Annotated in this window: 214 protein-coding genes, 2 tRNA genes and 1 riboswitch (2 of these 217 only partly in view); of the genes, 106 read left to right on the forward strand and 110 right to left on the reverse strand. The window is 58.6% G+C overall.

Translation table 11 applies throughout. From position 1 onward, the window contains the following. The 5 genes from ACTJK5_RS15670 to ACTJK5_RS15690 all read left to right on the forward strand — a co-directional run. Window positions 1–21: the final stretch of an ABC transporter substrate-binding protein gene (locus tag ACTJK5_RS15670; RefSeq protein ID WP_113226612.1), read on the forward strand. 999 nt of this gene lie to the left of the window's left edge; only the last 21 of its 1020 coding nucleotides appear in the window; its start codon lies beyond the left edge, outside the window; its stop codon occupies window positions 19–21. Between the two features lie 35 nt (window positions 22–56). Then, window positions 57–1076 (forward strand): FecCD family ABC transporter permease, encoded by a 1020-nt coding sequence (locus ACTJK5_RS15675; RefSeq protein ID WP_112358978.1) that lies wholly within the window; start codon window positions 57–59, stop codon window positions 1074–1076. Beyond that, entirely contained in the window at window positions 1073–1834 is a 762-nt protein-coding gene (locus ACTJK5_RS15680; RefSeq protein WP_113226613.1) for an ABC transporter ATP-binding protein, read from the forward strand. The genes ACTJK5_RS15675 and ACTJK5_RS15680 overlap by 4 nt, the downstream gene beginning before the upstream one ends. A 55-nt stretch (window positions 1835–1889) precedes the next feature. Beyond that, a complete protein-coding gene (locus ACTJK5_RS15685) occupies window positions 1890–2786 on the forward strand; it encodes a DMT family transporter (protein ID WP_113226614.1) in 897 nt (298 codons plus the stop codon). 301 nt (window positions 2787–3087) lie between these two features. Further along, the gene (locus ACTJK5_RS15690) at window positions 3088–3606 is read left to right on the forward strand and encodes a sigma-70 family RNA polymerase sigma factor (RefSeq protein WP_062424532.1); all 519 of its coding nucleotides are present in this window, start codon (window positions 3088–3090) and stop codon (window positions 3604–3606) included. Window positions 3607–3652: 46 nt separating this feature from the next. On the opposite strand, the gene ACTJK5_RS15695 is transcribed toward ACTJK5_RS15690, so the two are convergent. The 4 genes from ACTJK5_RS15695 to ACTJK5_RS15710 all read right to left on the reverse strand — a co-directional run bounded on the left by ACTJK5_RS15695 (window position 3653) and on the right by ACTJK5_RS15710 (window position 5343). Further along, window positions 3653–4267, reverse strand: coding sequence for an isochorismatase family cysteine hydrolase (locus ACTJK5_RS15695; RefSeq protein ID WP_113179915.1), 615 nt, complete (start codon window positions 4265–4267; stop codon window positions 3653–3655). An 89-nt stretch (window positions 4268–4356) separates the two neighbouring features. After that, window positions 4357–4596: a hypothetical protein gene (locus ACTJK5_RS15700; protein WP_440612818.1), complete on the reverse strand. Its 240-nt coding sequence runs from the start codon at window positions 4594–4596 to the stop codon at window positions 4357–4359. A 188-nt stretch (window positions 4597–4784) separates the two neighbouring features. Continuing rightward, window positions 4785–5024 (reverse strand): DUF6894 family protein, encoded by a 240-nt coding sequence (locus ACTJK5_RS15705; protein WP_113179916.1) that lies wholly within the window; start codon window positions 5022–5024, stop codon window positions 4785–4787. 115 nt (window positions 5025–5139) lie between these two features. Further along, window positions 5140–5343 carry a hypothetical protein gene (locus tag ACTJK5_RS15710; RefSeq protein ID WP_113179917.1) on the reverse strand — a complete coding sequence of 68 codons (204 nt, stop codon included), beginning with the start codon at window positions 5341–5343 and terminating at the stop codon, window positions 5140–5142. A 127-nt stretch (window positions 5344–5470) separates the two neighbouring features. On the opposite strand from ACTJK5_RS15710, the gene ACTJK5_RS15715 reads away from it, so the two are divergent. After that, the gene (locus ACTJK5_RS15715; protein ID WP_113226617.1) at window positions 5471–6001 is read left to right on the forward strand and encodes a DUF4142 domain-containing protein; all 531 of its coding nucleotides are present in this window, start codon (window positions 5471–5473) and stop codon (window positions 5999–6001) included. A gap of 16 nt (window positions 6002–6017) precedes the next feature. Here the strand turns inward: ACTJK5_RS15715 and ACTJK5_RS15720 are convergent, their stop codons facing one another. After that, complete coding sequence (locus ACTJK5_RS15720; RefSeq protein ID WP_440598855.1) at window positions 6018–6470, reverse strand: Crp/Fnr family transcriptional regulator; 453 nt, start codon at window positions 6468–6470, stop codon at window positions 6018–6020. Window positions 6471–6961: 491 nt separating this feature from the next. On the opposite strand from ACTJK5_RS15720, the gene ACTJK5_RS15725 reads away from it, so the two are divergent. Both ACTJK5_RS15725 and ACTJK5_RS15730 read left to right on the forward strand, forming a co-directional pair. Continuing rightward, window positions 6962–7690, forward strand: a complete 729-nt coding sequence (locus ACTJK5_RS15725) for a Crp/Fnr family transcriptional regulator (RefSeq protein ID WP_062423702.1) — start codon at window positions 6962–6964, stop codon at window positions 7688–7690. A gap of 205 nt (window positions 7691–7895) precedes the next feature. Next, window positions 7896–8498, forward strand: a complete 603-nt coding sequence (locus ACTJK5_RS15730; RefSeq protein WP_440598856.1) for a polysaccharide biosynthesis GNAT family N-acetyltransferase UppQ — start codon at window positions 7896–7898, stop codon at window positions 8496–8498. Between the two features lie 53 nt (window positions 8499–8551). On the opposite strand, the gene ACTJK5_RS15735 is transcribed toward ACTJK5_RS15730, so the two are convergent. From ACTJK5_RS15735 to coxB, 4 genes are all read right to left on the reverse strand, one after another. Then, a complete protein-coding gene (locus tag ACTJK5_RS15735) occupies window positions 8552–9319 on the reverse strand; it encodes a Crp/Fnr family transcriptional regulator (RefSeq protein ID WP_440598857.1) in 768 nt (255 codons plus the stop codon). A gap of 128 nt (window positions 9320–9447) precedes the next feature. Then, on the reverse strand, window positions 9448–9780 hold the full coding sequence (locus ACTJK5_RS15740; protein WP_440598858.1) for a hypothetical protein: 333 nt from the start codon (window positions 9778–9780) through the stop codon (window positions 9448–9450). After that, window positions 9780–12275, reverse strand: coding sequence for a cytochrome c oxidase subunit I (gene ctaD / locus ACTJK5_RS15745; protein WP_440598859.1), 2496 nt, complete (start codon window positions 12273–12275; stop codon window positions 9780–9782). Before ctaD ends, ACTJK5_RS15740 begins: the two co-directional genes overlap by 1 nt. Next, window positions 12272–12925, reverse strand: a complete 654-nt coding sequence (gene coxB, locus ACTJK5_RS15750) for a cytochrome c oxidase subunit II (protein WP_062443914.1) — start codon at window positions 12923–12925, stop codon at window positions 12272–12274. Before coxB ends, ctaD begins: the two co-directional genes overlap by 4 nt. Before the next feature lie 81 nt (window positions 12926–13006). On the opposite strand from coxB, the gene ACTJK5_RS15755 reads away from it, so the two are divergent. Then, complete coding sequence (locus ACTJK5_RS15755) at window positions 13007–13504, forward strand: DUF2231 domain-containing protein (protein WP_062423707.1); 498 nt, start codon at window positions 13007–13009, stop codon at window positions 13502–13504. Here the strand turns inward: ACTJK5_RS15755 and ACTJK5_RS15760 are convergent. The 3 genes from ACTJK5_RS15760 to ACTJK5_RS15770 form a co-directional block, all read right to left on the reverse strand. Continuing rightward, entirely contained in the window at window positions 13482–13976 is a 495-nt protein-coding gene (locus ACTJK5_RS15760; protein ID WP_440612819.1) for a CopD family protein, read from the reverse strand. The two genes, ACTJK5_RS15755 and ACTJK5_RS15760, sit on opposite strands and share 23 nt — an antisense overlap. Continuing rightward, window positions 13970–14713, reverse strand: coding sequence for a cytochrome c oxidase assembly protein (locus tag ACTJK5_RS15765; RefSeq protein WP_440598861.1), 744 nt, complete (start codon window positions 14711–14713; stop codon window positions 13970–13972). The genes ACTJK5_RS15760 and ACTJK5_RS15765 overlap by 7 nt, the downstream gene beginning before the upstream one ends. 144 nt (window positions 14714–14857) lie before the next feature. Further along, complete coding sequence (locus tag ACTJK5_RS15770) at window positions 14858–15076, reverse strand: hypothetical protein (protein WP_440598862.1); 219 nt, start codon at window positions 15074–15076, stop codon at window positions 14858–14860. 159 nt (window positions 15077–15235) lie between these two features. Between ACTJK5_RS15770 and ACTJK5_RS15775 the strand changes: the two genes are divergently transcribed. Both ACTJK5_RS15775 and iolG read left to right on the forward strand, forming a co-directional pair. Beyond that, window positions 15236–15619 (forward strand): hypothetical protein, encoded by a 384-nt coding sequence (locus ACTJK5_RS15775; RefSeq protein WP_440598863.1) that lies wholly within the window; start codon window positions 15236–15238, stop codon window positions 15617–15619. 255 nt (window positions 15620–15874) lie between these two features. Then, window positions 15875–16867, forward strand: coding sequence for an inositol 2-dehydrogenase (gene iolG / locus ACTJK5_RS15780; RefSeq protein ID WP_440598864.1), 993 nt, complete (start codon window positions 15875–15877; stop codon window positions 16865–16867). A gap of 77 nt (window positions 16868–16944) precedes the next feature. On the opposite strand, the gene iolB is transcribed toward iolG, so the two are convergent. The 9 genes from iolB to ACTJK5_RS15825 form a co-directional block, all read right to left on the reverse strand. Next, window positions 16945–17754: a 5-deoxy-glucuronate isomerase gene (gene iolB / locus ACTJK5_RS15785; RefSeq protein WP_440598865.1), complete on the reverse strand. Its 810-nt coding sequence runs from the start codon at window positions 17752–17754 to the stop codon at window positions 16945–16947. Window positions 17755–17770: 16 nt separating this feature from the next. Next, window positions 17771–18670 (reverse strand): myo-inosose-2 dehydratase, encoded by a 900-nt coding sequence (gene iolE / locus ACTJK5_RS15790; RefSeq protein WP_440598866.1) that lies wholly within the window; start codon window positions 18668–18670, stop codon window positions 17771–17773. Window positions 18671–18672: 2 nt separating this feature from the next. After that, window positions 18673–20496: a 3D-(3,5/4)-trihydroxycyclohexane-1,2-dione acylhydrolase (decyclizing) gene (gene iolD, locus ACTJK5_RS15795; protein ID WP_440598867.1), complete on the reverse strand. Its 1824-nt coding sequence runs from the start codon at window positions 20494–20496 to the stop codon at window positions 18673–18675. Continuing rightward, window positions 20493–22418: a bifunctional 5-dehydro-2-deoxygluconokinase/5-dehydro-2-deoxyphosphogluconate aldolase gene (locus ACTJK5_RS15800; protein ID WP_440598982.1), complete on the reverse strand. Its 1926-nt coding sequence runs from the start codon at window positions 22416–22418 to the stop codon at window positions 20493–20495. Before ACTJK5_RS15800 ends, iolD begins: the two co-directional genes overlap by 4 nt. Window positions 22419–22532: 114 nt before the next feature. Continuing rightward, on the reverse strand, window positions 22533–23348 hold the full coding sequence (locus ACTJK5_RS15805; RefSeq protein ID WP_062423722.1) for a MurR/RpiR family transcriptional regulator: 816 nt from the start codon (window positions 23346–23348) through the stop codon (window positions 22533–22535). Between the two features lie 101 nt (window positions 23349–23449). Then, window positions 23450–25453 (reverse strand): acetyl-CoA carboxylase biotin carboxylase subunit, encoded by a 2004-nt coding sequence (locus ACTJK5_RS15810; protein WP_440598868.1) that lies wholly within the window; start codon window positions 25451–25453, stop codon window positions 23450–23452. 11 nt (window positions 25454–25464) lie between these two features. Continuing rightward, entirely contained in the window at window positions 25465–26997 is a 1533-nt protein-coding gene (locus ACTJK5_RS15815) for an acyl-CoA carboxylase subunit beta (protein WP_440598869.1), read from the reverse strand. A gap of 91 nt (window positions 26998–27088) precedes the next feature. Then, on the reverse strand, window positions 27089–27526 hold the full coding sequence (locus ACTJK5_RS15820) for an EamA family transporter (RefSeq protein WP_440598870.1): 438 nt from the start codon (window positions 27524–27526) through the stop codon (window positions 27089–27091). Window positions 27527–27647: 121 nt separating this feature from the next. Continuing rightward, entirely contained in the window at window positions 27648–28982 is a 1335-nt protein-coding gene (locus ACTJK5_RS15825; RefSeq protein ID WP_062443951.1) for a dicarboxylate/amino acid:cation symporter, read from the reverse strand. Window positions 28983–29239: 257 nt separating this feature from the next. On the opposite strand from ACTJK5_RS15825, the gene ACTJK5_RS15830 reads away from it, so the two are divergent. Together ACTJK5_RS15830 and ACTJK5_RS15835 are read left to right on the forward strand one after the other, a co-directional pair. After that, on the forward strand, window positions 29240–31060 hold the full coding sequence (locus ACTJK5_RS15830) for a sensor histidine kinase (RefSeq protein ID WP_274101699.1): 1821 nt from the start codon (window positions 29240–29242) through the stop codon (window positions 31058–31060). Window position 31061: 1 nt separating this feature from the next. Further along, a complete protein-coding gene (locus ACTJK5_RS15835) occupies window positions 31062–32417 on the forward strand; it encodes a sigma-54-dependent transcriptional regulator (protein ID WP_274101697.1) in 1356 nt (451 codons plus the stop codon). Window positions 32418–32463: 46 nt separating this feature from the next. Here the strand turns inward: ACTJK5_RS15835 and ACTJK5_RS15840 are convergent, their stop codons facing one another. From ACTJK5_RS15840 to ACTJK5_RS15865, 6 genes are all read right to left on the reverse strand, one after another. Continuing rightward, entirely contained in the window at window positions 32464–32946 is a 483-nt protein-coding gene (locus tag ACTJK5_RS15840; protein ID WP_062423727.1) for a BA14K family protein, read from the reverse strand. A gap of 111 nt (window positions 32947–33057) precedes the next feature. Continuing rightward, window positions 33058–33804 (reverse strand): aspartate/glutamate racemase family protein, encoded by a 747-nt coding sequence (locus ACTJK5_RS15845; protein ID WP_274101695.1) that lies wholly within the window; start codon window positions 33802–33804, stop codon window positions 33058–33060. Between the two features lie 10 nt (window positions 33805–33814). Next, window positions 33815–34633 carry an ABC transporter permease gene (locus tag ACTJK5_RS15850; protein WP_274101693.1) on the reverse strand — a complete coding sequence of 273 codons (819 nt, stop codon included), beginning with the start codon at window positions 34631–34633 and terminating at the stop codon, window positions 33815–33817. A 3-nt stretch (window positions 34634–34636) separates the two neighbouring features. Continuing rightward, window positions 34637–35548: an ABC transporter permease gene (locus ACTJK5_RS15855; RefSeq protein ID WP_440598871.1), complete on the reverse strand. Its 912-nt coding sequence runs from the start codon at window positions 35546–35548 to the stop codon at window positions 34637–34639. A 189-nt stretch (window positions 35549–35737) separates the two neighbouring features. Next, entirely contained in the window at window positions 35738–37027 is a 1290-nt protein-coding gene (locus tag ACTJK5_RS15860) for an ABC transporter substrate-binding protein (protein ID WP_062423731.1), read from the reverse strand. A gap of 30 nt (window positions 37028–37057) precedes the next feature. Continuing rightward, window positions 37058–38137 (reverse strand): ABC transporter ATP-binding protein, encoded by a 1080-nt coding sequence (locus tag ACTJK5_RS15865; RefSeq protein ID WP_144620057.1) that lies wholly within the window; start codon window positions 38135–38137, stop codon window positions 37058–37060. A gap of 260 nt (window positions 38138–38397) precedes the next feature. On the opposite strand from ACTJK5_RS15865, the gene ACTJK5_RS15870 reads away from it, so the two are divergent. Then, window positions 38398–39108, forward strand: coding sequence for a GntR family transcriptional regulator (locus ACTJK5_RS15870; protein ID WP_062423733.1), 711 nt, complete (start codon window positions 38398–38400; stop codon window positions 39106–39108). Window positions 39109–39145: 37 nt separating this feature from the next. Here ACTJK5_RS15870 and ACTJK5_RS15875 read toward each other — a convergent pair whose 3' ends face one another. Both ACTJK5_RS15875 and alr read right to left on the reverse strand, forming a co-directional pair. After that, window positions 39146–40402 carry a D-amino acid dehydrogenase gene (locus tag ACTJK5_RS15875; RefSeq protein ID WP_440598872.1) on the reverse strand — a complete coding sequence of 419 codons (1257 nt, stop codon included), beginning with the start codon at window positions 40400–40402 and terminating at the stop codon, window positions 39146–39148. A 7-nt stretch (window positions 40403–40409) separates the two neighbouring features. After that, complete coding sequence (gene alr / locus ACTJK5_RS15880; protein ID WP_440598873.1) at window positions 40410–41576, reverse strand: alanine racemase; 1167 nt, start codon at window positions 41574–41576, stop codon at window positions 40410–40412. Window positions 41577–41703: 127 nt separating this feature from the next. Between alr and ACTJK5_RS15885 the strand changes: the two genes are divergently transcribed. Then, window positions 41704–42180 (forward strand): Lrp/AsnC family transcriptional regulator, encoded by a 477-nt coding sequence (locus tag ACTJK5_RS15885; protein ID WP_062423735.1) that lies wholly within the window; start codon window positions 41704–41706, stop codon window positions 42178–42180. A gap of 13 nt (window positions 42181–42193) precedes the next feature. Here the strand turns inward: ACTJK5_RS15885 and thiD are convergent, their stop codons facing one another. Genes thiD through ACTJK5_RS15900 form a run of 3 tightly spaced genes read right to left on the reverse strand, consistent with a single transcriptional unit; the run spans window position 42194 to window position 44374 of the window. After that, window positions 42194–42994 (reverse strand): bifunctional hydroxymethylpyrimidine kinase/phosphomethylpyrimidine kinase, encoded by an 801-nt coding sequence (thiD, locus tag ACTJK5_RS15890; RefSeq protein WP_440598874.1) that lies wholly within the window; start codon window positions 42992–42994, stop codon window positions 42194–42196. Then, a complete protein-coding gene (gene thiE, locus ACTJK5_RS15895) occupies window positions 42991–43650 on the reverse strand; it encodes a thiamine phosphate synthase (RefSeq protein WP_440598875.1) in 660 nt (219 codons plus the stop codon). Before thiE ends, thiD begins: the two co-directional genes overlap by 4 nt. Next, the gene (locus tag ACTJK5_RS15900; RefSeq protein WP_440598876.1) at window positions 43637–44374 is read right to left on the reverse strand and encodes a hydroxyethylthiazole kinase; all 738 of its coding nucleotides are present in this window, start codon (window positions 44372–44374) and stop codon (window positions 43637–43639) included. The genes thiE and ACTJK5_RS15900 overlap by 14 nt, the downstream gene beginning before the upstream one ends. A 71-nt stretch (window positions 44375–44445) precedes the next feature. Further along, window positions 44446–44548, reverse strand: a riboswitch (TPP riboswitch). Between the two features lie 209 nt (window positions 44549–44757). Between ACTJK5_RS15900 and ACTJK5_RS15905 the strand changes: the two genes are divergently transcribed. Then, entirely contained in the window at window positions 44758–45426 is a 669-nt protein-coding gene (locus tag ACTJK5_RS15905; RefSeq protein ID WP_313554803.1) for a CHASE3 domain-containing protein, read from the forward strand. A gap of 71 nt (window positions 45427–45497) precedes the next feature. Here ACTJK5_RS15905 and ACTJK5_RS15910 read toward each other — a convergent pair whose 3' ends face one another. The 5 genes from ACTJK5_RS15910 to ACTJK5_RS15930 all read right to left on the reverse strand — a co-directional run bounded on the left by ACTJK5_RS15910 (window position 45498) and on the right by ACTJK5_RS15930 (window position 53403). Then, window positions 45498–46835, reverse strand: coding sequence for a telomere resolvase (locus ACTJK5_RS15910; protein ID WP_440598877.1), 1338 nt, complete (start codon window positions 46833–46835; stop codon window positions 45498–45500). Window positions 46836–46924: 89 nt separating this feature from the next. Next, window positions 46925–48067 (reverse strand): M24 family metallopeptidase, encoded by a 1143-nt coding sequence (locus tag ACTJK5_RS15915; RefSeq protein ID WP_440612820.1) that lies wholly within the window; start codon window positions 48065–48067, stop codon window positions 46925–46927. Between the two features lie 190 nt (window positions 48068–48257). Next, window positions 48258–49622 carry a virulence factor family protein gene (locus ACTJK5_RS15920; protein ID WP_113261456.1) on the reverse strand — a complete coding sequence of 455 codons (1365 nt, stop codon included), beginning with the start codon at window positions 49620–49622 and terminating at the stop codon, window positions 48258–48260. Then, window positions 49619–52219, reverse strand: coding sequence for a bifunctional lysylphosphatidylglycerol flippase/synthetase MprF (gene mprF / locus ACTJK5_RS15925; RefSeq protein ID WP_440598879.1), 2601 nt, complete (start codon window positions 52217–52219; stop codon window positions 49619–49621). Before mprF ends, ACTJK5_RS15920 begins: the two co-directional genes overlap by 4 nt. A 146-nt stretch (window positions 52220–52365) precedes the next feature. After that, the gene (locus ACTJK5_RS15930) at window positions 52366–53403 is read right to left on the reverse strand and encodes a dipeptidase (RefSeq protein WP_113261457.1); all 1038 of its coding nucleotides are present in this window, start codon (window positions 53401–53403) and stop codon (window positions 52366–52368) included. A gap of 110 nt (window positions 53404–53513) precedes the next feature. Between ACTJK5_RS15930 and ACTJK5_RS15935 the strand changes: the two genes are divergently transcribed. Beyond that, on the forward strand, window positions 53514–55046 hold the full coding sequence (locus tag ACTJK5_RS15935; protein ID WP_113261458.1) for a serine hydrolase domain-containing protein: 1533 nt from the start codon (window positions 53514–53516) through the stop codon (window positions 55044–55046). Here ACTJK5_RS15935 and ACTJK5_RS15940 read toward each other — a convergent pair. Beyond that, window positions 55036–56547, reverse strand: coding sequence for an MFS transporter (locus ACTJK5_RS15940; RefSeq protein ID WP_312930270.1), 1512 nt, complete (start codon window positions 56545–56547; stop codon window positions 55036–55038). The two genes, ACTJK5_RS15935 and ACTJK5_RS15940, sit on opposite strands and share 11 nt — an antisense overlap. 174 nt (window positions 56548–56721) lie before the next feature. Between ACTJK5_RS15940 and ACTJK5_RS15945 the strand changes: the two genes are divergently transcribed. Beyond that, window positions 56722–57594 (forward strand): LysR family transcriptional regulator, encoded by an 873-nt coding sequence (locus ACTJK5_RS15945; protein WP_376752867.1) that lies wholly within the window; start codon window positions 56722–56724, stop codon window positions 57592–57594. A 16-nt stretch (window positions 57595–57610) separates the two neighbouring features. Here ACTJK5_RS15945 and ACTJK5_RS15950 read toward each other — a convergent pair whose 3' ends face one another. From ACTJK5_RS15950 to ACTJK5_RS15985, 8 genes are all read right to left on the reverse strand, one after another. Further along, on the reverse strand, window positions 57611–58477 hold the full coding sequence (locus tag ACTJK5_RS15950) for a D-amino-acid transaminase (protein ID WP_112520683.1): 867 nt from the start codon (window positions 58475–58477) through the stop codon (window positions 57611–57613). Between the two features lie 129 nt (window positions 58478–58606). Next, complete coding sequence (locus tag ACTJK5_RS15955) at window positions 58607–59911, reverse strand: LLM class flavin-dependent oxidoreductase (RefSeq protein WP_440612821.1); 1305 nt, start codon at window positions 59909–59911, stop codon at window positions 58607–58609. 15 nt (window positions 59912–59926) lie between these two features. Next, on the reverse strand, window positions 59927–61267 hold the full coding sequence (locus ACTJK5_RS15960; RefSeq protein WP_113261460.1) for an MmgE/PrpD family protein: 1341 nt from the start codon (window positions 61265–61267) through the stop codon (window positions 59927–59929). A 2-nt stretch (window positions 61268–61269) separates the two neighbouring features. Then, window positions 61270–62055, reverse strand: a complete 786-nt coding sequence (locus ACTJK5_RS15965; protein WP_440612822.1) for an amino acid ABC transporter ATP-binding protein — start codon at window positions 62053–62055, stop codon at window positions 61270–61272. Window positions 62056–62067: 12 nt separating this feature from the next. After that, window positions 62068–62781 (reverse strand): amino acid ABC transporter permease, encoded by a 714-nt coding sequence (locus ACTJK5_RS15970; RefSeq protein WP_313554904.1) that lies wholly within the window; start codon window positions 62779–62781, stop codon window positions 62068–62070. 65 nt (window positions 62782–62846) lie between these two features. Beyond that, window positions 62847–63593 carry an amino acid ABC transporter permease gene (locus ACTJK5_RS15975; RefSeq protein ID WP_112953227.1) on the reverse strand — a complete coding sequence of 249 codons (747 nt, stop codon included), beginning with the start codon at window positions 63591–63593 and terminating at the stop codon, window positions 62847–62849. Between the two features lie 23 nt (window positions 63594–63616). After that, window positions 63617–64453 carry a transporter substrate-binding domain-containing protein gene (locus ACTJK5_RS15980; protein WP_062600269.1) on the reverse strand — a complete coding sequence of 279 codons (837 nt, stop codon included), beginning with the start codon at window positions 64451–64453 and terminating at the stop codon, window positions 63617–63619. A gap of 146 nt (window positions 64454–64599) precedes the next feature. Continuing rightward, window positions 64600–65073 (reverse strand): heme-degrading domain-containing protein, encoded by a 474-nt coding sequence (locus tag ACTJK5_RS15985; RefSeq protein WP_113261463.1) that lies wholly within the window; start codon window positions 65071–65073, stop codon window positions 64600–64602. 302 nt (window positions 65074–65375) lie between these two features. Here ACTJK5_RS15985 and ACTJK5_RS15990 point away from each other — a divergent pair, with 302 nt between their 5' ends. Continuing rightward, window positions 65376–65630: a hypothetical protein gene (locus ACTJK5_RS15990; protein WP_130978135.1), complete on the forward strand. Its 255-nt coding sequence runs from the start codon at window positions 65376–65378 to the stop codon at window positions 65628–65630. 189 nt (window positions 65631–65819) lie between these two features. Here the strand turns inward: ACTJK5_RS15990 and ACTJK5_RS15995 are convergent, their stop codons facing one another. Both ACTJK5_RS15995 and ACTJK5_RS16000 read right to left on the reverse strand, forming a co-directional pair. Next, the gene (locus ACTJK5_RS15995; RefSeq protein ID WP_062423755.1) at window positions 65820–66116 is read right to left on the reverse strand and encodes a PRC-barrel domain-containing protein; all 297 of its coding nucleotides are present in this window, start codon (window positions 66114–66116) and stop codon (window positions 65820–65822) included. Window positions 66117–66290: 174 nt separating this feature from the next. Then, complete coding sequence (locus ACTJK5_RS16000; RefSeq protein ID WP_113180097.1) at window positions 66291–66989, reverse strand: FadR/GntR family transcriptional regulator; 699 nt, start codon at window positions 66987–66989, stop codon at window positions 66291–66293. Between the two features lie 157 nt (window positions 66990–67146). Here ACTJK5_RS16000 and ACTJK5_RS16005 point away from each other — a divergent pair, with 157 nt between their 5' ends. The 6 genes from ACTJK5_RS16005 to ACTJK5_RS16030 all read left to right on the forward strand — a co-directional run bounded on the left by ACTJK5_RS16005 (window position 67147) and on the right by ACTJK5_RS16030 (window position 73159). Beyond that, complete coding sequence (locus ACTJK5_RS16005) at window positions 67147–67935, forward strand: transporter substrate-binding domain-containing protein (protein ID WP_111847523.1); 789 nt, start codon at window positions 67147–67149, stop codon at window positions 67933–67935. A 57-nt stretch (window positions 67936–67992) separates the two neighbouring features. Then, window positions 67993–68667 (forward strand): amino acid ABC transporter permease, encoded by a 675-nt coding sequence (locus ACTJK5_RS16010; protein WP_113179956.1) that lies wholly within the window; start codon window positions 67993–67995, stop codon window positions 68665–68667. Further along, on the forward strand, window positions 68664–69413 hold the full coding sequence (locus tag ACTJK5_RS16015) for an amino acid ABC transporter ATP-binding protein (protein ID WP_113261465.1): 750 nt from the start codon (window positions 68664–68666) through the stop codon (window positions 69411–69413). The genes ACTJK5_RS16010 and ACTJK5_RS16015 overlap by 4 nt, the downstream gene beginning before the upstream one ends. A gap of 23 nt (window positions 69414–69436) precedes the next feature. Next, window positions 69437–70702 (forward strand): cysteine desulfurase-like protein, encoded by a 1266-nt coding sequence (locus tag ACTJK5_RS16020; protein ID WP_440612823.1) that lies wholly within the window; start codon window positions 69437–69439, stop codon window positions 70700–70702. 16 nt (window positions 70703–70718) lie between these two features. Further along, the gene (gene hydA, locus ACTJK5_RS16025; protein ID WP_440598881.1) at window positions 70719–72125 is read left to right on the forward strand and encodes a dihydropyrimidinase; all 1407 of its coding nucleotides are present in this window, start codon (window positions 70719–70721) and stop codon (window positions 72123–72125) included. A 356-nt stretch (window positions 72126–72481) separates the two neighbouring features. After that, the gene (locus ACTJK5_RS16030; RefSeq protein ID WP_207773771.1) at window positions 72482–73159 is read left to right on the forward strand and encodes a hypothetical protein; all 678 of its coding nucleotides are present in this window, start codon (window positions 72482–72484) and stop codon (window positions 73157–73159) included. 839 nt (window positions 73160–73998) lie between these two features. Here ACTJK5_RS16030 and ACTJK5_RS16035 read toward each other — a convergent pair. Both ACTJK5_RS16035 and ACTJK5_RS16040 read right to left on the reverse strand, forming a co-directional pair. Then, window positions 73999–75003 carry a substrate-binding domain-containing protein gene (locus ACTJK5_RS16035; RefSeq protein WP_153310798.1) on the reverse strand — a complete coding sequence of 335 codons (1005 nt, stop codon included), beginning with the start codon at window positions 75001–75003 and terminating at the stop codon, window positions 73999–74001. Between the two features lie 9 nt (window positions 75004–75012). Beyond that, window positions 75013–76368, reverse strand: coding sequence for an ROK family protein (locus ACTJK5_RS16040; protein ID WP_153310797.1), 1356 nt, complete (start codon window positions 76366–76368; stop codon window positions 75013–75015). 188 nt (window positions 76369–76556) lie between these two features. Here ACTJK5_RS16040 and ACTJK5_RS16045 point away from each other — a divergent pair, with 188 nt between their 5' ends. From ACTJK5_RS16045 to ACTJK5_RS16070, 6 genes are all read left to right on the forward strand, one after another. Then, complete coding sequence (locus ACTJK5_RS16045; RefSeq protein ID WP_440598882.1) at window positions 76557–77384, forward strand: sugar phosphate isomerase/epimerase family protein; 828 nt, start codon at window positions 76557–76559, stop codon at window positions 77382–77384. Window positions 77385–77422: 38 nt separating this feature from the next. After that, window positions 77423–78544, forward strand: coding sequence for a substrate-binding domain-containing protein (locus ACTJK5_RS16050; protein ID WP_153310795.1), 1122 nt, complete (start codon window positions 77423–77425; stop codon window positions 78542–78544). Between the two features lie 121 nt (window positions 78545–78665). Beyond that, the gene (locus ACTJK5_RS16055; protein ID WP_112953159.1) at window positions 78666–79832 is read left to right on the forward strand and encodes a Gfo/Idh/MocA family protein; all 1167 of its coding nucleotides are present in this window, start codon (window positions 78666–78668) and stop codon (window positions 79830–79832) included. After that, a complete protein-coding gene (locus ACTJK5_RS16060) occupies window positions 79829–81403 on the forward strand; it encodes a sugar ABC transporter ATP-binding protein (protein ID WP_313590783.1) in 1575 nt (524 codons plus the stop codon). Before ACTJK5_RS16055 ends, ACTJK5_RS16060 begins: the two co-directional genes overlap by 4 nt. Further along, window positions 81396–82337, forward strand: coding sequence for an ABC transporter permease (locus ACTJK5_RS16065; RefSeq protein WP_112953155.1), 942 nt, complete (start codon window positions 81396–81398; stop codon window positions 82335–82337). The genes ACTJK5_RS16060 and ACTJK5_RS16065 overlap by 8 nt, the downstream gene beginning before the upstream one ends. Continuing rightward, window positions 82334–82636, forward strand: coding sequence for an antibiotic biosynthesis monooxygenase (locus tag ACTJK5_RS16070; protein ID WP_113179965.1), 303 nt, complete (start codon window positions 82334–82336; stop codon window positions 82634–82636). The genes ACTJK5_RS16065 and ACTJK5_RS16070 overlap by 4 nt, the downstream gene beginning before the upstream one ends. Window positions 82637–82870: 234 nt before the next feature. Here ACTJK5_RS16070 and ACTJK5_RS16075 read toward each other — a convergent pair whose 3' ends face one another. From ACTJK5_RS16075 to ACTJK5_RS16085, 3 genes are all read right to left on the reverse strand, one after another. Further along, on the reverse strand, window positions 82871–83140 hold the full coding sequence (locus tag ACTJK5_RS16075) for a DUF6538 domain-containing protein (RefSeq protein ID WP_236769483.1): 270 nt from the start codon (window positions 83138–83140) through the stop codon (window positions 82871–82873). Between the two features lie 157 nt (window positions 83141–83297). Next, a tRNA-Gln gene (locus tag ACTJK5_RS16080) sits at window positions 83298–83371 on the reverse strand. A gap of 109 nt (window positions 83372–83480) precedes the next feature. After that, a complete protein-coding gene (locus ACTJK5_RS16085; RefSeq protein WP_112953152.1) occupies window positions 83481–83918 on the reverse strand; it encodes an Lrp/AsnC family transcriptional regulator in 438 nt (145 codons plus the stop codon). Window positions 83919–84047: 129 nt separating this feature from the next. On the opposite strand from ACTJK5_RS16085, the gene rocF reads away from it, so the two are divergent. Both rocF and ACTJK5_RS16095 read left to right on the forward strand, forming a co-directional pair. Continuing rightward, window positions 84048–84968 (forward strand): arginase, encoded by a 921-nt coding sequence (gene rocF / locus ACTJK5_RS16090; RefSeq protein WP_112953491.1) that lies wholly within the window; start codon window positions 84048–84050, stop codon window positions 84966–84968. A 13-nt stretch (window positions 84969–84981) separates the two neighbouring features. Further along, entirely contained in the window at window positions 84982–86070 is a 1089-nt protein-coding gene (locus ACTJK5_RS16095) for an ornithine cyclodeaminase (protein ID WP_440598884.1), read from the forward strand. Here ACTJK5_RS16095 and ACTJK5_RS16100 read toward each other — a convergent pair. Next, window positions 86065–86949, reverse strand: coding sequence for a DMT family transporter (locus tag ACTJK5_RS16100; protein ID WP_440598885.1), 885 nt, complete (start codon window positions 86947–86949; stop codon window positions 86065–86067). The genes ACTJK5_RS16095 and ACTJK5_RS16100 overlap by 6 nt on opposite strands. 230 nt (window positions 86950–87179) lie before the next feature. On the opposite strand from ACTJK5_RS16100, the gene ACTJK5_RS16105 reads away from it, so the two are divergent. After that, the gene (locus ACTJK5_RS16105) at window positions 87180–89477 is read left to right on the forward strand and encodes a heavy metal translocating P-type ATPase (protein WP_440598886.1); all 2298 of its coding nucleotides are present in this window, start codon (window positions 87180–87182) and stop codon (window positions 89475–89477) included. Between the two features lie 95 nt (window positions 89478–89572). Here ACTJK5_RS16105 and ACTJK5_RS16110 read toward each other — a convergent pair whose 3' ends face one another. The 5 genes from ACTJK5_RS16110 to ACTJK5_RS16130 form a co-directional block, all read right to left on the reverse strand. Continuing rightward, entirely contained in the window at window positions 89573–90034 is a 462-nt protein-coding gene (locus ACTJK5_RS16110; protein WP_440598887.1) for a molybdenum cofactor biosynthesis protein MoaE, read from the reverse strand. A gap of 3 nt (window positions 90035–90037) precedes the next feature. Beyond that, window positions 90038–90292, reverse strand: coding sequence for a molybdopterin converting factor subunit 1 (moaD, locus tag ACTJK5_RS16115; RefSeq protein ID WP_153310789.1), 255 nt, complete (start codon window positions 90290–90292; stop codon window positions 90038–90040). Beyond that, window positions 90292–90879, reverse strand: a complete 588-nt coding sequence (pgsA, locus tag ACTJK5_RS16120) for a CDP-diacylglycerol--glycerol-3-phosphate 3-phosphatidyltransferase (protein WP_062427575.1) — start codon at window positions 90877–90879, stop codon at window positions 90292–90294. Before pgsA ends, moaD begins: the two co-directional genes overlap by 1 nt. A 102-nt stretch (window positions 90880–90981) precedes the next feature. Further along, on the reverse strand, window positions 90982–93024 hold the full coding sequence (uvrC, locus tag ACTJK5_RS16125) for an excinuclease ABC subunit UvrC (protein ID WP_162739600.1): 2043 nt from the start codon (window positions 93022–93024) through the stop codon (window positions 90982–90984). Next, complete coding sequence (locus ACTJK5_RS16130; RefSeq protein ID WP_113227170.1) at window positions 93021–93788, reverse strand: SDR family oxidoreductase; 768 nt, start codon at window positions 93786–93788, stop codon at window positions 93021–93023. The genes uvrC and ACTJK5_RS16130 overlap by 4 nt, the downstream gene beginning before the upstream one ends. Before the next feature lie 369 nt (window positions 93789–94157). Here ACTJK5_RS16130 and ACTJK5_RS16135 point away from each other — a divergent pair, with 369 nt between their 5' ends. Beyond that, window positions 94158–94808: an outer membrane protein gene (locus ACTJK5_RS16135; RefSeq protein ID WP_062445385.1), complete on the forward strand. Its 651-nt coding sequence runs from the start codon at window positions 94158–94160 to the stop codon at window positions 94806–94808. Between the two features lie 74 nt (window positions 94809–94882). Here the strand turns inward: ACTJK5_RS16135 and ACTJK5_RS16140 are convergent, their stop codons facing one another. Further along, window positions 94883–95476 (reverse strand): glutathione S-transferase family protein, encoded by a 594-nt coding sequence (locus ACTJK5_RS16140; protein ID WP_440598888.1) that lies wholly within the window; start codon window positions 95474–95476, stop codon window positions 94883–94885. Window positions 95477–95493: 17 nt separating this feature from the next. After that, window positions 95494–96222 (reverse strand): ribonuclease T2 family protein, encoded by a 729-nt coding sequence (locus ACTJK5_RS16145; RefSeq protein ID WP_440598889.1) that lies wholly within the window; start codon window positions 96220–96222, stop codon window positions 95494–95496. A 204-nt stretch (window positions 96223–96426) separates the two neighbouring features. On the opposite strand from ACTJK5_RS16145, the gene ACTJK5_RS16150 reads away from it, so the two are divergent. Beyond that, window positions 96427–97383, forward strand: a complete 957-nt coding sequence (locus tag ACTJK5_RS16150; RefSeq protein ID WP_112953136.1) for a lysylphosphatidylglycerol synthase domain-containing protein — start codon at window positions 96427–96429, stop codon at window positions 97381–97383. Window positions 97384–97389: 6 nt separating this feature from the next. On the opposite strand, the gene ACTJK5_RS16155 is transcribed toward ACTJK5_RS16150, so the two are convergent. Beyond that, a complete protein-coding gene (locus tag ACTJK5_RS16155) occupies window positions 97390–98238 on the reverse strand; it encodes a 23S rRNA (adenine(2030)-N(6))-methyltransferase RlmJ (protein ID WP_113175871.1) in 849 nt (282 codons plus the stop codon). A 17-nt stretch (window positions 98239–98255) separates the two neighbouring features. Here ACTJK5_RS16155 and ACTJK5_RS16160 point away from each other — a divergent pair, with 17 nt between their 5' ends. After that, on the forward strand, window positions 98256–100454 hold the full coding sequence (locus ACTJK5_RS16160) for a molybdopterin-containing oxidoreductase family protein (RefSeq protein ID WP_440598890.1): 2199 nt from the start codon (window positions 98256–98258) through the stop codon (window positions 100452–100454). A gap of 10 nt (window positions 100455–100464) precedes the next feature. Beyond that, the gene (locus ACTJK5_RS16165; protein WP_062427584.1) at window positions 100465–101082 is read left to right on the forward strand and encodes an NUDIX domain-containing protein; all 618 of its coding nucleotides are present in this window, start codon (window positions 100465–100467) and stop codon (window positions 101080–101082) included. Between the two features lie 48 nt (window positions 101083–101130). Here ACTJK5_RS16165 and ACTJK5_RS16170 read toward each other — a convergent pair whose 3' ends face one another. After that, complete coding sequence (locus tag ACTJK5_RS16170; RefSeq protein WP_062427585.1) at window positions 101131–101982, reverse strand: helix-turn-helix domain-containing protein; 852 nt, start codon at window positions 101980–101982, stop codon at window positions 101131–101133. A 131-nt stretch (window positions 101983–102113) separates the two neighbouring features. Here ACTJK5_RS16170 and ACTJK5_RS16175 point away from each other — a divergent pair, with 131 nt between their 5' ends. Then, entirely contained in the window at window positions 102114–103052 is a 939-nt protein-coding gene (locus ACTJK5_RS16175; RefSeq protein WP_440598891.1) for a phytanoyl-CoA dioxygenase family protein, read from the forward strand. Between the two features lie 69 nt (window positions 103053–103121). Here ACTJK5_RS16175 and purN read toward each other — a convergent pair whose 3' ends face one another. After that, window positions 103122–103781, reverse strand: a complete 660-nt coding sequence (gene purN, locus ACTJK5_RS16180) for a phosphoribosylglycinamide formyltransferase (RefSeq protein ID WP_440612824.1) — start codon at window positions 103779–103781, stop codon at window positions 103122–103124. Then, window positions 103778–104851 carry a phosphoribosylformylglycinamidine cyclo-ligase gene (gene purM, locus ACTJK5_RS16185; RefSeq protein WP_440598893.1) on the reverse strand — a complete coding sequence of 358 codons (1074 nt, stop codon included), beginning with the start codon at window positions 104849–104851 and terminating at the stop codon, window positions 103778–103780. The genes purN and purM overlap by 4 nt, the downstream gene beginning before the upstream one ends. Before the next feature lie 234 nt (window positions 104852–105085). Between purM and ACTJK5_RS16190 the strand changes: the two genes are divergently transcribed. The 4 genes from ACTJK5_RS16190 (at window position 105086) to ppx (ending at window position 110742) form a co-directional block, all read left to right on the forward strand. Continuing rightward, complete coding sequence (locus ACTJK5_RS16190; protein WP_113273946.1) at window positions 105086–106240, forward strand: AI-2E family transporter; 1155 nt, start codon at window positions 105086–105088, stop codon at window positions 106238–106240. After that, window positions 106240–106953 (forward strand): DnaA regulatory inactivator HdaA, encoded by a 714-nt coding sequence (gene hdaA / locus ACTJK5_RS16195; protein WP_113273945.1) that lies wholly within the window; start codon window positions 106240–106242, stop codon window positions 106951–106953. The genes ACTJK5_RS16190 and hdaA overlap by 1 nt, the downstream gene beginning before the upstream one ends. A gap of 64 nt (window positions 106954–107017) precedes the next feature. Then, the gene (locus tag ACTJK5_RS16200) at window positions 107018–109222 is read left to right on the forward strand and encodes an RNA degradosome polyphosphate kinase (protein ID WP_113273944.1); all 2205 of its coding nucleotides are present in this window, start codon (window positions 107018–107020) and stop codon (window positions 109220–109222) included. Beyond that, complete coding sequence (ppx, locus tag ACTJK5_RS16205) at window positions 109219–110742, forward strand: exopolyphosphatase (protein ID WP_440598894.1); 1524 nt, start codon at window positions 109219–109221, stop codon at window positions 110740–110742. The genes ACTJK5_RS16200 and ppx overlap by 4 nt, the downstream gene beginning before the upstream one ends. A gap of 95 nt (window positions 110743–110837) precedes the next feature. Here ppx and ACTJK5_RS16210 read toward each other — a convergent pair whose 3' ends face one another. The 3 genes from ACTJK5_RS16210 to rnd all read right to left on the reverse strand — a co-directional run bounded on the left by ACTJK5_RS16210 (window position 110838) and on the right by rnd (window position 114771). Further along, window positions 110838–112199, reverse strand: a complete 1362-nt coding sequence (locus ACTJK5_RS16210) for an esterase-like activity of phytase family protein (RefSeq protein WP_440598895.1) — start codon at window positions 112197–112199, stop codon at window positions 110838–110840. Window positions 112200–112401: 202 nt separating this feature from the next. After that, entirely contained in the window at window positions 112402–113424 is a 1023-nt protein-coding gene (locus ACTJK5_RS16215; RefSeq protein WP_062427594.1) for an adenylate/guanylate cyclase domain-containing protein, read from the reverse strand. A 177-nt stretch (window positions 113425–113601) separates the two neighbouring features. Continuing rightward, window positions 113602–114771: a ribonuclease D gene (gene rnd / locus ACTJK5_RS16220; protein ID WP_440598896.1), complete on the reverse strand. Its 1170-nt coding sequence runs from the start codon at window positions 114769–114771 to the stop codon at window positions 113602–113604. Window positions 114772–115058: 287 nt separating this feature from the next. Between rnd and aspS the strand changes: the two genes are divergently transcribed. Beyond that, window positions 115059–116846, forward strand: coding sequence for an aspartate--tRNA ligase (gene aspS / locus ACTJK5_RS16225; RefSeq protein WP_062445346.1), 1788 nt, complete (start codon window positions 115059–115061; stop codon window positions 116844–116846). A 3-nt stretch (window positions 116847–116849) separates the two neighbouring features. After that, window positions 116850–117326 carry an FUSC family protein gene (locus tag ACTJK5_RS16230; protein WP_062445345.1) on the forward strand — a complete coding sequence of 159 codons (477 nt, stop codon included), beginning with the start codon at window positions 116850–116852 and terminating at the stop codon, window positions 117324–117326. 89 nt (window positions 117327–117415) lie between these two features. Here ACTJK5_RS16230 and ACTJK5_RS16235 read toward each other — a convergent pair whose 3' ends face one another. Together ACTJK5_RS16235 and rpmB are read right to left on the reverse strand one after the other, a co-directional pair. Continuing rightward, entirely contained in the window at window positions 117416–118051 is a 636-nt protein-coding gene (locus ACTJK5_RS16235; protein WP_111847389.1) for a queuosine precursor transporter, read from the reverse strand. A 191-nt stretch (window positions 118052–118242) separates the two neighbouring features. Beyond that, window positions 118243–118533, reverse strand: coding sequence for a 50S ribosomal protein L28 (gene rpmB, locus ACTJK5_RS16240; protein ID WP_062427600.1), 291 nt, complete (start codon window positions 118531–118533; stop codon window positions 118243–118245). Between the two features lie 250 nt (window positions 118534–118783). Between rpmB and ACTJK5_RS16245 the strand changes: the two genes are divergently transcribed. Continuing rightward, a complete protein-coding gene (locus tag ACTJK5_RS16245; protein WP_062427749.1) occupies window positions 118784–119557 on the forward strand; it encodes a DUF3108 domain-containing protein in 774 nt (257 codons plus the stop codon). 11 nt (window positions 119558–119568) lie between these two features. Here ACTJK5_RS16245 and ACTJK5_RS16250 read toward each other — a convergent pair whose 3' ends face one another. Next, window positions 119569–120000 (reverse strand): cupin domain-containing protein, encoded by a 432-nt coding sequence (locus ACTJK5_RS16250; RefSeq protein ID WP_113225177.1) that lies wholly within the window; start codon window positions 119998–120000, stop codon window positions 119569–119571. Then, window positions 120000–120770 carry a hydroxyacylglutathione hydrolase gene (gene gloB / locus ACTJK5_RS16255; protein WP_113225176.1) on the reverse strand — a complete coding sequence of 257 codons (771 nt, stop codon included), beginning with the start codon at window positions 120768–120770 and terminating at the stop codon, window positions 120000–120002. The genes ACTJK5_RS16250 and gloB overlap by 1 nt, the downstream gene beginning before the upstream one ends. A gap of 104 nt (window positions 120771–120874) precedes the next feature. Between gloB and ACTJK5_RS16260 the strand changes: the two genes are divergently transcribed. From ACTJK5_RS16260 to ACTJK5_RS16270, 3 genes are all read left to right on the forward strand, one after another. Beyond that, window positions 120875–121648 (forward strand): class I SAM-dependent methyltransferase, encoded by a 774-nt coding sequence (locus tag ACTJK5_RS16260; RefSeq protein WP_113225175.1) that lies wholly within the window; start codon window positions 120875–120877, stop codon window positions 121646–121648. Window positions 121649–121731: 83 nt separating this feature from the next. Continuing rightward, window positions 121732–122838 (forward strand): histidinol-phosphate transaminase, encoded by a 1107-nt coding sequence (hisC, locus tag ACTJK5_RS16265; RefSeq protein ID WP_113225174.1) that lies wholly within the window; start codon window positions 121732–121734, stop codon window positions 122836–122838. Next, complete coding sequence (locus tag ACTJK5_RS16270; protein ID WP_113261486.1) at window positions 122838–123767, forward strand: prephenate/arogenate dehydrogenase family protein; 930 nt, start codon at window positions 122838–122840, stop codon at window positions 123765–123767. The genes hisC and ACTJK5_RS16270 overlap by 1 nt, the downstream gene beginning before the upstream one ends. Before the next feature lie 32 nt (window positions 123768–123799). Here ACTJK5_RS16270 and ACTJK5_RS16275 read toward each other — a convergent pair whose 3' ends face one another. Then, entirely contained in the window at window positions 123800–124801 is a 1002-nt protein-coding gene (locus ACTJK5_RS16275) for a DUF2125 domain-containing protein (RefSeq protein ID WP_062445331.1), read from the reverse strand. A 48-nt stretch (window positions 124802–124849) separates the two neighbouring features. Here ACTJK5_RS16275 and ACTJK5_RS16280 point away from each other — a divergent pair, with 48 nt between their 5' ends. After that, a complete protein-coding gene (locus ACTJK5_RS16280; RefSeq protein ID WP_274101604.1) occupies window positions 124850–125383 on the forward strand; it encodes a gamma-glutamylcyclotransferase in 534 nt (177 codons plus the stop codon). 84 nt (window positions 125384–125467) lie between these two features. Here the strand turns inward: ACTJK5_RS16280 and ACTJK5_RS16285 are convergent, their stop codons facing one another. From ACTJK5_RS16285 to ACTJK5_RS16310, 6 genes are all read right to left on the reverse strand, one after another. Further along, window positions 125468–128623, reverse strand: a complete 3156-nt coding sequence (locus tag ACTJK5_RS16285; RefSeq protein WP_440612825.1) for a multidrug efflux RND transporter permease subunit — start codon at window positions 128621–128623, stop codon at window positions 125468–125470. Between the two features lie 9 nt (window positions 128624–128632). Further along, window positions 128633–129766, reverse strand: a complete 1134-nt coding sequence (locus ACTJK5_RS16290; RefSeq protein WP_438371592.1) for an efflux RND transporter periplasmic adaptor subunit — start codon at window positions 129764–129766, stop codon at window positions 128633–128635. A gap of 88 nt (window positions 129767–129854) precedes the next feature. Then, a complete protein-coding gene (locus ACTJK5_RS16295; RefSeq protein WP_440612826.1) occupies window positions 129855–130412 on the reverse strand; it encodes a TetR/AcrR family transcriptional regulator in 558 nt (185 codons plus the stop codon). Window positions 130413–130709: 297 nt separating this feature from the next. Continuing rightward, window positions 130710–131468, reverse strand: a complete 759-nt coding sequence (locus ACTJK5_RS16300) for an amino acid ABC transporter ATP-binding protein (RefSeq protein WP_440612827.1) — start codon at window positions 131466–131468, stop codon at window positions 130710–130712. Beyond that, window positions 131465–132145 (reverse strand): amino acid ABC transporter permease, encoded by a 681-nt coding sequence (locus ACTJK5_RS16305; protein ID WP_440612828.1) that lies wholly within the window; start codon window positions 132143–132145, stop codon window positions 131465–131467. Before ACTJK5_RS16305 ends, ACTJK5_RS16300 begins: the two co-directional genes overlap by 4 nt. A gap of 110 nt (window positions 132146–132255) precedes the next feature. Then, complete coding sequence (locus tag ACTJK5_RS16310; RefSeq protein WP_440612829.1) at window positions 132256–133041, reverse strand: amino acid ABC transporter substrate-binding protein; 786 nt, start codon at window positions 133039–133041, stop codon at window positions 132256–132258. Between the two features lie 389 nt (window positions 133042–133430). On the opposite strand from ACTJK5_RS16310, the gene katG reads away from it, so the two are divergent. Next, the gene (gene katG, locus ACTJK5_RS16315) at window positions 133431–135614 is read left to right on the forward strand and encodes a catalase/peroxidase HPI (protein ID WP_062600230.1); all 2184 of its coding nucleotides are present in this window, start codon (window positions 133431–133433) and stop codon (window positions 135612–135614) included. 228 nt (window positions 135615–135842) lie between these two features. Here the strand turns inward: katG and ACTJK5_RS16320 are convergent, their stop codons facing one another. Then, window positions 135843–136946: a TRAP transporter substrate-binding protein gene (locus tag ACTJK5_RS16320; protein WP_111847403.1), complete on the reverse strand. Its 1104-nt coding sequence runs from the start codon at window positions 136944–136946 to the stop codon at window positions 135843–135845. Between the two features lie 146 nt (window positions 136947–137092). Then, entirely contained in the window at window positions 137093–137557 is a 465-nt protein-coding gene (locus ACTJK5_RS16325) for a group III truncated hemoglobin (protein WP_440612830.1), read from the reverse strand. Window positions 137558–137705: 148 nt separating this feature from the next. Between ACTJK5_RS16325 and ACTJK5_RS16330 the strand changes: the two genes are divergently transcribed. After that, window positions 137706–138065 (forward strand): response regulator, encoded by a 360-nt coding sequence (locus ACTJK5_RS16330; protein ID WP_062427616.1) that lies wholly within the window; start codon window positions 137706–137708, stop codon window positions 138063–138065. A 301-nt stretch (window positions 138066–138366) separates the two neighbouring features. Continuing rightward, window positions 138367–140985 carry an ATP-dependent chaperone ClpB gene (clpB, locus tag ACTJK5_RS16335; RefSeq protein ID WP_440612831.1) on the forward strand — a complete coding sequence of 873 codons (2619 nt, stop codon included), beginning with the start codon at window positions 138367–138369 and terminating at the stop codon, window positions 140983–140985. Between the two features lie 64 nt (window positions 140986–141049). On the opposite strand, the gene hpt is transcribed toward clpB, so the two are convergent. Beyond that, the gene (gene hpt, locus ACTJK5_RS16340) at window positions 141050–141595 is read right to left on the reverse strand and encodes a hypoxanthine phosphoribosyltransferase (protein WP_062427617.1); all 546 of its coding nucleotides are present in this window, start codon (window positions 141593–141595) and stop codon (window positions 141050–141052) included. Window positions 141596–141668: 73 nt separating this feature from the next. Then, complete coding sequence (locus ACTJK5_RS16345) at window positions 141669–142340, reverse strand: FxLYD domain-containing protein (RefSeq protein WP_440612899.1); 672 nt, start codon at window positions 142338–142340, stop codon at window positions 141669–141671. A gap of 208 nt (window positions 142341–142548) precedes the next feature. On the opposite strand from ACTJK5_RS16345, the gene ftsE reads away from it, so the two are divergent. The 4 genes from ftsE (at window position 142549) to ACTJK5_RS16365 (ending at window position 145900) form a co-directional block, all read left to right on the forward strand. Continuing rightward, the gene (gene ftsE / locus ACTJK5_RS16350; RefSeq protein ID WP_062427619.1) at window positions 142549–143208 is read left to right on the forward strand and encodes a cell division ATP-binding protein FtsE; all 660 of its coding nucleotides are present in this window, start codon (window positions 142549–142551) and stop codon (window positions 143206–143208) included. Further along, window positions 143201–144202: a cell division protein FtsX gene (locus ACTJK5_RS16355; RefSeq protein ID WP_440612832.1), complete on the forward strand. Its 1002-nt coding sequence runs from the start codon at window positions 143201–143203 to the stop codon at window positions 144200–144202. Before ftsE ends, ACTJK5_RS16355 begins: the two co-directional genes overlap by 8 nt. A gap of 68 nt (window positions 144203–144270) precedes the next feature. Then, window positions 144271–144957: a YdcF family protein gene (locus ACTJK5_RS16360; protein ID WP_062427621.1), complete on the forward strand. Its 687-nt coding sequence runs from the start codon at window positions 144271–144273 to the stop codon at window positions 144955–144957. Between the two features lie 154 nt (window positions 144958–145111). Then, window positions 145112–145900, forward strand: coding sequence for a lysophospholipid acyltransferase family protein (locus ACTJK5_RS16365; protein ID WP_062427622.1), 789 nt, complete (start codon window positions 145112–145114; stop codon window positions 145898–145900). Here the strand turns inward: ACTJK5_RS16365 and ACTJK5_RS16370 are convergent. From ACTJK5_RS16370 to ACTJK5_RS16385, 4 genes are all read right to left on the reverse strand, one after another. Then, window positions 145889–146872, reverse strand: a complete 984-nt coding sequence (locus ACTJK5_RS16370; RefSeq protein ID WP_440612900.1) for an esterase-like activity of phytase family protein — start codon at window positions 146870–146872, stop codon at window positions 145889–145891. The genes ACTJK5_RS16365 and ACTJK5_RS16370 overlap by 12 nt on opposite strands. 58 nt (window positions 146873–146930) lie before the next feature. Then, a complete protein-coding gene (gene cobT, locus ACTJK5_RS16375) occupies window positions 146931–148838 on the reverse strand; it encodes a cobaltochelatase subunit CobT (RefSeq protein ID WP_062427623.1) in 1908 nt (635 codons plus the stop codon). A 156-nt stretch (window positions 148839–148994) separates the two neighbouring features. Beyond that, window positions 148995–149984: a cobaltochelatase subunit CobS gene (cobS, locus tag ACTJK5_RS16380; RefSeq protein WP_062427624.1), complete on the reverse strand. Its 990-nt coding sequence runs from the start codon at window positions 149982–149984 to the stop codon at window positions 148995–148997. A 63-nt stretch (window positions 149985–150047) separates the two neighbouring features. Beyond that, a complete protein-coding gene (locus tag ACTJK5_RS16385; protein WP_062427625.1) occupies window positions 150048–150674 on the reverse strand; it encodes a J domain-containing protein in 627 nt (208 codons plus the stop codon). A 166-nt stretch (window positions 150675–150840) separates the two neighbouring features. Between ACTJK5_RS16385 and ACTJK5_RS16390 the strand changes: the two genes are divergently transcribed. After that, the gene (locus tag ACTJK5_RS16390) at window positions 150841–151122 is read left to right on the forward strand and encodes a BolA family protein (RefSeq protein WP_440612833.1); all 282 of its coding nucleotides are present in this window, start codon (window positions 150841–150843) and stop codon (window positions 151120–151122) included. 30 nt (window positions 151123–151152) lie between these two features. On the opposite strand, the gene aroB is transcribed toward ACTJK5_RS16390, so the two are convergent. Both aroB and ACTJK5_RS16400 read right to left on the reverse strand, forming a co-directional pair. Continuing rightward, window positions 151153–152283 carry a 3-dehydroquinate synthase gene (aroB, locus tag ACTJK5_RS16395; protein WP_440612834.1) on the reverse strand — a complete coding sequence of 377 codons (1131 nt, stop codon included), beginning with the start codon at window positions 152281–152283 and terminating at the stop codon, window positions 151153–151155. A 4-nt stretch (window positions 152284–152287) separates the two neighbouring features. Beyond that, a complete protein-coding gene (locus ACTJK5_RS16400) occupies window positions 152288–152869 on the reverse strand; it encodes a shikimate kinase (protein ID WP_113261501.1) in 582 nt (193 codons plus the stop codon). A 290-nt stretch (window positions 152870–153159) separates the two neighbouring features. On the opposite strand from ACTJK5_RS16400, the gene ACTJK5_RS16405 reads away from it, so the two are divergent. The 5 genes from ACTJK5_RS16405 to ACTJK5_RS16425 all read left to right on the forward strand — a co-directional run bounded on the left by ACTJK5_RS16405 (window position 153160) and on the right by ACTJK5_RS16425 (window position 156713). Further along, entirely contained in the window at window positions 153160–153312 is a 153-nt protein-coding gene (locus ACTJK5_RS16405; protein WP_111847411.1) for a hypothetical protein, read from the forward strand. A gap of 14 nt (window positions 153313–153326) precedes the next feature. Further along, window positions 153327–154280: a site-specific tyrosine recombinase XerD gene (gene xerD / locus ACTJK5_RS16410; protein ID WP_440612835.1), complete on the forward strand. Its 954-nt coding sequence runs from the start codon at window positions 153327–153329 to the stop codon at window positions 154278–154280. A 63-nt stretch (window positions 154281–154343) separates the two neighbouring features. Beyond that, complete coding sequence (locus tag ACTJK5_RS16415) at window positions 154344–155297, forward strand: acetyl-CoA carboxylase carboxyltransferase subunit alpha (RefSeq protein ID WP_113225161.1); 954 nt, start codon at window positions 154344–154346, stop codon at window positions 155295–155297. Window positions 155298–155470: 173 nt separating this feature from the next. After that, the gene (locus ACTJK5_RS16420) at window positions 155471–156208 is read left to right on the forward strand and encodes a YrbL family protein (RefSeq protein WP_113225160.1); all 738 of its coding nucleotides are present in this window, start codon (window positions 155471–155473) and stop codon (window positions 156206–156208) included. A gap of 130 nt (window positions 156209–156338) precedes the next feature. Next, window positions 156339–156713, forward strand: a complete 375-nt coding sequence (locus tag ACTJK5_RS16425) for a hypothetical protein (protein ID WP_440612836.1) — start codon at window positions 156339–156341, stop codon at window positions 156711–156713. Between the two features lie 23 nt (window positions 156714–156736). Here ACTJK5_RS16425 and ACTJK5_RS16430 read toward each other — a convergent pair whose 3' ends face one another. Next, a complete protein-coding gene (locus ACTJK5_RS16430; RefSeq protein WP_062423887.1) occupies window positions 156737–157171 on the reverse strand; it encodes a hypothetical protein in 435 nt (144 codons plus the stop codon). A gap of 47 nt (window positions 157172–157218) precedes the next feature. Next, window positions 157219–157303 (reverse strand) — tRNA-Leu (locus ACTJK5_RS16435). Window positions 157304–157635: 332 nt separating this feature from the next. On the opposite strand from ACTJK5_RS16435, the gene ACTJK5_RS16440 reads away from it, so the two are divergent. Then, window positions 157636–158151 carry a disulfide bond formation protein B gene (locus ACTJK5_RS16440; protein WP_440612837.1) on the forward strand — a complete coding sequence of 172 codons (516 nt, stop codon included), beginning with the start codon at window positions 157636–157638 and terminating at the stop codon, window positions 158149–158151. Between the two features lie 307 nt (window positions 158152–158458). Here ACTJK5_RS16440 and ACTJK5_RS16445 read toward each other — a convergent pair whose 3' ends face one another. Beyond that, window positions 158459–159016: an HNH endonuclease gene (locus ACTJK5_RS16445; protein WP_062423942.1), complete on the reverse strand. Its 558-nt coding sequence runs from the start codon at window positions 159014–159016 to the stop codon at window positions 158459–158461. 99 nt (window positions 159017–159115) lie between these two features. Next, window positions 159116–159760, reverse strand: coding sequence for a DNA-3-methyladenine glycosylase family protein (locus ACTJK5_RS16450; RefSeq protein ID WP_440612838.1), 645 nt, complete (start codon window positions 159758–159760; stop codon window positions 159116–159118). A 53-nt stretch (window positions 159761–159813) separates the two neighbouring features. On the opposite strand from ACTJK5_RS16450, the gene gluQRS reads away from it, so the two are divergent. After that, on the forward strand, window positions 159814–160695 hold the full coding sequence (gluQRS, locus tag ACTJK5_RS16455) for a tRNA glutamyl-Q(34) synthetase GluQRS (protein ID WP_440612839.1): 882 nt from the start codon (window positions 159814–159816) through the stop codon (window positions 160693–160695). Here the strand turns inward: gluQRS and ACTJK5_RS16460 are convergent. Continuing rightward, window positions 160666–161574 (reverse strand): YihY/virulence factor BrkB family protein, encoded by a 909-nt coding sequence (locus ACTJK5_RS16460; protein ID WP_062423945.1) that lies wholly within the window; start codon window positions 161572–161574, stop codon window positions 160666–160668. The two genes, gluQRS and ACTJK5_RS16460, sit on opposite strands and share 30 nt — an antisense overlap. Before the next feature lie 172 nt (window positions 161575–161746). Here ACTJK5_RS16460 and ACTJK5_RS16465 point away from each other — a divergent pair, with 172 nt between their 5' ends. The 7 genes from ACTJK5_RS16465 (at window position 161747) to ACTJK5_RS16495 (ending at window position 167193) form a co-directional block, all read left to right on the forward strand. Continuing rightward, entirely contained in the window at window positions 161747–162580 is an 834-nt protein-coding gene (locus tag ACTJK5_RS16465) for an SDR family oxidoreductase (RefSeq protein WP_440612840.1), read from the forward strand. A gap of 94 nt (window positions 162581–162674) precedes the next feature. Next, complete coding sequence (locus ACTJK5_RS16470; RefSeq protein WP_062423947.1) at window positions 162675–162872, forward strand: twin transmembrane helix small protein; 198 nt, start codon at window positions 162675–162677, stop codon at window positions 162870–162872. A 1-nt stretch (window position 162873) separates the two neighbouring features. Then, on the forward strand, window positions 162874–163461 hold the full coding sequence (locus ACTJK5_RS16475; protein ID WP_440612841.1) for a cob(I)yrinic acid a,c-diamide adenosyltransferase: 588 nt from the start codon (window positions 162874–162876) through the stop codon (window positions 163459–163461). A gap of 29 nt (window positions 163462–163490) precedes the next feature. After that, a complete protein-coding gene (locus ACTJK5_RS16480; RefSeq protein ID WP_440612842.1) occupies window positions 163491–164267 on the forward strand; it encodes a rhomboid family intramembrane serine protease in 777 nt (258 codons plus the stop codon). Between the two features lie 180 nt (window positions 164268–164447). After that, window positions 164448–165194, forward strand: a complete 747-nt coding sequence (locus tag ACTJK5_RS16485) for an electron transfer flavoprotein subunit beta/FixA family protein (protein WP_440612843.1) — start codon at window positions 164448–164450, stop codon at window positions 165192–165194. A gap of 23 nt (window positions 165195–165217) precedes the next feature. After that, window positions 165218–166147 (forward strand): electron transfer flavoprotein subunit alpha/FixB family protein, encoded by a 930-nt coding sequence (locus ACTJK5_RS16490; protein WP_062423951.1) that lies wholly within the window; start codon window positions 165218–165220, stop codon window positions 166145–166147. Between the two features lie 164 nt (window positions 166148–166311). Next, on the forward strand, window positions 166312–167193 hold the full coding sequence (locus tag ACTJK5_RS16495; RefSeq protein WP_062423952.1) for a 3-hydroxybutyryl-CoA dehydrogenase: 882 nt from the start codon (window positions 166312–166314) through the stop codon (window positions 167191–167193). On the opposite strand, the gene tlpA is transcribed toward ACTJK5_RS16495, so the two are convergent. Next, window positions 167194–167862 (reverse strand): thiol:disulfide interchange protein TlpA, encoded by a 669-nt coding sequence (tlpA, locus tag ACTJK5_RS16500; RefSeq protein WP_440612844.1) that lies wholly within the window; start codon window positions 167860–167862, stop codon window positions 167194–167196. Window positions 167863–167884: 22 nt separating this feature from the next. Here tlpA and argH point away from each other — a divergent pair, with 22 nt between their 5' ends. The 5 genes from argH to ACTJK5_RS16525 all read left to right on the forward strand — a co-directional run bounded on the left by argH (window position 167885) and on the right by ACTJK5_RS16525 (window position 175062). Then, window positions 167885–169285 (forward strand): argininosuccinate lyase, encoded by a 1401-nt coding sequence (gene argH, locus ACTJK5_RS16505; RefSeq protein WP_113227206.1) that lies wholly within the window; start codon window positions 167885–167887, stop codon window positions 169283–169285. A gap of 107 nt (window positions 169286–169392) precedes the next feature. Then, window positions 169393–169587, forward strand: a complete 195-nt coding sequence (gene lptM, locus ACTJK5_RS16510; RefSeq protein ID WP_113265431.1) for an LPS translocon maturation chaperone LptM — start codon at window positions 169393–169395, stop codon at window positions 169585–169587. A gap of 12 nt (window positions 169588–169599) precedes the next feature. After that, window positions 169600–170868: a diaminopimelate decarboxylase gene (gene lysA, locus ACTJK5_RS16515; protein WP_062444885.1), complete on the forward strand. Its 1269-nt coding sequence runs from the start codon at window positions 169600–169602 to the stop codon at window positions 170866–170868. A 175-nt stretch (window positions 170869–171043) separates the two neighbouring features. After that, window positions 171044–173731 (forward strand): TIGR02302 family protein, encoded by a 2688-nt coding sequence (locus ACTJK5_RS16520; RefSeq protein WP_440612845.1) that lies wholly within the window; start codon window positions 171044–171046, stop codon window positions 173729–173731. 161 nt (window positions 173732–173892) lie between these two features. After that, the gene (locus tag ACTJK5_RS16525; protein ID WP_440612846.1) at window positions 173893–175062 is read left to right on the forward strand and encodes a zinc-dependent alcohol dehydrogenase; all 1170 of its coding nucleotides are present in this window, start codon (window positions 173893–173895) and stop codon (window positions 175060–175062) included. Between the two features lie 154 nt (window positions 175063–175216). On the opposite strand, the gene ACTJK5_RS16530 is transcribed toward ACTJK5_RS16525, so the two are convergent. Beyond that, window positions 175217–176233 (reverse strand): substrate-binding domain-containing protein, encoded by a 1017-nt coding sequence (locus ACTJK5_RS16530; protein ID WP_440612901.1) that lies wholly within the window; start codon window positions 176231–176233, stop codon window positions 175217–175219. A gap of 259 nt (window positions 176234–176492) precedes the next feature. On the opposite strand from ACTJK5_RS16530, the gene ACTJK5_RS16535 reads away from it, so the two are divergent. The 9 genes from ACTJK5_RS16535 (at window position 176493) to ACTJK5_RS16575 (ending at window position 187229) form a co-directional block, all read left to right on the forward strand. Then, a complete protein-coding gene (locus ACTJK5_RS16535; protein ID WP_440612847.1) occupies window positions 176493–177761 on the forward strand; it encodes an ABC transporter substrate-binding protein in 1269 nt (422 codons plus the stop codon). A 63-nt stretch (window positions 177762–177824) separates the two neighbouring features. Then, window positions 177825–178793, forward strand: a complete 969-nt coding sequence (locus tag ACTJK5_RS16540; protein WP_440612848.1) for a carbohydrate ABC transporter permease — start codon at window positions 177825–177827, stop codon at window positions 178791–178793. After that, window positions 178790–179623, forward strand: a complete 834-nt coding sequence (locus tag ACTJK5_RS16545; protein ID WP_112519514.1) for a carbohydrate ABC transporter permease — start codon at window positions 178790–178792, stop codon at window positions 179621–179623. Before ACTJK5_RS16540 ends, ACTJK5_RS16545 begins: the two co-directional genes overlap by 4 nt. 10 nt (window positions 179624–179633) lie before the next feature. Continuing rightward, window positions 179634–180662 (forward strand): ABC transporter ATP-binding protein, encoded by a 1029-nt coding sequence (locus ACTJK5_RS16550; protein ID WP_440612849.1) that lies wholly within the window; start codon window positions 179634–179636, stop codon window positions 180660–180662. Window positions 180663–180718: 56 nt separating this feature from the next. Then, window positions 180719–181504 (forward strand): ThuA domain-containing protein, encoded by a 786-nt coding sequence (locus ACTJK5_RS16555; protein WP_062423961.1) that lies wholly within the window; start codon window positions 180719–180721, stop codon window positions 181502–181504. Between the two features lie 6 nt (window positions 181505–181510). Then, window positions 181511–182554, forward strand: a complete 1044-nt coding sequence (locus ACTJK5_RS16560; RefSeq protein ID WP_062423962.1) for a Gfo/Idh/MocA family protein — start codon at window positions 181511–181513, stop codon at window positions 182552–182554. 266 nt (window positions 182555–182820) lie between these two features. Further along, window positions 182821–184962 (forward strand): GumC family protein, encoded by a 2142-nt coding sequence (locus ACTJK5_RS16565; protein WP_440612850.1) that lies wholly within the window; start codon window positions 182821–182823, stop codon window positions 184960–184962. Window positions 184963–184995: 33 nt separating this feature from the next. After that, the gene (locus ACTJK5_RS16570; RefSeq protein ID WP_343106916.1) at window positions 184996–186270 is read left to right on the forward strand and encodes a lipopolysaccharide biosynthesis protein; all 1275 of its coding nucleotides are present in this window, start codon (window positions 184996–184998) and stop codon (window positions 186268–186270) included. 41 nt (window positions 186271–186311) lie between these two features. Continuing rightward, window positions 186312–187229, forward strand: a complete 918-nt coding sequence (locus ACTJK5_RS16575) for an ATP-grasp fold amidoligase family protein (RefSeq protein WP_440612851.1) — start codon at window positions 186312–186314, stop codon at window positions 187227–187229. Here the strand turns inward: ACTJK5_RS16575 and ACTJK5_RS16580 are convergent, their stop codons facing one another. Further along, on the reverse strand, window positions 187230–188531 hold the full coding sequence (locus tag ACTJK5_RS16580) for an O-antigen polymerase (protein WP_440612852.1): 1302 nt from the start codon (window positions 188529–188531) through the stop codon (window positions 187230–187232). 139 nt (window positions 188532–188670) lie between these two features. Next, window positions 188671–189912 carry a glycosyltransferase gene (locus ACTJK5_RS16585; protein WP_440612853.1) on the reverse strand — a complete coding sequence of 414 codons (1242 nt, stop codon included), beginning with the start codon at window positions 189910–189912 and terminating at the stop codon, window positions 188671–188673. Window positions 189913–190181: 269 nt separating this feature from the next. Between ACTJK5_RS16585 and ACTJK5_RS16590 the strand changes: the two genes are divergently transcribed. The 4 genes from ACTJK5_RS16590 to ACTJK5_RS16605 all read left to right on the forward strand — a co-directional run bounded on the left by ACTJK5_RS16590 (window position 190182) and on the right by ACTJK5_RS16605 (window position 195613). Continuing rightward, window positions 190182–191294, forward strand: a complete 1113-nt coding sequence (locus ACTJK5_RS16590; protein ID WP_440612854.1) for a glycosyltransferase — start codon at window positions 190182–190184, stop codon at window positions 191292–191294. Then, complete coding sequence (locus tag ACTJK5_RS16595) at window positions 191291–192370, forward strand: glycosyltransferase family 4 protein (RefSeq protein WP_440612855.1); 1080 nt, start codon at window positions 191291–191293, stop codon at window positions 192368–192370. Before ACTJK5_RS16590 ends, ACTJK5_RS16595 begins: the two co-directional genes overlap by 4 nt. Window positions 192371–192441: 71 nt before the next feature. Next, complete coding sequence (locus ACTJK5_RS16600) at window positions 192442–193698, forward strand: glycosyltransferase (protein WP_440612856.1); 1257 nt, start codon at window positions 192442–192444, stop codon at window positions 193696–193698. A 97-nt stretch (window positions 193699–193795) separates the two neighbouring features. Then, a complete protein-coding gene (locus ACTJK5_RS16605; RefSeq protein ID WP_440612857.1) occupies window positions 193796–195613 on the forward strand; it encodes an alpha/beta fold hydrolase in 1818 nt (605 codons plus the stop codon). Between the two features lie 126 nt (window positions 195614–195739). On the opposite strand, the gene secA is transcribed toward ACTJK5_RS16605, so the two are convergent. Next, on the reverse strand, window positions 195740–198457 hold the full coding sequence (gene secA / locus ACTJK5_RS16610) for a preprotein translocase subunit SecA (RefSeq protein WP_062423973.1): 2718 nt from the start codon (window positions 198455–198457) through the stop codon (window positions 195740–195742). A gap of 240 nt (window positions 198458–198697) precedes the next feature. Between secA and ACTJK5_RS16615 the strand changes: the two genes are divergently transcribed. From ACTJK5_RS16615 to ACTJK5_RS16640, 6 genes are all read left to right on the forward strand, one after another. Beyond that, window positions 198698–199561, forward strand: coding sequence for a peptidylprolyl isomerase (locus ACTJK5_RS16615; protein WP_062423974.1), 864 nt, complete (start codon window positions 198698–198700; stop codon window positions 199559–199561). Window positions 199562–199639: 78 nt separating this feature from the next. After that, window positions 199640–200881, forward strand: a complete 1242-nt coding sequence (gene argJ / locus ACTJK5_RS16620) for a bifunctional glutamate N-acetyltransferase/amino-acid acetyltransferase ArgJ (protein ID WP_113226496.1) — start codon at window positions 199640–199642, stop codon at window positions 200879–200881. Window positions 200882–200899: 18 nt separating this feature from the next. Continuing rightward, window positions 200900–201670 carry a GNAT family N-acetyltransferase gene (locus tag ACTJK5_RS16625; RefSeq protein ID WP_062423976.1) on the forward strand — a complete coding sequence of 257 codons (771 nt, stop codon included), beginning with the start codon at window positions 200900–200902 and terminating at the stop codon, window positions 201668–201670. After that, window positions 201670–202083 (forward strand): 8-oxo-dGTP diphosphatase MutT, encoded by a 414-nt coding sequence (gene mutT, locus ACTJK5_RS16630; protein WP_112519520.1) that lies wholly within the window; start codon window positions 201670–201672, stop codon window positions 202081–202083. Before ACTJK5_RS16625 ends, mutT begins: the two co-directional genes overlap by 1 nt. 143 nt (window positions 202084–202226) lie before the next feature. Beyond that, on the forward strand, window positions 202227–202544 hold the full coding sequence (locus tag ACTJK5_RS16635) for a hypothetical protein (RefSeq protein ID WP_062423978.1): 318 nt from the start codon (window positions 202227–202229) through the stop codon (window positions 202542–202544). Window positions 202545–202749: 205 nt separating this feature from the next. Next, window positions 202750–202947, forward strand: coding sequence for a Flp family type IVb pilin (locus ACTJK5_RS16640; protein WP_062423979.1), 198 nt, complete (start codon window positions 202750–202752; stop codon window positions 202945–202947). A gap of 33 nt (window positions 202948–202980) precedes the next feature. On the opposite strand, the gene ACTJK5_RS16645 is transcribed toward ACTJK5_RS16640, so the two are convergent. Then, on the reverse strand, window positions 202981–203853 hold the full coding sequence (locus tag ACTJK5_RS16645) for a methyltransferase domain-containing protein (RefSeq protein WP_113226497.1): 873 nt from the start codon (window positions 203851–203853) through the stop codon (window positions 202981–202983). 81 nt (window positions 203854–203934) lie between these two features. Between ACTJK5_RS16645 and ACTJK5_RS16650 the strand changes: the two genes are divergently transcribed. Genes ACTJK5_RS16650 through ACTJK5_RS16665 form a run of 4 tightly spaced genes read left to right on the forward strand, consistent with a single transcriptional unit; the run spans window position 203935 to window position 206314 of the window. Further along, window positions 203935–204693 (forward strand): ComF family protein, encoded by a 759-nt coding sequence (locus ACTJK5_RS16650; RefSeq protein WP_113226498.1) that lies wholly within the window; start codon window positions 203935–203937, stop codon window positions 204691–204693. Between the two features lie 43 nt (window positions 204694–204736). Then, window positions 204737–204991, forward strand: a complete 255-nt coding sequence (grxC, locus tag ACTJK5_RS16655; RefSeq protein ID WP_113226499.1) for a glutaredoxin 3 — start codon at window positions 204737–204739, stop codon at window positions 204989–204991. 37 nt (window positions 204992–205028) lie between these two features. After that, a complete protein-coding gene (locus ACTJK5_RS16660) occupies window positions 205029–205889 on the forward strand; it encodes a carbon-nitrogen hydrolase family protein (protein ID WP_113226500.1) in 861 nt (286 codons plus the stop codon). Continuing rightward, complete coding sequence (locus tag ACTJK5_RS16665) at window positions 205886–206314, forward strand: DUF1178 family protein (protein ID WP_113226501.1); 429 nt, start codon at window positions 205886–205888, stop codon at window positions 206312–206314. Before ACTJK5_RS16660 ends, ACTJK5_RS16665 begins: the two co-directional genes overlap by 4 nt. 22 nt (window positions 206315–206336) lie before the next feature. On the opposite strand, the gene ubiG is transcribed toward ACTJK5_RS16665, so the two are convergent. Further along, window positions 206337–207083: a bifunctional 2-polyprenyl-6-hydroxyphenol methylase/3-demethylubiquinol 3-O-methyltransferase UbiG gene (gene ubiG, locus ACTJK5_RS16670; RefSeq protein WP_062423985.1), complete on the reverse strand. Its 747-nt coding sequence runs from the start codon at window positions 207081–207083 to the stop codon at window positions 206337–206339. Between the two features lie 216 nt (window positions 207084–207299). On the opposite strand from ubiG, the gene ACTJK5_RS16675 reads away from it, so the two are divergent. Continuing rightward, window positions 207300–208085 carry an SH3 domain-containing protein gene (locus ACTJK5_RS16675; RefSeq protein ID WP_162743382.1) on the forward strand — a complete coding sequence of 262 codons (786 nt, stop codon included), beginning with the start codon at window positions 207300–207302 and terminating at the stop codon, window positions 208083–208085. Window positions 208086–208118: 33 nt separating this feature from the next. On the opposite strand, the gene ACTJK5_RS16680 is transcribed toward ACTJK5_RS16675, so the two are convergent. Next, window positions 208119–209963: a DEAD/DEAH box helicase gene (locus ACTJK5_RS16680; protein ID WP_113226502.1), complete on the reverse strand. Its 1845-nt coding sequence runs from the start codon at window positions 209961–209963 to the stop codon at window positions 208119–208121. A gap of 345 nt (window positions 209964–210308) precedes the next feature. On the opposite strand from ACTJK5_RS16680, the gene ACTJK5_RS16685 reads away from it, so the two are divergent. The 5 genes from ACTJK5_RS16685 (at window position 210309) to ACTJK5_RS16705 (ending at window position 217209) form a co-directional block, all read left to right on the forward strand. After that, window positions 210309–211589: an aspartate kinase gene (locus ACTJK5_RS16685; RefSeq protein ID WP_062423988.1), complete on the forward strand. Its 1281-nt coding sequence runs from the start codon at window positions 210309–210311 to the stop codon at window positions 211587–211589. Between the two features lie 163 nt (window positions 211590–211752). Continuing rightward, window positions 211753–214020, forward strand: coding sequence for a phosphoenolpyruvate--protein phosphotransferase (gene ptsP / locus ACTJK5_RS16690; protein ID WP_062423989.1), 2268 nt, complete (start codon window positions 211753–211755; stop codon window positions 214018–214020). 31 nt (window positions 214021–214051) lie between these two features. Continuing rightward, window positions 214052–215131, forward strand: a complete 1080-nt coding sequence (prfA, locus tag ACTJK5_RS16695) for a peptide chain release factor 1 (protein ID WP_113261529.1) — start codon at window positions 214052–214054, stop codon at window positions 215129–215131. Then, window positions 215128–215991 carry a peptide chain release factor N(5)-glutamine methyltransferase gene (prmC, locus tag ACTJK5_RS16700; RefSeq protein ID WP_440612858.1) on the forward strand — a complete coding sequence of 288 codons (864 nt, stop codon included), beginning with the start codon at window positions 215128–215130 and terminating at the stop codon, window positions 215989–215991. The genes prfA and prmC overlap by 4 nt, the downstream gene beginning before the upstream one ends. A gap of 384 nt (window positions 215992–216375) precedes the next feature. After that, a complete protein-coding gene (locus ACTJK5_RS16705; protein WP_113273888.1) occupies window positions 216376–217209 on the forward strand; it encodes a DUF4167 domain-containing protein in 834 nt (277 codons plus the stop codon). A gap of 235 nt (window positions 217210–217444) precedes the next feature. Here the strand turns inward: ACTJK5_RS16705 and scpA are convergent, their stop codons facing one another. From scpA to ACTJK5_RS16745, 8 genes are all read right to left on the reverse strand, one after another. Continuing rightward, window positions 217445–219586: a methylmalonyl-CoA mutase gene (gene scpA / locus ACTJK5_RS16710; protein WP_440612859.1), complete on the reverse strand. Its 2142-nt coding sequence runs from the start codon at window positions 219584–219586 to the stop codon at window positions 217445–217447. Between the two features lie 168 nt (window positions 219587–219754). After that, window positions 219755–221023 (reverse strand): GNAT family N-acetyltransferase, encoded by a 1269-nt coding sequence (locus tag ACTJK5_RS16715; RefSeq protein ID WP_113226505.1) that lies wholly within the window; start codon window positions 221021–221023, stop codon window positions 219755–219757. A gap of 188 nt (window positions 221024–221211) precedes the next feature. Beyond that, window positions 221212–222105, reverse strand: coding sequence for a DMT family transporter (locus ACTJK5_RS16720; RefSeq protein WP_440612902.1), 894 nt, complete (start codon window positions 222103–222105; stop codon window positions 221212–221214). Window positions 222106–222206: 101 nt separating this feature from the next. Next, window positions 222207–223253: a glutathione synthase gene (locus ACTJK5_RS16725; RefSeq protein ID WP_062444947.1), complete on the reverse strand. Its 1047-nt coding sequence runs from the start codon at window positions 223251–223253 to the stop codon at window positions 222207–222209. A 10-nt stretch (window positions 223254–223263) separates the two neighbouring features. Next, entirely contained in the window at window positions 223264–225138 is a 1875-nt protein-coding gene (locus tag ACTJK5_RS16730; RefSeq protein ID WP_440612860.1) for a flavohemoglobin expression-modulating QEGLA motif protein, read from the reverse strand. Beyond that, window positions 225135–225953 carry an N-formylglutamate amidohydrolase gene (locus ACTJK5_RS16735; RefSeq protein WP_440612861.1) on the reverse strand — a complete coding sequence of 273 codons (819 nt, stop codon included), beginning with the start codon at window positions 225951–225953 and terminating at the stop codon, window positions 225135–225137. The genes ACTJK5_RS16730 and ACTJK5_RS16735 overlap by 4 nt, the downstream gene beginning before the upstream one ends. Window positions 225954–226139: 186 nt before the next feature. After that, a complete protein-coding gene (locus ACTJK5_RS16740; protein WP_113261536.1) occupies window positions 226140–226391 on the reverse strand; it encodes a sulfurtransferase TusA family protein in 252 nt (83 codons plus the stop codon). Then, window positions 226388–227670, reverse strand: the 3' portion of a protein-coding gene (locus tag ACTJK5_RS16745; RefSeq protein ID WP_440612862.1) for a L,D-transpeptidase family protein. The gene runs 22 nt beyond the window's last position; 1283 of the gene's 1305 nt are visible here — the last part of the coding sequence; the start codon falls outside the window, past its right edge — the gene reads right to left on this strand; its stop codon occupies window positions 226388–226390. Before ACTJK5_RS16745 ends, ACTJK5_RS16740 begins: the two co-directional genes overlap by 4 nt.

A 227670-nucleotide genomic window follows, 5' to 3' on the forward strand; every position in this document is an offset into this window, starting at 1 on the left:
AAGACCCTCGGCCTGAAGTGAGTTCGGTGGCGGCGAAGGATCGATCAGGTAGCGGGATGCGGCGGCTTGTTGCCTCCGTAGCGCTCTATCTTGCGTGCTTCGCGACGATTGCCCTCGTGGTCGGCATCAGTGTCGGGATTGGCGATCTACCAATTCCGCTCTCTACCACCTATGCCGCCATCACCAACAAGCTCGGCTGGACGTCGGTCGAGATCAGCCGCATCCATGAGGCAGTGATCTGGGAGTACAGGCTGAGCCGCGCTCTCGTGGCCGTCTTCTGCGGCGCGGGCCTCGCCATGTGCGGCGCCATCATGCAGGCCATGCTGCGCAATCCGCTGGCTGAGCCCTATGTTCTCGGCATTTCCGCTGGCGCCTCGACCGGTGCCGTAGCCGTCGTCATTCTCGGGATCGGTGCCGGCGCAGTGTCGCTGTCTCTGGGTGCCTTCGTCGGCGCCTTTGCGGCATTCTTCCTGGTTGCCATTCTGTCCAATGGGGCGCGCGGTGGCGCAGACAGAACGATCTTGGCGGGTGTTGCAGCCGCTCAGCTTTTTAATGCCGCCACATCCTATGTGGTCACCACTTCCGGCAATGCCCAGCAGGCCCGCGACGTGATGTTCTGGCTTCTCGGCAGCTTCGGTGGCGTGCGTTGGCCGGATGTCGGTCTCGTGTCCATCGTCGTCGGTCTCGGTCTGATCTGCTGCCTCTTCCATGCGCGCGTGCTGGATGCCTTTGCCTTCGGCGATGAGGCGGCCGCCTCACTCGGTGTCAATGTCGGGCGCACGCGCATCATTCTCTTTGCGCTGACCGCAGTCATCACCGCCACCATCGTCAGTATGGTGGGGACGATCGGCTTTGTCGGTCTCGTGGTTCCGCATGCAGCACGTTTCGTCGTCGGGCCGCTGCACGCACGGCTCTTGCCGGCCTGCGCCATCACCGGGGCGATCTTCATGGTGCTCGCCGATATCGCCTCGCGCACGCTTGTGCCGCAGCAGGTTCTGCCCATCGGCGTGGTGACGGCTCTGGTCGGAGTGCCGTTCTTCTCCGTCATCCTCTACAGGCTGCAACGCGCGTCATGAGTATCACAGCGGACAATCTGGTGTGGAAGGTCGGCGCAAAGACGATCGTGGATGGCATTTCCTTCACGGTCGAGCCCGGCAAGATGCTTGGACTTCTCGGCCCGAATGGCTCCGGCAAGACATCGCTGCTTCGCCTGCTCAGTGGGTTGAAGAAACCCCATTCAGGCCAGGTGCTGCTGGACGGCAAGGATATCAGGACGATCCGCCGCAAGTCTCTTGCACAGCGTATCGCCTTCATCGAGCAGCACGCCACGACGAACGTCAATCTGAAGGTCATCGACGTCGTCAAGCTGGGACGCTTTCCCCACAAGTCAATGTTCTCAGGCTGGACGCGGGAAGACGATGCGGCTGTGAATGAAGCGCTTGAGCGCACAGAGATGACCGCCAAACGCAACGATGCCTGGCAGAGCCTCTCGGGCGGTGAGAAGCAGCGTGCTCATCTTGCCCGCGCCTTGGCGCAGTCGCCGAAGGAACTCATTCTCGATGAGCCCACCAATCATCTGGACGTCCACCACCAGATCAGCCTTCTGCGCCTCGTATCTGGGCTTCCGGTCACCAGCATCATCGCGCTCCATGATCTCAACCATGCTGCCATGTACTGCGATCACCTGATCGTGCTGCAGACCGGCAAGATCGTGGCGTCAGGAACGCCTGAAGAGGTGATGACGCAGGATCTGTTGCGGAACGTCTTTTCGGTCGAAGCCGTCGTCGAGACCTCGCGCTTCCACGCCAAGCCACATATCCAGTTTCTTCGATAGAACATCGCGTCTGAATGTGTGGCAGCAACCACCCATCTACGGTCCAGGGACACTTGTGAAAACCATCAGCGAAAACCAGACGCTTGGCATTGGCCTTCGGGTTCTCTCGGGATTTCTTTTTGCAGCCATGTCGATCTGCATCAAGGCGACCTCGGGTGAGGTGCCTGTCGGCCAGATCGTCTTCTTCCGCTCGGCATTTGCGCTGATCCCGCTCGTGATCTTTCTATGGTGGCGCAACGAATTTCCGCGTGGGTTGGCGACGCGACGCCCTTTTGGCCATTTGCTGCGCTCCAGTCTTGGGGCTGCTGCGATGTTTGCGTCCTTCGCCTCCATTGCGCGCCTGCCCCTGGCGGAGGCAACGCTTCTCACCTACCTCTCGCCGACCTTCACCAGTGTTGCTGGTGTGGTGCTTCTCTCCGAACGGCTGACCAAGTGGCGTGTGGGTGGTGTGCTTTTCGGGCTTGCCGGGGTGGTGACGCTGGTGTGGCCGGAGATCGGTCACGGCGTCATGGATGACGCGCGAATGTGGGGTTATATCCTCGGTCTGCTGATGGGGGTGCTGACCTCCTTCGCCCTGATCATGGTGCGCAGTCTCAGCAGAACGGAACATCCGGGCGCGATCGCCTTCTACTTCGTCATTGCCTCGATGATTGGCGGTCTCTTCACCGTGCCTTTCGGCTGGGTGATGCCGGACCCCATAGGTTTCTCACTTCTCATTCTCGCCGGCCTTTTCGGTGGCTTTGCGCATATCGCCATGACGATGGCCTTTCGACACGCCGAAGCATCCTTGCTGGCGCCGTTTGAATATCTCGCCATCCTGTGGCCGATCCTGGCGGACTTGCTGATCTTCAACTCGCTGCTCTCCAGTACTTTCATCACCGCCCTGCCGCTGATCCTCGTCGGTACAGCGCTGGCCGCCATGGAAGGAAGACGCAGGCGTATTCAATCATAGATTGTGTGTCGCCATCTTGCGTTATTGGCTCTGATCGAGGACGTGCGGTGAAGGGTATTCGGGACGCATGTCGTTATCGCAAAACCGCTGCACGGTTTTGCTTAAACCGTGCTCTAATCCCAACGGTAGAAGGGCTCTTTTCCCCATCGGGCATCCTGCTATAAAAGATGCTTCGAACCGTCAGATTCTCGTTCCGTTCATTAAGTTTTCTCTAATTCAACCGCTGTGTGTACGCTGGCGTACAGCAACGATGACCTTCCCCCCTGCATTATGAACTGTATCCACGGAGGGGAATATGGACATGCAAAACGCCAGCACCGCATCCGAATTGGTTGTCACCGAGGACCAGCTTGCCGAATTGAGAATGGGCATTGCCGATCTCAGCCCGGCGCTCTCTGCTTTCGCCCGCCGTTTTGTTCGGACGGAGGGAGAGGTTGACGATCTCGTCCAGGAAACGATTCTAAGGGCGCTTCGCGCCGTTCATCGGTTCACGCCGGGGACCGCGTTGAAGTCTTGGCTGTTTACTATTATGCGCAACACATTCTGCACCCGTTATAAGGTCGCTCAGCGAGAGCGCATCGGCCTGCCTGCGGGTGTGGAGAAAATGATGTCCACGCCCCCGAGCCAAGAATGGCGCCTCGAACATCAACAGGTCATGCGCGCTATAGGCGATCTGGATTCAGACCAGAAGAAGGCTCTGCTCCTGATCGCGGACGGTACCAGCTACTCCGACGCTGCCGATCTATGCGGGTGTCGTATCGGCACCATCAAGAGCCGTGTCAGCCGCGCTCGCGAAGCTTTGCGCCGCGACCTTTACTAACGCGTTCCGCCACGTTGCCATGTCTTTCATGGCCCATTCCTGCATCTCAGGGGTGGGCCAAAATTTCATGTAGGCTTTCAATCATCTCCTCGGTTTTCACAAGCGTCAACTGGACCGCGAAACGGCCTCGCAGCAGTGCCAGCGATGCATCGTGGGTTTCGTCCTGCCCACTGCAGACCGCATCTTCGATCAGGAAGACGCGGTAGCCGAGATCGATTGCGCCCAGAACCGCTGCGAGGACGCATACATCGGTTTCTCCACCCGAGATAACGACAGTGCCGACATCCCGTTTGCTCAGATAGTGGTGCAGTCTTCCATCGGTCCACGGAGAGTACGTATATTTGCTAAAGTCTACGGCCGGCGGCATGAAGGCTGCAAGCTCCGGAATAACTTCGGTCAATTCACGGCGAATATGATCGCCCGTCATCATCCACCATTTGCGGTAATAAGACTGCCATTGACCGTGGGCGGCCTTCGCATTGGCAGGCGGGACAAAGCGGGTGAAGATGGTTTGTTGTGGCCACTGCTGAACCAGCCGGCTCACATTGCCGAGGATCTTTGGCATCCAGTTCACCTGCCACGGTGTCTCTTCCGAAAACATCCGCTGCATGTCGATGCACAGGTGCCGCCAATTGTCAGTATTCGTATCGATGTAAGCCATCGTCCAACCGCCCCAGATATATAGTCTTCTTTGCGGCTGCTAACCTCAAGGGACGGGCGAGGTTCCGGATTTTGAAGCGGTGGATCGCGTCAACCGTAGCGAAGCATATCAAGACGGTAGCGGAAGTGCAGCGACGCCAAACGGGTCATTTTTTCCGCGTCGACGATTCCCCGATCATACATCCGAAGCACGTAGCGGGCCACGTCTGCGGTGTCGGGAGCGATTGGTTCCCACTGCTCGGAAAGCACGCCATTATATGCGGTTTGGACGACGCGCATATCATCGTTTAAAAAAACGCCCTGGCTTTGATGTTCATATTGAAAACACATCATATCTTCCGAGCAGTACCAACCCGGCCTATGCTTGAGGAAAGAAGAATGCCTCAAAGTATAGGACGGTACCTGAAGGCCGTAAACGTCCGGAAGCGTACCCAATAGAGCGATTTATGGCGCGATTTGAACGCGACTACAGGTAGTCGTCGATGATAAGTGCTTGCCCGTTCAGCATCATGTCTTGATTAGTCAAGAATAGTCAGGGCAGAGCGGAACGGAACGACCTGCAGCGGTCTCCCTATCTCATCGCAAATCTCGATTCGCCGCGACGAAATATCCTTTCCTTCCAAAATAGCTTCGCTCATCAAAGCACGCGCATCTTCGATCGCGGAGATATAGGCAGCGTCCATGTCCTTCAATTCGCTACCCTCGGGATCGATAACGCGTGCTTCAGACGTCAGCACATGGAAGTAATATTTCTGCATTCTTCTGGTCCGGCAGCGGATTGGTGTCTCACGATTTATGTTAGCGTTTACGTAATTACGCCGCTGCCGTCCGGTCGGATCACCTCTGGTATTGAACATCCTCCCTTTCATGCTGTCATTGATTATCTTTTGTCTTCAGCGCGTCACCGATATTGCGTTTTTCAGGATCCTTCAAATTTTCGCCGACGGCATCCCTGTCGGTTTCCGGGTCATCTGTCGCTGGCATGTAGCCTCGTGGCTTTTGGGGTGTGGGGCCTTCCCAGCGTGGCCACTGGTCGGTCGTACCGGCCGGGCCGGTGGAGGGCGTGTCTTTGGTCATATCATTCTCCTTTCAGGCTGCCCCAACCCGGGTGCGCCAAGAGGGTTCCGCAGTTTGCTTTTTCCAACCGGGGAACATGCCGTGGCAGTTACGGTTAGGGCGGTCCCGACAAAAGGAGATCGAAGAGATGAAGTTTCTCATTGCAGCACTCGCCGTAACAGCCGCCATTGCAGGCCCCGCAGCAGCGCAATCCGCGGCCGAGAAGACGGGTATCAACTCGGTCATGGGTGTGGCGCCGTCGACGGAGGATTTCGTTCAGCAGGCGTCAGCAAGCGATATGTTCGAAATCGAGTCCAGCAAGCTTGCGCTTCAAAAAGGCAACGACAAGACCAAAGGCTTTGCCCAGCAGATGATCGACGATCACGAAAAGACCTCGCTGGAAATGAAGCAGCTGATCGAGTCAGGTAAGGTAAAGGCCACGCCATCAACGACGCTCGCGTCGTCACAAGCGGATATGTTGGAAGGTTTGAAGGAACTGAATGGTGCCGAATTCGATGAGCGGTATATCGACGATCAGGTGACGGCGCATGAGAATGCTGTCGACCTATTCAAGCGTTATTCCGAAGGCGGCGATCATGGTGAGTTGAAGACCTGGGCGGCGAGCACGCTTCCAGCCCTTCAGCATCACCTTGAGATGGTCAAGGGAATGCAGAAGTAGAGAGACGCCCTCGGCTTCAGTTGACGCCGATCTTGCGGCTGGCTTTTGCCAGCGTCAGGATCAGGCGTCGATATTCCTTTTCCGGCAGTCCATAGCTGTTTCCCGCAACACGTCTGATAGGCTCCGCATCCCGAATTTCGATCACTCCTCGGGACGCCTTTATCGCATGCATCCCCTCCAGAATATGAAGTTCGTTTGTCACGCCGGCGCGACGTGTTCCGAGACAGCTTGCGATGAAGTCATGGGTGAAGGGAAGCACACCAGACGGCATGCGGTCGCGGCACATCAACAGCCATCGGGCAACCCGCACGTTTAAACGATGGCTGAGACAGGATACTGAAAGCTGCGCCAGTTGAAGCTCACGGCAATAGGCGTAGCGCTCTAGCATTTGCTGGAGGGTGCGGTGGTGGCTCACGACGGCGTGGAACTCACGGACTGACAGTCTCAGTGCCGCGCCGTCCGTCGCCATCACGGTCCTGTACGGTGTTGAGGCGGCCGCTGAGACCGCATGGCCTCCAATCAATCCTTCAAAGCCGGTTTGTAGAATCTCTACATCACGTCCGTCCGTCATTGTGAGAAGGTTTGACGCTATTCCCGTCTCGATAAAGAAAACATGGGTGGTCTTTTCGCCAGCCCTGATGAGCACGGTTCATGAGGGTAGGTTAACCTGCTGCAGGGCGCCGCGTAAAGAACCGAAGCTTGACTCGCTCGCGGCATTGAGAAGCGTGTTTCGAATGAGGTATCCCGCGGATGTCATCGTCAACTCCCTGAACACCAACATTTTTTGATGACGTGGGCCCATCTCGGTACACTGTATACTAATTAGATAATTATCATATGAATAGGGCGTTTGCCGCGGGTCAATTTCTGTACGGTAGATGACATTGTATTGCTCAAAGGTTTCAACAGTTTAGTGTCCCTCAAACGTCCTGTGGACGATCGAAGGGAATGACGACTTCAATGGATACCGAACAGAACTCTGTACGCAACAAACTGTTGAAAGCTTTGCGTCCGGATGATTACGAACTGCTGCGCCCGAGCATGCAGATCGTCAAGCTTAACGTCCATGAAGTGATAGAGCAGCCGCGTGTCCCGATCGAACGGGTCATTTTTTTCGAAACGGGTCTCGCTTCCGTCATCGGTCATCTATCCAGTGGGAAAAGCATCGAGGTCGGGCTGACAGGTCGTGAAGGCATGTCGGGCTCCGCCATCGTACTCGGTAGTACAGAAGCAACGCACCGCACACTTGTTCAAGTGGGCGGCTACGGGATCGCCGTTTCGTCCTCCGCTATCGTCGATGCCATGAGAGTCAGCGATACCTTGCGTGATGTATTCCTGACCTACATCCACACATTGCTCACTCAGACTGCGTCGACGGTCGTCGCCAATGGTCTATCAAAACTCGACAAACGTCTCGCGCGCTGGTTGCTGATGATCCATGACCGGATCGATGGCGCAACGGTGGCGATGACCCACGAGTTCCTTGCCCTTGTTCTTGGAGTGAGACGTCCTGGCGTTACTGTCGCGCTTCATATTCTTGAAGGAAAAGGCCTGATCCGGGCCTCCCGGGGGCAGATTACCATCATCAATCGGCAAGGGCTGGAGTTGGAAGCCGGTGGCTCATATGGCCAAGCAGAGAGCGAATACAATCGCCTCATGACCGATATACTCGCAAGGCAAGTATCTTAGTACCACATTGCTTTCACGCCGATGCAGACTACTTGTACTAAAATGAGACAAACTGCTGATTTCACGGAAATGTGACGTCATTTTCACCCTATATTAGGCCTCACTTATACATTGGTGTTTCAAAACAGAATCCTCTAATATACACTCTTAAATGGCATCTTTGATGCTGATGTGGAGTGAGTATCGTGTGTGAGGAGGAAAAATCATGACAAGACTGAGTAGTGTTTTGTTGGTGAGCGCATGTCTGGCGCTTCCGATCAATGCGCATGCCTTGGACGTCAGTGTGGGCGGAGTTAGCGCAAGTGTCGGCGGCAATGGTAGCGGCGGCTTGGGTGTCGGTGCTTCTGTCGGAGGAAGCGGCGGGATCAACGCCGGAGCCAGCGTCGGAGGCCGTTCGGGAGGTGGCCTTGGCGCAGACGTCAACGCTTCGGTTGGTGGAAGCAGAGGCGTGAACGCCAATACCAGTGCGACGGTCGGAGGCCGGAGCATTGCAAATGCGGATGTGAACACGTCAGTCGGCGGAAGCCGCGGATTGAATGCTTCGGTCGGAGCGACTGTCGGAGGCGCGAGAGCCCTGGACGTCGATCTTGGTATCGGTGTCGGCACCGGTCCTGGAAGACCGAACCCTGGAACGGTCAACCCCGGCACCAACCCGTCACTGCCGGCCAACGGCATTATCCGTGCCTACAACGATATGTCGCGCACAGAGCAGCTTCGCCTGGCGAAGCGTTGCGTCGATATCATGAGGGGCGGCTATGAGGCAGATCTCGTGAAGCTCTGTCGGATCATCCGCACCGCCTCGCGGTAAAGCAAAGTCGCGAAAGGGGCCGTCCGCAATCGAGGCGGCCCCCGCGCTCTTGCTCAACCCGCAGAGCGGGTATCGGCCGTCGCAGGGCGCAAAAGTGCGGAGGCGCGAAAGCGGGCAAAGACCCGGTCATGCTCTTCCTCGGACAGGCCGTAAATATCGCCGGCATATTCTTCCAGGGCGTCCCGATTGCGAATGGTAATCTTGGCTCTTTCGGAGCGAATGAACCCCCTGCCTTCGAGAAAATGCAGGGCATCTGTCACGCTCGGTCGCCGGACTGCCAGCATCAGCGACAAAAATTCGTGGGTCAGATGAAGCTGGTTGCCGTCCACCCGGTTGTGGCAGACGAGAATCCACCGTGCCAGCCGTTGGCTGACGGGCTGCGTAGTATTGGATAGCAGCGTGCACTCGATCTGAGTGCGCAGCGCATGCGATGCGCAGGTCAGCAGTTGCTCAAGAATTCGATGACGATTGCGCAGAGCCTGGAACGCGGTGATCTCCAAAACTATCGCCTGTCCTGGGACCTGCATGATGACTTGCGTAAAGCTTGTCTCCGCATCGACCAGTGCGCCTGACGGCACATAACCTTCCCGCCCGACAATGCCGGATTCCGTCACCTTGCCGGAGCGCGATTGAACGAGGACCGAGGCGATGCCGCTGCAGATGAAAAAGACCTTTTCAATCTTCTCGCCTGCTTTGATAAGGATTTCGCCGGCAGGCAGATCGACAGCCACGGCACGCCTCAGGAGCTCTGAGCGAATGTCATCCGGCAGGAACGAGATCAATTGGTTCTGGCCTGCAAGTTTCTCGTGTTCCTCAGTCATTCTGCTTCCTCTCGCGGCACAATTGTTCGGCAATGGCGCAGATTTTCAAGCCACCAGGGTGAGAATGCTTGAGCGGAAGAAAAGTTCTGTACTCGCGACTCTTCGTATTCGCGGTCAGCCAAGTCGCTTTAGCAGAGGTCCAGCCATAGAATGCCTGAAAACACATAAGCCGTGCTGAAGAGCGCCGCGCCCGCCGTGTAGCGCGTCACGGAGAGCATCGTTCCGCTCATGGACGAGGAGATTTTCTCTGCACTCAGCGCAACGAAGACGGTTATCGCTATGGTGAGGGTGGTGGCAGCGAACAACAAAATGAGAAGCGCTCTCAGCGAAGAGATTGGGCCGATCGCCATGTCCTGCCATCCCAGCGAGCAGCCGGTGGCCTGAGCGCCATATAGAAGGAGAAAGCCGAGGCTCCAGCCCGTGAAGGGCAGCAGAAGGGCGATGGCCAGCGCATATCGCATCAGCTTCCTCCACCCTGCAGAAGCGACAGAAGAGAGGGATAGACAGCCACGATCGTAGTCGTTGCGGCCACATATCTGTTCCAAAGTCCCGCGATCAGCAGATCGACCAGCCTGTTTTCGGTGACGTAGCCGGTCCGGATTCTCCAGATGCAAAACGCAGACAACAGCCCGCCGATACCCATGTGAATGAGCCCGTAGATATTGACGGCGTAAATCACGGCATCCGAGGCGTGAAACTCCGTTCCATATGTCCTGACGAGGTCCACCAAGAGCAATGCCATCGCGATGCCGTATAGAGCCATGCTTGCAAGGCGCAGGAATGGCGCGCGCAGAAGAGCTTTCGCGGGCAGTGAGCCAAGCACAGAAGCTGCTATCGCGATAACGCAGGCCAAGAGCGTCCAGATGGATGAGACTGAGGAGGAGCGAAGGTTCTCCCAGCCGGGCGCCGAGACCCAGAGGAACAGGCCCCCAAAGAGAAGCGAAGTGAAGAGTGTGGCGGTGACCAGCAATGTCAGGCGCATCGCCATGAGCGAGGGGGGATCTCCACTTTCAAAATGCGGTGGCAAGACCAACCCTTTGCCCGCGTAAAGTTCACTGCCTGTGGTCTGCACGGCCTCATTCGGCGTCCATCTGAGGAAGAGAAGGATCACCGCCAGAAGTGCTATGGGCGCGATCACGTAGAGCTTTGCGAGCAAGGAGACGAAGAACAGCCCTGTCGCCAGGGCCGTGATGAGCGGAAGATAGGTTTGGCGTGGCAGGATAATGATCTGGTTGGGCCGAGCCTGAACGGCGCTTACCCCCAGCGTTTCCATCCAGCCATTGCGAGTGAAGCCAAGATAGCCATCGCCTGCCGCAAGGCGTGAGCCAAGGCGGTTGATGTCAAGCCTGTCTGCCCGTTTGTCGACAGATGGCAGGGCGGCGAAGTTGTAGGATGGCGGCGGTGTCGGCATAGCCCATTCAAGTGTGCCGGCGTTCCAGGGATTGCGCCGGAACGGACGGCCAAAGAAAAACACCAGAAAGAGATCGATTGCGGCCAGCACGAAACCCATCGCCATGATGAAGCTGCCGATGGACGACATCAGGTTCAGCCATTCCCACGGCGACTCTGCCGGGTAGGTATCGACCCTGCGCGGCATGCCGAGGAGACCTGTCAGATGCATCATGAAGAAGGTCAGGTTGAAGCCGATAAAGATCATCCAGAAGGCTGCGTGCGACATATGCTGAATGGGCTGGCGACCGGAGATGTGAGGCACCCAGTAATAGGCGCCTGCCAGCATCGGGAACAGGAAGCCGCCGACAAGCACGTAGTGGAGGTGGGCGACGACGAAATGCGTGTCATGCGCCTGCTGATCGAAGGGTACCATCGCCAGCATCACGCCAGTCAAGCCGCCGATGACGAAGACGAAGAAGAATCCGAAAATGTGCAGCATCGGGATGGTAAAGGATGGCCGGCCTTGGCTTAGCGTCGCGATCCACGCAAAGATTTGGATTGCTGTCGGCACCGCAACAAGGGCACTCGCCGCCGAGAAGAACGACAAGGCCACATGCGGGATGCCCGTCGTATACATGTGATGGACCCAAAGCCCAAAGGACAGGAAGGCCATCGACAGGATTCCGGCGATGATGATCTTGTATCCCGTAAGCGTCGTGCGGGCGAGCACGGGCAGGATGGTGGAGATGACGCCGGCTGCAGGCAGAAAGATGATATAGACTTCCGGGTGGCCGAACAGCCAGAACAGGTGCTGCCACAAGAGCGGATCGCCCCCACGGGTCGGATCGAAGAAGGGCAGGCCGAAGGCGCGTTCCGCTTCCAGCAGGATCGAGCCCAGGATCAGCGGCGGAAAGCCAATCACCATCATGCCCGCCACCACCAGCATGTACCAGGCAAAGATCGGCATCCGGTCGAGCGACATGCCGGGCGCGCGCATCTTGAGGATCGTCACGACAATCTCGATCGCGGCCGTCATCGCCGAAATTTCGACGAAGGTGATGCCGAGCAACCATACGTCGGCGTTGATGCCGGGGCTGTAGGTGGAGGAACTGAGCGGCGTATACATGAACCAGCCGCCATTCGGCGCGACGCCGGCCAGGAGCGCGATGATCAGCATGCTGCCGCCAAAGAGGTAGCACCAGTATCCGTAAGCGGAGAGACGCGGAAAGGCGAGGTCGCGGGCGCCGAGCAGTTTGGGCAGCAGATAGATCGCTAGTCCCTCGAAAAATGGGATGGCGAAGAGGAACATCATGATGGTCCCATGCATGGTGAAGACTTGCGCATACTCTGCCGCATCGAGGAAGCGGCTTTCGGATGTCGCAAGCTGCGTGCGGATCAGCATGCCGAGAAAGCCGCCGATCCCGAAGAAGACGAGGGCGGTGAGCATGAAACGTGCGCCGATAATGTTGTGATTGACGGCGGCGAGGCGGCACCAGCCTTTGCCTGTGCCCCAGATGGCTTCCAGTTCCCGATGCAGGCGAATGGGTGAAATCTTTTGCGTCACGTCGATCCCTGTGCATCTGGAAGTGTTTCTATCACCCGCCGATAGTCGTCCGGCTCATGGGCGATCACGCTGAAAGTCATGGCGCTATGGCCGGTGCCGCAATATTCGGCGCAGATCCCGCCAAATGTGCCGGCCTTGTCCGCCTTCAGCCGTATGCGCGTCTCATGGCCTGGAATGGCATCGATCTTGCCGGCAAGGCGCGGCACCCAGAAACTGTGGATCACATCGGTGCTGGAAACGACGATCTCGACCGTCTGTCCAGCCGGGATATGGAGGACATTGCGACTACCAGGACCGGTGTTAGCCGCACTATAGCGAACATCCCAGTTCCACATGCTGGCCTGGACACGAATGACGTCGGCGGGTGCATCTGCTCTCGCGCCGAACAGAGCTTCGCCCTGGAGGAAGGCTGCACCCAGAAGTGCCGTCAAAACGGGGATGGGCATGACGATCCCGCCGCCGATAATCCAGCGCGAAGCAGGGACGTGTGACAGCTTTCGAGAAAAGGCGCTCAGGAAGAAAAGGCCGAGCACAAGAGCGAATAGGACGGCCGATCCGAAGAGCATGATCCACCACAGTTGCGCCACGGCGCTTGAGGCGGGTCCCGCAGGATCGAGTGTGGAAAGATCGCCGGAACAGCCGGCCAGCATCAACGGCAGGGTGGTCTTCGTCGCGATTGCGCGGAACCTCTGCCCGGGCCCGCTGGTTGTCGGAGAAAGAGGAGACGTGTTTTGGATACACCGCCGAAGAAAAACCCGGTCATCTCCAAGCTCGAGGAAAAGGATGCGAGTTCGGCCGTTGCCGTTGCTGGCCATCCCCTTCATGCAATGACGGTGCATTTCCCGATTGCGCTTGTCTTCGGGACGCTCGGTGCGGACATCATGTACTGGTGGGGCGCTGATCCATTCTGGCTGCGTGTCGGGCTGTGGACGACGGGCATTGCGTTCTTCAGCGCCATTGCGGCCGGTTTGATCGGCTCGGCCGAGCTCTTTCTCGTTCCAGGCATCCGCGCGCGTGTTGCAAGCTGGGCGCATGCAGTGGCTGGCATGTCGCTGATTGCGGTTTGCGGGGCCAATTGGGGCGGTCGCTATTTTTCCAGCATTGAGGTCCTGCCCCACGGCCTTGTCCTGTCGCTGATCGCGTCGGGGTTGACGGGGCTGGCTGGCTGGCATGGCGGTAAGTTGATTTTCGATCATGGCGTCGGTCTCATGGTATCGCCCAAGGACTGATCGACCGTGCGATCTCTTTCAGCCCGCCAGCCTCGATCGGAATTATGTCGAGGCTCCAATCCGGTTTGGCGAGAACGACGAAAAAGATGCCGAGCACGGTCGCGGCGGTCAGCACGGTGGCGCCGATGAAGCGCCACACGGGATAGACCTCTCCCTCGTTGAAAAGACGAATGATGACGAGCCCAGTGACGATGTGCACTGTCACCATCACGCCGATGAGCCCAAGCTTGATGGTGAACCAGAGCGTGAAAGTGTGCTGAAAGAAAATCAGGGCTGTGCCGGTCAGGATCGAGACGAAGGCCGCTGGCGACGCGACGACGACGTAGCAGAAGCGCACGAGGCGCTGGAGCGCGTAAAGACCGGATCGATTGCCGACATGCGCGCGTTGGACGTAAAGCGCAGGCAGACTGAGAAGTGTCGCGGCCCAGATGGAGATCGCTGCGATATGGATGAATTTCAGCAGTATCACCATTGCCAGCTGCCCTTGCCATCCCGGCTAGCGACACCGCGATAAAGGCGCATCAATGCCACGATGAGATAGGGTAGCAGGCCCACCGTCCACATGATGACGCCGGCAAGCTGCTGGTCCTGAAGCGGCTCGAGGCCGAAGGCCTGTGTCGTATCGAGATGTGCGGCGAAAAGCGGCGCGCGCGAGAGCGTCAGGATCGCCGCAAGCATGCCCATCTGCGCAACGGTCGCAAGAGCCAGGGCAACGGCAGTGAAGATACTGGTTCTCGGAGACAGCAGGATCGCCCATAGCCAGATGGCACTGGCAAGAAGGCCTGCCTGCATGATCCAATAGGGGATCATGCCATTAAGAGCGAAGGCATAGCCCGGCGGAATATGCCAGAACCAGAAGATCAAAGTGTGAAAGATGAACGCCATTTCCGGTGGCAGGCGGCTGGAAACAGCGCTTCTCGTCCGGAAGACCGTGGTGAGAAGCGGAGCAAGCACTGTCATCAAGATGAAGTGATGGGTCACCCGCACGGAAAACAGCGCTGTGGTCAGAGCGCAAAGTGGTGAAATCAAGAGCAGGGTGGATACGGCGAAAACGGCCGTCGCAATCCATATCCGGTGTCTATGAAGCGAAAGCGCCGACAGCATCGTGAGCGCGACGACGACCGCCAGAGCAAACGGGTCGAAGTTCCAAGCACCCCAGACTTGCGATGGCAGCGGCGCAGGACCGCAATAAGGAACTGGTTGGTTCACCCCAAAAATCCGTCCACCCTCCATTGAAGCGACGCAGAAGCATCAGGGGTCGAACGCCGGAGGGTGGCTGAGGTTCCGACGTTGTCTTTTAAGATGAGGGGGTGCTTTCGTCCTCATCCTGGAACGGAGGGTCAATCAGAGGCTCTATGCTTGATCTCGTCTTTGCGCGGCGCTTTCCTGTCGCCGCGGGGCATGGGTGGCTTCGCTCTGATGCGTCCTTTGGTTCTTGAGTGAGCGGCGGCTCATCTCGTCCTTCAGCTTCTGCATTGCCAGATGACGGCTTGGGTAGACCTTCGTCAGCATGCCATTGTGCAGCACAGCCCAACCGCGCTCATGGGGCATCAATACCGTGTCATTGCTCATGATTTTTTCCTCCCGATAGGCTCACATTCAATTTTGTGATGTGCCCAAACCGTGTTTGCGCAGTTCGGTTCCTCAAGGGATGCGAAGACGGATGGACATGATGATCGTCCACGGGCCGGAAGGGCGAGTCGATTATCGGTGGATGCAAGGGACTGCTAAATGACCAAAACGAACGCGGAGCGGCGCTTGAGGACGAACGGCCGCTTGACGATAGCCGTCTTCGGCAAAAGCGACACGCTCACGCCTGCTATCAAGTCTGCGTGGTCTGAGGCATCGATGGTTTTGCAAGGTCCTTACGCCGCGACGTCAGTCCATGATCACGACTGGCATTTCAGCGGCGCAATCATCGATGCGCGATACGGAGCCGAATTGATGTTGCCGTTGATGAAAGACTTGGACAGCAGAGCAATCCCTTACATTTTTTTCGTTCCCCCCAGCGCCCTCACTCACCACCATGGGCCGTTCGTGCTCTCGGACGCTAAAGCTGAAATCAGGCACATCGTTTCCGCGCTTGCAGCCCAGAGCCGCGGCTCTACACATTGAGGCGCTATAGAGTGTCAACATCCTTCGGGCCAGCGCTCTCTATGTGAGCCAATAAGTGTCCGACAGGCCGCAATTCCAGCAGTGAATAGAATAAATATTTCACTGACGCTTCTAATGGAATTTCCACTTGATTTCGCCTTGGCTTGAGCTAGGGTCTTATCGATCGTCATCGACAGAAGATCGGATGATGACAGGGCGCGACCCGCTTCTTAGGCGTGGCCGTCCCGAGGAGGAATTTAGCGTGGAGCAAATGAAATGATCAGGTTCGGTGTGCTGGGTGCGGGCCGTATTGGCAAGGTCCATGCGGCAACGATTGCCGCCAATCCCAAGGCAAAGCTTGCCTATGTCGCGGATGCCTTTCCCGAGGCGGCGGAGCAACTGGCGCTACAGACGGGCGCGCGGGTCGCATCCGTTGAAGAGATTATCGCCGCATCGGATGTCGATGCCGTGCTGATCGCCACCCCGACGCCAAGCCATGCCGATCTGATCGAGGCGGCATCCAAGGCTGGCAAGCATATCCTGTGCGAAAAGCCAGTGTCGCTGTCGGTCGATCGCATCAACCAGTGCCTGGATGTGGTCGAACAGAACAAATCCACGCTGATGATCGGCTTCAACCGCCGCTTCGATAACAACTTCTCGATGGTCGAGCAGCGCCTGCGCAATGGCGATGTCGGAGAGATCGAGATCGTCACCATCATCAGCCGCGATCCCAACCCGCCACCGGCAAGCTATGTGAAGTCCTCCGGCGGTCTATTTCGTGACATGATGATCCACGACTTCGATATGGCCCGCTTCCTGATGGGTGAAGAGTTCGTGGTCGTCAACGCGCTCGGTTCCGCGCTGGTGGACAAGGCTATCGGCGAAGAAGGCGATGTGGATACCGCAGCTGTGCAAATGCAGACGGCATCGGGACGGATCGCAGTGATCACCAATTCCCGCCGTGCGACCTATGGCTACGACCAGCGCATCGAAGTGCATGGCTCGACCGGCATGCTCTCGGCCCGCAACATCCAGAATTCGAGCGTCGAATTGTGGAACGCCAACGGCATTGCCGGCGATCCGGTGCAGAACTTCTTCATCGAGCGCTACGCCCAGGCCTATGCCAACGAGATCAACACCTTCATCGACGCGGTCGATGCCGGCAACACCGCGCCGCGTCCAAGCGGTTTCGACGGTCTGCAGGCGCAGAAATTGGCCGATGCCGCCACCGAAAGCTGGCAGACAGGCAAGCCTGTTCAAATCGTCTGATCGGATTTTTGGACCAACAAAAAACGCTCGCATCGTTGTCTCGGTGCGAGCGTTTTTTTCAGGCAGAGATTGCGCGTTTATGGATTGTCGCGCTTGAAAATCCAGTCGTGATCCGGGTGGTTCTGGAAGCGCCATTTGCGCATCGGTCCGGCCATGACGTTTAGATAGTACATCTCATAGCCATAGGGAGAGCCGCAGGGGTGATGCCCCTTCGGTACCAGAACCACATCGCCGCTTGAGACGGCCATGGTCTCGTCCAGCGAGCCGTCTTCGGTGAAGACGCGCTGGAAGCCGAAGCCCTGCTCCGGATTGAGGCGGTGGTAGTAGGTCTCCTCCAGATAGGTCATCTCCGGATAGTTGTCCTCGTCGTGCCTATGCGGCGGATAGGACGACCAGTGACCGGATGGGGTGAAGACTTCCGTGACCAGCAGGCTATCGGCCACGTCGCGATCTTCCATGGCAATCGGGAAGATGTAACGCGTATTGCCGCCCTTGCCGCGCTCCGCCAGAGTAATTCCCGCCGGTCCAATGACTTGCGCCTCGCGGCCTGGCTTTGCGGGTGCCGTGCACACACCAAGCGCGCAGTCAGTGGTTGCCGTAACGGTCCAGGAAGAGCCCGCCGGGATATAGACGCAATGCGGCGGCTTGCGCTCGAAGACATTCATGCGGTCGCCGAGTTCGCCGAAATTCTTGTCTTCCGACGAGATTTCCGCCTTGCCCTCGACGAGAACGAGAATGACCTCCGTCTCGCCGGTTTGTTCGGTTGCGGTTTCGCCAGGCTTCAGGTGGTAGAGCCCGAAGCCCACATAGCCCCAATCGGCGCTTTCCGGCGTGATGTCATGAACCTTGCCGGATGTGCCGGTGGGTTTGCGCAGCAGATCTGCCATGTGTCGGACCTTTCCTTTAGCCTTTGTCCAGGCCGGCTTCGCGAGCGAAGGCGCGCAACGATTTCAGGCCGAGGCTCTGATACTCGAAAGGATTACGGACATCCGGATCCTGCTCGGCCTCGATCACCAGCCAGCCACTGTAGCCATGCTCTGCGGCAATCTTGAGAACGGGAAGGAAATCGACGCCGCCCTCGCTATCGCCAGGAACAGTGAAGACGCCACGGCGCACACCTTCGAGGAAGGAGAGGCTTTCGTCGCGAACCTGCTTGGCGACGACCGGACGCACGTTCTTGGCGTGGATATGGCCGACGCGACCCATATGCTTCTTCGCCAGCCGCTCCGGATTGCCGCCACCAAAAAGGCAATGGCCGGTATCGAGCAGCAGCTTGGCGTGCGGGCCAGTGTTCTCCATCAGCCGGTCGATCTCGTCTTCGCTCTCGACGATCGTGCCCATGTGATGGTGATAGACGAGCGCGACACCCTGATCGGCCGCATGTTTCGCCAGCGCTTCGACGCCTTCGCCAAAGCGCTTCCATTCGCTGTCGGCGAGCTTCGGGCGGTCATTGACCGGCTTTGCATCCTCGCCGTGGATGGCATTGGAGGTTTCGCAGACGATGATGACCTTGGAGCCCATCGCCTTCAGAAGGTCGAGGGCAGGCTGCATGGCCGCCTTCTCGTCTTCGATGGAGTTGGTCAGAAGGTTGAGCGAATGCCAGCCGGAGACGTAGCGCAGCTTGCGGGGCTCCAGCACAGCCTTAAGGGCTTCCGGTTCCTGTGGGAACTTGTGGCCTTTCTCGATGCCGTCGAAGCCGATCTTGGAGGTTTCGTCCAGGCACTGTTCAAGGCTGATATGGGCGCCGAGCGTGCGGTCGTCGTCATTGCTCCAGGCGATGGGGTTTGTACCGTAAAGGATCATGATCAGCGTCTTTCTTTCAGTGCGGATTCATAGGCTGCACGAGCCTGTTTGACTTCATTGCGTTCAGAGACTTCCGGCACGGCGACATCCCACCAGTATCCCCCGGCATCCGGTGTCGGATAGGGATCGGTATCGATGACGATCACGGTCGGAACCTCCGCGCCACGAGCTGCATCGAGTGCTGTTTCGAGTTCGGCGATTGTCGAGACCTTGTGCGCATCCGCACCCATGCTGGCTGCATGCGCGGTGAAATCGATGGCGATCGGGTTCTTCTGGTTTGTGTGGGCGTAGAGATTGTTGAACTCCGCCCCGCCGGTGCCCATCTGCAGCCGGTTGATGCAGCCATAGCCGCGATTGTCGGTGATGACGACGGTGATCTTCACGCCCATGGCAACGGCAGTGGCGAGTTCCGAATTCATCATCATATAGGAGCCATCGCCCACCATGACGATCACGTCGCGCTCGGGCTCTGCCATCTTGATGCCGAGGCCACCGGCAATCTCATAACCCATGCAGGAGAAGCCATATTCCATGTGGTAGGAAAGCGGCAGCTTCGCCTTCCACAGCTGGTGCAGCTCTCCAGGCATGGTGCCTGCCGCACACATGACGACGGTATTGTCACGCGAGGCGCGCTGTACCGCGCCGATTACCTGCATATCCGTCGGCAGGCTGTTAGCCTCCTTCGGTGCCGCGGTCACGGCGTCGGCCTTGGCGAACCAGTCCTGCTTAAGGCTTGCATCGGGTGCGGAAAAGCGGTGGCTGCCCAAGGCTTCGGTCAGTTTTTCCAGGCCGACTTTTGCATCGGCCGTCAGGCTGATGGCATCGTGCTTGGCGCTGTCATAGGCTTGCACGTTAAGTGCAAGTAGTTTGCGCGCCGGGTTCTTGAAGAGCGCCCAGGAGCCGGTGGTGAAATCCTGAAAACGGGTTCCGACACCGAAGACGAGATCGGCCTTTTCTGCAATCGCATTGGCGCTCGATGCACCCGTCACACCAGCGGGACCGAAATTCATCTCGTGATCCCAGGCCAGCGCGGATTTGCCGGCCTGAGTCTCGATGACGGGTATGGAGTGGCGCTCGGCGAAGCTCTTCAGCGTCTCGGTCGCGCCAGAAAAATGCACGCCGCCGCCTGCGACGATGATCGGGTTCTTCGCGGCTTTGAGGGCTGCGATCGCCTCTTCGAGTTCGGCTCTGTCGGGCTCGGGGCGGCGCTGGCGCCAGACCTTCTTGTCGAAGAAGCTTTCCGGATAATCATAGGCTTCGGCCTGCACATCCTGGCAGAAGGAGAGTGTCACAGGACCGCAATCGGCGGGGTCCGTCATGGTGCGGAAGGCGCGTGGCAATGCGGTCAGAAGCTGTTCGGGGCGCATGATCCGGTCAAAATAGCGGCTCACCGGCTTGAAGCAGTCATTGGCCGAGATCGTGCCGTCGTTGAAGTCTTCGATCTGCTGAAGCACCGGATCCGGCCCACGGTTGGCGAAGACATCGCCGGGGATCAGCAGGACGGGCAGGCGGTTCACATGCGCAAGGGCGGCAGCGGTTACCATGTTCAACGCGCCGGGACCGATCGACGATGTGACCGCCATCGTCCGGCGGCGGCCAAGTTGCTTGGTGTAGGCAATCGCCGCATGCGCCATGGATTGCTCGTTCTGGCCGCGATAGGTCGGCAGTTCCTCGCGGATGCCATAAAGGGCCTCGCCCATGCCAGCTACGTTGCCGTGGCCGAAGATCGCCCAGACGCCGGCGATGTAAGGCTCGCCATCCTCATTCATTTGGGCTGCCAGGTAACGCACAAGCGCCTGTGCCGCCGTCAATCGTACCGTCTTCACGCTGCCTCTCCCTTTACATGCGCGGCGCGCGCCTTGTCCCAAATCCGGCAAAGCGCATCATAACGGGCTGCCATGTCGGCAACCGCCTCCTCGTCACTCACCTTGCCCGCAAGCCAGTTGCGTGCGGCCTCGGCAAAGATCGTGCGACCCACGGCAAATCCTTTCACCAGATCGAAGCCTGCCGCCAGCCTGAAACTCTCCTCCAACTCGCTCTGCGGCGCCTCCAGGCCGAGAACCACAATGCCACGAACGTAAGGATCATGACGTTTTACCGCATCGGTCGCCTGACGCCAGGCTTCCTCGCTCTTCAAAGGCTCAAGCTTCCACCAGTCTGGATAGACGCCGATCTCGTAGAAGCGGTCTATGATGCGGGCAGTCGTTTCATCATCGATCGGTGCCACCTTGGAAGGGATGACTTCCAGCAGAAATTCCAGCCGGTTGCGGCGCGCAGCGGCAAAGAGACGCGAGACCGTCTCTTCCTGCTCGGCGCGCATCGCCTCGTCATCGTCCGGATGGTAGAAGCACAGCACCTTGACCACATGTTCGGCCGGCCATTCGTTCAGACCGCCGCAATCGGGCCCAAGATCCGGCTCCAGAGTCAATGGGCGCGAGCCCGGCCATTCTGCGGGACGGCCGATCCACAGGCCTGAGCCTGCGGCCTGATAGAGAGCGTCGCGGCCAAGACGACCATCGCAGAGAATGCCGTAACCGGCATTGCCACCGGCCACCTGATGGGCAGCCTTCAGGCAAAGCTCCTTGAAGGAGCCGATCTTCTTGTCGTCGACGCCGACGTCCTTTGCGATGGCTTCCAGTTGCATGCGGTGATCGAAGGCGAAGACGCGCATGGTGCTCCAGTCGCCTTTGCGATTGGTGGCCCAATGCACCTGTTCCAGCGCGTCGTCCTTGCGCAGCGCCTTGTTGCGAATGCCCGTGCGGAAGAAATATTGCAGCTCCTCCCAGCTTGGATAGGCGGGCGTGCAGCCATGTCGCGACACAGCGAAAGCGCCGCAGGCATTGGCGTATTTCAATGTGGTCGGCCAATCTTCGCCGCGCAGCCATCCGCGAAAGAGGCCTGCCATGAAGCCATCACCGGCTCCCAGCACGTTGAAGACTTCGATGGGGAAGCCTTCGCCGCTTTCGCCATCGTCGAGACTGCCTGGAATGTCGCCTGGAAAGACCACTGCTCCCATCGGTCCGCGCTTGCAGACGAGCGTGGCGTTGGAAACAGCCCGCACGGCGCGCAGCGCTTCCAGAGTATTGGTAGAGCCACCGGCGATGTGAAACTCTTCCTCGGTGCCGACGATGAGGTCGAAGAGGGTGAGGGTGGATTGCAGCTTCTGCGTCACCTTCGCCGATTCCACGAAGCGGCTTTCGCCGTCACCATGACCAGCCACACCCCAGAGGTTCGGGCGGTAATCGATGTCGAGCGCCGTCTTCGCGCCGCTGCCCCGTGCCAGCCGCAACGCCTTCAGAACCGCCGCTTCCGTGCGCGGATGAGAAAGATGCGTGCCGGTCGCGCAAACGCAGTTCGCGTCGGCGATGAAAGCAGGGTCGATGTCGTCTTCGCTCAGCGCCATATCGGCGCAGTTCTCGCGATAGAAGATCAGTGGGAACTGCTGCTGGTCGCGGATGCCGAGAATGACGAGTGCGGTCAGGCGCTCCTTGTCGGTCTGCACGCCGCGAATATCGACGCCTTCGCGCACCAATTGTTCGCGGATGAAGCGACCCATGTGCTCGTCGCCGACGCGGGTAATGACGGCACTCTTCAGACCAAGTCGTGCGGCACCTGCTGCAATGTTGGTCGGAGAGCCACCGATGTATTTGTTGAAGGAGGACATGTCCTCCAGACGTCCGCCGATCTGCGCGCCGTAAAGATCGACCGACGAGCGGCCGATCGTGATGAGATCGAGTGTCTTCACGATCTGTCTCCTCCGCGCTGTCAGCGCTACAAAGGACGGAACTAAATATCCGTCACTTTTCTCCCTCGTTTATATTTGGACTATAAATTCTATTTTTTCTATTTTCAATACGAATATTCAATTTTGTCGGTGCGTTCCCACACCGACTGCAAGGGCAATGGCGATGCAGAGGGTCGCCGACAGAGAACGGAATGCGCCGAAATCGACCTCTGACACGGTCAGCACTGTGGCATCGAATTGTCGTAGCGGATTGACAGCCGTATCGGTGATCGCCACGACCGGAATCTTTCGGGCACGGCTTGAGGAAACGATCTCCATCGTCTCAGCCGAATAGGGCGCAAAGGTGATGGCGAGAACCACATCGCCCTGGCGGATTGCATTGGCGCTCTGCAGCTGGCCGACAGAGGCATGCAGCATGGAGGGCACTTGCATCTTCTCGAAAGCGTAGGCGAGATAGCTTGCGACCGGGAAGGAGCGGCGCAAGCCGACGATGTGGATCATCTGCGCGTCGGCCAGCACCTGGATTGCGGCCTCAAAAGCAGACTGATCGACGGTTTTCAGCAGGTTTTCCAGCGATGCACGCCCGGCTTCGACAAATTCCGCCAGAAGCCGTCCGCCACTGTCTTCACCCTTGTCGCGCAGGTTGGTGAGCCGCGTATCGTAATCCGGCCAGCGGCCGGAATAGCTTTCCTTGAACAGTCGCTGCATTTCGGAGAAGCCGGAAAAGCCTAAAATCTGGCAGAAGCGCATGAAGGCGGAAGGCTGGACTCCTGCCGCTTCCGCCATTTCAGCCACGGTGGAAACGGCGATCCGGTCGGTATTGGCTGCGACATAATCCGCGCACTGCCGCAATCTCTTCGGCAGTTTCGGCGCAACCTCGACAAGTCTCTCCTCAAACTCCTTCACCGTTGCCGGTGCAGCAAGATCCTGCATCTCGTTTCACTCCCCCAAAAATGAAATCGTCTCTCCTGGATTGGAATATCTATTCCAGAAAAGGCAGGACAGGGAAGCGGAATCTTAGGTGGGTACCCTCGTCAATCGAATTGCAGGATCACCTCATCGACGGCAAGGCTGTCACCAGCCTTCACGCAAACCCTGGCGACGCGGCCCTTGCGCTCGGCGCGAAGAATGTTTTCCATCTTCATCGCCTCCACGGTTGCCAGCGCCTGTCCGGCCTCGACCTCATCCCCCTCCGCGACCGAGATCGAGGTAATGACGCCTGGCATGGGGCAGAGCAGCATCTTCGATGTGTCCGGCGGCAGCTTTTCCGGCATGAGACGCGCAAGTTCGGCGACGCGAGGGCTGCGAACCTGGGCGATGATGTCCACACCATGCCAACGCAATCGGATGGCGGATGGCGACAGATCGATCTTTACCGCCAGAACCGTATCGCCCAGCCGGAACATGCCAAGGCTGCGGCCCGGCAGCCAGTCCGTTTCGACAGCCAGCCTCTCGCCCCCCTCGACTTGAGTCACGATATGATCGCCCTCGAGATCAACGGAAATCCGGTGCTCGGTTTTACCGAGTTGAACCACCCAGTCCTTGCCGACAATGCGGCGATGGTTGCCGATGGTGCCGGAGATCTGCGCTGCGCGGCTCTGCGCATGATGATGAATGACCGCAGCAATCGCGGCCAGTCGTTCATCGGCTTGCGTCTGCGGCTCCACTCCGGAAAAGCCGTCTGGAAATTCCTCGGCTATAAAGCCGGTGGTCAGATTGCCGGAACGGAAACGAGGATGCTGCATGACCGCGGAAAGGAAGGGCAGGTTATGCCCGATGCCCTCGACTTCGAACCGATCAAGCGCCTCGCCCATGGCATCGATCGCGGAGAGCCGTGTCTCGCCCCAACTGCAGAGCTTGGCGATCATCGGGTCGTAATACATCGAGATTTCGCCGCCCTCAAAGACGCCGGTATCATTGCGAAGGATCGTGCCATTCTCCTGGCGGCCCTCTTCCGGGGGACGGTAGCGGGTTAATCGACCGATGGAGGGCAGGAAGTTGCGGTAAGGGTCTTCCGCATAAAGCCGGCTCTCGATCGCCCAGCCTTTGAGCTTGATGTCCGGTTGGGAGAGAGACAGTTTTTCGCCCGCTGCCACCCGGATCATCTGCTCCACGAGATCGATGCCGGTCACAAGTTCGGTGACGGGGTGCTCCACCTGAAGCCGGGTGTTCATTTCCAGGAAGTAGAAGTTGCGGTCGCCATCGACGATGAATTCCACCGTGCCAGCGGAGAAATAACCGACCGCCTTGGCCAGCGCGACAGCCTGCTCGCCCATCGCCTTGCGCGTCGCCTCATCGAGAAACGGAGACGGCGCCTCCTCGATCACCTTTTGGTTTCGGCGTTGAATGGAGCATTCCCGTTCGCCGAGATAGAGCACGGTACCGTGCTGATCACCGAGAACCTGAATTTCGATGTGACGCGGCTGTGTGACGAATTTTTCGATGAAAATCCGGTCGTCACCGAAAGATGCTTTTGCTTCGTTGCGTGATGACTGGAAACCCTCGCGCGCCTCGCTATCGTTCCAGGCAATGCGCATGCCCTTGCCGCCGCCGCCGGCCGATGCCTTGATCATCACCGGGTAGCCGATCTCGGATGCGATGCGGACGGCTTCATCGGCAGTCTCGATCAAACCCATATGGCCGGGAACGGTGGAGACACCTGCCTCGGCGGCCAGCTTCTTGGAGGTGATCTTGTCTCCCATCGCTTCGATGGCTCTGACCGGCGGGCCGATGAAGGCAACGCCTTCCTTTTCCAGAGCCGCCGCGAAAGCCGGATTCTCAGAGAGAAAGCCATAGCCCGGATGCACCGCGTCAGCACCCGTTTTGCGAATGGCCTCGAGGATCTTGTCGATCACGATATAGGACTGGTTGGAGGGTGCGGGGCCGATATGCACCGCTTCGTCGGCCTCGCGCACATGCAGCGCATTGGCATCCGCATCGGAATACACCGCGACCGTTGCGATGCCCATCTTCTTTGCGGTGCGAATGACGCGGCAGGCGATTTCGCCGCGATTGGCAATGAGGATTTTCTTGAACATAGGCTTCATCCTCACAACGGAATCGTATCGTGTTTTTTCCAATGCGTCGTCACCTGCTTGTTGCGCAGGGACGCAAAGGCGCGGGCGATGCGGCGTCGCGAGGAATGCGGCATGATGACTTCATCGATGAAGCCACGTTCGGCAGCGACGAAAGGATTGGCGAAACGCTCTTCATATTCGCGCGTCCGTTCCGCGATTTTGTCAGGGTCCGATAGTTCGGAGCGGTAGAGAATTTCAGCCGCACCCTTGGCGCCCATCACGGCAATCTCCGCCGTCGGCCAGGCATAGTTGATGTCGGCGCCGATATGTTTCGACGCCATGACATCATAGGCGCCGCCATAGGCCTTGCGGGTAATCAGCGTCACCATCGGTACCGTTGCTTCGGAATAAGCGAAGAGCAGCTTGGCGCCGTGCTTGATGACGCCGCCATATTCCTGCGCGACACCCGGCAGGAAGCCCGGCACATCCACCAGGGTCAGGATCGGAATGTTGAAGGCGTCGCAGAAGCGCACGAACTTTGCCGCCTTGCGGGAGCTGTCGATATCCAGGCAACCGGCCAGCACCATGGGCTGGTTGGCGACGACGCCGACGGTCTCGCCTTCAAGGCGGACGAAACCGGTAATGATGTTTCTGGCAAAGGCCTCCTGCAATTCGAAGAAATCGCCTTCGTCCGCAATCGCGTGGATCAGCTCCTTCATGTCATAGGGCTTGTTGGAACTGTCCGGGATCAAGGTATCGAGCTTCGCCTCAAGGCGGGCCGGATCGTCATGGAACGGTCGCGTCGGCGGCTTCTCCCGGTTGTTGTTGGGGAGAAAATCGAACAGCGCGCGCACCGCTTCCAGCGCCTCGATGTCGTTCTCATAGGCGCCATCGGCAACAGAAGATTTTTTCGTGTGGGTGGTGGCGCCACCCAGTTCCTCGGCGGTGACGATCTCATTGGTGACGGTCTTCACAACGTCCGGACCGGTGACGAACATGTAGGAGGTATCGCGCACCATGAAGATGAAGTCGGTCATGGCGGGCGAATAGACTGCACCGCCCGCGCAAGGACCCATGATGACGGAGATCTGCGGCACCACGCCGGACACTTCCGCGTTGCGACGGAAAACTTCCGCATAGCCCGCAAGCGACGAGACGCCTTCCTGGATGCGCGCACCGCCGGAATCGTTCAAGCCGATCACAGGGGCACCGACGCGCACCGCCATATCCATGATCTTGCAGATTTTTTGTGCGTGGGTTTCCGACAAGGAGCCGCCAAGCACGGTAAAATCCTGGCTGAACACATAGACCTGCCGTCCGTTGATCGTGCCCCAGCCGGTAACGACGCCATCGCCAGCCACCTTCTGATCCGCCATGCCGAAATCCACCGCCCGGTGGGTCACATACATGTCGTATTCTTCGAAGGAGCCTTCATCCAGCAGCACGTCGAGGCGTTCGCGCGCCGTCAGCTTGCCTTTGGCGTGCTGCGTATCGATACGTTTTTGCCCGCCGCCCAGACGAGCCTCGGCGCGGCGGCTTTCCAGTTCTTGAAGGACTGAACGCATAAGACCTCCCTGTCGCATTCGCCGACAAGTCTTAAAGCCTTATTCGCAAAATGGAAATGTCGGCCTTCGTCGCAGACGGAACATACACCAGCTAGCCGCGATAGGCGACGAGCACTGCCCCGCAGGCAATTAGGATCACGCCGAGCCAGTAGGGAAGAGAGAGCCGTTCGCCCAGAAAGAGAACCGCAAACACCGCGACGAAGACCACGCTGAGCTTGTCGATTGGCGCAACGCGCGCGGCATCGCCGATCTTCAGGGCACGGAAATAGCAGATCCAGGATGCACCGGTCGCAAGCCCGGAGAGGACGAGGAAGAGCCAGGTGCGCGGCGTAATCGTCGCCGGGCTTTGCCAGTTCCCGGTAACGTAGACCATCAAGCCTGCAGCCAGAAGAATGACGATGGTTCGGATGAAAGTGGCGAAATCGGAGTTGACGTTTTCGATGCCGATCTTGGCGAAGATGGCGGTCAGTGCGGCGAAAGCGGCCGAAAGAAGAGCCCAGACTTGCCAGGAGAGAAACAGGTTTTTCATCATCGAGCACCGTTGAGGAGAGGAGTGGTATTCATCCTTACCAAGCCGGGGCCGGAAGAGAAGAGGCCCGCCTCGAATGATCGAAGCGGGCCTCTGTATGTATTGATTCTAAGGGCGTTTCTTACTCTGCCGGAACCCCAAGCGCGGTCGGATCGTCGACGACTTTGGGCTCTTCGCCTCTCAGCACCGTTGCCAGCTGCTCCTGGTCGAGTTCGCCTTCCCAACGGGCAACAACGATGGTTGCGACCGCGTTGCCGACGAAGTTGGTCAGTGCGCGGCATTCCGACATAAAGCGGTCGATGCCGAGGATCAGCGCCATGCCGGCGACCGGTACGGATGGCACGACCGAGAGTGTGGCCGCGAGCGTGATGAAGCCAGCACCGGTGATGCCTGCGGCACCCTTGGAGCTCAGCATGGCAACGAGCAGCAGGAGAACCTGTTCACCGAAGGACAGGTGGATACCCGTTGCCTGTGCGATGAAGAGGGCAGCGAGCGTCATGTAGATGTTCGTGCCATCGAGGTTGAAGGAGTAGCCGGTCGGAATGACGAGGCCAACGACAGAACGCTTGCAGCCAGCCTTTTCCATCTTGCTCATCAGGCCCGGAAGGGCTGCTTCCGAAGAGGATGTGCCGAGAACGAGCAGCAGCTCTTCCTTGATGTAGCGGATCAGCGCCAGGATGGAGAAGCCGTTATAGCGGCAGACGGCACCCAGAATGACGAGCACGAAGATCAGCGACGTCAGGTAGAAGGTGCCGATCAGCATGGCGAGGTTGGTGACCGATGCAATGCCGTATTTGCCGATGGTGAAGGCCATGGCGCCAAACGCACCGATCGGAGCAGCCTTCATCAGGATCGCGACCAGCTTGAAGATCGGATACATCAGAGCATGCATGAAATCGACGACAGGCTTGCCACGCTCTCCGACGATGCCGAGCGAAATGCCGAACAGAACGGAGAAGAACAGCACCTGAAGAATATCGCCTTCTGCGAAAGCGCCGACGATCGTCGTCGGGATGATGTTCATCAGGAAGCCGGTGATGGACTGCTCATGCGCCTTGGCGGCGTAGGTGGCAACGGCCTTGCCGTCCAGCGTGGACGGATCGATGTTCATGCCGGCACCCGGCTGAACGACGTTGGCGACGATCATGCCGACAATGAGCGCCAGGGTGGAGAAGGTTATGAAGTAGATCATCGCCTTGCCGGCAACGCGGCCGACCTTCTTCATGTCGTTCATGCCGGCAATGCCGGTTGCGACTGTGAGGAAGATCACGGGTGCGATGATCATCTTGACCAGGCGGATGAAACCATCACCAAGCGGCTTCAGCTGTTCGCCGAGAGCGGGATAAAAGTGGCCGAGCGCAATACCTGCGGCAATGGCGACGATGACCTGGAAATAGAGATGCCGGTAAAAAGGCAGTCTGGCGTGGCTTTCGGCCACGGCTGTGCTGTCAATCATTGTAGTTCCTCCTCGGCTTAACCCTGCCCTGACGGCCTCCCGGGTTTGCCTTTGCGTTTTGCCCGGCCCTCTGCCGTTCGGAAATACAAGAGCAAGTAGCGTGCCAGTTCGACTTTCTGGGAATAAATTACTGAAAAATATGTATTTTATTTTGAGTTGAATCAGGAACCGTTTTCACAAGTGTGTTTTCCCGCTCAACATCTCTTGTGTTTTGTGTGGATTCCCGCACATTGGGGCGATGGGTTTCGAGCAATACAATGTCCACTTTCTTAAATAGTAGCCGCTTCCGCTGGATGGCCTTTGCTCTGATGTGGGTCATCATTGGCTTCGGCGCCTTCGTGGCTGCCGACAAGATCGGGCGCGTCCAAGCGACGAAACGGTTGATTGCCGATTCCACCACGGACGCCGAGCTGAAAACGGCTTTGCTAAATGTGGCACTGGAGCGCCCGCGCGTCCTGCCGCTCGTCCTCTCCCGAGACAGGGATATCACCGAAGCATTGGAGAATGGCGGCGCGGCCGTCCAGCGTCTGGATGAAAAGCTGGAGGGGCTGATCGAGGGCACGCAGGCCTCGGTCATCTATGTGACGGATGCGAAGGGCGTCACCATCGCGTCCAGCAATTGGCAGACGCCCGAGAGTTTCGTTGGCTCCAATTATGCCTTCCGGGACTATTTTCGCAGAGCCATGGAAACGGGCATGGCGGAGCATTACGCGCTTGGCAATGTCAGCCGCCGGCCAGGTCTCTATATATCGCGGCGGATCGATGGGGCAGATGGAAGGCCGCTCGGCGTCGTCATCGCCAAGGTGGAATTCAATCGGCTTGAGACCGACTGGAATATCGGCGGGCGTCCCGTTTATATCGTCGATTCCAACGGCGTGGTGCTGATGACAAGCATACCCGAATGGCGGTTCAAGACGGTGGCGCCGATCGACGAAGACAAACGGCGGATGATTTCCGCCAGTCTTCAATTCGGAGAGGAAGCGCTCTCTCCCTTGCCGGTGACCGTGCGATCCAAACTCGGTCCGGATGTGGCGCTGGTTGAGGTCAACTCCCCGCCAGCGCTGAGAGGAGATTATCTTCGTCTGGAGCTCCCCGTTCCGACGACCAGATGGTCATTGCATTATCTTCAGCCCGTGACGCCGACGACCAATGCCGCGATACGCGAAAGCCGGATCATTGCCCTTGCTGCCCTTATGCCGCTCTTTGCGCTCTCGGCAATCTGGCTTCGGCGTCGGTTGAAGGCGGAGCAGGCACAGGCTGCTGCAGAGCGCGCGCGGGCAGAGCTGGAGCGCCGCGTGCAGGAGCGCACTGTCGATCTGACCATGGCGCGCGACAAGCTTCAGGCCGAAATTCTGCGACACGAACAGACTGGTAAAGAGTTGCAGAGCGTTCAGCACGATCTCGTCCAGGCAAACCGGCTCTCGATTCTTGGCCAGGTGGCGGCGGGCGTCGCGCATGAGATCAATCAGCCCGTGGCGACCATTCGCGCCTATGCGGACAATGCGCGCGTACTTTTGAAGCGAAAGCGTGCCGAAGAGGCGGATGAGAACCTAGAGAATATCGCTGCACTGACCGAGCGCATCGGCGTCATCACCAGCGATCTCAAAATCCTTGCCCGCAAGGGAAGGACCGCAGCAGAGCCCGTCAGCCTTCGCCTGGTTGTGGAAGGGGCGGTGGTGTTGTTACGCAGCCGCTTTTCCGGTCGCATGGACATTCTCGATCTCGATCTTCCCGATGAGAGCGTCAAGGTGATGGGAAGCCGCATCCGCCTGGAGCAGATCGTCATCAATCTCCTGCAGAACGCGCTCGAAGCCGTCGAGGAGAAGACTGATGGTCGCGTCGACGTCCGGGTCGAGGAGGAAAAGGACGACGTTGTGCTGAAGGTTCGCGATAACGGACCCGGCATCGCTGCGCCAATTCTCGAGCAGCTTTTCTCTCCCTTCAACACGTCGAAGGAAGGCGGGCTTGGTCTCGGCCTCGTCATCTCCAGCGATATCGCCTCGGATTATGGTGGCCGGATCGAGGTCGATACCGGCGAAAGCGGCACATGTTTCTCAGTCTATTTGAAGCGGGCGTGACATGACGGTGATGGGAACGGTCTACCTGGTGGATGATGACTCGCAGCTTCGCAAGGCGATGCGGCAGACGCTTGAACTCGAAGGCATGACGGTGATGCCTTTCCCCAAGGCAGAGATGGCGCTTGACGCTCTGGAAGAAAATTTCGACGGTGTGATCGTCACTGATGTGCGCATGCCCGGCATGGATGGCCTGCAGTTTTTCGAGCATGTCCGGAAGATCGACGCGGATCTGCCGGTCATTCTGATCACCGGCCATGGCGATGTGCCGATGGCGGTTAGTGCGTTGCAAAACGGCGCTTACGATTTTATTGCCAAGCCCTTTCCCGCCGAGCGCATGGTGGAAAGTGTGCGCCGTGCGCTGGAGAAGCGCCGGCTGGTGATGGAAAACAGGGCGCTGAAGCAGGCGGCGGAACAGTCGATCGACGACATGCCGCTGCTTGGCCAGACGCCTGCGATGGAGCGCCTGCGCAATACCTTGCGCCACATCGCCGATACGGATGTGGATGTGCTGGTGGCGGGAGAGACTGGCAGCGGCAAGGAAGTGGTGGCAACTGCCCTGCACCGCTGGAGCAAGAAGCGCAGCCACGGAAACTTCGTGGCGTTGAACTGCGGTGCCTTGCCGGAAACCGTCATCGAAAGCGAGCTCTTCGGCCATGAGGCCGGTGCCTTTACCGGTGCGCAGAAGAAGCGCATCGGCCGCATCGAATATTCGAGCGGCGGGACGCTGTTTCTGGACGAGATCGAAAGCATGCCGCCTGCTCTCCAGGTGAAGATGCTGCGCGTGCTGGAAATGCGCGAGGTATCTCCGGTCGGCTCAAACGAGGAGCGTTCCGTCGATATTCGTGTCGTCGCCGCCGCCAAGGTGGATCTCGGGGATCCCGAGCAGCGCAAGGATTTTCGCGAGGATCTCTATTACCGTTTGAATGTGGTGACGCTCTCCATCCCGCCACTGCGCGAGCGGCGTGCCGACATACCGCTGCTTTTTTCTCACTTCGTCAGCAAGGCTTCCAGCCGCTTCGGCATGCCGGTGCCGCAGATCGGGGCATCCGTTTCGCGCTACCTCAACGAACACCAATGGCCGGGCAATGTGCGTGAACTCGGACATTTCGCCGAGCGTGTGGTGCTGGGACTGGAAGGCGGGCAGCCGCAGATTTCCAGCCCGGCTGCGATATCGAGTGGATCAGGTACGCTTTCCGAACGCATGGATCGGCAGGAGGCGGACATCATTCGCGAAACACTGGAGAAGCATCAGGGTGACGTTGCCGAAACCATCGCGGCGCTCGGAATTGCGCGCAAGACCTTTTACGACAAGCTGCAGCGCCATAACATAAACCGCTCGGATTACGTCCCCAAATGAGGGTCATCCGAGCGGTTCAAGTTCTTAAAAATCCAGGATGTAGTGGTCAGCCTGCGACGCAGAAGTGACTGTTTCCATCATTGCCGATATAGGTACCGCTGTTCGGATTGAAGCTGCGGTAACGCTGCGAGCAATAGTTATACCAGGACTGAGACCACGGTTCGATCGTGCGGTAAACCTGACGCTGTCTGTAGACAGGGCGGGGCTCGTAAACCGGCTGGGCGCGATAGACCGGGCGGGGTGCCGGACGATACTCGCGATAGTCCGGATCATCATATGTGTAGCTGGGCTGATAGGTCTGGTAACGGCGGACCGGAGGAGGCTCGGCATAGACCGGCTCTTCCTCATAGCGCGGCTGCGACAGGGCAGAGCCGACAGCGACACCGGCAGCGAGGCCAAGAACACCGCCGATGATGGCTGCGTCGCGATTTCTGTGACGCCAGTCGCCAGCAGATGCCGTGTTCAAGGGTGCCAGGACGGTTGCAGATACCGCAAGGGCCAGAAGAGATTTAGCTGCAATCGAAGCCATGTTCATTTTCCATCAAAACGGCAGTTGCCCGCCAGTTGTTATCCGATGGTTAAGAAAATAGATTCCGCAGGCTGAACGGGCGCTGAATGAATTGTGGCAGGATCGAAACGCTTAACCTGCCGCCATATGGCTAGGCGAAAACGCTTCCATCAAGCCCAGGTAGGGCTTTTCGACGGGGCTTGCATAGGCACCCCGCTTTGCCGTGGTGAGCTTCAGCGAGATCAGCGTCTCGGCATGTTTGACCGCTGCCGAAACACCATCGATGACGGGAACGCCAAATTCATGTGACAGCTCTGCCGCGAGATCCGCCATGCCGGCGCAGCCAAGCACGATGGCCTCCGCCTTGTCTTCGTGAAGCGCTGCCGTGATCTGGGCCCGGAGCCGCGGCAGTGCGTCTGAACTCGGGTCTTCCAGCGACAGGACCGGAATGTCCGCCGCCCGCACCTTGGCGCGCGCGCCCATGCCGTAGCGATGCACCAGATGTTCGAGTGGCAGGCGGGAGCGTTCCATGGTGGTGACGACGGTGAAGCGCTGCGCGATGAAAGCCGCGGTCGCGACAGCTGCCTCGCAGATGCCGATGACAGGGATGGTCGCAAGCGCGCGCGCCGCATCGAGGCCCGTATCGTCAAAGCAGGCAATGACCGCGGCCTGCGCGCCGCCCTTCTCTGCCTTGGCGATCTCCAGGAGAAGCCCCGGTATGGCGAAGACTTCGTCGTAGTAACCCTCGATCGAGACCGGTCCCATCGACGACGTCACGGCGACGATCTCCGTCGAGGCGGAAGCGACCGCCTTGGCCGCCGCCTCGATCGTCTGGGTCATCGATTGCGTGGTGTTGGGATTGACGACGAGAATGCGCATGATGTGCAGGTCAGCCTTTCGAGCGGCGGCGGTTCATGGCGGCAATGATACCAAGCGTTGCGCCGATGACGATGAGAGAGAAGAAAGTGGTGACGGCACCCAGGGCATAGAGCACCGGCGTGGTGACGTTCGTCGTCATGCCGTAGATTTCGAGCGGCAGCGTATTATACGTGCCTGACGTCATGAGGGTTCGGGCAAACTCGTCGTAGGAAAGCGTGAAGCCGAAGAGGCCGACACCGATCAGGCTTGGCGCAATCATCGGCAACACCACGTTGCTGAAGGTCTGCCAAGAATTTGCACCTAGATCGCGCGCCGCTTCTTCGTAAGATGGCGAGAAGCGGTTGAAGACCGCAAACATGATGAGGACGCCGAAGGGGAGGGTCCACGTCAGCTGTGCGCCGAAGGCGGAACTGTACCATGCAGGCTCCAGGCCAAGCTGCTGGAAAAGCACGCCGATGCCGAGCGAGATGATGATGGATGGCACCACAAGGCTTGCAACCGAGAGATAGAAGAGCGGGGTGGCGCCGACGAATTTGCGGCGGAAGGCGAGGCCCGCCAGAAGCGAGACAAGCACGGTGACGATCATCACCATCACGCCCAGCATGAAAGAGCGTCGGAAGGAGCCACCAAAGTCCCCGACCGCCTGCTGCTCGAAGAGGTTGGCGAACCAGTGTAGAGAGACGCCGTTCAGCGGGAATGTCAGGCCGCCATTCGGTCCCTGGAAGGCCAGGATCAGGATGGCCGAGAGCGGGCCATACAGAAACAGCGCGAAGAGGGCGAAGAAGATGGCAAGGATGTAGAATTCGCGACCGCGTTTTTCCGAGTGCATGGATCAGAGCTCCTTACGGATATCGACGACCCGCAGAATGCCTGCGACCATCAGGAGAACGAGGGCGAGAAGGACGACGGCGTTTGCGGCAGCGGCCGGATATTGCAGGAGCGACATCTGGTTCTTCATCATCAGGGCAACAGAGGCACTCTGTCCGCCGGACATGACCTGCACGGTGGAAAAATCCGCCATGACCAGCGTTACGACGAAAATGGTCCCGATGGCCATTCCGGGCTTCGCCAAGGGAATGATGACGTTCCACAGCACCTGCCAGCTGGACGCACCCGCATCGCGCGCGGCCTCCACCAGCGACTTGTCGATGCGCATCAGCGTGTTGAAGATCGGCGTCACCATGAAGAGCGTGTAGAGATGCACCATGGCCAGCACCACGGCGAAGTCGGAATAAAGTAGCGATTCGATGGGTGCCGGAACAATCCCCAAATTCACCAGCGCACTGTTGATCAGGCCGTTGCGACCGAGGACCGGGATCCATGAAATCATGCGGATGATGTTGGAGGTCAGAAAGGGCACGGTGCAGATGAGGAACAGGACCATCTGCATGGTGGTGGTGCGAATATGGAAGGCCAGGAAATAGGCCACCCAGAAGCCGAGGAACAGCGTGATCGCCCACACAAGGAAGGCATATTTCAACGTATTGAGATAGGTTTGCCACGTCACCCACGAGCCGAGCGTTTCGGTATAGTTAAAGGTGACGAAGTCGGGATACATCTGGGCAAAGTCATAATCCCAGAAGCTCACCACGACGATCATCAGGATCGGCAGAAGGAGAAAGAAGCCGAGGATCAGCGCCAACGGCGTTGCCTCGATGTAAGACACAAGTCCCTTCGGCAGGGTGAAGGGCTTGCCCGTTTTTTCTTTCTTTTCGCCAACGCCTATAAATCTGACCGTCGCCATTCAATGGAGCCCTTTATTGTTGTCATGATCGGCAGCTTCGCGCTGCCGGTCCTGGTGCGATGACGACGGATTGAAACCTCTCCGTCGTCATGGTCGGCCCCGATCATGTCCGAGGATGACGAAAAGCAAGTGCCGAGGGTATCGGCAACCGAAGACCGGCGGCGCTGACCGCCAGCCTTCTTTTTCTCATCAAGCAGCGATGAACTCGTTCCAGCGACGGACCATGTAGCGGTCTTCGTCCATGACGGAGTTCCAGCAGGCGACCTTGCCCATGCGCTCTTCGAAGGAGCCGCCATCGCGCACAGCGCCAGCCTTTTCCATGACCTTGCCGTCTGGAGCGATGATATCGCCCTGGGCAGGCTTGCCTTCTACCCAGTAACCCCATTCGTCGGCGGTCATGTAGTTCTTCGCGGTATCCATGGCAGCGGAGTAGTAGCCCTGGCGGTTTAGGTAAGCGCCGACCCAGCCGGATGTGTACCAGTTGATATATTCATAGGCCGCGTCGAGCTTCGCGCCGCTCAGGTGCTTGGCGAGGCCAAGACCGCCGCCCCAGGAGCGATAGCCTTCCTTTAGCGGCTGGTATTTGCAGGCGATGCCCTTGGAGCGAACGGCGGCAACCGCCGGCGACCACATGGACTGGATGACGACTTCGCCCGACGCCATGAGGTTGACGCTCTCGTCGAAGCTCTTCCAGAAGGCGCGGAACTGTCCGTCCTTCTTGGCCTTGATGAGGAAATCGATGGTCTTGTCGATTTCGGCCTTCGTCATATTGCCCTTGTCGGCATATTTTATGTTGCCCATGGCTTCCATGATCATTGCAGCATCCATGATGCCGATCGATGGGATGTTCAGGATGGAAGTCTTGCCCTTGAACTTCGGGTCCATGATGTCGGCCCAGGTGGTGATCTCACGGCCGACGAGATCAGGGCGAATGCCGAGCGTATCGGCATTGTAGATGGTCGGAACCATGGTGAAGTATTCGGTTTCGCTCTTGGCAAACTTCTTGTCGCCGGGCTTCTCGACATAACCCACCGTGTGGGGTGCCGTGCCCTGGGCAATCACGCTGTCGGGCGTCAGCTTGCCGGTTTTGAACAGCGGCACGATCTTGTCGTAATATTTCAGCTTCTTGATTTCCATCGGCTGGATCACACCGGCCGGATAGACCTTTTTCAGGATCCAGTATTCGATGTCTGCGATGTCGTAGGAGTTCGGCTGGGTGACGGCGCGCTGTGCGGCTGCATCCGAATCCGTTGCCGTCATTTCAAGCGTGATGCCGAGGTCCGCCTTGCACTTTTCGGCAATCGCATTGATGTTGGACACGCCCGTGCCGAACTGGCGCAGCGTGATCGGGTTCTGCGCCCAGATGGTGGGGAAGCCGGTGATCAGGCCGGAACCGACGGCAGCACCCGTGGCGGCAGCGCCCGCCTTCAGGAGACCGCGGCGGGTCAGACCCTTTTTCGTCTTGTTGGAATCGGTCATTTCAGTTCTCCTCTGGTTGTTTTATGGTCGTTATTCTACCCGTCCGAGCACGATGGCATCGTCCGCATTCCAGGAAAGAGGTATGGCATCGCCAACCTTGATGGGATTTTCGAAGAAGACCGCGTCGGTCAAAATCACGTTGAAATCGTCGATGCCGGCGCCGTTGACGGCGAGCTTGACGCTGGCGCCGCGATACTCGACGTTGGAGACGATGCCGGTGAAACCAAGGCCAGGTTCCCCTTCGCCGATGCGCACGCGGTCGGTGCGCACGGCAATATCGACCGCATCATCCGGCGGTGTCTTGCCGCTGGCCTTGAAGATGCCGCCGCCCGCCACTTCCAGTGTTACCATCTCGCCGTCAACCTCTTTCAGGCGACCGGAAATGACGTTGTGATCGCCCATGAAGCGGGCAACGAAAGCCGTGGCGGGGCGCTCGAACACATCGCGGGGTGCGGCGGCCTGCTCGATGCGGCCGTCATTCATGACGACAATGATATCGGCCAGCGCCATAGCCTCTTCCTGGCTGTGGGTCACATGCACGAAGGTGATGCCAAGCGAGGTCTGGAGCTTCTTCAGTTCCGCACGCATGCGGATCTTGAGGAAGGGATCGAGTGCCGAGAGCGGCTCGTCCAAAAGCAGCGCTTCCGGGTCGGTGATGAGCGCGCGGGCGAGCGCGACGCGCTGCTGCTGGCCGCCTGAAAGCTGCGCAGGACGGCGGGTCGCATAGGGCTCAAGCTGCATCAGCTTCAGCATTTCGAGCGCCTTGGCCCGCCGGGTCTCCTTGTCCGCGCCCTTCATCTTGAGGCTGAAGGCGACATTGTCGACGAGATCGAGATGCGGGAAAAGCGCATAGGATTGAAACATCATCGCCGTGCCGCGTTGGGCAGGAGGCAGATCGGTGACGACCGTATTGCCGAGCCGAACATCGCCGCTGGAAATGGTTTCGTGGCCTGCGATCATGCGCAGCGTCGAGGTCTTGCCGCAGCCGGACGGACCCAACAGACAGCAATAGCTGCCCGCCGGTATTTTCAGGCTAATGGCGTGAACGGCCGTGGTGCTTCCATAGACCTTGGTAACGGCGGCGATGTCTATCTCGGCAGCTTTGCTCATGCATGATCCCCTGCTTGTTGCAGATGAACTTGCATAAGCCGTGCCAATTTCAGGCTTGCATGTCTAACCGATTGAAACGGCATCGCTTTTATTTTAGCTGGCGCGACTTTGATCAGCCCCCGCCACTTGCATGCACAAAAAAGCAGCTATTGTTTTCAATAGCGGGCAGGATTGTATGCAATTTTGCGGGAGCGATGGGCGCTTTCATGTTTCCACGTCGCGACTTTCGCGATAGTAAGAAAATAAATCGGGAAAAAGCAATGACACTTTCTCAACTCGAACCCGACATGGACAACGCGCCGGAGGATCGCGCGCAAGCAATTCGCGATACCTTGCGCGATGCGATCGCAGATCGCCGTCTGACGCCGGGAACGAAGTTATCAGAGGCCGAAGTCGGCGCGCTCTTCGATGTCAGCCGTACGGTCGTACGCGCTGCCTTGCAGATGCTGAGCTTTGAGGGACTGGTGAGGACGGAGCGAAATAGGGGCGCTTTCGTATCCAATCCATCGCCGGATGAAGCTCGTCAGGTCTTTGCCTCTCGCCGCCTCATAGAACAGGGCATCGTTGCCGCAGCGGTGGAACGGATTACACCCGAAGGCATCGCCAGCCTGCGCGCTCATCTGCAAGAGGAAACGCGATATCAGCATGAGAGGGGCCCTTCGGCTCGTCGAGCGGAGATCAAGGCTTCAGGCGATTTTCATCTGCTCCTAGCCTCACATGCCGGCAACGCCATTCTCGAAAAATTCATGGGCGAGCTCGTCGCCCGCTCCTCGCTTGTCATCGCCCTTTATGGCCGATCCGGCATTTCAAGCTGCGGCCATGGCGATCACTCCGCCATTCTCGATGCGCTGGAAGCCCGCGACGGAGAAAAGGCCCATCGCCTCATGATGCATCACATCGATCACATCGAGGCCGACCTCGATCTGCGTGTGAAGGAAGGCCTGGCGCTGAAGGAAGCGCTGGCGCTGTAACAAAAGCCGTGCGCGCAAGCGCCGCACGGCAGTTGCCTTATGCCGCGTAGCGGCTGATCCCGAGGTCGGCGGTATCGATGTCCGGCTTGTTGCCCGACACCAGATCCGCCAGTACGCGAGCCGAGCCGCAGGCCATGGTCCAACCAAGCGTTCCGTGGCCGGTGTTCAGGTAAAGGTTCGCATAGCGCGTCGCGCCAATCACCGGCGTGCCATCCGGCGTCATCGGCCGCAGTCCGCACCAGAATTTCGCCTGGGATTGATCACCGGCACCACCGAACAGGTCTTCCACCGAATGCCTCAAGGTTGCCTGGCGTTTGGCAGGCAGATCCTTGTTGAAACCGGCAATTTCCGCCATGCCGCCCACGCGGATGCGATCGCCAAGGCGGGTAATCGCCACCTTGTGCGCCTCATCCATGACCGTGGAGATCGGCGCCTTGGCCGCATCGACGATCGGCACGGTGATCGAGTAGCCCTTGACCGGATAGACGGGCAGGTCGAGACCGAGATGCTTGAGAAAATGTGGCGTGTAGCTGCCAAGCGCGCCAACAAAAACATCCGCTTCGATCAGGCCCTTGCTCGTCTCAACGGCCTTGAGGCGATTGCCTTCGACGATAGGGCGCATGATGCCGGTGTCATAGATGAACTTGACGCCGGCCTGCTCCGCCAGTTTCGCCAGCTCCGAGGTGAACATGAAGCAGTCGCCCGTCTCATCACCCGGCAGCCGCAGGCCACCGACGATCTTGTCCTGCGAGGAAGAAAGACCCGGCTCTACCGCAACGCAGGCGTTACGATCGAGAATTTCGTAAGGCACGCCACCGGCTTTGAGAACCTCGACGTCCTTGCCGATACCATCGAACTGCTTCTGGGTGCGGAAGACTTCCAGCGTCCCCTGCATGCGCTGATCGTACTGAATGCCGGTCTCGTCACGAAGCGCCATCAGGCAGTCGCGGCTGTATTCGGCGATACGTACCATGCGGCTCTTATTGACGTTGTAGCGCGCAGCCGTGCAGTTGCTCAGCATCTGGATCATCCAGCGCCAGGCGGCGGGATCTGCGGTGGGGCGAATGATCAGCGGCGCGTGCTCCATGAAGAGCCACTTCAGCGCCTTCATCGGAATGCCGGGTGCTGCCCAGGGAGACGAATAGCCCGGCGATACTTCGCCGGCATTGGCGAAGCTGGTTTCCAGTGCCGCTGCCGGCTGCCGGTCGATCACGGTCACGGAATGTCCGGCCTTGGCGAGGTACCAGGCTGAGGTGACGCCAATGACGCCGGCTCCAAGAATGGTGATGTTCATGCTGGCCTCACAGGTTTCGAGCGATAGTGGAAGAAGCGGCAGCCTGCTTTTCCGGATAGATATAGCGACGGCGATAGCGCTGGCCCAGCCGCGTCAGTATTTCATAGGCGATCGTGCCTGCGTCCTCGGCAATTGCCTCGAGCGTCTGGTTCGGGCCGATGATTTCGACGAGGCTGCCATGGGTGAGCGTGTCTTCGGGAAGGGCGGAGATATCGAGCGTGATGCTGTCCATCGAAACACGCCCGGCAATAGGAAGCCGAACGCCGTTGAAATAAGCGGCTCCTCGGCTGCTCAAAGAGCGCGGCAGGCCATCCGCGTAGCCTGCGGCAATCGTTGCCAGACGGGTATCGGCTTTGGTGCGCAGCGAGGCACCGTAGCCGACGAAGCTTTCAGCCGGCACTGTACGAGTTTGAACCACGGCAACGCTCAAGCCGACGACCGGCTTCATCGGATTGGGATGAACTGCCGATGGCGCGCCCCCATAAAGCGCGATACCCGGTCGCATCAGGGCGTTATGGTAGTCCGTGCCGAGAAAGATGCCGCCGGAATTGGCAAAGCAGACCGGCACGCCGGGAAACTGCTCGGTGGTTTTGCGCATGACGTTAAGCTGCAGAGCATTGGCCTCATGGTCCGGCTCGTCGGCGCAAGCGAGATGGCTCATGATGCAGGCAAGATCGATGGCTTTGAGCATGGCAGGAGTGGCCAACAGCCTTTCGACCTCGTAAGGCGCCAGTCCGAGCCGCGACATGCCAGTGTCGATTTGCAGGGCAGCGGGCAGAGTCTTGCCAAGGACGGCGGCTTGCGCCGACCATTGGGCGACCTGCTCCAGCGAGTTGAGAACCGGAATGATGTTCAGTGCAGAGCAGGAGGTTTCGTTTCCAGGCTGGAGGCCATTGAGAACAAAGATTTTTGCATCGGGCGCTATGTGCAGACGAAGAGACAGCGCCTCATCAATATGAGCGACGAAGAAGTGCCGGCATCCCGCATCGTAAAGGACGGGCGCGACGATATCGGCACCAAGACCATAGGCATCTGCCTTCACCACGGCACTCGTCAGCGCATGCGGCGCCTTGGAGGCAAGCGTCAGATAGTTGTCGCGAAGGGCTGCAAGATCGATCGTCAGATAGCCGCTTGCGCCACCTTGAGCTTTCTGCTGCTGGAGGGTCATGTCCATTGTCGTTCCCTTTGTTCTTTTGGCAACAGAGTATTGCAATGATCCTTGAATTTAAGCAGTGTAAGACGAAGAAAATTCGATAAAATCGTTTTTCTTGCAACTTTGTGCGATCAATCGGAACGAAACCATGTCTGCTCTCGACGCCACCGATCGTCATATCATCCGCCTGCTTCGGCTGAATGCCCGCATCAGCAATGCCAAGCTTGCCGCTGAGGTGGGGCTATCGCCGTCCGCTTGTCTGCGTCGTGTGGATATTCTGGAGAGGGAAGGCGTCATTCGCGGCTATACGGCGATCACCGGAAGTGCCGCCGGTGGAGAGGTGATTTCCGTCATCGTCCAGATCACGCTCGACCGGCAGACGGAGGATTTTCTCAATCGCTTTGAAAATGCCGTGCGGCGTTATCCGGAAGTGCGAGAATGCTATCTCATGACCGGCGGCTCGGATTATTTTCTCCGCGTCGAGGTCGAAACCGCAGGCGATTTCGAGCGGGTCCACAAGGATATTCTCTCCAAGCTTCCGGGCGTCTCACGCATCCATTCGAGCTTCGCCATCCGCAATGCGCTCGCCGCCCCCAAGCCGCGTGCGACGGAGCGCAAATCTTGATCGGGCCGGCCCGTCAGGGCGCCCACCAGCGGTAAAAATGATGAACCGGCCCGTGACCATGACCGACCTTAAGGTCGCGGCCTGCTGCCAACGCACCTTGGAGATAGTCTTTGGACAGGCCGACGGCATCCGTCAACGGCAGACCGAGCGCCAGATGGGCCGCAATCGCTGCCGCGAGCGTGCAGCCGGTACCATGGTCGTTCTTCGTCTCGATGCGCGGCATGGCAAATTCTTGAATTGTCTCGCCGTCAATCAGAAGATCGACGCTCTTTGATCCGGTGCCGTGGCCGCCTTTGATCAGGACAGCCTTCGCACCAAGCGCCAGGATCATCTCGGCCTGTTTCAGCATCGCGGCACGATCGGTGGCGATGCCGGTCCCGGTCAGCAGTGCCGCCTCAGGAAGGTTCGGCGTGGCAAGCGTTGCCTGCGGCAGCAATTCGCTTCGAAGCGTTTCGATTGCCTCCTCCTGAAGCAGCCTGTCACCGGAGGTCGCCACCATCACGGGGTCAAGGACGACCGGTTGGGGCTGGCTGCGCAGTCTCTCGGCAATCGTTCGTATCGTGTCGGTGCGCGAGACCATGCCGATCTTGATCGCCTTGATATCGAGGTCGGAAAACACCGCATCCATCTGAGCCGCAATGATCGTGGCGGAAATATCTTCAACCGCGGTCACGCCCTTGGTGTTCTGTGCGGTGATGGCGGTGATGACGCTCGCACCATAGACACCAAGAGCGGAGAATGTCTTGAGGTCGGCCTGAATGCCGGCACCGCCGCCACTATCGGAACCGGCGATGGTCAAAGCAATGGCGGTCATGGGCGTGCTCCCATCGCTTCATCCACGGCATTGCGAAACGCCTTGGCCGTCGTTGCTATATCGTCCGTGCGGAATAGGGCGGAGATCAGCGCCACCCCATCGGCACCTGCTGCAATCACGTCGGGAACGCGCTCCAGCGTGATGCCGGCAATTGCGCCCACCGGCAGGTCTGGTCGCTCGTTGCGCAGGTATGTCCTTATTTGCTTTAGCCCTGCAAGGCCGACCGGCGTATCTGGATTAACCTTGGAGGTGGTTTCAAACACCCCGCCAATGCAGGCATAATCGGCCGGTGCTTGCGCGACGTGTCGGGCATCAGCCATGGATTTGACGGTGAGCCCGATGATCGCATCGGGACCGAGAAGGCGCCTTGCTGTGTCTGCATCCATATCGTCTGCGCCGAGATGCACGCCATCTGCGCCCGTTGCCATGGCGACATCTAATCGATCGTTGATCACCAGCGGTACGCCGGTGCCTTTCAGGGCTTCAACGATGGCTCTTGCCTGGTCGATCATCTGGCGTGTGGAGGCGGTCTTGTCGCGATATTGGATGATCGTTGCACCGTTATGTGCTGCCAGAGCTGCAAGCTCGGCAAGCGGAGCGATATCGCTGAGAGAGGCGTCGACAATGGCATTCAGCCGGTAATCAATCTTCGTCATGTTCGATCCTCGCATGGGAGAGAATGTCTTCGCTCCTCAGAGTGAAGAGCGCGTCCAGAAAGGCGACTTCGAACGATCCCGGTCCGCTGGCATGTCTGGCCGCGATCTCTGCGGAAACGCCGGTAACAGTCAGAGCCGATGCTGCAGCCAGCATCGCATCCGGCTCGACGGCCATGAAGGCGGCAATGATACCGCCGGAAAGGCATCCGGTTCCCGTCACCTTTGCCATCAGGGCATGGCCGTTGACGATCCGGACCTTGCGGTCGACATCACTCAAGCTATCCACCGCTCCCGTCTGAATGCGCAATGCACCACCGACGTCGCCGATAACCGCCATTTCTGCCGCGTTCCCACGTGTGATCGAGGGGTGCAGCCGGCTCAATTCATGGGCGAATTCTAGCCGTGAAGGGGAGTAGTCGCAATGGACCGGATCGACGATCCAGGGTTTGCCTTGGCGATTGGCGATAGTGACGGCGATACGGATGACCTTGCGGCGCGCTTCGTCCAGCGTCCCGAGGTTGATCGTCAGCGCATCCGTCTTCGTCACGAAGCTCTCGATTTCCTCTTCCGACGATGTCATCGAGGGGATGCCGCCGATTGCGGTGATGCCGTCAGCGGTAAACTTCTGCACCACCGTATTCATCAGGCAGTGGACACGCGGTCGTCGCTCCCGCACAAGAGCCAGAAGGTCTGCCGCTTTTTCTGCGGTGGGAAATCTTACCATCAGCCGTTCATCTCCAGACACGCCGTTAGCGGACCCGGATAAGCATGACGCATGGAAAAGAAAGCTGTGCCTGACGGCGACTGTTCCGTTCCTACGCCGGTATGAACCGGATCAGGTTCAAGGGTCCGGCTCACCGCCATCTCAGCATCGTTCGATGCTCCCCTCGGAATGCCTGACTCTAAATGAGAAATAGAACCTCGTGTCAAGGCGTTTGACAGACCAGTTCACGTCACATGGCTGCAATCGAATTCGGCGAACGACTTTGAACTTCCTGATTGTTGTTGCGTTGAACTGCCTGGCACGGTGTATGCCAACCTGTTAGCGCTTTTGCCATCGGACGGATATAACGACGTTGAACTGCGCTTGCTTGGATGATCCCGTAAATGTCTGACTGGTCTTTAACGTCGCTGCGCCACAAGTATCTGACATTCCCGACACTGCTGCGATCAATACCGGTCGGGGTCGTTTTGGCTGCCGGTATCCTTGCCACCTCATGGACGCATGACCTTTTAAGCGACCATTACGATATGGTGGTGCATACCTATGAAGCGATCGATACCACCAAGGACGTCTTGATCGCGCTTGATGATGCCGAGACGGGACAGAGGGGCTATCTCGTCAGCGGCGACAAGCGCTATCTCGCGCCGTATGAGAAGGCGATGGAGCGCCTGCACCTGCTTCAGAACGATTTGATGACCAGGATATCGGACAATTCCGACCAGGTTGCCCGCGTCAAAGCGCTCGACGCATTGATCGAGAAGAAGCTTGAAGAGCTGAAGCACTCAATATCGCTCTATGATGGCGTCGGTGCAGATGCCGCCCGCACAAATGAAATCGGTTACATGGCTGTCGGAACGATGGACCGCATCCGCGATATCATCGGCGAGATCACCGTTACGGAACACACATTGCTGGACACCCGGCACGCCGAGGTCGAGGCCGATGAATTCCGCATCAGGGTTGTGGCGATCATCGTGGGCCTTGCTTCTTTCCTCACACGGGCTGGCGTCGAGATGTACCTGGCGCGCCGGTATCGTGTGATCCGGTCATAAGGCGTTTACGGAATGCCCAGTTCGCCGATGCCCATCATCTACAAGACCATGAAAATGCGCGTCGCTGTGCTTTACTCGCCTGCCATACCGGGGATCTGATTGACGGTGATCATCTGCCGTATCGTGCGATCCGCCACACGCTCCGCCCGCGCTTTCGATTCATGCTCGTCTTCAGGAAAAGCATAGGTCATGTAGGAGAGCGACGTTTCCAGATCATTGTTGTTATGGCCGAGGATGGCGGCGAAATAGCTGTTCTTCGTCACATTGGCGGGCGCGAAGTTGCGATAAGCGATTTCGGCATAGAGGTGACGTAGCCCATAGGGCTTCGGCGGCTCTTCTTTCGGCCAGAGGTCCTCGAATTTCGCTATCATTGCATCGCGCAGCGGCAGTCTCGCATCGGTGGAAAACTCGTCCACATTCATGCCGAGCCAAAGCTTGCCATCGCTGCTGTTTCTCAGGCGTCGATAGGCCTCGAGCACGATCTTGGCTTGCTCCAGGACCGGAATTTCATAGGTAATGCCGTATTTCGTCCCTTCGCCCTGCTTCGTCTTCGCCTGCCCGTTGAACAGCACGCTCCATTTGGAGACGCCATTGCCATAGGGCGCTGGGGTAAACTCAGCCTGGGTGAAGACTTCGAAGGGACGCCGACCGGTGGTGCCGATCAGGCCGATGCCGATCGTCAGCGGGTCTTCCGAGTGAAGGAAGCGCCGGCAGCGTCGCATCACTTCTGAATAATGTTCGAAGGTGATCAGCGAGCCGTGCTTGGTGGCGATCTTCGCCATTTTGGCTTTGCGCGCGTCATCGTAGAGCTGCGGCGTGCCTGCGGCGATGCGCAGCATGGGATGCTGCTCGCCAAAGGCCTCGCGAATGGCATTGCGATATTTCGTGATGTAGGAGATGACCGTCGCCTGTGTTCTGCCGGTCATGGCGTCCATTTCCCTGTCCCACAGCGCCTGCATCTCTCCCTTGGTGCTGACCCCATTGATAGCGGAGATGAAGTCCGAAACGCGCAGCAGGAAGCGGGGTTTGCGGCCAGCCGTGTTGTGCTCGGCTCTTTCGATCTTCTCCACGATCGACATCGCCACCCCGCTTTGCGGGTAATCGCCTCGCGCTATGTAGGTATCGAGACGCTCGCGCAGCTTTTTCATGTTGCAGATGGCAAGCGGTGTCGTCTTCGGCCCGAAGGCGTCTTTCAGCGCATAGCGGTACTTGACGATGTAAAGCTCAAGCGTCTTGGCGGTTCTGCCGTTTTCGAAATGGAAACGGACCTCGTCGTCCCATAGACGTCCGATTGCTTTCGTGTCGAAGCTGCCGTCGTCCTTGCGCGTTGTTTTGATCTTCTCAACGAAGTCGGCGATGCGATCGGCCAAAATGGGCGTTTTTGTTTTTCTTTTTTCCGCGACGGACATCGATTCCTCCTCAAGTTCTCTTGGGATAGAAAATATATAAATTTTACGCAAGGGCTAATGTAGGGGCGACAGAGGCGGTATTTCTGAATTTAACCGAAAGGGTGGACGGGTGAGTTGGCAGGCTGTGTGAACCAGCGTGGGCCATCGGCGGCCATGTAGATGTGATCCTCAAGACGGATGCCGAATTTTTGCGGATAGACCAGCATGGGTTCGTTGGAGAAGCACATGCCGGCCACGAGCGGCTGCGTGTTGCCGCGCACGATGTAAGGTCCTTCGTGGATTTCCAGGCCAAGACCATGGCCCGCCCTATGCGGCAGGCCGGGAAGAGCGTAATCCGGTCCGAGCCCATGCCGAGCCATGACGGCGCGGGCTGCCGCATCGAGATTTTCGCACGGCGCCCCAAGCTGTGCGGCATCGAACACCGCCTGCTGTGCCTCGCGCTCGATAGCCCAGGCGCGAGCGAAATCAGCGCTTGGCTCGTCCATCACATAGGTGCGCGTCAGGTCGGAGTGATAGCCGTCGATGCGCGTCCCTGTATCGACCAGAATGACGTCGCCAGCCTGCAAAGTCTGCTCCCCGTCGGCGCCATGGGGCAACGATGTCGCTTCGCCAAAGGAGACGATGCAGAAGGAAGAGCCACCCTCACCGCCAAGCTCGCGGTGCTGCTCGTCGATGAAGCGGACGACATCGGACGTCAGCACGCCTGGCTTCATCATGGCATGGGCGCGTTTGTGCACGTCCAGCGTCAGGTTCATCGCATAGTCGATGATGGCAATTTCAGCGCTGGATTTGAGAAGCCGAAGGCCGCGGATCACTGGGCCGCCATCGACCAGACGATCAGGCCCGACCTTGGCGGCAAGGCTGTGATAGATGAAGAGGGGTAGGGCGTCGTCCAGAGCGATCAGGCCGGATGAGCCTGCAAGGCTTGCGACGAGGGCCGAAGGGCTTTCCTCCTCCTGCCACAGATGAACCTCTCCCTCGATATGGGGAAGTGTGTCAACGCGGCTCTGTTCGAAGCCTGGCACGATGTAATGAAGAGCATCCAGGGTGATGAGCGCGCCAAGGAGCCGTTCGCTCTGGTGCCAGACAAGGCCTGTGAAATAGCGCAGACTTTCCGTCGAGCCGAGAAGCACGGCGCTGAAGCCTTGCTCGCCCATCGTCACCCGCAAGCGCTGAAGCCTCTCCTGGCGTTCGGCATCGGAAATGGCAGCGGGCTTGGCTGGAAATTGCATCGTCACACACTTTGGTTGTTACACCCAAAGCATGTCCGCGATGTCTTACAGGTGCGCGTCATGCTTCAGGTCATTGTTCTAGAGCGGTGTTGCGCGTTGAGGTGGTCAGACCCTTGCGCGCAACGCAGCGTCAGAAGCAGTACAAAGGCTGCAGACTGTATTCAAGATGACGGTAGCGCCTGAGACCTCGTTATTTTTGCAGTCGCTGTTTCAGCGAAGCAACGATCTTGCGGGTCAGCGCCTCATAGTCCTCATCGAAATGGTGGCCGCCCTCAATGCCGATCAGTTCCATGCCCTTGTCTTTAAGAGCAGGGCAGGCGCTTTCATCATCATCCGTGCCGTAGACGCATTGGACGATCTTTGGATTGATCTTGGCGAGATCGTTGACAGGATCTTCCGCTCCATCCGAGGATACCCCGAGCCATCCGCCGACGGAAATCTCGTAGGACACCTGGTGGGAAAGCGACAGAAGGCTCATCTGCACCACACGCCCCTTATCCTTCTCCGGCAAGCCGTTATAGGTCGCAGGCAGAATATCGGCGCCGAAAGAATATCCGATCAGAAGAACGTTGTTGACCTTCCATTCCTTGCGATAGGTGTCGATGATCCGCGCGAGGTCGTCGGACACGTCCTGAGGTTTTCTCTCGGACCAGAAGTAGCGCAGTGAATCGACACCGACGACGGGAATACCGTCTTTCTGCAGATAGTCGCCGACATCCTTGTCGATATCGCGCCAGCCACCATCGCCGGAATAGACGACCGCCATCGTATCCATGGTCGGCTTGGCTTCGAGAATGGTAAGCGGCAGGCCGAGCGGGCTGTCGGAATTGGCGGCCGCATCGATCCGGTCCTGCAGAACCTGAATAAGCGCGGTCTGCGCATCATCCGTCACATCCTTGACGTCGATGTCCGCATGCGCCTTCAAAAGCGCGTCGACATGTTCCCGGCCTTTCGCCTCAGCCTTCGGCGTGAACAGCACGGTGACGGGTGCCGGAAGCGGGCCGTCCGTCAGGCCGTAGATGGTGCGGTCGCCGTCCTTATCCTTGGTTGCGGGTGTGCAGAGCACCTTCTTCAAGGGAATGCTCGCCACAGGATCGACCGCGACAGCCTCGCCGATCGTTGCCGCCGGGCTTTGCGCGATCATCGCCAGGACCAGCGCGCCGCCATCACCCGTGCCGGCAATGATCGGAAGGCTGTAATTGGAAACGCCCGCCTTACGCTGGATTTCCTGCGCAAGCTGTTCGATATCGGAGATCATGTAGACGCAGTCGTCGTCGTCTTTCTCGAGCGACTTGATGTATTCCGGAAAATCGATGCCGACGACGGCGGCGCCTTTTTCGAGAAGAGCACCGGCTTCCTTCTGTTCGGTCTCATCCCAGCCATTGCCGTCCGACACCAGGAACACGGTTGAGGTGATGTCGCCATCGGGCAGCAGAATGTGATCGGCGGGGATCATGCCGGTTTCGTATTTTTGAGCGTCCTGTGCCGGCGCATGTGAAGGCAGCAAAACCGCTGCCGTGAGCAAAGCGCCTGTGAGCCGTTTCAAAAATCTCATTTACCGATCACTCCTCTCACGCCGCCGCTGATGAGAACCGTTGTGTCCATCAAAGCCAGCGCGGCGCTGGTGCCGTTCGAGACGGCAACGTAACGTGGCTCCCATTTGGGATGAAATTTAGACTTGAAGGCGCGCAGGCCTTTGAAATTGTAAAACCGCTCGCCGTGCTCGAACAATGTGCCGCCGATACGATCCCAGACGGGGGCGGCATCGCGTTTCGACATGCCGGACAGCGGCGCCATGCCGAGGTTGAACTGGGCATAACCCTGTTCACGCATATGCTCGATGATGCTGACGAAGAGAAAGTCCATGGAGCCACGCGGTGCATCCGGTGCAAAGCGCATCAAATCCACCGTCACCTGGCTCTTGGTATCGGTCATCAACAGGTTGGCAAAGGCAGTGATCTTGCCGTCCTTGTGCAGAACCGCAACCGGCTGAGACAGGATGTAGTCGCGCTCGAAGGAGCCGAGCGAAAAGGTCTTTTCGCGCGTGTTGTGATGCTCCAGCCAGGAATCGGAGACTTGCTTCAACTCGTCATAGATGGCTGGGACATCCGGCGTATCGACAACTGAAAAGGTCAAGCCGTCGCGCGTGCCGCGGCTCAGCGATTGACGCAGATTGGCCAGCTTGCCGCCCTTCAGTTCGAAGCGCTTGAGATCGATCATCGCGAGTTCGCCGAGCTTGAAGGCGCGAAGGCCCGCATCTGTGCAATAGGGCAGCGACGCGGAAGAAATCTGGTAGAAGACAGCACGTCCGCCATTGGCACGCACGGTCTCGACAAATTGCCAGATCAGATCGGAAAATTCGCTCTCGTCCCCGACAGGATCGGCCAGCGCGATCCACGAGCGGCCGCGAATGCCATACATGATGAAGGCGTTGCCCTTTTCCGAGAACATGATGTGCTTGTCGCCCATGCGCACCAGATTGGCGTCCGCTACGTCCTGCTTGGCGACGATATCGGTGGCCTTCTCGATGTCTTCGGGCTGGATTTCTTCCGGCCGGTAGGTGACAGGCCGCAAGAGGCTGAAGATGGCGATGGTCGAAGAGGCGAGAACCAGACCAAGGACGGCGCGAAGCCCGCGCGGCGCTTCCTCTGAAAACTCGAACTGCCACCATAAAGTCTGGCTGTAATCGGTATCGCGATAGACGAACAGGAGGATCGTGGCGGCACCAGCGACGATGACCGCCATCGCAGCAATCCAGGTGGGACCAAGAGCCTGACGCAGAAGCGAGGCGTGGCGGGTAAAGGCGCGCATGTTGAAGAAGAGCGCGACGATGAAGACGCCAAGGAAGATCGCCTCGAAAATCGCGATCGCCTTGATGAGCGAGAGGAACAGGCCGCCTGCGGCCGCCACCAGCGCCACCCACCATGCGCCATCCAGACGCTGGCTCAAGCCGCGGGATGCGACGACGAGGCCGAGGCCCAGGATACTGGAGAGAAAGTGCGCAGCTTCGATGATGGGAAGCGGCACGAAGTTGGACAAAAAATCCAGGTTGCTGTTCGGCGTTGGCGTCACGGAGGAGAAGATCAGCATTGCGCCCAGGATCAGGGCAAAGGCCGAGAGAAGCGAGGGCGCCAGCCGACCGGCGAGATTGCCGATATCGGCCATCACCGGCTTTGCGGCGAACTGCTTCATCTCGGTGATCAGCATCAGGATGATGGCGAAGAGGAGCGGCAGCACGTGATAGATGACGCGGTAAAGGACAAGGCCACCGAGAAGCTGATCGAGGCTGATCGCGTTGCCGAGACCCGCCACCATCACCGCTTCGAAAACGCCAAGACCTGCCGGCACGTGGCTGAGGACGCCAAGGCCGACTGCGGTGGCGTAGATGGCAAAGAAGCTTGGCCAGCCGACATTGGTTTCCGGCAAGAGCACATAGAGGACCGAAGCCGATGCCGCGATATCGAGCGCGGACACCAGGAACTGGCGTGACGAGGTGCGGCTATCGGGAAGGCGCAGTTTCAGCTGACGGATCTGAACGACGCGCCCATTGCGACCGACATAGATCAACGTCGCCAGAACAAGGATGACAATGACTGCGGCACCGCGAAGCCAGATTGCGTCCACGCCCATGATGCTGGCGACGCGCGGCGCAACGATCAAGGTTGCGAGCGCACTGACGGACAGAAGTCCGAGGCCGAAGGACAGGGTGACGAAGGCGATGACGCGGGCGATGTCGGATGGCGTCAGTCCCATGCGCGAATAGGCGCGGAAACGGATCGCGCCGCCGCTCAAGGGGCCGAAGCCTGCAGTGTTGCCAACGGCATAGGCGATGAAGGCCGTGGCGATGACGGAAGGCTTTTTGAGGCGCTTGCCGATAAATTCGAGTGCATTCAGATCGTAGCAGATCAGGGCAGCGAAGCTCAGCGCCGTGAAGAGGACGGCGAGAAACGCCGACTTCCAGCTGGTGTCGAGAAGGGCGACGACGATGTCATCGTAGCGGACCTCGGACGTGAGGCGATAGATCGTCACCGTCATCATGACGAAGACGGCAATGACCGCAAGCGATGTCAGATGGGGTTTGTAACGTTCGAAAAAGCCGCTCAGGCCATCTTCGGCCTCTTCAATCGGCGTGACGTCGTTCTTCTCTGTCATTTAATGTTCCACGAAAGCGAGGCGCAGTTTGCCAACCACAGGATTATGACAGTAATTCGTTGTGGTTTCACAAATACGAAAAATCATAATCTTTGTGAGATTATCTACAGTATGTCGTTTGTCTAAAATGCTGGGAGAATATCGGGTTACGCACCCCAGCTGCGTTCCAAAACTCTTAGCCAGTTGCCGTGACCGATCTTCTCCAGCGACGCCTGATCGTATCCAGCCTTGCGCAGTTCATCGACAAGAAGCGGCAGATCGGAAGCGTCACGCATGGCAGCCGGAATGGTCGTGCCGTCGAAATCGGATCCGAGCGCCACATGGTCGATGCCGATACGATCGACGATGTAATCCACATGACGAACCAGTTCGCGAATATCCGTATCCGGGTTCTTGATGCCATCCTGACGCAGGAAAAGGACGCCGAAGTTGATGCCCACCAGACCACCCGTGTCGCGAATGGCATCGAGTTGACGATCCGTCAGGTTGCGGCTGTGGTTGCAGAGCGCATGGGCGTTGGAATGCGAGGCGACCAGCGGCGCGTCGGACAATTTGGCGATATCCCAGAAACCCTGCTCGTTCATATGCGACAGGTCGATCATGACCTTCAGCTCGTTGCAGGTCCTGACGAGACGCTGCCCCGCCTCCGTCAGCCCCGGGCCGATATCGGGTGAGGAGGGAAAGCGGAAGGGAACGCCGTAGGCAAAGATATTGGGCCTGCTCCAGACGGGACCAAGCGTGCGAAGGCCCGCCTGATGCAGAACATAGAGCGCTTCCAAGTCGGCGTCGAAGGCTTCGACACCTTCGATGTGGAAGACGGAGGCGAACGAACCGCGCGCCATGGCGTTGCGGATATCCGCAGCGCTGCGGCAGACCGCAAGCCCGCCCTTCGACTGCGCTTCGATGCGAAACAGCAGACCGGCCATTGCAAGCGTTGTGGCAAGCGCCGTCTGCTGGGTCGGGGCCAGGAAATCGCCATTGGCATCGGTTCCGCGCGGTGAGGGGATGTAGACGGCGCAAAGCCCGCCCGCCAATCCGCCTTTCTTGGCCTTGGGAAGGTCGATATGGCCGGTGCTGTCTCCCTCGATGAAACGCTCTTCCGGGTTTGAATAACCGGAGAGTTTCAATCGCAGCAGAACATCATTATGCCCATCGAAGACGGGCAGGACGGTTTGATCGGTCATAGGATTGCTTCCAACTGATGTCATCGCGTCTTTGCTCTATCCCCGAGAGTGGGGCAAATGCAATGCAAGAATGGTTTCCGCTGCCTGGTGGAACAAAGAGGACGTGGGTGATGACAATGACGATGGACTGGACTGGCGCTTCGAAAACAGCTGGAGATTTCGTCTCGCATTGGCGCGACGATGAGCCGGGCGGCTGCGTGGTCGGCTTCGATCTTTCCGGCATTCGCTTCGCCCATGCTGGCGGCGTTGAAAGTCTCTCCACCCTTGCGCCGTTCTCGTCCAGGACCGTGGCCCGCTATGCGTCGCTGACCAAACATGTGTTCTGCGCCATGGTCCTCGCCCATAGCGATGTGATGGGTCTTGATGATCCGCTCGGCGAGCACCTGCCGGAGCTGCAGTCCCCGTTACGCGATGTCACGGTCGGCCAGGCGCTGGATATGAGCGGAGGTTTGCCGGACGTGCGTGAGTGCCTCTCGCTGCTTGGCCTGTCGGTCTACAGCGAGACAAAGGCTCAGCCCCTGCTGGACTATGTTGCGCGCCAGACGAGGCTGAATTTCCCCGCCGGTACGGAAGTGTCCTACTCCAATACCGGCTACCGACTGGTCGAGGCTGCACTGGCGCGAAAGGGTTTTCGTTTCGACGACTTCGTGCAAGAGACCGCCAGGCATCTGGGGCTTGCGCTGTCCGCGCCGGATGTCTGGAACAATCCTGTTATCGGCTTGGCACCCGGCTATTGGAAATCCGATAAGGGCTGGCAATTGTCCGCCGCCGGCCTGCATCTCTCCGCCTCCGGAAGCCTTGCCGGAAGTGCCGAGGCGCTCATCGCATGGCTGCAATGCCTGTTGAAGGGCGATCATGGTTTCACCGGCGTGCTCGATCAACTGTCGGCTCCGCGTCCGCTCGCCGATGGCAGGATAAGCGAGTATGGTCTGGGTCTTCGGTGGACGCATCTCGGCGACAGGCGTTTCGTCGGCCACGGCGGATCGCATCCCGGCTACAAGAGCTATTTCCTGCTCGATCCAGAGAGTGGCACGGGCTTCGTCGTCCTCTCCAATCGTGAGGACACCAACGGGTTCAAGATTGCACTTGAGAGCATGGCGACACTGACGGGCTTGCCGCTGCCGAGACCAGCAGCGTTCCTGCCGGATGGTCTCTACGTCACAGAGACGGGGCCTTGGTGGCTGGAGATCAAGGGCAGCACCTGCAGCTTTCTCGATGCCGAAGACACGCTCTATGACGAGGGTGATGGCTGGGTCTCGTCTCGCTCAGCGTCCTCGCCCGTTCGTCTTCGCCTTTATGGAGAAACGCTTGCTGGCGAAGTCGGCCATGCGCCGCGACGGTTTCTACCCGTCGTGCCTGGCAAAGACGTTCCGCCAACGCTTGATGGACGCTGGCGCTCCGACGAGGGCGCGGAGTTCGACATCGCCGCTGGCACCCTAATCATGGGCACTGGGCCCCTTCGCCGGCGCATGCCGCTTATGGCGCTCGGCAATGGGCGCTATCTCTTCACCATCCAAGATGGCCCGTGGACGAAGCGCGTCTGCCTCCACACGCTCGGCGACGATCATGTGGAGCTTGTGACAAGCCGCGCCCGGATGATCGAGTATCGACGGAAATGCGATGGGCTTGGTGCTACCGTTTAAGGGGTGTCCGATTGTTCCCGAAGATTGTGAAGCTGACTAGGGCCAGGATGAATGCTGAGATCGCGCCATAGAGCGCAACCCTTCCTATGCCGTACGACAGCGCCGATTTCGCCAACGTGAGCGAGACCCCGTTGTTCTCGATGGCGGTGAGGTTTCCGGCCGAAACGATATCTGCTAGCGTTCGAAGCGTGGAACCTGAGGGTGCATCGGGAAGCGCACGAAGTATGTAGCCGGATATACTGCTCGACAAGATGAGTCCCATCAGCGCAATGTTGATGGATAGTGAGATCATTCGGGCGCTCATATCCATGCCCGACGCCATCCCGCTGCGTTCCAGCGGTAACGCTCCCGTTGCCGTGTTTGTGACGGGCGTATTGGTCAGGCCTAATCCGATGCCAGCCAAGTCGCAACCCGGCAGCAAGGTCATCCAGCTGGCATGCTCGCTGTTGATCACCAAAACCAAGAGCATGAACCCCGCACCGATAGTGAGGAGGCCAACCGGGATCACAAGTCTCGGACCCCATTTAAGCAATAGCCGCTCGGCAAGCGGCGGAACGACAATGGTTGGGAGCGTATAGGCCAGCACGGTCATCCCTGCAGCGATCGCATCATAGCCGAGCACAGCCTGAAGATAGATCGGCAGATAGATGACGAAGGGCCAGAAGCTCAAATTCATGCCGCTCGACCCAATGATCGCACCAGCGAAGCGACGGACGCGGAACGCTCCGAAATCAAACATAGGTCGCGCGACGCGGATCTCGATGATCACGAAAAGCAGGAAACTCGCAGCGCTTATAGCGAGAATGGTCAATGCAAGAGGGCTTGTCGGTCCAAGCTGCTGACCTTGGGTGATGAGATAGACAATGCCGAAGACGGCTAGCGAGAGCGTTGCCATTCCTCCCATGTCGATGCGTGTCGCGTGCGGATCGACAGATTCTTCGACGCCTTTCTGCGCGAAGACGACGGTTGCGACCGCGATCACCACATGGACAAGAAAAACCCAGTGCCAGCTTGTCAGTGTAATGAGCATTCCCCCGACGATCGGACCAAAACCCAAGCCCACTCCAAAGACGATACCCCACCATCCAAATGCTTTTCCGCGCTCAGCCCCATCCTGGAATTGATGGGATAAAACAGCGACCTGACAAGCGAGCATCGCCGCTGCACTGGTTCCTTGAACAAAGCGGGCTGCGATTAACAGGGGCGCGCTGGTCGCCAGCCCGCAAATCAGCGAAGCGAAGGCGAAGACTGCGATGCCTATCTTGAAGACCCGTTTTCGTCCAAAGCGATCGCCCAACGTCCCCATGGCCATCAGTACGGAGCACATTGCGATCGTATAGGCGTTCATGATCCATTGGAGTTGCTGAAAGTCCGCCGACAGGACTTTCTCGAGCGTCGGCAAGATTGAGGGAATGCTGGTAATTTCAAGCCCTAACATCAGAGCCGAAAGACATACGGCGACGAGCGCGAAACAATTTCTGGATTGTCGATAGGTTGTCATGGTCTGCCCTGCTTTTTGACAATGCAAGGCGCGTCGCATCCATTGGGAAGCGAAGACTGGGCGCGACGGCCTTGTAGATTGATTTGTGTCGAAGCCAATGTGCCGGAGGCTTGACCATCCATCAACTGCATGGCAGGGAATTTCAGTAACAACAAAATATGATGGATGATCGGGATGCTGGAAGTCGATGCCGTGCGGGCGTTCGTGATGATCGCGGACCATCAGAGCTTCACACGCGCGGCGGAAGCTCTTGGTTCTACGCAGGGCGCCGTCAGCGTGAAGCTCAAGCGGCTCGAAGATCGTCTTGGAAAGCGGTTGATCGAACGCACGCCGAGGCAGGTCCGGCTATCGGCGCAAGGCGAAACCTTCCTGCCACCAGCGAGAGAATTTCTCGCTGCCCATGAGCGTGCAATGGCTGCACTAACGGCAGAGCGACGGCGGTTCCGGCTCGGCATTGCCGCTCATATTATGGGACCGGAGATGCCGATCCTCCTCGCCAAGCTGAAGACGCTCGATCCCTGCCTCAAGGTTGAAGTCATGATCGACAATTCGCGTGCGCTTCTCGACTCCTACGAGGAGGGCGCGCTTGATGCAATCATCGTGCGCAGCGATGATGACCGGAGAGGCGGCGAGGTGCTGGGGCCAGAGCATTTCGGATGGTTCGCGTCCGCTGATTTCGAGCATCGGGCCGGCGAGCCATTGCCGCTTGCCAGCCATCCGACCTGCTGCACGGTGCGCGAAGTGGCGACCCGCTTGTTGGACGGCGCATCTATTCCCTGGACGGAAGTGTTTATCGGAGGGACCTCGGCCGTCACTGCCGCGCTTTCTGCTGGACTTGCCGTGGCGGCATTTCCCTGCCGATTGGCAACGCCGGACATGATCGACGTCGGGCATGCGCTCGGCCTGCCGCGCATTCCCTCGCTATCGATCACGCTGCACTCCTCACTCACGGATGCCAAGACGCGGGAAACGCTGCGGGCGATTACCGCAGCCTTCAGTGAACATCGTAAATCCAGTAACCGGCGGATCAGCCTCGCAAGCGCCTGATCGAGAGAAGACGTCTTTAACCCGCGATCGGAATACCCGCTGAGAGCTGCTCGCGAATATAGATATCCAGCAGACGGCGGCTGATCGGGCCAACTTCACCATTGCCGATTGTGTCGCCATCCATCTTGACCACGGACGTGACGAAGCTCGTTGCAGATGTCACGAAAGCCTCAGAAGCGGCTTTGGCTTCTTCCGGGGTGAAAGCGCGCTCTTCCACCTTGAGATCCGCCTTCCTTGCGAGATGAAGAATGGAGCCGCGGGTGATGCCGTGCAGCAGCGCGTTCGACAGATCGCGTGTGACCAGAACGCCCTCTTGCGTGACGATGTGGAAATTCGCAGAGCTTGCTTCGGTGATATGGCCGTTTTCGACAAACAGAACGTCGTCGTAACCTTGGCGATTGGCTTCCGTCTTGCGAAGCGATGAGTAAAGAAGCTGGACGGTCTTGATCTGCCGGTCCGACCAGCGGCCCTCGGGCACCGTCTTGACGGAAAGACCGGTCTTCCACTTCGGATTGTCCAGCACCTTCTTGGTCTGGGTGAACATCACGAAGGTCGGCTCCATGGCTTCAGGAAAGACGAAGTCGCGATCCTGAACGCCGCGGGAAACCTGCAAGTAAATCAGGCCGTCCTCGATGCCGTTGCGTCTTGCGATCTCCTTGTGCAGGTCCAGCAATTCGGCTTCCGCCACCGGCTTGGCGATGCCGAGCGCATCGAGCGATCGTTTCAGACGGGCGAGGTGGCCGGGATAATCAACGAGCTTGCCGTGAATAATCGCCGTCACTTCATAGATCGCGTCGGCAAAAAGGAAGCCACGATCGAAGACCGAAACTTTCGCGTCGCCTTCCGCAACCCATGCGCCATTGAGATAAACCGTTCTGTCCATGATCCTGCCTATGCTTGCCCTATGCCTACCAGCTGTCCTCCCTGTCTGGCATTGCGGGCATCAGTATGCAAGGCTGGCGGTTCAGAACCGGAGGCTTCGAGCCAGTGCGTATAGCAGTCTGAAACGAGATCAGACCGAGGTGAGTGCCGGACGCGCCAGACCAAGATGATCGCGCAGGGTCGAGCCTGTATAGTCGGTTCGGAACAGCCCGCGCTCCTGCAGAATGGGCACAACCAATTGCGTGAAGTCTTCCAAGCCCTCCAGGAAGAAGGGCGGCATGACGTTAAAGCCGTCGGCGGCGCGGGTTTCGAACCATTCCTGCATGCGGTCCGCAACATCGACCGGCGTGCCGAGCACGATATGGTGCCCGCGTCCGGCAGCCACGCGAAGGGCCAACTGGCGGATCGTCAGGTTCTCGCGTCTGGCCAGTGCCGTCAAAAGCTCGGCCCGACTGCGCAACTGATCCGAGATGGGCAAATCCGGCAAGGGGCCATCTGGATCGTAGTCTGCGAGGCTGTGACCGATGCGCTCTTCGAGAAGCGGCATGGCGCTTTTCAATTCCGTCCACTGGTCGAGCTCTGCCAGTTTTTCCGCCGCTTCTTTCGACGTGCGCCCAATCACCGGCAGAAAGCCCGGCATGACGGCAACGGCATCAGCAGGACGGCCGAATTTCTCGACGCGCGATTTCAGGCTCTTGTAGAACCCTTGCGCTTCCGCAAGGCTTTGCTGCGCGGTAAACACGACATCGGCGGTACGGGCCGCAAGATCCTGGCCCGGACCGGAGGAGCCGGCCTGGATCAGGATAGGGTGGCCCTGGGGCGAGCGCGGAATGTTGAGTGGGCCTTTAACCGAGTAATATTGACCCTGGTGGTCCAGCATATGTACCTTGTTCGGATCGGCATAGATGCCGCTCTGCTTGTCCTTGATGAAGGCGTCATCATCCCAGCTGTCCCAGAGACCGCGAACCACATCGACGAACTCTTCCGCCACCGCATAGCGCTCGTCATGCGCGGGATGCGACTTCGAGAAGTTGTTGGCCGTGCGGGCATAGGAGGTCGTGACGATATTCCATGCGGCGCGACCGTGGCTGAGATGATCGATCGAGGAGAAGGCTCGGGCTGTATGGTAGGGTTCCCCGTAGGTGGTGGAGGATGTTGCGGCAAGACCGATCTTGTCGGTAACGAGTGCAAGTGCTGCAAGCAGCGTCAGAGGTTCGAAACGGGCGATCGTGGACGGATGGGCATCGACGCCGCTGGTCAAGCCGTCCGCTAGGAATACCATGTCGAACTTCGCCTGCTCGGCGGCTTGCGTGACGCGGCGAAGCAGGTCGAAATTCTCGCTTCCGGCTTCCGCTTTTGGGTGCCGCCAGCCGGAGACGTGATGGCCTGCGCCCTGGAGAAACAGGCCGAGGTGGATTTGTCGCTTGGCAGTCATGGCATACGTCTTTCGTCAGAGGGAGGTCTGGTTGAGCAGGGACAGAAGGCAGGCGAGATCGGCCTCGCTTTCCATGCTGCGAACGAGTTCGGGAATATCGGCGAAAGCCGAGCGCCCTGAAGTCGCATTCTTGAATTTTTGTTCGGGGTCGGTGAGGCTTGGCAAGCCGTCGAAACGACGGTGGATGTTAGTGCCATCCTTGAGCGCGACATCCAGAAGGACGAAGCGTGTGCTGGGATCGCTCGACATGCGCGGAGCGGCATTGTCATGGCGGCGGCTGGCTTTGAGCGCAAGCGCCATAATGCGATCTTCGACCGATCTTTCGTCGAAATGATCAAGTCTCAGCGCCCCATCCAGCAGGGCGGCAGCAAACACATATTCCGGACTGAAACGGGCTTCGATACCGTTTTCCGGCTTTGTGACCACAAGAGCCGCGTCCGCGCCTGGCGGATAGGTGAACGTAACAGCTTCCACCTGATCCGCAGCCAGACCTTCGTGCTGAAGCTCGATGCCGAGGGATGCGACCGGATGACTTGCCGTGCAGCAGGGATAGGCTTTCAGCGTCAGGCCGGGCGATGCTATCTGCCACGGAGCGCCCCAGTTTTCGGTCGCCAGTTCCGGCCGAGAGGCACCGAAGCCGTAAGCGGAGTAGAAACCGGTTGGGTTGTCGAGAAAATCGGGCGCGCCGCTGAAGCCAGCCGCCGCCAGCCGGGCAGCAAGCAGGCCGGAGCGCGCCGCCATTCCGGCATGGTAGGGCTTGGCATCGAAGCCGAATTGCAGGCGCAGGCCGGAGGCCTGGGTTGCGGCAAGCCCAAGCGCGATCGCGGTCTTTTCGGAGGCAGCGCCGGTGAGATGGCTGATGGCAGCGGCAACGCCGATCGGGCCAAGCGTAGCGGTTGCGTGGAAGCCATTTTCGTAGTGCCTGGAACCGAGAGACAATCCGAGCCGCGCCATTGCTTCCAGCCCGACGATGTAGGACGCAACTAGGGCTTCTGCCCTTACGCCCTCATCGGCGACGAATGCCAGGAGAGCTGGTAGAATGACGGTGGTCGGATGGCCGCGCACGCTGGAATGAACATCGTCATAATCCAGTACGTGGCCCGCGTAACCATTGATGACCGCAGCCGTGAGAGGGTTCGTCTTTGCGGCTCTGCCGATGAGGATCGCGTTGCCTGGAAGATCGACGCCCACTGCCTTGGCGAGGATATCCGTTGTACGGTCATTGGCGCCGGCGATGGCACATGCCAGAAAATCGATAATCGCTATCCGCGCGGCTTCCATGGCCGCACTATCCTGGCGGGGATCGGCGTTGCTGATTGCCGTGGCAAAGGCTTCGGTGACAATGGCCTTGGACATGGTCAGATCCCTTCGCCATCGCGAACGGAGCGCCCGCCGGAAAGACCGCCGACAAATTGGCGGATGCGGGGATTTTGCGACTCGTGGAAGATGTGCTTCGGCGAACCGTGCTCCACCACCCGGCCATTTTCAGTGAAGATGACTGTATCGCTGATTTCTTCGGCGAAACGCATCTCATGCGTGACCAGAATGCTGGTCATCCCATCGCGGATCAGGTCGCGGATGACCCAGAGAACTTCGCCGACCGTTTCCGGATCGAGCGCCGATGTTACCTCGTCGAAGAGCACAAGCTCCGGCTTCATCGCCAAAGCCCTGGCAATCGCCACACGCTGCTGCTGGCCGCCCGACAACTGGCCTGGATAGGCGTCGGCCTTTTCCGAAAGTCGCACCTTTTCCAGCAACTCGCGTGCAAGCTTGACGGTCGCTCCGCGGTCCGCGCCTAAGATGCGGGTCGGTGCCAGCACAATGTTGTCGAGCACGGTCAGATGCGGGAAGAGATTGTACTGCTGGAAGACGATGCCGACGCGCTTGCGTAGCGCGATGCGTTCGCTTTCCTTTGTCAGCTCATCCACGCGCGTGCCAGCCACGGTGATGCGGCCCTTCTGCGGCGTGACGAGCGCGTTGATGCAGCGAAGAAGCGTCGACTTTCCCGAGCCCGAGGGGCCGATGATCGAGACGGCATCGCCCTTGTTGGCGGTGAGATCGATGCCCTTCAGAACCTCGGTCTGTCCGAAGGCGAGATGAACGTCCTCCAGTTTTACGATCGCGGTGTCGGTGGATGTGGTCATGATCGAAATCCTTCAACCCGCATTGAAGCGCTGCTCGAGGCGGCGCGTCAGTCGAGAAAGCGGGTAGCAAAGCGTGAAAAAGGCGGCCATGACCACGACATAGGCGATGACGGTGAAGTCCAGCCGGCGCACGGCGGTGCTGGCATCGGTCGCGGCGTGCATGAGTTCGTGAACACCGACGAGCGACGCAAGTGATGTCCCCATGGCAATCGAAGAGGCGACATTCATCCAGGGCGGCAGAGACCGTCTGATGCATTGTGGCAGGATGACGAAGCGCAGCGCCTGTAACCTTGAGAAGCCGAGCCCCTTGGTTGCCTCCCACTGCGTTGTCGGAATGGAAAGCACTGCCCCGCGCGTAATCTCGGCAATGTAGGCGCTAGCCAGGATGCCGAGGCCGATCACCGCCTTGATCCAATCTGGAAAGGGCAGGTAGTGGCCGAAGGCGACGATCTCGAAGGGAAAGATGTAGGTGGTAGCGAAGATCAGCACGAGTGCCGGCGCATTGCGGAAAATCTGCACATAGATCGCCGCCGGCCAGCGGATGAGCCAAAGCGGCGCCAGTTGCATGAGGCCAAGAAGCACACCCGCCACGGTCCCCAGCGTCACAGCAGAGAACGTGATGACGATGTTCATCCAGAAGCCGGAAGCGAGATAGGGCACCCACTTCACCAACTCGGCACCAAGTGTGGGATCGAGCAGCGACCAGATGACCACCAGAAGCGGCATGGCAACAAAGCCGATATAGCGCAGAATGCCGCCGCTGGACCCTGTTTGTTGTAAGGTGACTATACTCATAGCCCATACCCCGGAACTGCCAGCTTGCGTTCTACCCATGTGCCGAGGCGGGCGATGAGGAAGTTTATCAGGCTGAAGAAGGCGAGCAGCACGATCATCAGTTCGACGACATTGTCGCGCTGCGTCCAGACCATGATGGAGGCGTAGGTGATTTCGCTGACCGCGATCGCGTTGCCGACAGTCGTCGATTTGACGAGGCTGATCAGCCCATTGACGATCGCTGGCAGCGAGGAGCGGAGTGCAAGCGGGATCTGCACATAGCGGAGAATTTCGAACTGGCTGAAACCCATGCCTCGCGCGGCTTCGATCATCGATGCGGGAACCGCCTCGATGCCGCCTCGGATCGCTTCCGCATGCAGGGCTGCGACATGCAGTCCCACCACGGCAACCACCCAGAAAAATGGTGACAGCGGATTGTTGACCGCACCCCCGACCATGTTGGACACGACGGTGTTGAGCACGAGGAAGCTGAACATCAACTGCACCAGCGTCGGCGTGTTGCGGGTAAGCTCCACGAAGGCGCGCACAGGCGTCGACAGCCAGGACCTGCCAGACGTCAGGCAAGCCGCAAAGATGACACCGAAGCACAGGCTGACCGGAATAGTGACGGCTACGAGATAGAGGGTCGTCAGAAAGCCGTCGCGCCAGATCTGCGCTTCATAGCCGGTCAGGAGAAATTCGTAATTGAGACCCAGCCTGCCCGTCAGATCGACGAACAGGCTGGTCGGATTCATGTCTTGCATGGAGCGCTACCGCTGCCTTCCGCTTACTGCGCGGCAGAAAGCTTGGTCTTTTCTTCCTCGAGATACTTGGTGTTCAGCAGGCGGTTCGCCTTGGCCATTTCAAGCAGCTTGCCGGACGCGTGAAGCTTCTTGACGCTGTTGTCTAGCGCTGCCTGCGTATCGCTTTCGCCTTTGCGCAGCCAGATAACGGAGTCGGAAGGGATGAGCTCGGTTGGGAAGGGGATGGCGTAATCCTTCCATTCATCGGCGCGGTCCACGAGAAGAAGGCCGACGGTTGCGCCCACATGCACGGCTGCAACGCAGTTGCCGCCCTGCAGTGCCAGAAGCGATTCCGGCTGGCTTGGCAGGCCCTTGACGATTGCGCCGTATTCTTCCGCCAATGGCTGTGCGTAGTTGGATCCCTGCGAAATGCAAACCGGCTTGCCCTTCAAATCGGCCCAGTCCTTCAGTCCGCTATCCTTACGCACCACCGCCGCGCCGCCGGCGCGATCATAAGGGGTCGGAACGTAATCGAGGATCTTCGCGCGATCTTCGGTGTATTGCATGTTGGCAATTAGGATATCGACCTTGCCCTGCTGCAGGAACTGAACGCGGTTCGGGGGTGTCACCGTCACGGTCTCAAGTTCGACGCCGAGATCGGCCGCCAGGGCCTTGGCGAGATCGACATTGTAGCCCTTCTGCTCCTGCGAGGCCGGATCGATGTAACCAAATGGCGCGCCGGACAAGATGACGCCGACGGTCAGCTTGCCGCGGCCCTTGATGCGATCAAGCGTGGCATCCGCGGAAGCCTCAGTCGCTGCCAGTGTCGCAAGTGAGATGGAAAGGGCGAAGACAGCTTTGGTGAAGGCTTTGACGAACATGGGAGGCTCCTATTTCGCCGCGAAACATAATCGAACGGCCAAAGCCTCACGAGGAACGCCATTCTTCATTTTAGCAAGGATGCAGAAAAGTGTTCTTTCTTCGAACGGCTTTCTTGGCAACGCTGCCCCCAATCAAGCTGCTGCCGTCAGATACTCAGCAGTTCGCGAAGGCTCTCCACGATCAGGTCGTGATCGTCTATATCGGGGAGTCCACTGACGGCAACGGACCCGACGAGCGCGCCGCCCTGCAGGATCAGCGGAAAGCCGCCGCCGCTTGCCACATAGTCAGTCACGGGCAAGCCGAATTTCGCATTGAAGTCATAGCCCTTGGCCTCAGCCTCGAGCCGCACGCGAAGAGAGCTGCGGTGGAAGCGGTGCACGACAGCGCATTTGCGCCGGGTCCAGCCGAAATTATCGATGGTCGCTCCGGGCAAAAGCGTTGCGAACACCACGTCGTTTCCGTGCCTGACCTCGACGGCCACCGGGTGTTTTCTCTCCGCCGCCTTCTGCCGGATCAGGCTTCCGAGCGCCCAGGAAAAGTCGTAGTGAAATGTTGGAACCTGCAGGGCCGCTTCTTCGGCCTTCACGCTCTCGATCGTCGGCTTGCTATTGTGCATCATCACGTCCTCCGGTCGACGCTTTCGCGCTCAAGATGGGGGATTGAATAGGAGGAGCAACCACATCACACAAGTCTTTTCGACGACCACGTGCGGGAGGATTGTCCTGAGAATCCGGTGAGTGCGGGATGAGGAGGAGCACATATATTTCTGCTTGCTCCACGTCATGCAAAAGGCGCGACCCTCTACTGCAAATATTGAAAGTGAGGCCGCTTTTGCAATATCATCAGCTGCCCCAAATACTTATGGGAACAAAACAATTTATTCGGAAGTTGTAACATATATAATTAATGCGTGGTGCCACCATGAACACACAGTCTCCATCTTATTCCACCGTCCCCCTTTCGTCAGATGACCTGGAAGAGGTCAACCGTTTCCTCAACGCCTGGTGCGAAGAAAACGGTGTCGACAAGACTGATGGAAGAGCACAGGAAGTTGCCTCGGCGCTTATCGAATGGTATGCGACCAGCCCGAGCTATCGGCACAAATCCAAACTGGAGCACGCGCCGCACCTGCCAGAATCGGACAAGATTTCGGCTCTACTCAACCAGTTGAAGTGAGACGGGCCTTTCGAGATACGTTCTGTGCATAGGATAGCGCGTGGCGAGAGATGGAAACACCGCCACCGGTGAGACGGTCGTCATAGCTTTTCTGTCGCATAAAGTTTGTCGTAGTCCGCAAAAAATGAACGGGCCACGTCGTCGAAGCAAAAGGCGGCCCCTAGAGGCCGCCCCCGCTTTATCAAAAGATCAGTCGCGATGCTCTGGCATCTCCTTGAGCTGATCCTTCGTCCAGGAGGTCACGGCATGCACATCGCCGTCCTCGTCACGCATGAAGTCCAGATCCGAGATGGAAACCGCAACTGGCTTCGCGCCGATCCCGAGAAAGCCACCCACATCGATAATCACGCTGCTGCTCTCGCCGATACCATGGACGTGGTCAACCTTTCCGACCTTGTGATCGTCTGCTCCGTAGACCGTGGCTCCTGCGAGCACGGAGGGTCTCAGTTCATCAACGGTGAGGCGGATGTGATTGCTATGATCCATGATGTTTCTCCTGTTGTTGGCACCAGGATAACTCGTGGATTCCGCTCCTGTTCCGAGGAAATTTGTGTGAGCGGGTGTATCACGAAATCAACGTGCACCGCTCTGTCTCAACTAAAACGCGGCGCTCGTAGCTTCACACGCTCATGCGCGGCGACGATACCTGCGGTCGGCAATCTAAGGATCCAGCCCAGCGCAGCGGGCTGTGTTGCGAATATGCATTTCCATCTCCGCTTTCGCCAAGTTTCCGTCGTTGAGACGTAGAGCCTCAATGACGCGGCGATGCTCGGCAATTGATTTGCGCATCCTGGCTGGATCCGTAATGGGAATGGGTTGCCGCTGGGTCTCCGTGATAAGTTCACGGACAGTCTGGTACAACGCCTGCAACATCACATTCGAGCACGCGGATACGATCGTCGAATGAAACTGCAGGTCGGCTTCGACATTGGAGATGACATCCTGCTTCTCCCAGGAACGCTCCATCGTCTCGGTGGCCTGCTCCATTTCGTCCAGTTGGCGCTGAGTCAAGCGACCGGCGGCCAGTTTCGCGATCTCGCCTTCGAGAAGTGCGCGTGTTTGGAACACATCGAAAGCGGAATAGCTTTGCGAGTACCGCCACGGCGCCATATTGGCAGCGGGTCCCGCAGAGCGCTCTGCTGGAGCGGTGACGAAGGTTCCGCGTCCTGCTTCCGTCTTTACCATGCCAAGTGTCTCAAGGGTCAGCAAGGCTTCGCGCAGCGACGCGCGACTGACGCCGAACTTTTCCGATAGCTCGCGCTGGGACTGGATTTTTTCGCCTGGCTTGAGCACGCCGCTCTGAATCATAGTCTGGATTTCGCGCGCCACTGTTTGTGGCAAAAGCGTTTTGTTCAGCATCCTGCGCGCATCCCTCTTTTTCTTAATCAACGTCTATTTTCAACACAACAGCTTGCCAAGACCGAAAGTCCATGCTTGTTTGGTCTAACTGGTCCGACCAGTTAGACCACAATGTGTGATCGTGTATCAAATAACAAGGGGAACACTGATGAAACGCATGACAGCGAGATTTTTAACCGCTTCATTGGCTGCCGGTATCGCTCTTATGAGCATGCAAGCAGCGCGCGCCGCTGATTTGACTGTGGGCGCAAACATCGGCAACGTGCCGTGGGAATTCCAGGACGCCTCCGGCAAAGTCGTCGGGTTCGAAGTCGACCTCGTCAACGAGGTCGCAAAGCGCCTCGGCAAGTCGGTCGAGTTTGTAAACACTCCATTCAATGGACTGTTCTCGGCGGTTCAGTCGGGGCGCATCAATATGGCGATCTCTTCGATTACCATTACGCCAAAGCGTCTTGAATCGGTATCCTTCGCGCAGCCATATTACGACAGCGACCAGTCGCTCACGGTGACAGCAAAGTCCGGAATCACCGGCTTGAAAGATATGAATGACAAAGTGGTCGGTGTTGACACTGGCTCGACCGGCGACATGTGGGCTGAGAAGAATAAGGCCGAATACAAGTTCTCCGACATCCGGCGGTTCGAAGGACTTTCTCCCGCTATGCTCGATCTTGTTGCCGGCCGCATCGATGGCTACATCAGCGACATTCCCGCTCTCTTGTACTATGTGAAGGACAAGCCAGAACTGAAGGTGGTCGCCCGCATCGAGACCGGCGAGAAATACTCCGTTATGTTCAACAAGGGCGACCCGCTTGCAGAGCAGGTGAATGGCGTCATCACCGAGATGAAGAAGGACGGTTATCTCGCCAAGCTTCATCAGACTTGGTTTGGAGCGCCTGCGGAAGAGAAAACATCGACCGTGACGGTCATGGACATGCCAAAACTTTAACAGCACCACAGCCGCCAGCGGGTCTTAGATCCGCTGGCTTGAGGGAGCCTTTTCGGCATGAATCTCATCAACACATTCTTCAATTACGATGTCCTGCTTCAAAGCCTTCCGCAACTGATGTGGGGACTGGTCGTCACGCTTCAGATTGGCATCGTCAGCATCGTCGCCGGTCTCGTTGGTGGCCTTGTGCTTGCGGTTACTCGGCTTTACGCGCCACGGGCAATCGTGCTGCTCATTCGTGTCTATGTGGACGTCTTCCGATCCATTCCCTTGCTCGTTCTTCTCATCGTCATTTATTACGCGTTGCCATTCGTCGGGATTAGGCTCTCGCCGTTCTTTTCGGCGGTCACAGCGCTCTCGCTTGTCTCGGCGGCCTATACGGCAGAGATTTTCCGTGCAGGCATCGACGCCATACCGGTCGGCCAGTTTGAGGCTTCGGCGGCTCTCGGTCTATCGAACCGGCACACAATGGCGGACATTATTCTCCCTCAAGCCATTCGGATCGTTATTCCGCCGCTGACCAACAATTCCATCAATGTCCTTAAGGATACGGCCCTGGCGTCGGTGGTCGCCATGCCTGATCTGTTAAAGCAGGCGACGCAAGCGCAGGCCCTGAGCGCCAATCCCACGCCCTTGATTGGTGCGGCTCTGATCTATGTCCTGCTGCTCTGGCCCATGGTGGCTGTCGTTTCCCGACTCGAAGTGCGGTTTGGTGCAGGGAGACGTAGATGACTGATCAATCCAAGAATTTGATCCGCGTCGAAAGGCTATTCAAGGCTTATGGTACATATACCGTGCTACACGGTATTGACCTGAATATCACCGAAGGTGAGGTCGTTTGCATTATCGGTCCGTCCGGGTCCGGCAAGTCGACCTTGATCCGATGCATCAATCACCTGGAGGCTTTCTCGCCTGAGAGCTCCATCACCGTTGATGGCGTCAAGGTGCGTCCCGGCAAGGATCTTGCCAAAGTTCGTGCCGAAGTCGGCATGGTATTTCAGTCCTTCAATCTTTTTCCACATATGACGGTGCTTAAAAACGTCATGCTGGCGCCGATGCGTGTGCGCAGGCTTGGCGAAGCGCAGGCGGCTGCGAAGGCGAAAGACCTGTTGGCCCGTGTCGGCATTTCCGAACAGGCGGAGAAGTATCCTGGGCAGCTATCCGGCGGGCAGCAGCAGCGCGTGGCGATTGCGCGTGCTCTCGCCATGGAGCCGAAGGTTCTTCTATTCGACGAGCCGACATCGGCTCTCGATCCGGAAATGGTGGGGGAAGTGCTGGATGTCATGCGGCGTCTGGCCGGGACCGGTGTCACCATGATCGTCGTGACGCACGAAATGGGCTTCGCCAAGCAGGTGGCGGACCGCGTCATCTTCATGGATAGCGGGAAGCTGGTCGAGATGGGTACCCCTCAGCAGATATTCGACAATCCCCAGGAAGAAAGAACGCGCAGTTTCCTGCGCGCGGTACTCAACCATTGAATTATGTCTGTGGAGGACACACCATGAACGATAAGCCATCGCTCGATCTGGAATTCGTGCGAAGCCAATTTCCCGGTCTGGAACGAGGCTGGACGTTTTTTGACAACGCTGGCGGTTCGCAGATCCTGCAGGGTGCGATCGACCGTATCAACAGCTTCCTGATCGAACGCAATGTCCAGATCGGCGGCTCTTATGAGGTGTCGCAAAAGGCGGCGGAGGCCCTCTACGAAGCGCGCACCGCCGCCATGCACCTTGTCAACGCGACGCGGCCTGAAGAGATCGTCTTTGGAAATTCGACAACTGCGCTTCTGCAAAACCTGGCGCGCGCCATGGAAAGCCAGCTTGAGCCCGGCGACGAAATTATCGTGACCGTGAGTGACCATGAATCCAATATCGGTCCCTGGGATCGGCTGAAATCGGCGGGCGTGATCATAAAGTTCTGGCCGCTCAACAAGAACACTTTGAGCCTTGATCTGGCAGATCTTCAGCCCTTGATGTCGAAGCGCACGCGGCTAGTCTGCATGACGCATGTCTCCAACATTCTTGGGTCGATCAACCCGGTACGACAGATTGCCGACTTCGTTCATGCGCAAGGCGCCCGGCTATGCGTGGATGCGGTGGCTTACGCCCCCCACCGTCTCGTTGACGTTCAGGCTTTCGATGCGGATTACTACGTCTTCAGTCTCTACAAGACCTACGGGCCTCATTACGCGCTCATGTATGGGAAATATGATTATCTCCTCGAGCTCGACACGCTTTATCACTACTTTTACGGCAAGGACAAAGTTCCAGGAAAACTCGAGCCTGGTAATCCCAATTATGAGCTTGCCTATTCCACCTGTGGCATTGTCGACTACCTGACGAAACTTGGAGAACACGCTGGGGAAAAAGGCAGTGTTCGTAATCGGATCGCAACAGCGTTCAAGGCAATCACCGCCCAGGAGGACGCACTGACCGAAAGGCTGTTGTCGTACTTGCGATCGCGAAACGACTGCCAGATCGTCGGGCAGAGCCATAATGGAGACAGTTCCCGCGTTCCCACGATTGCTTTCCGCTTCGATGGCCGCGACGCAGCTGAGATATGCCGCGCGATGGATGAGCATCATATCGCAATGCGGTTCGGAGATTTCCACTCGCGCCGTTTGGCCGAATATCTTGGCCTCACCGACCAAAGTGGCATGCTGAGAGTGTCCATGGTGCATTATAATACCTTGGAAGAAGTCGATCGCTTCACGCAGGCTCTCGACAAAATTCTTTCCGGCGAAACGGGTTTTGCGAAAGCAAGCTGAGAAAAGGACGGCGTCGATGCGCTTCGATACAATCATCCGTAACGGAACCGTGGCGACCGCTAGCGATACCTTTGTCTGCGACATCGGTATCCTTGATGGAAAAATCGCGACCCTTTCAAGCGGGCTTAACGATGCAGCGGAGATCATCGACGCCGCGGGCCTTTTCGTGTTGCCGGGCGGGATAGACAGCCATGTTCACCTTGACCAGCCGTCCGGCGAAGGCATCGTCATGGCGGACGATTTTGAAAGTGGAACACGGTCGGCAGCCATGGGCGGCAATAGCATGGTGCTGACCTTCTGCATGCAGGAGAAGGGGCAGACATTGCGCGAGGCCCTCAAGGCCTACCACGCCAAGGCTGAGGACAAATGTTATACCGACGTTGCTTTCCATCTCGTCATCACTGATCCGACCCCCGAGGTTTTGGGGCAGGAACTGCCGGCGCTGGTGGAAGCTGGCTATACGTCGCTGAAGGTCTTCATGACCTATGAGGGGCTTCGGCTGCGCGATGATCAGATACTGGATACGCTCGATGCGGCGCGCCGTACCGGAGCGCTCGTCATGGTCCATTGCGAGAATGAAGATGCGATCCGCTATCTGATTGGACGCCACGAAGACGAAGGAAAGCTTGCTCCCAAATATCATGCGACGACGCGGCCGATTGCGGCCGAGCGTGAGGCAACCCATCGGGCATTGTCGCTTGCGGAGATCGTGGATGTCCCAATCGTGATCGTTCACGTGTCCAATCGCGAGGCGATGGAGGAAATTCGCAGAGCCCGCATGCGCGGCCAGAAAATCGCCGGTGAAACCTGTCCGCAATATCTGATGCTGACAGCTGCTGATCTCGATCAGGATGCGCTGGAAGGCGCAAAATACGTCTGTTCTCCCCCACCACGTGACCAGCAAAGCCAGGATGCATGCTGGGAAGGTTTGGAGCAGAATGTCTTCGATCTCTTCTCGTCCGATCACTGCCCATTTCGCTATGAAGACGCCGAGGGGAAGCTGAACGAAAAGGGAAAGCGGCATTTCCGCTGGATACCAAATGGCATCCCAGGCGTTGCCACGCGATTACCGATCCTGTTTTCCGAAGGTGTGATGAAGGGGCGTGTATCGCTCAACCAGTTCGTTGCCCAGACATCGACCAACCACGCCAAGCTCTACGGGCTCTATCCGCAGAAGGGCACAATCGCAGTTGGCTCCGATGCCGATCTCGCTCTATGGGACCCGGAAAAGCGAGTGACAATTGTCAATGATCTCTTGGCGCACGGTTCGGATTATACGCCTTACGAAGGTCTTGAGGTGCAGGGATGGCCCATCCGCGTGCTGCTGCGCGGCAAGTCGATCGTCGAAGAAGCCGCTCTCAGCCCTGCGCCGACCGGGGGCAGATATATTCCTCGCACGACCTCGTGCCTCGTAAAGAAATGATACTTTTTGGGAATGAGCGGAGCGGTCATCCCATAGCGGACATCGGGGGACCGCTCACCGGAAAGGGATTCAGCTTGCGTCTTTTCACGCGCATCGAGCCAAGCTATTTCGGCGGCGAAGGTTCACTTCCCAGCGTGAGCAAGGTGTCTTGCTCGAGTGTCATGTCAAATTGGATTGAAATTTAAGCGCCAAACACTGCTTTGATCGTATCGTCGTGATGGCTTCCCCGCTTGGTCATCAATGTCACATTTCGCAGAGACGGGACGCGGAAAGTTTCGGTTACATCAGGTATTCAGGCTGGTAACAGGTACATTCAGTCTCAGGCATCGAGCGGAAAGGACCGACAAGTGGACTTCATGAAACTGCTGAAGTCGCTCGAAGAACTTCTCTACGAGCTCGTGGCATGGCTGGTGTTTTATCCTCTCACTATGTGGAGATCGGTGATCACGCCTCTCAGGATGATGCGGTATGCGGACATCGAGCTCTCCGACAGGCTCGACGACCAGTACGACGACACCCTTAGCCCGCCCTTGTTTCTCTTGATCACCCTGCTTCTTTCCCAAGGGCTCTCCAATGCTCTGCCGTCGGTGTACGATACCACGCAGGCAGCGCGCGAACTTGGGTCTGGGTCTAACCTCCTGATTGCGCGCGGAGTGATCTTCGGAATTTACCCGCTTTGTATGGCGGTAACGTTGCTGCGATCGAAGGCATCAAAAATCACTCGCAATTCGCTGCGTCCGCCGTTCTTCAGCCAATGCTATGTCGCTGCGCCTTTCGCCTTTTTCCTTGTGCTGGGGTTTGATTTCATCAGCATGCCTGAAGAGCATGGGGTGCTGGTGGGTTCGTTTACCGTGGCTTTTGCAATGATCTGGTATGCTCAGGCACAGGTTCGATGGTTCATGCACGACCTTAGGATCGGAGTACAAAGAGCGACCGCCATATTCCTCGCGGCATTTCTGTTTGCCACTCTGGCGGCGCTTCTCGTGGCTTTGGTGATTACCTTTGATGCAAGAAGCATAGCTACCTCGGTTTGATCACCGAAGGCGTACTTTCCTGACACGGCGACTTTGCAAAGATTCGTGCATTGGACTGCTGCAATTCCATGATGCGTGCTGAGCTAGTATTGGCGCGGCGGTGACCGCCGATCGCCGATCGCCCGGAAAATAAAGTCGCAGACGATGAGTTTCATCATTCCAGCGGGCTGCACAGCTGAAAGTCCGCAACACGTCGTTCACCCACCAGCACGTTAAGCTTGATAGCAACAGTTTGAATTTCTGTCGGTCAGAACGGTGAAGGCTCAATGAAAGACGGCTGCCTGGTGGCATCGCCCATCGGCATTTTGGACGCGGGCACTCCAACAGAAAATATTGCCGCGGCGGGCCATGAGGTTGTTGCCCTTGCCTGCCAACTAAAATGCCAGCGCGCGATTTCGCGTGGGCATCACCTGTGGGCTACAGTTCTGGGCATCAGGTCGCCAATGATGCCAAAACGATATCCGGCACGACTAGAAAATCAAGGAATTAAGGGGATTTAGCGAGAATTGGCTGGAGAACCTGGATTCTCACGTGATTTCAATGACTTAATTCAAGATCCTTGAAATTCCCTCTGTTTTCCAATCGCGAGCGACCGTGGATGCCACCTTTTTGCCCTGGCTTTGGGCCTCAGTCAACAGGGCGCTAAAGCGGCAATTATTTCCGGATCGATGCGCTGAACTTTACGCGCAAAAGGGTGGGATATCACGCAGCGCACCGAAGTTGTGCGTGTGGCGGCACGGCGCCCATCGCATGAGACCAATCCGGGTTCTGGTCTCATCAGTCCAAATTTTGGACCGACGAAGGATCGCCTCACAACAAAATCGTCAGATGAGCCAAACTCAGCGGAGAAGCTTCTGCTGCCTCAAGACTTCTCGAGGCGCCGGAGACCGCCAGATCGTCTGGAACGATTCCACCACATTTGTGGCAGTTACCGCAACGCCGGGCAGGGCTACCCAGGCTGGCGTAAGGCGACTGAGGAGAGCGGTTACCGTTGTCGAGGCGGCCGTCTGCCCCTGCCGGAATGGCTGCTGGGCGGCAATTGTTACAATTGGCCCGCCGCCCGAGAGGCTGATGGCCGCCTCCTTGCCGAGGTCGACTGTGGCGATCGGAACAGACAGGCCAGCGGAGACGAGAGCCGCGGCCGCCGCGATGGCCGGCGTATCCCAGACCACGAACAGCCCTTTTAGGTCCGGAAGCTTTTTTGCTAACGCCGAAGCCGTCGCGCCCGCCTCCGTGAGGGAAGGGAATCGGGCGACATGCAGGTGGTGGCGCGGTCGGTTGATACGCATCCATTTCACAAAGGCGATCTCGCGCTCGTTGGTCGCGAAGAAATCCGATTCGTAGCCGAGCACACCAACCTCGGCTTCCTCGCCGAGATGGGGCGCGAGACCTTCTGCTGCCATCTTGCCGAGACCGAAGTTGTCTGCTGAAATCAGCGATACGTAATCCTTGCCCGGCAGTAGACCAGTCGGGACATTATCAAGCAGCACGAGCTTGATTCCGGCGGCGGAAACGCGCGCATGGGCCGCGGCGACCTTGGCATTGGCGACCGGGAGCGAAATGATGGCGTCCGGTGCTTCGCGGATCAGACGGTCCAGCGCCTCGATCTGCACCTCGGGCGTGAAACCGCAGTCGACGACATCGATAACTGCCACACCGCAGTCGCCGAGCGTTCCGACGATACCGGCCAGTTGCTGCTTGGCCCAGTCGCTCGCCAGCGTATGCAGGACGATGGCAATGCGTAAGCCCGCAGCCCGTGCCCGTGCCTTGTCCTCAGGAAGAAGCAAGACCCGCTCTGGTGCGGATGCGCGTTCGCCATGGGGACCAAGTCCTTCAATCACCATCGACACGCCTCAAGTTTTGGGCGGCGGCATGACCGCTGCAACGGCTGCGGTCTGCGCCTCTAACCGGCCGCGAAGGGCCTCGAATTGTGGATGCGCTTGCGGGCGCCCTGCCATAATCCAGTCGCGGAGTACGGCTGGCGAGAACAGGCTTTCCGTCGCCACGATAGCAGCCCCGACGAGGCCGGAGGAACTGCCCATCTGTGAGCGGATGATCTGTAGGTCGCGACTGACCAGCGGGTGGGATGCGCCATAGATGGCCTCGCGAGCGGCTGCCAGCAGGATATCGTTGCTCTGAGCGATCGACCCGGAGAGCACGATCAGTTCCGGGTTCAGCATGTTTGCAAGCGTCGCCACGACCTGGCCGATCATACGCCCGCTTTGCGAGAGGATATCGATGGCCGCCGCGTCGCCCATATGCGCCGCCTGCGCCACTTCGACCGCCGTGATCTCGCCGCCGCGCCGGGCATGCTCGGCGAGGATCGGGCTCAAGCCCTTCTCCGCCTGTATCCGGCCGTCACGAATTATCGCCTCCGAGCCGGCCATGGTCTCCAGCGTACCGTGCCTCTCACCCGAACTCACCGGCACGGAGCCGATCAAGCCGACCGCGCCTTGTGCGCCCCGGAACAGCGCACCGTCACTGACCAGCCCGGCGCCGATACGTTTACCGATCTTGACGAACAGCATCGCCCGGTGGCCGACGCCAGCGCCGGAGTGAAATTCACCCATGGTCATGGTCTCGACGCTGGACCGCAGCCAGACGGGAACGTCGAATCCCTCGACCAGTTTCTCGACCAGCGGAAAGCTCTCCCATCCCGGCAGCACCGGGGGTGTGCCAGTCTGAAAAAAGCTTTCGCCAGCGTCGGTCACGACGCCAGGCACCGAGATGGAAATGCCCCATAGCTCGCCGGCGTCCGGCTGCATATCGAGGATCCAGCGAAACAGCATGGTGAGCCGGTCAAGCAGCGTAGAGACAGGTTGCGTCAGGTCCGCTGCCTCGTGATGTTCCATCCTCAGATGGCCGCCGAGATCGGCAAGGCCGACGCCAAGCGCAGTTTGGTCGAGGGTGGCGACGAGGATGCTGCCGCGATTTGCGGAAAACCGCACGAGCCGCGGCGCCCGACCGCCTGTAGCCGTCCCAAGCTCGCTCTCATCAACGAGCCGGAGTTCGGCGAGCGTCCCCAGGCGATCTGCCACCACGGCGCGGCCGAGTTCGCTTTCACGCTCCAGTTCCTGACGGGTCGTAGCCTTTTCCGTGCGCACCAGGTTGAGAATTTCCACAAGGCTGGGCGCAGCCGTTTCCGCCGTGCGCGGACGCCCCTTTCGTCGCGGGTGCATATCGGCGTCCATCTTCGCCGTAGCAGGCATATCTATTCCTTTCACCCGAACCAAGCGGATAAGCCTTGATAAATCCTCACCTTGAGACGTGCAACAACAAACTTTTGTATTAAAACAGCATAAGTTTGCCAATAAATGCATTTTAAATGTTGACATGAGTGGTTTAAGGGCGCAATCAAGGCGATATAAGGTGGAAATGTCTTGAGGAGGAGATGACCATGGAGCGTTGCAAGCTGGCTTATCATGCCAATTGCTGGGGGGAGCTCGGCGGAAGTGCCGTTGGCGTCACCTCGATTACACAGCTCTCTTACCGGACCTTCGGTGACATGAGGCGTGCCTTCGCCGATATTGCAGCGGCAGGATATGAAGGCGTGGAGCTTTTCGATGGCAACCTGCTCGAATTCGCCACGGCGGATATGCGTGCCCTGCTGTCCGACAATGGTTTGAGCATTGTCGCCGCATATGCTGGCGGAAACTTCATCTTCGACGATATCCTTCCGGAGGAGTTGGCCCGCGTGACGCGCGCCGCGGAACGGGCCGCCGAACTCGGTGCTCCGCATCTCGTTGTCGGCGGCGGCGCAAAGCGTTTCGACGGAACGCGGGAGGCGGATTTTCACAAGCTGGCGGCAGCGCTTGATCGGGTAGGGGAAATTGCGAGCGCACACGGTTTGCGCGGCCATTATCATCCCCACCTCTCCACAATCGTGGAGGGACCGGAGGAGGTCGCAAAGATCTTCGGCCTGACGGGTATCGATTTCTGCCCGGACACGGCGCATCTCGCAGCAGCAGGCGGCGATCCTGCGCAGCTTATACGCGATCACGCGTCCCGTATTTCCTATGTCCACCTCAAGGGCCTGCAGCGCGAGCCGTTTGCCTTCACGCCTCTTGATCGTGGTGACGTGCCGACCGACGGCATTATTGCCGCCTTGCGCGAGATCGGCTTTGCCGGCTGGATCTGCGCGGAACTCGATGCCTGGACCGATCCGCTGGAGGGCGCTCGTGCCAGTATGACTTATCTGAAATCGGCCGATCTCAAGAAGGATTGAAGGCCACCGGGGCTATGCCCCATCCACGGGAGGAAACCATGATTACCAGACGCATTCTTTTGTGCTCCGCGACCATCGCGGCAGTGCTGTCCATCGCGGCCCCGACATTTGCCGCCGATCCCGATACCGCGCTCGCCAAGCTGCAGGAATCGGTGCTGTCGAAGGGACCGTCGGGTGAAGACCCGTCGCCCGCCTCCGGCGTCTCGCTGACCGCCGAGGAACTTGCCAAGGTCAAGGCCATGGGTGCCACGGCTGCTATCGTCATGCATTACGGCGGCAATGACTGGTCTCGCGCCCAGATCAACGGCTTGCAGACGCAGTTTGCGGCCATGGGCATCAAGGTCATTGCGGTCACGGATGCCGGCTTCAAGCCCGAAAAGCAGGTGGCCGACCTCGAAACCATCATGGCGCAGAAGCCGAACATCATCGTTTCCATCCCGACCGATCCGACTGCGACCGCATCGGCCTACAAGGCCGCAGCGGATGCTGGCACCAAGCTGGTGTTCATGGATAACGTGCCTACCGGCTTCAAGGCGGGCAAGGACTACGTCTCCGTCGTCTCCGCTGACAATTATGGCAATGGCGTTGCCTCGGCGCATCTGATGGCCAAGGCACTCGGTGGCAAGGGCGAGATCGGCCTAGTGTTCCACGCTGCTGATTTCTTCGTTACCAAGCAGCGCTATGACGCCTTCAAGAAGACCATCGCGTCGGACTATCCCGATATCAAGATCGTAGCCGAGCAGGGCATCGGCGGCCCGGATTTCTCCGGTGACGCAGAAAAGGCCGCCGGCGCAATTCTGACGTCCAACCCGAACGTCAAGGGCATCTGGGCGGTCTGGGACGTGCCCGCCGAAGGCGTCATCGCCGCAGCGCGAAATGCCGGACGGGACGACCTGATCATCACCACGATCGACCTCGGCGAAAACGTGGCGATCTCGATGGCGCAGAACGGTTTCGTCAAGGGCCTCGGCGCCCAGCGGCCCTATGATGCGGGCGTCGTAGAAGCCAAACTTGCCGGCTATGCCCTTCTGGGCAAGACGGCCCCAGCCTTTGTCGCCCTGCCGGCTCTGCCTGTCACCCGCGACAGCCTGCTAGATGCGTGGAAGACGGTCTATTCGACCGAAGCGACCGCCAACGTCAAGTCCAGCCTAGGCAACTAAACCGCTTACAGCGCGCGGTGCGGAAAATCCGCGCCGCGCCAGGAGAGCCCCGGTAAGGCGATCGCTGATCCCACCGGCATGTTGAGCAGCGTATCGCTGCACCAAATTAGGAGATACCTCGATGACGAAAGTGATGAACGTCGCCATGATTGGCGGCGGCTTCATGGGCAAGGCGCATGCCATGGCCTATGCCGCTATGCCGATGTTCTTTTGGCCGGCTCCGGCGATCCCGCACCGCAAGGTGATAGTGGATGTGACCGACGGCATGGCCGAGGATGCCCGCCAACGCTTCGGTTTCGAGGAAGCTTCCTCGGATTGGCGCGCCACGGTCAACCGGCCGGATGTTGACGTTGTCGATATCTGCACGCCGAACAATGTCCATGCTGAGATCGCCATAGAGGCGGCAAAGGCCGGCAAGCATATCATCTGCGAGAAGCCGTTGGCTCGCACCGTGGAAGAAGCTCGCGCCATGGCCGAAGCGGTCAAACAAGCCGGCGTGATCAACATGGTGGCCTTCAACTACCGTCGCACCCCAGCCGTTGCTCTGGCGAAGAAGTACATCGATGAGGGTCGGATCGGTCGCATCCTCAATTTCCGTGGCACCTATCTGCAGGACTGGTCGGCGGATCCGGATTCACCGCTTTCCTGGCGCTTCCAGAAGAAGATCGCAGGCTCGGGCGCGGTCGGCGATATCGGCACCCATGTGGTCGATCTCGCGCACTATCTGGTAGGGCCGATTGCGGAGGTCATCGCGCTGACCACGACCTACAACAAGACCCGTCCGCTTCAACAGGGCGGTATCGACAAACTTGGTGCGGCGGAAAAAGCGGCCGACGCTGAACGTGGCGACGTGGATGTGGACGACGAAGTCGTATCCATGCTGAAATTTGCCAATGGTGCGATCGGTAGCCTTGAGGCGACCCGCAATGCCTATGGGCGCAACAATTTCATCACGCTCGAAATCCACGGTACAAAGGGCTCGATCCACTTCAACTACGAACGCCGTGACGAGTTGCAGGTCATGTTTGCGGACGACCCGGCTGATGCGCGCGGCTTCCGCACCGTGTATACCGGTCCGGCGCACCCCTATGGTGGCGGTCTCTGGCCGATCCCCGGCCTTGGCATCGGATATTCGGAAACGAAGATCGTCGAGTGCTACGACTTCTTCCAGGCGATCGCGAAGGGCAAGCAGCCGAGCCCCAATTTTGAAGACGGCCTGCTGACCGAACTTGTCGCGGATGCTTTCATCCGCTCCGGTGAGTCGGGTGTATGGGAGAAGGTGGGATGAACGACAGCGCCGCAGCCGTTCGGATGACAGGCATTTCGAAATCCTTCGGGGGCGTCCGCGCCCTTGAAGGCGTCGATCTCGAGGTGTTGCCCGGCGAGGTTCATGCCCTGTTGGGCGGCAACGGCGCTGGCAAATCCACGATCCTGAAGATACTGAACGGAGTTCATCGGCCTGATCAGGGCACGATCGTCGTCGCCGGACGCGCATTGACGGCTCACACGCCGGAAGAATCACGTGACGCCGGCATTGCCATGAACTACCAGGAAATGAGCCTTATCCCGACGCTGACGGTGGCGCAGAACGTGTTCCTGACGCGTGAAAGCCGCACCGGCACCGGATTGATCGACGATGCGGACGCGGAGCGCCGCGCCGCTGAACTTTTTGCGCGGCTTGAGGTCTCGGTCGATCCCCGCGCCCTGGTCGGCGATCTCGGTGCTGGCCAGAAGCAGTTAACCGAGATCGCCAAGGCGATTTCGCAGGATGCGAAGGTTCTCGTTTTGGACGAGCCCTCGACGGCGCTCGCGGTCTCCGACGTCGAACGCCTATTTGTCTTCCTTCAAAAGCTGAAGGCCGAGGGTGTCGCAATCATCTATGTCAGCCACCGCATGGACGAGATCGCCCGCATCGCCGACCGCGCGACCATTCTGCGTGACGGCCGGCACGTCGTCACCGCGCCGCTTTCCGAGCTACCGATCGACACCATGATCGAGCATATCGTCGGCAAGCGCTCGAAAGGACTTTCGGACGTCGTGCGAGGCTCTTACGTCAGGGGAAAGGTCCTGCTGGAGGTCAGCAATCTCAGCGGTGCGCACAAGCCTGAGCATGTGTCCTTCGCGCTGCACGCCGGCGAAGTCCTCGGCCTGGCCGGGCTTCTGGGTTCTGGACGGTCTTCGCTCGCGCGGCTGCTCGCCGGTATCGATCCTGCTGCAAGCGGCATGATCAGCATCAAGGGCAGGGAGGTCTCGATCCGTAAGCCCGGCGATGCGATCGACAACGGCGTGGCGCTGGTTCCAGAGGCGCGGGCCACCCAGGGCATCATTCCTGCGCATTCGGTGGCATCGAACATGGTGCTCGCGGTCATCGAACGGCTGTCGCGTGCCGGTGTGGTCAACCGCAAGGCCGTGGTCGACCTCACGGACAGGCAGATTGCGCGGCTTTCGATCAAAACAGCGAGCCGCGACCACGCCGTGGCCACGCTATCAGGCGGCAACCAGCAGAAGGTGGTGATCGGCAAGTGGCTGGCCACAGATCCCGACATACTCATTCTCGACGAACCGACAGCCGGAATCGACATCGGCTCGAAGTCGGAGATCATTCGTCTGGTGCGGGATCTTGCCGCCTCCGGCAAGGCCATCATCATGATCTCCTCGGAGCTTTCGGAACTGCTGACCGCTTGCGACCGCATTCTCGTCATGGCGGATGGACGCGTTTACTCGGACCTTCCTCGCGAGGCTTTTGACGATCCGGCAGTGGCGGTGGACGACCCGGCGCATCGCCTGCAGGCAGCGGAGCAAAAGCTCCAGACCGAAATACAGCGGGCGCTCGCAGCCCAGGAGACGATCAATGCTTAAGGCTTTCGCCGCCAACTGGCGCCAGAACATCATCTATATCGGCTTCATCGCCATCTTCGTCGTGTTCGCGGTGACGCTGAACGACAAGGGCTTCCTGACAGCCAACAATCTGCTCAACATCGTGCGCCAGACGGCGATGATCGCTGTCATGGCAATAGCCATCACCTTCGTGCTGTCGGCGGGCGAGATCGATCTCTCGGTCGGCGCGGTGGCAGGCCTGACGACGGTGACCGTCGCCATGGCGATAGCCGTCGGCGGACCTTTTGCAGGCGTGCTGGCAGGGATTGCCACAGGTCTAGCGGTCGGGTCCTTCAACGGCTGGCTGACCACGCGCATCGGCATTCCATCCTTTCTCACGACGCTGGCGATGATGGGCATCGCCAAGGGCGTCGCCATGTGGATTTCCGCGACCGCTGCGGTTCCGATCCTTTCGCCCGGCTATTCGTGGCTGTTCGGCGGTGGCAATCTTGGTCGGATTCCCGTGCTGCTGGTGTGGATGCTCGTGCTTGGCGTCATCGGCCATATGGTGCTGCGGCGCACAGGATTTGGTCGCCGTGTGCTCGCGACCGGCGGCGGCGAAACCGCTGCACGCTATTCCGGTATCGATACCCGCAACATCAAATTCAAGGTTCTGGTAATGTCGTCCTGTGCAGCGGCTCTGGCAGGCATGCTGTATGCAGGGCGTCTGCAATCAGGCCGCTTCCAGCTTGGCGAGGGTGACGAACTCTCGGTCATCGCAGCGGCGGTGCTTGGCGGCACCAGCCTGTTCGGCGGGAAGGGTACCGTGGTCGGTACCATTGTCGGGGCCTTGATGATCGGGCTTATCAACAACGGCCTCATTCTGATGGGTCTGGAATTCAGCCAGCAGTTGATCGCCCGCGGCGGCATCATCATCCTGGCCGTCGCCCTCAGCCAGAAGAAGTCGGCATCATGACCGTTACCATTATCGGAACCGTAACGGCTCGCCCCGAATACCGGGATGAGCTACAGGCTATTCTAAGTCGTCAGGTAGCCCCGACACGGGCGGAAGGCGGCTGCATCAACTACGACTTCCATGTGGATGCGGCAGATGACTGTGTCTTCGTTTTCTACGAGAACTGGAGAAGCCAAGGGCATCTCGACCAGCACATGAAAATGCCGCATCTCGTACCGCTTCTATCGCAGATAGACAGACTGCTGGCAAAGCCGGTCGAGATCCGACACCTGCGGATGATCGGCAACCCGGCCACATGAGCGAGCATTCAGGGCACCGGCCTTCTTGATTAGGCTAAAAGCGGCCTGGTTCTCCTGGCTCCCTTGTCTTCTTCCATAGTGGCAAATGTCGAAACCGACTATATCGGTGAGTACACAGATACGCCCGTCAATTTCCGCGGCGATGTCCCGGAAGGGTTTACGGGGACGGAGAAGTAGCTATCGACATCGGACCAATGTGAGGTACACCTCTGGATAGACGGCAAACGGTCGGCCTCATTGCAAGAAGTCCGCGATGAAGCAGATAGCGGACGACAATACCTGCCTCAACGTAAGCGTGGTCTTTTTCCAATGCAATATCAGTTCGGCGACCAGCATGTTCAGCTTGCGGCCGATCGCCTGCGCTTTCTTATGATCAGAACAGTGAAGGCTCAATGAAAGCCGGCTGCCTGGTTGGCATTTCACGAAGGCGCTTGGGACGCGCGCACGCCAATAGAAGATGTTGCCGCGGCGGGTGAGATTCTCGACGTCGTGGCGGATCGCCATGAGGTTTTGCCCTTGCCTGCCACCTGAGATGCCGGCGCGCCTATTGCGCGTGGGCATCACCTGTGGGCTACAGTTCTGGGCATCAGGTCGCCAATGATGCCAAAACGATATCCGGCACGACTGGAAAATCAAGGAATTAAGACATTTTAGGGAGAATTGGCTGGGGAACCTGGATTCGAACCAAGATCGACGGAGTCAGAGTCCGCTGTTCTACCATTGAACTATTCCCCAATCCGAGAAGCGCCGGGCGCTTTCGTTTGGTGGGTCGTCATATAGATGATTTGGTTGGCTATGCAAGCTGAAAAATGCATTTTTTCCAAAGCTTGTTTTTCGGTTCAGGTCAAAGCCTTGCTTTGGTGGATCTCTGTGTCGAGAGGATCAGGCTGGTTTCGCTGCCGGTGATGCCAGGGACGAGGCGGATGCGGCGGAGAACTGCGTCGAACTCGGTGAGCGTTGCGGCGCTCAGTTCGACGATCAGGTCCCAGCGGCCGTTGGTGGAGTGGATTTCGGAAACCTCCGAAATGCCGCCGAGGGCGCGGATGACGCGGTCGGTGACGTGGCCTTCGATCTCGATCATCATGATGCCGCGTATTGCGTTTTCTACCGCGTCTGCGCGCAGGATAACGGTGTAGCCGATGATCGTGCCGTTGTGCTCCAGCTTCTCCATGCGCGTGCGGATCGTAGCGCGGGAGGCGCCGGTTTCAATTGCCAGATCCGATATGCTTCGTCGTCCGTTGTGGCGCAGAAGCGTGATGAGCTTTTCGTCAAGTTGATCCATGGCAAACCATTTTGGCAGGACTATTGATCAGAATGATAAGCCTAATCAGGAAACTTGCCAATCAGTACTATTCAATCTGCCATCTTAGTGTGGTTTCATGATCAAAAATCGGGAACTGGAGACGACATGATGGACTGCAAGTTGATCGGTGTTCCGCTGCAGATTGGGGCAGGGCAGCTCGGATGCGAGATGGGGCCCAGCGCTCTTCGGGTCGCGGGGCTGAAGGTAGCGCTTGAAGAGTTGGGGCATCATGTCAGCGATCTCGGTAACGTGTCGCCGGCGCCTTTTCGCGATCTCCAGCATCCGAACGCGGCGGTGCATCACCTTCCCGAAACGGTCGCCTGGACCGAGGCCTTGATCGAGACAGCCTATCTCGAAAGTGCAAATGCCATGCCGATCTTCCTTGGCGGTGACCACGCTCTCTCCGCCGGCACGGTTGCCGGGCTGTCGCGCCGGGCTGCCGAGCAGGGGCGACCACTTTTCGTGCTTTGGCTGGACGCCCACACTGATTTTCACACGCTTGAGACGACGAAGAGCGGTAATTTGCATGGCACCCCGGTCGCCTATTACACGGGGAGACGTGGCTTTGCAGGTTACTTCCCGCCGCTTTCGCATCCTGTCGATCCGAACAATGTCTGCATGATCGGCATTCGAAGCGTCGATCCGGCAGAGCGTGCGGCGCTAAAGGATTCCGGGATCACCGTGCATGACATGCGCATGATCGATGAGCATGGCGTGGCCGCGCTGCTGCGGGAGTTCCTGGCGAAGGTCGAGGCGGCCAATGGGCTGCTGCATGTCAGCTTCGATGTCGATTTCCTCGATCCGTCGATTGCGCCAGCTGTCGGCACGACGGTGCCGGGGGGCGCCTCTTTCCGTGAGGCGCATCTGGTGATGGAGATGCTGCATGACAGCGGTCTCGTCAGCAGCCTCGATCTGGTGGAGTTGAACCCGTTTCTGGATGAACGTGGGCGCACCGCGACCCTGATGGTGGATTTGACCGCAAGCCTGATGGGCAAGCGCGTTCTCGACCGTCCGACACGAGCAGGTTGAGGAGGAACTGACCATGACAGCCATTGCGAAACTGAATATCGTTCCCTTCGTCAGCGTCGATCATATGATGAAGCTGGTGCTGAACGTTGGCATCGACACTTTTCTTCGCGAGCTTGCGGACGTTGTCGAAGAGGATTTTCTGCGCTGGGAGTCCTTCGACAAGACGCCGCGGGTCGCCTCCCACTCGCAGGAAGGGGTGATCGAGTTGATGCCGACGAGCGACGGTACGCTTTACGGCTTCAAATATGTCAACGGGCATCCCAAAAATACGCGCGACGGCCGGCAGACGGTGACGGCTTTCGGCGTTCTGTCCGATGTCGGCAATGGCTACCCGATGCTGCTGTCCGAAATGACGATCCTGACAGCACTTAGAACCGCCGCCACCTCTGCCGTTGCGGCAAAACATCTGGCCCGGGCGGATGCGCGCTCCATGGCGATCATCGGCAACGGTGCGCAGAGCGAGTTCCAGGCCCGCGCGTTCAAGGCAATTCTCGGCGTCGATCACCTGCGGCTTTACGATATCGATCCGTTGGCAAGCCGTAAATGCGAGGCAAACCTACGCGGGCTCGGTTTTTCGATCACGATCTGCGACAGCGCCGAGCAGGCTGTCGAAGGTGCAGACATCATCACCACCGTCACCGCAGACAAGCAATATGCCACGATCCTGACCGACAACATGGTCGGCCCAGGTGTCCATATCAATGCGATTGGTGGTGATTGTCCCGGCAAGACGGAGTTGCACCGCGATATCCTGCTGCGCTCGGATATCTTCGTGGAATACCCGCCGCAGACGCGGATCGAAGGGGAGATCCAGCAGCTGGATGCCGATCATCCGGTCATCGAGCTGTGGCAGGTCATGGCGGGCAAGACGGTGGGTCGCACGAGCGAGCGGCAGATCACGCTGTTCGACAGTGTCGGCTTTGCCATCGAGGATTTTTCAGCGCTGCGCTATGTGCGTTCCAAGCTGATGGAAACGGGTCTCTTCGAAGAACTCGATCTTCTCGCCGATCCCGACGAGCCGCGCGATCTTTATGGCATGCTGCTTCGATGCGAGGCGGCGATGTCTGCTGCCGACACACAGAGGCAGCCTGCGCTTTCATAGTCCTTGAAGTCGGCGTCTTCTGGCTGTGAGTTGCTCGCGCCAAATGGTGAAGAGGCCGGCTGCGATGACGATCGCCGCGCCAAAAACCATATGGGCGGTCAGCACTTCCCCATAGATCGTGACGCCGACGATCGAGACCAGCACGAGCTGGTAGTAGGAGAAGGGCTGCACCGAGGCCGCATCCGCCAGCTCGAAAGCGCGGATCAAAAGGTAATGGCCGCTCATGCCGGTGATGCAAAGCGCCAGCATCCACAGCCAATCATGCGCAGCCATGTTGACCCAGTAAAAGGGACCGACCAGCGTCAGCGCTGCGGCGCCAGCAACGCCGGTGTAAAAGAAGCTGGTCATGGCTGTATCGGTGCGGCTGGCAAGCCTGGTCATCACACCGTAGAGCGCCAGCATGAAGGCGGCGACGAAGGTCAACAGGAAGGTCAGATCGAAGCCCGTTTCGCCGGGGTTGATGATGATCAGCACGCCGATGAAGCCGACCAGAATGGCGCACCAGCGCCGCCAGCCGACCTTTTCCCCCAGCATCGGCACGGAAAGTGCCGCGACGATCAACGGGATGCAGGCGAAGATGGAGTGCGTGTGCGCCAGGCCCACGAGCTTGAAGGAGAAAATCGAAAGAACAATCTGCGCGGCAAGCAGCACGCCACGGCTGATCTGCAGCAACAGCCGCTTGGAGCGCATCGTGGCTTTCAGGCCATCGTGAGAGCGTGCGGCCAGAATCACGGCGAAGACCGCAAAGGCCCAGTAGCGCAGCATCACGACAAAGACCGGCGGGTAGTACTGGCCGAGATGCTTGGAAATGCCATCCTGCACGGCAAATATCGAAAACGCCCCAAGGGCGTAAAGAAGTCCGGTTGACTGGCTGGGCATCGCTCTCTCTCGGCATATCGGCGGGAGGGAGGATATGCCGATAGTCTGATCACCAAACAATCTAGCGAAAAATGGCGGAAGCGAAAGGCCGGATCAAATCTCTTCCGTTCCCTTCACCAATTTATATGCAGCACATGCCGCGTTGAATTTTGCGAGAAATCTCATTTTGGTCTTGTAGCTCTAGTGGCTAGAGGTCGTAAGACGTGTTCAGCAAAATGAGGACCGACGAGATGAGCACGGATTTACAGACCAGATTTCGGGTTGGCGGCATGGATTGCGCCTCTTGCGCCAGCAAGATCGACACTGCCGTTCGGCGCATGCCGGGCGTGGAAGACGTGTCGGTCTCCGTCACTGCGGGAACGATGAGCATCCGTCACGATCAGACGAGCGATCTCGATGCCATAGGAAAGAAGGTTCGGGGCCTTGGCTATTCGGTCGAGCGATTGGCTGGGCGCCACGTCGATAACCAGACATCGGCGAACCATGGTGGGGCCTGCTGTGGGGGTCATGCGCATGACCATGCGAATGGCGACAGCCACACGCATTCCAGCCCGGCCAACGATCACGATGCCCACGACCACGATAGCCACGAACATGGCAAACAGGACCGAGGCGACCGTGCCGCCGCGGTCGAGGGATTGCATGGCCATGACCATGAGCCGAGTGACGGCCCCTGGTGGAAAAGCAAGAAGGGGCGTGCAACGCTGTTGGCCGGCGCCGCCCTGGTGGTGGCCTATGTGATCGGCCACCTTGTGCCGTCCATCCAGTTTTATGCCTTCGCCATCGCCATGCTGGTGGGCCTGGTGCCGATTGCGCGCCGGGCCATCATGGCAGCGCTCGCCGGCACGCCCTTCTCTATCGAAATGCTGATGACCATTGCGGCCGTTGGCGCCTTGGCCATCAACGCGACGGAAGAAGCCGCTGCCGTCGTCTTCCTGTTTTTGGTGGGCGAGTTGCTGGAGGGCGTGGCCGCTGGCAAGGCACGTGACAGCATCAAGTCGCTCGCCGCCCTCGTTCCGAAGACCGCACTGTTAGAAGAGGCGGGCAAAACCAGCGAGGTGCCGGCCGAAAGCCTTGAGATCGGCGCCATCATTCTTGTTCGTCCGGGTGATCGCATATCGGCAGACGGCGTCATCGTGTCCGGCGAAAGCGCGATCAACGAAGCGCCGGTGACGGGGGAGAGCGTACCTACTCAAAAGAGCGCTGGCGACAGCGTGTTTGCTGGCACTGTCAACGGTGACGCTGCATTGCGGGTCCGCGTTACGGCGGCCGCAGCCGACAACACGATTTCGCGCGTGGTGAAGCTGGTTGAGGAGGCGCAGGAAAGCAAGGCGCCGACCGAGCGCTTCATCGATCGCTTCTCGAAATATTACACGCCAGGCGTCGTGGTCGTTGCCGCGCTGGTTGCGCTTGTGCCGCCGCTTCTCTGGGGGGCGAACTGGGATGAATGGATCTATAAGGGCCTTGCCATTCTGCTGATCGGCTGCCCATGCGCGCTGGTCATCTCCACCCCCGCCGCCATCGCCGCCTCGCTTTCGGCAGGCGCACGCAGAGGCTTGTTGTTGAAGGGAGGCGCTGTATTGGAAGGGCTCGGTCGTCTGACGGCGGTGGCGCTCGACAAGACGGGCACGCTGACGGAAGGCAAGCCGAAGGTCACCGATATTGTATCTTTCGCGTTGTCGGAACCCGAGACCCTTCGTCTGGCAGCAGCGCTTGAGACGGGCTCCAGCCATCCGCTTGCTATCGCGATCTTGGAAAGGGCCACGGAGAACCAGATCGCCCTTCCAGCGGTCAGCGATGCCAAGGCGCTTGGCGGCAAGGGCGTGTCGGCCACCGTGGAAGGGCAGTCGGTCTTTCTTGGCTCGGCGAAAGCGGCCTCGGGGTTGGTGGATATTCCCACGGCGGATCAGACCGCGATCAGTGCGCTGAGTAATGAAGGCAAGACGGTTTCGGTCCTCGTGGTGGATGGCAGACTGGCCGGTGCGATTGCCATGCGCGATGAGCCGCGTGCGGATGCCGCTGACGGTTTGAAGGCGCTGAAGGATGCGGGTGTCAGGGTCGTGATGCTGACGGGGGATAATGCCCGCACGGCAAGCGCTATCGGCAAGACGCTCGGCATCGAGGTGCGCGCAGACCTTCTGCCGGAGGACAAGCAGCGTATCGTTGGTGAACTCAAGCAGCAGGGTCTCGTCGTCGGCAAGGTGGGCGACGGCATCAACGATGCGCCGGCACTTGCCGCTGCCGATGTCGGCATTGCGATGGGTGGCGGAACGGATGTGGCGTTGGAAACGGCCGACGCCGCCATCCTGCATGGGCGCGTCGGCGATGTCGCCCGAATGATCGATCTTTCCAAGCGGACGATGCGCAATATTTATCAGAACATTGCGATCTCGCTTGGTCTGAAGGCCATCTTCCTCGTCACCACCATCATCGGTGTCACCGGTCTGTGGCCAGCAATCCTTGCCGATACCGGCGCCACGGTACTTGTCACCATGAATGCGTTGCGCTTGCTGAGGGTTGCGAAGTAGGGAGCAGCTCAAAACCAACCAGCGACGGTGTCTCTGGCTTCACTTCGGCGAAGTCTGAGACCGTTCATGTGGTTACATGGAGACGATCGAGAGCCTCAGCGCCACTTTTCCTTGGCGCTATCATCGGCATCTTTAGCCGATACCCAACCGCCCGCAGTCCCATCCGTCCCGTGCTCCTTCTTCCAGAAGGGAGCGGCGGTCTTCAAATAGTCCATGACGAAGTTCGCGCCATCGAAGGCGGCTTGGCGGTGGGATGAGGCGGCGATGACGAGGACGATATTGTCCCCGGTGGCGATCTTGCCATAGCGATGGATCGCAGTCAGGCCACGAAGGTCGAAGCGCTCGATGGCAAGCCTGGCGATCCGCGTCATTTCCGCCTCTGCCATGCCCGGATAATGCTCGAGCTCCAGCGCAGAAAGGGCGCCGCCTTCATCACGGCAGAGACCGGTGAAGGTGACAACAGCACCAATCCCTGCGTCATCTCGCGTCAAGAGCCTGGCTTCTGCGGCAGGGTCGAAGTCTTCCGCCTGAACGCGGATGGTCGGGGTCACGCCCATCGGTCAGCCACCGGTCATGGGCGGGAAAATGCCGATCTCCCGCGCGCCGACGATGCTTTCGTGATGCTCGATATGCTCCTGATTGACCGCGACGCGAATGACATTCGGATATTCGAAGGCCGCCTCGTATTCTTCGCCAAGACCTTTCAGGTAAAGGATCAGTTCGCGCGCCGTCTTCACTTCAGCGGGAAGGTCGATATCCTCCTCCGATTTACCGATCTTTTCGCGCACCCAGGCGAAATAAACGATATGGGTCATCACTCTTCATCCACGATGTGGCGCAGGCCAGCCTTGAAGTAGTCATAGCCGGTATAGATCGTCAGCGCTGCGGCGATCCACAGAAGGCCGATGCCGATCTCGGTGGTGTAGGGCAGGATCGTGTCGCCCGCCGGTCCGGCCAGAAGGAAAGCGATGGCCACCATCTGGATCGTGGTTTTCCACTTTGCAATCCGCGTCACAGGCACGGACACCTTCAGCGCTGCGAGATATTCGCGTAGGCCCGAAACGAGAATTTCACGGCAAAGGATGGTAATCGCTGCCCAGAGCGACCAGCCTGCAATCGTGCCGTCGGCTGCCAGAAGCAGCAGGATCGAGGCGATCAAGAGCTTGTCGGCGATGGGGTCGAGCATGCGGCCGATATTGGAGGTCTGGTTCCAGATGCGCGCCAGATAGCCATCGAGGAAATCGGTGATGGAGGCGATGATGAACAGCCAGAGCGCGGTCCATCGCGCGAAATCCGAACTTTCGAGTTTTCCTTCGACGAAGAAACACAAAACGATGACCGGTACGGCCAGAATGCGGCCGTAGGTCAGGAGATTCGGGATGTTGTATGCGCGCGAAGCCATGGAAAACCTGTCTATCGATATCAGAGCGTTGATGACGCCCTGCGGTTGAAGCGTCAACACCTCTTTGTGTTTTTTTAGCGGGCGGCGGCAAAAGCCGCCGCGTCACTCGCGGCCGCTCTCATGGAAGTGATTGTATATCTGTTTTGCGACAGTTTCTGAAATGCCGCCCACAGCCATCAGATCGCTGAGCGCTGCACGCGACACGGCTTTCGCCGTGCCGAAATGCTGCAGAAGGGCGCGCTTTCTCCCTGGTCCGATGCCGCTCACTTCATCGAGAGGATTCTTGATCATCTCCTTCTTGCGCCGCGCCCGATGCGAGCCGATGGCAAAGCGGTGCGCTTCGTCGCGCAGGCGCTGCACGAAGTAAAGAACGGGATCGCGCGGTGGCAGCGAAAAGTCGCTGCGCGTATCGGTGAAGAAGCGCTCGCGACCGGCATCGCGGTCGACACCCTTGGCAACGCCAATCGCGGTGACGCAGTCACGAATGCCGAGTTCATCGAGAATGGCACGTACCGCTGACATCTGGCCTTGACCGCCGTCGATCAGGATTACATCGGGCCAGGCCGGAAACGGCATATCTGCGGCATCTTCCGGAGACACAGGCTGGCTGCGGTCGGGCCTGCCTTCTTCTTTCAGCAGGCGGGAAAAACGACGCGTCATCACCTCGCGCATCATGCCGAAGTCGTCGCCGGGGGTGATGTCCGTCGATTTGATGTTGAATTTGCGATACTGGTTTTTAACAAAGCCGTCCGGCCCTGCCACCACCATGCCGCCCACCGCATTGGTGCCCATGATGTGGGAGTTATCGTAGATCTCGATGCGGCGCGGGATGTAAGGCATACCGAAGGTCTCGGCGAAGCCTTTCAGCAGGCGCGCTTGAGACGAGGTCTCGGCGAGCTTGCGGCCATGGGCTTCGCGAGCATTGCCCAGCACATGATCGACAATGTCCTTTTTTTCGCCGCGCTGCGGCACCGAAAGGACGACCTTGTGACCGGCCTTTTCGCTAAAGGCTGCAGCCAGCAATTCCTGTTCGTCCACAGTTTCAGACAAAAGAATCTGCCTCGGCACCGGCTTGTCATCGTAGAACTGTGCCAGGAAAGCATTGAGAATTTCCGAGCCAGGAAGCGACGGGTCGGCCTTGGGGAAGTAAGCGCGGTTGCCCCAGTTCTGGCCGGTGCGGAAGAAGAAGACCTGAATGCACGACACGCCACCTTCGTGATGGATGGCGAAGACGTCAGCCTCATCAATCCCGGCAGGGTTGATGCCCTGGTGACTCTGAACGTGCGAGAGCGCGGCAAGACGATCGCGATAGATCGCGGCGCGCTCGAAATCGAGATCTTCCGAGGCCTCGTTCATCTGCCGGGCAATCGTCGACTTCACGCTCTGGCTTTTGCCGGAAAGGAAGTCCTTGGCTTCCTGCACGAGCTCTGCATAGGCCTCGTCGCTGACCTCATGGGTGCAAGGGCCTGAACAGCGCTTGATTTGATAGAGCAGGCAAGGCCGTGTGCGGCTCTCGAACACGCTGTCGGTGCAGGTACGGATCAGGAAGGCGCGCTGCAGCGAATTGATGGTTCGACCGACCGCACCGGCAGAGGCGAAGGGACCGAAATAGGCGCCCTTGCGCGCTCTTGCACCGCGATGCTTGAAGATCGCCGGCGCTCGATTGTCGGCCGTGATCAGAATATAAGGAAACGACTTGTCATCGCGCAACAGCACGTTGAAGCGTGGGCGGAAGCGCTTGATGAGGTTGGCTTCCAGCAGCAGCGCTTCCGTTTCGGTGCGGGTGGTGACGAACTCCATATGAGTCGTCAGCCGCACCATCTGGCCGATGCGGTTGGAATGCACACGGCCTTGGGCGTAGTTGCTGACACGCTTCTTCAGCGAGCGCGCCTTGCCGACATAAAGAACGTCGCCAGCCTCGTTGAACATGCGATAGACGCCGGGATTGTTGGGCAGGTGTTTGACGAATTCGCCAATCAGATCCATGCCCTTCAGGCCGGACTCGTTCTTCCAGCCGGCGTTCCAGTCGATGCCGGCGCTGTCCCGCTCCACGGCGACATCGGCGGTGGAAAGTGCAACATCGTCTTCATCGTCGTCGGTTTCATCGAAGAGAACACCGCCATCCGGCAGCTTCTTTCCGTTCATTCATTAATCTCCGCCACGTCCGGGGTTTCCCAGCCAAGATGCTGTCCCCCGTCGAGTGCGATCATCTGGCCGGTCATCGAGGGGGTATCGTAAAGAAAGCGAATCGTCCGCCCGAACTCATCGGGCTTCGGACCTCTCTTCAATATAAGGGCGTCGACCTGCGCCTGAAAGTCCTCGGGGCTCTGTCTCTCATTTTTAAACGTTGGGCCAGGGCCGATGGCGTTGACCCGGATGCGTGGCGCAAAACTTTGCGCGAGTGTCTGCGTTGCGGCCCAAAGCGCTGCCTTGGACAATGTGTAGGAATAGAAGCGCGGATTGAGCGCCAACACGCGTTGGTCGATAATGTTGACGATCAGGCCGGAATGCTCCTGCGGCAGTTGCTTTGCAAATGCGGCTGAAAGGATGGACGGCGCACGCACATGCACGGCAAAATGCGCGTCGAAGGTCTCGGCGTCAAAATTTTCGGCCTCGTCTTTATGAAAAACAGAGGCGTTGTTGACGAGAACCCCCACAGGTCCAAGGGCTTTTGTTGCCTTTTCCATCAATTCGGCGGTGGAGGCGCAATCCATGAGGTCGGCCTGTAAGACGACCGCCTTGCCACCTTTTTGCCGTAAATCGTTAGCGAACTCTTCGGCTTCGGCCAAAGAAGAACGTGCGTGGATCGCCACCGCAAACCCTTCGCAAGCAAGATAATCGGCGATGGCTTTGCCGATGCGGCGCGCTGCACCCGTGATCAAGACGGTCTTCGGTATAGTCTCTGTCAAAGCGGACTCGTGCTCTGCTTATTCCACATTTACCTGTAGATATAAATCGAAACCATGAGGTTTGCCCACATCCGAATGGCGTTATACAGATTTATCAGGCACAAGTTTTGCCAGCTTAATTTCATGTAAACACAAGTAAAAACGCGCTTTGCTTAAATTAACGATCCATTATCCTTAATAGATTTCTGTGTCCTTTTGGCAACGTCCAATTTCTGTCACGGCTGTGCCTCAATCAATTCACATTTTGGCTCTGTGATTTCCTCATTCCCCCATCATTTTGCATTTCCAGACGGGCAGGGAACTAACTGTTTTGTACCGCGTTGGGACCGAGTGTTTGAGTGCCCCCGCGGGTTTGAAAAGGAGAATGGCATGCGTACTATCGTTGCAACACTTTTGGCTTCTACCATGGCCGCGGCAGCTTTCTCGGCAGCACAGGCAGCCGATGCGGTAAATGAAGTTCCGCAGGCGCCGGTCGCAGTTGAGCAGCCCGCACCGATCAAGGATTGGTCTGGCGCATATCTCGGTGGTACCGTGAACTACGACTGGGGTCGTTTCAGCGGCAGCAACAACGGTCGCGACGCTGACGGTTTCGGCGGTGGCCTCTATGGTGGTTACAACTGGCAGAACGGCCAGATCGTTTACGGTGGTGAAGCCGATCTCGCTTATGGCGATGAGAAGGGCTCCGCTGGCGGCACCCTCGAAGGCAAGCAGAAGCTGAACGGCTCGCTGCGCGCTCGCGTCGGTTACGACATGAACCCCTTCCTGATCTACGGTACGGGTGGTCTTGCAGTTTCGAACAACGAAATTCGTGACACTGCAACCGGCAGCAAGGACGACAAGACGGCTCTCGGCTACACGGTTGGTGCCGGTGTCGAAGCTCTCGTCACCGACAACATCACGGCACGTCTTGAGTATCGTTACACCGATTACCAGGACAAGGACTTCGCCATCAACGGTGGCAACGTCTCGCGCGGCTTCGACGACCACAGCGTCAAGGCTGGTATCGGCGTCAAGTTCTAATCTGCCAGACAGTATGCGGAAAAGCCGGGGTTCTCCCCGGCTTTTCTGTTTCCACATCGAGTAAAATTCGGCGATCAGGCGGCGGATTTCAGTTCCGTATACTGCTTGAACTTCTTGCCGAATTTTTCCGGCCAGTCCGCGAGCCGCTTGCGGCCATCCGCCCACTGTCCACTGAAGCGCAAATCGAGATAGCCGATCATCGCAGCAAGGGCGAAGTGGCCCCCATTCAGCTTCTTGCCGGTCTTCGGCAGATTGTCGTTCAGGAAATCAAGCGCCTTCACCACCTTGCGCCATTGCTTGTCGATCCACTCCTGGTGAACCTTCTCTTCCGGGCGGAAGCGCTTTTCGTAAACGATCGCCAGCAGGCAATCCGTCACACCGTCGCAAAGTGCTTCGAGGATTTCGGCCTCGGTGCGCTTGGCATGCTTTTTCGGGTAGAGCTTTCCGCCAGACAAGCGATCGAGATAATGCATGATCGCGACACTGTCGTAGACCGAGCCACCCTCATGCAGCAGCACGGGGATCTTGCCCAGCGGATTGTTGTCGATCAACGTAGCGGGTTCGGCATTGGTATCGACGCGAACATCGGTGATGCCGATATCCAGATAGCGCGCCGCCATGCGCACCTTGGCGGAATAGGGGGAGGCAGGAGCATAAAGCAGTTCCATTGGTTTTTCCTGTTTCACTATCGGATGGGAATGATCTCTGCGGCATTCGACCGGCAGCCCTGGCGATCGACCTCAGGGCAATCGCGGAAGGACAAGGTCTTGGACAGGCAGATCCGCACCTCCTCCAGTCGCGGACCTTCGCAGCTGATAGCGATGCCACTCTTTGTCATGCCAGGATTGGCATCCACAAAAGCGGATTCGATAGCGTCGGCGGAAAGCCGCTTGCTCTGATCCCCGGTTGAGAGGTCGGCAGGTATCTTGATGCGGTCATAGGCATCACGTGTCTTGTCGAAATATTGTTTCTGCGTCAGGCCACTGCAACTGCCATGCTTGCGCCACTGGTGGCCGATCAGCCCCATGGACGGCATGATGTCGAACATGCTTCGTCCAAGGTTGTCAGGCACGCGCTCGTTTTTGTCCGCGCCGCAGAATTCCGGATAGCCTTGGTCATTCTGAGGCCAGAGACCATGAACCACGAAACCGAACTTTCGATCCGAGCCGCATTGCTGCCGGCTGTTGCGTCCGGCGTCACTGGCACAGAATGCTGGAGACCAGGAGAGCGACAGGACGTAGAAATCGAAGCCTGTTTCCGAGGTTTTAGCTGTGTCTTGTGCGCTTGGCACTGAGGGGGGTGCGGTTTGCTGGGTCGCAGGACCGGACGCCGGCTGGGGTTGGCCCAGAAACACCCAGCCAGCCGCTGCCAATGACAGTGCGCCGAGTGCGATAAAACCGAAATACTGTTTCATCGAGGGCGCTGTCTTTCTGGCAAGGATGACGATTTGTTGAACAGGCTTCGGGTTTTATACCATCTTCTGCCTATGGCAAACAGACCACCGAAAAATCATCTCTCCGGCATCCTTCGTGTTGAACCGGAGTTAGTATAACGAATAAGCTTGTCGAATCCGGCATCACGCCTTGCCGGAGGGAGGATCGAGCCTGGGCATGTCCGCATGAAAATGAAAAAGTATCTCTGGCCCGTCATCGGGATTGCGACGATCTGCTTTTCGGTGTGGCTGCTCTATAAGGAATTGCGCCATCTCTCGCTCGATGACGTCTGGGACAGCCTCAGCGCCATCAGCATGCATCACTGGATGATGTCGGGGCTCTGCACGCTGGTCGCCTATGCCGCTCTTGCCGGATACGACCGAATCGCACTGCAGCATCTGAAGCGCAAGGTCGGCTGGTGGTTCATCACCTTGACCTCGTTTACCACCTATGCCCTATCCCATAATGTCGGCGCGTCCGTGTTTTCCGGTGCCGTGGTGCGTTACCGCGCCTACACCTCCAAAGGGTTGAGTGCTGCGGAAGTCGGCGTTCTCGTTGCGCTTTGCTCCTTCACCTTCGTCATCGGCACGCTGATGCTGATCGGCTTCATCCTGGTTTATGAGCCGGATATCACCGAGCGTTTTGTCGATGTTTTGCCGGTGGAAGCCTCGCGCACCACAGGAATCCTGCTGCTTGCCATCGTCGCGCTTTACGTTTTCGGAAGTCTGATGAAGCTGAGGCCGCTCAAGATCGGCTCCTTCACGCTGTTCTACCCGGTGCCGAAACTGGTTGTTCAGCAGTTGGTCATAGGCCCGATCGAATTGATCGGCGCGGCCGGTATCATCTATTTTGCACTGCCCGAGCTTGGCAATCCAGGCTTCATGGTGATCCTGGGGATTTTCCTGATTTCATTTTCCGCCGCACTGATTTCGCATGCGCCGGGCGGGCTTGGCGTGCTCGAGCTCGTTTTCGTCATGGGTCTGCCGGATATGAACCCCGCAGACGTCATCGCCGCACTTCTCGTCTTCCGCCTGTTCTACCTGATCATCCCCTTCGTCATCGGCCTGTTCATCATCCTGTTTTTCGAACGCTCCCAGCTGGCGGCGGCCGAGCGGGAGGAGAGGCGGCTACAGCAGAAGTAGCCGTTCTTACTCTTCGCCGCGCAGCCAGAAGGCGCGATGTGACGCGTATCGGTCCTGCGCCATGATCGCCTTCAGCACGGGCAGCATCGCGTGCAACTCGTCCTTCAGCGTGTAGGGCGGGTTGACGATGATAAGGCCGGATCCGCTCAAACCCTCCAGCCGGTCACTTCTGACCGATAGCTCGGTGCAAAGCATTTTGGGAATCTCATAGGATTGCAGGCGCTCGTGGAAGTCCTTGATCGGTGCATTCTTCTTCAGCGGATACCACAGGCAATAGGTTCCGGTGGCAAAGCGGCGATAGGCCTTGTGCAGACCGTCCGCCAGGCGCTCATATTCGTTTTCTTTCTCGAAGGGGGGATCGACCAGAACGAGGCCGCGCTTTTCCTTCGGCGGCAGATGCGCGCCAAGCGAAAGCCAGCCATCGAGTTCGGTAACGCGCGCCTGATAGTCGCCTTCGAAGAGGCGTGAGAGTGCGCGAAAATCGTCCGGGTGCAACTCCATGGCTGAAAGACGATCCTGGGGGCGGAACAGCATCCGGGCAAGCTTTGGAGAGCCTGGATAGTATTTGAGCCCGCCCTCCGGGTTCAATTCCCGAATGGCTGAGAGATAAGGCTCCATCAGTTCCGCGACCTCTGCCGGAAGATCGGCTTCCAGAAGCTTGCCGATGCCGGTCTGCCATTCGCCCGTCTTCTGCGCCTCTTCGGACGAGAGGTCATACAGGCCTATGCCGGCATGCGTATCAAGCACGCGAAACGCCTTGTCCTTGTTCTGCAGATAGCGAACGAGCCGGGCCAGGACCGCATGTTTGAGAACATCGGCAAAGTTGCCTGCGTGGTAGATGTGCCGGTAGTTCATCGGGGGCGATGCCTTTTATGAATTATCTTGATGTGCGTCACTTCGCCCTTTTGGCGATCTCGCACATGCAATATAGAAAATCTATGAACGTTGCGACCCCGATTTCCGCCAAAGCCGTGACCGATGCCACCCGCGTCGGCCATACCGTCTGTCCGCACGACTGTCCGAGCGCTTGCGCGCTGGAGGTCGATATCAACGCCGATGGCCGTATTGGCCGGGTGCGTGGTGCGAACGCCAACACCTACACCGCGGGCGTGATCTGCGCCAAGGTAGCTCGATATTCGGAGCGGATCTATCATCCGGGCCGGTTGCTGACGCCGAAGCGCCGTAAGGGCGCGAAGGGTGCTGGCGACTGGCAGGAGATCGGTTGGGACGATGCGCTGGACGAGATCGCCAACGCCTTCATCAAGGCGGAAGCGGCGCATGGTGCCGAGGCCGTGTGGCCTTATTTTTACGCCGGCACGATGGGGCAGGTGCAGCGCGACAGTATCGAGCGGCTGCGCCACGCCAAGACATATTCCGGCTTCTTCGGCTCCATCTGCACCAATATGGCCTGGACCGGCTATGTGATGGGGACAGGTGCCTTGCGCGGACCGGACCCGCGCGAGATGGCAAAGGCCGATGTCGTCGTCATCTGGGGTACCAATGCGGTTGCCACCCAGGTCAATGTCATGACCCATGCGGTCAAGGCCCGCAAGGAACGCGGTGCGAAGATCGTTGTCGTCGATATCTATGACAACCCGACGATGAAGCAGGCGGATATGAAGCTTGTGGTGCGGCCGGGTACGGATGCGGCGCTTGCCTGCGCCGTCATGCACATCGCGTTTCGCGATGGTTATGCCGACCGCGCCTATATGGCGAAATTTGCCGACGATCCGGCCGGGCTCGAAGCGCATCTTGCGTCGAGGACCCCGCAATGGGCTGCCGAAATCACGGGGCTTTCGGCGGAAGAGATCGAGGCTTTCGCAAGGCTCGTCGGAACGACGAAAAAAAGCTTCTTCCGCCTTGGCTATGGCTTTGCCCGCCAACGCAACGGTGCGGTCGCCATGCATGCGGCACTGTCGATCGCCACCGTTCTCGGCTCCTGGCAATATGAGGGCGGCGGCGCGTTTCATAACAACGGCGATATCTTCCGGCTGAACAAGGCGGAGTTGATGGGAACGGCCTATGCCGATCCGAATGTCCGCCAGCTCGATCAGTCGCAGGTCGGCCGCATCCTGACGGGCGACGCCGAAGCATTGCGCGGCGGCGGACCGGTGACGGCCATGCTGATCCAGAACACCAATCCGGCCAATGTCTGTCCAGAGCAGAGGCTGGTCAAGCAGGGCTTCCTGCGCGAGGATCTGTTTGTCGCCGTGCATGAGCAGTTCATGACGGAGACGGCAGATATTGCCGATATCGTTCTGCCGGCCACCATGTTTCTTGAGCATGACGATCTCTACCGCGCCGGCGGGCAGAACCATATTCTGCTCGGTCCCAAGCTGGTCGAGCCACCGGAGACAGTGCGGACAAACCTCTTCGTCATCGAGGAGCTCGCAAAGCGCCTTGGTGTCGATCACATGCCGGGCTTTGGGCTGAGCGAGCGCGAGCATGTCGAGACGATCCTTCAAGCAAGCGGCTGGGGCAGCTTCGACAATCTGGCCGAGGAGAAGTGGATCGATGCGCAGCCGGAATTCGAGGTCGCGCACTATCTGCAAGGCTTCGGCTATGGCGACGGCAAGTTCCGTTTCAGTCCGGACTGGCAGAACGGCCCGTCACCCAACAAGCCGCCTAAAAATGTCGGCGTCATGGGGCCTGCCGACGCGTTTCCAAAATTCCCGGATCAGGTGGATGTGATCGAAACGGTCGACGCCGAGCATCCTTTCCGGCTTGCCACGTCTCCAGCTCGCAACTTCTTGAATTCCACCTTCGCTGAAACGAAGACCTCGGTGCAGAAAGAAGGTCGCCCGGAACTGATGATTTCCCCCGTCGATGCTCTGCGCCTCGACATCGCAGAAGGGGATGTGGTCCAGATCGGCAATGCGCGCGGCGATGTGCGCATTCATGCTAAGATCGTCGAGGGCGCTCGCCCCGGCGTGTTGATCGCCGAAGGGCTCTGGCCCAATAAGGCACATCTTGACGGTGAGGGTATCAATGTCTTGACGGGAGCCGATGCTGTTGCTCCCTATGGCGGCGCGGCGTTCCACGATAACAAGGTGTGGCTGAAGAGAGCCTGATGGGAGTTTCATGATGCGGTCCACTGCTGGTCCAGTATCGCAGGTCGATGACGAGGCGCGCGTCAAGCTCATCGAAAAGCAGACGGTTTGGAAGAACTTCATCCACTTGCAGACGATGATTTTCGAACAGCAGGCCCGTGACGGGCGCACGTTCCGCATCCATCGCGAGGTGCATGATCACGGAGTCGCTGCCGCGATCCTGCTTTTCGATCCGAAACGGGGCGAAGTCGTTCTCGTTCGCCAGTTCCGCCCCGGCGCCTATGTGAATGGCGACCCGAGCTTCATGCTGGAAATCCCCGCTGGTCTGACCGATGGCGATCATCCTGACGAGGCCATTCGCCGCGAATCCATGGAAGAAACCGGCTATGCCGTCAGCGCGCCGCGCTATCTCTTCGACACTTATGCCAGCCCCGGCACATTGACCGAAAAGGTCAGCCTCTTCTACGCCCGTGTCGATCTTGATGTGAAGGCGGGAGAGGGTGGCGGCCTTGAAAACGAGGGGGAGGACATCGAAGTCCTGACCGTCCCACTCGACGCCGCCTATGGCATGATCGCATCCGGCGAGATCACCGATTCCAAGACGATCATCATGCTGCAATGGGCCATGCTCAACCGGGCGAGCCTGTAACAGGGAGCTCATGGCGAAAAGGCTCTGCGCCTTTCGGGCCCGTCTGCGTTACCGTTGAAACGAAGCGCGGTAAGCGCGTGGTGACATCCCACGCAGCCGCCGGAATTGCCGATTGAAGTTGGCAAGCGAGGCGTAGCCAACCTCAGCCGCGATGTGCTGGATAGGCTGCCGGGTTGCTGACAGGCGCGAGCAGGCTTCGCCGATCCGTAAGCCGATCAGATAGTCCGAGACGTTGGACTGCGTGTGTTTGCGGAACAGTCGGTGCAGGCCGGAGACGCTGAGTGCGGCAATCTCAGCAAGGTCTTCCATCCGCAGCGGCTCTTGATAGGATTGGTGCAGGTGTTGCAACACCCGGTCGATCCGCTCGCGACCGGCCTCTGCCTGGGCTGGCGCGGTTGCTGACAGTGGTTGCGCCTCTAATTCGGATAGGCGCAGCAGAAGGTCGAGCAGGCCGAACAGGCTCTGGGCTGGCGCTCTGGAAAAGATCGCTTCGAAATCCGCTGCGAGCGATAATCCAATGGATCGGTCGAAAGCAAGACCACTGGCGGCGCGGTCGATCAGGCGGTGGATAGGACGCAATTCGGCGGTTTCGGTCGTCAGTTGTTCGATCCATTCGCGACTGAACCAGAAGACGAGCGCGGTATGCGGTTCGCCTTCACGCACCTTTTCTCTCGATGCCCAGGTGTGCGGCAGGTTCGGCCCGATGAGAACCAGATCGCCATCGTCGTAGCGACCGACATGGTCGCCGACGAAGCGCTGGCCGCGCGAGTTGAGCGTCAGTGTCAGTTCAAATTCGGGATGGTGATGCCATTCGAATGGAATTTCATCCTCAAGGCGCCTGTTCAGCCGGCTCCAGGAAGACCCAGGGGACACGATAAGATGTTCGAGATAAGATCGCATCGCGCATCCCGAGAATTATGGATGCCAGAATAGTATCAGAAATTGCCAGCCTTCGACAACATGAAGGCGTCGCGTCGATTACTCTTTTCAAATCGCCTTGGTGTTCAGGGAGATTTCGATGGGAGACGAACATGCAATCCACCGCCGCCATGAAACGGGACAGCCACCCGACGACGAATGCCACGACGCAGCTCAAGGAGATCAGCAAGACATTGCCGCTGCGCGTTCTGTCCAAGGCCGATTGGGAGCACTGGATCACGAAGGGCTACATCATTGTCCGTCAGGCGGTGCCTGCGGCCAATGTAGAGCGGCTTGTGGATCTCCTTTGGCGCTTTGACGAGAAAGACCCCAAGGACCCGTCCACATGGTACGCGCCGCAGCGACGCGAACACAAGATGAAGGAGCTCAACAACACAGGTATGCTGGAGATCTATAATCACCAATACCTCTGGGACAATCGGATGGAGCAGCGCGTCTACGATATCTTCGTCGATATCTGGGATCGGGAGGACCTTTGGGTCACTATCGATCGCGCCAATCTCAATCCGCCGAAGAAGGTGAAAGGCAATCCGAACGGCTTCATCCATTGGGATGTCGATACCTCCATTCGGCCATTGCCAATTGGCGTGCAGGGTGTTTTGAGCCTGCAGAAACAAGATGGCGACGTCGGCGGCTTCCAATGCGTGCCGTATCTTTTCGAGCGCTTTGACGAATGGGTGAAAACGCAGCCCGACGATCGTGATCCGATGCATCCGGACATGGCCGGCCTTTCCATCGTCAATATCGATATGCAGCCGGGTGACTTGATGATCTTCAACTCGCTGCTGGCGCACGGCGTCAGACCAAACCATTCCGATCATCGTGTGCGCATGGCGCAATATATCTCGATGCACCCCGCCGAGTTCGATAACGAAGCTGAGCGCCAGGAGCGCATTCGGCTATGGAAAGAACGCGATCATCCGCGCCGCGATGCTTTTCCCGGCGATCCACGCGAGTGGGAAAAGCACAATGCGGAGACCGCAGAACTCAATCCCCTTGGCGAGAAGCTTCTTGGGTTGAAACGCTGGTGATGATGATGCAGCGTCGTCGTCATACGGGATGGCGACCCGATCACCAGGATTATAGATTGGCGTCTTGGATCAGATCGAAACAAGCGATTGGAGTTCGGAACTGACGTCTGAGTCCCGGACGACCTTCCCGCCGTCCATCCGAACCTTGCCTTCCGCCAGCAAACGGAGGGCAAGCGGATAGAGCTTGTGCTCGACGGTAAGCACACGTGCGGCGAGGCTGTCGGCCGTGTTGCCAGCGGTAACAGGGACGGCGGCCTGGCCGATGATCGGCCCTTCATCCATGCCTTCGGTGACGAAATGCACGGTACAGCCGGTGATCTTCATGCCGCTGTCGATGGCGCGCTGATGGGTGTGGAGGCCGGGGAAAAGCGGCAGAAGCGAGGGATGGATGTTGATGATGCGCCCCTCATAGGGCGCGATGAACTCGCCAGAGATCAGGCGCATATAGCCCGCAAGGCAGATGATATCGGGCGCGAGCTCTCCAAGGGCTGCGAGGATCGCAGCTTCATGCTCACCCTTGCTCGCATAGTTCTTGCGCTCGAAGACCAGCGTCGGAATGCCTAAGCCTTGCGCCTTGGCAAGCCCGCCGGCCGTCGGCTTGTCGGAAATGACGCAAGCGACCTCTGCGGGAAAATCCGGCTCACGGCAGGCTTGCGCCAGCGCCAGCATGTTGGAGCCGCCGCCTGAGATGAAGACGACGACGCGCTTGCGGGGAGCGCTGAGGCTCATAGTGCGAGCGTGCCCTTGTAGATCGTGCCATGCGCGCCTTCTTCACGGGCAACCATGCGCCCCAGTGGGAACACGGTCTCGCCCTCGGCGGTCAAGGCGTCTGTCACGACCTTGGCATTCTCTGCGGAGACGACGACGATCATGCCGACGCCGCAGTTGAAGGTGCGGAGCATCTCGTTTGCCGCAACGCCGCCGGTCTTTGCAAGCCAGGAGAATACCGCAGGCACGTCGATGGATTCGAGATCGATTTCTGCAGCCAGATGCTTGGGCAGAACGCGCGGAATATTCTCGGGAAAACCGCCGCCGGTGATGTGGGCGAGCGCCTTCAACGCACCGGTCTCGCGGATCGCCTTCAAAAGCGGCTTCACATAGATGCGCGTCGGTGTCAGCAGTGCTTCGCCGAGCTTCTTGCCGTCTGCGAAGGGTGCTGGCGCATCCCAGCCAAGGCCGGAGAGCGACACGATCTTGCGAACCAGCGAGAAGCCGTTGGAGTGAACGCCCGACGAAGAAAGACCGAGGATCACGTCGCCCTCGGCAATGTCGCCTGCCGGCAGAAGCTTTCCACGTTCGGCAGCGCCAACGGCAAAGCCCGCGAGATCATAGTCGCCATCGGAATACATGCCCGGCATTTCAGCCGTTTCGCCGCCGATCAGCGCGCAACCGGATTCCAGGCAACCCGCAGCAATACCGTTGACGATGGCGGCACCCTGATCCGGATCGAGCTTTCCCGTGGCAAAATAGTCGAGGAAGAAGAGAGGTTCTGCACCCTGGACGACCAGATCGTTGACGCACATGGCCACGAGGTCGATACCGACGGTATCGTGGAAGTTCGCGTCGATCGCGATCTTCAGCTTGGTGCCGACGCCATCATTGGCGGCAACCAGAACAGGATCGGTGAAGCCTGCGGCTTTCAGGTCGAACAGGCCACCGAAGCCGCCGATTTCGCCATCCGCACCCGGGCGGCGGGTGGAGCGCACGGCCGGCTTGATCTTCTCGACCATCAGGTTTCCGGCATCGATATCCACGCCTGCATCGCTGTAGGTAAGACCGTTCTTGCCCGACTGGCTCATGGCTCTCGTCTCCGCTGGTTTTCTTGGGCTCGCCATTCGCATGAGATGGGTGCTGATGCAAGGGTAAGAGCGCTGCGGCCCCCGATTTTCGTACCATTTTACCCGCGGCAGAGCATTGAGCAATGCGCTGTTGAGGTGTCTGACCACCTGCCGCAACCCTTGACCTCTCCTAGCGGCGCATCCTATCTCGTTGCAGTGCGTTATGAGGCGTCACGTGCCGCGAAGGGAAATGAGATGCAGCCACACATCAGAGGCATCAATCTAAGACGCCAGATATTCTTCTGGCTGGGCGCGCTTGCCGTCTTCGTTGTTTTCCTGATGGTGTTCAGCTCGATTCTGCTGCCCTTCGTTGCAGGCATGGCGCTTGCCTATTTCCTCGATCCTGTGGCCGACTGGCTGGAGCGCCGGGGCTTAAGCCGCATGATGGCGAGCATCTTCATTCTGATTTCCTTCGTGCTCCTGTTCGCGCTATCTTTGATCATCATCATTCCGTTGATCGCGGCGCAGGCGTCGGACTTCATCACCCGCATTCCGTCCTACATCTCGTCGCTGCAGAATCTGATTGCCGGAGCGGATACCAACCTGCTGCCCGCCTGGGTCAGCGCCCAGATCGACACGGTGAAGGAGAACTTCTCCAAGCTTCTCGCCGAAGGGGCAGGCTTTATCGGCACCTTGCTGACGCAGATCTGGAATTCCGGCAAGTCGCTGATCGATGTGATTTCGCTTCTGGTCGTCACCCCGGTTGTCGCCTTCTATCTGCTCCTGGACTGGGATCGGATGATCGACAAGGTCGATAGCTGGGTGCCGCGCGATCATGTCGCGACGGTTCGCCAGATTGCGCGTGACATGGATGCTACCATCGCCGGCTTCATCCGCGGCCAAGGCTCGCTTTGCATCATTCTCGGTGTCTACTATGCAGTCGGCCTGTCGCTCGTCGGCCTCAACTTCGGCCTTCTCATCGGCATGTTTGCCGGCGCCATCAGCTTCATCCCCTATATCGGCTCGATGGTAGGTCTGGTCCTTGCCATCGGGATTGCGCTCGTCCAGTTCTGGCCGGACTATATCTACGTGATCCTGACGCTGGCGGTGTTCTTCTCCGGTCAGTTCATCGAGGGCAATATCCTTCAGCCGAAGCTCGTCGGCAGCAGCGTCGGCCTGCACCCGGTCTGGTTGATGTTCGCTCTGTTTGCCTTCGGTGCGCTATTCGGCTTTGTCGGCCTGTTGGTTGCTGTGCCGGCCGCGGCCGCGGTTGGCGTCTTGGTTCGCTTCGCATTGTCGCGATATCTGGAAAGCGATCTCTATCATGGTCGCGCCGCCAATCTGCCGTGGCAACCCGACATCGTGCCATCGCAGAAGATCGATGCGCAGATCGACTCCAGAGCTGATTGATGAACGAGAATGATAAGCCCGGCCCGTTCCGGCCAAAGGCCGAACAGTTGCCGCTTGCCTTCTCCCATAGCAGCGCGACGGGCCGTGACGATTTGCTGGTGGCCGCTCCGCTGGACGCAGCGGTCAGCATTGTGGACGAATGGCCGAAATGGCCGTCTCCGGTCGTCATTCTGGCTGGTCCGCCAGGGTCGGGAAAGTCGCATCTCGCTGCGATCTGGAGGAACACCAGCGGTGCCGTCGAGATCAAACCTGACAAGGGATCGGATGCCGCGCGCGCTGCCGAGCAAGGTTCGGTTCTTTTCGAAGATGCCGATCGTGTTGGATTCGACGACACCGAGCTTTTCCACGTGATCAACAGCGTGCGTGAAAACGGGACTTCGCTTTTGATCACGACCCGGCAATGGCCGGCTGCATGGCCTGTCACGCTTCCGGATCTTCGTTCGCGCTTGAAAGCGGCGACGGTGGTGGAGATCGGCGAGCCGGACGAGGACCTTCTGGCGCAGGTGCTGATGAAGCTCTTCGCCGACCGGCAGCTTTACATGGATGACAAACTTGTCAGCTATATCGTGGCCAGAATGGAGCGTTCGCTGGACACGGCGCAGATCATCGTGGAACGGCTGGATCGTCTGGCACTTTCGCGTGGGACGCGCATCAGTCGGGCGCTCGCGGCCGAGGTGCTGAACGAATTGGGTGCCGCTTCGCAGGACGATTGACTGTCATAGTTCCGTCGTCAAACTGTTATACGGGCATGGAAACTGACAAAGGGTGGGCGACTTGATGGATTCGGCGGTACAGGAAGAATTGGCAGGCGGTCAATCGGCACAGGCAGCGGAGGTTGAAAATCTCTGGGACAGCCCCACTCGATTTGTGAACCGCGAATTCTCCTGGTTGCAGTTCAACCGCCGCGTGCTGGAAGAGACGCTGAACCCCGCGCATCCGCTTCTGGAACGACTGCGCTTCCTGTCCATTTCCGCCGCCAACCTGGATGAATTCTTCATGGTGCGCGTTGCCGGCCTCGAAGGCCAGGTACGCCAGTCCGTCACCATCAAGACACCGGATGGCAGGACGCCCGCCGAGCAGCTTGAAGATATTCTCAAGGAAATCGACAATCTCCAGATGGAGCAGCAGGCTTCGCTTGCCGTTCTGCAACAGTATCTGGCCAAGGAAGATATCTACATTGTTCGTCCGGGCGCGCTTTCGGACGAAGACCGCACCTGGCTTGAGAACGAGTTCGAGGAACGGATTTTCCCCGTTCTGACGCCGCTGTCTATCGATCCGGCGCATCCTTTCCCGTTCATTCCCAATCTCGGTTTCTCGATGGGTCTGCAGCTGGACAGCGTCAATGGACGCGAGCCGATGACGGCGTTGCTGCGTCTTCCGACGGCACTCGACCGCTTCATCCGCCTGCCCGACGACAAGAGCGCGATCCGCTACATCACGTTGGAAGATTCGGTCGGCCTCTTCATCCACAGGCTCTATCCTGGATACACCGTTCGGGGCTTCGGCACCTTTCGCATCATCCGTGACAGCGATATCGAGCTGGAGGAAGAGGCGGAAGATCTGGTGCGCTACTTCGAAAGCGCTCTCAAACGCCGTCGTCGCGGCTCGGTGATCCGCATCGAGACCGACAGTGAAATGCCGCATTCCCTGCGCCAGTTTGTGGTTCACGAACTCGACGTGCCGGAAAATCGTGTGGCGGTTCTTCCTGGTCTTCTGGCGCTCAACACCATTTCGGAACTCGCCAAGGCGCCGAGAGAAGACCTCAAGTTCGAAGCCTATAATGCCCGCTTCCCGGAGCGCGTGCGCGAACATATGGGCGACTGCCTCGCCGCCATTCGCGAAAAGGATATGGTGGTTCACCATCCTTACGAAAGCTTCGACGTCGTCGTACAGTTCCTGATACAGGCTGCTCGCGATCCGGATGTTCTGGCGATCAAGCAGACGCTTTACCGAACCTCCAATGACAGCCCGATCGTCCGCGCCCTGATCGATGCCGCCGAGCTTGGAAAGTCGGTGACGGCGCTGGTCGAACTCAAGGCCCGCTTCGATGAAGAAGCCAACATCCGCTGGGCGCGCGACCTTGAGCGTGCTGGCGTGCAGGTCGTGTTCGGCTTCATTGAACTCAAGACCCATGCGAAGATGTCGATGGTCGTGCGCCGTGAAGATGGCAAGCTGCGCACCTACTGCCACCTCGGCACCGGCAACTATCACCCCGTCACGGCGAAGATCTATACCGACCTGTCCTTCTTCACCTGCAATCCGAAGATTGCCCACGACATGGCCAATATCTTCAACTTCATCACCGGCTATGGCGAGCCGGAAGAAGGGATGAAGCTGGCGGTCTCGCCCTATACGCTGCGTCCGCGCATCCTCAAGCACATCAATGATGAAATCGAGCACGCCAAGAATGGCGCGCCGGCTGCGATCTGGATGAAGATGAATTCTCTGGTCGATCCGGAGATCATCGACGCGCTTTATCGCGCCAGTGCCGCAGGCGTGGAAATCGATCTCGTGGTGCGCGGCATCTGCTGCCTTCGCCCGCAGGTGCCTGGACTTTCGGATAATATCCGCGTCAAATCGATCGTCGGTCGCTTCCTGGAACACAGCCGCATCTTCTGTTTCGGCAACGGTCACGGCCTGCCATCGGACAAGGCGCTGGTCTATATCGGCTCTGCCGACATGATGCCGAGAAACCTTGATCGCCGTGTCGAAACCCTTGTGCCGCTCGTCAATCCGACTGTGCATGAGCAGGTTCTTTCACAGATCATGCTCGGCAATCTCATTGACAACCAGCAAAGCTACGAGATACTTCCCGACGGAACGTCCAGGCGTATCGAAGTGCGCAAGGGCGAGGAACCGTTCAACGCGCAGCACTATTTCATGACCAATCCCAGCCTGTCCGGACGTGGTGAAGCTTTGAAATCCAGTGCGCCAAAACTGATTGCCGGGTTGATTTCTTCCCGCAAGAAACAGGCTGAATGACACGATCAGAAGCACAGGGGCGGCTTGTCGGCTATGCCCCCGTTTCCGTCATCGACATCGGTTCGAACTCGGTTCGCCTTGTCGTCTATGAAGGTCTCTCGCGCGCGCCTGTGGTGCTGTTCAACGAAAAGGTTCTTTGCGGCCTTGGCAAAGGGCTGGCCCTGACCGGGCGGATGGACGACGAAGGGGTGCGACGAGCGCTGATGACGTTGCGCCGTTTCCGCGCACTGTCCGATCAGGCACAGGCCACCCAGGTGCATGTGTTGGCCACTGCCGCCGCACGAGAAGCGGAAAACGGTCCGGACTTCATTCGCGACGCGGAGGCGATCCTCGGTTGCGAGATCGAGGTTCTTTCCGGCGAGCGCGAGGCACTCTACTCTGCCTATGGCGTCATTGGCGGTTTCCACGACCCCGATGGCATTGCCGGGGACTTGGGCGGCGGATCTCTTGAACTGATCGATATCAAGGGTGATGCCTGCGGCAAGGGGATCACGCTTCCGCTCGGCGGTCTTCGACTGTCAGAACAGGCGGGCGGTTCGCTCGAAAAGGCTACGGCTTTTGCCAAAAAGCAGGTCAAGAAGAGCGCCGCTTTGCTGTCAGCAGGGGAAGGCCGGACCTTCTATGCCGTCGGCGGCACATGGCGCAACATCGCCAAGCTCCATATGGAGATCACCCATTATCCCCTGCATATGATGCAGGGCTATGAGCTTCCTCTGCAGGAGATACTGAATTTCCTGAACGAGGTCATCGCCTCCAAGGACAGCAAGGACCCGGCGTGGCAGGCTGTCTCCAAGAACCGCCGATCGCTTCTTCCCTTCGGCGCGATTGCCATGCGCGAAGTTCTCGAGGTGATGAAGCCGGCAAAGATTGCTTTTTCGGCCCAAGGCGTGCGTGAGGGCTATCTCTATTCGCTTCTATCCGAGACAGACAAAGCCGCCGATCCGTTGCTGGTTGCTGCCGATGAACTGGCGGTCCTGCGCGCCAGGTCTCCCGAGCATGCGCGCGAGCTGGCGGATTGGACGGGCAGAACCGTGCCCGTTTTCGGTATCGATGAAACGGAAGAAGAGCGGCGCTACCGACAGGCGGCCTGTCTCCTGGCAGATATCAGCTGGCGCGCCCATCCAGATTACCGCGGCCTCCAGGCACTGAACGTCATTGCCCACTCATCCTTTGTTTCGATCACCCATCCAGGCCGCGCCTTCATCGCGCTCGCAAATTACTATCGCTTCGAAGGCCTGAACGATAACGGCACCACCCAGTCGCTGGCCGACATGGCCGGGCCTCGTCTGCTCGAGCTTGCCAAGCTGCTGGGCGGACTGCTGCGCGTCGTCTACCTTTTCTCGGCTTCCATGCCGGGCGTCGTTGACCACTTGCGCTTCCGAGTGTCGGAGAATCCCGATCTCGATCTGGAATTCGTGGTACCGCATGAGTACTGCGATTTTGCTGGCGAACGTCTTGAGGGACGTCTGCAGCAACTGGCGAAGCTCACGGGCAAGCGGCTGGCTTTCATTTTCGAATAAGTCTGAGATCGCCGACTGGGTGACCGGTTTGAGTTTCTGATCGTCATCCAGCCGTGGTGGAAAGAGCGCCGCCGAGACAGCGACGCTCCTTTGCATCACTTTGCGTCCAGCAGATCTTTCACATCGAGAATGACGAACTCGTTGTCGTCTGCCTTGTCCAGCGCACGGCCGGCCGAGAAGGGCAGGTTGTTGTCGTTGCCGACGATGATGTGGCTGGCATCGACACGGTCGACATTTTCAATGGTGACGAACGGCATCGTGTAGATGCCGTTTTCAGAACCCTGACGGGCCTTCTTGTCGGGATCAGCAATCTTCATCAGGTCGATATAGCCGATCTTGCGGGCAGCCTTGCCGACATTCGCATCGTTGAACTCGATCTTGTAGATGCGCTTCACCTTGGCAGGAACTGCAAAGCAGTTGGCCTCCGGTTTCTTCGGGTCGGCGCAGGCCTTGTCTGCCGTGCCGGCGCCATTGTCGCGTTCGATCACCAGCGCAGTGCTGTCGTCCAGCATGTTGAAGTCGCCGATCGCCTCGCCGCCTCCTGCCAGCGGATAGAGCCAGGTCCGGCCCGTCCACGCCTTGGAGGCGACGTCGAGTTCGATGATACGCAGGCCCGTCGCACCGTCTTCCGTCTTTTCGACCTGACCGTCTGCGGCGTAGAGCGGGCCTTCCAGCAGGCCGTAGAGCTTCGTCCCATCCTTGGAGAGCGCCATGCCCTCAAAGCCACCGGAGCGCTTCAGGTTGAAGACGGGCAGCTTCTGGGTGGGATTGCCGGGAAGGGTCAGCGTTGGATTGTCGGGAGACTTGACCTCGGTGTCGCCGGCCTTGGTCGCAATCACATCCGTCAGCTTGCCATCGCGGCTGAATTTCAGAATGTAAGGACCGAATTCTTCACCGACCCAGAAGCCGTCCGCGACCGGCTGGATCGATTCCACGTCGAAGTCTGCGCCGGTCAGATAGCGCTTGTCCGAGCCTTCCATGACGATCGGGAAGGGAGCCTTCTTGTCGGGATCGGACAGGAAGACCGTCTCAACCGCGTTGACCTTGCCAGCGTCCCAATCGAACTTCAAATGGTGCAGCATCAACATGGCGTCACTAGAGTTCAGCTTCGAGCCAAAGCCGTTGTCGGACAGGCTCCAGAAGGTGCCGTCTTCCATAGCCTTAATGCCGGAAAAGCCCTGCATTGCCTGGCCGTTAAACGGCATGGAGAGGCCAGTGGGACGGACGCCATCCTTGCCGGGCACGGTGCCGATACCTTCGGCACGCTTGCGGTCCGCCGTGGTGAACTTACCTGCACTTTTCAAAAAGTCTGGAGCATCGGCCGGTGCGGGGATGATGGTGTTGGCTGGCAAAACTGCTTGAGAGACGAGCTTTGCCGGAAACTCCTTCTCAGCGGCAAGCGCGTGAAGGGTGCCGAGCGTGAAGAAAACAGCGGAAGAAAGCAGGATTTTTTTCATGGAACATACCTGTCTGTTGCATAGAGCGCCTTGCGTCCTTTAGGACGCACAAAGGACGCTCTAACTTTTTGAATCTACGCATCGTGCTTTCCGAAAATCGATTCCGATTTTCGGGCCGATGCTGTAGAGGAGCAACGGACCGATAGGCGGGCTTTGTGACAGGCGCGCAAAACCGTTTTGAAGCTTTGATGACGGTGTTCTTTTACAAAGCCGGCTGGCGGCTGAGCGCGCAGACGCCGAGCGTCTGGCCGCGACCCTTGACGGCGTGTTCGCCGAGATACTGGCTCCTGATGCCCTTGGGCAGCAGAAGTTGATGGGCGAGGTCGGACGAGATCAGAATGGGATGGCCGAGCATCTTGCTCAGCGATTCCAGCCGCGCCGTCGTGTTCACCGTATCGCCGAAATAGGTGATCTTGTGATGATCGACGCCGATTTCTGCCGTGATCACCGGGCCACCGTGAATGGCAAAGCGGAGCTTCGGGACAGTACCGAAACTGGCGATCCAGGTGGCACGGCTGCTTTCGATTTCCGACAGAATGTCGAACACACAGTTGATGCAGGCGGCACGCCGGATCGCGAGATGATAGGGCCAGGTGATGATGGCAGCATCGCCAATATAGTCGTCGATGATCCCGCCATGCTTTCTGACCGGAGCGGCATAGGCGGAAAAGAGCGCGCCCAGAAATTCCTGGGCTTTGAGATCGCCGTGGGTTTCGGCAAAGGATGTGGAGCCGACGAGATCGATGAAGAGGAACACGCGCTCTTCGCTGACCGGCCTGCGATAGCGCCCCAGGATAAGATCGATGAAGATATCGCGTCCCAAAAGCTCACGCACGCGCATGATGAAGACGATGATGGCGCACACGCCGAGCGTAAACACCATGGTCTGCAGTTCCGCATGCACCGCGCGCGCCCAGCTTGTGGGAAGAACGCCGGTTGCCCAGAGGATGGTACCGCCGAGACCGAAGCCGCAAAAGACGAGAATGACATAAACAACCATGCCGACCGCGATGTAGGCGGGCGTTGGCAGCATGCTGATCTTCTTGGACAGGCCGGGCAGGATATGGCCACGCTCGAAGGCAAGGATCGGCGCGCAAGCAAACAGGGCGTAGGTTGCCCCGATGAATGCACCGCCGCCATATTCGAGGAATGCATAGACCACGCCGCTTCCGGCAACCGCCAGAAACAACACGACATAGTCCAGCATCGCCAGAATTTTTCTCATCGTCTGCCCTTAATTGAGGGGATAGGGGTGCCACTTCCTCCCAAGTGAGCAGGTCGATTCCTCCCGGTGCGGGATGATAATGCGGATCAGGTGCCGCCAAAAGAGATGTTTAAGCGATCACTCAGGAAGAGGCGCAGTTGTGGCAGTTTTGCACGACCCCGGCTTTTCACCGATGACTTATTCGGTGGCCTGATCCTGGGCCGGCATTTCGACGGCCTCGACTTTCTTGCCTGCAAAGCGAAGCGCGACTTCACCACGGATGAGCTTCAAAGCAGGCTCACCGAAGAGTTCGCGCCGCCAGCCGGAAAGCGCCTGAACCTCGGCCTTCTCGCCTTCAGACGCGATCTTGTCGAGATCGTCGCTATTGGCGATCACCTTGGCGGCGACGCCATGCTTATCCGCCGTCAACTTCAAAAGCACCTTCAGCAACTCTACAGCGGCACCAGAGCCTTCGGGAGAATGGCTGTGGCGGGGCGCCTGCGGCATGTCGGCCTTGGGAAGGGCGAGCGCTGCATTGACCGTCTCGATGATCGCTGTGCCGGAGGTGGAGCGTTCCCACCCTTTCGGGATGGTGCGCAGGCGCGAGAGTGCTTCCGCGTCCTTCGGCTGTTGCTGGGCGATTTCAAAAATCGCGTCGTCCTTCAGCACGCGCGAACGCGGAACGTTGCGCGAGCGCGCCTCGCGCTCTCTCCAGGCAGCGACGAATTTCAGGATAGCAAGCTCGGTCGGCTTGCGAAGACGCGACTTCAATCGCAGCCATGCATCGTCGGGATGCATGTCATAGGTCTCACGCGCTTCAAGGATATCCATCTCTTCCTTGAGCCAAGACGAACGGCCTTCACGCTCAAGCTGCGCCTTCAGCGCCAGATAGACATCGCGAAGATGAGTGACGTCTGCCAGCGCATAATCCAGCTGCTTTTCCGAGAGCGGACGGTGGCTCCAATCGGTAAAGCGGGATGACTTGTCGATCTGGACGTTCTTGGTCTTCTGCACCAGCTGATCGTAGGAGATCGAATCGCCGAAGCCGCAGACCATGGCTGCAACCTGTGTATCGAAGATCGGGTGGGGGATGAGCCTGCCGAGGTGATGGATGATCTCGATATCCTGACGGGCAGCGTGGAAGACTTTTACGACATTCGCATCGGCCATCAGGTCGAAGAGCGGCGTCAGATCGATACCCTTCGCCATCGGGTCCACCAGCACTTCGAGCGTGGGGCTTGCCATCTGGACGAGACAGAGCTGCGGCCAGAAGGTTGTTTCGCGGAGAAACTCCGTATCGATGGTGACGAATTCCGATTTCGCCAGCTCCTTGCAGGCGTCGGCGAGTGCTGCAGTCGTTTCAATCATTACGTTCGGCCAGTCCTGGAAAACACTCCGTCTTACTTTCTCTTTGGGGGCCACATGTCAATATGAGAGGCCGCTTTACTGAGCGCTTTGCCCCTCCAATTGTCGATCTTCTTCTGCATTTTCTCCTTGATCCGGCTCGCTTTCGAGTTTCGCGAGAATTTCCAGGCTAGACGGCAAAGCCTCGCGCATGGCGCTTTTCCTTGACAAATCGGTTCAGCCATGCGCTTTTCCGCCAAATTTCGTAAGTCGGCCCCCGAGGCCATGACACGCTTCTTCAGGATACAATCATGCATCGCTATCGCAGCCACACCTGTGCCGCTCTTCGCAAGTCTCATGTCGGCGAGACAGTTCGTCTTTCCGGTTGGGTGCATCGCGTTCGAGACCATGGCGGCGTTCTCTTCATCGACCTTCGCGATCATTACGGCATTACCCAGGTGGTTGCCGATCCGGACAGCCCGGCTTTCAAGGCGGCTGAAACCGTGCGCGGCGAATGGGTGATCCGCATCGACGGCAAGGTCAAGGCGCGTTCGGAAGACACCGTCAACAAGGCGATGGCAACCGGTGAGATCGAACTCTATGCACAAGAGATCGAAGTGCTGGGCGTTGCGAAGGAATTGCCGCTGCCAGTATTCGGCGAGCCGGACTATCCGGAAGACGTTCGCCTGAAGTATCGCTTCCTCGATCTTCGCCGCGAGACGCTGCACAAGAACATCGTCAAGCGCACACAGATCATCTCCGCCATGCGCAACGGCATGGCCGAGGCCGGCTTTGCCGAATATACGACGCCGATTCTGACGGCCTCTTCTCCGGAAGGCGCGCGCGACTTTCTCGTGCCGAGCCGTATCCACGAAGGCAAGTTCTTTGCCCTGCCGCAGGCGCCGCAGCAGTACAAGCAGCTTCTGATGGTTGCCGGCTTCGACCGCTACTTCCAGATCGCGCCGTGCTTCCGCGATGAAGACCCGCGTGCTGACCGTCTGCCGGGCGAGTTCTACCAGCTCGACGTGGAAATGAGTTTCGTGACGCAGGAAGACGTCTGGGCAACCATGGAGCCGATGATGACGTCGGTTCTGGAGCAGTTTGCCGAAGGCAAGCCGGTGACGAAAGAATGGCCGCGCATTCCTTACGATGAGGCGATCCGCAAATATGGTTCCGACAAGCCGGACCTGCGCAACCCGATCGTCATGCAGGCGGTGACCGAGCATTTCGCCGGTTCCGGCTTCAAGGTCTTCGCCAATATGATCGCGTCGAACCCGAAGGTCGAAGTCTGGGCCATTCCTGCAAAGACCGGCGGCAGCCGCGCGTTCTGCGACCGCATGAATGCCTGGGCGCAGGGCCAGGGCCAGCCAGGTCTCGGCTACATCTTCTGGAAGGAAGAAGACGGCAAGATCGCAGGCTCCGGTCCGCTCGCCAAGAACATCGGCGAGGAGCGCACCGAGGCGCTGCGCACGCAGCTTGGTCTGGAAGCCGGTGATGCCTGCTTCTTCGTGGCTGGCGATCCTGCCAAGTTCTACAAGTTTGCCGGTGAGGCCCGCACCCGCGCTGGCGAGGAACTGAACCTCGTTGATCGCGACCGCTTCGAGCTCTGCTGGATCGTCGACTTCCCCTTCTTCGAATACAACGAAGAAGACAAGAAGATCGACTTTGCCCACAACCCCTTCTCCATGCCGCAGGGCGGAATGGAAGCGCTTGAAGGTCAGGACCCGCTGTCGATCAAGGCCTACCAGTATGACGCCGTTTGCAATGGCTTCGAAATTGCGTCGGGCTCCATCCGTAACCAGTCGCCTGAGCTGATGGTCAAGGCGTTCGAAAAGGTTGGTCTCAGCCAAGCAGACGTGGAAGAGCGCTTCGGCGGCCTCTACCGTGCCTTCCAGTACGGCGCTCCTCCGCATGGCGGTTGCGCCTTTGGTATCGACCGTGTGGTCATGCTGCTGGTCGGTGCAAAGAACCTGCGCGAAATCACGTTGTTCCCGATGAACCAGCAGGCACAGGACCTTCTGATGAACGCGCCGTCTCCGGCAACGCCGACACAGCTTCGCGAACTGGCTCTGCGCGTCGTTCCGTCAAAGAAGGACTGATCGATGCTCAGGCAGATCGCCGAGCGTCTCAGATCAGCTTTCACCCGTGCATTTGCGGCAGCCCTGGCTGCCGCTTTTGCGTTCTGGGCCTCCCGCCATCTTCTTGGCCATCAGCAGCCAGTTTTTGCTGCCATCAGCGCTCTGATATGCTTGGCACCGGGCATCCCAAGTCAGATCCGCCAAGGCATGGGTTTGATCGTCGGCGTCACCGTCGGCATTGTTGTTGGCGAACTCGCGCTCGTCATCCCGGCGGACCTTGCAGAGCTTAGAATGGCGTCAGCCACCTTCATCGCTATGATGATCGCCGTTGCGTTCGGCATGCCTCCGGTGGTGCCAATCCAGGCTGGCGCATCCGCGATGCTGGTGCTGTTGATGGGGCCACAGGTCGCGGGACTTGCGCGGTTTCTCGACGTGCTGATCGGCGCTTCGACAGGGCTGATCGTAGCCCTTGTTTTCTTTCGTGAACGGCTGAAATTCTAGCTCACACACATGGCCTTAAAACGCAAAAGCAGCGGGGCGATCAACCTCCGCTGCTTCACGTTGTTATCGTCGATTTTGACTGCCTTCGCTTAGACAGAGCGTGCCGGCGGCATGGGCTTAAGCGTGTTCATCAGAGCGCCATAGGGCAGCAGCAGAACGAGACCCACCACAACCTTGACCGTCAGGTCGCCAAGCGCCCAGGATATCCAGCGTGGGGCCTCGAGTGAGAAGATGCCGAGGATCGGCGCGTTCTCTATGGCGAAGGCATCGTTCGGGCCGATGAAGGCGAAGCTCGCCGCAAAAGCAATCGAGAAGAACAGGGCGGTATCCAGCACGGAGCCGAACATGGAGCCCGCCAGAGGCGCACGCCACCAGCTTTGGCGACGCAGGCGATTGAAGACGGCAATATCCAGCAGCTGGCCGATCAGATAGGCGGTGCCGGACGCAATCGCGATCCGCGGCAGCGAGGTCCAGAAGGACAACGTGACGCCGACAACAAAGCCTGCCAGCACGACACGGCGCGCAATGGAGGGGCCGAACTGTCGGTTGGTCAGATCGGTCACCAGAAAGGCGATAGGATAGGTGAAAGCACCCCACGTCAGCAGATCGCCAAGATTGATGCCGACGAGCGTGCCGGACAGCGGATACTGAACGAGGATATTCGATGCGACGACGACGAGGGTCATCAGGATCACATAGATAAGCGTTTGGCGCAGGTAAGGCATTTTTTTATCCTGGGTGATGCCACCAGTTGGAGCGAACATATGCAAGCGGCAAGCGTCTCTGAGACCCTGCAGCATTGCGTGAGAAGTGGGGACGGCGAATGCCGAGGCAACAGCCAACCCCAAAACAGACAAAAGGCTTGAGCGGCAGAGCCATTCAAGCCTTTTGAAAAGGATAGACGTCTGAGCTGCGATTAAGCGGCTTCAGCGGTCTTCTTTGCGATCTGGCGACGCAGCAGACGGGCGCGCATCGAGAGATCGTTTTCGTCAGACTTCAGAAGGAAGGCATCAAGGCCGCCACGATGTTCAACGGAACGCAGAGCCGCTGCGGAAACGCGCAGACGGAAACGCTGGCCGAGAGAATCGGAAATCAGAGTAACCTGGCAAAGGTTCGGGAGGAACCGGCGCTTGGTTCTGTTATTGGCGTGGCTGACGTTATTGCCCGTCTGGACGCCCTTGCCGGTCAATTCGCATACACGGGACATGGGTACACCTATTCGTTGTCACTGTATGGCTATCAGTCTGCTCTCCGGCAAAATCCGGTTTGCAATCCAACAGCCGATGATTGGAAAGTTGCGGTTCTATAGTCAGGCCTGCCCGTGCAGTCAAGCCGCTCGCGCCGTTTTGTGCGCGATTTCACCGGTTTTGCTGTGGCTTCCGCTTTTTTATTGCCACAAGTGCGCGTATATGATCGCCGGAAATGCGCGGCTTTTGGTGCCGCCGAGGTTTATCTTCATGATCGTCAATGCACAAAGACTTTTTGCCGCTGCAGCGCTGGTGCTTTGCGGCCTCACGCCATCCTTCGCTGCCGAATCGCGCCATGACAGCGAATATTCCATCGCGCTTGGGGTGTTACCGATCGCGCGCGCCAATTTCTCGACGAAGATGAATGGCTCGACCTATTCGATTTCCGGCTCATTCAGTTCCGCAGGTATCGCCAGCGTGCTAAAGGATATCTCCGGCAAGACCACCGTCTCCGGGGCAAAGCGCGGCAATCGCATGCAGGCCAATGAATATTCATTGGTCTACAAAGACGGCAAGCGCACCCGCACCTATGATGTGCAGTATCGCAACGGCAACGTGACTTCCACGACCATCGATCCAGCGCCGAAATCCCGGCCAGACAATTGGGTGGATGTGAAGGATCGTGACCTGCGTTCCGTGCTCGATCCGATTTCCGGCCTGATCTTCCCGGTCGGTGGGCGCATCTGCCCGAGCCGCCTGCCGATCTATGACGGCGAGTCGCGTCTTGATCTGGTGTTGAGTTCCAGTGGAACGAAGCCGTTCAAGACCAACGGGTATTCAGGCGACGCCGTTGTCTGCAATATGCGTTATGTGCCGAAATCCGGCTTCCGCAAGGGCCGCAAGGACATCGAATATCTGAAGTCGATCTCTATGGAAGTGTGGTTTGCCAAGGCCAACAATATGGACCTCTACGCACCTGTCTATGCCCGCATTCCAACCAAGGTCGGCCAAGTCTACATCACCGCCACGAAATATGGCGGCTGATGTCGAAAGGATTAGCCCGGCTCCCAGCCGGGTTCGGCCATGACGAAACTGTCGAACACGAAGCCAGGCGCCACCGTGCAGCCGACGAGCGTGAAATCGCCAAGGCTTTCCGCGGCCTGCCACCAGTTCGCGGGAACGATCGCCTGCGGCTGCTCACCGTCGAGCACCGCAGGCCCAAGCCGCACGGTCGTCATACGCTTGCCGTCCTCTGACAAATGAAGCGATAGCGGCGCGCCGGCATAGTAGTGCCAGATTTCCACAGCATCGATCACCTTGTGCCAGTGCGAGCGTTGGCCTTTTTCGAGCAGATAATAGATCGCCGTCGAGTGGCCCCGCTCTTCTCTATCGGGATCGCGAAATGTCTGGCGATAAAAGCCGCCTTCGGGATGCGGTTCGAGGTTGAGCGCGGCGATAATGGCGGCGGCGGACGGTTCTGCTGCCATCAGAACTTGTCCTTGCGGGCTCTGATCTCGGCAAATACATCTTCGTCTGTCGCACCTTCCAGACCAAGATGGGCGCGAATGCTGGCGTCAGCCACGCGCATATAGGGGTTGGTTTGTTTTTCGAGCGCAATGGTCGTCGGAATGGTGAAGCGGCCTTCGTTGCGTAGTGCTTCGACTTCGCTCAGGCGGCGCGTCAAGGCCTCGTTCTCCGGATCGACGGTGACCGCGAAGCGCGCATTCGAAAGCGTGTACTCATGGCCGAAATAGACCTGCGTCTCGTCCGGCAGCGCCATCAGCTTCTGGAAGGAGTGCCACATGTCCGCGGCGGGGCGCTCGAACAGGCGGCCGCAGCCCATGGCAAACAGCGTATCGGCGGCAAAAAGCAGGCCGTCATCGGGAAGATAGTAGCAGATATGCCCTGCGGTATGCCCGGGCGTCGAGATGATCTGCACGCGGCGTCCGGCAATCTCGAATTCGTCGCCGTCGGCTGCGGTCTTGTCGAGACCGGGAATGGCGATAGCCTCGTCATGCGGTCCACGGATTTCGCAGTGGAAACGCTCTTTCAAAGCGAGATTGGCATCCACATGATCCTGGTGGTGGTGGGTGGTGAAGATGTGGGTCAACTGCCAGCCGCGGCGGTTAAGCGCGTCGAGAATCGGCGCTTCCTCGGGAGCGTCGATGGAAATCGTCGTGCCGCTTTCGCTGTCATGCAACAGCACGCCGAAATTGTCGCTTCGGCACGGAAAGACCTCTATATCCAGCGGCTTCATGGTTCGCTCCCTTTATTCGTATTAAAAACCAGTCTCCTCTATTTAGGTGAAGCGTGCTTGAAGTCCAAGCTTGAAGTCCTTTCGCGAGCCGCTACATTCCAGCCATGAACACCGATATTGTCGATCTGCGCGAATTCTATCATTCCCCGCTTGGCCGTTCTGCCGAACAGGCGATCACCATGGCGCTTTCGACGCTCTGGCCTTCGCTGCCGGATGAGCGGCTGGTGGGGCTCGGCTATGCTGTGCCGTTTCTCGACCGGTTTCGGCATGATACCGAGCGCACCTTTGCCTTCATGCCGGCAGGGCAGGGTGCGGTGAACTGGCCGGCGGGCGAGCTCTCCTCCACCGCGCTGGTGTTTGACGAGGAACTGCCGCTGCCTGATTCCTCGATCGATCGCGTGCTGATGATCCACTCACTGGAATTCGTCGAAAATCCGCGTGAGGCGCTGAAGGAACTGTGGAGAGTACTGGCGCCTGGCGGGCGGCTGGTCATCGTGGTGCCGAACCGGCGCGGCGTCTGGGCACGCGTGGAGCATACGCCCTTTGGTTCTGGCCGGCCCTATTCCCGCAGCCAGTTGACGGCACTTTTGCGCGAGACAAACTTCACCCCCGGCGCCTCTTCCGAAGCGCTGTTCTTCCCGCCATCCAAGGTCCGCTCCGTGCTGAAGTTCCGTCGCTATCTCGAAACGATGGGGCGAAGGCTCTGGCCGGTCTTTTCCGGTGTGATCATCGTGGAAGCCCAAAAGCGTCTGTATCAGGGGCTACCCGTGACGCAGCGTGCGTCCCGCCGTGTCTTCGTGCCGGTGCTGGCGCCGCAGGGCGTGCCAAGCACCCGGGTGAAATTGACGCGTGACCTTGAGCAGCAAAAGACGCGCTGATACTCGACAAAGGGCTGCTTCCAGTCTAATGCCTTCGGCATTGTCAGGCCGGATTTCCCGGCGCTTTTCCGAAGGTCGATGAAATGAGTGCAGAGCTTAACCAACCTGTTCCACGTCCAGGCATCCTGGATATCGCCGCTTATGTTCCGGGCAAGGAGCATGTGGACGGTGTGGCGAAGGTCTATAAGCTCTCCTCCAATGAAACGCCGCTCGGCCCAAGCCCCAAAGCCATCGAGGCCTTCAAGTCGGCTGCGTCCAATCTGGAGATCTATCCGGACGGTCAGGCCGTGGCGCTGCGTCAGGCGATTGCCGATGTTCACGGCCTGAACCCGGCCAACATCATCTGCGGCAACGGTTCGGATGAATTGCTCGGCCTGCTCTGCCACGTCTATCTTGGCGCAGGCGATGAGGCGATCATCACCGAACACGGCTTTCTCGTCTACAAGATCCAGATCATGGGCGCAGGCGCCACGCCGGTCACCGTCAAGGAAACGGATTGCACGGTCAATGTCGACGCGATCATCGATGCGGTTACGCCGAGGACGAAGATGGTGTTCATTGCCAATCCCGGCAATCCCACGGGCACCTACATTCCCGTATCCGAAATTCGCCGCCTCCAGGCGACGCTGCCGAAAAATGTCATCCTGGTTCTCGACGCGGCCTACGCCGAATACGTGCGCAAGAACGATTACGAGGCGGGGCTTGAGCTCGTTTCCGGCAACGGCAACGTCGTTATGACCCGTACCTTCTCCAAGGTCTATGGTCTGGCGGCGCTGCGCGTTGGCTGGATGTATGCACCGGCTGCCATCATCGATGCGCTGAACCGCGTGCGTGGACCGTTCAACATGAATGCGCCGGCCATTGCTGCGGGTGCTGCCGCCATCCGCGATCAGGCCTTCATGCAGCAGGCCGTGGCACATAATCTGCACTGGCTCGACCGGCTGACCTCGGTCTTCACCGAGCTTGGCCTCAAGGTCACGCCGTCCGTCACCAACTTCGTTCTCATCCATTTCCCGGATCAGGATGGCAAGCGTGCAGCCGATGCCGACGAATTCCTGAGCCGTCGTGGCTATATCTTACGTGCCGTACGGGGTTACGGCTTTGCCAATGCGCTGCGCATGACAGTCGGCTCGGAAGAGGCCAATCTCGGCGTCATCGCCGCGCTCAAAGAGTTCATGGGTCAGGCGTGATGGCAGACATTCTGTTTGAACGCATCGCGCTGATCGGCATCGGCCTGATCGGCTCGTCCATTGCCCGCGATATCAAGGAGCTTGGCCTTGCACGCGAGGTGGTCGTCTCGACGCGCAGCGAAGAGACGCTGAAGCGCGCCGAGGAACTTGAGCTTGGGACATCTTACACCACTTCGGTGGCCGATGCCGTGAGGGAGGCCGATCTCGTCATCGTCTCGGTTCCCGTCGGCGCATCGGAGGACGTGGCAAAGCAGATCGCGCCGCACCTGAAGGCGGGCGCGATCGTCACCGATGTCGGTTCCACCAAGGCATCCGTGATTGCCCAGATGGCGCCGCATATGCCGCAGCATGTGCATTTCATTCCAGGCCACCCCTTGGCGGGTACGGAAAAATCCGGCCCGGATGCAGGTTTTGCCGGTCTCTTCCGCGACCGCTGGTGCATCTTCACGCCGCTTCCCGGCACGGATGCTGCTGCTCTCGATCGCCTTAAAGGTTTCTGGCTGGCGCTCGGTTCGCGCGTTGACGAGATGGACCCGGAGCATCACGACAAGGTGCTGGCGATCGTCTCGCATCTTCCGCATATCATCGCCTACAACATCGTCGGCACCGCGGACGATCTTTCGACAGTAACGGAATCGGAAGTCATCAAATACTCCGCCTCCGGCTTTCGCGATTTCACCCGACTGGCGGCGTCCGACCCGACCATGTGGCGCGACATCTGCCTGCACAACAAGGATGCGATCCTCGAAATGTTGGCGCGGTTTTCGGAAGACCTGGCCTATCTGCAGCGCGCAATTCGCTGGGGCGAGGGCGACAAGCTGTTTGAACTTTTCACCCGCACCCGTGCTGTCCGTCGCTCCATTATTCAGGCGGGCCAGGATGTCGACGCGCCGGACTTTGGTCGCCATTCACTCGACCAGAAGAAGTAAGCGTTTTTTGAGTCTCGATGAACCCCCGATCGTCAGATCGGGGGGATCTTGCCGAGCGGAATGAAGCCGCTGACGGTAGCGCGGCCGCGATCGACCACCAGATCGACGGATGTATGATCACCGCCACCTGCGAGCGCGCCAAGAAGCTTGCGGGCGGTGTCGATGGTGGACTGAAGCTGCGGGAATGCCTGTTTGGCATTGTCGGCCCAGTCACCCAGCTTTTCGATCTCCAGCTTGAACTTGCCCGACAGATAGCCTTGATCGTCGAAGGCGAACGGGCCGCTGATGCGCATGATGCGACCATCGCCAATATCGAGCATCACCCGGCGCAGTTCGCCGCTTGCGCCGTAAAGCCCGGTCGTATCGCTGCCGTCGATCATACCGGCCTTGCCGGCAAGCGTCACATCGGCGATGGCGTTGAGGCGTGGCAGGATCTGCGGCCAGCCCTGAACGACTGTGGCGGCGTCGTTCAGCGTTACAGCACCATCGAGATCGGCGCCGTTCTGGCGCAGGTGGACCTCGGTTTTGGCGGCGTCGAAATCGATGGTCTGGTTGGTCACAGACGAGACGGCTTGCGCCTTCAATCCGTCGATCACCAGCGAGGTGCGATCGATGCCCTTGAGCTTGGTCACGAGGCTCGATTGCAGGTTCGCCCATTGCGCCGAGACCGTGAGGCCATGCGGTGTGCGGATTTCAGCTGGCGAATCCAGCTCCCAGACGATGTGGCCCGGTGCATAGACCTGCGCTGCCGAGCGCAGAGCCCCGAAGGATGTGGTCACGCCGGTTTTGGTATCTTCCACATTCACCTTGGAGCAGAAAAGGCCGATGCGGAAGGGATAGCCCCGGAAGGCCATGTCGGTGCATTCGCCCTTGATGCTGGACGTGCCGCCGGGCGCAATCGCCTTGATCACCGTTTCTTCCAGCCTGTTGGCGGCATAAAACCAGCCCGCTGTGTAGATGGCGATGACAAGCACGATGCCGAGTCCGAGAAAAAGGAATTTTCTGCCTGTACGGGATTGGCTTGACGTTGCCATGATGATCTCCAATGCTGCGCAGCGTATAATAGTGATTTGGCGTGCGATATGGACGATTTTTGGGTCTTTGGCTACGGTTCGCTGATGTGGAACCCCGGCTTCCCTTTTGAGGAGCGTCAACGGGCGCGTTTATTCGGCTACCGGCGGGCGCTTTGCATCCGCTCCAACCACTACCGCGGGACGGAGGAAAGGCCGGGACTGGTGCTGGGTCTTGAGCGCGGCGGGTCCTGCCTTGGCGTTGCTTTTCGGGTCAAGGCATCGGGCCGCAAGCCTGTGCTCGATTATCTGCGGGAGCGCGAACTGGTGACGAATGTCTACAAGGAACGCCTGATCATGGTGAGCCTTGAGGACGGTCGACGGCTGAACGCGCTGACCTATGTGGCAGACCCTTGCCACCCGCAATATGTCGGTGGTCTGGAGGTGGATGATGCCGCCTCGATCATCCGCAATGCGGAGGGCAGTTCGGGCCCCAACTCGGATTATGTCTTCAACACAGTGGAGCACCTGAAAGCCATCGGCATTCGCGATGTCCTGCTGGAAAAGATCGCCGCTCATGTCGAGGACGAGGCTGGGACGAAGTAGCGCCCCATCGAAATTCATAATGTCTGACAAACGAAAACGCCGCGGATGTTTCACCCGCGGCGTTCGTGTTTCAATCGATCTTCGTCAGGAGGAGTGGGTTTGCGGGGCCTGCGGCGGTGGCTCCTGTTGTTCCTCGTGCTCCGTGACGGGCCGCTTGGTGCGCATCAGCGTCAGCACGAAGACGAAGAAGGCGGGCACGAAGAAGACCGCAAGGATGGTGGCCGAGATCATGCCGCCCAGAACACCGGTGCCGATGGCGTTCTGACTTGCTGCACTCGGCCCGGTCGCGATCGCCAGCGGTACCACGCCGAGCGTGAAGGCAAGCGAGGTCATGATGATCGGGCGGAAGCGGACGCGTGCGGCCTGAACCGCAGAATCCAGGAGCGACTTGCCTTCCGCATAATAATCCTTGGCGAATTCCACGATCAGGATCGCGTTCTTGGCCGAGAGACCGATGATCGCGATCAGACCCACCTTGAAGTAGATGTCGTTCGGCATATCCCGCACCATGACGGCCAGGACCGAGCCGATGATGCCGAGCGGAACGACCAGCATGACCGCAAGCGGAATGGACCAGCTTTCGTAGAGGCCTGCGAGAAGCAGGAACACGAAGAGAATGCTGAGGCCGAAGAGGAAGGGTGCCTGGGAGCCGGACTTGATTTCCTCAAGTGCCTGGCCCGTCCACTCGTAACCGACACCGGCCGGAAGCTCCGAAGCGATGCGTTCCATTTCGGTGATCGCCGCGCCCGTGGAGTTGCCGGGAGCTGGAGCGCCGGAGATACGGATCGTCGGATAGCCATTATAACCGACGACCTGTGGCGAACCCTTCTGCCACTGAGCAATGGCAAAGGAGCTCAAAGGCACCATGCCACCGCTCGAGTTGCGGACATTGAGCTTCAGCAGGTCTTCCACCTGAAGGCGGTCGCGGTCCTGCGCCTGCACGATGACGCGCTGCATGCGGCCGGCATTCGGGAAGTCGTTGATATAGGACGATCCGAGATTGGCGGTGATGGTGTTGTTGATATCCGCAAAGGTCACGCCAAAGGTGTTGGCCTTTTCACGGTCGATCACCAGCAGCACCTGGGCCGCATCCGGTAGACCTTCAATACGCATGCCCGTCAGGATCGGGCTTTGGCTGGCCTTCTGCATCAGCTCTGCGGCTGCGGCAGAGAGGGCAGCCTGACCGATGCCGTTACGATCCTGCAGACGGAAGGAGAAGCCGCCGGACGTACCGAAGCCTTCGATCGGTGGAGGCGAAAGGGCAAACGTCGTCGCATCCTTCAGACCGAAGAGCTTCATGTTGGCCCGGTTGGCGATATCCTGCGCCGAGTTGCCGGCACCACGCTCGCTCCAATCCTTCAGCGTTACGAAGGCAAGGGCAGCATTGGCGCCGTTGCCGGAGAAGCTGAAGCCCTGGATCGCGACAATATCCTTCACCGCGGGGTCGGCCTTGAAGATCGTCTCGATCTGCTTGATGGACGCGAGTGTGCGGTTGGCGCTGGCCTCTGGTGGGCCCTGGATGTCCACGATTAGGAAGCCCTGGTCCTCATCCGGCACGAAGGCGCTTGGCAGGTTGATGAAGAGATAGCCGAGACCCGCGACCAGTGCCAGATAGATCACCATCATCCGGCCTGCTCGCTTGGCCGTGCCGGTTGCCGTCTTCGTATAGCCATTCGTCAGGCTGTCGAACTTACGGTTGAACCAGCCGCCGATGCCACGCTTTTCATGATGTCCCTTTGGAATGGGCTTGAGGAAGGTCGCGCAGAGCGCAGGCGTCAGCGACAGGGCGAGGAAGGCCGAGAACAGGATCGACACCACCATGGTCAAGCTGAACTGGCGGTAGATGATGCCGGTCGATCCGGGGAAGAAGGCCATGGGAATGAAGACGCAGGAAAGAACCAGCGTAATGCCGAGGATAGCGCCGGTGATCTGGCGCATCGCCTTTTGCGTCGCGGCCTTGGGAGACAGACCTTCCTCGGCCATGATGCGTTCGACATTCTCGACCACGACGATGGCGTCATCGACGAGGATACCGATGGCAAGCACCATGGCAAACATCGTCAGCACGTTGATGGAGAAGCCCGTCGCATACATGATGGCGCAGGTGCCGAGCAGCGCCACCGGTACCACGAGTGTCGGGATGACCGTGTAGCGGAAGTTCTGCAGGAAGACGAACATCACCACGAAGACGAGGATGATGGCTTCCACCAGCGTATGCATCACCTTCTCGATGGATGCGGAAACGAAGGGGCTGGTATCATAGGGAACGCTGTAGGCGACGCCCGAAGGGAAGAAGCGCGACAGTTCCTCAAGCTTTGCCGTCACCGCTTTCGAGGTGGCGACCGCGTTGCCGGTGGAGGAAAGCTGAATACCGACTGCAGCACTCGGCTGGCCGTTCAGGCGGCTCGAGAAGTTGTAGGTTTCTGCACCAAGTTCGATCCGGGCTACGTCCTTCAAGCGAACGGAGCTGCCGTCCGGGTTGGCGCGTAGAACGATGTTGCCGAACTCTTTCGTGTCGGTGAGCTGTCCCTTGACGAGAACGGTGGCCGTCAAATCCTGGGAGACCGGATTGGGGGCTGCACCGATCTGGCCTGCGGCCACCTGGGCGTTTTGGGCGGTGATGGCGCTGTTGATATCGGCGGCTGTCAGGTTGAGGCCGACAAGTTTGTCGGCATCGATCCAGACACGCATGGCGCGCTGGGCGGAGAACAGCTGGGCGCGGCCAACACCGTCGATACGGCGCAATTCGCCAAGAACGTTGCGGTTGAGATAGTCGCCAAGCGCCACCTCATCCATCGTCCCATCGGTGGAGGTAAGCGTAATGAACATCAGGAAGCCGGAGGAGGCTTCTTCGACGGTCACGCCCTGTGAGGCGACGGCAGAAGGAAGGCGCGCCTCCACGCGGCGGATGGCGTTCTGCACATCCACCGAGGCCTGGTTGATGTTGGTTCCGGCCTGGAAGGTGGCGTTGATCGAGACCTGACCTGCCGTGTCCGAAGTGGATTCGAAATACATCAGGCCTTCGACACCGTTCAACTCGTCTTCGATGAGACGGGTCACGCCCTGATAGATTTCCTGCGGCGAGGCGCCGGGATAGCTGGTGGAGATCGTCAACTGCGGCGGTGCCACCTTCGGATACTGCGCGATGGGCAGGAAGGGGATGGCGATGATGCCGGCAATCGAGATGAACAGCGCGAAGACCCAGGCAAGGATCGGCCGTCTGATGAATAGCTGTGCCATGAGGTGACCTTACTGCTTCGGCGGTTGCGCTGCGGCATCGGCAGGCTGTTGCGGCTGCCAGGGTTCTGCTGCGATCTTGCCGCCGGGCTGAACTTTCTGTGCGCCGTCGACGATGATCTTCTCACCCGCCGACAGACCCTTATCGACAACCCATTCGGTATCGACAGCCTGTCCGAGTTCGATCGGGCGGGCTTCGGCGGTGCCGTCATCCTTGGCGATATAGACCATTGGCTTGCCCTCGGCGTTGCGAAGAACGGCGCGTTGGGGAATGGTGATGGCGTCCTGGCGTACGGCCTGTTCGATACGCACGCGCACATACATGCCAGGCAACAGGTTGCGCTTCGGATTGGGGAATTCCGCACGCAACGTCACCTGACCGGTGGTGGCATCGACGCTGGCGCTGGCAAAGAGCAGGCGGCCGGCATCGGCATAGACAGTGCCGTCATCGAAGACAAGACGGACACTTGCCTGATCCGGGGCGGGGCTCGCCAGCTTGCCATCCTCCACCGCACGCTTCAACGCAAGCATGTCCTGCGCCGATTGGGTGAAATCCGCATAGATTGGGTCGATCTGCTGGATCAGCGCGAGGTTCTGAGTGCCGTCCGCTGTCACGAGCGCGCCTTCGGTCACCAGTGCCGCACCGATGATGCCGGTAATGGGCGCACGGACTTCCGTGTAGTCAAGGTTGATCTTGGCTTCATCGAGTGCCGCCTGCTGGAGCGCGACATCGGCATCCGCCTGTGCGAGGTTTACCGCGGCGGTGTCGTATTCGATCCCGGTCGCGACATTGCGTTCGCGCAGGTTCTTCTGGCGTTCCAGCTGCTGGCGGGCGTTGGCCTGCGTTGCCTGCGCGCGCTGCAGCGCTGCCTGAGCACTTTCGACCCGCACCTTGAAGAGCTTCGGATCGATCCGGTAGAGAACGTCGTCCTTCTGCACCAGCGTTCCCTGCTGGAAGACACGTTCCAGAAGAATGCCGGAAACGCGGGCGCGCACTTCCGCTACGCGCGTGGCGGCGACGCGGCCTGGCAATTCGTTGACGACGGGAACGGCGCGTGCCTTCAACTCGAGAACGCCAACGGCGGGCGGGGGCATCTGCATGCCGCCTTCCTGGGCATGCAGCGACGGTCCCGACAGCACGATCATGCCACCAAGGAACAGGCTCGCAAGGCGGGGCAAAGCTTTTCTGCTCAGCATTTTTTCAATCCTTGTCTTCATCGCTATCGAGCGATCGTCATTTTTTATCGGGTAAGGAAGCGTAGATGTCTTTGATGCCATCCAGAATCTCGTGTCGCTCGCTGGTCTCCCAGCGGTGGAAATCGAAGAGCTCCATGCAACAAAGACCCGTGAGGGCAAGATAGGTGAGAAGGGCTGCTTTCGGGCGCGGCCCGGCTTTCATCGCCTCGAGGTCGGCCTTCGTCCATGCCCGCATGCGCTCATGAACATTTTCCTCGCTGGACATGGCGGCTGAAATGGCAAGGCAAACGGCGCGGTCGATATCGTCCGGGGCCTCTTCCGCAAGACTGATCCTGCCGAAAAGCTCGGGGTGAGGAGCCTCGCTGTGCGAGACGACGGCGTCGCGAATACGGGCCTCTTCGGCAGACATGTGCCGGTCGATCAGAGCTTCGAGAAGCGCACTTTTCGACTTGTGGTCATAGACGACCCGCGATTTGCTGACGCCGGCTTCCTGCGCTACAGCATCGATGGAAAGCCCCGCCGCGCCGTCGCGCATGACAACGCGCTCGGCGGCGTCGAGAATATCGTCGGTGCTGATCTTGCGGGTTCTAGCCATGAAACGTCCTTTGTGGAAATTTAAGTACGAACGTTCGTTTTTAAAATCAAGCGGTTTCTCGCGCCTGCGCAGATTTGGTCCTTATTATTTGAATGATGGCTAATAGGCGTTTCTTTATAAATGCTTATAAAATGCTGCCACGCAATATGACCGAAGCCTGTGCACCCGTCTTCCCGTCCTGCTCACGCAGATTTGACACGGCGAGCGGACGCGCAAGGCGATCGCTGGGCGCTTGTTATCTCGAGCGCCTAATGGCTACCTGGAACGTGTCGAGCGAAGTTGAAAGCTCGAAGAGGCTTATGACAACGTCTGAGCCGCATTGATGGATGAGACGAAGCGACGCGTCCGCTCCTGCTGCGGATTGCGGAAGATGACATCGGAACTGCCCGTCTCAACCACCTTGCCGGCTTCCAGAAACACGACGAGGCCGGCGATCTTTGACGCAAGGCGCAGATCATGTGTCGCCATGACCATGGTCGTGCCTTCCCGCGCCAGTTGGCCCAGGACCTCGACCACTTCCGCCGACAGTTCCGGATCGAGCGCAGAGGTGGGTTCGTCGCAGAGCAGCACCTTGGGCGAGGGTGCAAGCGCGCGGGCAATGGCGACGCGCTGCTGCTGGCCACCCGACAGGTTTGCAGGCCAGGCATCCGCCTTGTGCGCCATGCCGACCTTTGTCAAAAGCTCCATCGCTCTCGCACGGGCCTTTTCCATCGGCCATTTTTGCACGACGAGCAGGCCTTCCATGACATTCTCGATCGCGGTTTTGTGCGGGAAGAGCTGGAAGTTCTGGAACACCATACCCGTCTGGCGGCGAATTTTTTGAATCTCCTGCCACGCAACCCTTCGACCGTTATGGAAGGAGACGCTATCGGTGCCGATCCGTACGGTGCCTTCGCTTGGCAGTTCAAGAAGGTTGATGCAGCGCAGAAGCGTGCTCTTGCCGCCGCCTGAAGGCCCGACGAGAGCCGTCACGCTTCCTTCGGGAAAGCCGAGCGTGATGTCCTTGAGGATCACCGCATCGCCGAAGCGCTTTTCGATGGCATTGAGTTCGATCATCGGTTGCTCTCCATCATGCCGCCATATCGGGCAAAGCGGGTTTCAAGTCGCGCCTGCAGGGTCGATAGAACGGAACTCAGGGCAAGGTAGATGAGAGCTGCTTCGATATAGAGGATCAACGGTTCGTATGTCGTGGCAACGATGCGCTGGGCCGATTGAAAGAGTTCCGGCACGGTGATTGCCGCTGCAAGCGAGGTATCTTTCACCAGCGAGATGAAGGTGTTCGACAGAGGCGGCACGGCAACGCGCCCTGCCTGCGGCAAGATCGTGCGCTGCATGGCCTGACGCCAGTTCATGCCCGTCGAGAAGGCGGCTTCCCACTGTCCCTTGGGCACGGACGAAATGGCGGCGCGAATGATCTCCGACGTATAGGCGCCGACATTCAGCGTGAAGCCTATGAGGGCTGCGGGAAAAGCATCGAGAAGGATGCCGATACTCGGCAGTCCGTAGAAGATGACGAAGAGTTGGACGAGAAGCGGCGTTCCCCGGATCACCCAGACATAGAAGCGGGCGAGGATAACAACGGGCGCCGGACCGAACAGCCGTGCGACCGCTGTCGCCAGCCCGAGTGCCAGGCCAAGGACGAAGGAGAGCAGGGTCAGCGGTATCGTGAACTTCACCCCGGCCCACAGAAGCGTGGGGAGCGAATCCATCATCAATTGCACCCAATGCGGCACGAAGAAACCCTCAAAACAAAAAGGGAGCCCGGCTGTTGCCGGACTTCGTCTGCGAATGATCTATAAGAGAGGATATAGCAGATGCGGCGCATCCGCTATTTAGAAAGAGCTTACTTGGAAACGTCCTGACCGAAATAGGTGTCGGAAATCTTCTTGTAAGTACCGTCGGTCTTGATCTCTTCCAGCGCCTTGTTGATGGCGGCGACCAGTGCGTCATCGCCCTTGCGAACGATGATGCCGGAGTAGTCCGCATCTGGCTTTTCGGCGACGATCTTTACCGGTGCCTGCGGCTGCTTCTTCTTGAAGTCCAGGAAGGACAGGCTGTCATTGACGGTCGCATCGGCGCGGCCGGTTAGGACGAGCTGGATCGACTGGTCGAAACCATCGGTGCCGACGAGTTCTGCGCCCGCTTCGGTCGCAAGCTTGCCGAAGTTGCTGGTCAGCGATTGCGCCGACTTCTTGCCCTTCAGGTCTTCAAAGCCCTTGATGTCGGTGTTCTTGTCGCTGACGATCAGCACTGCTTTCGAAGCAATGTAAGGCTCGGAGAAGGCGTATTTCTGCTTGCGGGCTTCTGTAATGCCAACCTGGTTGATGACGGCATCATAGCGCTTGGAATCAAGACCAGCGATCAGGCCATCCCACTTGCCTTCGATGAATTCCGGCTTCACGCCAAGCTTCTCGGCAACGGCCTGGCCGATTTCAACATCGAAGCCGACAAGCTTGCCGCTGGCATCATGAAATGTGAAAGGGGCGTAGGTACCCTCGGTGCCGATCTTGATGACACCGGCGGACTTGATCTGATCGAGGTTTTCTCCCGCGGCAGAAGGAGAGATCAGCACGGCGTGGAGCGCAATCGTGGTTGCGGCCGTCGTTACGATTGTCTTGAGCAAGCCCATTGGTATTTCCTTTTCCCTATGTCCGGATAACATCGCTCCGGTTGATGTGTCATCCCACAAAGCGTGACGCCTTAAACGGCAGAAACGTTCAAAAAGATGCGGTGATGGAGAATATTTTTGCTGCTTCTTTCCTCTGTTGCTGGTCTCCGTCGGAAATGCCGCCTGAGCAGGCTGGAAGATGATGTCGATAATCATTTCCTATCGATGCAATCGGTAAATCCAACTTAAAACTATCACATCTATTGGCTAAGACATGAACCGCGAGGAGGGCCGCGCTGCTTCCGTCTTCGAAGATGGGATCATAGCGCGACGAGCGAGCGGCTCATATTATTTCCGCAACCGCGCTTCATTAAATTTGATGACTTGATTGAGCAAAGCAGGAGAACATCATGGACAATCCCAACGCAGCCGCGGGCAAGTGTCCCGTCGCCCATTCTTCCCCACGTGGAAGAGGCAATCGTGACTGGTGGCCCGATCAGCTGGATATCCAGAAGCTTCACCAGCATTCCAGCCTGTCCGACCCGATGGGCAAGGACTTCGATTATGCCGAAGCGTTCAAGTCGCTAGACCTCGATGCCGTCAAGAACGATCTGCATGCGCTGATGACGGACTCCCAGGACTGGTGGCCAGCCGACTTCGGCCATTACGGCGGTCTCTTCGTTCGTATGGCCTGGCACAGCGCCGGTACCTATCGCATCACAGATGGCCGCGGCGGTGCCGGCATGGGCCAGCAGCGTTTTGCGCCCCTCAACAGCTGGCCGGACAATGCCAACCTCGACAAGGCGCGTCGTCTCCTGTGGCCGATCAAGCAGAAGTACGGCAACAAGATTTCCTGGGCCGACCTGATGATCCTGACGGGCAATGTCGCGCTCGAATCCATGGGTTTCAAGACTTTCGGTTTTGCCGGCGGTCGTGCAGACGTGTGGGAACCGGAAGAGCTCTACTGGGGCCCGGAAGGCACATGGCTCGGCGATGAGCGCTACAGCGGCGAGCGCCAGCTCTCCGAACCGCTCGGCGCGGTGCAGATGGGTCTCATCTACGTCAACCCGGAAGGCCCGAACGGCAATCCGGATCCGGTTGCCGCAGCCCGCGATATCCGCGAAACCTTCGCCCGCATGGCGATGAACGACGAAGAAACGGTTGCTCTCATTGCAGGCGGCCACACCTTCGGCAAGACGCATGGTGCCGGCGACCCGTCGCTGATCGGTGCAGAGCCGGAAGGTGGCGCGCTTGAAGATCAGGGTCTCGGCTGGAAGAGCAAGTTCGGCACCGGCGTCGGCAAGGATGCCATTACCGGTGGGCCGGAGGTCACCTGGACGCAGACGCCGACCCAGTGGAGCAACTTCTTCTTCGAAAACCTCTTCGGTTTCGAGTGGGAACTGACCACGAGCCCGGCTGGTGCAAAGCAGTGGGTGGCGAAGAATGCAGAGCCGTCCATTCCCGATGCCTTCGATCCGTCGAAGAAGAAGCTGCCAACCATGCTGACGACGGACCTGTCGCTGCGCTTCGACCCGGAATATGAGAAGATTTCGCGTCGCTTCCTGGAGCATCCGGAACAGTTTGCCGATGCTTTCGCCCGCGCATGGTTCAAGCTGACCCATCGCGACATGGGTCCGAAGGTTCGCTACCTCGGTCCGGAAGTTCCTGCCGAAGACCTGATCTGGCAGGACGTCGTTCCGGCTGTGAACCATCCGCTGATCGACGATCAGGACATTGCCGAATTGAAGGCAAAGGTTCTGGCGACCGGTCTTTCGGTTCAGGAACTGGTGTCCACTGCCTGGGCGTCCGCCTCGTCCTTCCGTGGTTCGGACAAGCGAGGCGGTGCCAATGGCGCACGCATTCGCCTGGAGCCGCAAAAGAACTGGGAAGCCAACCAGCCTGAGCAGTTGGCAAAGGTTCTCTCGGTTCTCGAAGGCGTCCAGCGTGACTTCAACGCGGCTCAGACGGGCGGCAAGCAGATCTCGCTTGCCGATCTCATCGTGCTGGCGGGTGCTGCCGGAATCGAAAAGGCCGCGAAGGCTGGCGGACAGGATGTAACCGTACCGTTCACCCCTGGCCGCGCCGATGCCTCGCAGGAGCAGACCGATGTTGCCTCCTTCGCCGCACTCGAGCCACGCATCGATGGCTTCCGCAACTATGTCAACGAGAAGCGCCATCAGTTCATGAAGGCAGAGGAAGCACTGATCGACCGTGCGCACCTGCTGACCCTCACCGGTCCTGAAATGACGGCGCTCTTGGGTGGTCTTCGTGTTCTCAACGTCGGCAAGCCAGAGCATGGCGTCTTCACCGATCGTCCCGAAGTTCTGACGAACGACTTCTTCGTCAACCTTCTCGACATGAGCACCCAGTGGGCTCCGGTCGCTGGCGAAAAAGGCATCTACGAGGCCCGTGACCGCAACACCAACGAAGTGAAGTGGACCGGTACGCGCGTCGACCTGATCTTCGGTTCGCACTCGCAACTGCGCGCCTTCGCCGAGGTCTATGCCTCCGCCGATGCCGGCCGCAAGTTCACCAAGGACTTCGTTGCTGCCTGGAACAAGGTGATGAACGCCGACCGCTTCGATCTCGTCTGATTTCTGAAGCTGACACACAATGAAAGGGTCGCGATGAAAGTCGCGCCCCTTTTCGGTTAAAGCGCCGTGCGTCCTATTGGGCCCACAAAGGACGCTTTGCCTTTTTGAATCTACACATCGTGCTTTTCCGAAAATCGAGTCCGATTTTCGGGCCGAAGCTGTAGCCTGAAAATAAAAAGGCCACCCGCACTCTACGGATGGCCTGCGGGCGTGTCGACTTGATGATGCTTAAAGCGTGCCGTTTCGCTGCTGGATCATCATGTAAGTATCATAGGTGTATTCGGCGATCTGCGCCCAGAGATAGGCATCCTTCTTGAAGGCCTGCTGGCTCTCGTAGATGGTCTTGAAGTCCGGGTTCACCGAGGAAATGCCTGCATAGGTTTCGACCGCTGCCTTGTGGCAGACATCGAGGATTTCCTGGCTGAACGGGCGAAGGATCGCGCCTTGAGCCACGAGTTCCTTGAGCGCCTTGGGGTTCTGCGCGTCGTAGCGCTCCAGCATGTAGGCGTTACCCGCAGCGCAGGCGTCTTTCAGGATGCGCTTGTAGTTTTCCGGCAGGCTGTTGTACTTCTCCAGATTGATGAAGGCGTGAACCGCGGGGCCACCCTCCCACCAAGCGGGATAGTAGTAATATTTGGCGACCTTGTAGAAGCCGAGCTTCTGGTCGTCATAGGGGCCGACAAATTCGGTGGCGTCGATCGTGCCCTTTTCAAGGGCGGCGTAGACATCACCGCCGGCGATCTGCTGCGGCGTGACGCCAACCTTCTGCATGACCTGGCCGGCAAGTCCGGCGATACGCATCTTCAGGCCCTTCAGGTCATCGATGGTGTTGATTTCCTTGCGGAACCAACCGCCCATCTGCGCGCCTGTATTGCCGAGCAGGATGGAATAGATGTTGTGCTTGGCAAAAAACGCGTTCAGCAGATCGTTGCCGCCGGCCTGATTAAACCAGGCATTGGTCTGGCGAGCATTGAGGCCGAAGGGAATGGCGGTGCCGAGGGCGAAAGTTGGGTCTTTGCCGACATAATAATAGGAGCAGGTATGCGCCATCTCGACTGTTCCGGCGCTGACTGCATCTGCCGCCTGGAGAGCCGGGACGATTTCACCGCCGGCAAAATGTTGGATGACGAAGTTGCCGCCCGAGGCTTCTTTCACATGATCGGCAACCAGCTGCCCCGCGCCAAAGAGAATATCCAGCCCCTTGGTGAAAGAGGATGTCATGCGCCATGTGATCTGCGGGTTTTCCTGCGCAATAGCGGGTGCTGCGAGGGCTGCTGCTGTAACGCCTGCGCCGGCGGCGCCCGCGTTTCTGATAAACGATCTGCGATCCATCACTGATTGCCTTGACTGAAGCTTCGGCGAACCGCTTGGTACGCCTCCCGCCGATGTAATAACCACGTCCGATTGCAGCCTTCAAGACAATAGTGGTGATATTTCGGCCAGCCTTGGGTAACCCCAAGTTGAGATCGGCAAATCCGTCAGGTGTCGCGTGTCGGATCGTCGAAGGCGGGGTTGTAGAAGAGCGAGAGTGTCAGACTTCTGGCGATGCGGTCGGCGGTCTGCATGAACCATGCATGCGCTTGCCCAGTGGGCGCGATCTCATCCAGCGTCTGCGAAAACAATGTCAGCCATTGCGGAAAAAGATCGGCGCTCATGCCGCCGACACCCATATGCGCCTGGACCGGCTTTCCGCCATAGGCCCCGGTCTTGAATGCGACGGAAGACCAGAAGCTCTTCATCTTTTCCATGTGCTCCGGCCAGCGGCCTGAAAGCCGGTTGTCGAAGACGGGTCCGAGCGTGTCATGCTCACGGACACGCCCGTAGAAGGTCTCGACCAGTCTGGAAATAAATGCCGCATCGACATCCATGCGGGCCATATCCCTTTCGGCGCGTTCCTGCATTGCCGCGCTGTGCGCAGCTCTTGCTGCCATGTCTTCACTCATCAGTTATCGGGTCTGCCTTGGATGGGGTGGAACGCATTGTGGCATGGGTTGTTAACCATGCCACCGGTGGCCTCCCCGTCATTTACTTATTGCAAAGGGAAATGACCGAGTTTGGGCTCGCTGGAATGAATACCAGGAGCAATGGAAGATGGCCAGAATTCTCATTACCGAAGACGAAGACGCTCTGCGTACGTTTGTCGCCCGGGCACTTCGCCTGGATGGACACGAAACCCATGAGGCCGCCGATGGCGAGCAGGGGTTCGAAAAACTGAGCGAACAGGATTTCGATCTTCTCCTGTCCGATATCCGCATGCCGGTGATGGACGGGATCGAACTGGCGCATCGTGCCTCGACGCAATATCCCAACCTCAAAATCCTGCTGATGACGGGATATGCCGAACAGCGTGAGCGTGCGGACGATCTCGTTACCAAGATCATCGACGTCGTTCCCAAGCCCTTCGCACTGCCGGATATCCGGCTTGCCGTGGCCCGCGCTCTCGCGGCCTGACCCGACAGCGGACACACTGCGCGATGGGTTTGCGAACCTGTCGCTTCTGCGGCTTTCGCCGTCTGCCTGAAGCAGGATGCAGTATTTTGCATGCGCAACTGCCGCATGCTCTTTAAAGGCATGAAAACACCCACCATATTCTGGCTAAGCAAGCCGCGGCGATCAAATGCGCCAAGGCTTCGCGGCACTTGCAAATCCAAGATGTGAGATGCCGAAAAGGGGTCTGCCGCTTACGGGGGCTCCAATCCCAACGTTCCGATCTGTGCCGAAAGCGGGCAGGCCGGCAAAGGAGGCTATGAACATGAACATTGAAAAATACTCAGAGCGGGTCCGCGGGTTTCTTCAATCTGCCCAGACCTATGCGCTGGCGCAAAACCACCAGCAGTTTGCAGCCGAGCATGTGCTCAAGGCGCTTCTCGATGACGACCAGGGTATGGCGTCTTCGCTGATCGAGCGCGCAGGTGGCGATGCAAAGGAAGCGCGGCTTGCCAATGATGCGGCGCTCGCCAAACTGCCCAAGGTTTCCGGCGGCAATGGCGGCCTCTCGCTGACAGCGCCGCTTGCGAAGGTCTTTGCGACCGCTGAAGACGTGTCGAAAAAGGCAGGCGACAGCTTCGTGACCGTCGAGCGTTTGCTCCAGGCGCTGGCGATCGAGACCTCCGCATCCACCTCCTCCTCGCTCAAAAAGGCAGGGGTAACGGCGCAGGCACTCAATCAGGCGATCAATGATATCCGCAAGGGCCGCACGGCCGATAGCGCCAATGCCGAACAGGGCTTTGATGCGCTGAAGAAATTCGCCCGTGATCTGACGGAGGAAGCGCGCGAAGGCAAGCTCGATCCGGTGATCGGTCGCGATGACGAAATTCGCCGCACGATCCAGGTTCTGTCGCGCCGCACCAAGAACAACCCGGTGCTGATCGGTGAACCGGGCGTCGGTAAGACGGCCATTGCCGAAGGCTTGGCGTTGCGCATCATCAATGGCGACGTGCCGGAAAGCTTGAAAGACAAGAAGCTGATGGCGCTCGACATGGGCGCGGTGATTGCTGGTGCGAAGTATCGCGGTGAGTTCGAGGAACGTCTGAAGGCAGTGCTGAACGAGGTTCAGGCAGAAGCAGGCGGCATTATCCTTTTCATCGATGAGATGCACACGCTGGTTGGTGCCGGTAAGGCGGATGGCGCGATGGATGCGTCCAACCTCCTGAAGCCTGCTCTTGCCCGTGGCGAGCTTCACTGCGTCGGTGCGACCACGCTCGATGAATATCGCAAGCATGTGGAAAAAGATCCGGCACTTGCCCGTCGCTTCCAGCCGGTTCTGGTTGACGAGCCGACGGTCGAGGACACGATCTCGATCCTGCGTGGTTTGAAGGAAAAGTACGAGCAGCATCACAAGGTCCGTATCTCGGATTCGGCCTTGGTTGCGGCTGCGGCGCTTTCGAACCGCTACATCACCGATCGCTTCCTGCCGGACAAGGCCATCGACCTGATGGACGAGGCCGCATCGCGTCTTCGCATGCAGGTGGACTCCAAGCCGGAAGAGTTGGACGAATTGGATCGTCGCATTATCCAGCTCAAGATCGAGCGCGAAGCCTTGAAGCAGGAGACGGATGCGTCTTCGGCCGACCGGCTGAAGAAGCTTGAGGATGAGCTGACCGATACGGAAGAAAAGGCGGATGCCCTGACGGCCCGTTGGCAGGCGGAAAAGCAGAAGCTCGGACATGCTGCGGATCTGAAGAAGCAGCTCGACGAAGCACGCAACGAATTGGCGATTGCCCAGCGCAACGGTCAGTTCCAGCGCGCCGGTGAGTTGACCTACGGCATCATTCCAGGCCTGGAAAAGGAACTGGCGACAGCGGAAGAGCGCGACAGCAACGGTGCCGCCTCCATGGTGCAGGAAGTGGTGACGGCGGACAATATTGCCCATGTCGTCTCCCGCTGGACGGGCATTCCCGTCGACAGGATGCTGGAAGGTCAGCGCGAGAAACTGCTGCGCATGGAAGACGAACTCGGCAAGTCGGTGGTCGGCCAGGGCGAAGCGGTTCAGGCTGTGTCGAAGGCGGTGCGCCGTGCGCGTGCCGGCCTTCAGGACCCGAACCGTCCGATCGGCTCCTTTATCTTCCTCGGCCCGACGGGCGTGGGTAAGACGGAGCTGACCAAGGCCTTGGCGCGCTTCCTCTTCGACGACGAAACCGCGATGGTTCGCCTCGACATGTCGGAATATATGGAGAAACACTCCGTTGCCCGGCTGATCGGTGCGCCTCCCGGCTATGTCGGCTATGAAGAGGGCGGTGCTCTGACGGAAGCGGTTCGCCGCCGTCCGTACCAGGTCGTGCTGTTCGATGAGATCGAAAAGGCGCATCCTGACGTCTTCAACGTCCTGTTGCAGGTGCTGGATGATGGCCGTCTGACCGATGGCCAGGGCCGCACCGTCGATTTCAAGAACACCATCATCATCATGACCTCGAACCTCGGTTCGGAGTTCCTGACGCAGATGGGCGACAGCGACACGGTAGAGTCGGTCCGCGAAATGGTGATGGAGCGCGTGCGCGGTCACTTCCGCCCCGAATTCCTCAACCGTATCGACGACATCATCCTCTTCCATCGCCTGCATCGCGATGAGATGGGTGCGATTGTCGACATCCAGCTTCGCCGCCTCGTTTCGCTGCTCAGCGATCGCAAGGTGACGCTCGACCTGGACGAGGATGCCCGGATCTGGCTTGCCAACAAGGGTTACGACCCGGCCTATGGTGCACGCCCACTAAAGCGTGTCATTCAGAAGTACGTTCAGGACAGGCTGGCCGAGATGATCCTGGGTGGCGAGGTTCCGGATGGTTCTACCGTTAAGGTGACCTCCGGTACCGACAGGTTGCTGTTCAAGGTCAAGCAGCCATCTGCGCATGATGGCGTGGCAGACGCCGCCTGATTTGATTAAGGGCTCCTTCGGGAGCCCTTTTTCGTTGTTGCGGTTTTATTGAGAAGAGACAGACTTACTCTGCGTCACCAGTGACGACGCCGACGAAAGGCAGTTCGCGGAAGGCATAGGCCACATCCATGCCGTAGCCGACGACGAAGTAGTCCGGGCATTCGAAGCCGACGAAATCAGCCTCCAGATCTTCCTTGCGCTTGACCTTCTTGTCCAGCAGCACGGCGATGGAGACGTTGCGGGCGCCACGCTCGAAAAGCAGTTCCTTGGCAAAACGCAGCGTGCGACCGGATTCGAGAATATCGTCGATCAGAAGAACGTCGCGGTCCTTCACGTCGCTGTCGATATCCTTGACGATCTTGACGCCTTGCGAAACGGTGCCGGTGCCGTAGCTGGAAAGCGTGATGAATTCGACTTCCGGGGCAAGGCCGCTATCGTGCAGCGCGCGGATGAGGTCGGCAGCGAAAATGAAGGAGCCCTTCAACACCGCAATGACCAGCAGGTCCTTTGTCGGGCCCTGGGCGATGTGCTTTGCCATATCGCGGTTGCGCTCGGCAATCTGGTCGGCGGTGTAAAGCGGCTCGATGTTTTTTCCACGAACGACGGGCATTGTGTCTCCTGCATTGCTTCGCAGCCAGACAGAAGCTGCCGGCGGATGAAATGAAGGGGCTGCGGTAGCACAGTCAGCGAGCGGAAGCATCCGTTTCGATAAAGGAAAGCTTGATTTCCGGCGTTTTTCCACCGGGATGGCGCAGTTTTGCCGAGAAGCCATGGCTCTGGCCGGGTCCGATCTCGGTGATGGGCGGCTCGATCAGCATGCTGGCCACCTTCTCTCCCTTGGCAGCGAAGAGGTCGGCGCGGATGGAAGGAACCTCCTGAATGTTGTCGGTTCTGTTATCGACAATGCCGTTGATGACCAGGACTTCCATCCCGCCAGCATCCTGCGGGGTAATGCTGATATGCGAGATGGCAAGCGGTTCAGGCGGGGCCTCGACGGCCGGTCTTTCCGTTGGAAGCACGGAAAATCCACCGGACATGAAGAACATGCCGACGGCTGCAGCTGCAACGACAGCCGAATAGCCGTCGACCGAAAGCGAGGAAAGCTTGCGATCGATCCATGCGATCATCGCCTGAAATGTCTCGAGCGCACCGACGGTCCTGCTCTTGCCTTGTTGATAAGCCGCGCGTCGATTGTCGTTTCCGTAGTCACGAAAGACCGTTTCCTTTACGGTCACGAAGTCGGCGTCGATCGTTTCCTGTCGCGTCACGGCTCTTGTCTTTGGCCGGGCAGCAGGCGCATCTGGCATCAAAAGGTCGTAATCATGTGCCGATTGTTTGCGAAATGGACGGAACATAGCCATGAAGTTCCCTTGGTCAGTTTTTCAGCCCGAGTTCACCCCGGGCATTGAAAGGAATCTTGACCAGTCGTAAATTTAATTGGTTAACGCTTCGCAAAGATCGACTGCGTCGAGCCGCGTTTCCCGCAGTTTGCGGGCAAAAAGCGGCAGGGCGGAGATTTGAAGACGCTCAAGCGGATCGGAAAAGAAAGAGACTGGAAAAGCGTTGATCCATTTCGAAAATGTCGGGCTGCGTTACGGCATGGGCCCGGAAATTCTCAGGGACATGACCTTCGATATTCCCAAGGGTTCCTTTCAGTTCCTGACCGGGCCGTCCGGTGCGGGCAAGACGACGCTTCTGCGCCTGCTGCTCATGTCGCTGCAGCCGACCCGCGGTCATATCCGCATGTTCAACCGCGATATTTCGCGCATCCCGAGAAGCGAGCTTCCGATGCTGCGTCGGCGCGTCGGCATCGTCTTTCAGGATTTTCGCCTGCTCGATCATCTGACCACCTACGAGAATGTCGCCTTGCCTTTGCGTGTCCGCGGCAAGGAAGAAAGCGCCTATCGCAACGATGTCATCGAGCTTTTGAAGTGGGTCGGTCTGGGAGAGCGGGTCAACGTTCTTCCCGCCATTCTTTCGGGCGGAGAAAAGCAGCGCGCCGCAATCGCGCGCGCGCTGATGGACCAGCCGGAAATCCTGTTGGCCGATGAGCCGACCGGAAATGTCGATCCGCCCATGGCCAAGCGGCTGCTCAATCTCTTTCTGGAACTCAACCGGCTGGGCACCGCTGTCGTCATCGCCACGCACGATTTTGGCTTGATGGATCAGGTCGATGCGCGCCGAATGATTCTGACCGAAGGGCGGCTCGACATCTATGAATGAGATGAACCGCAAGACGCTGAAACCGAGAGCACCGCAGCAGGGCGCACCGCAGATGCGCATCCGCCCGATGGCGCCGATCCTGCCGCCATCCAACATTCAGGGCAACGCGCTGATCGTCGTCATCGCCATCATGGCCTTTCTCGCCTGCCTGACGCTCGGTGCCGTCAGCATGGTACGCGCCACCGCCGCCGGCTGGCAGAGCCAGATCTCGCGGGAGATCACCATTCAGATCAAGCCCGAAGACGGGCTCGATATGAATGCGGCGCTCAACAAGGCCCGCAATCTGGCGCTGGGTTTCGTCGGCACGCGCGAAGGTACGATCATGGACGATGCCGCGACGAGCCGCCTCCTGGAGCCCTGGCTGGGTTCGGGGCTTGATCTGTCCGAACTGCCGGTGCCGCGTCTTGTCATCATTACCATCGATGAAAACAACCCGCCGGATTTCGAAGCCATGCGGGCGATGCTGAAGACCGAAATCCCGCAGGCCTTTCTGGATGATCACCGCACCTGGGTGGATCGACTGGTGTCCATGGCCCATACCACGGTGATGATCGGCGTCGGTGTGCTGGTGCTGGTCTTTACCGCCATGGTGCTGACGGTGATCTTCGCCACGCGCGGCGCACTCTCCGGCAACCGGCACATTGTCGAGGTGCTGCATTTCGTCGGCGCCGAAAGCGGCTTCGTCGCGCGAGAATTCCAGAAGCACTTTCTGAAGATCAGCCTCAAGGGATCAGGTGCCGGCAGTGCTGTCGCGGCGTTCGTCTTCCTTGCGGCAGGCTTCTGGCAGTCGCGATCGCTTGCAACGCCGCAAAGCGATCAGGCGACCGCCTTGTTCGGCTCATTCTCGGTCGGCATCGACGGTTATCTCGGTATCCTGATGACGATGATCATCATCTCGCTGCTGACGACGATTACGGCGCGCATGACGGTCATCCGCACCATTGATGAGATCGACCGCATCCGTTCCGACCCGTCGAAGAGCGATGGCTTATAGGGGCGTTGGTGGTCGATGGCCGGGCACAACCGCCTGTTCCTTGCCATAGTCCCTGCTTATGGTAACTCATGGCAATGAGTCGCATAGACCGGCATGATCATATGGCTGATTCGCCGCGAAACCGAATGTTCTCGCGACGCGGGCCGTTGCGCCGCTTCATCCGTATCGCCATCCTCGTTTTCGTCGTCACTGCCGGTGCCGTTTTCGGCGGATTTTTGTGGTTTGCCGATTCCGTTGCGACCATGCGACCGCCGGAAGGCGCGAGAGCCGATGCCATCATTGTCCTGACCGGCGGTTACCAGCGGATCGACCAGGCGGTCGGGTTGTTGCGCGATAAGGTCGGAAAGCGGCTGCTCATTTCAGGCGTGAACCCATCGACGACGCGCGCACAGATCAGAAGGATGACGCAGAGTTCTCCCGATCTCTTCGCCTGCTGCGTCGATATGGGCTACAAGGCGATCGACACGATTGGCAATGCCAATGAGGCCGCAGGGTGGATACGCGACAAGGGCTACACCTCGATCGTCGTCGTCACCAATAATTACCATATGCATCGAAGCCTGCATGAGCTTAGAAGCGCAAGCCCCAATACGGAATTCATTGCCTATCCCGTCATCAACTCCGATTTGAGCCGCACCAACTGGTTCGCCAATCCCGACGTGTTGCGTACCATGATCTCCGAATACGCGAAATTCGTCGTCGCAGCACTTCGCGACCTTACGGGCATCGGCAAGGGTAATGGCCTGCGAGACTGAACGGCCGATCCGAAAAACGTTGTGCCGTCTCGGCCGCGACCTTCTCGCTGGATAGCTCTTGCTGCATGGCCCCGGTTTCGTGTAGGCGTTGCCCATCTGCGCTGGCGTGAAGAGGCACCCGTCTTCGGCTCAAGCGCCCGGAGACGCCAGACACATGCTCAGACTACGTTCGGTTCTGTTCAACACCTTCTTCTATCTCAATCTCATCCTGCGCATGATCGTGCTGACGCCGATCTACTTCATCGTGCCGCGCAAGCTTGCCTATGAGATCCCGAAGAACTGGGCACGTTCCAACCATTGGCTGATGAAGACGATCGTCGGAACGACTTTCGAGGTCGAGGGTCTGGAAAATATTCCGCAAACCGGCTGCATCTTCGCGCCGAAGCACCAGTCCTTCTGGGACACCTACGCGCTGCTGCCGGACTTGAAGGACCCCGTCTATATCCTGAAGCGTGAACTGATGTGGATACCGCTTTTTGGCTGGTACGTCGCCAAGCAGCGCATGATCCCGGTCAATCGTGCTGCGCGCGGCAAAGCAATGCTGAAGGTGATGGACCGCGCCAAGGAGGAGATGGCGAAGGGTCGCGAGTTGATCATCTATCCGGAAGGCACACGCCGTCCACCGGGGGCGGAGCCGGAATATCGTTACGGCATTGCACGCCTTTACCGCGATCTGAAAGTGCCGGTGGTCCCCGTTGCCATGCATCCCGGCCTTTTCTGGCCACGCCGGTCCACCATGCGCTATCCGGGGCACTTCAAGGTGCGCATTCTGCCGCCGATCCAGCCCGGTCTCGATCCGGATACCTTCTTCAAGACGTTGATCGAGGTGACGGAAAAGGCGAGCGACGAACTGCTCATCGAGACAGCGCGCAACAATCCCGACCTGCCCATGCCGCCGACCGCGCAGAAGCGCCTCGCCGAGCTAGGCTTCTCAAGAGTCTGATTGATTCAGCTTAAATTCCAGCATCAGGTTCCGCTGCAGGAATGAGTGGTTGTCGTCCGAGACAAGGATAAGATGGGTGGACCCATCCGGCTGGGGCACGACGTCAATGCCTTCCATATTGTCGATCTGATAGGACGGGCCGGCCTCGATCAGCGTTTCGCCATCGACGATAGCGCCGGGACGAATATCTCCGCCAGCAATACGACGGATACGCATGCCCGCGCCTTCGCTGAAATTGAAGCGGCGCTCCAGCAAAAGCAGGTCGCCATTGGGCAGGAAAGCGCCGTCCGTCGCGGCGAAATCACCATGTTTCTTGACGGCAAACAGCCCCTTGAGCGGCCCATCCAGTATGGCGGCGTAGAGATCGCCGTTTCTATCGACGCTGTCTTCCGCCACCGCAACCAGTGCGCCTTTGAGCGGCGAGTTCTCCGGTGAAGCAACAAGTGTTTCCAGCCCGGCATTGCGTTTCAAGGCGTTGTTGGGAATGAGATGGGGAAGCCTGCCGCGTGGCCTGGCACCGGCGAGATTCTTATCGGGATAGATGCCGATGCGGTGGAACTGTTCGTAGCTGACATAGAGACGATCGCCGCGCACTGCCAAGCCCTCCGCGTCCATGTCCACCTTTCTGCGCGCGGCGGTTCCATTCTCGTTCAGCATCGGATCGATATGCAACATCGACACGCCGGAAAGAGCCCCGGTCTTGTTATCGCGCTCAATCTCGCCGGTCATCCAGTGGCCGGTATCGAGAACCGCAACGAAACTGCGTCCGTCCGCTCGAAAGCGAACACTCGAAATTGCCCCGAAATCGGGGTCGGACGAGCGCATGGACAGTCCGCCGATAAATTCAAGCTTGCCGAAGTGCCTCTCACTCGATCCGGTCAGAAAATCCCGGATTGGTGAAGAGGTCACAGCAACTTCAGGAGAGGAGGCGCCGATTGCGGCCGGGCTGAGAATGGCAAGAACAAAAGCCAGCGTAGCGACGGGGCGTGCGAACGATCGGCGGGGGAAAACGCCCCCGCTGCGACGTGTCTTATCCCGCACGGCGCATCCTGCGGGACGGCTTGCCGGAGCTTGTGCTGGTATCCTCGAAGAGGGCGGCAAGTTGCTCGGTCATGGCGCCCGCCAGTTCGTCCGCGTCCACGATTGTGACGGCGCGGCGATAGTAGCGCGTCACGTCGTGGCCGATGCCAATCGCCAAAAGTTCGACAGGCGAACGCGTCTCGATCTGCTCGATGACGGCACGCAGATGCCGTTCGAGATAGTTGCCTGGATTGACCGACAGCGTCGAGTCGTCCACCGGCGCGCCGTCGGAGATCATCATCATGATCTTGCGCTGTTCCGGACGGTTGATCAGGCGATTGTGCGCCCACATCAGTGCTTCGCCGTCGATGTTTTCCTTGAGCAAGCCCTCGCGCATCATCAGGCCGAGATTGCGCCGCGCACGGCGCCACGGCGCATCCGCGCTCTTGTAGATGATGTGGCGCAGGTCGTTCAGACGGCCGGGCGATGGCGGCTTGCCGCTGGCAAGCCATTGCTCGCGCGACTGTCCACCTTTCCACGCCTTGGTGGTGAAGCCGAGGATTTCAACCTTCACGCCGGAGCGTTCCAGCGTGCGCGCTAGAATATCGGCGCAGGTAGCGGCGACAGTGATCGGTCGACCGCGCATGGAGCCCGAATTGTCGATGACCAGCGAAACGACCGTGTCGCGGAATTTCGTATCGCGTTCCTTCTTGAAGGAAAGCGGCTGCATCGGATCGATGATGAGTCGCACGAGACGTGCCGGATCGAGGTAGCCCTCTTCCAGATCGAAATCCCAGGAGCGGTTCTGCTGTGCCATCAGGCGGCGCTGCAAGCGGTTCGCCAAGCGTCCAACGGCGCCTTGAAGGTGCGCCAACTGCTTGTCGAGGAAGGCGCGCAAGCGATCCAACTCCGCTTCGTCACAGAGTTCCTCCGCGTGAATTTCCTCGTCGAATTCCTGGGTGAAGATGCGGTAGTCGACCTTCTCGTTGAAATCGTCGAAGGGGCTGTTCGGGCGGCGGGTTTCGCCGGGCGTTTCGGAATCCTCATCGAGATCGTCGGACATTTCGTCCTCCGACATCTCGGCGCCATCCATCTCGCCATCTTCCATCTGCTCCTGAGAGGCTTCGCTCTCCTCCGCAGGGGCGGCATCGGAGCCCGCGTCTTCCTCGACCTGTTCTTCCTGCTGCTCGTTGCTGCGCGGCTGGTCTTCGTCGGATTCGGCTTCCTGCGATTCCGGCTCGTCATTCTCGTCGCCGAAATCTTCCGCCATCTGCATGGAGGTCAGCATTTTACGAACAAGCTTGGAAAACGCCTTCTGGTCTTCGATGACGGAGGAGAGATCCTTGAGGTCACCAGACGCCTTGTCTTCGATGAAGGGGCGCCAGACATCGAGAATCTTGCCAGCACTTTCCGGCGGCTTTTCACCGGTCAGCTTCTCGCGGACCAGCAGCGCGACAGCCTCGGCAATCGGTGCATCTTCCTGGGTGTTGATCGCGCCAAAGTTCGCCTTGGCGTATTTCTCCGTGTTCATCGCACGAATGTTGTTTGCCATGCCCGGCATGCGAAGCGCGCCGATGGATTCGACACGCGCCTGTTCGACAGCATCGAAGATCTGCCGTGCATCGGCACCCTGCGGCGACATCGTGGCATGCACATCGCTATCGTGGCAGGCAAGGCGAAGCGCCATGGAATCGCCAAGTCCGCGGGTGATCGCCACTTCCTGTGCCGTCGGCTTCTTGGAGATTTCCGGCAGCCGCATGCGCTCGCCGGCAAGGCCCGGGCGCTCATTGGCGAAAACCACTTCGACTTCGGAACTACCCGCGACAGAACGCACGCAGCCGGTGATCGCCTGACGCAGCGGTTCGGTATCGATCACCGTGCCGGATTTGGGTCTCACATTGTCGCCGCGCGCTGCCATGGTCTTTCCTGTCGATTCTGAACGCTCCACGCAGACTTCGAAAGTCACGCGGGAGCGTCTTCGTCTTCACGCTTTAATCTGCGCATTTCCGGACGCAAAACCGATGCCACTTTTGCTGGAAATGCTCTAGTGATCTCCCGGCTTTCGCCGGAAGGATCAGGCGCTGAGAACGATGTTTGCCGCGCTTTCCTTCAGCTCGACGCCGAAAGCGCGCTGGTACTGTTCTGCCACGAGCGTCCGCTCCAGCTCATCGCACTTGTTGAGGAAGGTAACGCGGAAGGCAAAGGCGAGATCGCCAAAGATTTCTGCGTTCTCTGCCCAGGTGATGACGGTACGCGGGCTCATCACGGTTGAGAGGTCGCCATTGATGAAGGCCGAGCGGGTAAGATCGGCAACGCGAACCATCTTCGATGCGGTTTCGCGACCCTTCTCGGTGTCGAGGCTCTTCACCTTGGCAACGATGATGTTCACTTCCTGCTCATGTGGCAGATAGTTCAGCGTCGTAACGACCGACCAGCGGTCCATCTGCGCCTGATTGATCTGCTGCGTGCCGTGGTAAAGACCGGTCGTATCGCCAAGGCCAACGGTGTTGGCGGTTGCGAAAATGCGGAAGGCCGGGTGAGGGCGGATCACGCGGCTCTGGTCGAGCAGCGTCAGGCGACCGGACGATTCCAGAACGCGCTGGATAACGAACATGACGTCCGGGCGGCCCGCATCATACTCGTCGAAAACGAGTGCGACATTGTGCTGGTAAGCCCAGGGCAGGATGCCGTCCTTGAACTCGGTGACCTGCTTGCCGTCCTTCAGAACGATGGCGTCCTTGCCGACGAGGTCGATACGAGAGACATGGCTGTCGAGGTTGACGCGCACGCACGGCCAGTTGAGGCGCGCTGCGACCTGTTCGATATGGGTGGACTTACCGGTGCCGTGGAAGCCGGACACCATGACACGTCGGTTATGAGCAAAGCCTGCAAGGATCGCCAGTGTCGTATCGCGGTCGAAAAGATAGTCCGGATCCAGATCGGGCACATAGGCGTCGCCCTGGCTGTAAGCCGGTACACGCAGATCCGTATCGATACCGAAGACCTCACGGACAGAAACAGTCGTGTCCGGCAGGTTGGTAATATCAAGGTCAATTTTGCTCATCACGTCTCCAAGGCGGGTAGCAACCACCCGGCCACATCTTCATAAGGCAATTACCAAAGGGGCTTAGCAGAAACCCGATTGCTTTAACAATTGGTAGGCTTGAATGACAGCCCGAAAACGCTCTTCCGAACCGCGATCGCCACCATTAGCATCAGGATGGTGCTTTTTGACAAGCTCCTTATAGCGTCGTTTAATGTCTTCCTGCTTGGCGCCAGCCTCCAGACCGAGCGTGTCGAAGGCTTTCGCTTCCAGTGTTTTCAGTTTGCGGTCCGGCTGGATGCGCTGGCCGCCCGCCCTTCCGTCGCCAAAACCATTGGTGAAGCCAAAAGGATCCCGGATGCGCGCATTTGCAGCACCCGAACGCAAGGTCGAATGAAGCGGGCTGTCGCGCGCTGTCTTGTTCACCCCCACCGTCCATGTGGGGCGGTGGCCGGTGATCGCTTCCTTCTGGTAGCGGGCGATCTCGCTGTCGGAGAGGCCCGAAAAATAATTGTAGCCCTTGTTGTATTCCTTCACATGCTCAAAACAGAACATGAAGAATTGCCCCTCGGCATTGCGGCCGACGGGTGCGCGGTGATTACCAGGCTTGTCGCATCCATCCCACTGACACACGGGGGCTTGAGCCTCCGGCGGTTGGTCTCTCTTGCGACGCGTGCGGATGCGGTCGAAGTATTTCGAATCCAGTTTCATGATATCCCAATTATGGTGCGCAAAAGGGTGCACAACAAGAATTGACAAAGCGGAATGTTGCAGGCTTTTAGGTAGCCCCTTTAGGCCTGTTTGGTAACCCATCGGCTCTCCGCCGCCGGATTGCCAGACAGGCTCTAACCAACGTGATCATCAGGAGATGGATGCCATGTCCCTGCGCCAACGCATGGAAAACAAGCTGCGGGAAGCATTTTTGCCGGATCGCCTGAATGTCATTGATGAAAGCCACATGCATGCCGGACACCAGCCGGATATGACCGGCACAGGCGAGACGCATATGCGTGTTCAGATAGTGTCTGAGCAGTTCTCAGGCAAGTCTCGCGTGGACCGCCACCGTGCCATTAATGGGCTATTGAAACCCGAACTGGATGACGGCCTGCATGCGCTGGCCATCGAAGCAGCGGCGCCGGGCGAACCGACGCGGTTTTGATTGTCTACAGCGACGTGAGCCGTTGCAGCTTTAGCCCCGATGCTTTTCCGACAGGAAGCTCTGCACCTCCGATGCCGCAACATCGTCTGCCACGAAAGACTGGCCAATGCCGTGGGTCAGGATGAAGGTGAGCTTGCCGCCCTTGACCTTCTTGTCCTGGGCAATGGCCGCCATCAACGTTTCGACCGGCGGGAGCTCACCGGGGATATCCTTCATCGAGGTGGGCAGCCCCACTGCTTTCAGATGCGCTTCGACGCGGGTTGCATCATCCGGGCTTGCAAGGTTCATGCGGGCGGAGAACTGGTGCGCCAGCACCATGCCGATGGCAACGCCTTCTCCGTGAACCAGCCGTTCGCTGTTATATTCGGTTGCCGCTTCCAGAGCGTGGCCGAAGGTATGGCCAAGGTTCAGCAGCGCACGGACACCGTTTTCCTTCTCGTCTGCGACAACGACGTCCGACTTCGCCTGGCAGCTCGTGGCGATCGCCTCGATGCGGGCCGGGCCTCCTCTCTCGATTTCCGCCCAGTTCTTCTCAAGCCAGGAGAAGAAATCCGGCTTGTCGATCAGGCCGTACTTGACCACTTCGGCGTAGCCTGCACGAAACTCGCGGGGGCTCAGCGTATCGAGAACGGCGGTATCGGACAGCACCAGATCCGGCTGATGGAAGACGCCGACGAGGTTCTTGCCGTGACGGCTGTTGATGCCGGTCTTGCCGCCAACGGAGGAATCGACCTGCGCCAGAAGCGAGGTTGGAATTTGGACAAAACGGACTCCGCGCCGAACGATGCCGGCTGCAAAACCCGCCAGATCACCGATGACGCCGCCGCCGAGCGCGATGACCGCATCGTTCCGCTCAATCCGCGCGGCAAGGATGGCATCGCACACGGTGACGAGGTGATCGAAGCTCTTGGTCTTTTCGCCTGCCGGTAGCGTCAGCGATACGGCCTCGATGCCGTCGGTCTGCAGACCATCCATCAGGGTCTCGAGATAAAGCGGCGCGACATGCTCATCGGTAATGATGGCGGCGCGCTTGCCCTTCAGCCGTGAGGAAATTTCTCCACCGGCGCGGCCGATCAGGCCAGGTCCGATAAGGATATCATAGGCACGTTCACCCAGCGGAACATGAACAAGGCGCTCGTCGGTCTGGATGGCGGAGGGCATGGCATCAGGCTTTCTTGGTGAGGCTGGCGATGGCTTCTAGAACTTCCGTGGCGATGATGTCCTTGCGAACATCGCGGGATTCGATGGTGATGTCGGCTTCGCAATAGATGGGGTAACGCTTTTCCATCAGTGCCGCCAGCGTTGCCTTGGGGTTCTCGGTCTTCAGCAAGGGGCGATGATCCCGCTTGTTGACACGTTCCCACAGCACTTCGAGATCGGCTTTTAGCCAGAGCGAAACGCCGCCACGCTTGATGTGTCGACGGGTATTCTCGTTGATGAAGGCCCCACCACCGGTGGAGACGACCTTGGGTCCACCACGCAAAAGGCGCTTGATCACGCGCGTTTCCAGTGCCCGAAATTCGTCTTCGCCATAGCTAGCGAAGAGCTCCGAGATCGTCATGCGCGAGACGCGCTCGATCTCGTCATCCGTATCGACGAAGGGGATCCTCAACTGCTGCGCGACCGACCTGCCGATTGCAGATTTTCCTGCACCCATGAGCCCAACAAAGACGATGTTGCGCCTGCCAAGAGCGGCACGCGCTTTTTCTCCCAGGCTCTGGGGAAGAGATAAGTTGGTTTCGCTCATGAATGATGGCCCATTTGGCTTCGGTATCTTCAAATGTTTACCAAGCGTCAAGCCAAATCGCGCCTTATAAGCATGTCGCGCAAAAGTGTGCAGCGGTTTTGCGATAACGACATGCGATGAAACAAGAACCTAAAGCCTAGAGCGCGAATCTGAAGGATCGCGGCGGGCGCGCTTTAAGCCATAGAAATAGCCTGGCCGGATGACACCGATTGTCATGCGGAAGGCCAGCCACGCCATGCCCTTGCCAAGATGTTCTCACAGGCAAGGCGACCAAGTGCTGCGGAGTGATCATGCCCACCCTTTTCCGTTTTATCTTCATCCTCGCGGCCATCGCCGGCATTATCTATGGAAGCATGGTATCGCTTGTTTCGCTGGTGAAACCGCGCGAGCGGGAGGTCACGGTTCGCATTCCGTCCGAGCGCCTCAATCCGCCGACACCTTGAGGAGCAGGCAAGCCATGTCTCGCCAGGATCATGCACGACTGGAAGGCTTTCTGGAAATGATGAGCGCCGAGCGCGGTGCGGCGATGAACACGCTTGCCTCCTATGAGCGCGATCTCAACGACCTGATGGCGTTTCTCTCATCGCGCCATGCGTCATTGACCGAGGCAACCACAGCCGACCTCTCGGCCTATCTGGCTCATCTTTCTGCGCAAGGCTTTGCCGCATCCTCGCAGGCACGGCGCCTTTCTGCGCTCCGGCAGTTTTACAAGTTTCTCTATTCTGAGGGTGTTCGCACCGACGATCCTACTGGAATATTGGACGCGCCACGCAAAGGTCGATCTCTTCCGAAAACCATGAGTGTTGCCAGCGTCACAGCGCTTCTCGCCAAAGCCGCGGAAGAAGCGAGCCTGGAAGGGCCGGGGCAACTGGCGCGCATCCGCATGCATCTTCTGCTGGAGCTGCTCTACGCAACGGGCATGCGCGTTAGCGAACTCGTCTCCTTGCCGGCCAAGGTCCTGCGACACGAAGGCCGTTTCCTGATGATCCGCGGCAAGGGCAACAAGGATCGCGTCGTCTTGTTGTCACGAACGGCGATCGAGGCGATGGAGAGATACGATGAAGCCCGCAAGGCGCTCGCGCCGAAGGGCAAGTCAGACGAAGAAAGCCCGTGGCTGTTTCCCTCTGCCAGCAAGGAGGGGCATCTGCCCCGTCAGGTGTTTGCCCGCGACCTGAAGGATATCGCCATCCGCGCCGGCCTCACCCCCTCGGCCGTCTCGCCGCATGTGCTTAGGCACGCCTTTGCCAGCCATCTTCTGCAGAACGGCGCGGATCTGCGCGCAGTGCAGGAACTGCTCGGCCATTCGGACATTTCAACGACACAAATATACACACATGTGTTGGAAGAACGCCTCCAAGAGTTGGTACAAACGCACCACCCTCTTGCCAAACAGGGCAAAAACCTTGATTAGAGCGACCGGAACCGCCGGGAGAGCCCGGTCAAACCTTGCGCAAAACGATCGGAAACGGATCTCATGCTCAGCTATCTCGACTTCGAAAAACCCATTTCGGACCTGGAAGGCAAGATTCTTGAACTGAAGAAACTGGCCGCAGAAGACGAGAGCATAGATACGTCCGAGGAAATTTCGCGTCTGGAATCGCGCGTCAACGACGCGATGCAGGACATCTATTCCAAGCTGAATGCCTGGCAGAAGACGCAGGTTGCCCGCCACCCGCAGCGCCCGCACTTCATCGACTATGCGAGCGCGCTCTTCACCGACTTCACGCCGCTGGCCGGCGACCGCAAGTTTGCCGAAGATGCCGCCATCCAGGCAGGTCTTGGCCGTTTCAACGGCCAGCCAGTCGCAATCATCGGCCAGGAAAAGGGCAACGACACGAAGTCGCGCCTCAAGCATAATTTTGGTAGCCCGCGTCCGGAAGGATACCGCAAGGCGATCCGCGTTCTGGAACTGGCCGACCGCTTCTCTCTACCCGTCGTGACGCTCATCGATACCGCCGGCGCTTATCCAGGTGTCGGTGCTGAAGAACGCGGCCAGGCGGAAGCCATCGCCCGGTCGACGGAAATGTGCCTGAACGCCAAGGTGCCGATCGTGTCCGTCGTCATCGGCGAAGGCGGCTCCGGCGGCGCCATTGCGATCGCCACCGGCAACCGTGTCTACATGCTCGAACACGCAATCTACTCTGTGATCTCCCCCGAAGGTGCAGCCTCCATCCTCTGGCGCGATTCGACCCGCGCCAAGGAGGCCGCGACCAACATGAAGATCACTTCGGATGACCTGAAAGCGCTCGGCGTCATTGACGGGATCATTCCGGAGCCCATCGGCGGCGCCCACCGCGACCCCTCAGGCGTGATCGCCGCAACGGGGAAAACAATCGAATCTGCGTTGAAAGAGCTGACAGCTCAAACCGGCAGCCAGCTTCGCGCCGAACGTCGTCAGAAGTTCCTGGACATCGGCCGCAGCCTGTAATCCGCTCGACCCTGTTTTCTGCTTGTGAAGGCGCGCCGCTCCCGGTGCGCCTTTTGCTTATCTGTGGTTCACACCGCCACGCGATAGGCCTGCCTTCTCGCAAACGAAGCTTTTGTCTCGCACTAATATGCAATATGAGGAATATTTCATATTTATGACAACAGGAGACAGTGATGTCGATATCGGCGTCGGTAACCGATAATTCCCGGTCCCCGTTAAGACTTCTGGAAAAGCCGCTGGCGTCCGGCATGTCGCGTGAGGTCTACGCTCTTCCCGGTACCAACATGCTCGTGAAGGTGCAGACAAAGATGCCGCCACGCCGCTACTTCCAGAACATCCGGCTGCTGTATTTAGTGCGGCGTTTCTATAAGGCTATCGTGCCGCTGCGGCGCGAATTGCGGGAGTATGAGCGGGTCGCACAAGAAGGCCCCAGAACCGCGCGCCATCTCCAGCATTTTGCAGGCGTCGTTTCTACCGACAGGGGCACAGGCATTCTGGTGAAGGCTGTGCGCCGGAGAAACGGTGCCCTTGCGATGACCCTTCAGGATGCGATCGAGAGCGGGCAATACAGCCAGCAGACGGATGCTGCGCTTTCGGAATTCCTGGACTGGCTGGTCAAGAGCGAGATTGTTGCCGTGGACGTGCACCTGAAGAATATCGTCGTTGACGAGAAGAACGGTGCACTCGTCCTGATCGACGGCATCGGAGACAAGACCTTCCTTCCCGTCCGGTCATGGTTTTCCTGGCTAAACCGGAGCTATAAGAAGCGACTGGCCCAGTCGATCTATGCAGAAGTGGCGCACCGTTTCATGAGATCAACGTTGAGCAACCGGACTGTTCTTCTGCTCTTCGTATTCGCAGGTACGATGTTGGGTATCGATATCTCGGATGGCCAGTTGATCGATGGATGAATCTTCGTAGTTTCCAATAAGTCCGTGGACACCTGCATCTGACCCCAGCAAACTATTGACTCGATCTCGATCTTACGTTGTATCGTTGATCAAGGGACGTAGGGGCGTCTTCGAGGGGTAAAGGGACATCATGAAAAAGATTTTGACGCTGCTGGTCGCAGGACTGGCCGTGACTGCCTGTGCAAAAAGACCAGATGCTATTGTTCCAGTCGATGTGCCGATGGCCGCTTATGGCAACATGGACTGCCAATCATTGGCGCAGGAGTACCTGAAGGAGCAAACCGCTCTATTGGCCGTCTCCAAGCAACAGAACGATGCCGCAACAGGCGATGCTTTTGGCGTCTTTCTAATAGGCGTTCCGATGTCGAGCACCTTTGGTGGTGATAAGGAAGGTCAGTTGGCTGTCACGAAAGGCAAAGTCAACGCGATCGAAGCCAATCTGAGAAGCAAAGGCTGCAACATTCCCACGGTGACAAAGCCGGGAAGCAAAAAGTCGGCGAAGTGACAACGTGATTTCGCTGTAAGGTATCACACCTCTAGCGACTCATCGACGATAGAAGAATCGACCGGCGGCATTTTGTTGGCGGTCATTCTGGTGATCGGAACATACCGCTCGACTGTTGTACTTGTCTCTAGGGCATTGATCGCTTTGCTTCGGACAAAGCTGGAATTCTCAACGGCGCCAAGGCGAGCGACTGTCCGCTGCGCGCTCTCCACATACATCGCGTGCGAAATGTCTCCCCGGTGAAACAGAATGTAATTTTTGACCTCGATAGGTAACGTACGACGCAGCAAGTATTCTTGCCCAGCCATCCGCTGCGGTTCGCAGTTCATGCCATTTGTAAAACCCAGAAGGCATGACTGCACGAAAGGGAGATCGGATTTGCACGAGTCCATCTCGAAGCGGATTCGGCCAAAGCGCGCGAGTATCGCCCACGCTCTGAGGTTGTCAAAAAGTGACACAAAAAGCGCCTAAAAGCGCAGCTTTCTCAGTGGCTTGAAAAAGATGATGGTGCCCCTTGCCGGAATCGAACCAGCACTCCTTTCGGAACCTGATTTTGAGTCAGGCGCGTCTACCAATTCCGCCAAAGGGGCAACTCCGAAGCGTGTCGGTTGGTATGCGGCGGACTATACGAACCGCGGGTCTTTGGTCAACCTGTTTTTGCTGAAAACTGCGTTTGATGAAACTTTGCTTGTCTGCCGCTGGAGCGGCGGTTCTGAGGATTGCAGTTCGGGTGGGACTGGATTAGAGCGATGGTGCTTTCCGTCCTGAAGCGCGTTGCGATCGTTCAATTTCGCTTGGCTTGCTTTGAGGCGTTGTTTTGTAAGGCCTCGTTCGTGGAGACGCTGAACTTTCTTCGGAGCGGGGCGCCTTAGTTTCCACCTGTTCAGGTGGTTTGCAGGATTTTGGCGTTATGAGGACGATGATGAGCGTAGGTGTTTCAGCGGAAAAAAGCCGCATGGTTTCGGCGTTGCTTGTCACGGCGGGTATGATCTTCACCGTTGGGTCGGCTTTGGGATTTCAGCATATCGGCGGCTATACGCCCTGCGCGCTTTGCCTGTTGCAGCGTGATCCGTACTATTATGCGACCCCGATCGGCGTTCTTGCCATCCTCGCCAGCATCTTTAGGCTGCCGGCTGCCCTCACGCGGGTGCTGCTCGTCTTGATCGGCATCGCCATGCTCATTGGGCTTGGGCTTGGCGTCTATCATTCGGGTGTTGAATGGGGGTTTTGGCCGGGTCCAACGACCTGTGCGACCGGCGCACCCTCCATCACCACCAATGCCGGCAATCTCTTGAGTGATCTTAACGCCATTAAGGCGCCGTCCTGCAACGAGGCAGCGTTGCGTGTTCTGGGCCTTTCCTTTGCGGGCTGGAACGTGATCGCAAGCGCAGTGCTTGCTGGAATCGCGTTCTGGGGTGCAAGCCGCAAAAGCGTTTGATCAAAGCGAGATACGGACTTAAAGCGCACCGCGATTTTTGAAGCTTGCGGTTTGCTCTTAGCTTTACGTGTGGATCCCGTTATCGCCGCGAGCTTTAGAGCGCCGTGCGTCTCACTGGACGTGCAAAAGACGCTCGATCTCTGAGACTATACGCATCTTGCTTTCCGAAAATCAGTTTCGATTTTGATGCCGATGCCGATGCCGATGCCGATGCCGATGCCGTCGCACGGCGCTTCGTCCGCTCGAAGGGCACGAGGGGTCACAGAATCCGCGTCTACCTTTGCCGTCGGAGGCAGTCCTGAAAAAGTCAGGGCTGCAGTTCGGTATCCCAGTAGAGATAGTCCATCCAGCTTTCGTGCAGGTAGTTCGGCGGGAAAGACCGTCCGTTGTTATGCAGGTCCTGAACCGTTGGCTGATAGGGATGCTGGTGCGGGAACATGCCGGCCTGTTTCGGTAGCTTGCTGCCCTTTTTGAGGTTGCAGGGAGAGCAGGCCGCCACAACATTGTGCCACGTCGTCTCTCCGCCATGGGCGCGAGGGATGACGTGGTCGAAGGTCAGGTCGTCGCGAGATCCGCAATACTGGCACTCGAACTTGTCGCGAAGGAACACGTTGAAGCGGGTAAAGGCGGGGTTTCGCGTTGGCTGGACATAGGTCTTGAGGCTGACGACACTCGGCAATCGCATCGAAAAACTGGGAGAGCACACCGCGTGGTCGTATTCCGCGATGATGTTCACACGGTCGAGGAAGACTGCCTTGATCGCGTCCTGCCAGGACCAGAGCGACAAGGGATAATAACTCAGTGGCCTATAGTCTGCGTTCAGGACGAGCGCCGGCAGGGCCTGTGGTGAAACTGCAATCGTCAAGGGCGTCTCCTGAGCGATTCTGCATCTACATCTGTATATTAGGTCTGTTGTTACAGGATTGTGAAGCCTCTAAATGAAGCACGGAAAGAAAGGCGGATTTCAGGCAATCGGCAGCGCATCCCGCCGCGTGATCGAAGCGTAGTAGGCCCAGAAAATGCGCGCGGCGACTGATTGCCACGGCGACCAGAAACGAGCCCTTTCGGCAAGTTCGTTTCGGCTCGGACGGACGTCCAGCGCGAAGGCGTGCATCACGGCGGCCTGAAGTGCCACATCGCCAGCGGGGAAGATATCGGCGTGCCCGCCGCAGAACATCAGATAGACTTCCGCCGTCCAAGGACCGATGCCTTTCAGGGCAGTCAATCGTTGCATCGCGACGGTTGGCTCCAGGTGGCTGAGTTCGACGAGATCCAGTTCTCCTGCGGCAACTACCTCGGCGAGTGACAAGAGTGTCGTCCGTTTGGCATTCGACAAGCCGAAGCTTGAGAGGGTCGCCTCATCCACGGCGAGAAAATGCTCGGCCGTAATGGTTTCTGTGCCCGCCACCATGCGGCGCCAGATGGCATCGGCGCTCGCCCGGGAGATCATCTGCGAGACGATGATATGCGCCAATCCGGCAAATCCTGCCTCGTTCAGCCTGAGCGGGATCACACCCGCCCGCTCGATCACCGGCTCCAGCCGTGCATCGATCAGGCGAAGTGCGGACACGCCCTCGTCGATATCGGCCGTGGATTGGATGATCTTCATTTCAGAACCCGGTCCATAATGACAGTTCGCCGCAAAACGTGGCAGAAGACATTATGACTTCACCCTTTCGTCAAAATCCAGTCTTTCGCTTTGCGCCCAGTCCCAACGGCCCGCTGCATCTGGGGCATGCACTTTCGGCTTTCCTGAACCATGACATGGCCGTCGCGCAAGGTGGGCGCTTCCTGCTGCGTATCGAAGATATCGATTTGATGCGCTGCACCCCTGCTTTCGAGCAGGGTATCTATCAGGATTTGCGCTGGCTCGGCTTGCAGTGGAAAGAGCCTGTTCGGCGGCAATCGGAGCATTTTTTGGAATATCGTGCGGCGCTGGATCGTCTTATCGAGATGGGGCTGGTCTATCCGGCCTTCATGAGCCGCGGCGAGATCAAGGCTTTTGTTTCGGAGTACGAATCAGCCGGTCGAAGCTGGCCGCGCGATCCGGATGGTGCACCGCTCTATCCGCCGCGGGACAAGGAGCGTGGCCCCCAAGAGGTCAAAGCCTTGCTGGCGACCGGCGCAAAACATGCCTGGCGCCTGAATATGGAGAGAGCGCTGGCGCAGCTTTCCGATCCTTTGGTCTGGTTGGAGTTGGGGCAGGGCAGTGACATATCGATCAAGGCCGATCCGGCCGCCTGGGGCGATGTGGTTCTGTCCCGCTCCGATGCCCCGTCCAGCTATCACCTGTCCGTCGTCATCGATGATGCGCTGCAGGGCGTGACGAAGGTGGTGCGTGGGCTCGATTTATTCCATGCCACATCCGTGCATCGTCTGCTCCAGGCGCTGCTCGATCTGCCGGTGCCGGACTATCATCATCATCGCCTCATTTTGGGCTCGGATGGGCGCAAGCTGTCGAAGAGCGAAGGCAGCACAGGGCTGACGGTCCTGCGTGACGCGGGTTGCACGCCGTCAGATGTCCGCCGCCTCGTCGGCCTCTAGCGCCCGTCTGAGACTGCCAGTGCGGATGCCAGCCTTCACCACCCGGCGAACGCGGTACTTCATCAGCGCCGCATTGACCTCAGCACCCAGCATGAAGATCACGCCAACCATGTAAAGGAACACGAGGACGATCATCACCGAGGCGAGACCCGCATAGGTGGCGGCATAGTTGGCGAAGGTGGCCAGGTAGTAGGCAAAGATCGCAGCGCCGATGATCCAGAAAATCATCGTCAGCAGAATACCGGGCAGAACGTCCCACAGCTTGCGGCGGCCTGCCGGCAGCCACAAATGCGCGGCAACAAGGCCCGCGGTCAAGACCACGATAGTCCCGTAAAGGCCGAGATTGGAAACCAGTTGCAACACCTCTGTCAGAAGGGAAGAGCGGGTTTCGACGAATTTTAAAGCGACAGGAACGGCAACCAGGACGATGCTGATGCCGGCAAAGATGATGACGGCCAGCACGACATAAAAGAGGCTGAGAAGACGGGTGATGTACCACCAGCGGGTTTCGGTGACGCGATACGCGCGGTTCAGCGAAATGCGGATGGCTTCCACGCCATTGGAGGCGAAGTAAGCTGCCGCCAGAACCGAGATGGTCAAAAGCCCGCCACGCGGTATCGTCAGAACCTGCTGAACCTGGGCTGCGAGCGGCCCGGCAATGGCCTCCGGCCATGTGTCGAAGATCAGATGAACCGCCGTTTCCGAAAACTGATCCGCACCGAGAAAGCTTGCAAGTGCCGTCCCGAAAATCAGGAAGGGAAAAAGCGCCAAAAGGCCAGACAATGCGACATGGCTTGCCATGGCCCAGCCGTCATCCTCGGCAAAGTGGATATAGGCGTCGTAGGCAACTTTGCGGGCGAGGCTTAAAGCGGCAGCCATGTCACCTCCTTGATCAGAATTTCATTCGTAACGAGCAATGAAATATGGGAAATGGGTTTCGAATTGTATAGCGCCCGAAACCGTGCATCGGTTCCATTTCACCGATAAGAATTGTGCGCTATTCAACGGGACGCAAGCTTCTTTACCTGCTTGTTGAAGTGTCGAGGATACCATGTCTGAAAAGCCCGTCATCATCATCACCGGCTGCTCCACCGGGATTGGTGCCTATTGCGCCGGCGCGCTTCACCGTGATGGCTGGCGGGTCTTCGCCACGGTGCGCCGAACGGAGGATTTGGCGGCATTGGAAGGTCAGGGCATCGAAGCGCTGATCATGGACTATACCCGGCCGCAGAGCATTGCCGCTCTGGTAGATGAGGTCGCAGCCCGCACCGGCGGCCGCATCGATGCGCTCTTCAACAATGGCGCTTATGGGCAGGCCGGCGCGGTGGAGGATATTTCCGTCGCGGTGCTGCGCCAGCAATTCGAGACCAATGTGTTCGGCTGGCACGACCTGACCTGCCGTGTCATCCCATTCATGCGCAGACGAGGGCAGGGACGAATCGTTCATTGCTCTTCCATTCTTGGGCTAGTGCCCTATCGATATCGCGGCGCTTACAACGCGTCGAAATTTGCTTTGGAAGGGCTCGGTATCACCTTGCGCATGGAGTTGGAGGGCAGCGGTATTCATGTGAGCCTCATCGAGCCCGGCCCGATCGCCTCGAATTTTACGGCGACGGCCTTGAAGCATATCAAGGCCAATATCGATATCGAGAATTCGGCGCACGCGCAGGAATACAGACGCCAGCTTGCCCGGCTGGAAGGCAGCGGACCAGTCAATAAGCATAAGCTCGGTCCCGAAGCGGTGTACAAGGACCTGCATCATGCTTTGACGGCGCGTCGTCCAAAGCCGCATTATGTGATCACCACGCCGGCCAAGCAGGGTGTGCTGTTGAAGCGTCTACTGCCAGCTTCTCTATTTTACAGACTTCTTCGCAAGTTCGACTAGCTAAATCGCCATCTCATCCGTTAGAACGCTTGCGGTTGTCGTTATCGCAAAGAACGCTAACCATTTTGCGCGACATGCTGAGGGAGGCAATAGGATGTCCAGCTTTACCACCGTGCTTGCGGTCATTGTCATGGGGCTGGTCGTGCTGGTTCTCATCCGTGGTCTGTTCAACATGTTGAAGGGGACCGATGCCAACCGCTCCAACCAGTTGATGCAGTTGCGGCTTATTCTGCAGGCCGTGGCAATCGTTTTGATCATGCTGACCTTGTGGCTGACAGGAGGCGGGCGCTAATATGGTGAAACTCAACAAGATTTACACTCGGACGGGCGATGACGGCACCACGGCGTTGGTCTCCGGGCCCCGCCGGGCGAAATATGATCTGCGCGTGGAAAGCTATGGTGACGTGGACGAGACCAATTCGGTCATCGGCATGGCGCGGCTACATACCACCGATTTGACCGAACTCGACGCGATGCTGTTTCGCATTCAGAACGATCTTTTCGATCTGGGGGCAGATTTGGCCACACCCGATGATGGTAAGCCCTTGTCTTACGAGCCGCTGAGGATCGTCGAATCGCAGGTCACCCGCATCGAAAAGGAGATCGATGCTTTGAACGACACGCTGTCGGCTCTCACCTCCTTCGTGCTGCCCGGCGGCTCGGCCGCGGCGGCGCATCTGCATCTGGCCCGCACGGTGTCGAGACGGGCGGAGCGCCGTATGGTGGAGCTTGCGAAGATGGAAGACGAGATCGTCAGCCCCGCTGCGCTGAAGTACATCAACCGCCTGTCCGATTTCCTCTTCGTTGCCGCGCGTTTCGCCAATCATAATGCGGACGCGATAAAGGCGGATGTCCTCTGGGTACCCGGAAAGAACCGCTGAGTTGAGCGCAAAGGCAGAGGTCGCATTCCATGTTCATCCCGCTGCATGATGCGAACTCGCTGAAGCACATCAAGCTGCAATATGTGACGGTTTCGCTGATCGGCATCAACATTCTCGTCTGGCTGGTCGTTGGCGCATTTTCGAGCGATCAGCAGGCGAGCGCTGCGGTGCTGGGGCTAGGTTTCATTCCCGCCGTTTTGTTCGACTACGCTTCGCTTGACCCTGCGCTGGTCCTGGTCCCGAAAGATGCGACGATCGTTACCTATGCGTTCCTGCATCTGAGCTTTTGGCACCTCGCATCCAACATGGTGTTTCTCTGGGTGTTCGGCGACAATGTGGAAGACGCGTTCGGCCATCTCGGCTTTCTGATCTTCTATCTTGCCTGCGCCGCCGCAGGTGCGCTGCTTCACGGGTTTATCGCGCCACAGTCCCAAGGTCCGCTGATCGGGGCATCGGGTGCGGTTTCCGGCGTGGTTGCCGCCTATCTTCTACTGCATCCGCGCGTGCGGGTCTGGGTGCTGGTCTTCATGCGCATTCCGGTGCCGCTTCCAGCCTTCATTCCCCTGGCACTATGGGTTGGCCAGCAATTCGTCATGCTGCTCCTGAGCCCGGAAGAAAGCGTCTCCTGGGCGGCACATGTCGGAGGTATTGTGACGGGGGCGATCCTTGTCGTTTTCTTTCGTCGAAGCGGCGTTCCACTGGTTGACCGGACACTGGTTACGCCGCGGGCGGTTCAGCACAAAAATCAGGGGCTGCAAGACGCTGGCGTGTCGCAAACGGAACGGCCATCCGATAGTATTCCGTGAAAATTATTCTGAGAACGAGTATTTACGTTCACGTCAACGTAAGATATTTCGTGAGTGCATCGCGTCATGAGCATTGTTCCGTTGATCTCATTGGAAAAATGCGTATCCATGGCTCAACTTGATTGTCAGGAGGACCGTTTGCCTACGCGCTTACGGTCAGGAGTTGAAAGAAGGCTGCCGATGAAGATTCTTGTCCCAGTGAAGCGTGTGGTGGACTACAACGTGAAGATCCGCGTCAAGGCGAATGGCTCCGGTGTAGAGCTTGCCAACGTCAAGATGTCGATGAACCCTTTCGACGAAATCTCCGTCGAGGAAGCCCTGCGGCTGAAAGAGGCTGGCAAGGCCGAGGAAGTGATCGTCGTGTCCATCGGCCCTGCAAAGGCTGAAGAGACGCTGCGTACCGCACTCGCTATGGGTGCCGACCGCGCCATCCTCATTGAGACCGACGAGACCGTTGAGCCGCTCGCTGTTGCCAAGCTTTTGAAGGGCGTCGTCGAGGCGGAAAATCCAGGTCTCGTCATTGTCGGCAAGCAGGCGATCGACGACGATTCCAACCAGACCGGCCAGATGCTGGCAGCGCTCCTGGGCTGGGGCCAGGGCACGTTTGCTTCCAAGGTTGAGCCGTCCGATGGCAAGGTTGCTGTGACCCGCGAAGTGGATGGTGGTCTGCAGACTGTCGAGCTGAAGCTTCCGGCTGTCGTCACCACCGACCTTCGCCTCAACGAGCCGCGTTATGCCTCGCTGCCGAACATTATGAAGGCCAAGAAGAAGCCGCTCGACAAGAAGTCGCCCGCCGATTTCGGCGTCGACATCGCTCCGCGCCTCAAGGTTTTGAAGACCGAAGAGCCCGCTGGCCGCAAGGCAGGCGTCAAGGTTGGATCCGTCTCTGAACTGGTGTCCAAGCTTAAAGCCGACGGCGTCCTTTAAGGAAAGTGAAAGGGAGATAAACCATGGCCATTCTTCTTCTGGCAGAACACGACAATGCAACCCTTTCCGACCAGACGGCAAAGACGCTGACGGCGGCAACGCAAATTGGTGGTGACGTGCATGTGCTGGTCGCCGGCTCGGGCGCCAAAGCGGCAGCCGATGAAGCTGCGAAGCTTTCCGGCGTTTCCAAGGTGCTGCTTGCCGACGACGCATCTTACGCCAACCAGTTGGCCGAGCCGCTGGCTGCACTGATCGTTTCGCTGGCTGCATCCTATGATGTGATCATCGCCCCTGCCACGGCATCGGCCAAGAATGTGCTGCCACGCGTGGCAGCGCTTCTCGATGTGGCGCAGATTTCCGAAATCACGGACGTCGTGTCCTCCGATACTTTCAAGCGTCCGATCTATGCCGGTAACGCGATCCAGACGGTTCAGTCGACTGACGCCAAGAAGGTCATCACCGTTCGTACCGCATCCTTTGCTCCGGCTCAGGCTGGCGGTTCTGCCTCCGTCGAATCCGTCTCGGCTGCCGAAAACCCCGGCGTTTCCTCCTTCGTTTCGGACGCGCTTGCTTCGTCCGACCGTCCGGAACTCACCTCTGCCAAGATCATCATCTCGGGCGGTCGTGCGCTCGGTTCTTCGGAGAAGTTCAAGGAAGTCATCCTGCCGGTTGCCGACAAGCTTGGTGCTGCCGTCGGCGCATCGCGCGCTGCCGTCGATGCCGGTTACGCGCCGAACGACTGGCAGGTTGGCCAGACAGGCAAGGTGGTTGCTCCGCAGCTTTACATCGCCTGCGGCATCTCCGGTGCCATCCAGCATCTGGCGGGTATGAAAGACTCCAAGGTCATCGTCGCCATCAACAAGGACGAAGAGGCACCAATCTTCCAGGTTGCCGATTACGGTCTCGTCGCAGACCTCTTCGAAGCCCTTCCAGAGCTTGAAAAAGCAATCTGATAACCGCAATGATGGGAAGCGGCGCGTTTTTACCGACGCGCCGCTTTCGTTTTGTGGCAATATGCGCAACAACGAAGATCTGAAGCGCGACCGGGTCAGTCTGAAAGACCAAGACGCGCTTCGACGCCATGAGCGCTGAGACCAACCCGACAGGAGATAAACGCATGACAGCCCCAATCAAGAACATCGGTGTTATCGGAGCCGGTCAGATGGGCTGCGGCATCGCGCATGTGTCGGCTCTGGCAGGCTACAAGGTGCATATCTACGATGTCTCCAAGGACCGCATCGAGGCGGGGCTGGCCACCATCAACGGCAATCTGGCGAGACAAGTCTCCAACGGCAAGCTTGAGGACGATGCGCGCAAGTCCGCGCTCGGCCTGATCGGCGGGTCTTCCGATCTGAACGATCTGGCGGCAATGGATCTCGTCATCGAGGCCGCTACCGAGAACGAAGAGGTCAAGCGCAAGATCTACGCTCAGGTCTGCCCAGTGCTGAAACCTGAAGCCCTGCTTGCCACCAACACCTCTTCCCTATCCATTACCCGCCTGGCGTCTGCGACCGACCGCCCCGAACAGTTCATGGGCATTCACTTCATGAACCCGGTACCGGTGATGAAGCTCGTCGAACTGGTGCGCGGCATTGCCACCGGCGAAAAGACCTTCGAGACGGCCAAGGATTATGTCCGCTCGCTGGATAAGGCGATTACCGTTGCGGAAGATTTCCCGGCCTTCATCGTCAATCGCATTCTCTTGCCGATGATCAACGAGGCGATCTATACGCTTTATGAAGGCGTCGGCACGGTGGAAGCCATCGATACCGCCATGAAGCTTGGTGCAAACCACCCCATGGGCCCGCTGCAGCTTGCCGACTTCATCGGTCTCGACACTTGTCTTTCGATCATGCAGGTGCTGCATGATGGCCTGGCCGACAGCAAATATCGCCCATGCCCGTTGCTGGTCAAATATGTCGAAGCAGGCTGGCTTGGCCGCAAATCCGGCCGCGGCTTTTACGATTACCGTGGCGAGATTCCGGTCCCGACACGCTGATCAGGGGGAGGTTGCTGCCGTTACCAGCGCCTTGGCGTCGGGGCTGTCCCAAGCGGCCGGGCCGTTCATGGAAGCGAGCAGGCAGCCCTTGTCATCTAGAAGCAGCGTTGCCGGCAGGCCGAAGGCAAGGCCTTCCTTTTTCAAGGCATTGAAGACGCCCATGGAGCTATCGCGGTAAAGCTTCAGCGAATCGATCTTGTATTCGCTCATGAAGGCTTTCGGCTTCTCATCCTCGCCATTGTCGATATTGATGGTCACGACTTCGAACGCGTTACTGCCCTTTTCCTTCTCCAAAGCGTTGAGAGCAGGCATCTCCTCGCGGCAGGGGACACACCATGTGGCCCAGAGATTCAGAAGAACGGTTTTGCCTTTGAGATCCGCTTGCGTCATCGCCGTGCCGTCGGCCGATTTGAAGGAGAGCGGAATGACACGGGGCTTATCGGTCGGCGACATCGCCGCGATCTGGCCTTTCAGCAGGGGCTCGATGCTGGCAATGCGCTTGGCCGCGCCTTCACATAAAGCCGCATCCGCCACCGCTGCCCCTTGAACCTGTCCTTCAGACCCAATATGCCTGAACAACACCGCTCCCCCGCCGCAGACAATCCCGGCGATGGCGGCAATTGCAACAAGTCTGACGGAAGGAAGTCTGAAAGGTCTTTTTTCTGTCATCGAATACTCCAGGGCATGCACAATGGCTGACGGCGCAGAACAAAAATCCTCCAACCAGATGTGGGGCGGACGCTTTGCTTCCGGTCCCTCCGCCATCATGGAAGAGATAAATGCCTCCATCGGCTTCGACAAGAAGCTTTACGCCCAGGATATCCGAGGCTCCATCGCCCACGCCACCATGCTTGCTGCAAAAGGCATTATTTCGGCCGAAGATAAAGACAAGATCATCGAGGGTCTGAACACGATCCTGTCAGAAATCGAGGCAGGGACCTTCGAGTTTTCGCGCAAGCTCGAAGACATTCACATGAACATCGAGGCGCGTCTCGCAAATCTTATCGGACCCGCCGCTGGACGCTTGCACACGGCGCGTTCGCGCAACGATCAGGTCGCACTCGATTTCCGCCTCTGGGTCAAGGAAGAGCTGCAGAAGACCGAAGCCATGTTGAGCGCTTTGATCGCAGCCTTCCTCGACCGCGCCGAGCAGCATGCCGATACGGTGATGCCGGGCTTCACACACCTGCAGACGGCTCAGCCCGTCACCTTCGGTCATCACTGCATGGCCTATGTCGAAATGTTTGGCCGCGACCGTGCCCGCGTTCGCCATGCTATCGAGCATCTGGATGAAAGTCCGATCGGCGCTGCGGCGCTTGCCGGAACCGGCTACCCGATCGACCGCCACATGACGGCGAATGCACTCGGCTTCCGCGAGCCGACGCGCAACTCCATCGATACGGTGTCGGATCGCGACTTCGCACTGGAGTTCCTCTCGATCGCCTCCATCTGCGCCACGCATCTTTCGCGCCTGGCGGAAGAGATCGTCATCTGGTCGACACCGCAATTCGGCTTCATTCGTCTGTCGGATGCTTTCTCCACCGGCTCCTCGATCATGCCGCAGAAGAAGAACCCTGATGCCGCGGAACTGGTGCGCGCCAAGACCGGCCGTATCAATGGCTCGCTGGTCGCGCTTCTCACCGTGATGAAGGGTCTGCCGCTCGCCTATTCCAAGGATATGCAGGAAGACAAGGAACAGGTCTTCGATGCGGCGGAGAGCCTGGAGCTTGCGATTGCCGCCATGACTGGCATGATCCGCGATCTGGAAGTGCGCGCTGATCGCATGCGCGCCGCTGCCGGTTCCGGTTACTCGACCGCGACGGATCTTGCCGACTGGCTGGTGCGTGAAGCTGGCCTGCCATTCCGCGATGCGCATCACGTGACAGGGCATGCGGTTGCGCTTGCGGAAAAGAAGGGCTGCGATCTGGCCGATCTTTCGCTTGAGGAATTGCAGGCGATCAATTCGGCGATCACCGCCAGCGTCTTCGACGTGCTGTCGGTCGAGGCGTCGGTCGCAAGCCGCACCAGCTTCGGCGGTACGGCGCCGTCTGAAGTGCGCAAGCAGATCGCCTGGTGGCGCGGTCGTAACTGATCGAGCAACCGATCAATCTGGCGTTACGCCACCATCACAAGAAACAGGGTGCACAAGCTCCCTGTTTTTCGTTATCAGAGATGCAAAGATTTCCTTTGGACGGGTCCATGCTCCTTAAAACCTCTCGCAGTATCATCATTCCGGTCAGCGTGGCGCTCGCTGCAGGTCTTGCTCTCTCCAGCTGTGGCCGCAGGGGCGATCTCGATGCGCCGAGCACGCCGGTCGAGCAGCGCAACCAGCGCACAAACGGCAAGGTGGAAACGACGCCGGAACGCCCCTTCATCCTCGACAAGCTTCTGTAACGGATTACAGCCGTGAACCATTTTCATTACATCGACGGCGTGCTGCACGCCGAAAACGTTCCCGTGCCCGAAATCGCCAAGGCTGTTGGAACGCCCTTCTACGTCTATTCGACGGCGACGCTCGAGCGTCACTACAAGGTCTTCTCCGAGGCCTTCAGCGATGTGGATGCGATGGTCTGCTATGCCATGAAGGCGAACTCCAATCAGGCGGTGCTGAAGACGCTGGCAAAGCTTGGCGCGGGGATCGACGTCGTATCAGGCGGTGAGCTTCGTCGTGCGCTGGCGGCCGGCGTGCCGGCAAGCCGCATCATGTTTTCCGGCGTCGGCAAGACGCCGGCCGAAATGGATCTGGCGCTCGAGGCCGGCATCTATTGCTTCAACGTGGAATCGGAGCCGGAACTCGAGGTTCTCAATCTGCGCGCGGTGAAGGCGGGTAAGAAGGCGCATGTCTCCTTCCGCATCAACCCGGATGTGGATGCCAAGACGCACGCCAAGATTTCGACCGGCAAGAAGGAAAACAAGTTCGGGATTTCCTATCAGCGGGCGCGGGCCGTTTATGCCCATGCCGCGACACTTCCGGGCATCGATGTCAGCGGCATCGACATGCATATCGGCAGCCAGATCACCGAGCTGCAGCCATTTGAAGATGCGTTCCGACTGCTGCGCGAGTTGGTGGAGTCGTTGCGCGGCGATGGTCACACGATCAGCCATGTGGATATCGGTGGGGGCTTAGGCATTCCCTACAAGGACGACAACAATCCGCCACCTCTGCCGGATGCCTATGCGCATATCGTCAAGAACGAGCTGAAGAGTCTCAACTGCAAGATCGTCACCGAGCCCGGCCGCCTGATCGTCGGCAATGCTGGCATCCTCGTAACCGAAGTTCTTTACGTGAAGGATGGCGGGGAGAAGTCATTCGTCATCGTCGATGCGGCGATGAACGACCTCATCCGTCCGACGCTTTATGAAGCCTATCACGGCATCCGCCCCGTCGTGCAGCCGTCCGCCGATGCGCCGCGCATCAAGGCAGATGTGGTGGGGCCGGTCTGCGAGACGGGCGATTATCTGGCGCTCGATCGCGAGATGGCAGAACCTGAGCCCGGCGATCTCATTGCCGTCAGCTCTGCCGGTGCCTATGGCGCGGTGCAGGCCGGGACTTACAACTCGCGGCTTCTGGTGCCGGAAGTGCTGGTCAGTGGAGACCAGTTCCATGTCATTCGCCCACGCGGCACCTACGAAGAACTGATCGCGCTCGACTCCGTGCCGGCTTGGCTGGACTGAGAGCGTCTATCACGATTAGGCGAACTGGACGAAAAAAGCGGGGCAAGCGCTGGCTTGCCCTCGTCTTCGCCACAAACAATGCTATCCTGCACGCTGTTGCACTGAAAGATTTCGCGGCTGCGTCATTGGCGGGATTGGCGGCGAGATCGTGTGGCCAGACCGGGAGAACGGATTGATGACCACCAGGCAAGGCGGAAAAGGCGCTTTCGACAAGAGACCTGAGCTGGCACGGCGCGTGGCGGCCAAACGGTTCTTTGCGAAACTCGTTCTGTTTGCCGAGCGCCTTGCGCCGAAGACGCTTCTGCCGCTCTCGGTCGCCGCGGTGTTTCTCTCGCTTGGTTGGTTCGGCCTGTTCCGGCAGATGCCTGACCTTTTGCGCTGGGCTGTCGTTTTTATTGTCGTCTTTACGTTCCTCAGCGCGCTTCTGCCGATTGCGCGTCTGCGCTGGCCTTCGAAGGAAGAAGCCTCGCGCCTGCTTGAAGAGCGCAACGGTCTTCCGCACCAGCCGGTTGGCGTGCAGGAAGACGAGCCCGCTTTCGACACCCCCATTGCGCGCGCGCTATGGAAAGAGCACCAGACGCGCATGGCCGAGCGGATCGCCGCGCTGGATGCAGGTTTGCCGCGGCCGGATATCGCCCGCCACGACCGGATGGCGCTTCGTGCTATCCCGGCGCTGCTCCTCGTTGCTGCGTTCGGCTTCTCCTATTCGAACGGTGCAGGCAGCATTGCCGATGCATTTCGCAGCCGTCCCGCCTCCGGGCCGCTGAACCCGGATATCCGTCTCGATGCCTGGGTGACGCCGCCATCCTATACGGGTCGGGCGCCCATTTTTCTCACCAGCCAGAATGCCGATCGCGCCGACGCGGTCTCCGTTCCGCAATCCTCCAAGCTGACGATCCGAATGACGGGTGGTGCAGGCCAGGAGGAGGTCACCTTCGAGCCTGACGCGGCCGGCGAGTTGCAAAAGCTTGCGCCGGAAGGCGCACAGGAAAAGGCGACCGTCGCTGTTGTGCCTGCCCAGCCAAGCCCCGAGGGCCAGACCGCAGTTGCGCCGCGCACCTTTACGATGGAGTTCAAGGAGAGCGGCACGATTGAGGCGAATGGCCAGTCTTGGTTCTTCAATATCATCCCGGACAAACCGCCGGTCATCGCTTTTGACAATCTGCCGCGCCGTGCGGCCAATGGTGCGCTGGAGATCGGCTTCGCCGCCAAGGACGATTATGGCGTGCGTGAAGCCCATGCCGTCATCGAGCCTCTCGACATTCAGGCTGACGCCACGCCGCTTTATCCGCCGCCGGAATACAAGCTTGATCTTCCGCGTCAAAACCCGCGTGACATGAAGGGCGTGACGAGCCGCAATCTCACCGAACATCCCATGGCGGGAAAACGCGTCCGCATCACGCTGGTCGCAACCGATGGCGCAGGTCAGACGGGCAAGAGCCCTCCGCAGGAAATGATCCTTCCAGGGCGCAACTTCTCCGAGCCACTCGCGGCCTCGGTCGCAGAACAGCGGCAGATTTTCTCGCTCGATACACGCCAGATGCCGAAGGCGATCGCCTATAATGAGGCGGTCAGTCTGCGTCCGGAAGAGACCATCCCCAACAAGACGCACTACCTCCTGCTGCAATCGGCGCAGGCGCGCATGAAGCTCGCCTATAATGAGGAGATGCTGAAGAATACGGCGGATTATCTGTGGGAAATCGCTTTGGGTATCGAAGACGGTGATTTGTCACAGGCGGAGAAGCGCTTGCGCGATGCGCAGGATGCCCTGTCGCAGGCACTGGAACGCAAGGCACCGGATGAGGAAATTGCCAAGCTGATGCAGGAGCTTCGCGAGGCGATGAACGAGTTCATGAAGGAACTCGCGCAGCGCATGCAGAATGCACCCCAGGGGAACATGAACCAGCAGGCGCAAAACGTGCTGCGCCAGCGCGATCTGGAAAACATGATGAACCAGATCGAGAACCTGGCCCGTTCCGGCAACCGCGATGCGGCGCAGGAAATGCTGTCGCAGATGCAGCGGATGATGAACAACCTGCAGGCCGGTCGCCCGCAGCGCGGCCAGCAGGGCCAACAGCAACAGGAAAATAGCCAGTTGCGCCAGCAGATCGACAAGCTGGGCGAGATCATGCAGCAGCAACAGAAGCTGATGGACGAGACCTTCAAGCTCGACCAGGCGCTACGCGACCGTATGCAGCGCGGCGATCCTCAGCAGGGCGAAGAGGGCGGCGAGCAGCAGATGGGCGAGAACGGCCAGCAGCCGCAAGACCAGCAAGGCCAGAACGGCGAGCAGCAGAATGGCCAGCCACAGAATGGACAGGGGCAAAACCCCGATCAGATGACCGCCCAACAACTTCGCGAGGCGTTGAAGAACCTGCGCCAGCAGCAGGAGGGACTGGGCAAGCAGCTCGGTGACCTGCAAAAGGGCCTTCGCGATCTCGGCATGGAGCCCGGTCAGAATTTCGGCAAGGCCGAGCAGGAAATGAAGGGCGCCGGTGAAGCGCTGGGGCAGGGCCGTGGCGAACGGGCTGTCGAAGGTCAGGGCAATGCGCTGAATGCGCTGCGCCAGGGCGCGCAGGATATGATGGGCCAGATCATGCAGGCCATGCGCCAGCAGGGTCAACAGCCTGGCCAGGGTCAGCAGGGCATGATGGGGCAGGGCGACCAGAACGGCCGCGATCCGCTTGGCCGTCCACGCGCCAATTCCGGCCCGGATTTTGGTGATTCACAGGTTCGGGTTCCGGATGAAATTGACGTGCAGCGCGCACGTGAGATCCTCGAAGCAATCCGTGAGAAGCTCGGCAACAACCCGCCTGCGGATGTGGAACGCCGCTATCTGGAACGCCTGCTGGATATCCAGTAACCTTCACGGACGGGTTATCCCCACAGCACGGCCGCGATATGTCGTTGCGCCTTGGTCCTTTCGAGTGGCTTGATTGCTGCCGGCTGACCCAATGTCAGGAACAATCTCAAAAAGCTCTGGTTCGAAGAAGCGCTACACCAAGCGAACCAGAGGAGAATGTTATGAAGGCACTGACCTGGCACGGCAAACACGATATTCGATGCGAAACCGTGCCCGATCCCATCATCGAAGATGATCGGGATGCCATCATCAAGGTAACCGCTTGCGCGATCTGCGGCTCCGATCTTCATCTGTATCAAGGCTCCGTGCCGGACATGCATTCCGGCGATGTCATGGGCCATGAGGCCATGGGTGAGGTCGTGGAAGTCGGCAAAGGAAACAGCAAGCTACAGGTCGGTGACCGGGTCGTTGTGCCGTTCACCATTTCCTGTGGGCATTGCTTCTTTTGTCAGCGCGGCTTCTTTTCCGGTTGCGAGAATAGTAATCCCGACAAGGAGAAGGCGAAGAAGATGTGGGGCAATTCCCCCGCCGGTCTTTTCGGCTATACGCATATGCTTGGCGGCTATAGCGGCGGTCAGGCGGAATATCTTCGGGTCCCTTATGCAGATGTGGGGCCAATCAAGGTGCCCGACGGCTTGACCGATGAGCAGGCTCTCTTTCTGTCCGACATCTTTCCGACAGGATACATGGCGGCGGAATTCTGCAATATCCAACCCGGGGAGACGGTTGCCATATGGGGCTGTGGACCGGTCGGTCAGATGGCGATCCGCTCGGCTTACATGCTGGGTGCTGAGCGCGTGATTGCCGTGGACAGTGTGGCGGAGCGCCTCGCGCTTGCGGCGGCTTCCGGTGCGCTGACGCTGAACTATCTGGAAACCGATATCTATGACGAGATCATGCAACTGACCGGCGGACGTGGCGCGGATGCCTGCATCGATGCTGTCGGAACAGAGGCAGACCCTGCCGCCAGCTGGGACTCCCGCATCGACCGGATCAAGGTCGCAACCTTTATGGGGACCGATCGGCCGCATGTGCTGCGTCAGGCCATTCACTGCTGCCGCAACTTCGGCACTGTTTCCATCGTCGGTGTCTATGGCGGGTTTCTCGATAAGATTCCGATGGGCTCTGCCATCAATCGCGGCTTGACCTTTCGCATGGCGCAGACGCCCGTTCAGCGCTACCTGCCGATGTTGATGGACCGCGTGCTGAAAGGCGAGATCGATCCGTCCTTCGTCATCACCCATCGCGCGACACTGGAGGAAGGGCCCGGCCTATACGAAACCTTCAAGAATAAGGACGATGGCTGCATCAAAGTCGTCATCAAGCCGTAAGGAATGCGATAAGCCTGAGCCACAATCGGATTAAGGGGCTCGGCTCCATGCGATGGTGAGGGGCGACGGGACACCGTCATCGGTTGGGCGCTGGCGAAACAGCATCGACAGATGGCTGAGCCCAGCAAAGCTAGAGGCGCTTTGCTATTGTCTTTCAGGACGTTGAGCCGGTGGACTGACGCAGGATCAACTCCACCGGCCACAGTTCCTGGCATTCCTGAATCGGTCTGCCGGAGATAATCTGGAGGAGAAGTTCGGTCACGCGCATGCCGGCCATGCGCATGGACGAGCGGGTGGTGGATAGCGGTGGCAGCATGCTCTCAGGCGTCAGATAGGGAAACACATCGTCATGAGCGATGACGGACACGTCCTTGCCGATGACGAGACCCAGTTGTGTCGCGGCACGATAGACACCTTGAGCCGTCATCATCGCTCCCGCAACGAAGGCAGTGGGGCGCGATGGTTGCTCCAGAAGTGCGCGGGCGAATCGAAAGGCCGTCTCCTCGCTGAAATGCTCGTTCATCATCAGCTTCGGGTCGGGTGAAAGCCCGTATTCCGAAAGCGCGTCCGCAAATCCCTGTTCGCGGTCGTTGACGAATGTTCGGCCTTTCGGTCCATTGATGAGGGCAATGCGCCGGTGTCCGCGCTCGAGAAAATGCATGGTGGGACGGTATGCAACGTCGCGATTGTCGATATCCAGCCAGGCATGCGGAAACGACGTCTTCGACCGGCCATGCACGATAAAGGGCACGCCCAGTCGGTTCAGCAGGGCCACGCGCTCATCCGCCGGGCGGGGCGAGTGGACGACGATGCCATCCACCTTGCCGCTTGCCGCCAAACGGTTGAAGATCGCCAGTTCCTCATCGAGATTGTTGTCGATGGCGACGCTGACAAGAATGTCGGTTTCCTGGCCTTCGAGACGCGCGGCCATGCCGCCCATGAATTCCGAGAAGAAGTGCCCGCCGCCGCTACGACCCATGACGACGCCGATGGCGCCAGCGCGCCCGGTCACAAGCCTGACCGCATTGGCATTGGGACGATAGCCGAGCCTGCGCGCAGCCTCCATCACCCGCTCGCGGGTTTCCTGGCGAACCTCCGGATAACCCCCAAGGGCGCGGCTGACCGTCGTCGGAGAAAGGCCGACCTGTTCTGCGAATTCCTTGAGCTTCATGATGTCCGCCGTTTTCATCTGCATGCTAGCTCAAAGCGAATTTTTCAAGCAACAAAAATCGAAAGCGATTTAAAATTAGAGAAGGAGGATGAAGCATTTAGATTCAGAGGCTTCTCTGCGATCGTACCTTCAAGGGCGTGTCAATGCGGAAAAATACCATTTCATCCGCTATTGACAGGCGGAAGAGGAATTGTAAGCTTCGAAAAATTGAAAGCGTTTTCAATTTACGTATCGTCAAAGTTTCATAGGGAGGAGAATGATGACGAACTTTTCTAAGAGGGCTTTGTTGCTGTGCGGTAGCCTTTTGGCCTTTGCGGCATCAGCGCAAGCTGCCGATATCGCCATGGCGGCCAATTCCACCGGCAAAAACCTGAACTTCATTCGTGAGCGTTTGGCCGAGTTTGAAAAGCAGAGCGGCCATAAGGTCAAACTGGTGACGATGCCGCCATCGTCCAGCGAACAGTTCAGCCAGTATCGCCTTTGGCTTGCAGCCGGGAACACGGATGTGGATGTCTACCAGACCGATATCGTCTGGGCGCCACAACTTGCCGATCAGTTCGTCGATCTGACGGCTGCGGCCAAGGACGTCATCGGTCAGCACTTCCCATCCGTGGTCGCGTCGCAAACCGTGGATGGCAAGCTTGTGGCCATGCCGATGTACACCGATGCGCCGGCAATGTTCTATCGCAAGGATCTGCTCGACAAATACGGCAAGCAGCCGCCGAAGACTTGGAAAGAGATGGCAGAGACTGCCAAGGAAATTCAGGACAAGGAACGTGCAGCCGGCCAGAAGGATATGTGGGGCTTCGTGTTCCAGGGCAGCGCTTATGAAGGCCTGACCTGCAACGCGCTCGAATGGGTGGCGTCCGCTGGCGGTGGACATATCGTCGAGACCAATGGCGACATTACCATCAATAACGAGAAGGCCGCTGCCGCTCTCGATATGGCGAAAAGCTGGATCGGCACGATTTCGCCCCAGGGCGCATTGGCCTACAAGGAAGAGGAGGCGCGCGGGGTCTGGCAGACGGGCAACTCCGTCTTCATGCGCAACTGGCCCTATGCCTATGCTCTGGGCAATGGCGCCGATAGCGCCATCAAGGGCAAGTTCAGCGTCGCGCCGCTGCCAGCGGGCGCAGACGGCGAGGCACCTGCTTCGACCCTGGGTGGCTGGAACGTTGCTGTCTCGAAATATTCGAAGAGCCAGGATGCAGCCATTGAGCTGGTCAAGTTCCTGACCTCTGCCGAAACGCAGAAGAAGCGGGCGGTGGAGCTGTCCAATATGCCCACCATTGCAGCGCTTTACGACGACAAGGATGTCGCTGCTGCGCAGCCCTTCATGCCGCAGTGGAAGCCGATCTTCGAAACGGCGGTTCCGCGTCCGTCCGCGGCAACCAAGGTGAAGTACAACGAGGTCTCGTCGAAGTTCTGGGGTGCTGTCCACAACACGCTCTCCGGCTCCGGCACGGCTGCCGAAAACCTCGAACTTCTCGAAGTCGAGCTGACCGATCTCAAGGGCAGTGGCTGGTAACACTGTCAACGCGAAGCGGCATCTCTCGCCGCTTCGCCTCCCGTCCAATCGGTGGAAGCTCTCATGAAAACAACTGTCCCTGATCGACAGGCGGCGATGGTCGGCTCCGACCTGCAGTCGGAGCGGCTACGCTCAGCCTGGCTGTTCCTCGCCCCGACCTTTCTCGTGCTCGCGCTTGTCGCGGGCTGGCCTCTCGTCAGAACCGTCTGGTTCAGCCTGACGGACGCCTCTCTGACCAATCTCTCCGGCGCCCAATTCGTCGGACTCAAGAACTACATTTCGTGGATTACGCTCAGCAGCGGCCGCACCGTCTATCGTGGTCTCCTGGCAGATCCGGTCTTCTGGGGCGCTGCCTGGAACACGGTAAAATTCACCATCGTCTCTGTGTCGCTCGAAACGGTTCTGGGTCTCATCGTAGCGCTGGTGCTGAACGCCGAGTTCAGGGGGCGAGGCTTCGTGCGTGCCGCGATCCTCATTCCCTGGGCCATTCCGACCATCGTTTCGGCCCGCATGTGGTCCTGGATGCTGAACGACCAGTTCGGCATCTTGAACGACATGATGCTGAGCCTCGGTCTCATCAGCCATAAGATCGCGTGGACCGCAAACCCCGAAACGGCAATGACGGCGGTGCTGATTGTGGATGTGTGGAAGACGACGCCCTTCATGGCGCTCCTCATCCTTGCCGGTCTGCAGATGGTGCCGAAGGATATGTACGAGGCAGCCAAGGTCGATGGCATCCATCCGATCAAGGTGTTTTGGCGTGTGACGCTGCCGATGATCCGCCCGGCGCTGATGGTCGCGGTCATCTTCCGCATGCTGGATGCGATGCGCGTCTTCGACCTCATCTACATCCTGACGCCCAACAACGCCCAGACGCGCACCTTGTCGGTGCTGGCACGCGAAAACCTCTTCGACTTCGACAAGTTCGCCTATGGTGCGGCGGTTTCGACGATGCTGTTTCTCATCATCGCCTCGATCACCATCGTCTATATGTGGCTTGGTCGCGTCAACACCGATGGAGGCGTAAAATGACAGCTTCGACGGTTGTGAAGAACACTGCCTTCTATGCGCTCGTCGCCATCATCATCGTGGTGGCAGTCTTCCCCTTCTATTATGCCATCCTGACCAGTTTCAAATCCGGTACGGCTCTCTTCGAAATCAACTATCTGCCGAAGAGCTTTTCTCTCGGCAATTATGCCGACGTGTTGGCCAATGACAGCTTCCTGCGCAATCTCGGCAACTCGCTGATGGTGGCAACCTGCGTCGTGGCTCTCTCATTGCTTCTGGCGGTAACGGCGGCTTATGCGCTTGCCCGTGTTCGTTTTCGGGGCCGTGCGCTGCTGCTGCTGACGATCCTCTCGGTTTCGATGTTTCCGCAGATCGCGGTGCTGGCCGGCCTCTTTGAACTGATCCGCTGGGCGGGTCTGTTCAACACGCCTCTGGCACTGATCTTCTCCTATATGATCTTCACGCTGCCCTTTACCGTCTGGGTCCTGACGACCTTCATGCGGGATCTGCCTGTGGAAATCGAAGAGGCGGCGATCGTCGATGGTGCCTCGCCATGGGTCATCATCACGCAGGTCTTCCTACCGCTGATGTGGCCGGCGCTGGTCACGACGGGGCTTCTCGCCTTCATCGCGGCCTGGAACGAGTTCCTCTTCGCGCTCACCTTCACCTCATCGAACGATCAACGCACGGTTCCAGTGGCGATTGCCCTGCTTTCGGGAAGCTCCCAGTTTGAAATCCCCTGGGGAACGATCATGGCGGCCTCCGTCATCGTCACCGTCCCACTCGTCATCCTCGTTCTGATCTTCCAGCGACGCATCATTTCCGGCCTCACCGCCGGCGGCGTCAAAGGCTAGGAGAAATCTCATGACCAGCATTCAACTGCGCAACTTGCGCAAATCCTTCGGCGCTTTCGATGTCATCAAGGGCATCGACATGGATATCCGCTCCGGCGAATTCATGGTCTTCGTCGGCCCATCCGGCTGCGGGAAATCAACGCTGTTGCGTCTCATCTGCGGCCTGGAGGAAATTACCGGCGGTGAACTGTCCTTCGAGGGCGAGGTGGTCAATCGCCTCACGCCTGCCAAGCGCGGTGTCGCCATGGTCTTTCAGTCCTATGCGCTTTATCCGCACATGACCGTTTTCGAGAACATGGCCTTCGGCATGAAGCTCGCCGGCTCCAGCAAGCAAGAGCGGCGAAAGCGTGTGGAAGCGGCTGCCGAGATGCTGCAGCTGACGCCCTATCTCGAACGTCTTCCCAAACAGCTTTCCGGCGGCCAGCGCCAGCGTGTGGCGATTGGACGCGCTATCGTTCGCGATCCCAAGGTCTTTCTCTTCGACGAGCCGCTTTCCAATCTCGATGCCGCTCTTCGTGTCGCGACCCGTCTTGAAATTGCCAAGCTCCACCGTAGCATGCATGACACGACCATGATCTACGTTACCCACGATCAGGTGGAGGCGATGACGCTTGCAGACAGAATTTGCGTGTTGCGGGACGGCCGTATCGAGCAGGTCGGCACGCCGCTCGAGCTTTACGAAACCCCGGTCAACACCTTCGTCGCCGGCTTCATCGGCTCGCCGAAGATGAATTTCATCGGCGGACGTTTGGCCGAAAGCCATGGCGCGCATTCGATCGGTGTGCGGCCGGAGCATATCGTCGTTTCCGATGGGGCTGGCGGCTGGACGGGTGAGATCGTTCACTCCGAAATGCTCGGCTCCGATAGCTACATCTACGTCGATATCGGTGCGGATGAGCCGCTTGTCGTGCGCGAGGAGGGCGTTTCGCACCGAGCGCCTGGCGAAAAACTCAAGCTCTCACCCTTGCCGGAGCACATTCACCGTTTCGATCAGGCAGGTGTTTCTCTCAAACGTGCAGAAACACGCGGAGCCGCCTGATCAATTTCAGTTCACCGGCGTTAACAACCCGCGCTGGTTCATCAAGGAGCATATCTATGACCATCAATACCGTCGTCTGGGGCGAAAACATCCACGAGCATATCAATGAGACGGTTCGTGCTGTTTATCCCAACGGCATGCACAACACGATTGCCGATGCCCTGAACAAGGACCCGGAGATCAATGCGACGACCGCCACCCTGCAGGAGCCCGAGCACGGGCTTTCGCAGGCGAGATTAGACGAGACCGATGTGCTGGTCTGGTGGGGCCACAAGGACCATGGCGCCGTTCAGGATGAGATCGTCGAGCGCGTCGCCAAGCGCGTCTGGGAAGGCATGGGTCTCATCGTTCTCCACTCCGGCCACTTCTCCAAGCCGTTCAAGCGGCTGATGGGCACGCCCTGCGCCTTGAAGTGGCGCGAGGCCGGCGAGCGTGAGCGCATCTGGACCATCAATCCGCGCCACCCGATCGCCGCCGGCCTGCCGGAGCATTTCGAACTGGAAAACGAGGAAATGTACGGGGAGCAATTCTCCGTGCCGGAGCCCCTTGAAACCGTATTCATTTCCTGGTTCCAGGGCGGCGAGGTTTTCCGCTCCGGTCTCACATGGCGCCGCGGTGCGGGCAACATCTTCTATTTCCGTCCGGGACATGAAACATATCCCACCTACCACGACGCCAATATTCAGACCGTCATCAGCAACTCGGTCAAATGGGCTTACAATCCGGCAGGCGCGCTGAAGAGCATCCACGATGCCCCGAACGTGCCGGTCGATAAGGCGCTTGAGCCTATCGAAGAGCGCGGCCCCAAACTGCACCAGGCTGGTGAAGCAGGTTACAGGTAATTCATCATGAAGCTTCTTATTCTCGGTACCGGTGGCATGGCGAACACGCACGCCACCCACTTCTCTCAAATCTCCGGTGTGGAAACTGTTGCAGCGGTGGACGTGGACGAGGTGATCGTCCGCGCCTTTGCCGCACGCCACAACATTCCGCTGACCTTCACCTCGCTGGACGATGCGCTTGCCTGGGGCGAGTTCGATGCGGTGGCGAACGTCACGCCTGACGCAATCCACCATCCAACCAGCCTCAAGCTTCTGGCTGCCGGTAAACACGTCTTCTGCGAAAAGCCGCTGGCGGAAACCTATGGCAAGGCTGCCGAAATGGCGGATGCCGCCGAACAGGCTGGTCTCGTTGCCATGGTCAACCTCACCTATAGAAATGTTGCGCCGCTACAGGAAGCGCGCAAGATGGTGCTTGACGGACGCATCGGCAAGCTTCGTCACCTGGAGGCATCCTATCTCCAGAGCTGGCTGGTGTCGAAAGCCTGGGGCGACTGGATGACGGAGAGCAAATGGCTCTGGCGCCTGTCGACCAAGCACGGCTCAAACGGCGTGCTGGGCGATGTCGGCATCCACATTCTCGACTTTGCGTCCTACGGTGCGGGAAGCGATGTGGAGCGCATCTTCACGCGTCTGAAGACATTCGACAAATATGAGGGCAACCGGATCGACGTCTATGATCTTGATGCCAATGACAGCTTCACCATGACGGCGGAATTGCAGAACGGGGCCATGGGCGTCATTCACGCCACCCGTTGGGCGACCGGCCACCTCAACGAGCTTCGCCTGCGCCTGCATGGCGACAAGGGCGCGCTTGAGGTCGTCCATACGCCGGAATATTCGACGCTGCGCGGTTGCCTTGGCGAGGATATCGAAAAGGCGGTCTGGCGGGATATCGAGCCGGAACCCGTGCCGACCAATTACGAGAAATTCGCCAAGGCGGTGATGGAAGGTGGGGTCGCCGATCCTGATTTCCGTCACGCGGCCAACCTGCAGAAGATCCTCGACCTCTCGATCATCACCGATCGCGAGCGACGCGAAATCGCCGTCTGAGGTTTCGACAGTCAGCACAGACATTGAAGGCCGGGGAGCCGCCTGCTCCTCGGCCTTCTTGCATTATAGCTCGCCAATACGCGACAAACGGTATGTTAACAGGTGCTGTTCTAGGGTGATCCAGAGAGTGTCTGTGCTGGAGTGCCGATATACTGAAGCGGCCATCCTTAAGCTTGGACATCTCTGTCGCGCGGGTCATGGTGATGTTGTCCTCACCAGTTCCTCGTCTGCTTTTATGTGTTTGCGTTATGGGCCGGTGAACTGAGATGGCGATGAATCAGGGCGTGATGGACGGGGCGAGCTATCGCGAACCCACGCATGGACCGGAAAACCTGCTGCGGCTCTTCGCTCTTCTATGGCGTAATATCCTCATCATCCTTTTGAGCGGACTGCTTCTGGCCTCTGCCGCCTTCGGCGTGTCGCTGCTCATCCCCAATTACTATTCTGCGACAACTCAAATCCTGCTTGATCCGGAAGGCTCCAGGATTTTGGACAGCGATCTAACCGCCCAGCCGCGAGCGGTCGATTCCCACGTGCTGAACCAGCAATATCTGCTGACGTCGAATGAGCTTCTGACCCGCGTCGTCGAAAAGGAAAATCTGCAGAACGATCCAGACTTCGGTGCATACAATTCCGAATATACCGACAGCAAAAGCCGCACGCAGCTTGCGGTCGACAGACTGCGCAAGGCCGAGTCTGTTGCCATCGTCGGCAAGAGCTTCATCGTCAATGTCACTGTGAGATCCAGCAGCCCGGAGCAGGCGGCAAAGCTCGCCAATACGATTGCCGATACCTACCTGGAACTCCGTTCGGAGATGAATGCCGACACGCTGAAGCGCACGGGTGGTGGCCTCTCCGCACAGTTGGAGCAACTGCGAAAGGCCGTGGAAGATGGCGACCGTGCCGTTCAGACCTACAGGGCAACCCATAACCTCGCCAATGTCGCCGGGCGTCCCGATATCGAGCAGCAGATTTCCGACACCAATGCGGAGATTGCGCGTCTATCCGGCACGATTGCGGAGAACGAGGCACTGGTTTCCGAACTGAGGCAGGCGCGTAACGACCGGCAATATCTGCGATCGATCCCCGATTCCTCGCTGACTCCCTCGATCATTTCGCTCAGGGCCCGGTACCAGCAAAGCCAGGAGGAACAGGCCGTTCTAGCAACCTCGCTCGGCGCGCAGCATCCAGCGCTTCAAGCCGCAAGAGCGAGAACGCAGTCGCTTGCCACCATCCTCGACGACCAGCTTCGCAATTTCTCCACCACCACGTCGCGCAATCTCGACCGGCTGAAAAACCAGTTGGCCCTTCTTCAGGCCAATCTTGACCGCCTGACACGCAATCAAAACGGCGAAGAAAGCACGATGGTGCAACTGCGCGAGCTTCAGCGCAAGCTCGACAGCGATCGTGCCGTCTACGAATCCTTTCTGCTGCGGACGCGCCAGCTTTCCGAGCAGCAGGGAACGCCGACGGAAAATTCGCGGATCATTTCCGTTGCCGAGGCGCCGTTGAAGAAGGCCGGACCACCGAGAGCCTTGCTCGCCACCGGTGCCGGACTCTTCGGCATGATCCTGGCAGCCGGTATTCTGGTGCTGCGCGACCAGTTCGGGGGACGAAGCTCGGCGGTCGCTGCTGCTACCCCCTCCCTTGTCAATCGCTTTAAAAAGGCGAAGCCGGAAAAGACTGCAGTCACGCCGCATGAAGAAAAGCTTCAGACTGTTCCACCGACGCCGGTTTCGACGGTTGCACCTGTTGCTTCGCCAGAGCCTGTTCCCGAACCCGTGACTCTTGCGTCAGGCATCGTACCTGCCAAGCGCAGCCGCGCGCTTCTGGCCAATGAGAAGGACGACTATGCGGGGCTTGTGAAGGAACTGTGCTCTTCGGTTCCTTTGGCACAGGGATATGCCGTGCTGGTGGCTGCCGTCGGCCCGCAAAATCGCGCCTCGCATGCCGCATTCAACCTGGCCTATGCTGCCGCGCGCCTGGGGCGGCGCGTGCTGTTGGCGGACGGCGCTAGCCGTGATCCGGCATTGACGCGCATGTTGCTGGACGCATCCTCCGCCGCCGCAGACAAGCCTGTCACAGATAGTGATGAGCGTGGGGGAATTGTGGATTTCGAAGACACGGCGCTGATGAAATTCCTGCCCGCCGGTGCCGATCTTCAGGCTCATCTGTCGGGCAAAATGGTGAGCGACGAAAACGAGGCTTTCGATCTGATCGTTGTCGATGGCGGGATTGCCAGTGCGCATCCCATCTCCGCACCGATTGCCAAGATGGTCGACGAGGTCGTTCTCATGCAGAATGAGGACGATGCCGGAAGCACCGTTCTCTCGCTCGTGGCTCTCGAAGAAAGTGGGCTCAAGCAGGCACGGGTGGTTCGCCAAGACCGTACCGGCCTGCATTATTGAGGCCCGGTCTTGGCAGACGGTAGGCATCTCGCCATGAAGCGCATCCCATTCTGGCAGAAGGGCCTTGGAGCCACCGGCCTCAGTATTCTCTTCAATACCGGACTTCGCGGATCGACGCTCGTTCTGCGCTTCGCTCTGTCTTTCTATATCGTTAAGTTTATGGGGCTGGAGGCGGCGGGCATCTATGGCCTGGCGCTCGGCGTCGTCACAACCGCGCCGGCAATCCTCGGATGGGGACTCAACTACTTCATCGCCCGCGATGTCAGCGGTAAATCGAACGGCGTGACCGGCGCCTATATGAAGACGCGGCTTGCGGTGACGATTGCGTCCCTGTCCCTGATGACGCTGCTGGCCGTCGCTGCGGCGTTCACACTCGGTTATCCGCTCAAACCTCTGTACGTCGTCATCCTGATCATCGTCTGGCTGGAGACGATCTCCTGCGACATCCACATGCCCTTGATCTCCAAGGAGATGGCAAGCGCGGCCAATATCCTTTTCTTCCTGCGAACGACGTCCTGGGTCTTACCCGTGATTGCTTTGGGTCTCGCCTTCCCAGCATTCCGCAACGTTGAAACAGTGTTCGTCGGCTGGTCGCTCGGATATATCGGCATGTTTGTCGGCCTGTTTTACGCCCTGCGCCATTGGCCGCTTGCGCGCATCGCCAAAGCACCGGTGCGCTATGACTGGATCAAGAGCCGCATGCGCCGCTCCTGGATGATCCACATCAGCGAGATTTGCAATGTCGGCCTTGTCTATGCCGATCGCTATATCATTTCGCTGTTGCTGACCTTGTCATTGACGGGGGTCTATACCTTCTACTGGTCGCTCGCGAATGCGTTGCAGACGCTGATCTCGACGGCTGTCCTGCAAATCGCCATCCCAAAATTATTCAAGGCTTACAACGACGGCTCGGCCGGGGAATGGCGGCGGATGATGGTCCGGCAATTTACCAAGACTGCCGTGGCTGGCCTCATTCTCGGCGTGGCGATTTTCGTTGCGGGAAGTGTAGTGGTGGAGGTTATGAACATGCCTGCGCTTATTGAGCACGAGGGTGTTTTTGCCCTGCTGCTGGTCACGGCTGCGGTTCGCGCCTGCACCGATCTCATGGGTTTTGGCATGAGCAGCCTCAGAAAGGACGGCCATTACGCCGTCGTCAATCTTTCCAGCGTTATTATCTCGATCGGCATGAGCTTTCTTCTCATCAGCACCTTGGGCTTCATGGGAGCGGGGCTCGCAGCGCTTGTGACGGCCCTGATAACGGCGAGTGTTTCGGCGCTCATGCTGTGGCGAGCTTCAAGGAATATTTAAAGCAATTGATGCCTGCTGGGGGCAGGCCAAAGGGGATGGGCATGGCAGTCGGTCAACCGCAGAAAACCGTGTTGGGGAAGCTTCTAAAGGCGCTCTATCACGCCACCATACACAGCCTGCCGATCAAACAGGCGACCCAACTGCAGTATTTCCGCTATCACCGGCTTTGGCCCAACATCAATAACCCCAAGACACTCAACGAACATCTGGTTTCGCGCAAGATCGCGTGGCGTGAACCTGCGGACGATCCGCGATTGATCATGCTGAGCGACAAGATCGCTGTCAAAGCGCATGTCGCCAAGGTGCTTGGCGATGAATGGGTGACACCGACGCTTTGGCGGGGCAAGAACCTCGACGATTGTCCGCCCTTGCCGTTTCCCTATGTCATCAAAGTCAATCACGGTTCGGATCGGAACATCTTCGTCTATGGGCCCGACGATCTCGTCGGCGCCAAGGAGAAATGCGACCTCTGGCTCCAGGGACGTACCGCCTGGCGTCTTGCGGAAGAATGGTACAACCATATCGAACCGGAACTCTTCATCGAACCCTTTATCGGCGAAAACGGCGAAGCGCCGGTCGATTACAAGCTGTTCTGCTTCGAGGACGATATTCCCTGCATCCAGATCGATACGGCGCGCTTCAGCGATCACCGCCGCTGCTTTTATGACGAACATTGGAATAAGCTGTCCTTCGGCCACTACTACCCGATGGAAGACAAGGAATTGCCGCGTCCTCCGCATCTCGATGCCATTCTCGCCGCGGCCCGCACCCTGGCGCAGGGCTTCGAATTTGTTCGCATCGACTTTTACGACAAGCCGTCAGGACCGGTTTTCGGGGAAATGACCTTCTCTCCGACGTCGGGATTTGGCGCCTTCCGTCCACCATCAACAGATGCCTGGCTGGGCACCTTCTGGCGCGCTAATCCCAAAGGGCGGTTTCGCACATCGGCGGAGGGGTGATCAGCCTGCCGAGGGGAGGTCGTTGGTGTCCGTGCGATTGGGGACAGTGAGAAGCCACGACAGGATGATGCCGCCCAGGAGCCACGCCGACACAACATAGACGTAGTAGAAGCTCGGGGTGAAGACCGCGTTGAACAGGAACAGGAATGCGATGTAACCGCAGGCCACGCGCCTCACCCCTAAGCCATTGCGTGGCAGGTCCGTGTGGACCCAAAGATGCAGCTTGCCGAAGTAGAAGCCGAAAAGCGTCGCGGCAAAGATGATGCCGGGGATGCCGAAATTGAGATAGGCCTCGCCGAAGAGGGTCGGTCGCAGGCCAGCATGGAATTCGGGATCGAGCCCTGCGAGCGTCGTGGTGATGACGCCGGTGCGGTAGTCGTTTCGAAACTCGCTGATGAAGGCGGGGATCAGTGCGGTGTAGCCGGCCAGATAGGTCATGCCGTGGTAGAACTGGCCTTTGAAGCCGCTCAAGATCCACGCGTAGTCGCGAAAATCCGAGAAGTTGTTGCCGTAGAAGATCTGGGCGCTCAGGCTGTCGATCAAGTCGGGTGCCGCCTGGCCATCTGCAGACGAGCGCAATATGCCGAGGCCCACGGCGACGAGGATAAACGCGAAGGCGGAAGCACCGAAGACGAGGAGGTTGCGGTATCGGTAGGCGATGATGATGCATATGACGAAGGCGAAGAGCGCTTCGATACTGGCGCCGCGCGTACCGATCATCAAGCCAAGGACGCTGCAGAAGAGGCCCATGGCAATGAATTTCCGGCCCCCGGCAAAACCATAGACCAGCAGGCTGATCGCGGTGGTCGGAAGAATGACAGCGTAGAGGTTGATGACCGGGCGGATCGAGGGATTTTCGAACGCGAATTCGCGACCCTCAAAGGGCCTCACTCCCAGAGCGAACAGCCCCGCCGTTGCCAGAAGAATGATGAGGAAGGACAGCCAAGCGCCGGTACGCGTCTGCCAGAACGAGTAACCGCTTTCAATGAAGTCGAAGAGGTAGCTTCGGCCTGAGCTGAATGTCGCAAGGCCCATGCCGACAATGAGAAAGACGACGCCAAGCACCGAGAGAAAGAAGGCCTGGTCGAGGTGCTGCCGGATGGCAAAGATTGCACCACCAACCGCCTCCATATTCTTCTCCGAGCCGGCGAAGATGGGCATGATGAGGACTGGCAGGACGGTATAACGAAGCCAGAAATAGGAGGAGAGTGTCAGCACACCCCATCGCAAGAAGGAGCTGATGTAATAGAGGACGAAGATCAACCAGCCGAGAATGAGGATGAGCCAAGCGAGATTGGACATTTCCAAGCCTTGTTCACGTGCCGGGCTGCAAAAATCGGCCAGCTGAACCCGCTTCGGTTCAGGCTACGTTTCGTTGCCATCACCATGCCCAAAATCTCTTAAGATATTGTTGACCATGTTTGTTGTCGGGCAACGACGTTTACGCCGCCTTGCCGAGAGCGGCTTTGGTCAGGATCTTTTCCAGGCGGTCATAATAACCGGATTGCTCCGCCGTTCCATCAAATGAGGCGATCCCTGGGAACAGCTCGTCGCGTCTCTGCCACCAACGCTCCGGGCCGATCGAGACTGCTTTCGCCAGCAGTCCGGCAAGCGCGCCCGGCTGCTCCGGATCGTAGCACCAGCCGGTTTTTCCTGCTTCGATGATTTCCGGCGTTCCGCCTCTCGTGCTGCCAATGACGGGAACACCATAGACGCCAGCCTCAACGAGGATACGGCTTTGCGGCTCGTGCCAGAGAGAGGGAACGACGACAGCATCGGCGATGCGATATATTTCCTGTGGCGTGACGAAACCGCGAAACTCGACATTGGCCACTGAGCCAAGACGTTTGATACGGTCTTCCTCACCCGGGCGACCGCGTCCCGCGAGGACCAGGCGGGCATTGCTCCCCGCAGGCAAAGCCTTGAAGGCCTTGATCAAATCGGGAACGCCCTTTTCCTTTGCCAGCGCACCGAGGTAACCGAAGGTAAATATGGGCTCCACCGGTGTTGTGCGTCCAATGGCGCTTGTGTCGAAGGATTGCAGCGGCGTGTTCTTGTTGTGCATGACATGCCAGTCAGCTTCTGCCAAAACACCGTTTTCGAGGAAACGCTGCTTCACGAAGTTGCTGACGGCAATCACCGTCATGCCGTTTCCGCGTAGTCTCAAGCGACGATTGATCAGGCTGCAGTCGAAGCAAGGCGTTACGCAATTATCCTCTCTTCGGAACATGCTGGTCTTGGGACAGAGCAAGGCGTAGTCTCGAAGATGCAGACAGATCGGTATCCCTGCGTCCTCGGCTGCCTGAAAAATCGCTGGCTGCATGTAGGAGGAGTTTTGCGCGTAGATGAGATTGAAATTCTCGCGCCTGAAAAATTCTGCAAGTCCTTCCACGCAAAGCGCGCCAAAGGCCGTGCGCAGATGCCATGCGGCACGACGAGCAAAGTTGACCGAGGGCTTGAGGTGGCCGGGCAGGTAGCTGTTCTTCCAGGGCAGTCGAACCACGCGTACATTGCCGGCAAGTCTGGTTTCCCCTGGCGGCACCAGAGGGTCGCCGACTTTTCCGAGCGCCAGTACGGTCACATCATGCGTCTTGGCGAGCTCGATTGCTCCCGCGCGTGCCGATATCTCAGCGCCTCCCTCTGCCTGGGGAGCAAAAGTCTGCGAGACGATGCAGATTTTCACGCGTCTTCCCCTCGTTGATCGGGAGTGGTTCGTTACAATTGTTCCTAAATCGCAAACAACTCTTTAAATATGTTGAATAAACCTTCCTTGAGAAAGCATGTCTAAAGTCATTGCATCAATCAAGAGTTCTTCACTTCGAAGTCGGGAGGAAGGGCGCAGTTGAGCAAATCGGTGGCGAGCGCATGAATTCTGTTTTACAAAATCGCTGGGCAACAAAAACAACAACGCCGCGTATACCCACGTCAATGGGTGGCCCAAGGGAAGAGACAATGAGGGTTCTGCACGTTTTTGAAACACTGCCGGGTGGGCCTGCGACATATCTCAGTGAGGTGGCGCCCCATCAGGTGGCAAAATACGGCGCGGCGAATGTCAGGGTGATCGTCCCAGACCGACACTTGTCTCATGTGCAAAATATTCCATTGTCCTGTATCGCCACGTTCCGAAGGAATGGCCGGTACAAATCCCTTGCGGCGCTGGCACGTGCGGTCACGGAAGAAGTGCAATCGTTTCGTCCGGATGTCGTGCATGCCCATTCGACCTTTGCAGGTCTGGCGGTGCGCTTAGTCGGCGCGCTCAATCGAAATTTCCCCCCTGTCGTCTACTGTCCGCATGGATGGTCTTTCGACATGGAGACGCTTGGCCCTCTGCGTCCTGTTGCAAAGCTGGGTGAGCGTCTGCTTGCGCCCTTGTGCCAGAAGATCGTCGCCATCTCACAGCACGAATATGACAGAGGGATCGAAGCCGGTATTTCTCCCGACCGGATGGTCGTGATCGAAAACGGCCTGTCGAGCAATCGGCCCGTCGCGGTTCCGGTGGAATGGAGCGATCCGCGTCTCAAGGTGCTGTTTGTTGGACGCCTCGACCGGCAAAAGGGTGTCGATGTGCTTTTGAAAGCCGTCGAGTCGCTCGGTCGCGAGGTCGCAGTCAAAGTCATCGGGGCTCATGTCACGACGAAGGAAGAGCAAAACAAGCCCATCTCGGTTCCGGACAATGTCGAGCTTTTGGGATGGAAATCGCCCGAGGAGATTGCAGGCTATATGAATGCCTGCGACGTGGTGGTCATGCCGTCGCGTTGGGAGGGTTTTGGCCTTGTTGCTGTGGAAGCAATGCGTGCCAGGAAGCCGGTGATTGCTTCTGCAGTCGGTGGCCTTCGCTCGATCGTACGCCATGGTCAGACGGGCTTTCTGGTTCCCGCTGGCGATAGTGACGCTCTGGCGCAAACGATCGTGGCGCGCGATAGAGCGGGTTGGCGCGAGATGGGCCTTGCGGGATATATGCGTTTTCTGTCCCGTTATCAGAGCGACAGGATGAACGGCGATATTGTCGATCTCTATGACCAGATAACGGGCAAGCAAACCGCCGAGGTGCGTGTGCTGGCATGACCACCTTCATCAATGGGCGCTTCCTCACTCAAACGACGAGTGGGGTGCAGCGTTTTGCCCGGGAGGTCGTCATTGCTCTCGACAAAAGGCTGGCCGAAAACCCCACCGCAGACGAGTGGGTGCTGCTGACGCCGGAGGGTACCACGGAAAGACTGCCTCTGCGTGCGATCACGCAGCGGGCTGCGGGCCGGTCTTCTGGGCATGTCTGGGAACAGACGAACCTCTACAAAGCCGCCCGGCACGGCAGGCTTATCAACCTTGGAAATAGCGGCCCCATCCTTCATTCGCGCGCGGTTACAGTCGTTCACGATGCGATGATTTTCCGCACGCCGGAGAATTTTTCGCGCAAGTACAGGCTGGTTCACGGTTTGTTGGGCCGTCTTCTCGCGCGCCGCGGAAAAATCGCTACGGTATCGGAGTTTTCAAAGCGAGAGCTCGAAAGTGCCTTCGGCACGAAGGATGTCGCTGTCGTTTCTAACAGCTGCGAGCACATGGCTGCAATTGCCAGGGATGAGACTGTGGTGTCGCGATTGGGGCTTGCGGATGAGCCCTATCTCCTGTTCGTCGGCTCGCGTACGCCGAACAAGAATATTCGGCGCGCCATGGACGCTATCCGAATGATGGGTCCAGCGGCGCCCAAGTTCGTCATTGCAGGCGCGCCCGCATCCAGCGTTTTTCAATCCTATGAGACGTCCGAACCGCAAGCAAATTCTGTCACCGATAAGATCGTCTTCACAGGCCGCCTGTCCGATGAGGAAATTGCTGGACTTTATGCCGGAGCGACTGCGCTTCTTTTTCCCAGCCTTTACGAAGGGTTCGGCATTCCGCCGCTGGAGGCCATGTTGCTCGGTTGCCCTGTGCTGGCATCGGACATTCCGCCGACCCGGGAAGTCTGCGGCGATGCGGCACTGTTCTTCGATCCCCTTCGACCGGACGACATGGCGCGCGCGATCAACGAGATTTTGCACAACCCAGAACATCGTGCAAAGATGATAGAGCGTGGCTACCTGCGCGCTCAAGAATTTTCTTGGGACAGGAGCGCAGGTCGCCTTCTTGATATTGTCGAGCAGCTTTAAGTAAAATTGAAGATACTTAAATGTAATAATCGACTGGCAGAGCGCCAGTTGAAAGAAAGTGAATCCAGTCGATGCGGATTTGTATCGTAGCCCAGACATTCGCGCCCCAGGAAGAGGGCGGTGCGGAGATCGTGGCGCGTATGTGCGCTCGGGAGTTGGCGCGCCATCACGAGGTCTTCGTTCTCTCGCTCGGTATGAGTGGCGACAGGTTGGCGCCGACGGGCGAAGCGACGGGTGACGACGGTATCAGAGTCGTCCGGGTGAATTGGCACAACAGCTACCTCCCTGGACATAAGAAGCCGTTGGTCGGGCGCATCGAGAAAGCGCGCTGGCATTTCAAGGCGTCAGTGGGTGCCGTTTCAGCGAAGGAAATCAAGGAGATCTTCGCGCGTGAGCAGGTGGACCTCGTCTACGCGCATAACTCGGCACGCATGCAGCCGGCGCTCTTCGAGGCCAGCCGGCAATTGAATATTCCCTTATGTGTGCATCTGCATGACTACGCTCTGCTTTGTCCAAAATCGAGCATGTTCAGCGCCGGCGGAAATTGCGACACCCCGTGCCTCAAATGCCGTGTTCTGACGTCGAGGCTGAAGTCTGATGGCGAGGGAATGACCGCGATTGCGGTGAGCGAGGCGCTTAAACAGACCTATCTTCGGGCAGGCGTTCTCACCAAAGCGGACTGGCACGTGCTGAGAAACGAGAACCTCCGAGAGGATAAGCTTCATCGGCCTTTCGTTGGACGCGATAGCGCTCGTAGTGATATCTTCACCTTTGGCTATCTCGGGGCTCTGTCGGAAGAAAAGGGTATCGAAGATCTCATCCGCGCCTTTGTCGACATGCCGAACCGCCGGTCTGCCAAGCTTATCATTGCGGGTCGAGGCCGCGAAGATTATGTCCGTCACCTGCAGTCCATCGCCAACGGCGCGCCAGTCACCTTTATGGGCTTTACGCCGCCGGAGGAGGTCTACGGAGTGGCGGATGCTGTCATTCTACCCTCTCGCTGGCGCGAGCCTCAAAGCCTCATCCTGATCGAAGCCGCGGCCTATGGTGTGCCGATCATCGCCACCAATCTCGGCGGTACGCCCGAGATCGTGGAAGATATGAAAACGGGCTGGTGCTATGATCCAAGTGTGGCCGGATCGCTCGCCGGGGTGATGGAAAAGGCGCTTAAGATCGGTCATGGAAATTGGTGGGCGGAGCGCGATAAACTTTTTCCAGGTATCCGGGGCTTTAAAGGGACGGCTGAAGCATCGCGCTACTACGAACGGTTGAACGCACTTCTGGTTGAGGCGCAGAGGCCGGATCATCTACATCTTCAGGCTCTCTAAAGTAATAACTTTGGAAAATCACAGTATCTTTAGATTTTATTTAGCCGATTGTCCGATTTTTGCTTTCGCTCCATAGGTGCGAGCAGGGGAATTGAACATGAACGCCGGTTTCGCTTCCAGTCAGATGTCTGTGTCTACGCAGCAGACATCTGTCGACCATCCGGTTACATTTGCAAACACGGTCGGTCTTTATAAGCCGGCGGATGTTTCCTTGAGCGGTGAGGGTGCCGACACGGCGGTACTGTTCGTCAGTTCCTGGGGCTTTGAAGAATTATGCGCACGCAAATTCTGGCGATTGCTTGCTGGCGATCTTGCGACGCGCGGCCTCTCGAGCATGCGCTACGACTATCCTGGAACGGGTGACGCAATCGATCCAGTCGACTACGACGAGGGTCTCGATCTATGGCTCGACAGCATTCGTGCGGCAGCATCAAAGCTGCGGGAACTGTCTCAGGTCCGCCAGTTGATCCTCATTGGCCATGGTCTTGGCGCACTGCTGGCCTGGAAGGCTGCGGAAACCATGGACAATGTGGTTGGTCTTGCGCTTGCCGCTCCCGCTTTGTCCGGGCGGCACTGGCTTCGAGAGTTCGTGGCCTTGAGTCGTGTCGCCAATCCCGATGCCCTGCAGCATAGGGCGCAGGCATCAGGCCCCGCCATGGGCGAACAGGTCTTCCCGGATAGTCTTGCCGCCAGTCTTCGGACGATCGCCATATCGTCCTCCACAAGCGTACCTGCACCAAATATTTTTCTCCTGAAGCAGGAAAACCGTCCGGCCGACGAGCAGTTCGCAACCCATCTTGCCGCTCTCGATACCGAGCTGCGGGCGGTTGTGTTTCCCGGCTACAACAACTTTGTACGCGACGTGCTTTTCTCGGTTCCGTCCTTAAAGGCCATCGAGATGCTCTCTGGCTGGGCTGCCGACGTCGCGGCAAAGCAGGGCGGCAAGACTGCAATGCTGCAGCAGGAAGCCTTGTTTCAAGGCCTCTCTTCGCGTCCGCTGACGGGTGATGGATACCAAGAGCGCCCGGTCCGCTTTGGCGATCACAAGCGGCTCTACGGCATCATGTGCGAGCCCCTTGGTCAGCGACAAGGTGCCACCGTGATCGTGTCTCCAACAGGCTATGAACGCATGTCGGGATGGGGGCGTATATCAGCTCAGATGTGCAGAGAGCTTGCCCGCCAAGGCATTGCCTCGCTTCGCTTCGATGGCGCAAATGTTGCCGATAGCCCGCCTGCTGCGGGCGCGCCGGAGCAGATTCTCTATCATGCGAGCCAATTGACCGACGTCATGGCTGCCGTCGATTTTCTCGAAGCGGAAAACCAGCTTCCCGTCGTCGTGACCGGACGTTGCAGCGGCGCGTGGGTCGCCTTCAAGAGCGCCGTAAAAGACCCGCGGATCAAGGGCTGCGTGCCGGTCAATCTCTACGATCTCTATATTCCAGCCGACGTAGATGTGAACCTGTTTCTCCGCTCAACCCGTCAGTCGCTGTCTGGATATGGCTCCAAGTTTATGAGTGGAGCGCTCTGGAAGCGGGTGATGCGGGGTGAGGTGCGCGTGGTAAGCGGCCTCTCCAATCTTTTCAAGGCGTTGGTGGGGAAGGCGTTTTCCTTTCTCACCCCGCTTTCAGTGAAGTACCCTTATTTTTCCGAGCGCGCCCGTTCGCTCTCGCGCGACTTCGGCAAGCTGGCCCAAAACGATACAAGGGTCACCTTAATCTACTCCGAGGGAGACGCTGGTTTTGGAATGCTTGAGCGCAACTTCTGCCGGCGCGGGCGCCTGTTGAGAGGTTCATACGGCACGCCTAAGGTCGTCACGATCCCTAAGGCCGATCACAACCTCACCACCGCCGAGGCTCGCGAGGCTTGGACGCTGGAGTTGAAGACACTGGCCCTTCAACTTCCGCTCAAGCCTTAAGATCGGTTTCACAGTCTGTGAGGAAAAGCGGTCACCGTGGGGCTGTCCCATGGCGTGACCTTAAAAGAAAAGCGCGCCACCTGATTTAAACTCAGATGACGCGCTCATTGTTTTCAACGGTAAGGATCAAGCCTGCTCGAAAACACCGTGGCAGTGCTTGTACTTCTTGCCGGATCCGCAGGGGCAGGCCTCGTTGCGGCCGACTTTGCCCCATGTGGACGGATCGTTTGGATTGCGCTGTTCCGGTGGAACATAGACGTCCCCATTGCCGGCGGAGGCCACGGCAAATTCATCCTCACCGGTGATCGGGTCGAGATGATGCGCCGTCATTTCCGGAAGCTCAGCGGGCGGTGGCGGATCGCGCATCAGTTCGACACGCATCAGCTGGGCGGTGACCGCTTCACGCAGATTGGCGAGCAAGGCCTGGAAGAGTTCGAAGGCTTCCGCCTTGTATTCCTGAAGTGGATCGCGCTGTGCGTAACCGCGGAAGCCGACGACAGAGCGCAGGTGATCGAGGTTGACGATGTGTTCGCGCCACAGATGGTCGATCGTCTGAAGAATGACGGAGCGCTCGACATAGGTCATCACTTCAGGACCGAAACGCTCGGCCTTGTCTGTCATGACCTTGTCTGCAGCTTCGGTGATGCGCTGAAGAATATCGTCTTCGGCAATACCCTCTTCCTTGGCCCAATCGTCGAGCGGCAGGTCGAGGTTGAGAGACTGCTGAACGCCAGCCTTGAGGCCTTCGATATCCCATTGTTCCGCATAGGCGTTTTCAGGGATGTGCTTGCCGACAAGGGCTTCGATCACTTCGTTGCGCATGTCCGCTGCGGTCTCGCCGATATTGTCGGCTTCCATCAGCTCGAGGCGCTGTTCGAAGATGACCTTACGCTGGTCGTTGAGAACGTCGTCGTACTTCAGCAGGTTCTTACGCGTTTCGAAGTTGCGGGCTTCCACCTTCTTCTGCGCGCGTTCGAGAGCCTTGTTGATCCACGGATGGACGATCGCTTCGCCTTCCTTGAGGCCCAGCTTTTGCAGCATCGAGTCCATACGGTCGGATCCGAAGATGCGCATCAGGTCGTCCTGGAGCGACAGATAGAACTTCGAGCGTCCTGGGTCGCCCTGACGACCGGAACGGCCGCGCAGCTGGTTGTCGATACGGCGGCTTTCGTGACGCTCGGTGGCGATGACGTAGAGGCCGCCGCCCGCAAGCGCCTTTTCCTTCAGAACCTTGATCTCGTCGCGGATCGCCTGTTCCTTGGCGTCGCGCTCCGGACCAGGCTCCATGCCTTCCAGTTCACGCTCAAGGCGCATGTCGACGTTGCCGCCAAGCTGGATGTCCGTACCGCGGCCCGCCATGTTGGTGGCGATGGTCACAGCGCCGGGCACGCCTGCCTGCGAGACGATATAGGCTTCCTGCTCATGATAGCGGGCGTTCAGAACCTGGAAGTTCTCAAAGCCCGTCTGGCGCAGCATGGTGGCGAGCAGTTCGGATTTTTCGATCGAGGTCGTGCCGACGAGAACCGGCTGGTTGCGCTCATGCGCCGCACGGATCTCTTCGATGATCGCCTTGAATTTCTCTTCGCCGGTCCGGTAAACCTCGTCGTCTTCGTCGATACGCTGGATCGGCAGGTTTGTCGGGACTTCCACGACGTCGAGGCCGTAGATGTTGTTGAATTCTTCCGCTTCCGTCGAGGCCGTACCGGTCATGCCGGCAAGCTTGGTGTACATGCGGAAATAGTTCTGGAAAGTGACGGACGACAGCGTCTGGTTTTCCGGCTGGATCTGCACCTTTTCCTTGGCCTCAAGCGCCTGGTGCTGACCTTCGGAGTAACGGCGACCCGGCATCATGCGGCCGGTGAATTCGTCGATGATGACGATCTCGCCGTTGCGGACGATGTAGTCCTTGTCGCGCTGGAAGAGCTTGTGTGCCTTCAGAGCGTTGTTGATGTGGTGAACGATGGCCACGTTCTCCACGTCATAGAGCGATTCACCCTTGAGAAGGCCTGCGTCACGCAGAAGATTTTCGAGCTTTTCGGTGCCCTGCTCGGAGAAGTTCGCCGAGCGCTGCTTCTCGTCAATTTCATAATCTTCCGGCGTCAGCATCGGAATGAAGGCGTCGATCGTATTGTAGAGATCGGAGCGGTCATCCAGCGGACCGGAAATGATCAGCGGCGTGCGCGCCTCATCGACCAGAATGGAGTCGACTTCGTCGACGATGGCGTAGTTGTGGCCGCGCTGGACCATCTGCGCCTTGTCGTACTTCATGTTGTCGCGAAGATAATCGAAGCCGAGTTCGTTGTTCGTCGCGTAGGTGATGTCGCAGGCATAAGCGTCGCGGCGCTCGTCGTCGTCCAAGCCATGCACGATCACGCCGGTGGTCAGGCCAAGGAAGCCATAGAGGCGGCCCATGATGCTGGCGTCGCGCTTGGCGAGGTAGTCGTTGACCGTCACCACATGCACGCCGTTGCCAGCCAGGGCATTGAGGTAGACGGCAAGTGTTGCCACCAGCGTCTTGCCTTCACCGGTCTTCATTTCGGCGATCGCGCCTTGATGGAGGATCATGCCGCCGGTCAACTGAACGTCGAAGGGACGCATGCCGAGAACGCGGCGCGAAGCCTCGCGCGCAACGGCAAAGGCTGGGATCAGCAGGCTGTCGAGCGTCTTGCCTTCGGCCAGCTGCTGGCGAAACTCCACCGTCTTTGCAGCAAGTGCTTCATCCGAAAGCGCCTTCAGCTCATCTTCGAGCGCGCCGATGGCTGCAATATTGGTGCGATAGGAACGAACGCGGCGATCGTTTGACGAGCCAAACAATTTGCGGGCGATGCCGCCGAGACTGACCATCCAACTGGCCCTTTCTGAAATTTCGTTTCGTCGGGCGCTTTCAGCGTCATCGGCAATAACGCACAAATGACGAACGACACCCCGAAACGCATCTGGACGCGAGATTGCGTGACAGATAAGAGGGGGGGCAAATGATGTCAACGGTTCTGCCCGTTACAGAATGGCCACATTCCGGTGTTTGGAAGTTTTTTCAGCCGGAAAACCACGTCTGGAGCCGGCTTTGTCTCCGAAAGGTTCAATATGTTGCGCTACAATAGAATCGCCGCTGCCGTGATCGTGGCCGGGCTTGGTCTTCACTTCCCTGCCTTCGCCCAGGAAGATGCCGTGGTGGCCACGGTCGGCGATCTCGAGATTCGTCAGTCGGAACTCGATTTGGCCATGAGCAATCTCGACTCCCAGCTGGCCCAGCTCCCGGATGAGCAGAAGAAGGTTGCCGCTCTTTCCAGCGCGATCGAAGTGAAGCTGCTGGTAGAGGGTGCGACTGCCGAAGGTCTGGACAAGACCGACGACTTCAAGAAGCGCCTGAACTTCATCTCCGACCGTGAATTGCACAATGCCTATTTCCGCAAGCACGTGGCTGACGCGATCACCGATGCCGAAGTGAAGGCACGTTACGACAAGGAAGTCGCCGCACTTCCGAAGGAAGAAGAAGTCAAGGCTGCCCACATTCTGGTCGCGACGGAAGAAGAAGCCAAGGACGTGATCAAGCAGCTCGATGCCGGCAAGGATTTCGCTGAACTGGCAAAGGAAAAGTCGACCGACTCCAACAAGGATGACGGCGGCGATCTCGGCTGGTTCGGCAAGGGCCGCATGGTTCCGGAATTCGAAGAAGCCGCATTCAAGCTGGAGAAGGGCGCCTACACCAAGGAGCCGGTCAAGTCGCAGTTCGGCTTCCACGTCATCAAGGTCGAAGACAAGCGCATCTCGCCTCCGCCAGCCTTCGAGCAGGTCGAGCCGCAGGTTCGTCAGCTCGTCATGCGTGACAAGTATATGGATCTCATCAAGAAGGCCAAGGCCGAACAGAAGGTCGATATCAAGGACGAAACGCTCCGCAAGGAATATGACGAGGTCAATAAGGCGCAAGACGCTCAGCCGCAGCAGTAAGTGCCTCACGCATAAGGGCGGCGTTCAGCCGCCCTTTTCTCGCTTCCAGCATTGTCTTCCCTAACGCAGGTCGATTCCATGTCCGCTGCCGTCTCCCCACTTGCTCCAAAATCCTATCCTGAGATGCCCGTCATCCGCGGTGTGCGCATGGCGACGGCTGCCGCTGGCATCAAGTACAAGAACCGAAACGACGTTCTCTTGATGGTGTTCGACGAACCGGCCGCCGTTGCTGGCGTGTTCACCAAGTCCCGTTGTCCATCCGCACCGGTGGATTATTGCCGTGCCAACCTTGCGGGCGGCATCGCGCGGGCGGTCGTGGTCAATTCCGGGAACGCGAACGCATTTACCGGACAGAAGGGCAGGGCAGCGACCGACCTCACAGGTAAATCCGCCGCCGCCGCCGTCGGGTGCAGCGAAAGAGAAGTTTTTCTGGCATCCACCGGTGTGATCGGCGAGCCGCTCGACGCTTCGAAATTTGCCGGCGTTCTCGATCAGATGAATGCCGATGCCAAGGGCGGTTTCTGGTTCGAAGCCGCAAAGGCCATCATGACCACGGATACCTATCCGAAGGTCGCAACGCGCACCGCCAAGATCGGCGCCGTTGAGGTCACGATCAATGGTATCGCCAAGGGTGCGGGCATGATCGCACCCGACATGGCGACCATGCTTTCCTACGTCGTGACTGACGCCGACATTGCATCGCCCGCCTTGCAGGCGCTTTTGTCCGCAGGCGTCGGCCCGACGTTCAACTCCGTGACGGTCGACAGCGATACATCGACCTCCGATACCTTGATGCTGTTTGCCACCGGCGCTGCTGCTGCCGACGGTCAGGCGCGTATCGAAAACGCTGACGATGCGCAGCTCGAAGGCTTCCGTGCCGCACTTAACGACCTCCTTAAAGACCTCGCTCTTCAGGTCGTGCGGGACGGCGAAGGCGCGCGCAAGATGGTGGAAGTGACGGTCACCGGCGCTGAAAGCGATGCTGCTGCCAAGAAGATTGCGCTTTCCATCGCCAACTCTCCGCTGGTCAAAACCGCAGTTGCCGGAGAAGACGCCAATTGGGGCCGCATCGTCATGGCCGTCGGCAAGTCCGGCGAGCTTGCCGATCGCGACCGGCTGGCCATTTCGTTTGGAAATGTGCGTGTTGCCGTCAATGGCGAACGCGACCCGTCCTATTCCGAAGCGGAAGCCACTGCCGTGATGAAGCAGCAGGATATTCCGGTAAAGGTGGATATCGGGCTTGGTAGTGGCACGGCGACAGTTTGGACTTGCGATCTCACCAAGGAATATGTCGAAATCAACGGCGACTACCGGAGCTAAACGGTGGAGGCCAAACCCATGCATAGCAGTGCCGTCAATTTGCCACTCGTTCGCCGCCTGGAGGCGGTGAGCTTTCGTGCCTGGCCGGCTTCGTCGGTCATTTATGATGGCAGTTGGCAAATCCGGTTGACGGGCTCGCATCCCTCCAAGCGCATCAATTGTGTCGTGCCTTTGGACCCGTCCGATTACGGCAATTGCGATGTGCGACTGGAAAAGGCGCGCCGTCGCTTTGAGGATTTCGGCAGACCGCTGATCATTCGCGAGACGACGCTGATGCCGCCTGAACTCAGGGCGCACCTCTACGACAATGGCTGGACCGTTTTCGAAGAGGTAAAGGTGATGACGGCCGATCTGGTTAACGCCGAATTGCCGGAGACCATGGCTCATCTCCCGACCCACGATATCGGCAGGTTCGTAGAAGCGAGCCTCAAGGTGGGCAATGAAGACCTGTCCCTCCGCTCTCCGATCGCTGAGATCGTCAGTTCGATCAAGCCCAATCTCGGCCTCTTCATCAAGGAAGAGGTAGAAGGTGATCCGCACGCCACCGTCATCTGTGTGCAGGACAATGATCTCGCAGGTGTTCTTTCCCTCGAAGTAGCGAGCGCTGCGCGGCGGATGGGTGTAGGCAGTGAAATCCTCACCTCGGCATTGCGTTGGGCTCGGATCAGCGGCGCAAAGACGGCGTGGCTGCAGGTCGTCTCAACCAATGTGCCGGCGCTCGCTCTTTATGAGAAGTTCGGTTTCGAAGAGGCTTATACCTATCGCTATTGGGGCAAGGACAATTCGTGATGGATGAGCCGTTCAAGAAGATCCTGCTTGTCGTGGCTTGCGCCCTTGTGGATCACGATGGCCGGATACTTCTCGCTCAGCGACCGGAGGGCAAGTCGCTTGCCGGACTCTGGGAATTTCCCGGTGGCAAGGTCGAGCAGGGCGAAACGCCTGAAGAAACGCTGGTGCGTGAACTGAACGAAGAGCTCGGCATTACCACCAAGGTCGCCTGCCTTGCGCCGCTCACCTTTGCCAGCCACACCTACGAGACGTTTCATCTGTTGATGCCGCTTTATGTCTGTCGCCGCTACGAAGGCATACCCCATGGGCGGGAAGGGCAGACTGTAAAATGGGTGAAGCCGCAGGCTCTGCGCGATTACCCCATGCCGCCCGCTGACGAGCCTCTCATCCCCTATCTTCAGGACCTTCTCTGAAATTTCTGTGAAAAGGCCGAAAAGCAGCGCTTTTCAACCGGCCTACGCGTCCCGAAACGGCACGCCGTTAACCGATCGTTTAGCAAGCTCTGGCACATTGCAGTGCTGAAGATTTGGTAAATGGCGCGTAGTGAGGCCGAGTGATGAATGAGGATTTCTGGAAAACCGTTGAAGACCGCCAGTCTTATTCCGCCAAGTCACGCCGGATCGGCGTTTTAAACGTTGCGCTTTTGTTTGGCATGGTTGCAATCGCGCTCTCATTGATCGTAACGCCGATGCTGGCCGGCAAGACCTCGCCGGCACGCTTTGCGCAGGTGCCGGACAATATCGACATGATCAGCACCGGTTCGATCAAGCGCGGCGATCAGCCAACGACCTACAGCATTCGTCGCAGCATCACGCAGCCCATGCCCGGGTCCGTCTGCATTGTAGATGGCTACAACAGCGGGCGCGACTGCTGATCCGTCTCGCAATAGTTCAGTATTGCAAGATGTGTGGCGTGGTTTAAACGTCTCTTTAGTACAGCAACAACCAATGCCACTGTTTCACTACCTATCGGAGAAAAGTCGAAGGTGCGGTAACGAAATAGATATGTTGTTGATCCATTATCGCAAGCATGTTGATTGAGGACGTTTCTATTGCGTCTGTCCGGCAGGGGTTTGTGATTTGCACGGAAAAAATTGTATCTCGCGTTACTTTTGGAATTTCGTCACCGATACGCGCGGCGCGACCGCCGTGGAATATGGCCTTCTGATCGGCATTATTGGCGGCGCCTTGATCCTCGGACTGGGGGGCGTGCGTGACAGTCTTCTGGGCGTGTTAACGACCATTGTCGAAGCCCTCACCAACGCCTTGCCCTCCTGAAAGTATCTGCTTTTAAGCGCAAGCGGGCCACCTTCAGGAGTTTTTTCCCTTCAATGCATCCGCAAGCCTGACGTTGGCAGAGCCGGGTTTCAGCGGCTTCTGCTGGCTCTCATGCGGTGCCCAGCCCGACATGTAGATGATGGAGAAGGTGGCCCTGATCCGTCCATCTGGATCGCTGTATCGTTCCGCATAAAGCTCCGCAGCGCGCATGAAGAAGTGTCGGGTAAGCGGCGTACGGCTGCGGCCCATAAGCGGATTTGCCATTCCCATGGCGCGCAGGTCGCGCATCAGCGGGAAGATGGAATCATAGCGCACCGTATAGGTTTCCGTATCCGTGACCGGCAAGGCAAATCCCGCGCGCTGCAAGAGCGCCCCGATATCGCGCACATCAGCAAAGGGAATGATGCGCGGGCTTGCGCCGCCGAGCAGTTCCACCTCCGTTGCCAGAAGAACGTCGCGAAGCTCCTGCAGCGTGCCGCTGCCGGGAAGGGCGGCGAGAAAAAGGCCATCCGGCTTCAGCGCCTTGCGAATTTGGATCAGCGTTCCCGGCGTGTCATTGGTCAAATGCAGCGAGAGCGGTGAGATCACAAGGTTGGCGGAAGCAGGTTCAAGCCCGAGGTCTTCAAGGGATGAGATTTTCGAGTTCGGCTCACCCACAAGAAATTCGTCGCTGGTCTCGATCCGGGTCATCGAGCCCACTTTACCGGTTTCCACGACCCGCTTAGCGGTAACACCCGTCGCGCCGTGAAGCTCGATTGCGGTATCGAAATGGCGCTCGACGATCGCAATGCGGTCGGCAATTTCATCTGCAGCGATGTTCAGCAGAAAGTGAGCCTGTTGATCTCCAATCTGCAATGCGCGCTCACGGTGGCGTTCAATAAGTTGAGGGTCGAAAAGAATGTCCATTGGCGAACCTGTGATAACTTTGCTGTCGCAAAGGCACCCCTTTCCCCCTATTGTCAAGCACGGGAGCATAAGGGGAAGGCGATGGTTTCAAGGCAGATTGTCGTAACGCCCCTGCATCGGCTGCTTCGCTACGTCAGTGATGTCATCTACCCGCCGGCCTGTGCAGGCTGCGGTCGCGCCACAGGCGGCGCCGAGGCCTTCTGTGTTCAATGCTGGCCAGAGATAAAATTCATCGAGCGGCCCTATTGCGAGGTTCTGGGCATCCCCTTCGTCTATGATCACGGCGAAGGAATGGTCAGCGCGGAAGCCATATCCAATCCGCCAAGCTTTGATCGCCTCAGGTCCGCGACGATTTACGACGGGCCGGCCCGCAAGTTGGTCCACCAGTTGAAATATCAGGACCGTACGGATCTCGCAGGTCTGATGGCATTGTGGATGGCAAGAGCAGGCGGCGAAGCGCTTACTCAATGTGATTGCATCATTCCCGTTCCGCTTCATCGCTGGCGGTTTTTCTCGCGCCGTTTCAATCAATCGACCGAACTTGCGCGGCATCTGGCAGTGATTGCAGGAAAGCCTTTTCTGCCGGCGACCCTGATCAGGGTAAAATCGACCAGCCGTCAGGTAGGGCTTTCGGCTGTTGCGCGGAAGAAGAACGTCCAAGGCGCCTTTGCGCTTTCGCCGGGGCAGGAGGCCGAGATTTTCGGCAAGCGTGTGGTGCTTGTGGACGATGTCTACACCACTGGAGCCACGGTCTCGGCGGCGGCGAAGCGGCTGAAAAAATCAGGCGCGGCGCAAGTCACTGTTTTGACCTTTGCAATGGCCATATCCGGGCCTATATGACATGCAAAATTCATGCTCCACGCAGCTTTAGAGGTTGAGATATATGGCATCCGTTACGATCTATACGCGCGATTTCTGCGGCTATTGCGCCCGCGCCAAGGCCCTGCTGCAGAGCAAGAGCGTGAATTTCACCGAATATAATGCGACGGAAAATCCGCAATATCGCCAGGAAATGATGGACAAGTCCGGCCGTAACACCTTCCCGCAGATCTTCATCGGCGAGCAGCATGTCGGTGGCTGCGACGATCTTCACGCGCTCGATCGGGACGGAAAGCTCGATCCGCTTCTGGCAGCATAACAGCCGATCATTTCAAATGGACATTGGGAAGAGAGACATGAGCTTCAAGGCCGCCGCAATCCAGATGTGCTCCGGAACGGATCCGAAGCGAAACGCCGAAGCCATGGAGAGGCTGGTGCGCGACGCTGTGGCGCAAGGTGCCGTCTATGTGCAGACGCCTGAGATGACCGGCGCTTTGCAGCGCGACCGTGCCGCACTCCAGGCCGTTCTGAAAGACGAGACCTGCGACATCATCGTTTCCACGGCAGCCAAGCTTGCGCGTGAACTCGGGATCTATGTTCATGTCGGCTCTACGGCAATTGCGCGTCCCGACGGCAAGATCGCCAATCGTGGATTTCTCTTTGCGCCGGATGGAGACCGCATCTGCACCTATGACAAGATCCACATGTTCGATGTCGATCTCGACAATGGCGAGAGCTGGCGTGAAAGCGCCACCTATCAGCCGGGTGAAGCGGCACGCATTGCCGAACTTCCTCTGGCGACCTTTGGTTTCGCCATCTGCTACGACGTCCGCTTCCCGTCGCTCTTCCGCGCGGAAGCTGTCGCTGGCGCTCAGGTTCTTACGGTTCCTGCAGCCTTTACCAAGCAGACTGGCGAAGCCCATTGGGAAATTCTTCTGCGCGCGCGTGCCATCGAAAACGGTGCCTTCGTCATCGCAGCGGCTCAGGGTGGACAGCATGAAGATGGCCGTGAAACCTTTGGCCATTCGATGATCATCGATCCCTGGGGCAAGGTTCTGGCCGCTGCCGGCGGTGCTGGTGAAGAGATCATCGTTGCCGATATCGATCCTGAACAGGTTTCCGCCGTTCGCGGCAAGATCCCCAACCTGAAGAACGCGCGCGACTTCCAACTCGATACGGTGGCGTCCAGGGCGGCTTCGCGGAGTGCGCTTGTTTGATCCGCTACTCGCTGACCTGTGACCATGCGCATGCCTTCGATGGATGGTTCTCGGGCAGCGCCGATTTTGATAGCCAGCGCGAGCGTGGGCTCGTTAGCTGCCCGGTGTGCAAATCACAGGCCATCGACAAGACACTGATGGCGCCTTCAGTCTCGACCGGACGGAAGAAAGAGGCGATGCACACGCTGGCGATGGATGCGGGGAAAAAGGAAGTCCTGGCAAAAATCAGGGAAACGGTCGCGAGCATCCGGGCCAGTGCCGAAGATGTCGGCGACAAATTTCCGGAAGAGGCTCGCAAAATCCACTATGGCGAGGCGCAAGAGCGCGGCATCATCGGTCAGGCATCCATAGAGGATGTGAAAGCGCTCGTGGACGAAGGGATCGAGGTAGCACCTCTTCCCCTTCTCCCCGACGATGTGAATTGAAGCCTCGGCTTCAAACACGCTCTCAGGCCGGGCGTTTGGCCAGCATCATGTAGTTGACATCCATATCGGGAGACAGGTTCCACCTGTCTTGCAGGACGTTGTAGAAAACGCCGGTGCGGTGAACGATCTCCAGGCCGTTGGCGGTCAAAGGACGTTCCACTTCCTCGGGTCGCACGAGCTTTTCATATTGATGCGTTCCGCGTGGCAACCACTTCAAGACATTTTCGGCAGCAAAGATGGCGAGTGCGCGTGCCTTCAGTGTTCTGTTGATTGTTGCGACGAACATCAGTCCGCCGGGGCGAACCATCTGCGCACAGGTGTTTAGAAAGAGGTTCACGTCGGCCACGTGCTCGACCACCTCCATGTTGAGGATCACGTCAAACGTCTCACCCGCCGCCTGCAACTGTTCGGCGGTCACTGCCCGATAGTCGACGGGAACGCCGCTTTCGCGCGCATGGGTGGACGCAATGCCAATATTTTTTTCAGATGGATCGGCGCCAACGACCTCCGCACCCATGCGGGCCATCGGCTCGGACAGCAGCCCGCCCCCACAGCCAATGTCGAGGAAGCGCAAACCTTCCAGCGGACGATGGGCCTTCGGGTCGCGGCCAAAATTTTCACACACCCGGTTGCGGATAAATTCGAGCCTGACGGGATTGAATTTGTGCAGTGGACGGAATTTCCCTGTCGGGCTCCACCACTCTGCTGCCATGGCGGAAAAGCGATCCACTTCGCTCTGGTCGATCGTCGTTTTCGCGGTCTCGCTCATGGTCATCTCCTGAATGTCTTCTAGCATGAAGTCGGATGATTGGGTGGTGAAGTCAAGGGTCGGGCTTTCACAGCCGAGATCATTCACCGCGATCCATCGACGCAAGGAACTGTTTTAGCGGACTTTTCGTTTCATGCTGCGTTCAGCAAGGGGAGCGTATTTTTCCCATACTGATTGCCGACATCGGTGGCCAGGCCTTTGCTTGAGGAGAAAAAAGTGAAGAAGAAACTATTTGGGGCGATTGCGCTCCTGGCGCTCATGGCCGTGCCTGCGCTCGCTGAAGCGGCAACGCGCGGATTTGCGACCGCAAACGTCAACATGCGCTCCGGCCCGAGCACCGCCTATCCTGCCGTCGTGGTCATTCCAGATGGCGCACCCCTCACCATCCACGGCTGCCTGTCCGACACGCCGTGGTGCGACGTGTCCTTCAGCTATGGACGCGGCTGGGTGGCTGGGCGCTATATCCAGGCGCTCTATCGCCAGAACCGTGTCTATGTCGAGCCACGCTACTATCGCGATCTTGGTGTTCCCGTCATCACCTTCGAAGTGGGCCGCTATTGGGATCGCTACTATCGCGACCGTGACTTCTACCGCGAGCGCGATCGCTGGCGTCGCCCGCCGCCTGCCGGTGGCTACTGGAATGCACCGCCGCCATGGGCCGATCGCGATCGTCCGCGTCCGCCGCGGGAAGAATGGCGCGACCGGCGCGGTCCTGGCCCCAATGACGGACGCTGGGAAGAGCGTTACGGCAACTGGAATCAGGGCGACCGTGACCGTCGTGACCGCGAGCAGCAGCGGATGGAGCGAGACAGGGAGCGTCAGCGTGACCGTGACGGCGATCGCCCCCGTTGGGAGCGCGACCGCAACAGAGATGGCGAGCGTGATCGCAACTGGAATGATGGCGAGCGCCAGCGTCGCTGGCAGGAGCAGCAACTTGAGCCGTCCAATCAGGGCGGCGGAATGTGGTGCCGCCCCGGAGATCGTAACTGCGAAAGCCGTTAAAACTGAAAAGCCCGGCTTCGCGCCGGGCTTTCTTTATGCGGGGTCTTTTTTCTTGGGTCCGCGCTTTTCGAAGGGCTTGTCTTTCTTGCCTTCGAACTTGGCGGGTTTGTCGCCGGCGGCATTGGCTTTTTTCTTCCAGGGCTTGTCTTCGCCCCGGCGCTCGCCACCGAAATCACCCTTGCCTGCAAATTTCTTTTGAGCCTTTGGCGGACGGGTGTCCTCGCGGGGCTTTCCGGTCATTTCCGGCTTGCCTTCCATGGCCTTAACCCGGATACCCTTCTCGAGCGTCATGTCTTTGCCGAGAGCGGACTCGAAGCGGTCGACGGCGTCAGCTGCCAGTTCCACATAGGTTTCCGTCTGCTGCATGCGGATCGCGCCGATATCCTGACGCGTCAGCTTGCCGAAACGGCAGAGCATGGGGATCAGCCAGCGCGGCTCGGCATTCTGCTTGCGCCCGACCGAAAGGGTGAACCAGGCGCTATCGGCAAAGTCGGAGCGTTCACGGCGCGGCGCGTTGTTCTCGACGGTTTCGAAGCTGTCGCGACGCGGCTTTCGGCCATCCAGCGCAACTTCTGCAATGTCTTCAGGTGCAGAGCGACCGGAATGGTACATGCGCACGAAGGCCGCAGCGACCTTTTCAGCGCCATGTTGCTCCAGAAGCTTGGTGACGAAATCGCGCTCGTCATCAGTAACCGCTTCGTTCAGCGACGGATCTGCCAGAAGGCGGGCCCCATCGCGTTCGACGATCTCGTCGGCAGAGGGCGGATGGACCCAGGCGGGGCTGACCTTCGCGCCTTCGAGGAGACGCTCGGCCTTGCGGCGCTGGTTGATGGGAACGACGATCGCGCTGACACCCTTCTGTCCAGCACGACCGGTACGGCCCGAGCGGTGAAGAAGCGTTTCGGAATTGGTCGGCAGGTCGGCGTGGATCACGAGTTCGAGGCCGGGGAGGTCGATACCGCGAGCAGCCACGTCGGTAGCCACGCAAACGCGGGCGCGGCCGTCACGCATGGCCTGAAGCGCATGCGTGCGCTCGTTCTGCGATAGCTCGCCGGAAAGGGCGACGACAGAGAAACCACGATTGTTGAGGCGCGCTGTCAGGTGGTTGACGGCAGCACGTGTCGAGCAGAAGACAATGGCGTTGCGCGCCTCGTAGAAACGCAGCGCGTTGATGATGGCGTGCTCGCGATCCGAGGGGGCGACCATCATGGCGCGGTATTCGATATCGACGTGCTGCTTCTGTTCGGACGCAGAGGCGATGCGCACAGCGTTCTTCTGGTAGCTTTCGGCAAGCTTCGCAATACTGCGCGGAACGGTAGCGGAGAACATCAGCGTCCGGCGATCTTCCGGAGATTCCTCCAGGATGAACTCCAGATCCTCGCGGAAGCCGAGATCGAGCATTTCGTCTGCTTCGTCGAGCACCACGGCACGCAGCGACGACAGGTCGAGTGCGCCGCGCTTGATATGGTCGCAGATACGGCCAGGTGTACCGACGACGATATGGGAGCCGCGTTCCAGCGCCCGGCGCTCGTTACGGATATCCATACCACCGACACAGGAGGCGATCGAAACGCCGGCAAATTCGTAGAGCCACTCAAGCTCCCTCTTCACCTGCATGGCAAGTTCGCGGGTTGGGGCAATGGCGAGGGCCAGCGGGGCCGCGGCCGCACCGAACCGGTCGCCCTTCGTGAGCAGGGTCCGCGCCAGCGCAATGCCGAAAGCGACCGTCTTGCCAGAGCCGGTCTGCGCCGAAACCAGCGCATCCTTGTCGGCAAGTTCCGGGTCCAGCATGGCCTGCTGAACGGGGGTCAAGTCTTTATAGCCGCGCTTTTCCAACGCCTGCGCAATCGCAGGGGCGATACCCTGAGTGTCTGTCATCTACCGTCTTTCGGAATATGGATGCCTGCATTTGTCCCAAACGGACGACGCCACACAGGCCGTTGAGGGCCACTATGGCCAATTCATGTGGCGCGCTTTTACTGCGATTGCCCGCATTTGTACAGTGCGGGACGGTACGCTTGCCGATTTTGGCGCAAAGGCTTGTCTGGAGCGCGGCGCGGGCACGCGTCCACAACCGTACCGCATGGTTCACAAACGGCATTGCATGGCCTTATCCTTTTCGCTAAGAGACCCGCAACCTGACAGCCCGGTCTTTCCGGGGGAACCGGGGTGTGTGCTTATCTGCCGCTCGCGCGGCGCAGTGGGATGGTACTGGTCTAGGCTATGGCTCGCATTGTCATGAAATTCGGCGGTACGTCCGTCGCAAACCTCGAACGTATTCACAATGTCGCGCGGCATGTGAAACGTGAAGTGGATGCCGGCCATGAAGTGGCCGTGGTGGTTTCGGCCATGTCCGGAAAAACCAATGAACTGGTCGACTGGGTGCAGAACACGCCGAAAGTCGCCGGTGCCAGCGGTTCCGCGTCCTTTTACGATGCCCGCGAATATGATGCCGTCGTTGCATCCGGCGAGCAGGTCACATCCGGTCTTCTGGCGATCGCGCTTCAGTCGATGGGTGTGAATGCCCGCTCCTGGCAGGGTTGGCAGATTCCAATCCGCACCGACAACGCCCATGGCGCTGCCCGCATTCTCGACATTGACGGTTCCGATATCATTCGCCGCATGGGCGAGGGTCAGGTCGCCGTCATCGCCGGCTTCCAGGGTCTCGGCCCGGACAATCGCATCGCGACACTCGGCCGTGGCGGTTCAGACACGTCCGCCGTTGCCATCGCCGCTGGCGTCAAGGCCGATCGCTGCGACATCTACACCGATGTGGATGGCGTCTACACGACTGACCCGCGCATCGAGCCCAAGGCGCGGCGCCTGAAAAAGGTGGCGTTTGAGGAAATGCTCGAAATGGCGTCGCTTGGCGCCAAGGTCTTGCAGGTCCGTTCGGTCGAGCTTGCCATGGTGCACAAGGTTCGGACCTTCGTGCGCTCCAGTTTTGAAGATCCCGATGCGCCGGGCATGGGTGACCTTATCAACCCGCCCGGTACTTTGATTTGTGACGAGGATGAAATCGTGGAACAGGAAGTCGTAACCGGCATTGCCTATGCCAAGGATGAAGCGCAAATCTCGCTGCGTCGCCTCTCGGATCGCCCAGGCGTTTCTGCCGCCATCTTCGGCCCGCTTGCTGAAGCGCATATCAATGTCGATATGATCGTGCAGAACATCTCCGAAGACGGCTCGCGCACGGACATGACCTTTACGGTTCCCTCCGGCGACGCTCCCAAGGCGCTGAAGGTTCTGGAAGATAACAAGGCACAGATCGGCTTTGACGTGGTTCAGAACGAAACCGGCCTTGCCAAGGTGTCGGTCATCGGTATCGGCATGCGCAGCCATGCGGGCGTTGCCGCAAGCGCGTTCAAGGCGCTGGCTGAAAAGAACATCAACATCAAGGCCATCACCACATCGGAAATCAAGATTTCGATCCTGATCGACGGCGCCTATGCCGAACTTGCAGTTCGCACTTTGCATTCTGCTTACGGTCTGGATAAAAGTTGATTCTTGAACGTCAGTACACGTTATTCGATTCTTTCCGAAGAGCGGTATTCTGATGCAAGTGTCGCTTTCGGCTTGAAGGCCGGGGGCGGTACGCCATAAATTTGATTGAGCCTTTCGTGCCCGCCGCAATGGTTTGCAAGATCGGCATTCGGGAGCATGCGCGATGAGAGACCTTTCCGCAGGTCCGCGTGTCCTTCTCAGGCGGCTTCGCGAAATGATGGCGGAGCATCTTGAGCCGCAGGAGCGCCTCGACCAGATTGTCCGGCAGATCGCCAGCAACATGGTTGCCGAAGTGTGTTCCGTTTACGTGCTTCGCTCCGACAGCATTCTCGAGCTTTACGCCACCGAAGGCCTGAACAAGGATGCGGTCCATCTTGCCCAGTTGAAAATGGGGCAAGGCCTTGTCGGTACCATTGCCGCTTCCGCTCAGCCGCTCAATCTTTCCGATGCGCAGGCGCATCCCGCTTTCCGCTATCTCCCTGAAACGGGTGAAGAAATTTATCATTCCTTCCTCGGTGTGCCGATTTTGAGATCCGGTCGCACTCTTGGCGTTCTTGTCGTTCAGAACAAGACCAGCCGAACATACCGGGAGGATGAAGTTGAAGCGCTTGAGACAACCGCAATGCTTATTGCGGAAATCGTGGCGAGCGGCGAATTGAAGAAAATCACCCGCCCCGGCGTGGAATTGGACCTGACCAGAGCGGTCTCCATCGATGGCGACGCCTATGGTGAAGGCATCGGCCTTGGTCACGTGGTTCTCCACGATCCCCGCATCGTCGTTACCAACCTTCTGAACGAAGACGCCGATACCGAAATCCGTCGCCTTGCCGAAGCCATCGGCTCGCTGCGCATTTCGATCGACGACATGTTGCAGCGCCGTGATGTCGCCACCGAAGGCGAGCATCGCGAGGTGCTGGAAACCTACCGCATGTTTGCCCATGACCAGGGCTGGGTGCGCCGTATGGAAGAGGCGATCCGCAACGGCCTGACGGCCGAGGCTGCGGTCGAGAAGGTGCAGAGCGACACCAAGGCGCGCATGATGCGCCTGACCGATCCGTATCTGCGCGAGCGGATGCATGATTTCGACGACCTGGCCAACCGCCTGCTGCGTCAGTTGATGGGTTTTGGTGGCAGGGCCCCAGACCACGAATTTCCTCTAGACGCCATCGTACTGGCGCGCGCCATGGGTGCTGCCGAGCTTCTGGATTATCCGCGTGAAAAGCTGCGTGGTCTGGTGCTGGAAGACGGTGCGGTCACGAGCCATGTGGTGATCGTTGCCCGTGCCATGGGTATTCCCGTCATCGGCCAGGCAACCGGCATCGTGGCGCTGGCCGAAAACAACGACCCGATCATCATCGACGGTGACGACGGCAAGGTGCATCTGCGGCCTGTCACAGACCTGCAGCGCGCCTATGAAGAGAAGGTTCGCCTCCGGGCTCGCCGCCAGGAACAGTTCCGTGCACTGCGTGACGTGGAGCCGATCACGAAGGATGGCCAGAAGGTCAGCCTGAAGATGAATGCCGGCCTGCTGGTCGATCTTCCGCAGTTGGAAGAGTCCGGCGCAGACGGTATCGGTCTCTTCCGCACCGAACTGCAATTCATGATCGCATCGAACATGCCGAAGGGCGAGGAGCAGGAGGCCTTCTACCGAAGCGTCCTGCGCCAGGCCAAGGGCAAGCCGGTGACCTTCCGCACACTCGATATCGGCGGCGACAAGGTCGTCTCCTACATGCGAGGCCAGGAGGAAGAAAATCCGGCTCTCGGATGGCGCGCCATTCGTCTGTCGCTCGACCGTCCGGGCTTGCTTCGCACCCAGATGCGGGCGCTCCTGCGTGCGGCCTCAGGCGCGGAATTGAAGATGATGTTGCCGATGGTGACGGAAGTCTCGGAAATTCACGCCGTTCGCGAGTTGATGCAGAAGGAAGTTCAGCATCTTTCGAAGTTCAGTCACGCGCTGCCGCGCAAGCTGCAATTCGGTGTGATGCTGGAAGTCCCGTCGCTGATGTGGCAGCTCGACGAGCTGATGTCGGAAGTGGATTTCGTCTCGGTCGGATCGAACGATCTGTTCCAATTTGCGATGGCGGTGGATCGCGGCAACGCGCGTGTCTCGGATCGTTTCGACAATCTGGGCAAGCCGTTCCTTCGCATTCTGCGCGACATCATTCGGGCTGGCGAACGCAACAACACCCCGGTGACGCTCTGCGGCGAAATGGCAAGCAAGCCATTGTCGGCCATGGCGCTGATCGGGCTCGGTTTCCGGTCGATTTCCATGTCGCCAACGGCGATCGGTCCGGTAAAGGCGATGCTGCTTGGGGTCGATGCCGGGCTGCTGGCGGAAGAGCTGAATGCGGCGCTCGATGACAGCAAATCATTGGAAAGTACGCGTGATTTGCTGGTGCGGTTTGCTTCGACCCATTCGATCCCTATCTAAGCACGATTATAAAAAGTGGAGTATGTGACAGGTGGCGAAGCTTCCCGTCGAGAAAATGCGTGAGCTTGAACGCCGCTTCGGCGAGATCGAAGCCCGAATGTCGGCAGGTCCGGCCGCGGATGTCTATGTCAAGCTTGCGTCCGAGTATTCGGAATTGCAGCCCGTGGTGAAGACCATTCGCGAATATGAGAAGGCCAAGGCTGAGGCTGCCGATCTGGAAGCGATCCTGTCCGACAAGACAATGGATCGCGACATGCGCGAACTGGCCGAAGCCGAACTGCCCGATCTCTCCGAACGCATCGAAGCGTTGGAGAAGGAGATGCAGATCCTTCTGCTGCCGAAGGACGCGGCGGATGAGAGAAGCGCGATCCTTGAAATCCGCGCAGGAACCGGTGGGTCCGAAGCCGCGCTCTTTGCCGGCGATCTCTTCCGCATGTATGAGCGTTTCGCCAGCGGCAAGGGCTGGAAGGTGGAAGTGCTGTCCTCAAGCGAAGGGGAAGCGGGCGGCTTCAAGGAAATCATCGCGACGATTACTGGCCGCGGCGTGTTTTCCAAGCTGAAATTCGAATCCGGTGTTCACCGTGTTCAGCGCGTGCCGGAAACGGAAGCGGGCGGGCGCATTCACACGTCTGCGGCAACGGTCGCCGTGTTGCCGGAAGCCGAAGATATCGATATCGAAATCCGCCCGGAAGATATCCGCATCGATACGATGCGGGCATCCGGTGCCGGTGGTCAGCACGTCAACACGACCGACTCCGCCGTCCGCATCACCCATCTGCCGACCGGTCTCATCGTCACGTCATCGGAGAAGTCGCAACACCAGAACCGCGCCAAGGCCATGCAGGTTCTGCGCTCCAGGCTTTACGATATCGAGCGGCAGAAGGCCGACAGCGAGCGCTCAGCCGACCGTAAAAGCCAGGTCGGTTCCGGCGATCGCTCAGAGCGTATCCGCACCTACAATTTCCCGCAGGGTCGTGTCACCGATCACCGCATCAACCTGACGCTCTACAAGCTTGATCGCATGATCGAAGGCGATATCGACGAGTTGGTCGATGCGCTGATTGCCGATTATCAGGCCGGCCAGTTGGCTCAGCTTGGCGAGCAGCAGTGAGCGTCGAGAAGACCGTTCAAGCTCTGGTGGCCGATGCGAAGCGGCGCCTGGCCGTTGCGGGTATTGCCGATCCTTCGACGGATGCGCGGCTACTGATCGGCGACGTCATCGGCTTTTCTCTGACCGATTTCGTTCTGAATGGGTCTCGGCCCGTTCATCCTGATGAAGCGCACCGGATCGAAGACCTGATCGCGCGGCGTGAAAGGGGGGAGCCCGTCCACCGCATCCTGGGACACCGCGAGTTCTACGGTCTGGACTTTCTCATGTCAGCCGGGACGCTGGAGCCAAGGCCGGATACCGAAGTGCTGGTCGAGGCGGTGTTGCCGCATCTGCGGGCCGTGGTTGCGCAAAAGGGCGAGGCACGCATTCTCGACATGGGCATTGGCACGGGTGCCATATGCCTGTCGCTGTTGCATTCTATTCCTGAAGCCACGGGGGTTGGCAGCGATGTGTCGACGGATGCCCTGGCAACTGCATTTCGCAACGCGGAAAGATTTGGGCTTGAGACGCGGTTCGAGACGGTGGAAAGCGACTGGTTCGACCGTATTTCCGGGCGCTTCGACATAATCTTGTCAAACCCGCCTTATATTAGAACAGATGTCATCGATACATTGGATCGCGAAGTTCGCGAGTTTGATCCCTTGATCGCCCTGGATGGCGGTGCGGATGGCCTTCTCCCCTACAGAGTTATAGCTGAAAAAGCAGTGGATTTTCTCGAAAGTGGTGGAGTGGTCGGGGTCGAAATAGGCTACGATCAAATGGCAGATGTAACGACCATATTTGCATCGCAGGGATATGATTGCGAGGACCGCGTCAAAGACTATGGCGGCAACGATCGCGTATTGATATTTCGCAGATAGGTCAAAAAACAGCTGCGGGTGTTTTGTTCAAGGATATTTTGCAAAGCAAAAGAAAAGGCTTGGATTTCCGCAGGAAGCGGGCTAGTTTGCGGCCACATGCCGGGTGGCTGAGGGCGAAATAAGATTCGTCAGGGTTTGGATCAGTCCCGAAGCGGGTTCTCTTGGAGAACTCTGAAAGGCTGGGCATTTCCGGCATGTGATTCAGGAAACTTTGTTCGCAAGCGGCTAGATGCAGCATATGCGCATCAGGTCGGCAAACGCGAAGTCTTGTCTCTTGTGAGAGCAGGACGCGTAATGGTCGCGGTTCAGGAGAGGGCTAATTCCTTGCCGGATCGCATCGAAAAACGATAATTGTCAGCACAACAGAATTCAGGTGAGCAATTGATGAGGCCAGGACAGCAAAACAAGCGCGGCCGGGGGCGTAATAACAACAACAACAATAATAATGGCGGCGGAAACAATAACAATTTCAACCGTAAAGGTGGAAATCCGCTGACCAGAACCTATGATAGTTCCGGCCCCGATGTGAAGATTCGCGGCACTGCCCAGCATATTGCGGAAAAGTACGCTGCGCTCGCACGTGATGCTCAAAGCTCCGGCGACCGCGTCATGGCGGAAAACTACCTGCAACACGCCGAACATTATAACCGTATCATCGCATCCGCCCAGGCGCAGATGCAGGAACGTTTCCAGCGCGACGATCGCGGTGAATACGGCAATGACCGTGACGGCGACGATATGGACGGCAATGACAATGACGACGTCGTCGTTGTGCTGCCCGTCGCGCATGAGCAGAACGAACAGCGCGCGCAGCGTCAGGACCAGCCCGAACGTCAGGAGCGCCAAGAGCGGCCAGAGCGTCAGGAACGGCAAGATCGTCCGGACCGTGGTGAGCGTCGCGATCGCCGCGAGCGTCCCAATCGCCCTGAACGTCAGCCGCGCGAAGCGCAGGCCGAAGAGGGCGCAGAAGCCGCTGCCGCGGCACCCGTTGTCATCGCGCCGGTTTACGATGCAAGCTCTGCACCGCAGCCCGTGATCGAAGGCACGCCGAAGGAAGTGGCTGTTGAAGAGGAAGCCCAGGCTGAAGCCGGTGCAGGCGAGCGCGCACCGCGCCGCACGCGCAGCACCAGCCCGCGTCCTCGCCGCCCACGCCGCACGGCAGGCGCCGAAGAGGCAGAAGGTGAACAGCCTTCCGAATTGGAGAAGGCTGCCGAGTAAGGCTGCCTTTTCACATTGAGAAAAAGAAAAAGCGATGGGTGAAAATCCATCGCTTTTTTGTTGAGATGCCGAGAGCATCGTGCTTCCCGAAAATCGGACTCAATTTTCGGGAAGCACGATGTGTCGATTCAAAAAGGTAAAGCGTTCTTTGTGCGTTCAATAGGACGCACGGCGCTTTAAACTCTACGCATTGGCCCAACACTTGGTTTCATTTTTAGGGCTGGTGTGTCGGCAGTCACGCGTTACGCAAACGCCCCTGCATCAGGTCGATAACCGCGCGGGCGGCTTCCAATACGTTGGTGCCAGGGCCGAAGACCGCAGCCACACCGTGGTCCAGCAGGAACTCGTAGTCCTGGCGCGGAATGACGCCGCCGACGATGACGATAATGTTCTCCGCACCCTTGGCCCTCAAAGCTTCGACAAGCTGCGGCGCAAGCGTCTTGTGGCCCGCAGCAAGCGATGACATGCCGACCACATGCACCTTGTTCTTGACCGCGAGATCGGCCGCTTCCTCTGGCGTCTGGAAGAGCGGCCCTGCGAACACATCAAAGCCGATATCACCGAATGCAGATGCGATGATTTTTGCGCCGCGGTCGTGCCCATCCTGGCCGAGCTTGGCAACCATCATCCGTGGCTTGCCACCTACGCTGTTCGACAGTTCGCCGATCCGGTTGCGCAAGGTGGCAAATTCTGGATCGTCTTCATAGGCGGCGCCGTACACATCGTGGACGACTTCCGGAACTGCTAAATGATCTCCGAAGATTGCGCGCATGGCGTCGGAAATCTCGCCGACGGTCGCCCTCGCACGCGCTGCTTCGACAGCTGCTTCAAGCAGATTTCCTTGTCCCGTGCGTGCAATGTCCGAGAGCGTCGCCAAGGTCCTTTCGACATCCTTCGGGTTGCGCTGGCGTCGCACACTTTCCAAGCGCTTGATCTGTGATGCCCGAACCGCGGAGTTGTCGATATCCAGAATGTCGAGCGGTTCTTCATTTTCCAGACGGAACTTGTTGACGCCAACGATGATCTCTTCGCCGCGGTCGACGGCGGCCTGGCGCTTTGTCGCAGCCTCTTCGATCAGCCGCTTGGGCAAGCCTTCATCGACAGCCTTGGTCATGCCACCCAGTTGCTCCACCTCTTCGATGAGAGCCCAGGCTTTTTCCGCAAGCTCGTTCGTCAGGCTCTCGACGTAGTAGGAGCCCGCCAGCGGATCGACCACCTTGGTGACACCCGTTTCGTGCTGGAGAATGAGCTGGGTGTTGCGGGCAATGCGCGCGGAAAAATCGGTCGGCAGCGCCATCGCCTCATCGAGTGCATTGGTGTGAAGCGATTGCGTGCCACCAAGCACGGCGGAGAGCGCCTCATAGGCCGTGCGGATGACGTTGTTGAACGGGTCCTGCTCCTGAAGCGACACGCCGGAGGTCTGGCAGTGGGTGCGCAGCATCATCGAGGATGCCTTTTGCGGTTTGAACTCCTCCATGATCCGCGACCAGAGAAGGCGGGCAGCGCGAAGCTTTGCTGCTTCCATGAAGAAATTCATGCCGATGGCGAAGAAGAAGGAGAGGCGGCCAGCGAAATCGTCGACGTTCAGCCCCTTCTTCAGAGCGGCCCGCACATATTCGCGACCGTCTGCCAGCGTGAAGGCCAGTTCCTGTACCAGCGTCGCACCGGCTTCCTGCATGTGATAACCGGAAATTGAGATGGAGTTGAAGCGCGGCATTTCGCGCGCCGTATATTCGATGATGTCGGCAATGATCCGCATCGAGGGTTCCGGCGGGTAGATATAGGTGTTGCGCACCATGAATTCTTTGAGAATGTCGTTCTGTATCGTGCCGGAAAGCTCGGCGCGTGCGCATCCCTGTTCTTCACCGGCGACGATGAAGGAAGCGAGGATTGGGATCACTGCGCCATTCATCGTCATGGAGACCGACATGTCCTTCAAGGGAATGCCGTCAAACAGGATCTTCATGTCCTCGACGGAATCGATCGCGACACCCGCCTTGCCGACATCGCCGACCACGCGCTCGTGGTCGCTGTCATAGCCGCGGTGGGTGGCAAGATCGAAGGCGACGGAAAGGCCTTTTTGACCGGCGGCCAGATTGCGCTTGTAGAACGCGTTCGATTCTTCAGCGGTTGAGAAGCCGGCATATTGGCGGATCGTCCAGGGGCGGCCTGCATACATCGTCGCCCGTGGGCCACGGACGAAGGGCTTGAAGCCGGGCAGGCTGTCGAGATGGGAGACCTTCTCCAGGTCTTGCGCGGTGTAGAGCGGCTTGACGGCAATGCCCTCGGGGGTCTGCCAGGTCAATGTGTCGGGGGACCGCTTGAGTTCTTTCTCTGCCAGTTTGTCCCAATCCATCGCCGACTTTTCCTCCGTCATGCCTGTCTCCCTGTTGCGTTATGTCCTGCGCCGGTGGCTGCGCCCTTCCGGGCGCCGCTTCTGCAAAGACAAAAACGTTCATCTCTCCATCCGGTCGCATCTGAATGCGGCGGAATGTACAGGTTAGAAAGCAATCGATGAATTAACAACCGCTACGATCGAACAAGTCTATGCCTTGCGTCCAAGCGACATGATGCGTTCGCGCAGTGCCTTGGCCAGATTGCGGGTATTTCGGTACATATGCACCTGGGCTGCTACCTGACGCACGTCACGGTCGCTGTTTTCCGAAAGGCCGATGACGAGCGTTCCCATCTCGGCATCCGTGCCCCACAATTTGTTCACGGGCAGCTCGTCGTCTGGAACGCAGCTGTCGGTGCGAATGATGTTGGCATCATCAAGCTGCCATTCGGTCAGCCGATGGGCAAGAAGCCGCTCCGGCATATAGTTGGCGTAGCGGGCGTTGAACGCCGCCTTCCAAATATAGGCCTCGCCCATGGCCATGAGGATGACGACGGAGGCGATCGCTTCACCGTTGAGGTTGAGCGTATGAATACGCGCGGAGTCGATCTCAGCCAGGTTGTTGATGGCTTCGCGGGCGAAGGCGGTACGGTAGCGGTCGGTAACGAGCGCATTGCGCTTGCGGTTACTCGCGCCATGCGCCTCGAGCGCGAGAAACTCTTCCATGCGCATGCGCACATCCCGCGCCTGACGGGCGACGTCATAGGTGACCTCTCCCATTGCTTCCAGATCAGACCATTTCGCCTTCAGAAGCGCCCGCTCATCGGACGAAAGCCGGTTGTGAAGAAAGCTGTCGGCATCCGGACCATTTTCCAGAAGCGGCCGTCTGTCACGTTCGGCGGTTGCAACCGGAAGGTTGCGCGTCATGGCGATCGTGCGGATCATCCGCACGAAGGGGCCATTCAGCCGAACCAGCGGAAGGACGAGCACCTTGGGCAGTCTCAGTTCCGCCTGCATCAAGGCATCGATAAGATTGTCGATCGTTTCGCCCGCGCCCTCGATATCGACAAGCGGCGTTCCGAGCGGACCAAACGGATTGGCCCAGGCCCGCAAGATGGATGGGCCGACGGAGAAGCCGGGTTTCTCGACGGTAAAAGGCATGAGAAACCGCATGCGGCTGCGCGTGCCATTTTCATCCCGCATCAGAGCGAAGCGAACGGAACGGTCATCGATGCGCGGCATGGCTGGTGCGAGCAGTCGCCCGGTAAAAAAGACGTTCGGCTCCATGACGCGATTGGACAGGAAATCGAGTTCTTCCTGAAGGTCGTAACCGAGCTGGCCGGGATAGATGCAAAACTCACGACCTTCGCGACCGACGCGGATACTGCTATCGGCTTCAGGTCGCTCCAATTCAGCGGAGGTCTTCACCATGGCGAATCGATTTTCGCTGAAATCCGGATTGTTTGGGTCGCTTGCCATGCTTTTCTATACCATTGCTGGATGTAGGATTACCATAAAAGCCAAAGCAGCTTCAGTACTTTAATTGGTTTCAGGCAAAAGGGACCAGCGACAAATCCTCGGGCGCGCACATTTATCACAACGTCCTCATCATATATCGAAATCAGACGGATGTTGAGGGCCGTCTAAAACGAAATATTCGCATATGATCATAAATCTGGAACGACGGGCGCGCGTTTGCGGGGAGGAAGAACGCCGAGCACCAGAGCGCAACCGATGATGATGATACCGGCCCCGACAAATTGCGCTGCCGATAGCGGCTCATCCAGCACAAATGCGCCGATGAACACGGCAATGACGGTCACCACGAATTCCACGCTGATCGTCTTGGTCGCGCCGATCGTGGCGACAAGTCGGAAATAGGTGATGTAGGTCAGCGCGCTCATCAGGATGGCGAGGGCGAAGAGGTAGCCGATATCGAGGAGAGACGGCATGGTGGTGACCGGCACCACGGCAAACAGGGGCAAAGTAACGACGCCACCGGCGAAGAACGAGCCGATGGTGATTTCCCAAGAGCCGGTTCCTTTCAGGTAGCGGCTCGCATAATTGCTGCCGAAGGCGGCGCAGAGGCAGCCGAGCATGCACGAAATGCAGCCGAGCACGAATGCTTGAGTGACCGGAACGGCAGGGAAGCCCACCAGGATAACGATGCCGAGGATACCGAAAGCAATACCGAGAAGCGACTGCGCGGATATCTTCTCCAGGCCCCAGAACTGGCCGATCAGCATGGAAAACAGCGGGATGCTGGCGACGAGAATGGCCGCCATTGCCGTACCGATCAGTGGTGTGGCGTAAGAGAGGCCAATCAGTTGGCCAGCAACGGTCGTTGCTCCCACCATCGCGAAGGCGCGCCATCCGGCGGAGAAATCCAGGTGACGGCCGATTGCCTTGGCGACGAGATAGAGCGTGATGCTGGCGATAAAACATCTGAGCGAGACGGCCCCCACCCAGCCAAAAGCGCCGACCGTATGAAGCACGAGCATGAAGGAGAAGCCCCACGCCACGGCAAGAAAGAGATAGGCGGCGAGTTGGCCCGGTTTCATGGCAAGGATCGTTCCGGCAAGAGGGATGATGCCGGAACAGTTAGGCAAGGCCCTGGATTCGGTCAAATGGATTTTCCCGAATAATGGTACCGCAAGTCGCATTACAGCGTTGCCAGCAGCCGGTTGCTCAACATCCCGGCTGAGGCCGCCTGCATGGAGACCTTCTTCTCCACTGCCTCGATGACGGTATCGGTGAAATCCACATTGGTGAGTTCGCGGATATGGCCGAGGCCGCCCGGGGAAAAGACATTCACCTCCAGGATCTTGTCGCCGACGATATCGAGACCGACGAGGAACATGCCGTCCTCCACGAGCTTCGGCCGCATCATTTCCGCAAGCGCGAGCACATCGTCATTGACCTCGACCGCTTCCGCCGTGCCGGAGGCGTGAATGTTCGAACGAAGATCGCCCTTGGCCGGAACACGACGAAGTGCGGCATAGGCCCCGTCACGCATCAAGGGCTCGCCGTTCATCATGAAGAAGCGGATATCGCCGTTTTTCGCCGCGGGCAGATAGGCTTGGGCGATGAGATAGCCTTCGATACTGACCGCCTCGAATATCTGGTTCAGGTTGGTTTCCTTGGAAGAGCCGATCTTGAAAACGTTCTTGCCGCCGGAACCCTGCAAGGGTTTGACGATGACGCCCTTGGGGTGGGCATCGGCGAAGGCGCGGATTTCCTCAACGTTGCGCGAAATCAGCGTTGTCGGACGAACGATCTCAGGAAAGCTCTGGAAGTAGAGTTTGTTCTGAGCCAGCGCCAGACCTTCCGGATCGTTGAGGACGATAACGCCTCGCTGCTCCGCCAGTCGTCCGAAGAGAATGCCGGAGTGGACGGCCCAAGGCCGCGCGGTCTGATCGAGCGACGGGTCGTTGCGCAGCATCAACGCGTCGATCTCTTCGATATCGATCGTCTCGCGCTGCAATTGCCGTTCCTGCAGGGCCGCGTGGAAAGCCTCCACCTTCTTGTATTTTTGCTTCGGCATGACGAGCGCATGGACGACAAGCGTGTCATCCGGGCGCAAGGTGAAGTCCCCAGGCGTCAGATAGATGACCTCGTGGCCGCGATTGAGCGCGGCCATGGCCAGAAGCCCTGTGGCGTAGCTTGGATGTTCGCCTTCGATTGAATTGACAAAGAACGCTAGTCGCATGGTCCCCTCCTTAAAGCGTGGCCATTTCGGCGATGGAAAGTCCTGATCGTATTTTTTCGAGCCGTTCATTGGCGCGTGTCAGTGAGAGAAAGGCCGGCCGGATGCCGGGCGGCCGCAGCAGGCCGCGGAGCGAAAGCTCCTGCATGATGGGGAAATGAGCCGCCGAAATCTTGCCCATCCAGAAGGGATCAAGAGCGCCGCCTTTACGAAGATGCTGGAGGATTTCGCTCAGCCCACGAAGATAGATGGCGTCTTTCGGCAGCCCGCCGCCGCGATAGACGCGCAGCACCATGTTGAAGGCATTCGCCTGATCAAAATGGTGCTCATCCGTGACCAGTCGATAGGTCTCGACGAAACTTGCCCCATCGAGCATGGCGGCACAGGCGACGACACGTCCGGCGACGAGGCGAAGGCGCTGGCGTGTCATGCCGCCCGAAAGATGTTCGGCCAGCACAGCTAAGCCTTCCTGCACGCCCTCATAGCCGGAAAGGCCGCTGCGAAAGAGCCGAAGTCCCTGAGCCGAACCGTTGAAGTAGGTGAGCAGGTGGACCCCGATCTCGTGATGCAGCAAGGCGTCGAGGCGGCGCTGTTCCATGACTGTATGGCGGGAAATCAGCAGCTTTTCGCCAGTCACCATCAGGCCCGGCGGAAGGTCATCACGGATTTCGACGCGCGCCTTGAAGCTCGCCTCCTCCTGATGATAGGCGTCGACCATCTCGCGTGCCTTTTGCGCGACTTCGTAGCAGCCGACCATGGGGATATCATCTTCATTGGCAGGCATCTTACAACGCGCGAGGACATCGAGCGCGAGCGTCAGCAGTTCCGGCTCGACCGAACTGTAAAGCGCACGGCCGAAATCGGTATATTGCCGCTTGTGCAAGTGGGCAAGCATCGTCAGCTGCAGGTCGATCTCCTGCTGCTTCTCGCGGTAAAGATGATAGAGGACCGGGTCTTCCAGATGGTCGAAGGCGACCGAATAGAGCTTGCGCTTCTGCTCTTCCACGTCGACGCCCAGCGGGCGATAGAGGAAATGCGGCGCATACTCGAAATCGCTTTGCTTGAATTCCTCGAAGGCCTGACGCGCATTGATCGGTGTGACCGACAGGAGGAAATCGAAGGATTGAGCGATTTCATCAACCGAGCGATCGGCACGGCGCACCGCATCGACAAACGCCTTTCGCCCAAGCGCCCGATGTGTGGTGATCTTAAGCGTGTTCGTTTCTGTCGCGAAGGCTGAGAAAGCGCGAAGCCCTGCATCGAAGAGATCGGCAATCATGGTTTCGCGAAGACCGGGATAGTCGGTACCTGATTCCGGCTGACGATAGATGGGGGCGAAGCGAACGCTGATGCAGGGGAAAGAAATACCAGCCTCTCTCAGCCGCAAGATCGGGTCCTGTGCGGGTTCTGGCCGCGTGATGCGCGGGGTGCGGAACCGTATCTCGGCATCGCAAATCGCCTTGATGAAGGCTTTTCGGGCATTCTGCGTCTCGGGTTCCGTGGTCGCGGAGACGGCGACTTCGTAATGCGGGAGGAAGGGGGAGTCGTCAGCCAGCAGGATATCGTGCTCCAGCTCACCGATATCGAGGACGACGAAGGCGCCGAAGCGCTTGACCATCTCATCACCGATCGCCTGGATGATCGGGGCGGCTTCGCTTAAGCTCGAGGCGATGAGGTAGGATGCATTGGCAGAGGCAATGTCGCGCGCGGCAAGGTTCTTTGTTCCGTAGGTCAAATGCAGGCACAGGAACGGAAGCGGCCTGTCGATATGAAGACGACCATCCTTGCCGACATCCTTGCGGATTGCCTGTCCCTCAGACAAAGCAGTTGAAATTTGCGACAGCAGCGGCTCTTCTTTTGCCTGCTTGATCTGGGAGACATTGCTCATTGGCGCTCTCGCAGCAACTGTTCGAGCAGCGCTTCCAACGCGATCATCGTGCGGCGAATATCGGCGACAACCCGTGTGTCCGGTTCTCCGGTCCACTCGTCCATGAAGATCTTCTTGAACTCGATGGCAATGGCACACCCTGTGTCCGGATAGGTCTCATGAACGAAGCGCGTTTGTTCGCCGCGTCCCTGAAATGCAATATTTTCACGAACGTCGAGCTTGCGGCCACCGATCTCAGCCGAGGCAAAGTGCTCCATCACAGCGTCCACCGCAAAGGCCCAGCGGCTGCGATCCATGGAGATGGTGCCGATATTGATGTCGGGCGCTTTTTCCTGCGCAGTGACAGGTCCATCGGCGCCCTGGCGGCGGTGATTGTAGCTGTGAACGTCCAACAGGATAAAGCGGCCATGTGACCTTTCGATCCGATCCAAGAAGGCCGACAGCATCGCGTAATAGTCGTCATGAACGGCGAGCGATGCCGCAATAGCGGCGTCGGATGGGCGCGTGCGCCAGACCTCCAGTCCCCAGGACTGCTCCGGCGTGAGATAGATCGCGGCGTCCCTTGCGCGATTGAGGTCGATCTCGAAGCGTGATCGCTGCCCGATGATCCTGTTTGTCAGGCCGCTGATCATCTCACCGGTATAAGGATCTTCCTCATAAAGCCGTTCTGCATCGGAAAGCGCCACCGTATCGAGGAGATCATCGCGCAGAAGATGACCGTCATGGATCGCGGTGCCAATGATCGGTGAGCTGCCAAATGACGCCGACCAGATTTGTCTCTTTGATGTGTTGGGACTTGCGCCGTTTTCCGTCATTTTCCCCTCATGAACTCGGGTGGGAAACACGAAAGCGCGAATGTTGGTTCCAGGATACCTCTATTGGATCGTGGAACAGCCCAAAACGTGTCGCAATCTCTCAGATTAGGTCCTGATGCTTCAAGCCTTTGTTTTGTCGTATGCCGGGATCGCAAAACCGCTGCACGATTTGCGTGGACCATCCTTTTAAGAGCGGCTTACTTGCTCACCTCGGCGAATGCGAAACCGGTGGCCGTCCTCGGTCTTGATTGTCTCGAGAAGAATATGACCATCTTCCCGGCACATATGGGGAATATCGATAACCGCCAGAGGGTCGGTCGTCTCGACAACCAGGTCTTCATTAGGGAGCAAGGCGGAAAGCTTCTTGCGACTGCGCAAAACCGGAAGAGGGCATTTCAGCCCCTTCAGATCAAAAACGGCGTCGGTTGCCAAGGTCACTCCTTGGCCCAGAACTTCCAGAACGGTTTCTTAGCCGGTTCTTCCTGTGCCGTTGCGCTAAATGCGAGCGGGTTGACGGCGGGAACGGGGATGGCCTGCGTCGCAACCGCTGGCGCTGGCTGCGTCTGAACCTGTGCCGCGGCTGCGAGCATGACGGATGTCGGGCGGGCAGCGACCGCAGGCTGGGATGGCGCTGGTTGCGATGCCGGAGCGGTGGTGCGCGGTGTTGAACCAGAGGCCGAGGCAATGGCGGTAGCCCCGGTTGCGGAAATCCCCTTTGCCGCCTTCTTTTCCATCAGTGCGGCGAATTCGGTTTCCTTCATCAGCTTACCGGCCTTAAGCGCCGAGCCGGTGGGCGCGTAAGCCGGTTCCCGACCTTTGCGCTTTTCTGCAACCAGAACCTTGCGCTCGGCCTCGGTCGGATCATACCAGACCATACCGTCGAACTTCTTCATCGCCTTGTCGTAGGCAAGGTCGTAGGTCTTGTTGTAGCTAACCATTGTGCTGGCGAGTGCCGGCGGCGTGCTCATGGCGGGGCAGGTTGCAGCAGCGTTGAACTGCCCACCCTGTGCCTGCTGATTGAAGACGTATTTCTTCTCGCAGACATTCACCTCGGGCGGACGCTTGGTGACTTCGAAATGATCGTAGCCGACCTTCAGCATCTTCCAGAATTCGTAATTCTCGCTTTTGTGGTGGCGTGCCATGTTTTCCGCGGTCATGCGGAATGGCAGGGCCTGAAGCTGGATCGTCTTCTGGCCACCCTTGAAGGCGTCGCGCGCGAAAGCGTAGATCTCCAGCATCTGCGCGTCGGTCATGGAGTAGCAGCCCGATGACGAGCAAGCGCCATGGATCATCAGGTTCGTGCCGTTGCGGCCGTTCGCCTGGTCGTAGCGGTTCGGGAAGCCGGTATTGATCGAAAGATAGTAGTTCGAATAGGGATTCATGTGGCCGGGAGAAAGGCTGTAGAACCCTTCAGGCGCCTGCCTGTCCCCCTCTTTGACCTTCGGTCCGAGTTTGCCGGACCAGGCACAGATATCGTAGGACGCAATGACCTCGAACCGGTTGTCGCGTCGCGCCTTCCAGACTTCCAGCTTGCCTTCTTCCTTCAAGATGCGAATCATGATCGGCGCATTGCGATCCATGTTCTTCTTGTCCATCTCGGCAAGGATGGTGGGGGCGAGGGGATAATCGACCTTGTTTTTGACATGAGACACGTCACGCTCGACGGTTTCGAGCGTTTCGTTACAGCCCGCGAGCATTAGACCGGCGCAGGCAAGAA

Origin of the sequence: Agrobacterium sp. 22094, from assembly GCF_052046015.1 — a bacterium.
Lineage (GTDB): Bacteria > Pseudomonadota > Alphaproteobacteria > Rhizobiales > Rhizobiaceae > Agrobacterium > Agrobacterium cavarae.

Excerpts from the sequence above, each read along its gene's own strand:
- ACTJK5_RS16250 (WP_113225177.1), bottom strand. The coding sequence starts at position 120,000 with ATGGCAGCAGAACCGTCCGCCGCCGCCATTATCGCCGCGCTCAACCTC.
- ACTJK5_RS15885 (WP_062423735.1), top strand. The coding sequence starts at position 41,704 with ATGTCTGCTCTCGACGCCACCGATCGTCATATCATCCGCCTGCTTCGG.
- ACTJK5_RS16055 (WP_112953159.1), top strand. The coding sequence starts at position 78,666 with ATGACGAAAGTGATGAACGTCGCCATGATTGGCGGCGGCTTCATGGGC.
- uvrC (WP_162739600.1), bottom strand. The coding sequence starts at position 93,024 with ATGAACGGAAAGAAGCTGCCGGATGGCGGTGTTCTCTTCGATGAAACC.
- ACTJK5_RS15935 (WP_113261458.1), top strand. The coding sequence starts at position 53,514 with ATGACAATGACGATGGACTGGACTGGCGCTTCGAAAACAGCTGGAGAT.
- ACTJK5_RS16105 (WP_440598886.1), top strand. The coding sequence starts at position 87,180 with ATGAGCACGGATTTACAGACCAGATTTCGGGTTGGCGGCATGGATTGC.
- ACTJK5_RS15730 (WP_440598856.1), top strand. The coding sequence starts at position 7,896 with ATGACAAGACTGAGTAGTGTTTTGTTGGTGAGCGCATGTCTGGCGCTT.
- rocF (WP_112953491.1), top strand. The coding sequence starts at position 84,048 with ATGGACTGCAAGTTGATCGGTGTTCCGCTGCAGATTGGGGCAGGGCAG.
- ACTJK5_RS16400 (WP_113261501.1), bottom strand. The coding sequence starts at position 152,869 with ATGAGCGAAACCAACTTATCTCTTCCCCAGAGCCTGGGAGAAAAAGCG.
- ACTJK5_RS16575 (WP_440612851.1), top strand. The coding sequence starts at position 186,312 with ATGGCAGTCGGTCAACCGCAGAAAACCGTGTTGGGGAAGCTTCTAAAG.
- ACTJK5_RS16460 (WP_062423945.1), bottom strand. The coding sequence starts at position 161,574 with ATGGCTGCCGCTTTAAGCCTCGCCCGCAAAGTTGCCTACGACGCCTAT.
- ACTJK5_RS16260 (WP_113225175.1), top strand. The coding sequence starts at position 120,875 with ATGAACACCGATATTGTCGATCTGCGCGAATTCTATCATTCCCCGCTT.
- ACTJK5_RS16155 (WP_113175871.1), bottom strand. The coding sequence starts at position 98,238 with ATGAACTACCGGCACATCTACCACGCAGGCAACTTTGCCGATGTTCTC.
- ACTJK5_RS16280 (WP_274101604.1), top strand. The coding sequence starts at position 124,850 with ATGGACGATTTTTGGGTCTTTGGCTACGGTTCGCTGATGTGGAACCCC.
- scpA (WP_440612859.1), bottom strand. The coding sequence starts at position 219,586 with ATGACGGAGGAAAAGTCGGCGATGGATTGGGACAAACTGGCAGAGAAA.
- ACTJK5_RS15825 (WP_062443951.1), bottom strand. The coding sequence starts at position 28,982 with ATGATTGACAGCACAGCCGTGGCCGAAAGCCACGCCAGACTGCCTTTT.
- purM (WP_440598893.1), bottom strand. The coding sequence starts at position 104,851 with ATGAGCCAGTCGGGCAAGAACGGTCTTACCTACAGCGATGCAGGCGTG.
- ACTJK5_RS15705 (WP_113179916.1), bottom strand. The coding sequence starts at position 5,024 with ATGCAGAAATATTACTTCCATGTGCTGACGTCTGAAGCACGCGTTATC.
- ACTJK5_RS15700 (WP_440612818.1), bottom strand. The coding sequence starts at position 4,596 with ATGTGTTTTCAATATGAACATCAAAGCCAGGGCGTTTTTTTAAACGAT.
- ACTJK5_RS16170 (WP_062427585.1), bottom strand. The coding sequence starts at position 101,982 with ATGCGATCTTATCTCGAACATCTTATCGTGTCCCCTGGGTCTTCCTGG.
- ACTJK5_RS16600 (WP_440612856.1), top strand. The coding sequence starts at position 192,442 with ATGCGGATTTGTATCGTAGCCCAGACATTCGCGCCCCAGGAAGAGGGC.
- ACTJK5_RS16230 (WP_062445345.1), top strand. The coding sequence starts at position 116,850 with ATGCTCAGGCAGATCGCCGAGCGTCTCAGATCAGCTTTCACCCGTGCA.
- ACTJK5_RS16165 (WP_062427584.1), top strand. The coding sequence starts at position 100,465 with ATGATGCGGTCCACTGCTGGTCCAGTATCGCAGGTCGATGACGAGGCG.
- ACTJK5_RS16580 (WP_440612852.1), bottom strand. The coding sequence starts at position 188,531 with ATGTCCAATCTCGCTTGGCTCATCCTCATTCTCGGCTGGTTGATCTTC.
- ubiG (WP_062423985.1), bottom strand. The coding sequence starts at position 207,083 with ATGAGCGAGACCGCGAAAACGACGATCGACCAGAGCGAAGTGGATCGC.
- ACTJK5_RS16015 (WP_113261465.1), top strand. The coding sequence starts at position 68,664 with ATGACTGATCAATCCAAGAATTTGATCCGCGTCGAAAGGCTATTCAAG.
- thiE (WP_440598875.1), bottom strand. The coding sequence starts at position 43,650 with ATGACGAAGATTGATTACCGGCTGAATGCCATTGTCGACGCCTCTCTC.
- hydA (WP_440598881.1), top strand. The coding sequence starts at position 70,719 with ATGCGCTTCGATACAATCATCCGTAACGGAACCGTGGCGACCGCTAGC.
- ptsP (WP_062423989.1), top strand. The coding sequence starts at position 211,753 with ATGAGAGACCTTTCCGCAGGTCCGCGTGTCCTTCTCAGGCGGCTTCGC.
- ACTJK5_RS15710 (WP_113179917.1), bottom strand. The coding sequence starts at position 5,343 with ATGACCAAAGACACGCCCTCCACCGGCCCGGCCGGTACGACCGACCAG.
- ACTJK5_RS16685 (WP_062423988.1), top strand. The coding sequence starts at position 210,309 with ATGGCTCGCATTGTCATGAAATTCGGCGGTACGTCCGTCGCAAACCTC.
- ACTJK5_RS16030 (WP_207773771.1), top strand. The coding sequence starts at position 72,482 with ATGAAACTGCTGAAGTCGCTCGAAGAACTTCTCTACGAGCTCGTGGCA.
- ACTJK5_RS16345 (WP_440612899.1), bottom strand. The coding sequence starts at position 142,340 with ATGTTCCGTCCATTTCGCAAACAATCGGCACATGATTACGACCTTTTG.
- ACTJK5_RS16495 (WP_062423952.1), top strand. The coding sequence starts at position 166,312 with ATGACAGCCCCAATCAAGAACATCGGTGTTATCGGAGCCGGTCAGATG.
- ACTJK5_RS16660 (WP_113226500.1), top strand. The coding sequence starts at position 205,029 with ATGAGCTTCAAGGCCGCCGCAATCCAGATGTGCTCCGGAACGGATCCG.
- ACTJK5_RS16000 (WP_113180097.1), bottom strand. The coding sequence starts at position 66,989 with ATGCTGAACAAAACGCTTTTGCCACAAACAGTGGCGCGCGAAATCCAG.
- ACTJK5_RS16550 (WP_440612849.1), top strand. The coding sequence starts at position 179,634 with ATGACCAGCATTCAACTGCGCAACTTGCGCAAATCCTTCGGCGCTTTC.
- ACTJK5_RS16290 (WP_438371592.1), bottom strand. The coding sequence starts at position 129,766 with ATGATCGTGCTGTCGGGACCGTCGCTGCATGCCCAGGAAGGCGGCATG.
- ACTJK5_RS16730 (WP_440612860.1), bottom strand. The coding sequence starts at position 225,138 with ATGAGCAATGTCTCCCAGATCAAGCAGGCAAAAGAAGAGCCGCTGCTG.
- ACTJK5_RS16330 (WP_062427616.1), top strand. The coding sequence starts at position 137,706 with ATGGCCAGAATTCTCATTACCGAAGACGAAGACGCTCTGCGTACGTTT.
- ACTJK5_RS16635 (WP_062423978.1), top strand. The coding sequence starts at position 202,227 with ATGAATGAGGATTTCTGGAAAACCGTTGAAGACCGCCAGTCTTATTCC.
- iolE (WP_440598866.1), bottom strand. The coding sequence starts at position 18,670 with ATGATCCTTTACGGTACAAACCCCATCGCCTGGAGCAATGACGACGAC.
- ACTJK5_RS16365 (WP_062427622.1), top strand. The coding sequence starts at position 145,112 with ATGCTCAGACTACGTTCGGTTCTGTTCAACACCTTCTTCTATCTCAAT.
- ACTJK5_RS16475 (WP_440612841.1), top strand. The coding sequence starts at position 162,874 with ATGGTGAAACTCAACAAGATTTACACTCGGACGGGCGATGACGGCACC.
- ACTJK5_RS16425 (WP_440612836.1), top strand. The coding sequence starts at position 156,339 with ATGAAAAAGATTTTGACGCTGCTGGTCGCAGGACTGGCCGTGACTGCC.
- ACTJK5_RS15900 (WP_440598876.1), bottom strand. The coding sequence starts at position 44,374 with ATGGTAAGATTTCCCACCGCAGAAAAAGCGGCAGACCTTCTGGCTCTT.
- ACTJK5_RS16190 (WP_113273946.1), top strand. The coding sequence starts at position 105,086 with ATGCAGCCACACATCAGAGGCATCAATCTAAGACGCCAGATATTCTTC.
- ACTJK5_RS16480 (WP_440612842.1), top strand. The coding sequence starts at position 163,491 with ATGTTCATCCCGCTGCATGATGCGAACTCGCTGAAGCACATCAAGCTG.
- ACTJK5_RS16150 (WP_112953136.1), top strand. The coding sequence starts at position 96,427 with ATGAAAATGAAAAAGTATCTCTGGCCCGTCATCGGGATTGCGACGATC.
- iolB (WP_440598865.1), bottom strand. The coding sequence starts at position 17,754 with ATGGCAGATCTGCTGCGCAAACCCACCGGCACATCCGGCAAGGTTCAT.
- ACTJK5_RS15735 (WP_440598857.1), bottom strand. The coding sequence starts at position 9,319 with ATGACTGAGGAACACGAGAAACTTGCAGGCCAGAACCAATTGATCTCG.
- secA (WP_062423973.1), bottom strand. The coding sequence starts at position 198,457 with ATGGTCAGTCTCGGCGGCATCGCCCGCAAATTGTTTGGCTCGTCAAAC.
- ACTJK5_RS15970 (WP_313554904.1), bottom strand. The coding sequence starts at position 62,781 with ATGCCGCTTCTGGTGGTCATCTGGTCGCTGCTCGATCCCACACTTGGT.
- ACTJK5_RS16085 (WP_112953152.1), bottom strand. The coding sequence starts at position 83,918 with ATGGATCAACTTGACGAAAAGCTCATCACGCTTCTGCGCCACAACGGA.
- ACTJK5_RS15850 (WP_274101693.1), bottom strand. The coding sequence starts at position 34,633 with ATGCACTCGGAAAAACGCGGTCGCGAATTCTACATCCTTGCCATCTTC.
- ACTJK5_RS16270 (WP_113261486.1), top strand. The coding sequence starts at position 122,838 with ATGGCAGACATTCTGTTTGAACGCATCGCGCTGATCGGCATCGGCCTG.
- ACTJK5_RS16275 (WP_062445331.1), bottom strand. The coding sequence starts at position 124,801 with ATGGCAACGTCAAGCCAATCCCGTACAGGCAGAAAATTCCTTTTTCTC.
- rpmB (WP_062427600.1), bottom strand. The coding sequence starts at position 118,533 with ATGTCCCGTGTATGCGAATTGACCGGCAAGGGCGTCCAGACGGGCAAT.
- ACTJK5_RS15990 (WP_130978135.1), top strand. The coding sequence starts at position 65,376 with ATGAACACACAGTCTCCATCTTATTCCACCGTCCCCCTTTCGTCAGAT.
- ACTJK5_RS15740 (WP_440598858.1), bottom strand. The coding sequence starts at position 9,780 with ATGCGATATGCGCTGGCCATCGCCCTTCTGCTGCCCTTCACGGGCTGG.
- ACTJK5_RS16520 (WP_440612845.1), top strand. The coding sequence starts at position 171,044 with ATGACCACCAGGCAAGGCGGAAAAGGCGCTTTCGACAAGAGACCTGAG.
- ACTJK5_RS16095 (WP_440598884.1), top strand. The coding sequence starts at position 84,982 with ATGACAGCCATTGCGAAACTGAATATCGTTCCCTTCGTCAGCGTCGAT.
- ACTJK5_RS16160 (WP_440598890.1), top strand. The coding sequence starts at position 98,256 with ATGAATTATCTTGATGTGCGTCACTTCGCCCTTTTGGCGATCTCGCAC.
- ACTJK5_RS16625 (WP_062423976.1), top strand. The coding sequence starts at position 200,900 with ATGCATAGCAGTGCCGTCAATTTGCCACTCGTTCGCCGCCTGGAGGCG.
- ACTJK5_RS16490 (WP_062423951.1), top strand. The coding sequence starts at position 165,218 with ATGGCCATTCTTCTTCTGGCAGAACACGACAATGCAACCCTTTCCGAC.
- ACTJK5_RS16235 (WP_111847389.1), bottom strand. The coding sequence starts at position 118,051 with ATGCCTTACCTGCGCCAAACGCTTATCTATGTGATCCTGATGACCCTC.
- ACTJK5_RS16210 (WP_440598895.1), bottom strand. The coding sequence starts at position 112,199 with ATGAAAAAAATCCTGCTTTCTTCCGCTGTTTTCTTCACGCTCGGCACC.
- ACTJK5_RS15905 (WP_313554803.1), top strand. The coding sequence starts at position 44,758 with ATGTCTGACTGGTCTTTAACGTCGCTGCGCCACAAGTATCTGACATTC.
- ACTJK5_RS15965 (WP_440612822.1), bottom strand. The coding sequence starts at position 62,055 with ATGACCACATCCACCGACACCGCGATCGTAAAACTGGAGGACGTTCAT.
- ACTJK5_RS16005 (WP_111847523.1), top strand. The coding sequence starts at position 67,147 with ATGACAGCGAGATTTTTAACCGCTTCATTGGCTGCCGGTATCGCTCTT.
- ACTJK5_RS16720 (WP_440612902.1), bottom strand. The coding sequence starts at position 222,105 with ATGAAACCGGGCCAACTCGCCGCCTATCTCTTTCTTGCCGTGGCGTGG.
- hisC (WP_113225174.1), top strand. The coding sequence starts at position 121,732 with ATGAGTGCAGAGCTTAACCAACCTGTTCCACGTCCAGGCATCCTGGAT.
- ACTJK5_RS15985 (WP_113261463.1), bottom strand. The coding sequence starts at position 65,073 with ATGATGCACAATAGCAAGCCGACGATCGAGAGCGTGAAGGCCGAAGAA.
- ACTJK5_RS16450 (WP_440612838.1), bottom strand. The coding sequence starts at position 159,760 with ATGAAGATCATCCAATCCACGGCCGATATCGACGAGGGCGTGTCCGCA.
- ACTJK5_RS16645 (WP_113226497.1), bottom strand. The coding sequence starts at position 203,853 with ATGGACATTCTTTTCGACCCTCAACTTATTGAACGCCACCGTGAGCGC.
- ppx (WP_440598894.1), top strand. The coding sequence starts at position 109,219 with ATGACACGATCAGAAGCACAGGGGCGGCTTGTCGGCTATGCCCCCGTT.
- ACTJK5_RS16010 (WP_113179956.1), top strand. The coding sequence starts at position 67,993 with ATGAATCTCATCAACACATTCTTCAATTACGATGTCCTGCTTCAAAGC.
- ACTJK5_RS16285 (WP_440612825.1), bottom strand. The coding sequence starts at position 128,623 with ATGGCACAGCTATTCATCAGACGGCCGATCCTTGCCTGGGTCTTCGCG.
- ACTJK5_RS15875 (WP_440598872.1), bottom strand. The coding sequence starts at position 40,402 with ATGAACATCACCATTCTTGGAGCCGGCGTCATTGGCGTCACCTCAGCC.
- alr (WP_440598873.1), bottom strand. The coding sequence starts at position 41,576 with ATGGACATGACCCTCCAGCAGCAGAAAGCTCAAGGTGGCGCAAGCGGC.
- ACTJK5_RS15960 (WP_113261460.1), bottom strand. The coding sequence starts at position 61,267 with ATGTCCAAGGCCATTGTCACCGAAGCCTTTGCCACGGCAATCAGCAAC.
- hdaA (WP_113273945.1), top strand. The coding sequence starts at position 106,240 with ATGAACGAGAATGATAAGCCCGGCCCGTTCCGGCCAAAGGCCGAACAG.
- ACTJK5_RS15945 (WP_376752867.1), top strand. The coding sequence starts at position 56,722 with ATGCTGGAAGTCGATGCCGTGCGGGCGTTCGTGATGATCGCGGACCAT.
- aspS (WP_062445346.1), top strand. The coding sequence starts at position 115,059 with ATGCATCGCTATCGCAGCCACACCTGTGCCGCTCTTCGCAAGTCTCAT.
- ACTJK5_RS16715 (WP_113226505.1), bottom strand. The coding sequence starts at position 221,023 with ATGGCAAGCGACCCAAACAATCCGGATTTCAGCGAAAATCGATTCGCC.
- ACTJK5_RS15805 (WP_062423722.1), bottom strand. The coding sequence starts at position 23,348 with ATGCAGGATCTTGCTGCACCGGCAACGGTGAAGGAGTTTGAGGAGAGA.
- ACTJK5_RS16045 (WP_440598882.1), top strand. The coding sequence starts at position 76,557 with ATGGAGCGTTGCAAGCTGGCTTATCATGCCAATTGCTGGGGGGAGCTC.
- ACTJK5_RS16300 (WP_440612827.1), bottom strand. The coding sequence starts at position 131,468 with ATGATCGAACTCAATGCCATCGAAAAGCGCTTCGGCGATGCGGTGATC.
- katG (WP_062600230.1), top strand. The coding sequence starts at position 133,431 with ATGGACAATCCCAACGCAGCCGCGGGCAAGTGTCCCGTCGCCCATTCT.
- moaD (WP_153310789.1), bottom strand. The coding sequence starts at position 90,292 with ATGACCCATATCGTTTATTTCGCCTGGGTGCGCGAAAAGATCGGTAAA.
- gluQRS (WP_440612839.1), top strand. The coding sequence starts at position 159,814 with ATGACTTCACCCTTTCGTCAAAATCCAGTCTTTCGCTTTGCGCCCAGT.
- ACTJK5_RS16385 (WP_062427625.1), bottom strand. The coding sequence starts at position 150,674 with ATGAAACTGGATTCGAAATACTTCGACCGCATCCGCACGCGTCGCAAG.
- ACTJK5_RS16040 (WP_153310797.1), bottom strand. The coding sequence starts at position 76,368 with ATGCCTGCTACGGCGAAGATGGACGCCGATATGCACCCGCGACGAAAG.
- ACTJK5_RS16595 (WP_440612855.1), top strand. The coding sequence starts at position 191,291 with ATGACCACCTTCATCAATGGGCGCTTCCTCACTCAAACGACGAGTGGG.
- lptM (WP_113265431.1), top strand. The coding sequence starts at position 169,393 with ATGCTCCTTAAAACCTCTCGCAGTATCATCATTCCGGTCAGCGTGGCG.
- ACTJK5_RS16615 (WP_062423974.1), top strand. The coding sequence starts at position 198,698 with ATGTTGCGCTACAATAGAATCGCCGCTGCCGTGATCGTGGCCGGGCTT.
- ACTJK5_RS16525 (WP_440612846.1), top strand. The coding sequence starts at position 173,893 with ATGAAGGCACTGACCTGGCACGGCAAACACGATATTCGATGCGAAACC.
- argH (WP_113227206.1), top strand. The coding sequence starts at position 167,885 with ATGGCTGACGGCGCAGAACAAAAATCCTCCAACCAGATGTGGGGCGGA.
- ACTJK5_RS16530 (WP_440612901.1), bottom strand. The coding sequence starts at position 176,233 with ATGAAGCTCAAGGAATTCGCAGAACAGGTCGGCCTTTCTCCGACGACG.
- ACTJK5_RS16440 (WP_440612837.1), top strand. The coding sequence starts at position 157,636 with ATGAGCGTAGGTGTTTCAGCGGAAAAAAGCCGCATGGTTTCGGCGTTG.
- aroB (WP_440612834.1), bottom strand. The coding sequence starts at position 152,283 with ATGCCCTCCGCCATCCAGACCGACGAGCGCCTTGTTCATGTTCCGCTG.
- ACTJK5_RS16070 (WP_113179965.1), top strand. The coding sequence starts at position 82,334 with ATGACCGTTACCATTATCGGAACCGTAACGGCTCGCCCCGAATACCGG.
- mutT (WP_112519520.1), top strand. The coding sequence starts at position 201,670 with ATGGATGAGCCGTTCAAGAAGATCCTGCTTGTCGTGGCTTGCGCCCTT.
- ACTJK5_RS15775 (WP_440598863.1), top strand. The coding sequence starts at position 15,236 with ATGACCAAAACGAACGCGGAGCGGCGCTTGAGGACGAACGGCCGCTTG.
- gloB (WP_113225176.1), bottom strand. The coding sequence starts at position 120,770 with ATGAAGCCGCTGGATATAGAGGTCTTTCCGTGCCGAAGCGACAATTTC.
- ACTJK5_RS16140 (WP_440598888.1), bottom strand. The coding sequence starts at position 95,476 with ATGGAACTGCTTTATGCTCCTGCCTCCCCCTATTCCGCCAAGGTGCGC.
- grxC (WP_113226499.1), top strand. The coding sequence starts at position 204,737 with ATGGCATCCGTTACGATCTATACGCGCGATTTCTGCGGCTATTGCGCC.
- ACTJK5_RS16565 (WP_440612850.1), top strand. The coding sequence starts at position 182,821 with ATGGCGATGAATCAGGGCGTGATGGACGGGGCGAGCTATCGCGAACCC.
- ACTJK5_RS15695 (WP_113179915.1), bottom strand. The coding sequence starts at position 4,267 with ATGGCTTACATCGATACGAATACTGACAATTGGCGGCACCTGTGCATC.
- coxB (WP_062443914.1), bottom strand. The coding sequence starts at position 12,925 with ATGCTGGCCGGCTGTTCCGGCGATCTTTCCACACTCGATCCTGCGGGA.
- ACTJK5_RS15995 (WP_062423755.1), bottom strand. The coding sequence starts at position 66,116 with ATGGATCATAGCAATCACATCCGCCTCACCGTTGATGAACTGAGACCC.
- ACTJK5_RS15975 (WP_112953227.1), bottom strand. The coding sequence starts at position 63,593 with ATGCAAGACATGAATCCGACCAGCCTGTTCGTCGATCTGACGGGCAGG.
- ACTJK5_RS16560 (WP_062423962.1), top strand. The coding sequence starts at position 181,511 with ATGAAGCTTCTTATTCTCGGTACCGGTGGCATGGCGAACACGCACGCC.
- ACTJK5_RS15720 (WP_440598855.1), bottom strand. The coding sequence starts at position 6,470 with ATGGCGACGGACGGCGCGGCACTGAGACTGTCAGTCCGTGAGTTCCAC.
- ACTJK5_RS15680 (WP_113226613.1), top strand. The coding sequence starts at position 1,073 with ATGAGTATCACAGCGGACAATCTGGTGTGGAAGGTCGGCGCAAAGACG.
- ACTJK5_RS16360 (WP_062427621.1), top strand. The coding sequence starts at position 144,271 with ATGGCAATGAGTCGCATAGACCGGCATGATCATATGGCTGATTCGCCG.
- ACTJK5_RS15865 (WP_144620057.1), bottom strand. The coding sequence starts at position 38,137 with ATGAGCAAAGCTGCCGAGATAGACATCGCCGCCGTTACCAAGGTCTAT.
- ACTJK5_RS15760 (WP_440612819.1), bottom strand. The coding sequence starts at position 13,976 with ATGGTGATACTGCTGAAATTCATCCATATCGCAGCGATCTCCATCTGG.
- ACTJK5_RS15940 (WP_312930270.1), bottom strand. The coding sequence starts at position 56,547 with ATGACAACCTATCGACAATCCAGAAATTGTTTCGCGCTCGTCGCCGTA.
- ACTJK5_RS16390 (WP_440612833.1), top strand. The coding sequence starts at position 150,841 with ATGTCCCTGCGCCAACGCATGGAAAACAAGCTGCGGGAAGCATTTTTG.
- ACTJK5_RS15815 (WP_440598869.1), bottom strand. The coding sequence starts at position 26,997 with ATGCGTTCAGTCCTTCAAGAACTGGAAAGCCGCCGCGCCGAGGCTCGT.
- xerD (WP_440612835.1), top strand. The coding sequence starts at position 153,327 with ATGTCTCGCCAGGATCATGCACGACTGGAAGGCTTTCTGGAAATGATG.
- ACTJK5_RS16555 (WP_062423961.1), top strand. The coding sequence starts at position 180,719 with ATGACCATCAATACCGTCGTCTGGGGCGAAAACATCCACGAGCATATC.
- ACTJK5_RS16065 (WP_112953155.1), top strand. The coding sequence starts at position 81,396 with ATGCTTAAGGCTTTCGCCGCCAACTGGCGCCAGAACATCATCTATATC.
- mprF (WP_440598879.1), bottom strand. The coding sequence starts at position 52,219 with ATGACAGAGAAGAACGACGTCACGCCGATTGAAGAGGCCGAAGATGGC.
- ACTJK5_RS16470 (WP_062423947.1), top strand. The coding sequence starts at position 162,675 with ATGTCCAGCTTTACCACCGTGCTTGCGGTCATTGTCATGGGGCTGGTC.
- ACTJK5_RS16465 (WP_440612840.1), top strand. The coding sequence starts at position 161,747 with ATGTCTGAAAAGCCCGTCATCATCATCACCGGCTGCTCCACCGGGATT.
- ACTJK5_RS16310 (WP_440612829.1), bottom strand. The coding sequence starts at position 133,041 with ATGGGCTTGCTCAAGACAATCGTAACGACGGCCGCAACCACGATTGCG.
- ACTJK5_RS15835 (WP_274101697.1), top strand. The coding sequence starts at position 31,062 with ATGACGGTGATGGGAACGGTCTACCTGGTGGATGATGACTCGCAGCTT.
- ACTJK5_RS15770 (WP_440598862.1), bottom strand. The coding sequence starts at position 15,076 with ATGAGCAATGACACGGTATTGATGCCCCATGAGCGCGGTTGGGCTGTG.
- ACTJK5_RS16200 (WP_113273944.1), top strand. The coding sequence starts at position 107,018 with ATGGATTCGGCGGTACAGGAAGAATTGGCAGGCGGTCAATCGGCACAG.
- ACTJK5_RS16485 (WP_440612843.1), top strand. The coding sequence starts at position 164,448 with ATGAAGATTCTTGTCCCAGTGAAGCGTGTGGTGGACTACAACGTGAAG.
- ACTJK5_RS15845 (WP_274101695.1), bottom strand. The coding sequence starts at position 33,804 with ATGCGCATTCTCGTCGTCAATCCCAACACCACGCAATCGATGACCCAG.
- ACTJK5_RS16590 (WP_440612854.1), top strand. The coding sequence starts at position 190,182 with ATGAGGGTTCTGCACGTTTTTGAAACACTGCCGGGTGGGCCTGCGACA.
- ACTJK5_RS16145 (WP_440598889.1), bottom strand. The coding sequence starts at position 96,222 with ATGAAACAGTATTTCGGTTTTATCGCACTCGGCGCACTGTCATTGGCA.
- ACTJK5_RS15950 (WP_112520683.1), bottom strand. The coding sequence starts at position 58,477 with ATGGACAGAACGGTTTATCTCAATGGCGCATGGGTTGCGGAAGGCGAC.
- ACTJK5_RS16135 (WP_062445385.1), top strand. The coding sequence starts at position 94,158 with ATGCGTACTATCGTTGCAACACTTTTGGCTTCTACCATGGCCGCGGCA.
- ACTJK5_RS16020 (WP_440612823.1), top strand. The coding sequence starts at position 69,437 with ATGAACGATAAGCCATCGCTCGATCTGGAATTCGTGCGAAGCCAATTT.
- thiD (WP_440598874.1), bottom strand. The coding sequence starts at position 42,994 with ATGACCGCCATTGCTTTGACCATCGCCGGTTCCGATAGTGGCGGCGGT.
- ACTJK5_RS16100 (WP_440598885.1), bottom strand. The coding sequence starts at position 86,949 with ATGCCCAGCCAGTCAACCGGACTTCTTTACGCCCTTGGGGCGTTTTCG.
- cobT (WP_062427623.1), bottom strand. The coding sequence starts at position 148,838 with ATGGCAGCGCGCGGCGACAATGTGAGACCCAAATCCGGCACGGTGATC.
- ACTJK5_RS15920 (WP_113261456.1), bottom strand. The coding sequence starts at position 49,622 with ATGAGATTTTTGAAACGGCTCACAGGCGCTTTGCTCACGGCAGCGGTT.
- pgsA (WP_062427575.1), bottom strand. The coding sequence starts at position 90,879 with ATGGCTTCGCGCGCATACAACATCCCGAATCTCCTGACCTACGGCCGC.
- ACTJK5_RS16405 (WP_111847411.1), top strand. The coding sequence starts at position 153,160 with ATGCCCACCCTTTTCCGTTTTATCTTCATCCTCGCGGCCATCGCCGGC.
- ACTJK5_RS16320 (WP_111847403.1), bottom strand. The coding sequence starts at position 136,946 with ATGGATCGCAGATCGTTTATCAGAAACGCGGGCGCCGCCGGCGCAGGC.
- ACTJK5_RS15860 (WP_062423731.1), bottom strand. The coding sequence starts at position 37,027 with ATGACCGATTCCAACAAGACGAAAAAGGGTCTGACCCGCCGCGGTCTC.
- ACTJK5_RS15915 (WP_440612820.1), bottom strand. The coding sequence starts at position 48,067 with ATGCAATTTCCAGCCAAGCCCGCTGCCATTTCCGATGCCGAACGCCAG.
- ACTJK5_RS16545 (WP_112519514.1), top strand. The coding sequence starts at position 178,790 with ATGACAGCTTCGACGGTTGTGAAGAACACTGCCTTCTATGCGCTCGTC.
- ACTJK5_RS16295 (WP_440612826.1), bottom strand. The coding sequence starts at position 130,412 with ATGGCTAGAACCCGCAAGATCAGCACCGACGATATTCTCGACGCCGCC.
- ACTJK5_RS15955 (WP_440612821.1), bottom strand. The coding sequence starts at position 59,911 with ATGACTGCCAAGCGACAAATCCACCTCGGCCTGTTTCTCCAGGGCGCA.
- ACTJK5_RS16245 (WP_062427749.1), top strand. The coding sequence starts at position 118,784 with ATGATCGTCAATGCACAAAGACTTTTTGCCGCTGCAGCGCTGGTGCTT.
- ACTJK5_RS16570 (WP_343106916.1), top strand. The coding sequence starts at position 184,996 with ATGAAGCGCATCCCATTCTGGCAGAAGGGCCTTGGAGCCACCGGCCTC.
- ACTJK5_RS15715 (WP_113226617.1), top strand. The coding sequence starts at position 5,471 with ATGAAGTTTCTCATTGCAGCACTCGCCGTAACAGCCGCCATTGCAGGC.
- ACTJK5_RS15725 (WP_062423702.1), top strand. The coding sequence starts at position 6,962 with ATGGATACCGAACAGAACTCTGTACGCAACAAACTGTTGAAAGCTTTG.
- ACTJK5_RS16540 (WP_440612848.1), top strand. The coding sequence starts at position 177,825 with ATGAAAACAACTGTCCCTGATCGACAGGCGGCGATGGTCGGCTCCGAC.
- iolG (WP_440598864.1), top strand. The coding sequence starts at position 15,875 with ATGATCAGGTTCGGTGTGCTGGGTGCGGGCCGTATTGGCAAGGTCCAT.
- purN (WP_440612824.1), bottom strand. The coding sequence starts at position 103,781 with ATGAGCCTCAGCGCTCCCCGCAAGCGCGTCGTCGTCTTCATCTCAGGC.
- rnd (WP_440598896.1), bottom strand. The coding sequence starts at position 114,771 with ATGATTGAAACGACTGCAGCACTCGCCGACGCCTGCAAGGAGCTGGCG.
- ACTJK5_RS15855 (WP_440598871.1), bottom strand. The coding sequence starts at position 35,548 with ATGGCGACGGTCAGATTTATAGGCGTTGGCGAAAAGAAAGAAAAAACG.
- ACTJK5_RS16175 (WP_440598891.1), top strand. The coding sequence starts at position 102,114 with ATGCAATCCACCGCCGCCATGAAACGGGACAGCCACCCGACGACGAAT.
- ACTJK5_RS16415 (WP_113225161.1), top strand. The coding sequence starts at position 154,344 with ATGCTCAGCTATCTCGACTTCGAAAAACCCATTTCGGACCTGGAAGGC.
- ACTJK5_RS15910 (WP_440598877.1), bottom strand. The coding sequence starts at position 46,835 with ATGTCCGTCGCGGAAAAAAGAAAAACAAAAACGCCCATTTTGGCCGAT.
- clpB (WP_440612831.1), top strand. The coding sequence starts at position 138,367 with ATGAACATTGAAAAATACTCAGAGCGGGTCCGCGGGTTTCTTCAATCT.
- ACTJK5_RS15675 (WP_112358978.1), top strand. The coding sequence starts at position 57 with ATGCGGCGGCTTGTTGCCTCCGTAGCGCTCTATCTTGCGTGCTTCGCG.
- ACTJK5_RS16110 (WP_440598887.1), bottom strand. The coding sequence starts at position 90,034 with ATGGGCGTGACCCCGACCATCCGCGTTCAGGCGGAAGACTTCGACCCT.
- ACTJK5_RS16035 (WP_153310798.1), bottom strand. The coding sequence starts at position 75,003 with ATGGTGATTGAAGGACTTGGTCCCCATGGCGAACGCGCATCCGCACCA.
- ACTJK5_RS15820 (WP_440598870.1), bottom strand. The coding sequence starts at position 27,526 with ATGAAAAACCTGTTTCTCTCCTGGCAAGTCTGGGCTCTTCTTTCGGCC.
- ACTJK5_RS16705 (WP_113273888.1), top strand. The coding sequence starts at position 216,376 with ATGAGGCCAGGACAGCAAAACAAGCGCGGCCGGGGGCGTAATAACAAC.
- ACTJK5_RS15980 (WP_062600269.1), bottom strand. The coding sequence starts at position 64,453 with ATGTTCGTCAAAGCCTTCACCAAAGCTGTCTTCGCCCTTTCCATCTCA.
- argJ (WP_113226496.1), top strand. The coding sequence starts at position 199,640 with ATGTCCGCTGCCGTCTCCCCACTTGCTCCAAAATCCTATCCTGAGATG.
- ACTJK5_RS16050 (WP_153310795.1), top strand. The coding sequence starts at position 77,423 with ATGATTACCAGACGCATTCTTTTGTGCTCCGCGACCATCGCGGCAGTG.
- ACTJK5_RS16725 (WP_062444947.1), bottom strand. The coding sequence starts at position 223,253 with ATGCGACTAGCGTTCTTTGTCAATTCAATCGAAGGCGAACATCCAAGC.
- ACTJK5_RS16355 (WP_440612832.1), top strand. The coding sequence starts at position 143,201 with ATGAATGAGATGAACCGCAAGACGCTGAAACCGAGAGCACCGCAGCAG.
- ACTJK5_RS16605 (WP_440612857.1), top strand. The coding sequence starts at position 193,796 with ATGAACGCCGGTTTCGCTTCCAGTCAGATGTCTGTGTCTACGCAGCAG.
- hpt (WP_062427617.1), bottom strand. The coding sequence starts at position 141,595 with ATGCCCGTCGTTCGTGGAAAAAACATCGAGCCGCTTTACACCGCCGAC.
- ACTJK5_RS15930 (WP_113261457.1), bottom strand. The coding sequence starts at position 53,403 with ATGACCGATCAAACCGTCCTGCCCGTCTTCGATGGGCATAATGATGTT.
- ACTJK5_RS16075 (WP_236769483.1), bottom strand. The coding sequence starts at position 83,140 with ATGGCGATCCGCCACGACGTCGAGAATCTCACCCGCCGCGGCAACATC.
- ACTJK5_RS16680 (WP_113226502.1), bottom strand. The coding sequence starts at position 209,963 with ATGACAGACACTCAGGGTATCGCCCCTGCGATTGCGCAGGCGTTGGAA.
- ACTJK5_RS16735 (WP_440612861.1), bottom strand. The coding sequence starts at position 225,953 with ATGACGGAAAACGGCGCAAGTCCCAACACATCAAAGAGACAAATCTGG.
- ACTJK5_RS15840 (WP_062423727.1), bottom strand. The coding sequence starts at position 32,946 with ATGGCTTCGATTGCAGCTAAATCTCTTCTGGCCCTTGCGGTATCTGCA.
- ACTJK5_RS15830 (WP_274101699.1), top strand. The coding sequence starts at position 29,240 with ATGTCCACTTTCTTAAATAGTAGCCGCTTCCGCTGGATGGCCTTTGCT.
- tlpA (WP_440612844.1), bottom strand. The coding sequence starts at position 167,862 with ATGACAGAAAAAAGACCTTTCAGACTTCCTTCCGTCAGACTTGTTGCA.
- ACTJK5_RS15690 (WP_062424532.1), top strand. The coding sequence starts at position 3,088 with ATGCAAAACGCCAGCACCGCATCCGAATTGGTTGTCACCGAGGACCAG.
- ACTJK5_RS16060 (WP_313590783.1), top strand. The coding sequence starts at position 79,829 with ATGAACGACAGCGCCGCAGCCGTTCGGATGACAGGCATTTCGAAATCC.
- ACTJK5_RS16325 (WP_440612830.1), bottom strand. The coding sequence starts at position 137,557 with ATGAGTGAAGACATGGCAGCAAGAGCTGCGCACAGCGCGGCAATGCAG.
- ACTJK5_RS16650 (WP_113226498.1), top strand. The coding sequence starts at position 203,935 with ATGGTTTCAAGGCAGATTGTCGTAACGCCCCTGCATCGGCTGCTTCGC.
- ACTJK5_RS15870 (WP_062423733.1), top strand. The coding sequence starts at position 38,398 with ATGACACTTTCTCAACTCGAACCCGACATGGACAACGCGCCGGAGGAT.
- cobS (WP_062427624.1), bottom strand. The coding sequence starts at position 149,984 with ATGAGCAAAATTGACCTTGATATTACCAACCTGCCGGACACGACTGTT.
- ACTJK5_RS16420 (WP_113225160.1), top strand. The coding sequence starts at position 155,471 with ATGTCGATATCGGCGTCGGTAACCGATAATTCCCGGTCCCCGTTAAGA.
- ACTJK5_RS16535 (WP_440612847.1), top strand. The coding sequence starts at position 176,493 with ATGACGAACTTTTCTAAGAGGGCTTTGTTGCTGTGCGGTAGCCTTTTG.
- ACTJK5_RS15810 (WP_440598868.1), bottom strand. The coding sequence starts at position 25,453 with ATGTTCAAGAAAATCCTCATTGCCAATCGCGGCGAAATCGCCTGCCGC.
- ACTJK5_RS16215 (WP_062427594.1), bottom strand. The coding sequence starts at position 113,424 with ATGAGAAAAATTCTGGCGATGCTGGACTATGTCGTGTTGTTTCTGGCG.